The following is a 181,729-nucleotide window of genomic DNA, read 5'->3' as shown; positions in this document are numbered from 1 at the left end:
TGATGCTGGTCCGGGCAGGTTGGAACCCGGACGGTGTCGAGGGCGTGAGACCTCCTGGTCCGCTGGACCAAGAGGCAGCCTGAGCCGTGAATCCCACATCAGCCCTGGAGGGTGGAGAATCTCCTCCCTTCAGGGAGGGGAGCCTTCAAGCAGTGGTTCCCGTCGAACCCGTACCAGAGCAGGCCGGGACCCGAGATCCTGCGGGTGAGGCTTTCGAACGACGGGGCGCGGGCGGACGCGACTCTGTGGATTCCCGTGGAACGATCCGCCGCCTGAGCGAGCGCCACGCGGCGGCCCGGGTTCGGACCGGGCCGCCCTGGCGTGCCGCACCGACTCGGAAGTGTGCCGTGCACCGCGCGGATCTCGCGGGTCCGGCACTTCGGCCACTCGGTCCAGGAGGCCCGGGATCCCGGGGAGCCTGGGATCCCGGGATCTCCTCGGGTACGGCCTCAGGTTGCTCGCCGAGTCGGCCAAGAGGCAGGCGGGACCGGCGCGACGAACCGGACGTCCGGCAACCGCACACAAGCCCCGCACCGTTCCCGCGAGAACTACTTGCCCGTTCCGCTGAGGTAGGCCGCCCACGGGTAGTAGACGTAGTCGAACGCCGCCGGCGCCCCGGTGATCTTGCTTCCGAGCCACACGTCGTTCGTCAGCTGGATGCCGGAGAACATCGGATTCATCTCGTCGTGCAGCTTCCGCTCCATCTGCACGACCAGCTTGGAGCGGGCGCTGTCGTCCTTCGTGCCGATCGCCTTGGCGTAGAGCCCGTCGATGCCGGTGTAGCCGGACTGGTTGAAGGTGCCGCCGGTCACCGCGGTGAGGCCCAGCCAGTCGAGCGGGTTCGGGATGTTCGGCCAGAACTGCGTGTACAGCAGGTCGGTGTCGCCACGCGTCGCCGGGTCGTACAGGTAGTTCGAGTAGCCGGTCGCGGGTACGACGTTGAGCTTGAAGTTCAAGCCGATCTTGTCGGCCGCGTCCTTGATCCCGATACCCAGCTGCTGCGTCTCCGCCTGCTGCGGAACCACGAGGCTGATCCGCTTCGACTTCACGTCGGCCGGGACGCCGGCGAGCAGTTTCTTCGCCTCTTCGATCTTCGCGGAGCCATCGGTCTTGACCGAGTCGGCGTACGAGGTCAGGTCGTCCTTCGCGAAGCCGTACACGGCCGGCACGGTCTGCAGCGAAGCAGGGGTCCCTTCACCGCCGTACACATGGTCGCCGATGCCCTTCCAGTCGATGGCCATCTGGAGCGCCTTGCGCACGTCGGCGTTGCCCATCGCACCCTTCTGGTTCGCGACCACGAGCGTGACGGCCAGTGGCGCGGGACCCGAGTAGAGCTTGCCCGCCGGCGATGCCTTCAGCTGTGCCAGCCCGGCCATCGGCGGACCGTACGTTCCGTCGATCTGGCCCGAGAGCAGGCCGGAGGTGATCGCGGAGTCGTCGGTCAGGAAGGTGAAGTCGATGTTCTTCACCTTCAGAGGCAGCGACTTGTTCCAGTAGCCGTCGTAGCGGCTGACCTTGATCGACTGACCCTGCGTCCACTTGCCGAACTTGTACGGGCCGGTGCACATGACACCGACGCCCGGCGTACCGACCTTCTTGCCGTGCTGCTCGTAGAACTTCTTCTGGACGACGACACCGGCGAAGCTCGCCAACTCGTCGTTGATGAGGTAGTCCGGCTTCTTGAGTTTCACCGTCACTTCGCCGGCGCCCGTCTTCGCGATCGAGGCGACGTTCGAGTACAGGTAGCCGTAGAAGCTCGACTTGTCCGTCAGGTTGTGCCGCATGCTCCACGCGACGTCGTCGGCGGTCATCGGCGAGCCGTCCCAGAAGGTGATGCCGCTGCGCAGTTTGTAGACCCAGGTCGTCGCGTCGGGGTTCGAGTACGATGTCGCCAGATTGGGCTTGATCCGGTAGTCGGGCGTCTGGGCGAGCAGTGTCTCGCACATGTTCGAGTTGATCATGTTCGGCGTGTAGTCGGCCGACTGGAAGGGGTCGATGGTCTGGGGCTCGCCCTGGAAGACGTTCCAGGTGATCGAGTCGACCGAGCCCGGGCCCTTGGGCGTGAAGGTCGTCAGCGCGTCGGAGGACCCGGTCGCCGCTTCGGTGCCGGACTTCCCTCCGGAGCAGCCGGCCAGTACGAGGGTGGTCGCGGCGGCGACGACGGCGAGTGTCGTTGCCCGTCTGCGTGGGCGGGATGAATACATTGCGGAACTTCCGTTCAGTGTCGGGCTGTGATGGCTTCGGGGTCCCACCCGCTGTGGGGGACGCTGTCGCGCAAGAGGCGGGTGTAGGGGTCCTGAGGGTTGTCGAGCACGTCGGCGGTGGGCCCTTGCTCGACGACGGCGCCGTGACGCATGACGATCGTGTCGTCGGTCACCTGGCGGATGACGGCGAGATCGTGGCTGATGAACAGGTAGCTCACGCCGCGTTTCTGCCGGATGTCCGAGAGCAGATTGAGGATCTGTGCCTGGATCGAGACGTCCAGGGCCGACACGGCCTCGTCCAGGATGAGGATGTCCGGATCGGCGGCGAGCGCGCGGGCGATGGCAACGCGTTGGCGCTGCCCTCCGGAGAGCGACCTCGGCAGTGCCGCGAGCTGCCGGTCGTCGAGTCCGACGAGCTCGGCGAGTTCGCTCACGCGCTTCCTGGTCTCGTCGCGGCCGAGCCGGGAGTGCACGCCGACGACTTCCGTGAGGCAGTCGCCGATGCGCTGGCGACGGTCGAGCGAGGTGTACGGGTCCTGGAAGACGATCTGGATGTCCCGGCCCCGCTCACGGCGGCTGCGTGCGGAACGCGCCGGGTGTGTGCGGTCCTCGCCACGGAACATGATGCGACCGCCGGAGGGACGCTCCAGGCCGATGATCATCCGTGCCGTGGTCGTCTTGCCGGAGCCGGACTCACCGACGATGCCGAGCGCTCCGCCCGGGGCCAGGGCGAAACTCACGTCGGCGACCGCGGTCGCCTCGGCCCGCCCACGGCCGAACGTCTTGGTCAGGTGCTCGACCACGAGCAGCGGTTCGGTCATCGCTGGACCTCCTCGTTCGAAGCGGAGCCGACGTGCTCCTGCGGCACCATCCGGCCGCGCAGGCCGGGCATCCGGACACACCGGGTCCCCGACGGACCGATCTGCAGCAGGGGTGGCACTCCCGTCCGGCACCCCTCCTGTGCGAAGTGACAGCGCGGTGCGAAAGCACAGCCGTCCGGCGCCTCGTAGGCGGTGGTCGGATGACCGGTGATCGCGGGCAGCCGATCGACACGCCGGCCGATCTCGGGTCGTGCCCGCACCAGTGCGGCCGTGTAGGGGTGGAGCGGGTCGTCGTGCAACCGCACCGAGGACTGGCGCTCCATGACCTGGCCGGCGTACAGCACGATCGTCTCGTCGCACACGGCACCGGCGAGCTCCAGGTCGTGCGTGATGAAGAGCATCGCCATGCCGTACTCGCGCTGCATGCGCCCGAGAATCGCCATCACCTCCGCCTGGGTGGTGACATCGAGGGCGGTCGTCGGCTCGTCCGCGAGGATGAGCCGAGGCCGCGCGGCGACCGCGGCGGCGATCATCACCCGTTGGAGCAGGCCGCCGGAGAGCTCGTGCGGGAACTGCCGCAGCCGGCGCTCCGGGTCCCCGATCCCGACCTCGGCGAGCAGCTCCTGCGCGCGCTTGCGCGCAGCGGGCTTCGGCATCCGGTCGTTGGTGCGCATCGCCTCGGTGAGGAAGTCGCCGATCGTACGCACGGGGTTCGTGTAGGCCCGTGCGTCCTGGAAGATCATCGAGACGTCCTTCGCCCGGTAGGACCGCAGGGCGTCGGTGCGAAGGTCGAACACCTCGGCGCCGTCGAAGCGGACACCACCCCGGACGTCGGCGCCGTCGGGCAGCAGACGGGCGATGGTGCGAACCGTCATCGACTTGCCCGAACCGGACTCGCCGACCAGACCGAGAGTGCTTCCACGGTCGAGCGAGAACGAGACATCGCGCAGCACGGTGCGCAACTCGCCCGCGACCGGCAACCGAACGGTCAGGCCGTCGACTTCGAGAAGTGCGTTCACGAGCGTGCCTCCCAGCGCTCCGTGAGCCGGTCGCCGAGTGTGTTCACGGCGCCGACGGTGATGACGATGAGTGCGCTGGCGAACAGAGCCTCCTGGGGGTGCTGCTGCAGCACACCGGCCATACCGGTGCCGACCATCGCGCCCCAGTCCGAGGTCGGTGGCTGCACCCCGAGGCCGATGAACGAGAGGCCGGCGAGGTCCATCAGGGCGAACCCGAAGGCGAGCGTGGCGTTGGCGACGATCAGCCCGCCCACGTTGGGCAGGATGTGCCGCAACGCGATCCGCGATCCGTGCACGCCCTGAACCTGCAGTGCCGCGATGTAGGGCAGCGAGCGCTCGCGCAGCGCCGCGCTCCGCACGATGCGCGCGATGTAGGGGACGTAGGCGATGGACAGCGCCACAACGGCGGCGTTCAGGCCGGACCCGAACAGGGCGGTCGCCAGGATCGCCAGCAGCAGACCGGGGAAGGCGAACACGGCGTCGACGACGCGCACCACCATCTGGTCGAACCAGCCGCCGAACCACACGGCCGCGAGCGCGAGGATCGTCCCGAGGAGCGTCGAGATCACCACGACGAGGAACGGCCCGATCAGTGCGGTCCGGGAGCCGTGGACGAGGCGCGAGAGAAGGTCCCGCCCGCTCGCGTCGGTGCCCAGCAGGTGCGCGCCGCTCGAACTCTGGTACGCGCCGGAGAGGTTGACGGCGTTCGGATCCTGTGATGAGAGGAGTGGTGCGAGGACGGCGAAGCAGACGACGAGTCCGAGGAGGGCGATCGCCACCCAACCGGACATGCCGATGCCTCTCGTACGACGCGTCGTGCGCCGGCCGGCCTTTCGCGCTCCGATACGTCGCACCGCTGCTGTCGTGCTCATGAGTCCTTCTTCCCGATCGACACGCGCGGGTCGAGCAGTGTGTAGGCGATGTCGATGAGGGTGTTCAGCACGATGAAGGCGGCGACGTACACCAGGCAGATCGCCTGCACGACGGGGAAGTCCTTCTGCTGCACCGAGTTCACGAGGAACTGACCGAGCCCGCCGAGCTGGAAGACCTGTTCCACGACGACACTTCCCGCGATCAGACCCGCGATCGTGAGACCCGCGACGGTGAGCACCGGCATCGCGGCGTTGCGCATCACATGTCTGCGTACGACGACCCCGCGGGGCAGTCCGCGGCTGATCGCCGTCTGCACGTGATCGGCCGACAGCTCCTGCCGGATCGCGGTCTGGGCGAGTCGCGCGACGAACGCGACCGAGGCGAGCGCGAGCGCGATCGACGGAAGAACCAGGTGGTAGACCTGGTCGAGGCCCGCACGGCCGGCGCCGAACACCGGGAACCACTCCAGGTCGACGGCGAAGACGATGATCAGCACGACCGCTCCGACGAAGGTCGGCACCGCCATGACGCCCGTCGCGCCTGCCATGGCCGACCGCGACAACCAACCGGGCCTCAGGCCGGCGAGAGTGCCGATGGCCAACCCGACCACCAGGACGATCGCCGCGGCCATGAGGACGAGCAACGTGGTCGCGGAGGCGCGATTTCCGACCAGCGACGACACCGGTTGGTTGTAGATGATCGATGTTCCGAAGTCGCCGTGCACCACGCCACCCAGCCACCTCAGGTACTGCTGCCAGATGGAGTCGTCGAGGTGGTACTCGGCCTTGATCGCGGCGATCGCGTCGGGGCTCATGGTGCGACCGTGCGTGAGATAGGTGAGCGGGCTTCCCGGCGCGGCGTAGAGCGCTCCGAAGACGACCAGGCTCGCGATGAACAAGGTCACCAGCAGCCCCACGATGCGAGCGGCGATGAACCGCAGCATCACCCCGGCGGGCCGCCGCTTCGCCTTCACCTGCCCCGATGGCACGGGTGCCGGCATGGTGGCGTCACTCATCGGTTCACCCCCGGCTGTGCGTGATGGACCACACGGCCACCCACGACGGTCCGCAGCACTCGCGTGTCGAGCAGTTCCTCGAGCGGCCGGGCGAAGATGTCCCGGTCGAGAACGATGAAGTCGGCGTACAGCCCCTCGGCGAGACGGCCGTGCAGGTGCTCGGAGCGGCTCGCCCAGGCGGCGTCACGAGTGGCGTGCACGATCGCGTCCGCCAGCGGCAGCGCGTAGTTCGCGATGTTGGCGGGCAGCGACGGATCCAGTGCCGAACGCCGTGTCGCCGCGATGAACATGTTCGGCAGCGGCGCATGCGGCGACGTGGGGGAGTCGGTGCCGAGCACGAGCGTGGCTCCGGCCTCGGTCATCTCGGGCCACGGGAAGCCGCGGTCGACCCGCTCGTCACCGAGGACGCGCCGCCAGTTCTCCTGGATGGCCGGATCGGCGTGCACGGGCTGCATGCTCGCCGTGATGCCGAGTGCTGCCAGGCGGTCGATGTCCGCGGGGTCGACGACTTCGAGATGCTCGATGCGGTGGCGGCGCTCCTTGGGGCCGTTGACAGCGACGGCGTGCTCGACGGCGCCGATCGCGACCCGGATCGCCTCGTCACCGATGGCGTGCATGGCGACCTGCAGGCCGGCCGCGTCCGCGGCGGCCACCACCGGCGCGAGTTCGGCAAGACTCCAAATCGGGTCGGCGTTCGTGCCGTTCACGTAGGGCTTTCCGAGCGACGCGGTGCACCCGTCGACGGTTCCGTCGACCATGACCTTGATGCCGGTCACGCGCAGGAACGGGGTCGAGCGGTGGGTGGCGAGTTCGACAGCGCGCTCGACCTGCGCGAGGTTCCGCCCCTCGTCGCCGGTGGGCTGGACGCGCCAGAACGCGGCGATGCGCGTGGTCAGGGCGCTTGCCGCATCGGCACGGCGCATCGCCTCGTAGTCGCCTTCGACCAGTGCCATCTCGGTCGAACCGACGATCCCGGACTCGGCGTACGCCGCAAGGACGACCGTCAGGGCCTCGTCACGGTCGGAGTCACTGGCGAAGCGGTCGAGGACCGGCCACACGAGGTGGTGCATCGCGGTCTCGTCGACCAGGCCGGTGGCCGCGCCCCGCTCGTCGCGGTGGACCGTTCCTCCCGGTGGCGATGCCGTGGTGTCGTCGATGCCGACTTCCGAGAGAGCGGCCGAGTTCAGCCAGATGGAGTGGAAGTCGTAGGCCTGCGCGTAGACGGGCCGGTCGGCGACGACGGCGTCGAGCATGCCCCGATCAGGCAGGCCGCCCGGGATGTCGCCGTGTTTCCACCCGGTGGCGAGCACGCGCGGCGCGTCGGGGTGCTCTTGCGCCCACGTCCGGATGCGCCGCTGGATCTCCTCCACCGTGTTGGCGCCCCAGAGATCGACCTGGACCGCCGCCTCGCCGGTGCCGACCACGTGCGCATGGCCGTCGACGAATCCCGGGAGGACGGTCGCGCCGTCGAGGTCGTGGATCAGGGCATCGGGTCCGGCCACACGAGCTGCGGTGGCGCCGTCGCCGACGTAGGCGAGCCGGTCGCCGACCACCACGAGCGACTCGGCCCAGGGGCGTTGGTCGGAGGTGAATATCCGGGCGTTGCGGTAGAGGTGAGCGGGCATGGTCGTGTCCTTGTCCATCGGGTTGCTCAGAACCGGTCGAGGCCCTCGCGGGCCGCAGCGTCGGGGTTGCCTGCCCGGTACTCGAGGGCGAAGCCGGAAACGTCGAGAGATGCCGTGAGCAACGTGCTCCACCGCTCGTGGTCCGGCTGGGAATCGTCGGCACGGACGCACACCACGGCGGCGCCGCCGTCGCCGCCGCAGAAGGCGGCCGCGCGCTCCTGTGCGGAGCGGCCGGTCATGCTGTCGCGCACCGCCTGCGCGTGCTGGTGCCGCTCGACCGACACCGACGCCGGAATGCTGGTGTCACAGCCGGCGAGGCCGGAATCGAGAAAGTGGTTCGTGTGGATGACCCAGCCGTCGGCCTCGGGGTGCACCACGGCGAACCCGGAGGGCGACATCTCGATGGACGCCGCCGCGGCGTGGCCGTCCCGGTAGGTCGCGACGGTCAGCACGGTGGACGCGCTCACGGTCGCGGAGGCGACGATGTCGCGGGCCTCCGCCACCGTGGTCGCCTCCTCGAGGACGCGACGCGCGACAGCGTGGACGGGCACGCCGCCGGCGGCGTTGTCGGAGCGATGGTGCAGGATGTTGAAATGCAGGCCGAGGCCAGCGTCGTTCACCCCGATCTTCGCGGCCGTGCCGAACTCGGTGAAGAGCTTCACCCGGCGCCGGGTTCCGGTCACGAGCGACAGCAGAAGGCCGTCCGGTGTGAGCGAGTCGTGCCAGTCCCACGTCTGGATCGTCTCGGGCGGGCCGCCAAGGGGCGGAAGGTGCACGGCGGTCGTGCACTCGCCCTTCCCGGGCGCGGCGGCGAGTACTTCGGTCCGTGCGCCGACCGCTGCCACCTGCCACGGCTCGATTCCCGACGCCTCGGCGATCCCGTCGGACTCCTCGACGAGAGACGGGTACCAGTCGCGCAAGGCGTCGTAACTGTGGTCGACGACGTCGCGGACGGTCGTTTCCGAGATGCCCAGAACCTTGAAATGCGCCAGGTAGCGGGCGCTGACGTCACGCACCTGGTCCGCGAATCGCGTACCGATCTCGCGTCCACGGTCGCGGGAGTCGGTGGTGGTCGTGCGCAGGGTGTGGAGCTTCATGGTGGTGCTGTCCGACCTTTGCCTGTGAGGCCCGTCACGGTGAGGGGCGGGCGACACGCTAGGTAGGTAAAACGTTTAATACAATGGTGTCGCCGACGTCACTCTCTGTACTCACTGCCGCCCGGCCCGCGTCGGCGACCACGCTCCGGCGACATGAGGCAACAGCGGACGGTACGAACCAAGGAGGTCGCCGTGGCTCGATCGAAGGGCATCACCATTCGCGACGTCGCCCAGCGCGCAGGCGTCTCGGTCGCGGCGGTCTCGATGGCCCTCAACGGCACCGGGACGCTGAGCACGGCCACCCGACTGCGCGTGCGGGCCATCGCCGAGGAGATGGAGTACCAGGCCGACGCCCTCGCGCGCGGCCTGCGACGTTCGTCGGTCGGGGCGATCGGACTCGTCATGCGGTCGTTGGACGCGCTGGGCGAGTACGCGCCGCGGGGAGTTGACGTGTTCAGTCGCTACATCGGTGCTGTTTCGGCCCAGGCGATGGACCGCGGGCTGAGTCTGATGCTGGTGCCCGACCCGACGAGGCGGCCGACGCCGCCACTGGCGCTGTCGCTGGACGGGTACATCGTGACGATGCCGCATGTGGATGACCCGGTGATCAGTCTCCTCGAACGGCGTGGGATCCCGTACGTGACGCTGGGACGCGATCCCAGCCGCCCGGATTTCACCGACTGGGCCACCGAGGACGACAACTTGAGCTTCCGGCGCATCTACGAACACTTCGCCGCGTCCGGTGCCCGATCGATCGTGCTGTTGCGCGGAACCGATCCCAACGCGTGGAACATCGACAGCGAGGCGTTGTACCGCGCATGGTGCGAGAGCGTCGGGATCACACCGCGCGTCTACGCGTCGGCCGAGCGCGCCGGCGAGCACGGCGGCGAGAACATCGCGCACGCGATCGTGGACGAGGGGATCCCCGATGCGATCCTGTGCCACACCGGACGTCAGGCGGCCGGAGTGCTCGCGGGCCTCACGTCTCGCGGCGTCACCGTGCCCGACCGGACGATGCTCGCCGCGGCTTCCGACTCCGAGCACACCCGGCACAGCCGGCCCGCCATCTCGGCGGTCGAACTCCACGCCGCGGAAACGACGTTGGCCCTGCTCGACCTCCTCCAGGCACGCATCGCGGGCGAGCCGAGCGCGGGGCCGGTCCTGACGACGGCCCGGTTCCGGGTCCGGGCATCGTCGCGACGCCCGGACACGAACACGTGATGTGGGCCGAGCCGGGACGACCGTGACCGCTGCCGGGTCGGTTCGGCATACGTCGGGTTTGCCAGGACGAAGTGCGGATGGGGCCGCTGGTGATGTGTCAACACCCGCTGGAATGCGGGCCGCTGCCACGAAGGCCACCAGCACAGTGATCGCCCAACAAACCAGACCGGTTTTCCGTGACGCCCCGTTTCGCCCGCCCGCAGCAGGTGCCCAGTTCGGATGACCCATGCGCCTATCCGAGCGTCTTCCGAACGTTCCACGAGCGGGAGACGCGCGCCAGGGGTATGTCGTTTCGAGCAAGGTGGCCGCGGGATCCGTGAGGAGATCAGCTATGTACGCAGTCGTTCGGCGGTACGAAGGAGTGACGGACCCTGCCGAGGCGGGACGTCGAGTGGAGGCGGGGTTCGTCCCCCTCCTCCGCCAAGTACCCGGCTTCGTGGCCTACTACTGGGTTGACGCCGGGGGTGGAGTGATGCTGTCTACCAGCGTCTATGCCGACCAGGCCGGGGCGGACGAGTCGGTCAAGAGGGCGGCGGACTTCGTACGGGACAACCTCGCGTCGCTGCTTCCCAATCCTCCTCAGGTCACGGCCGGCCAGGTCGTTGCCGCTGGGTAGCGGACTCCGCCGTGGGGCTCGATCCCCAGTATCCCCGTGCTGCTGACCTGACCATTCACGCAACCGACAGCATGACCTCGCGCAACTGGCACGCCGGGCTGACATGCCACATCTCATGGCGACCGACGCCCTGCCGTTGAAGCGCCACTTGTAGCCATTTGAGTGAGGATTCGACGGAATGGCATACCTCGCTCCAGGGCGGGCCATGGTCTCGTCGGAGGAGACGAACTCAAAGAGGGGACCAGGGCCTTGCGACTGAGGCGTACCGGCACGGTTCTGGGCGCAGTAGCGCTCACCATGCTGTCAATTCCGAGCAACGCGCATGCAGTAGGGATCGCCTGTGGCGGGGGTGCGTCTACTGGGCGCGTAGCCGTCAACGGCTGTATCAGCGCTCAGCGAGGATCTGCCGGCCCCTTCCCCACACGAGACGTGGCGGCGTACATCAAGGCGCGCAATACCGGAAAAGTGGGGCTGAACATCTCCTACGAAGCATTTTCACGTCCTGATGGCGGTTCCTGGACGAAGGTGGGCACTGGCCGCTCCTATGTCAGGGCCGGCGAGGAGATCGGTCCCGTCGAGGTGGGAAGCACGACCCGGGTATGCGCCCCCGTGAGGGTCGAGATCCGAGTGCATGCCCGGGCCGACGGTGCTGTTTGGAGCAACTGGTCTTCCGCGTCCACGAAGCAGTGCCAGACCTGAGCAGCACTCGGAATCGCTCGTCACCTGGGCCGCGATCACCCTCGTGGGCGATCGCTCTCCTCAGGGTGCCGGACGACCGTTCCGGCCGCCTTCGCGTGGCAGTCAGGACGGCTGACGGATCTCCGTGACGATGGTGTACAGCAGGACGCGTATCGCGTACTGATCAACGTTCGGTTCGGCCCTTTTCTCTCGGATGGCAGTCCGGTCCTTCTTCTCCGGGGTCACTGCCCTGATACCGCGCCTGCGCAGGTGGGACCGGTTGTCGCAGGACGAGTGGGCCCTGGCGACCGCTCACGCGGTTGCCGTATCGAGGTCGAGCCTGTACGCGCCCACGAGCCGCGACACCCCCGGTTGAAGTCGTCCGCAGGTGGGCCGACAGTGGGAGGCATGAGCCGTCACCGGCGCCAGTCTCGCAAGGCCCCGTGGATCACGGCCGGCGCGGCTGTGGTCGTGCTGGCAGGCGTGGGCGTGGGCGTGTGGCTGGCGATGCCGGAGGGTGGTACGCCCCGCCCCAGCCCCTCAGCCTCGGGAACCATCTCCCTGCCGACACCGTCCCCGCGGCCATCCCGTACCCCTGCACCCGAGACGTCCGGCACCACACCGTCGGCGCCCACAAGCACCCCTGCGCCCCGACCGTCACGGACGCCGGCGAGCACGCAACCGGTAGCACCGAGCAACCCGTCGGCACACCGCCCGACGACCGTCCTCCCGCCGCCCGCGCGCACGACGACCCCGCGGACGACGCAGCCGACACCGCATGCCGCCCGGACACCAGCGAGCACACCCCCGATACCGCCCTCGCGACCCAGGACGTCCACCGCTCCAAGCCCTTCGTCCCATGCGCCGTCTCCCGCCCCCCATGCACCGTCTCCCACCGCTCGTCCGCTGTCTCCCGCCCCTCATGCACCGTCTCCCACCGCTCGTCCGCCTTCTCCCACCCCCACCCCGACGGCCACCATCAGGACCGGCCCGACGACGACATGGACCACCTCACCCACCGCGGTGGCGGCCGCGCGGCGGATGGCCGCGGCCGGGGCTGTCGGTGACCCCGCATGTTCGATGGCGTCCGTGGGCCTGCCCGACCCGAACCTCGTCCCACAAGGCACGCGCATCGGCATCGGAAGCTACGAGGGCTACTGGTGCCTGATCTGGTAGGCCGAGCCCTTGAGTTGCGAATCCACGCCGTCGATGCCTCCAACGGAGCACTCGACCGAGATCGCTCTCGGCACCGGAAACCACGACGACGTTCTCGCTGCCAGGCATCAACAGCGCAGGCCCGCACCCGGAGGCCGTTGAGGACCTTCCCAGCCCGTGCGCAACAGGAACGGGTGTGGCACCGTGGACGCAGGCGTGGCCCGCCACTCCTTGAGGTGGCGGACCACGCTGTTTGCTTCGCCGGGTCGGAGCCGGTTCGGCCCGTCCTTCCGGGTTCGAAGTGCTCGCATGGCAAGGCGCCCGCCTCACGCCCCGTACTTCACCGACGCCGAGCGCGCCGCCCTGGCCCTGCCGTATGCGCGAACAACGAGCGCAACCTGGTGGCGTCCGGAGTCGAGATCAGGAAGGCTCGCACGCATGGTCTCGGTATTGCAGAACGTGGCGATCGACTGTGCGGATGCCTACGAGCTGGCCCGGTTCTGGAGCGGGGTGACCGGCCGTCCGCTGCATCCGGAGGACAAACCGGGGGATCCGGAGGCTCAGGTCCTGCTGGCGGAGGGACCAGTGCTGCACTTCAACCAGGTGCCCGAATCCAAGACGGTCAAGAACCGGATCCATCTGTGTCTGCGCCCAGAGACCTCGCGTGAGCAGGAGGTGGAACGGCTGCTGAGCCTCGGCGCCACCTTTGTCACCGATCACCGGAATCCCGATGGCTCCGGCTGGGCGGTGCTTGCCGATCCCGAAGGAAACGAGTTCTGCGTTCTGCGCAGCGAGTCCGACCGAGCGGCCATGACTTCCTGACGCTTGCGCGGCCCACCCGGCCGGTTTCCCATGAGTGCTGGTCACAGCCACGCGTTGATGGCCGCGACGAGGACGGTCCGTTCGCAACGGACGGCGAGCCTGCCGTATCGGGCGGCCACGGCCCGGTGCCTCTTGAGGCGGTTGACGCCGCATTCGAGGTCCGGCCGGGGCCCTCCGCTGGAGGAGCGGGCGCTGCCGGTCGCCGCGTACTGGCGGACGAACGTGACGATGCGGCACACCGCCCCGCAGGGAAGGTCACGCAGCCCCCGCCGCGCCGGCCTGAGGCAGACCACACTGTGCAGACCGCCCCGTCGACTTTCACCGTAATGGGGACGGGGCGGTGGGTGATCAGCCTTGATGATCTTCGCGTCGGTGACCTGCGTAAGCGGGCAAGGAGGAAGGCCGCAGCACCTGACCGGGTGACACATTTGGCGACTCGTCGGGTTGCGGAACTGACGGACTGTCGGTTGCCTCGTGAGCGGAACACAGGAGAGGCGCCGCGCAGACAGGCCGGACACTATTCCGTTGGAGGATTCGCATGCGCTACACACACATGGGTGCGGGCATCGGCCTGGCTCTCGGCGCCCTCGGACTGCAGATCCCGGCCGCTGCTGCCAACGATGACTCAACTGTCCGTATCGACCCATCGAATGCCTACCCGGGTTCCACGGTCACGGTCAGTACGAGGGCTTGCGCCCGTGACGCGGACTACGGCAAGGGCTGGTCGGAAGTGGCGGGAGAGTTCCACCTCTTCCAGGGCGAACAGGAGGGGGTACTCACCGGTCAGTTCGAGATCCCGGAAGGAACCGAGCCGGGCAGCGACACGGTCACCCTGAAATGTCCGCCACTGACCAAGGTCACGGAAACGTACCAGGTCACCGGCCGCCCTCCGAGCGGCTCAGTCAGCGCCGGCTACGGACCGGCCGAGGACACGGGTATGGGGCTCACCCTGGGCGGGGGCCTGCTCGTCACGGCGGCCGCCGGGGGTGTGGTCTGGATGTGCCGCCGCCGGAACGACAACCTGACCTGACGGTCCGACCCTGCCGGCGGCCCCGTCCAATTCGGCCTGTAACCGGCCCCCGAAACGGAATCGATCCGGTAGCCGAGAGGCCCGCCCACCGCGAGGCCCACACCACTCGCTACAACGCGCCCGCCGTGATGCAAAGGCTCAACCGCGATGGCACCCAGACCCCACATCAGCGCTTTCCGAGATCCGTTCATCCCTGGAGTGCTTCTTCCGGCCTGCGCGATGACGGCAGGTGTGCTGCTGCTGATCAGCGGGTTGCACGACAAGGAGCCACCGCAGCCGCCGCAGCCCTCGGCGGCCCAGGCCTTGTCAACCTCCGCAGACCTCATCCGCCCGGTCCATCCGCTGCCTGCCGCGGTCCCGGTCCGGCTCCGGATCGCCGCCATCGGCGTGAACGCCCCGATGACACGAGTGGGCCTCGATGCGGCAGGGGCGCTGCGGACCCCACCCCCTGGCAAACCCGGCGCCGTCGGCTGGTACGGGGACGGAACGGCTCCCGGCTCGGCAGGAACCGCCATCGCCACCGGGCATCTGGACACACCCACCGGCGACCCCGGTGTCTTCTACGACCTCGGCGCCCTGACCGAGGGCGCCACCATCGAGATCAGCCGGGCCGACCGGCGGACAGCGGTGTTCACCGTCCGCGCCGTCGAGCTGTACGACAGGAAGAAGTTCCCGAGCAAGAAGGTCTACGGCAGTTCCGGCCGGCCCGAACTCCGGTTGATCACCTGCGGTGGCGGCTACACCAAGCGCACCGGCTACCTGGGCAACATCGTGGTCTACGCGACGCTGACCGGGGTGACGTAGTCGGCCGAACGGGCGCTGACCGCGGGACGGGGACGCCGACGCCGACTACCGCGTCGGCACAACGCCGCCCGCCATCCACTCTCACCCGCTTATGCGATGCGCATCGTTCCGGCCCGACTCACACTGGAGAGGCAGGAATGCGCACGCCTCATGACTCTCGGTAACCGCGGTTTGCGCTGCAGGTGAACACGTCGTGCGCTTCCTGTCCGGCGGCACATCGGTCTTCCGAAGGGTGCCTGCCCTGGGATCCGGGCTCGGAGCCGTCCGTGGGCGCGGTAACCGCCTGGTCCCGCCAGTAGCCGGCTGTGACCGGGGAAGGGAGACGGCAGGATCATGGGTCTCGAACGGTCCTCGCCGACGGAGGACCTTGAAGAGGCCGTCTCGCCGTTGCGCGCAACAGATTGGACAGCCCGACAAGGTGTGACAGCGAAGAGTGTGTGATGTGAGTCTCCGCAACCAAATCACGTCGGCGAACCGGGCAAGGGCTCTTCGTAGGGGATGCGGTTCAAGTGGATGATGTTCCCCAGGGTGCCCCACTCGTCTCCGCCGAGTTTGGTGAGGGGGCGCAACAGCTCGGAGTTGGGCCGGCCGTCGACGACGTAGGCCTCCTTCGCGGCGGCGTGCAGCACCCGGCCGAAGACGAGCTCGCACCCCGCGGGCCCCGACACCTCGCCGGGCCCGGCACTGCCCGGTGGTGCCGCCGGCCCGGCACTGTCACCGGACGCGGTGTCAGAGCGTGATCCAATAACGCCGTTTCACCCCGAGAGGGGTGGTGCGCACGTCTTCCAGGACACCGCCGTTCGCCTCGATCGTGCGCGCGGAGGACGTGTTGTCGTCGTCGCAGGTCAACAGGACCCGCTCCAGGCCCAGACGGCGTGCCTTGGGCAGGACCGAGCGCAGGGCCCAGGTGGCGTGCCCTCGCCGACGTGCCGAAGGGCGCACGCTGTAGCCGATGTTGCCGCCGCCCTCCAGCAGGAAGTCGTTCAGGTAGTGCCGTACGTCGATCGCCCCCAGATAGGTGTCGTCCTCGACGATCCACAGGTGCGTCGCGTGCACACGGCCCTGCGGCAGGGGCAGCGACCGGTCGGACTGCGCTCGCAGGCACCTCACCCACTCCTCGAAGCCCGTGACGCTGTCGAGATCCGGACCTGCCAGCCGCAGTCCGCTTCCGTCCTGATGAGCGTCGGGACCCCACTCCTCACGCGCCTGCGTCCACGAGGCCCGTAAACGGGTGGTGGGCTCGATGAGTCTGGGCATGCCGCGGAGATTAGCATTCCTTTCCTTCTCGACATGTTTTCGCGGATGTCGCCCATTGGCGGACCGCTCCGGTGAGGTCGACGACGCGCATCGTCGATTTCAACGAGCGCCTCGCCAAGGATGATCGGGTCGGGGGAAACGCCAACGGATGCAGCACCGCCGGCAGCGCTGGAGCACGGCCGTCAGCGGTGCAGCGCCGCCCTCACCGGTGAAGCACCGCCGTCGGCTGTCGCGCAGTGCGGCGGTCGTCCGTGCGGGATCCGTCCACCGGCACCGGGTGGCGCCAGGCCATGACGCAGTCCGGGCGGACGAGCAGGCAACCGCGCTCGTCAAGGCCGTCGTTCACCCACTGCCAGGAGCCGCAGACGTCGCGGGCGCCGTCCTCGTCGATGCGGACCACGCTCGGCGGGATGCCGAACTCCGCCGCGCACACCGCTGCCGCCTCCGCCCAGGCCGCTCCGGCAAATCCGGTCACCACGCTGAAGCCTTCGCAGCCGGCCAGGTCCAGGGCGGGTAGACGGTGCCCGGCGGTGTCGATGCGCCACGCATGCGGGAGCTGGTCGACGGCGAACTGCCGCCCGCCCGGGCGGAGTGCGCGGGCGAGGTCCGGCGGGACGTTCCCGCCGACTTGACCAGCGTTGCCCGACAGAGCAGTTGAGGCCGACCGGCTCCCGTGCAGGAACAGAGGAGGAGCGGGCCGGCCGGGAGCACCCCGGCCGGCCCGCCCCTCGTCGTCGGTCTTGCGGTCAGGCGTCGGCGATGCGAAGCGCCCGCTCTCCCTCGCCGTCCGACGCGAACAGCAGGAGACGCTCTCCCTCCTCCACGAGCTCGGCGCGCTGACGCTTGCCCACCGCGTGGAAGAGCTGCACGTCGACCGTTGTCGTCGCGCGCGCCCGGTCGACCCGCCACGCTCCGGCGACGAACCCGTCGACCAGGATCGTCCCCGGGATCGCGGCGTTCTTCGTCGCGATCGCCTTGCGGTGATCGTCGCTGATGATCCGGGTGCGGTCCGCGTGGGAGAGGATCGCGTTGTCGTACGGGGCCAGGTAGCGAACAGGCGCGGGCGTGCCGGCATCCGGCCGCGGGGCGTCCGGCAGATCCCACAGCTCGCTGCCGTCCTCGCCGCGGAAGGACACCAACCGCGGACGCAGGCGCTCGATCACCGCACGCAGCCGCGTGAGCCCCGACCATGTCTGGACGTCCTTGACAGTGGCCGGGCCGAACGCCGCCAGACAGCGCAGGACCAGGGAGTCGAGGTCGGCCTCCGCGTCCAGGGGGCCGCCGAGCCAGTCCTCCGCCGTGGCGTACGTCGTCTGTCCGCTCCGTCCCCAGACCCCGCGGGGCGGGGTCTGGACCACCGGCAGCAGATTGCGGACGACGCTGCTGAGCGCGAGGGCGGGGTGGTCGGGCCACGTCGTCCGCAAGGAGGTGCTCAGGTCGCCGACGGTGAGCGGAGCCTGTTCCAGGAGCTTTCGGCCGGCCGCCGCGACCTCGGCCGGATCCAGCCCGTCCAGGTCCCTGCCGAAGGTGGTCTTCAGGCTTCGTTCCATGAACGGCTGCAGGCAGGGCCGAAGACTGCGGCAGTCGGCGGCGGTGACCAGATGGACGGTGCCCCGCATCAGCGCGATACGCACGGCCCGCCGATCGGTGAGAAGGCCGGCCAGTTCAGCGGGGCGGAAGTCCTCCAGCCGGGTCCACAGACCGTAGTACGGCGGAACGGGCGCCTGCGCCTGCAGACCCACGAGGTGTTCGAGCGCCTCCTCGGCCGGCATCGTCCGTCGTTCCAGCAACAACTGGCGTGCCAGAAAGGCACGATTGAGAGCCCGCCGGTCGAGCACGCCGGCGGGCTGGGGCGAGGTGGTGGCCATCTGACCTCTCAGTTCAGCAGGGCGAATAACGTGCGCGGTTCGTCGGCGAGGACGGACGGCTGTTCCAGGCCGGGACGTGCCCGCCGCTGTCGACAAGCATCGCCCGCACAGCCAGTGGTCCGCCGCTCTGCAAGGCGCCACCGCCTTCCGCGTCAACGGCGTGCGTCAGGAGCGTCATGTCGTCGCACACCTCATCGGGGTCGACTCCCCTGGCCGGCAGCTGAGCCGGCGTCTCTGCGTCCTTGCCCTCCACGGCTTGACGGGCCGGTGTCCAGGTGTTCTCACAGCGACATTCAACCGTTGCCGCACCAGCCCGGCCAGTGCTTTCCCCGGGCCTCGGACCGCCGGTCGAGATGGGCCGTCAGGTCAGCGGCCGGCGTCGTCGCTGGTGCGGCGGTTGCCGCAGCACGGCGCCGGGCGGTCCGGTGGTGGGCACGTCGGCAGAGGGCTGTCGCGTCACAGCTCACGGCTGATCGTGGACGGCGGGCACGCCCGAGCCGACGGGCCATCTCGCGGATCGCCGGGTCGCGTTGGTCCAGCGACGCCCTCGGCCTCCGTCAGGTGCGTGCAGGTGACTGCAGGTAGCTGCAGTGGACTGGAGTGGACTGCAGTGAGCCTCCGCCAACCTGAGGTCGCAGGTCAAAGGGCTGGTATGACCGGTCCCCGGGGTACTCGTGCTGGTTGTGAGCGGCAGTCTGCGGAGAACATCATCCGTCAGCGGTTGATTTCGAGGTTCGTCAGGACGAGCAGGGCTCGCAGGAGGCGGGTGGCGCGGGCGGGGTCGGTGCGGAGCTTCGTGAGGATCCGCCAGTTCTTGAGGTGGGCGAAGCCGTGCTCGACCGGTGCCCGTCCGACGGCGAGGACGCGGTTGGCCTCCTTCTCACCTCGAGTGAGCTTGTGGATACGAGTGGCGATGTAGCCGGTGACGATCACAGGGTCGAGAACGTCGTTGTCCAGGCCGCGAAAGCCGAGGTCGGCCAACGCCCCGAGGCCGGCGGCGCGCAAGTGGGCCAGGATGCGGTCGTGGCGGGCGGCGGTGTTGTCGTGGGTGCGGCCGGGCCGGGCGGCGGATATCCAGATCATGCGCCCCTTCTCGTCGGTCACGGCGAGGAAGTGCAGGCCGTGGCCGCGGTGCTTTCCGGAATAGTTCCGCCGGTCAGCCCTTCCGGTGCGGCGCTGGGTGCGGATGAGGGTGCCGTCGATCAGGACCACCTCTCCGCCCTGCTTGGTGATCTTCTTCAGGGCGCGGTCCAGGCGTGGTGCCTGGCCGGCGAGCAGTCCGATCAGCTCGTCGCGCCAGCGGAGGACAGTGGATTCGGACACGTTGTTGCCGCCGGCCATGTCGGCAAGGCGCTGGTCGTGCCGCAGTACGGCCAGGACGATCACCGCGATCTTTCCCGGTGGCAGGATCCGCCACCGGGACCGGATCGCCTTCAGATGGCGCCTGAGCAGGTCGGCGAGGTGGTTGACGGTGTGCGTGGACAGCGGCAGGCGGCACTGGTGGACAAGCGGGCAGGTGTCCTCGGCGCGTTCTTTGGTATTCGTCACACAATTCCAACGGCCGCCGGGGGAACCCCGGTTACGCCCGTTCCGAGCCTCTCGGAGTGGCGGTACTGCTGGTCACAGACGGGTGGCGAACCGGCCGTCGGGCAATTTGCGAAGCCAGCCACGATCGACAAGCCTGACCAGCTTGCTGCGTAGTGGTTCCAGCTTGGACCGCACGCTGACGTCCACTCCCACCACCTCTCCGAGCTCGCGGGCCATGACCGGTCCAGCTGCCTGCCGCACGGCGGCGATGATGCGCTGGTAGTCCCACGGGAGCGAGTCCTCCTCCACGCCCGGTTCGCGGTGCGGGATCAGCATCACTGCTCGTCCGGCCACCTGCCCGGGCATGGGCGCGGCCGAGGCGCGTTCCTCGGCGAGCTGCCCGGTCATTCGTTCGAGGACGCGTTCGGCGACGGCGAGTTCGTCCCGCTCGGCGCGCACTTCCGTCAGCTGTTTGGCCAGCTGTTCTTCGAGTTCGTCCAGTTCCGCGCGACGCGCGGTGATCCGTTCCAGCAGCTCGGGATCCAGCATGGACCAGATGGTAGAAGCCGCCCGGTCACGGCGAGCGGGAACCGACAAGTCGGCCCCTCGAGAGCTCGGATTCTCAGCGCGGAAGTCGGATGAGGAGTTGCTCGGGCAATGGGAGGGAGGTGGTGGCGCGTGCCGGATCGCGCCGGTTCGGCACGCCGTGTGTGACCGGCTCAGCCGCACACCCCGACGGGAGGAGCGGACGGGTCAGGCTCCTCAGGGACGGGTTCCGTCTTGGCCAGTTCGTCCACCAGGCCGGAGGCCTCACTGCCAGTGAACTCGTCGAGCAAAGAGTAGACGGGGTCCGCGCGTTCTGCCACGGCCGCGCGCGCGGCGTCGGTGCTGCGCACCGTACCTTCGAACTCTCCCTGCCCTATGGTGGAGACATCGTACGGAAGGGTGGATCCGGAGCCCAGGCCCCGCCACTGGCCGGGAATGTCACCGTCGTCGGTGCCGCACCGGGGTTCCTGCCACTCGATGGCCATGATGTAGTGGTGGCCGAGTTCGATCCGCGGTTGGCCTTCTCCGGCCATCTCCGTCAGTACGGACGAGTCATCATCCTCGCCGCCGCCGAACATCCAGCCGTGGGCGGTCCAGTTGAAAGTCTGAGGCGCGGTTTTGGTGGCTTCCTCGCTGGACCACAGGACCCGGTCGACGCGGAGCTTGACATCGCGGAGTATCAGGCCCTCGCCGCGGTCGACTGCCTCCTGGTCCGGTTCGATGCGGGTCTCGGTGACCGGCGTGACCTCGACGACGTGGTCTGCGTACGTGACCCAGTCCGTCGCGGTCTCGGACGGGTGGCGGTCGGCGCCGTGTGCCAGCAGGATGCCGGAGCTGTGGGACGCCTTGTCGGCGTTGCCCACTGCGGACTGTTCCTGCCGTGCTCCCGCCTTCGCCTCGTCGCTGTCGAGGCCGGTCAGGGTGGCGGCGAGAGCCAGGGCGGCGGCGGTGCCCACGACCGCGGTGACGATGCGTGCGGTTCTTCGCGTTGTGCGTCTCAACTTGGCTCCCCCGGCCTAGTAGACGGTGTTGATGTTGGTCTTCTGGTTGGCGCCGAGCCCCTCGCTGTAGGAGACGCTCTTCTTCATGCAGCCCAGCCGGGAGTCCTGCATCGGGACTGCCGGGTAGGAGAGGTTCCCGTGCAGCAGGCCGACCGCGTGGCCGGTCTCGTGACAGCTCAGGCCGGGCGTGTAGTAGCCACCTCCCTCGATGCGGACGTATTGCTGGTCGCATTTGTAGTTGCCGGGGGAGTTGTCGTTGCAGAAGGTGATGCCCTCGTCGCTGCCGGGCACGGCCCCCTCGCTGTAGTAGATGTCCGTCTCGGCGCTGCCGCTCCACGAGGGGGTGGAGTCGTAGCTGACCGCGAGGTCCGTGGGCGAGTACTCGCTGGCGAGCATCGCGCGGACGATGTTCTTGTCCTCCGCCTCCAGCTGGTCGGTACCGCCAGAGTCCATGTAGTAGGTGAGGGTGGCGTTGTCTGTCTGGCAGACTGTTCCGTTGGCCTCACCGCGCAGGCATCCGACGTAGTAGTTGGACGTTGGGACGATGTTATCGATCGCCGCGGCATCAGTCCCGGCGGAACTGGACGGCGCCGCGACTAGCAGGCCGCTGACGGCCATCGCGACGACCGCCGCCGTTCTTCGTGAAACATGTCTCGTAGACATGGGACCCCCCCATTCGCACACGTTGGCATACGAGATCGCTCAGGCAGAAGGTGGCGCATGGGACAGCAGGTGTCTCATGCGCCACCGTGCGCCCTTATTACGACCCCCTCGAAAACGCGTATACAAGGGGTAGCTGTGCGGAATCGGACAATCCGCGGGCAGTTTGGCGCGTTCGTGTCAGTTCCAGGGGGGCGGGCAGGTCGTCCGCCCCGCGTCGTCCAACGCCGCAATGATCGCCGAGCGGTACTGGGTCAGCTGCCCGCCCTCGAAGGTATCCGCCGCTTGGTCCGCGCGCCGGGGCAGGACGACCAGGACACGCGTCCCCTCCTCGATCGGTGGCCGGTCCTGGGCCACGCGGGGATCCACCACATCCATGGTGATCCTGCGGTCACCCCGCGGTGGTTTGATCCACTCCTCGACGTCGAGGCCAACTTCAATCCGCCCCTTGCCGCTGGGAGCGACCTCGGTGACATCGCCGACGACAATGGTCCGGGCGCAGGCGATCCATTCGAGCAGCGTCTGCCCGTGCCCGCCCTCGGCTGCCGCGGTCGACCGTGTGCCGGGTGGAGCCGCGCTGTCTCCGGGAGCCTTTCCGGAGAGCAGGCCGGAGAAGGTCACGGTGACGGCCACGGCGGCGCACGCGGCGACCGCTGTAGCCCACACAGCGGCTGTACGGCGCCGACGACGCGGATCCGGCCGCCGTGGTACCAGAACCTCGGGCACCGCGTCCCCGGGCCTGTCGGTACGCCCGGCCTCTTCGCCGATCATTCTCAGAGCGAGGCGCACAGCTTGCTCGGCCTCGTCCGCTCCCGGTCGCGACCCGGCCGGAGCCTCCTGATGGGCCCGCTCGTCTGGTCCGTCCATCGTCACAGCACCTCCACGTCCCTCAGGCGCCGACCGAGCGCGGCCACGGCGCTGTGCAGTCGGCTCTTTACGGTCCCCTCGGGAATGCCGAGGCGGTCCGCGATGTCCCGCACGGTCAGATCGGCGAAATACCGCAGCGCGAGGATCTGGCGCTGCGCCGGGGGCACTCGCTCCAGTTCCTCAGCCACGACCAGGGCCAGCAGCCGCGAATCCTCGGACTGGCCTGGGGGCGGCCGGTCCTCCCAGCGAGCTGCGAGCCGGTCCCGTAACGACGCATCTCGGGCACGGTCGCGGTGCCAGTCGACCGCGATCCGCGATGAGACGACGGTCAACCAGGCCTGCAGATTGTCTATCCTCGCCCCGGCTTCCAGCAGCTTCATCCGGACCTGCTGAACCCCGTCCTCCATCTCGCCCCAAGGGACTCCGCCGAGGACGAGCATGGCACGTACCAGTTCGATATCAGACGGATCCAATAGTGGACCGTCCGCCGCGAATCTTCGTGGTGTGGTCATCAGCCGGCGTTCCCCTCCAGTCCCTCATACGACGGAGAAGGAACCCAAAACGTTCGCCTCAGAGGCGGATTCTTTCCGTCGGGAGCTCGGAGATCCCTTTCGCCTGGGCCGCCCCCCGACGCCCAGCCGCGAACTGACGGATGCGCAGGGACTCGGTGCCGCAAGCACATCCAGGTCCTCCAGCGCAACGGACCTCGCCCGGGCGCCTCTGGCAGTCGAGCGCTGACGAATGATCTTCTCCGCAGACTCCTGCCCACGGCCAGCGTGAGCACTCCGAGAATCGATCACACAAGCCCTTTGACCTGCTCCTTCAAGTTGGCGGAGGCTCAGTGGAGTGCAATTGTGTGCAGCGCGGGCACAGAGGCTGTGCGCGAGGAGTCAAGAACGTGCGGGCAGGCGCGCTTAGCCTCGTCGACGACGTCACGGAGTACGCCGGCACCAGCAGGACTCGTTCGCCATGCGCCGGCGGAATGACTGGCCCCTCTTCGCGTTGCCTGAACCTCAAGTGAGGATCCCCGATGTTCTCGTCCCGCACCGGCCGGAAGGCCGCGCTCATCGCCACAGTCCCGCTCGCCGCCGCACTCGCCGTCGCAGGCAGTGCGATCGCGGCTCCGGCCGACTCCGCCCACCGCACGCCGGTCACCCTGGAGCACGACGCCCAGGCATTCGCGGACGCTGCCGCCAAGAACCCGCCCATCTACACCTTGTCGTATGCCGACGCCCGTAAGGCCCTCGACTCCGCCCAGTCGGGGGAGGTGCCCGTGCTGCCGGCCGATGTCTCGCACCGCACCCTGGCGGTCGGCCCCACGGGCACGGTGAAGATCCGGATCGTCCGGCCCAAGGGCGTGGAGGGCAAGCTTCCGGTGGTGATGTACTTCCACGGTGGCGGCTGGGTCCTGGGCGACGAAGGCACTCACGACCGTCTGGTCCGTCAGATCGCCAACGGCGCACAGGCCGCAGTGATCTTCGTCGACTACACGCCGTCCCCGGAGGCGCAGTACCCGATCCCCGTTCAGCAGGCGTACGCCGCCACCAAGTGGGTTGCCGAGCACGGCAGTGAGATCGACGTCGACGGTTCGAAGATGGCGGTCGCCGGTGACAGCGTCGGCGGCAACATGACGGCCGCGGTCACCCTCATGGCCAAGCAGCAGCACGGACCGAAGCTGAGTGGCCAGCTGCTCTTCTATCCCGTCACCAACGCCGACTTCAACGACGGCTCCTACCGCGAGTTCGCCGACGGACCGTGGCTGACCCGCAGGGCGATGAAGTGGTTCTGGGACGCCTACGCCCCGAACAACAAGGACCGTGAGCAGATCCTGGCCTCGCCGCTGCGTGCCAACCTCGACCAGCTCAAGGGTCTTCCGAAGGCACTCGTCATCACCGATGAGGCCGACGTCCTGCGCGACGAGGGGGAGGCCTACGCCGCCAAGCTGCGCGCGGCGGGCAACGACGTCACCGCCGTCCGCTACGAGGGCATCATCCACGACTTCGTGATGCTCAACGCTCTCAAGGACACCAACGCTGCCAAGGCGGCCGTCACCCAGGCCAACACCTTCCTGTACACCACCCTCCACAACTGACGGCCTCCTCCGGCCGGAGAGGGATCCGCCCTCTCGGTTCCGGAGCTGCTCCAGCTGTGCGTCGAGGGCCGCTTCCCGCAGGCGCCGATCTGCGGGAAGCTCGGATTCCGCCTGATGGTGGCGGAACGCGGCCGGGCCGTCCCGGTGGGTGAGCCCGCCGCTTCCTGACCGGCACGGCGGGCAGCGACAAGATCACCAACCCGGGCGGCGGAACGCCCGACAAGCCGCCGAGGGTGACCGAGCAGGTCCAGCAGGTCCAGCAGGACCCCTGCGGCCCGGCAGTGCCGTTCGTGCCTGCGACGGCGCCGCCGGGCTCCGTTGTCAGCCGCTGTGAACGCCGACCTCGTACAGCGGTATCCCCACTGGGTGCCGCGTTCCGTGCCCGCTCTGGCCCCCGTATCACTGTGTGCGCGCATCGCGGCACCGGCTGTGGCATGCACCGTCGAGCGCGTTCCCTGGCGGCTGCCGTGTGCGGCGGGAGGGGGGACCGGACCGGCCGACCTGGCGCCCGCCGGGCGATCCCGGCAGACCAAATGGTTACTTGCGGGTAGTTATAAACTGGATGAACGTGAGAACCGTACGTCAACGAGCCCGCTGGACAGCGGCTCGAACGCGAGGGAGCAACCGATGACAGTGGGAACCGAGCGAGCCGTACTGGCGGGCGGTTGCTTCTGGGGCATGCAGGACCTGATCCGCAAGCAGCCGGGCGTGGTGTCCACCCGCGTCGGGTACAGCGGCGGCGACACGCCGAACGCCACGTACCGCAATCACGGCGACCACGCGGAGGCGATCGAGATCGTCTTCGATCCGACGGCCACGAGCTACCGCGACATCCTGGAGTTCTTCTTCCAGATCCACGACCCGACCACGAGGGACCGCCAGGGCAACGACATCGGGCGCAGCTACCGCTCAGCCCTCTACTACACCGACGAGGAACAGCACCGCATCGCCCAGGACACCATCGCGGACGTCGAAGCGAGCGGGCTGTGGCCGGGGAAGGTGGTCACGGAGGTCGAGCCCGTGGGCGACTTCTGGGAGGCCGAGCCCGAGCACCAGGACTACCTGGAGCGCTACCCGAACGGCTACACCTGCCACTTCCCGCGACCGAACTGGAAGCTGCCGCGCCGCACTTCGTCCCAGACGAGCTGACGCGCCGACCACGCAGGGCTTCTTGCGCCCGTGAAGTTCCCCGATTCCCCTCCACGAGACCTCGAGCGTGGAGGGGAATCCGCGTGCGGTGCCGTTCTTTTCGAGGAATGCGGCGAGCTGCTCAGGTGCTTGCCGCACGGGCGCGGCCGCCTTCGCGTCTCCCGCTGAACTGGAGCAGCTGCGTGGGCGCTGGGTCAGCGCGTCCCCCGGTGACTGGACGGCCTCCGTGATCCTGCGCGGCGACACCCCGTACTGGGTGCCTCCGCTCCCTGTGTCCCTCCACATCGTCGAAGGCCGCACCCCATAACGCCTTCCCGACCCACACCGCGCCGCCGGACAGCCACGCCGCCGCCCGGGGGCGCGCAAGGGTCGTCTTCTTGTCAACATGCGCATCGAAAGCAGGGAATTGGGCAACAGAGGCCCCTTGCTACGGTGGACCGATGGCATCGGTCAAGAAGTTCCAGGTCACCTTCGACTGCGCGGAACCTGAGCGCGTCGCTCGTTTTTGGTGCGACGTGTTGGGGTACGTCGCACCGCCGCCACCGGAGGGGTTCGCCACTTGGGACGATTTCAATCGCTCGCTGCCGCCCGAGGATCGGGGTTCGTGGTTCGCTTGCAGTGATCCCTCAGGTGTGGGCCCGCGAATGTACTTCCAGCGTGTTCCCGAAGGCAAGGTCGTCAAGAACCGGCTGCATCTCGACGTGCGGGTCGGCACCGGACTCGTGGGTGAGGAGCGCCTGGCCACGCTTGAGGCCGAATGCGCGCGACTGGTCGCGCTCGGCGCGGTACGCGTGCGACTACTGCCCGCCGATGACGAGAACGAGTCGTGCATCGTGATGCAGGACATCGAGGGCAACGAGTTCTGTCTGGACTGAGCAACCTCGAAGACGGCGAGGTGGGGAGCCGTCTCCCCTGAGCCTCTCCAAGGAGCCGTTCGCGGTCGGGCTCCCGCGTGGTGCGGTCCGCGGTCACGGTGGCTCACCATGAAGTAGGTACCTCGGTCCGGCGTGAAGCACGCGGATTCCGAGTGGCGGGCGGGGTGCCCGGCAGCGACCCTCGCGACGGCATCCCCGTCACCTCGCCGGTGCCGTATGCACAGTTCACCGATCGGCTCCGTCGCGGGCGGCTCGGTGCTTACAGTAGGGCTGCTGCGATTCACCCCCGGAGCGACCACAAACCCATGCGCCGGCCGGACATGGGGAGTCAACTGCGCGTCGGCCGGTGCCTGCTGCACGCGGTCGCCCGAATCGTGGACCGTCGCACCCTGTGATCCCACTTACGGATGCGGGCGGAGAGATCTAGAGTGATCGTTGTGGCCAAAGGTTCACGGCCATGATATCTGCTGGCAACCGCAAGGCTGTGTCGGCGTAACCCACGAACCGTCAGTCGGCATCGCGGTGCGGGAGTTGTTCGCCCGGCACCCGACTCCCCGGGGGCGACCGTGACCGCCGGCAGACGATTCTTTGAGGTCAGAGGGAGGCAGCTCCATGTCCGACAGCCCCTTGTCCCCTGTCCATCTGCCCTCGGGAACCGCCTATGAGCGGCTGCTTGACGGGTTGCGTCTGCAGGCCCCGTGGGCGACCCCTCCGGGGCTCTCAGACTCCGAGGGCACACCCGCCGAACGCCGGACAGACGCTCAGGCCGTGGCGACGACCGCACCCGGCTCGCCGATACCGGAATCCTGGACTGCCGCCTGGGAGCTGATCGACCGCCAGGCGCGTGAGTGCGGCTCCCGCGTCGCCATCGCACACGGGGCGACCGAGGTCACCTACGCCGAGCTGCGCCGGCACACCGACGCCCTGGCGGCCAGGCTGAGCGCCCTCGGTGTGGGGGCCGGCGACCTGGTCGCCGTCGTCGCGGACCGAGGGCCGCAGTTCGTGGAGACCATTCTGGCGATCTGGCGTACGGGGGCCGCCTACCTGCCGCTGAGCCCGGAGAGCCCTGCCGCATGGCGCGCCGGGGTGGTGCGCACCGCCGGAGCCGTCCTGGTGGTCGGTCGCGGAGCGAGCGCCGCCGTCCCGGGCGTCCCCTTCGCCGACCTCGACGATCCCGAACCCGCGCCATCCCGTGAGGACCTGCCCGTGCCCCGCACGGCCCCCAGGCCGGACGACCTGGCCTACGTCATCTGCACCTCGGGCTCCACCGGCGAACCCAAGCTGGTCATGATCGAGCAGCGGGGGGTGACCAACCTCGTCCATGCCCAACGGGCCTACCTGGGCGGGGACCTCGGCGCGGACACCCGGGTGTTGCAGTTCTTCCACCCGGCCTACGACGCCGCGCTGTTCGACATCCTGCTCGCCCTCACCAACGGCGCCCGGCTGGAGATCGCCGACTCCCGCCACACCTCGGGCGGGGAGCCGCTCGCCGACCTGCTGAGGGAGCGGCGGGTCACTTTCGCCGTGCTGCCCGCACCGGTGCTGCGCACACTGGATCCGGGGCGGTTTCCGGACCTCGCCACAGTCGCGAGTATCGGTGACGTGTGCCTGCCGGAAACGGCCCGCCGGTGGGCTGCCCGGCATCGTTTCATCAACGGCTACGGGCCGACCGAGGCGACGGTGTGCACCACGATGCACACCGTGCGGGCCGGCGGATGGCCGGACGCCGCCGGGCAGGCATCATCCAGTACGGCGTCGGTCCCCATCGGCCGGCCCATCGCCGGGTACTGCATCCACCTCCTCGACGACGCCCTGCGCGAGGTCGCGGACGGCGAAGTCGGCGAGATCTGCATAGCGGGCGACGGGGTGGGACGCGGATACCTCGGCCAACCCGCGCTGACCGAGGAACGCTTCGTGCCCGATCCGTCCGGATCGCGGCCCGGCGCGCGGATGTACCGCACCGGCGACCGAGGGCGGCGGCTCCCCGGCGGCGAGATCGAGTTCGTCGGCCGTGACGACGACCAGGTCAAGATCCGGGGAGCCCGGATCGAGTTGGGGCAGGTGGAAAAGGCCCTGGCCGCGCAGCCCGGGGTACGGGACGCGGTCGCGGTGGTCGACGGCCTCGAGGAACGGCACCTGCTCGGATATGTGGTGGCGGCTCCCGGGGCCACCGTCTCGGGCCCGGTACTGCGCGCCGCGCTCGCCGCCGAGCTGCCGGGCTATCTGGTGCCCGACAGGATCGAAGTCCTCGACACCTTCCCACTGTTGAACAGCGGCAAGGTCGACCGCTCGCGGCTGCCCCGCCCGAGCAGGCTCGTCGAGGGGGCCTATTCGCCACCGCGTGACCGAGCGGAGGAGAGCGTGGCCCGGATCGCGGCCGAGCTGCTGGGCCTGGAGCGGATCGGAATCCACGACAACCTCTTCGACGCAGGAGCCCACTCGCTGCTCGCCGCCCAGTTGGCGGCCCGGGTCCGTACCACCCTGGGTGTGGAGGTGCCGCTCAGCAAGGTGCTGGGCGGAGGCACCGTGGCGCAGATCGCCGCGCTGGCGACGGCCCAGGACGGCACAGCACAGCGTGGCCCCCGGCCGGGTGCCGCCTCGGACGGCCCGGTGCCGTCGTACGCCCAGCAGCGGGTCTGGCTCATGCACCAGTTCGCCCCGCAGGCGCACGCCTACCACTCCCAGGCGGCGATAAGGCTCGCGGGCCCGCTGGACCGCGCCGCGCTCAACGCGGCCCTCACCGATCTGGTGCGTCGGCAGGAAGTGCTGCGCAGCCGCTTCCCCTCGACGCACGGACAGCTGCGGTGCGAGCTGGTGGACCCCTGGCAGGTCGAGGTGGAGGTGCTGGACCTCGCGGACCGGGACCCGGACCTCCATGCCCAACTGCTCGGCTCGGCGGTACGCGACGCGTTGGCCGAGCCCTTCGACCTGGCTCACGAACCGCCGTTCCGCTGGCTGCTGGTGCGGCTCTCCGCCACCGAACACATCTTCGTGATGGTGGAACACCACATCGTGCACGACGGCTGGTCCTTCAACGTCTTCGTCCGCGAACTGCTGCAGGGCTACGCGGACCACGCCGCGGGAATCCCGGCGGAACGTCCGCTGCCGCTCGTGGGCTACTACGACCTCGCCCAGTGGCAGCGCGAGTGGCTGGACGGCGAGGAGGCGGCCGCGCAACGTACCTTCTGGCGGCAGGAACTGGCCGGGGCGGAGACCGTCCTGCGTCTCCCGCACGGCGACGCCGGGGCAGTTCGCTCCTTCCGCGGCCCGGCGCCGCGCATCGAGATCCCCGGCGACCTCGCCCGCCGGCTGGACGCGCTGGCCGAGCGCAACGGCACCTCCTTGTTCACGGTGCTGCTCGCGGTCTACTTCCTGCTGCTCGGCGGCTACAGCGGTTCGAAGGACGTGCTGGTCGGGTCCGCGGTGGCCAACCGCCGCTGGCAGGAGTCGGAGAACCTGGTCGGCATGTTCGTCAACACGCTGGTGTTCCGGGGCCGGATGCACGCAGACCCCACGTTCGAGGCGTTCGTCGGCCGGGTGCGGCAGATGGTCCACCAGGCGTACGACAACCAGGAGCTCCCCTTCGAGCTGATCCTCGAGGAGTCGGGGGCCACCCGGCAGAGCGCCGACACCAACCCCCTCATCCAGGCCCACTTCGCCAGCCACGACTCCGTGCTGGGAACACTCACCGGCAACCCGCTGGATGTCACCCTCATCGAGGGGCTCAGCAACGGCTCGGCCAAGTTCGCCGTCTCGGTGATCGCCGTGCCCCGCTACAGCGCTTCGGGCCAGGTCTCGCGCCTGCCCGGCGGAGTGCTGCACGTCCCCGCGTCCCCCGAGCAGGTGGGGCCCGCGCCGCGGGCCGCGCTGGACGGCATCACGCTCGCCTGGGAGTTCGACGCGGGGCTGGTGGAACCGTTGCTGATCGACGGGATGCTCGCCTCGTACCGGCACCTGCTGGAGGCCGTCGCCGACCGGCCCGACACCCCGTTGAGCGCTCTTCCGCTGATGGACCCGTCCACCCTCGCCGGAGTACTCGCCACCGGCCGCGGGCCTGAGCAGCAGGCAACCGACGCCTGGCTGCCCGCGATTGTGGCCCAATGGGCCGCCGAAACCCCCGAGGCGCCCGCGGTGGCCTCGGGCCAGCGGCCCCTGACGTACCGGGAGCTCAAAACGGCCGCCGACGCGCTGGCCCACGCTCTGGTGGCGGCAGGCGTCGGGCCCGGCGACACGGTGGCCGTCTGCGCCCCGCACTCCGCGCAGTTGGTGATCGCCCAGCTCGCCGTCCTGACCGCGCGCGCCGCCTATCTGCCGCTGGACGCCGCTCACCCGCCGACCCGGCTCGCGGCGTTGGTACAGCACGGCCGGGCCCGCGCGCTGGTCACCACGGCCGAACTCGTGGACAGAGTGCCGGTACCGGCCGGCGTGCCGGTACTCTTCGCCGATGCACCTGTCGGCCCATGGCCGGACGGCACAACCGCGGACGGGACGCCGGCCCCTCCGACAGCGGCGCTGCCCGAAGGCCGCCCGGACGACCCGGCCTACGTCTTCTACACCTCCGGGTCCACCGGGGAGCCCAAGGGCGTTCAAGTGGAGAATCGTTCCGTCGCCGCCCGGCTGCACAAGACGGCGATCACCGGTCTGCGGCCCGGCTCCAGGATGCTGGCGATCACATCCCCGGCGTTCGACGTGTCGGTGCTGGAGATCTGGGGATCACTGCTCAACGGTGCCGCCATCCACTTCCTGCCGCCGGGCTGGACCGTTCCCGCCCTCGCCGAGTGTCTGACCGGCGGGCAAGTGACCCATGCCATCCTGCCCACGGCGGTCTTCCATGAACTGGTGGGCCAACAGCCCGAGGCGCTGGCCGGCCCGGAGCGGGTGCTCGTGGCCGGCGACGTGATCTCCGCCGAGGCGTTCCGTGAGGCCCGGCGAATACCCGGCGCCACGGTGATCAACGGCTATGGGCCCACCGAGACCACCGTCCTCGCCACCGCCCTGTCGACCGCCGAATGGGCCGACCCCGCCGCCTCGCACGTCCCGATCGGAAGCGCGCTGCCCGGCACCCATGTGGTGATCGTCGACGAGGCGCTGCGCCCGCTGCCGCTGGGAGTGGTGGGCGAGATCTGCATCGGTGGGGCGGGCGTCGCCCGCGGTTACCTCGGCGCCCCCGCTCTGACCGCCGAGCGGTTCGTGCCGGATCCGTTCGGCCCGCTGCCGGACGGGCGGCTCTACCGCAGCGGGGACCAGGGGCGGCTGCTGCCCGGCGGAGTGGTGGAGTTCTTCGGGCGGGGCGACGACCAGCTGAAGATCCGGGGCTTCCGGGTCGAACCCGCAGAGGTGCAGGCCGCCCTGCGCGCCCTGCCGGACGTCGCCGACGCCCTGGTGCTGGGCGACCGGGACGAGCACGGCGACCAGCGGCTGATCGCCTACGCGATCGCCGTCGCCGGCCGGTCCCTGTCCGGCACCCGGCTGCGGCAGGCGCTCGCCGACCGGCTGCCGGGCCACTTGGTGCCCAGCGTCATCGCAGTGCTCGACACCTGGCCGCTGACCCCGGCCGGCAAGGTCGACCGGGAACGGCTGCCGAAGCCCGTCCCCGCCCGGACGGCCGCCATGGAGCAGCCGAGCAATGAGACGGAACGGATACTGGCCGGCCTGGCCGCGAAAGCGATGGGAGCGGTACGGGTCGGGGTGCGCGACGATCTGCTGGAACTGGGTATGCACTCGCTCCAGGCGATGAGGTTCGCGACCGAGGCAAGCTCGGAGCTGGGCAGAGAGATCGGTCTCTGCACGGTCTTCGCCGAGCGCACCGTCGCCGCACTGGCGGCGGCCGTCCCGCGGCTGCCGGCCCCGGCACCGTCGATCAGCACGCTGCCCAGACGTGCGGCAGACGAGGGGTAGTCGATGACCGGCGTCGGTGGTGATGTCTTCGCGATGTCGTTCGCCCAGCGGAGGCTGTGGTTCCTGCACGGCCTGGACCCCACCGGCCGTGCGCACAGCACGGACCGCTGGTTCCGGGTGACGGGCGCGTTGGACGTCGGTGCCCTGCAGCAGGCCGTGGACGCCTTGGTGGCCCGGCACGAGGCATTGCGCACCGTTTTCCCGGACACGGCGCACGGGCCCGTGCAGTGCGTACGCTCCACCGGGCAGATCACCGTCCGGACCCTCGACCGCACCGGGGCACCTGATGAAGCCGCGGCGCGGCGGTGCGCCGACGACTTCCTGCGGCAGCCGTTCGACATCGCCGAAGGGCCGCTGCTACGGATCGCGGTGGTGCCGTTGGCGCCCGGCGACCAGCTACTGGTGCTCTCCGTCCATCTGCTCGCCGCGGACGGCTGGTCCCAGAACGTCCTGCTGGAGGAGCTGGGCGCGCTGTACCGGGCAGCCCTGCCCGGTGCGTCCGGCCAAGATCCGCCGGCGCCGCTCCCGGTGCAGTACGCCGACTGGGGTGCCTGGCAGCGTGAGCAGTTGACCTCGGAGCGGCGGGCCGAGTTGGTGGACTGGTGGCGTGCCGAGCTGGCGGGCGCGCCGCTGGTCCTCGACCTGACAGCCGGGCCTGGCGGGGCCGCGGGCCCCGGACCGAGTCCGTCGCCGGGCGGCGGCCGGATCCGGCAAGTGCTGGGCCCCGAACTCGGGGCGGCGGTCCGGGATCTGGCCAGGACTCAGCGGCAGACCGTGTTCACCGTGCTGGTGTCCGCGTGCGCCGTGGCACTGGCGCACCGCGCGGACCAACAGCACCTGCTGCTCGGCCTGGCCGTCGCCAACCGTGAACAGCCCCAGGTCCAGCGGGTTCTGGGATTCTTCGTCAACACGGTCGCACTGCACCTCGACCTCACCGGCGACCCCCGGTTCGACCACCTGCTGACTCGGGTGCGTGAGAGGGTCGTGGCGGCCCACAGCCATCGGGACCTGCCGTTCGACGAGCTGGTCGCGGCGCTGGCACCCCCCAGAAGCCCGGTCCGTTCACCGGTGGTGCAGGTGAACTTCGCCCACCATCCGGCAGATTCGCTGGGCACCCTGGAACTGCGCGGCTGTGCGGTGCGGGAGATTCCCGCCGCCTGCGGGCCGGGCAAGTTCGAGCTGACCGTCAGGGTGGAGGAGAGCGCGGACGACGGCCTGGTGATATGGGGTGAGTACAGCGGCGACACCCTGCGCGAGCCGGACGTCCGGGAGGTGCTGACGGCCTACCAGGAGGTACTCCGCTCGGTCACCGCCGACCCGGGCGGCCACCTCTCCGCGCTGATCCCGGGCATCGCACACCGGACACATGAGCAACGAACGGACCCGCCGCCCCGGTCCGCCCCTCCCCGAAGCGCCCTGGAACGGTCCGTCGCACGGATCTTCGGCGAGGTCGTGGGCACCGTCGATCCCGGACCGCACCAGGACTTCTTCACTCTGGGCGGCCACTCGCTGCAGCTGATCGGAGTACTCCGCAGGCTGCGCGAGGAGTTGGGCATCCCGATCACCTTGCGCGAGCTGTACGCGGCTCCGACACCAGCGGCGGTAGGCGCTCGACTTCCGGCCGCATCCCAGCAGCCCGCACCGGCCGCACCGACGACGCCCGGTTTCCCCACCCCTGAATGAGGCGAGGCCCCGATGACCGAACCGGACGAGATCTCCGGCTACCCGATTCCCCGTGACCCGCGATGTCCGCTGGACCCGCCCGCCGCCTACCTTCGCCCGCAGCACTCCGCCGTGCTGCCACGGGTCAGAATCTGGGACGGCAGCAGGCCCTGGCTGGTGACCCGATACGACGACGCCGTGCAGGCTCTGGGCGAGTCCCGACTCAGCGGGAACTACAGACTCCCCGGGTTTCCGCTCTCCTCGGCCTCCGCCGCGGCCAAACTGGAGCGGGTGCTGCCGTACGCGTTCCGGGAGGACGACGTGCACCGCGCACAACGGGCGATGCTCATGCGGGAGTTCACCCCGAAGAAGATGGAGGCCCTGCGCCCCCGGGTGCAGCGGATCGTCGACGACGCCATCGACGCCATGCTCGAGGGACCGCGTCCGGCCGACCTGGTGTCGGCTTTCGCGATGCCGGTCGCGATCCGCGTCATCTGCGAACTGCTCGGGGTGGACGCCGAGGAGGACCGTCAGGTGCTGCACGGGCTCTGCCGCACCATGGCGTCGCGCACCACGCAGCCGGGGGAGGCCACCCGGGCCCTGGACTCTCTGGAGAGCTACTTCCACCGCCTTGTGGAGACGCAACTGCGCCACCCGGGCAAGGGCCTGGTGGGCCAGGTGGTGGTCGAGCGGGTGCGGTCCGGGGAGCTGAGCCACGAGGACGCCGTGGCGATGGTGCAGTTGCTGTTCCACGCGGGACACGGGTCGTCGGCGTACATGATCGCCACCGGTGTGGTGGCGCTGTTCGCGCATCCGGAGCAGTTGGCCGCCTTCCGCGCCGCCGACGACAACGCCGCGGCCGTGGTGGAGCTGCTGCGGTACACCACGGTCGCCCACAACGCCATGCCCCGCATCGCGACCGAGGACGTCGTCATCGGCACCACCCTGGTCCGGGCCGGCGAAGGGGTGCTGATCCAGCTGGACGCCGCCGATCGGGATCCGTCGGCCTTCCCCGACCCGGACCGGCTCGACATCGGCCGACCGCCGTCGCGGAACCTGGCGCTGGGCCATGGGCCGCACTACTGCCTGGGCTACGCACTGGCCCACGTCGAACAGCAGGTGGCCTTCGGCACCCTCTTCCGGCGAATCCCCGAGCTGCGGCTCGCGGTGCCTATGGAAGAACTGCCCTTCAAGGACAACGAGAACCTGGTGGGCCTGCACATCCTCCCGGTGACCTGGTGAGACAGCCGTCGGCGGCGGGCCGGGAACGCAGCGGTCAGCCGCCGGCGCGGAAGACGACCGAGATCCCGCACAAGGTATTGCTTCCCGAGCCTTCAACGCGACGGCCTGACGACACGTGGACGGACGCGCCTCCTGACGCGCTGACTTCTGCCTGTGGAAGTCAGTACCAGACACAATCCGGCCGTTGTGGGGAGAGTGGAGTCATGGGACGTGAGGGCACCGCTTCGGGCGGCAATGAGCTGGGTGAGTTTCTGCGCGCACGTCGTGCCGCGCTCGATCCGGCGGGCTCGGGATTCCCCGACGACGGCCGGTTGCGGCGCGTGCCCGGGCTGCGACGGGAGGAACTGGCTCAGCTTGCTCACGTCAGCATCGACTACGTGGTGCGCCTGGAGCAGGGCCGGACGCGCAGAGTCTCCCGTCCTGTCCTGGAAGCCCTCATGGATGCTCTCCAACCGGCCTCGGACGAGCGGGCGTACCTCTTCGCCCTGGCCGATGTGACCCAGCCGCCCACGGCGCGCAGAGGGAATCTCCGCAGCCGCCCGCAACCACCTGGCGTCCTACCGGAAACCCCGCTCAGTCGAGTTCGTTTCCGGACTGCCCAAGACGCCCACCGGGAAGATTCTGAAGCGGGGACTACGTGCGCCCTCCTGGTCGGGAAGGGACCGCCGGATGTGACGGCGCCGGTCGCCACTGCGTCGCAGGCGGCGAACGATGAGGTCGAGAATGGAGAAGCATGAGGACGCCTAATGTTTTCATCAGCGCGCTGGGCTCTTATCTGCCCGAGATCACTCCTATGGAGTGGGCGGTCGAACGCGGACTGACGAACGCTGAGGACGCCGCTCGCGACGGAATCACCGGTGTAGCCATGGCCGGCGAGCTTTCAGCCCCGGACATGGCCCTGCGGGCGACCCGCCAGGCGCTTGAGCGCTGGCAGGGTGATCCGTCGAGCCTGAGCCTGTTGCTGTACGCGAGTACGTGGTACCAGGGACCCCATGCGTGGAGCCCGCAGTACTACATTCAGCACCACACCGGATCCGGCGCCGCCACGTCGGCCGAAATACGACAAGGGTGTATGGGCGTCTTCGGCGCCATGGAACTGAGCGCCACCCACCTGATGGCCACGGATCAACACAAGGCCGCCCTTATCACCGCGGCAGACAACTACAACTCCCCCCTGCTGGACCGGTGGCGGTCCAGTCCGGGCTCCGTGTTCGGCGACGGGGCCTGTGCTCTCGTCCTGACATCCGCCGGCGGTTTCGCGCGACTCGCGTCGATCAATTCGGTGACCCTTCCCGAGTACGACACCCGGCATCGCGGCCCTGGTCCGTTGTTTCCTCCGGGGGCCACGCTGCGGGAAACCAAGCTGGACCTCGCCGCGGCCAAGGACCACTGGAAACGAACCGCTCCCCGAACTTCCGACCTGGGCTCGAAGATGGCCTCCACGCAGCAACAGGTGGTCGATCGGACGCTGGACGAAGCCGGCATCGACATGAAGGACATCACCAAGGTCGCATTCGTCAACTGGACCCGTGAGCGGGTGGAAGAACGTGCGGCGGCACCCCTGGGAATCGAGATGTCCAGAACGACCTGGTCCTACGGTCGAACCATCGGCCATGTCGGCGCGAGCGACCAGACGCTGTCCTTCGAACACCTCGTCACAACCGGTGAACTGAAGCCGGGGGACTGGCTCTTGATGCTGGGAAGCGGCCCCGGCGCGAACATCGCCGCCGCGGCGATCGAAATCCTGGAAGAGCCGGACTGGGCCGCAGGCCAGGGTTGATGTGTTCTCACTCGGCGAGACGCGTTGATCGCGCGGGTGCGCGACTGAACGGGCGAGTCGTCCGGGTTGGAGACGACGAACGCGACCTCTGATGATCAAGGTTCTCGAAGCCTTTGATCACGAACAGGGGGCGCGTTCGCGTGTCAACCTCCCTGATCGGTGTGCTGCGGCGCCAGTGCGAGGACGCCGGTCGATGGACGTCGTGTCACCGGTCCCTGCGCTGCTGGATCCTGGGCAATGAACGGAGGTGACAGACGCGTCTCGTAGAACGCTGTCAGCTTCTCGACGGCCGGGCCCACGTGCTGCTCCTTGTGGTCGATGCTGGTCCAGGGCAGGAACCGGCCCGAGCGCGGGTGTTCGCCGCGAGGCGTGCGGTAGTACTCGAAGCCGTCGGCTGCATGCCGTCCGCCCATCGCGTGGGCCTCCTCCACCGTGACCGGGAAGAGCTTGAAGGTCTGGACACCATCCCCGATGGCTTCGGCGGTGCGTGCCGCGGCTGCCGCGTCCAGCATGCTCTGGTAGATGGCCGGGTCCTGTGTACCGTCGGCGCCCAGACGGAACTGGCGGGCGATGTCGACTGCGCTCACCGTGCCCACGGCCTTGATGCGGTGGTCCGTGGCGGCAGCGGTCAGGACGTACCCTCCGGAGGCGCGCCCAGGGAGATTTCCGCAAGGTTGACACCGAGCGGCATTCCGGATCATTGCTTAGAGTAAAAGTAGAGATACTCAAAGTGATGGACCGTTGTGGCTCGGTGTCCACGGAGGAGGAAGTCATGCCCGGCAAGCCCAGTGTCGTATTCGCCCATGGCCTTTGGGCCGACGGCTCGTGCTTCAGCAAGCTCATCCCCGCGCTCCAGGCTGAAGGCCACGAGGTCCTGAGCTCGCAGCACGGCCTCGACTCGCTCGAAGGCGACGTCGCGTGTGTCACCCGTGCCATCGACCACGTGCCCGGCCCGGTCGTGCTGGTCGGTCATTCCTACGGCGGGACCCTGATCACCAAGGCGGGTGTTCACGACCGCGTGGGCGCTCTGGTCTACATCGCCGCACTCGGCCCGGACGAGGACGAGACCTCGCAGGACGAGCAGGACAAGTTCCCTCGTACGCCCGTCTTCGATCACATCGAGATCGCTGACGGCCGCATCTGGCTCCGCGAGTCGGGCATCGGTGACTTCTGCGGTGATCTGCCGGCGGAGGAGCAGAAGCTCGTGCTCGCGACGGGCGCCGTGCCGGTCGCCGATCTGTTCAACCAGCAGGTTCCCGGCACCGCCTGGCGCACGACGCCGAGCTGGTACATCGTCGCGAACAACGACCGCACGGTGAACCCGGACCTGGAACGGGCCGCCGCCGAGCGCATGGGCGCGAAGACGTTCGACATCGACAGCAGCCACGTGCCCATGCTCTCGCACCCTGATTACGTCCTCGACGTCATCCGCGACGCAGCGAAGACCCTGGAGGCGTAGAGCCCGTCGCCGAAGCGGTGTGACGTTCCCCGCGGGCGCAAACGGACGTGCCGCTGGCGACCTGGATGGAATCCGAACACCGGGCCCGCCACCTGGCCACGCCCCTGACGAGCTGCCGCCGTATCAGCCCCATGCCCTCTGGTTCTTCCTGGACTTCGCCGAAGCCGCGGTCCGTACCGGCCGTCACGCCGAAGCGGCCGCACACGTGGCCGCGGTCAGAAGGACCCACGTCCCCGCCATCTCACCCCGGCTGGCCATGCTGACCGACGCCGCCCAAGCGATGGCCACCCCGGACGCCGTCGACCACGACCTGTTCGAGAGCGCCATCGCCACCCCCGACGCCCAGCGCTGGCCCTTCGAGTGGGCCCGGACCTGTCTGGCCTACGGCGAGAGACTGCGCAGACCCAGGGCGGTCAACGCGGCCCGCGCCCATCTCGACGCCGCACTCGAGACCTTCCTGCGACTTGGTGCCGAGCCCTGGAGCGCACGCGCCGCGAACGAACTGAGAGCCAGCGGCATCCCCGTCCCCACCGCGGCCCCGGGCCCCGGGCGAGAACCGGACGGCACGGCTGACCCCCCCCAGGAAGTCGAATCCGCAGGCTCCCGCCACATCCGCGACATCGCTAACGGCGGGGACACGGCCGCGATATCCGGCAGAAACAGGGCGTCCTTAATTTCTGTCGCACGACAGGAATCTTTCCAGGGCACGCCACCGCGACAGGGGACCGCCATGACCGTGACCACCGATCCCACACCGTCGGCACCGCCACCCGCCGGCGTCACGGACGACGGCTCGCTCGCCTCCTTCGGCTACGGCCAGGAGCTGCGGCGGCAGATGGGGCGGTTCGCGTCCTTCGCCGCCGGCTTCTCCTTCATCTCCGTCCTGACCACGGTCTTCCAGTTCTTCTCCCTCGGCTACTCCTTCGGCGGCCCGCTGTTCCTGTGGACCTGGCCCGCCGTGCTCGTCGGCCAGCTGCTCGTCGCCGCCTGCTTCGCCGAACTCGCCGCCCGTTACCCGATCTCCGGAGCGATCTATCAGTGGTCGACCCGGCTGAGCAGCCCGGTCTTCGGCTGGTACACGGGCTGGATCATGGTGGTCGGCCAAGTGGTCGTGGTCGCCGCCGCGGCCCTCGCGCTGCAGGTCGTGCTGCCCCCGGTCTGGTCCGGCTTCCAGCTCGTCGGCGGCGACCCGGCGCCCACCACGGCGACCGGGGCGGCCAACGCCGCCCTTCTCGCTCTCGTCCTGCTGGTGCTGACGACGGTCGTGAACGTCCTCGACAACCGCGTCATGTCGGCCGTCAACAGGGTCGGTGTCACTGCCGAGATCACCGGCGCGATCCTCATCGTCGTACTGCTGTTCACCCATGTCGAACGCGGCGCCGGGGTGACGCTGAGGACAGGCGGCGAGGGCGGGCCGGTGGCGACGCTGCTGGTGGGCTCGTTCACCGCGGCATACGTCCTCATCGGCTTCGACAGCGCGGGCGAGATGAGCGAGGAGACCCGCAGCCCACGCCGCACCGCCCCGCGTACCATCCTCAGCGCCCTCGCCTCGGCAGGCGTTCTCGGAGGCCTGCTGCTGCTCGGCGGTCTCCTCGCCGCGCCCAGCCTCTCCGACGGCCGCCTCGCCACCGAGGGACTGAGCTACGTCCTCACCAGCAGCCTGGGCGACGGCGTGGGCAAGGTACTCCTCGCTGACGTGGCCGTAGCTGTCGTCGTGGCCACGCTCGCCATCCAGACAGCCGGTACCCGGATGCTGTTCTCGATGGCGCGCGACGGGATGCTGCCCTTCTCCGCACAGCTGGCGAAGGTATCGAAGCGCACGGGTATGCCCTTCGTCCCGGCCCTGGTGGTCGGTGCCCTCGCCGCGGCGCTCGCACTGCTCAACCTCGCCTCCCCGGAGGCGTTCCTGGCCATCGGCACCACGTGCATCGCGATGCTCTACCTCGCGTACGCCGGGGTCACCGTGCCGATGCTGGTCCGGCGGCTGAGGGGGCAGTGGCCGACGACATCCGCCGGCGACCACGACGAACTGGGCAGGCCACTGTTCTCCCTCGGCCGCTGGGGTCTGCCGGTCAACGTTCTCGCTGTTGGCTACGGGGTGTTCATGACGGTCAATCTCGCCTGGCCGCGGGCCGAGGTGTACGACCCGGCGGGAGGTCACTGGTACTTCCAGTGGTTCACCGTGCTGTTCGTCGGCGCCACGATCGCCGTCGGTGCGGTCTACCGACTCCGCGGAGGGGCCGTCCCGGTGGCGAAGGGCTCCAGAGGTGCGGGGGAGGCCGAGCCCGAGGCCGTTCGAGCGTGAGTGGGTGACCGCCGGCCGGGCGGGCGCCGAGCGTGTAGAAGCCCTGAGCCCTGAGCCCTGAGCCCTGAGCCCTGAGCCCTGAGCCCTGAGCCCTGAGCCCTGAGCCCTGAGCCGAGTCGCACGAGTTGGGCCGGTCCGCGCCCCGAGAACCCGTCGTCACCCCCGCGCCGCGAGGAGTTGCCGCCCCTCGCGGCGCAGCCGTGCCAGGCGGCGCTGTGGCACGCCCGCGACCCGCAGCGCCGCGTCGGCCGTCGCCTCCGCGAGGGCCTGCGGGGCTCGGGCCGGCTCGGCGCGCCGGATGAGGATCACGCCTTCGGTCAGGCCGAAGAGGAGGTCCGTGCGGACCGCGAGCTCCTCGTCCCCGAACACCGCTCCCGGCTCCGTAGCCGCCAGCAACTCCCCGTAGGCCGCCTTGAGTTCGGACCGGACCTGCTGGAAGACGGCGAAGCGCTCCGTCTGCGCCTCGGGGAGCAGGTACAGGGCTCCCGGGTTGTGCGGACCGCGGCACAGCAGCATGACGTCGGAGTGGCACAGGGCCCACAGCCGCGCCTCGGCGGCCGCCTCGGTACGGGCCACCAGCTCGCGCGCGACCTCCAGTGAGGGGCGGACGGTCCCTTCGAGCAGGGCGGCCAGGATTGCCTCCTTGCCGTCGAAGTAGTGGTACAGGGACGCCTGGCGCAGCCCGGCCCGCTCCGCGACCGCCCGGGTGGAGGTCGCGGTGTAGCCGTGCGTGGTGAACAGCTCGGCCGCGGCGGCCAGCACCTCCTCGCGCGGCTCCAGCCCGCTGGCGGGACGCTCCTGGGCGCGCGGGCGGCCGACTCTTCGGGTGGTTGGCGGGCTCACCCCGTGATCCTCGCACAGGCCCACGAGACCCGCGGAGACCCGGCCCGCGAGATCCCCGCGAGCCGAACTCCCGGCGTGAGTTCCCGGTTACCGCCGCGAAACGCACGGGCAACGGCTCCGACTCGCCCGGACCCTAATTTCTGTCGTACGACAGAAAACCCTCGAGCCGGAGGTCAAGCCGTGGCGACAGCGCCAGCGACTGCGTCAGTGACAGCGTCGGCCCATGGTGCCCGCGACCATGCACGCGCCCAGGAGGGCGCGAAGTCCGACACCATGCCCGTAGTTCCCGCGAGCGGTTGGCCGACGCCCCCAGAAGGCATCGATGCCGAGGATCTCGTGTGGGCCGAGACCGTGGTGGGCGGCAACTACACTCACAAGGTCCTCGCCCGCGGTACCGAGCTGCGGCTGACCGACCTCACCGGCGACGCGTGCGCGCACGTCCTGCTGTACAGCGCCGACCACCCCTGGGAGCGGCTGAACGCGGCCGACACCGTCAAGGTGCTCTGGAACGCCTACCTCGGCCCGGGACACCTGCTCCTGTCCGACCAGGGCCGGGTCCTCGCCTCCGTCACCCAGGACACCTCCGGCCGGCACGACGCCCTCACCGGCACCTCCACCCTCGCCCGCAACACCGAGCGGTACGGTGACGGGACCCCTGAGTCCTCCTCCCCGGCCGGGCGTGAGCTGTTCAAGCTCGCCGCCCTCAAGAACGGCCTCGGCCCGCGGGACATCCCGCCGTCCGTCTCCTTCTTCCAGGGGGTACGGATCGCCGGGGACGGCACCACCGAGTTCACCGGTTCCGCGGGTGCCGGCGCGTCCGTCACGCTGCGCGCCGAACAACCCCTCACCGTCCTGCTCGCCAACGTCCCGCACCCGCTGGACCCGCGCCCCGCGTACATCTGCGGGCACCTGGAGGTCCTCGCGTACCGCGCCAGGCCGACCGCCCCCGCAGACGCCCTGTGGGACGCCACACCCGAGGGCCGGCGCGCCTTCCTCAACACCGTCGAGTACCTCACCGCCAGGGGGATCGCATGACCACCACGACCGCCCGAACCGACGGAACCGACCGCGTAGACCCCGCCCCCACCGTCCCCGCCCGCGCGGGCCGCGTCGTCCTCGACCGCGTCGTCCCCGCCCGTGCCGCCTGGTCCGGCGTCGTCCGCGAGGGCCAACTGCTGACCATCACCGACCTCCACGGCAACCAGGCCGTCGACTTCCTCGTCTACGACGCCGGCGACACCTCCGTGCGCTACAGCGCTCCCGACACCATCCAGGCCCAGGGCACCATCTTCCTGACCACCGGCTCGGTGCTGCTGTCCAACGAGCACACCCCGCTGATGACCGTCGTCGCGGACACCTGCGGGCGGCACGACACCATCGGCGGCGCCTGCTCCAAGGAGTCCAACACCCTCCGCTACGGACACCACACCTGGTCGCAGCACGCCTGCGTGGAGAACTTCCTCGCCGAGGGCAGCAAGCACGCCCTGGACAAGCGCGACCTGGTCTCCAACATCAACTGGTACATGAACGTGCCGGTCGAGACGGACGGCACTCTCGGCATCGTCGACGGCATCTCGGCCCCGGGCCTTGAGGTCGTACTGCGAGCCGAGACCGACGTCATCGCGCTGCTGTCCAACTGTCCGCAGATCAACAACCCCTGCAACGGATTCGACCCGACCGCCGTACGGGTGACGATCGCCGAGCCGAACGAGAGCTGAACCCCCATGACGTTCGACACCCTGCTGGTCGCCAATCGCGGCGAGATCGCGTCGCGCATCATCCGTACCGCCCGCAGGCTCGGCCTGCGCACCGTCGCGGTCTACTCCGACCCGGACCGCGGGGCCGAGCACGTTCGGCTGGCCGACGAGGCCGTACGGCTCGGGCCGGCGCCGGCCAAGGACTCCTACCTCGACGCCGATCTGGTACTGAAGGCCGCCAAGGACACCGGCGCGGGCGCCGTCCATCCCGGCTACGGCTTCCTGTCCGAGGACGCCGGCTTCGCCCGCCGCTGCGCCGACGCGGGCCTGGTCTTCGTCGGCCCCACCCCCGAACAGCTGGAGCTGTTCGGCGCCAAGCACACCGCGCGCGGCGCCGCGCACGCGGCGGGCGTCCCGCTCGCCCCCGGCACCGGGCTGCTGCCCGATGTGGAGACGGCCCTCGCGGCGGCCGAGGAGATCGGCTACCCGGTGATGCTCAAGGCTACCGGCGGGGGCGGCGGCATCGGCATGCAGGCGTGCCACGGCGCCGCCGACCTCACCGACGCCTGGGAGCGGGTGCAGCGCGTGGCCGCCGCCTCCTTCTCCTCGGCCGGCGTCTTCCTGGAACGGCTCGTCGAGCGTGCCCGCCACGTCGAGGTACAGGTCTTCGGCGACGGCGAGGGCCGTGTCGTCACCCTCGGCGACCGCGACTGCTCGCTGCAGCGCCGCAACCAGAAGGTCCTGGAGGAGGCCCCGGCGCCCGGACTCCCGGACGCCGTTCGCGAACAACTGGCCACCTCGGCAAGAGACTTGTGCGCGTCCGTGCACTACCGCTCCGCCGGCACGGTCGAGTTCGTGTACGACGCCGACCACGAGACGGCCTACTTCCTCGAGGTCAACACCCGCCTCCAGGTCGAACACCCGGTCACCGAGGAGATCTACGGCGTCGACCTCGTGGAGTGGATGCTGCGCCTCGCGCAGGGCGACACCGCGATCGTCACCGTGCCCCCCGCGCCGAAGGGCCACGCCGTCGAGGCGCGCGTCTACGCCGAAGACCCGTCCCGCGGCCACCGCCCCAGCGCGGGCCTGCTCACCCGCGTCGCCTTCCCCGAGGACGTCCGCGTCGACACCTGGGTGGAGACCGGCACCGAGGTCACCACCTCCTACGACCCGATGCTCGCCAAGGTCATCGCGTACGGCACCGACCGCGCCGAGGCGCTCGACAGGCTGGACGCGGCGCTAGCCGCGACCCGCCTCGATGGCATCGAGACCAACCTCGGCCTGCTGCGCGCCGCGCTTCAGGACACCGACGTGCGCACCGCCGCCCATTCCACCGCCTCGCTCGCCGCGATCACTGACCCGACGCCGCGCATCGAGGTCGCCGCGCCGGGCACCCTGACCACCGTGCAGGACTGGCCCGGACGCACCGGCCACTGGCAGGTCGGCGTACCCCCGTGCGGGCCGATGGACGACCTGTCCTTCAGGCTCGGCAACACCGCCCTCGGCAACGCCGAAGGCGCGCCCGGCCTCGAGTGCACCCTCCAGGGCCCCACCCTTCGCTTCACCCACCCGACGACAGTCTGCGTCACCGGCGCTCCCGCACCGGTGACGATCGACGGCGTCGCCGTACCGCAGTGGGAGCCGGTCACCGTCGAGGCCGGACAGACGCTCGCCGTCGGGGCGCCCGACGAGCACGGTCTGCGCACCTATGTACTGGTCGCGGGCGGCCTGGACGTACCGGAGTTCCTGGGCAGCGCGGCCACCTTCACCCTGGGCCGGTTCGGCGGGCACGGCGGCCGCGCCCTGCGCGCGGGCGACGTCCTGCACGGCGGCGAGCGGCGTACGGAAACCTCCGTCGTCCCCCTCGGCCGGCGCCCGGCGTTCGGCGGCGCCTGGCTGATCGGCGCGGCCGAAGGCCCGCACGCCGCGCCCGAGTTCTTCACCGACGACGACATCCGCGACTTCTACGCCGCGGACTGGAAGGTGCACTTCAACTCGGCGCGCACCGGAGTACGGCTCGTCGGACCCAAGCCGCGGTGGGCGCGCACGGACGGCGGCGAGGCGGGCCTGCACCCGTCCAACATCCACGACACGCCGTACTCCGTCGGCGCCGTCGACTACACCGGAGACATGCCCGTCCTCCTCGGCCCAGACGGGCCCTCCCTCGGCGGCTTCGTCTGCCCGGCGACGATCGTGACCGGACAGCGCTGGAAACTGGGCCAGCTCCGTCCCGGTGACACGGTCCGCTTCGTCCCGGTGACCACCGAGGCCGCCGCCGGGCTGCGTCGGAACCCGGCCGTGGCCCCGCGCGCCGATCGCGAGACCGTCGTGGACGGCGGCATCCTCGCCCGTCTGGAGGAGACCGGGACCCGCCCGTCGGTCACGTACCGTCGCAGCGGCGACGACAACCTCCTCATCGAATACGGACCGATGCACCTCGACCTGGCGCTGCGCATGCGGATCCACGCGCTCGCGGAGGCGCTGGCCGGGCAGCGGCTCGACGGCATCGCCGACCTGACCCCGGGCATCCGCTCCCTCCAGGTCAAGACGGATCCCGACGTCCTGCCGCAGGACGAGCTCCTCGAGATCGCACTGCGTGTGGAGGAAGAACTCCCCGCCACCGACGAGCTGGTGGTGCCCAGCCGGATCGTGCACCTGCCACTGTCCTGGGACGACCCGGCGACCCGCGAGGCCATCGCCCGCTACATGGCGGGCGTGCGCGACGACGCCCCCTGGTGCCCGTGGAACATCGAGTTCATCCGCCGCGTCAACGGCCTGGAGAAGGTCGACGACGTGTACCGCACAGTCTTCGACGCCGAATACCTGGTCATGGGACTCGGAGACGTGTACCTGGGCGCGCCGGTCGCCACACCGCTCGACCCGCGGCACCGGCTGGTCACGACCAAGTACAACCCGGCCCGCACCTGGACCGCGGAGAACTCGGTCGGCATCGGCGGTGCGTACCTGTGCGTCTACGGCATGGAGGGACCCGGCGGCTACCAGTTCGTCGGGCGCACCACACAGGTGTGGTCGGGCTGGCAGCAGCGCGGCGCCTTCGAGCCGGGCAGGCCCTGGCTGCTGCGCTTCTTCGACCGGATCAGGTGGTACCCGGTCGAGGCGGACGAACTCCTCGAACTGCGTGCGGACATCACGTCCGGCCGGTTCGTCCCGAGGATCGAGGAGGGTTCCTTCTCCCTCGCCGAGTACCGCAGGTTCCTCGCCGCGAACGCCGAGTCGATCGACCGGTTCCGGGCCGGGCAGGGCGCCGCGTTCGGCGCGGAGCGCGACGCCTGGGAGGCGGCGGGCGAGTTCGCACGAGCCGAGGTGGTGGCCCAGGCCGCCCCGCCGGCCGGCGACGTCCAGGTCCCGGAGGGCGGTCACCTGGTCGAGGCAGAGTTCACCGCCTCCATCTGGCAGGTCAACGTCGAGGTCGGCGACCGCGTGTCGGCCGGGCAACAGCTCCTCGCACTCGAAGCGATGAAAATGGAGTCGCGGGTCCCGGCCCCCGCCGACGGCGTCGTCGCGAAGATCCTGACCAGGCCGGGCAACCAGGTCGAGGCCGGCACCGCGCTCGTCGTCCTCGCTCCCGTCGACGCCGTGGAGGCAGCCGCATGACCACCGCGGTGGAACGTGTAAGGGCCGCCTACGCGCGCATCGCGCAGGTGGACCGGCCCGAGGTGTGGATCGGCCTGCGCCCGCAGGCCGAGACGGAGGCGGATGCCGCCGCGGTCGACGCGAAAGTCGCCGCCGGCGTGCGGCTGCCGCTCGCCGGGACAGTGCTCGCGGTCAAGGGCAACATCGACGTGGCCGGGCTCCCGACCACCGCCGGCTGCCCCGCCTACGCGTACGAGCCGGACGCCGATGCCCCGGCCGTGGCCCGCCTGAAGGCGGCGGGCGCCGTGGTCCTCGGCACCACGAACCTCGACCAGTTCGCGACCGGCCTGGTCGGCACCCGGAGCCCCTACGGGGCGGTCCGGGGCGCCGTCGACCCGGAGCGCGTGTCCGGCGGTTCCTCGTCCGGTTCGGCGGTCGCTGTCGCGCTCGGCATCGCCGACATCGCGCTCGGCACGGACACCGCGGGATCGGGCCGGGTCCCGGCGGCCTTCAACGGCATCGTCGGCCTCAAGCCGACCATCGGGCTGGTCCCGACCGAAGGCGTCGTCCCGGCCTGCGCGTCGCTCGACTGCGTGACGGTGTTCGCCCGTACGCTCCCCGATGCCGAGCGGGCGCTGTCCCTCATGGCCGCACCGTCCGGGCGCGCCCTGCCGGCGCGGGCCCCACGCCGCCCCGGCCCGTGGCGGATCGCCGTTCCGGAACGCGGGCAGCTCGGCGAGCTGGACCCGGGCTGGGCCGAGGCGTTCGAGACGGCGGTCGAGCGGCTCGCTGACGCGGGCGCCGACCTCCTGCCCGTCGACCTCACGCCGTTCACCGAAGCGGCGGCGATGCTGTACGAGGGCGCGTTCGTCGCCGAACGCTACACCGCCGTCGGCGCCTTCATCGACGCGCACACGGGCTCGCCGGACCTCGACCCGACGGTGGCGGGAATCATCTCCCGAGCCGCGACCATCCCGGCTCACCAGCTGTACGCCGACCAGGAGAGGCTGGCGTCGCTCCGTGCCCGGGCCATGGCCTCCCTGGGCGACGCGGACGCACTGCTGCTGCCGACGACACCGGGCCACCCGACCATCGCCGAGGTCACGGCCGACCCGCTGGGCGCCAACGCGCGGCTCGGCCGCTTCACCAACTCGACCAACCTCTTCGACCTGGCGGCCGTGTCCGTACCCGCGGGCGAAGTGGACGGGCTGCCGTTCGGCGTCATGCTGATCGGCCAGGCCTTCACGGACGAGCGGCTCGTACGCATCGCCGGGCTCCTCACCGCCCCGCCCCTGCGGCTCGCGGTGATCGGCGCCCACCTGTCCGGGCAGCCCCTGAACGGAGAACTGCTCGCCGTGGGCGGGCGGCTGGTGCGTACGACCACGACCGCGCCCGCCTACCGGCTGTACGCGCTGGACACCCAGCCTCCGAAGCCGGGTCTGGTCCGGGTCGGCGAAGGCGGGGGCCCGATCGAGGCCGAGGTGTGGCAACTGCCCGCCGAGGGACTGGGCGCCCTCCTCGCGGCGCTGCCCCGCCCGATGGCGCTCGGAAGCGTCGAACTCGCGGACGGAACCTCCGTGCCCGGCTTCCTCTGCGAGCCCCAGGCCATCGAGGGCGCGCGGGAGATCACCTCGTACGGTGGCTGGCGCGCGTACCTGTCCACCCTCGCACGCGCCGAGGACGCGCCCCGCTGACCCGCTGCTCTGATCCGCATCGGCCCCGAACCCCGGCCTGCCACAGCCAGGGTTGTTGCGGGGTCATGAACAATCCCCGGTACTCGTACGGGGTCAGTAGCACCCTCAGGTCCTGCTCCACCGCGCTGTGGCGCAGGCTGTCCTCCGCGCTCTCCTGGAACCGGCCGGGGGCGTGGAGGGGCGGCAGCGGTTTGTGCGGAGCGCGGGTTCCGGTCCTGGGGCACTGCCGGACGGCCGGCGGCCAGTTGCCGCCGCCACCGTCATTCGTGGAGGTGGAGCTAAGCGTGCCCGGGGCGCGCCGCACGTATGTCCGAGGCGGGCTCCTGCGCGTCCTCGAGCGAGAAGGTCTCGTCTGCCCCGAAGTCAGGGGCCTGGAAGGGATTGGTCGCCGGAGGCGGCGACGCGGCTGTGGAGCAGCGGGGTTGCCCTTCCGGGGCGGAGAACAGCGACGTCAGATCGATGGGAGGACTCTCTTTCGTTACAGGTCCCCGAAGGGGCCTGGCGTGCCGTGACCGGGCACAGCGGTCCTACAGCTTGGTCATCTTGCCGTACGGGCTCAGGATCCGCATTTGCGCCGAGCCGAAATCCACGAGCGCCGCGACTCCGTCCTCGATGCCGATTACTCGGCCGAGCCCGTACACGTCGTGTGTGACCTGGTCGCCCACGGCGAAGTGCTTGGGAACCGGTGCGACCGGGGCCTTGAAGGGGCTGGTGGGCAGATGGCGCCTCGGCGCAGCAGGCTTTGTCATGGTTCAGTATGGGCCTACGTGTATCCCGTTCGCTGTGGCCGTCGACACATGTCCGGCCGGGGACAACCGGTTCATGCCACTGACCTGGTGTTTCGAGACCCGGTGAGGCGAAACTGGACCGTAGGTCCCCCTTCACTGACCGTGGCTGACCCCTGTATCCGCCCGGTCGCGGCACGCACCTCAGCCGATGACAGTCAGCCACGATGGCACCCCCGGTCACGCTACCGGCTCGTGCCGACGACCAGAGGAAGCCGCGACGGCCGACCCGGGCCGGCCGCAGCTTCCTGGCCCTCAGCCTGGGTAGCGACGGCGCTTGGGCGGCCACATCACCGCTGACCTGGGCATACGTCTTTCTGACGGCAGCCTTGCCCTGAGTACCAGTTCGGCCGAGATGGTCTTCTCGGTCCCCCTCCGGCTGCTGCCCCGGCGCACGACCACCCGGATCACCGACCTCGTCCAGGGCGTCCTCACCCTTCATCTGACCAGATCAGACTGAAGACGGAAAAGGGCCATGGACGCAGCCTTCGGAGAATCAGCGCCCTCCACCGAATCCGGAACGCGGACACTGTGCTGCGGGCCATCACGCTGGATTCAGCGTACTGTCTGCCATCCGCCCGGCACGCTGATCGACGGAACCGTGCGCAACGCCGTCGGCCACGTGCACTTCCTCAGTCATGGGGTGACTTTAAGGGCTGTCCCCTCGCCGTGGTCGATCTCCTTTCCACGGGGAGCCCCGTTGCCTCGTGCGTCCGCGCCCGGCCGCACAAAACCGCAACGGCACTCTCCGACCTTCTGATCAGCATGCCGGCAGTTCGCCTCATGAAAGTTCAAGGCCAGGTGCTCTTTGAGCCGTGCGTGGCGGAATTGGTACACCGCGCCGTGGCGGCGCAGAACGCCTCGTTCGTGGGCGTCCTGCAGGAACGCGTTCAGGTCCCTCGGCAACCGCCCCGCCAGGCGAAGCCAGATCCGGGCCAGGACCACCCAACGCCCCCAGGCAGTCATGGTGCCGATCCCTAGAGCGACCATGGATCCGGCCACCAGTCCGGCCCCGAATCCGGCGAAGGCGCTGTTCGACAAGAGCCCGAACATGGTCCCGTACACGACCCAGATCACCAGCCCGACAGTGATGAGCTGCTTGCGCACCGTGGCGCGACTCGCGTCAAACAGGAGCGACGGGACGACGCGTTGCTCTCTCCTGATGACCTTCTCGAACCCGGCTCCGAGAGCGGCGACGAGGCCCAGCACGAGCCCCAGGCCGATCCCTGCCGCAAGCAGCACTCCCGCAAGCCGTCCGATCACGGGCCAGGGGGAGCCCAGGAGGGCATTGAAGGCCGCGCTTCCGAGTGCCCACAGGAGCCCGAACAGGAGGCCACCGGCGAGCCCGCCCATGACTCTCGGGCGGAAGTTCTTCCGCAGTGCTGTCCCCGACCAGCTATCAAGACTGAGTTCCATGCGCGACGGTTCGAACTTCGGTCTGCCGGCCTTCATCTTCGTGACGAACCCATGCATGAGCCCGAAGGCAAGCCCCATCGCGGCCCCGTTCGCGGGGCCGGTGAGACCTGCCACCATGAGCCCGGACGTGGGTCCGTAGTAGAGCCAGTCTTCCGCACCGTAAACGAGTCCGGCCACAAGGCCGGAGCCGATTCCGACCGTGACGCCGACCTGCAGCATTGCCCAGCGCAGCTTCATGGAAGTGCCCAGCTGCCACCACTCGATGTCGGGTATACCGCGATGTGTCAGATGTACGGCAAGGTAGCCGAGCCAGTGCCGGGCGCGTATTTCCACCCGGCGCCGGTCTTCCTCTCCTCCTACCCCTTCTGCGGGCTTGTTGTCGAGATTGCGCTTGTAGGCGGTGTGGATGAAGAAGTCCAGTAGGTGCTTCTCAAGGGCGTCCTGGGTATCGAATTTTTTGGTATTCAGCAGGTCCGACGGGTCATCGGACTCGTAGGCGAACCGGGCAAGTGTGGCCATCAAGGGGGTGGTCAGCGCGGAGGCAAGATTGGCCCTGGCCTGGGTGGGCGAACGACGTTTCAACTCGTCCAGGACGTAGGGCCACCCTTGTTTGTCGGTGACGCCCGTACCGTCGGCAGGGGATGTACCGGTGACCTTTTGCAGGTATTCAACGGCCTCGTCCAAGCTGAGGTCGACCAGTTCAATGGCGGCGGCGGAGGGTACGACCTTGTCCTCGCTGACCTTCATGACAGTTTCGATCGCTTCCCGACGACTGGTCACCACCAGCTGCCGGCTACTGCTGTTGAGTTCATTCAAGGCATCTTTGTGCAGATCGACAACGATCTCGTCGAACCCGTCCAGAATCGGCAGCACGTAGCCCGCTTTTACCAGTGCCGTGGCCCATGTATCCCCTCTGGGGCCGGCCTCGGCGAGAAAGGGCTGATCCCGCTCCAACTGGCCAATCATCCATCTTTGCAACGAATCGGAGTCAGGGTTCCATGATCCGAGACTGAAGACCACCGGAACCGGCCCTTTGCGGTCCTGACAGCGCGCTTCCAAACGGCTCAGCGCAAAATGCAGGGCCAGGACACTCTTCCCTGAACCTTCCCGTCCCAACACCATCAGCCAGCGGGACTCCGCCATGATCTCGGCCAGTGGGCCGGCCAGGCTCGGCAGGGGGCCACCCGCTACCCCGCTCGGGGCATTGCGGGTGTCCTCTCCGCCGATGGGCGCTCTCCCGAACGATGTCCGCCGCCAATGCACAGGCAGCGAGACCCAATCCAGCAACCGCAGCCGCTCCACCTCATCCCGCACGCGTGACAGGACCTCGAACGCAAGCTCATTGGCCTGTTCGGCCAGCGCAAGCTCGGCGGAGACCTTTCCGCCAGTGTGCACGACGACCGTGTTTCCGTCGCCGGTAATCACAGTGCCCGAGTTGTTCTGCCCGATCGAGACTGATCGGGCGCCCGGTTGGTCAGACGTGGGCACGACCGGAGCCGTCTCCCGCAAACCCGGTGCCACGCACACCGTCAGAGATGATCCTCGCGCCATCACCGGTGGAGATGATCCCCGAGTTGCTCCCGCCGACCGCCACCGCGCGCGGGCCGGTGGCTTGCACGGCTGGGCGCTCCGGCAGCATCGCCGACAACTCCGCGGCGAACTGTGGGTCGTCCCCCATGGCCTTCTTGATCTGCAGGCGCAAGGCGGACAGTGCGTCCCGGTCCTCCCTCATCTCCGCAAGGTCGGTGACGGCGGCTTCAACCGACTCGGTGTTGGTGCCGCGGTGCAGGATGCGAGCGAGCAGTCGCTGCCCCAGCCGCACTGTCTCTTGGGCCGCTTCGTCCTCGGCCCGGGTCAGCACGCTGACACCGTACGCACCCACCGCCGCTTCAACAGCGGGCACGATCTGGCCGAGTAGGGTGTCGACATCAACCAACAGGACCCATCCCCTTCATCAGAAGCACAGTTTTTCCTGCACGGAGGGGCAATCCCCTTCTGGCACAAGGCGGTCAACTCCGAGGGTAACGTCACGGCAGCTCCCGCGCTCAACAGATTCAGCCAGTAATACCTCCCCATGGCGCGATATCGCGCTCGCCCGGGACGTGCTCCGTACCTTGAAGATCGATAAACCTAAACACGAGTCCCTGGCGTACAGTCAGGCGCGAAAATCCTTCAAGGAGGAACTGAGGCCACTCGTGCCGCGTCCTACGGTTGACGGCACAGACTTGCTGGCCGAAATCGTCCGGGCGCCGCCGATCTGGTACCGGGCACGTGATCTGAGCAGCATGTCGACTCTCGGGAAAATCAGAGTCGTTCAGTAATGGCACACCTGAGCAACGGTCGGAGGTAAATCATGAGCATCAGGTGCGGCAGGCCAGGGTTAAAGATCATCCTTGGCGCCGCAACGGCATTGACAGCGGCAAGCATGACGGTGGGCGCTATCGGGTCCGGAACGGCTGCCGCGCAACAGCTTTCGCGAACGTTCGGCTACACATGCACGTCGTACGCGGTCGGCGACCACTCCTTCACGGCGGAGGTCACCGCGCCCCTCCCGGACACGATCGTGGTCGGCCAACCCGGCAGGACCATCGCCGTCAACGCGGTGGCGAAGGTGAACGCGAGTGTCACGCAGTGGATGGCCAACAACGGCATGTCAACCATCGAGGGCACGGTGGACGCATCGGCCCATGTGGCCGCGCCCGACCAGCAGTTGGACATGCCGGTCCCGTTCCGCATGACCAAGACCACCGCACCGGCGTCCGGTCCCTTCAATGTCAGGGCAACCGCCAGCGTGACCACGCCCACGTTCAATCACCCGGGCAAGGCGACCGTCACAACGGGCGGCCTCACCCTTCACCTCCTCGCGAGGAACGCGGCGGGCACCATGTGGCTCCAAGCCGACGCGCAGTGCACCCTCAACACCGGGCAAAGCAACGTCGTGACGTCCTTCGACATCACGACAGCGAGTTCGGTGCCCTCTGCCACTCCGAAGCACACAACCGGAGCCGTCGTCCCTGCCGCTCCGAGCCGGAAGACCGGATCTTCGGGCGCTCGCCACACGCATCGGACGAGCGGACCCGTGGCCGCTGCCGTTCCAGATCCGGCAACGACCAACGACGCCAGGCCCACAACGAACCCTGCCGCGACCACGCCCAACAACCCGGGTTCCAAGCCATCCAGCGCCACCACTGAGCCGAACTCAGCCTCGGCAAAGCCGAGTTCGGCCGAGCCTGCGACCGCCGAGAAGCCCTTGGCCACCGGCCACAAGACCAGGATTCTCATCCTGCTGGCCGTGGGCGTACTCCTCGCATGCGCCGCCGCCTTCTACCTTGGCACGCGACGGAAGAACCACCGTCGCACCAGTGACGACGGAGCGGATCAACGGCCCCTCGACCCGAAGCAGGGCCTGATCACCGCAGGCGTCGGGGACGGAGGGCTCGACGTCGATCACCTGAAGGTGAATACAGCTGCTCCCCAGCCTGAGCGCGGCGGTAGGAAGACATCGCGTGCCGGTGTGGACAGGCGCGTTACGGAGGGCCGGAATCTCCTGCTGGGACGTCACATGCTGAACCGGGCCGACCATCGGGCCGTCGGCCTGCGCGCGTGTGGTGACGCCGACTCGAACAGCCAACTCCCGGATGTGTCGCGGGGCGAGGATGTCGACGCCGCGATCCACGAGGAGCACGACACCGGCTACGCCGGCCAGGCGTAGTCAACGAGCACGGTCCGGGCGCCGAAGGCTCAAGAGGTCAAACCCCGACGTCCTCGCCATGTTAATGCGGGCGGGTTCGGCCTCTTGACTTACCCGGCCTCGGGCCGTGTCCTGAGCGAGGAGGCGCTCTCCAGCGCGATCGCCAAAGCGCAGTCCGGGCTCCCCTACCAAGTCGGACCAGCCCTCGCTGAGTTCCGGGGGTTCGCACCCCAGATGACTGAACTGCTTGGCATGCTTACCACCTCAGCGTTAACGCGTTGTCCCCCCGGCAGGATTCGAACCTGCGACACCCGCTTCGGGAGTTCGGTCTACGCCTGCCTCTGGGGCTGTCGACGGCTGTTCCGGCTGTCGCCCAGGGGTGCTGCTGTATGCCGCTGTCCGGCCTCGTTGATGTCAGCCGTGGATGTCAGTAGTCGCGCTGTGAGCGGCGATCAAGCGGACGGGTGAGGTCTACTGTCGGCCTACTCGCCAAAGTGCTCAGCCGCGTGCACGTGAACGTACCCACCGAGTTGTGGGTGCGGGAGCCGGTAACAGGGCGCGGCCGTGAGTATCAGGGGATGATGACGACCTTGCCGCGGATTCGGCCGGCTTCACTGAGGCGGTGAACGTCCGTGACGTCGGCCAGCGGGTGTGATGCGCTGATGTCGAGGGTGACCTTCCCCGTGTCGACGAGTTCGACGAGCGCCGCCAGATGTGCCACATCGTTGCGGGCGACCATGTGCATCGCCGTCACCCCGGTTTCGGCAGATGGCTCGACCGGGGTCGCGATCGAGACGATCCGCCCGCCCGGCCGTACCACAGATGCCAGCGCCGCAGCATCGTGCAGGCTCAGCGGAATGAGATTGAGCAGTGTGTCCACTGGGCGGTCGAGCGCGGCTGCGACCGGCACGGCGGTGTAGTCGATCACGTGGTCCGCTCCGTGCCTTCGGACCGCCAGGGTGCTGCGGGCGCTGGCCGTGGCGATCACCTCGGCCCCGGCATTCTTGGCGAGCTGTGTCACGAACCCGCCGACCCCTCCCCCCGCACCGTTGACCAGCACCCGCTGGCCCACGGCCACCTTCCCGTGCTCGAACACCGCCTGCCAGGCTGTCAAGCCGGCCACGGGAAGGGCCGCAGCGTGCGTGAGAGGAACGGTGGCCGGCGCCGGAACAAGCAGTGCACCCGGCGCCGAAACGTACTCGGCAGCCGCCGCACCCTCCAGCCGCCCCACGACCCGGTCACCGACGGCAAACCCCTCGGTCCCCGGGCCGATCTCGGCAACCGTGCCGGCGACGTCCCAGCCCAGTGTGTAGGGGAGATCCACGGGCAGGAACGCCTGCAGTAGCCCGGCGCGCAGCGCGGCCTCGGTGGGATTGAACGAAGTCGCCGCAACGCGGACGAGCACTTCACCCAAGGCGGGTCGAGGCCGGTGAACGTCGTCATAGCGGATCACGGACGCGTCGCCGAACGCATGGATACGCGCGGTCTTCATCTTCATGCCGCGAACCTACGGTCATCAATCGAGACGATCCATGCGTCATAGTGCTGTATTCATACGTGAACGTCTCATGCATAGGCTCGCTCCATGGATGTGCTCAGCGATGTGATCAGCGTGGCGCGGACCGGCCGGCCCCGGTCGGCGTACGTGCGACGGCATGCCCCGTGGCGACAGCAGTTCGCCTCCGTACCGGGGTCAGCAGGCTTCCAGGTGATCCTCGAAGGCACCTGTTGGCTCCTGACCCCACACACGGCGCCGCTCCGAATGGGTGCGGGCGACCTGCTGTTCCTGCCGCACGGCAGCGGGCACACGCTGGCCGACCACCCAGCATCTGCGGTGACAGCCCCTGCCTGTACCCCCGACGACCCCGAGCTGTCCGAGTCCTATGCGTCGGACAGCGTCGACCGGCTCGGCCAGGGCGGTCCGGTCACCGTGGTGCTCTGCGGCGCCTACCAGCTCGAACGGTCCCGAACCCACCCCTTGCTGCTGACCCTGCCGGACCTGATCCACCTGCCGACCGACCCGAGCCGCCACCCCGAACTGCACGCCGCAGTGCAACTCCTGGCCGTCGAAGTGGGCAATCCGCGCCTGGGTACCGGCGCTACCGTCCCCGCGCTCCTGGACACGCTCCTGATGTACATCCTGCGCATCTGGCTTGCCGAACAGCCCACCCGCCGCAGCACCACCGGCTGGGCCGCAGCGCTCAACGACCCGGCGGTCACCGCCGCCCTCCACGCCGTCCACCGGGACCCGGCCGCACCCTGGACCGTGGCGAAGCTCGCCGCGGAAGCAAGCCTCTCCCGGGCAGCGTTCACCCGGCGCTTCTCCGCACTGATCGGTCAACCGCCCCTCGGCTACCTGACATGGTGGCGGATGACCACGGCAGCCCGCCTCCTACGGGCGACGGAAGCGCCCCTGCGGTCCATCGCCGCCCAGGTGGGCTACACCTCCGAGTTCGCCTTCGCCAACGCGTTCAAGCGCACGCACGGACTGGCCCCCGGCGCATACCGGCGGGGGAGCTGAACCGTACAGGCATCTGCGTTGTTGGAGATGCCGCCACTCCTGCCGTCCCCACGCCATCTCCCGTCTCGGAAGAGGTGCCATCCCGGCACCAGGCGTAGCCAGTTCGCCCCACCGTCCGCACGTTCGGGTGATCGCCCTGCGTTCTACCGGTCCGGCCGCGCCCCATCCGGAATCCTGATGCGTCCCCACACCAGGAAGGAGCCGTCTTTGGCCACCCAGCTCGACCGGATCCGCCTCGACCCGGCCGAACACGACGAGTGGCGCCTGCGCGCCTTCACCGAGTGGGCGGCACATCTGAACCCCTCACGCCTCACACGCCTGAACGCCCTCCAGCACGCCCGCGCCACCGGCACCACCGCCTACCTCCACCAGGGAGAACCCGCATGAGCCACCCGGACACCTGGCCGACCATCAGCGCCCTCGCCGACCACTTCAACGCCAACCACGCAGCGCTCGGTCTTCCAGCCGAAGAGGGATACACCCTTCAAGTCCTCAAGATCGGGGAGGAGTTCGGCGAAGCCGCCCAGGCCGTCATCGGCGCGCGCGGCACGAACCCCAGGAAAGGCCACTCGCATACGTGGGACGACGTCCACGCCGAAGTCGCCGACACCGCGATCACCTCCCTCGTCGCACTGGCCAGGATGCGGCCCGACGCCGCCGCCTACTTCGCGGCCCAGCTCGCCCTCAAAGCGTCCGCCTTCCTGGGCAAGGAGCAGGCCGATGGCTGACGTGCTGCCGCGCGCGCAATGGGTGCGCACCCTCCCGTCCGTGATCGTCGGCGCGTGCGTGATGATCCTCGACCCCGACGACCGGATCCTCCTGGTGCGCTACGGCCCCAGCCAGCCCGGAAGCGGCCGCTGGTGGATGCCCGGTGGCATGCTCGACCACTACGAGGCCCCGCACCACGCCGGCGTCCGGGAAGTACTGGAGGAGACCGGCATCGCCCTGCAGGGCGAACTGCCCCTCATCGGCGTCGACTTCCGGGTCGACGTCGGTGGCACCGGCCCCGTGATCGACTACTTCTTCAATGGCGGCATCCTCGCCCCCGGCCATCCCGTCAGGCTCAGCCCCGAGCACGACCGGCACGCCTTCGTCCACCCCACGGAACTCGGCAGCCTTCCCCTCGCCGCACACCACGGGACCCTGACCGCCCTCCACGCGGCGGCACTGTCCGGCGAACCCGTGTACCTGCACGAGGGCCGGCCTCTGCATGCCGGACACCAGGACGTCTGATCATGCGGAGCAGACGGTCATGTCCCGGCAACGGTGGGGCTTCTCGTGGCCGACGCCGCGCGAAGCCCAGAAAGGCGACCGTCCGGGCTAATTATGCCCGGGGACCAGGAATACCTTTCCATGCCTGCCTTTCTGCTCGGCCTGGGTGACAGCCTCCTGGATGTCGTCGAGCGAGTATTTCCGTCCGGGAGACGTTTCTACGATCCCCTCGTGCATGAGATCTATGATGTCCTGATCCAACTGCCTCCGTTGCGCATCACTGAGCCTCGGAAGCCAGTACCCCAGCCAGTAGACTTCCAGGATTCTGCGGCCAGCCAGGATGAAACGTGGATCATCCCCGATTTGGATCGGCTCGCCTGTGAGGGAGCCGTACACCAGCATTCTTCCGTCTTCGTGGAGTGACTTGAAGATCTGGGTGCCGGTTTCTCCTACGACGGGATCGATGGCGTACTTGACACCTTCGGGGGCGACGAGTCTGCGTACTTGTTCGTCGATGGGCCCGTCGCTGGATACGATGACGACATCGGCACCAAGACGTTCCAGCTCTTCTGCCGATTCCCGCCTGCGGACGACGTTGACGGTGCGGATGCCGTCCCGTTTGGCCAGCCGGATCACCATGCGTCCCAGTTCGGACCCGGCCGCGGACTGGAGTAGCCATTCCCCTCGGGGGACGGCCAGCACGTGGCGGACCATCAGGATGGCGGAGGCCGGGTTGATGACGAAGGAGGCCACCTGGTCATCGGGGATTTCGTCGGGCGCGAGGAACAGATCGCCGGCAGGGACGACAGCGTATTCAGCCCAGTTACCCCCTGGACCATTGACGACTGATACCCGCTGCCCTTCGGATACTTCCTTCACTCCTGGCCCGAGGGTTTCTATCACGCCAACGCCTTCAAATCCGGCCGACGCCGGAAAATGCGCTTCGACGCCCGCATAGCATCCCCGCACGTACAGGAGATCGGAGGGGTTTACCGGCGTCTCCACCATGCGGACCCTCACCTGGCCCTCTCCGGGCTCAGGAAGGGGCACGTCTTCTACGGTAAGAACGTCGCTCGGCTCTCCATGATGGGCGAATCGGATAGCTTTCATTCTCGGACTCCTGCACCTGTCGGGTCACATGTACAAGTGGCGAGTTGACCATCACCCGCAGGAGTGATGCTGCTGACCTGTGCACTCGTGATGCGCGGTGCCGCGGAGCGGCGAGTGATTTCGCCGGAGCCGCCCTGCCAGGGCGAATGTCTATCGGCAGCTTCCCCGCTCAGCGACGATAACTCGCGCAGCGGTGAAGCGCATGTCGGCTGAGCAGCCGATTGCCGATTGCCAGGTCCCGGAGGAATTGTGCCGCCACGGTGTCCGAGTCAGGTCCGCGTCGCGCGCAGCGCCGCATACTGCAGGGCCGCGAACCCGCCGACCGTGACGGCCTGCAGCGGGATCCACACCGCGCCCGCCGCCGTCGGCGACAGCAAGGCGACGAGCGCGATCAGGCTGACCGCGGCCCAGGCCAGGTTCGCCTCGATGACGGCACGGACCGGCAGTATCGGCGGACTCTTGCGGGCGGCGAGGAGTCCGACGCCGGCACCGTAGAGCGTGAGGAAGACACCGAGCCCCAGCAGCAGCCCCTGGTCCATGCCGAGGAACCGGCCGAGCGGCCCGGAAGCGGTGAGGTAGGCGAGTCCGTTGGCCGTGGTGGTGACGGCGTCGAGGGCGAGGAAGCGGCGCAGCATGGTCTGCGGCTGGGAGGTGCGGGCCAGGGCGGCGTGCTGAGAGACGGACATGACGGATCGGCCTCCGTGGGTGTCGAGGTCCTGCGGGAATGGGCTGCCCGGGGTCCGGGCCGGAGTGCGCCGGCCCGAACCTCGGTAGGGACCACCCTGCCCGGCAGGCTCCGGACGGTCGATTACGTCGGAGGTAATGCATGCCTTCACCGTTCCTCGCGCGAGGCACCTTCGGGCGCCGGCCCTATCCCGCGCCCGGACGCCGAACAGGACTGGCGGCACTACCTGTTCGCGCTGCTCGCCTTCACCGTGGCGGGCATCGGCGCGCTCTTCGCCCTCCTCACCCTCCAGGGCAAGCTGCCCTGGTCGACCGGCCACGCGGGCATGCCGTGGCGGCTCGCCCTGCACACGGCGGTCAGCTTCACCACCAACACCAGTTGGCAGTACTACGCGGGTGAATCCACCACCGGCCACCTCGCGGTGATGGCCGGCCTCGGCGTCCAGGCGTTCGCCTCCGCGGCCGTCGGCATCTGTGCCGCGCTCGCCCTCGTGCGGGGCCTGGCGCGCCGCGACACCGACCGGCTCGGCAACCCTGTCCCTGGGCCCGCCGGCGGAGGGGCTGCAGTAAGGCTCCCGGGCCGGCCCTCCCTGCCTCCCTCCCTCCCTCCCTCCCTCGTCGGCCGACCCGCCCGGGCCAGCATCGGATGCGCCCGACCTCCGCACGCATGACTCTGTTGGGGACCGTCCGAGCGGCCCCGGTGAGGTTCCGATGGCGTATGGCCTGTCACGTCGAGAGCTGAGCCCCAAGGTCCCCCTCCTTCCCGGGGAAGGGGCGAAACACCACCTGACCAGCCTGGAAGGACTGGCCGCGCTGTCGCTGGACGCGCTCAGCTCGGTGGCGTACGGCCCCGAGGCGATCGTGCTGGCGCTGGTCGTGGCGGGAACCGGCGCCCTCACCGCCACGCTGCCCATCACCCTGGCGATCGTCTTCCTGCTCGCGGCGCTGGTGGTGTCGTACGCCCAGGTCATCGCCGTGCACCCGGACGGCGGAGGCGCCTATGCCGTGGCCAAGGCGGACCTGGGCGGCATGTCCAGCCTGCTGGCCGCGGCCAGTCTGGTCGTCGACTACGTCCTGACCGTCGCCGTCAGCCTCACGGCCGGCGCGGACGCGCTCGCCTCCGCCTTCCCGGCTCTCGCACACGACAAGCTGCTGGTGTGCCTGGCGGGCCTGGCCCTGCTGACGGTGGTGAACCTGCGGGGCATCACCGACAGCGCCCGGGTGCTGATGCTGCCGACCGTCCTGTTCATCGTGGCGATCGTCGGCGTCATCGTCGTCCGGCTGTTCCGCGCGCACCCGGCAGCCGTCGTCGGTACCGCGCAGCATTTTCCCGCACACGAGGCGCTGGGCCTGCTGCTGATTCTCAAGGCGTTCTCGTCCGGCTGCTCCGCCCTGACCGGTGTGGAGGCCATCGCCAACGCCGTGCCGACCTTCCGTGCTCCCCGGGCCAGGCGTGCCCAGCGCACCGAGTTCATGCTCGGCGCGCTGCTGGGGCTGATGCTCGTCGGCCTGGCCGTGCTGATCCGTCGCGACCACGTGGCCCCACGCGGGAACGTCACGATCCTGGCGCAGCTCATCGCGGGCGCCTACGGCGACGGCTGGGCCTACTACGCCACCAACCTGATCGTCACCCTCGTACTGCTCCTCGCGGCCAACACCAGCTTCGGCGGCCTGCCGGTCCTGATGAGCCTGCTGGCCCGCGACCACCGCCTGCCCCATCTGTTCGGCCTGCGCGCCGAGCGGCCCGTCTACCGCTACGGCGTGGTGGCTCTCGCCATGCTGGCCGCGCTCCTTCTTCTCGCCACGAACGCCGACACCCACCGCCTGATCCCGCTCTTCGCGATCGGGGTGTTCATCGGCTTCACCATCAGCCAGATCGGCCTCGTGCGGCACTGGGCCACCCAGAAGCCGGCCGGCTGGAGGCGCCACGCGGTGATCAACGGCACGGGCGCGGTGCTCACCACCCTGGCCGCACTGGTCCTGCTGCTGACGAAGTTCATGGAGGGCGCCTGGGTCGTGGTGATCGCCGTGCCGCTGATGATGCTGCTGTTCGCCCGCATCCAGCGCTACTACACGGAGGTCGGCAGGGAACTGGAGCTGGGTCGCGTGCCCGCACCGCCCGACCGCCGCACGGCGAGCCTGGTCATCGTCCCGCTCGGCGAGGTCAGCAAACTCGCCCGGCACGCGATCAGCGCGGGGCTCGCCCTGGGCGACGAGGTGGTCGCGGTCACCGTCCAGGCCGACCCGGACAGGACGCGGGCCCTGGAGGAAGCCTGGAGCCGCTGGAACCCGGGCGTCCGGCTCGATGTCATCGACAGCCCGCACCGCTCCCTGGTCCAGCCGATCGTCGACTACGTCGAGCGCGCCGCCCAGGACGGACGCCAGATCGCCGTCCTCATCCCCGAGGTCGAGCCCAGGCACCGCCGCTACGAGATTCTCCAGAACCAGCGCGGACTGCTGCTGGCCACCGTCCTGAGAGCGCGCACGGACGTGGTGGTGTGCTTGCTGCCGTACCGGCTTCGGTTGTGATGGATCGCGTCGCCGCGGCGCAACAGCCCGCCGGATTGCCCGGACTGAGTCCTCAGGCTGCCGCGCCGAGGGTGTCGGAGACTCGTTTTCGTGCTGCTCTGGCAGCGGGCGGTACGGCCAGGGCGGCGGCTCCCAGGACGGCGGCTGCGCCAGTGGCGAGGAGCAGTGGTGCTGAGGGCGAGTGGGCGATGCCGGCGCCGATGCCGCTGGAGTTGCCCTGTGCGTTGATGAGCTGGTGGGCCAGCGGCAGTCCCAGGGCGGTGGCGGCGATGGTGGCCAGGAGGACCGTGGTGGTCGTCGTGGTGACCATCGTGGCGGTGATCTGGCGGGTGGACATGCCCATCGCCCGGAGGGCGAGTACGTCGTGCTCGGTCTCGCGGACGGTCCCGCTGATGGTGGTGAGGAGTTCGACGAGGCCGATGAGGGCGAGTACGGCGATCAGCGCGGCGATGACTCCGCGCAGGGGTGACAGACCGTCGGCGGGGTTGGTGATGGGGTGGCTGTCCAGATGCCCGTGGCTTGCCTTGGCGAGGCGGGTGGCGACGTGCTGTGGGGTGGTGTGCGAGGTGAGGCGCAGCTGGTAGAAGGCGGGGGACAGCCGGGGGTCGTTGGCGCGCAGGGTGTCCAGCGAGGTGGTGACGACCCGGCCGGCGTTCTGCGGTTCGATGCTGCGGCCGACGATGTGCAGGATCTGAGGTTGCTCGCCCACGGTCATCCGCACCCAGTCACCCACACGCACATGCAGCAGATCGAGCAGGCCCTGGCCGGCTACGGCCTCGTCCGGTCCGTGGGCGGGCCTGCCCTCGGCGAGCGCGTAGGGGTAGGGCTGGGTGCGGGTGCCGAGGCCGCGCAGGGCGATGGTCGCGGTCTGACCCGGTACGAGGGCGGCGACTTCGACACCCGGGTAGGCCCGCGCGATACCGGGGTCGGCCGCGAGCAGGGCCCGTACCTTCTGGTCGGTGAGGGTGCCGTCCGGCCGGACGGTGAGTGCGGCGGGCAGCCCTGCTTGCTGTGGGTTGCGGTGGAGCTGGTCGATGGTGGTCCACGCGCCGAGGGCCACCACGATCAGCGCGAGGGGGAGGGTGAGGCGGGCGAGAGTGGTGAGCGGCCGGCCACGCCCCGCCAGTGCCTTGTGGCAGCCCAGGACCAGCGCGGCCGGCAGCCGCAGGCCCAGTGCCTGCCGGGCGAGAAGGCTCAGGCCCTTGCCCGCGGGAGCTGCCGGGCGGGGGAGGGGGACGGGAGGGACACGCCCGGCCCGCCAGGCGGCCAGTCCCGTGGTGAGACCGATGAAGGCCACGGTGCAGGTGGCCACCGTAGCGGTGGTCACCGTGTGCGCGGGCAGCCCTTGCCAGACGCTGACGGCGTCGCCGAGCCTGCCGGGTATACGGCGGCCGAGGCTCTCGGTGAGCACGGTGGCGGTGATCGCGCCGAGCACGGCGTACGCGAGGTGCTGGAGCAGGAAGATCCGTACGACCTCGGCGGGTGTGAAGCCGATGGCCTTGAGGATGGAGATGTCGCGGAGATGACCACGGATGCGGGTGCTGATCGCCCCGTGGACGGCGAGTCCGGCGGCGGCGAGGGCGCCGAGCCCGAACAGGCCGAGGACCTGGCCCAGCAGCCGGTTCTCGCCCTGCGCCTCGGCCCGCGCCTGCTGCCAGGTGGAGACCTCGCCGACCGTGCCCGCGCCCAGCAGGGTCACGGCGCGTTGTACCGCGTAGTCGGTGTCGCCGGAGTCGTCGAGCCGCAGTCCGGTGACCTGGCCGCCCGGGGCGCGCAGAGCCGACGGCAGGACCCAGATCAGTCCGGGCTGTTCGCCCGGGCTGTAAGGGGGTTCGGCGCTGTCGGCGATGCCCTCGACGGTCAGAGTGCGCTTCGTCCCCGGCAGCGTGAGCGTGTCTCCGGGCTCGGCCAGCAAGGCTCGGGCGAGCCCGCTCTCCAGAACCACGCCGTCCGGCTGTGCCGCGTCGAGCCACTGGCCGGCGGTGAGCAACGGCCGGCCCACGGACGGCAGGCGCGCGGTGCCGCGCAGTTCCACGGAGGCACGCATGCCCCGGGAGGCGACGGTGGCGGCCTGCGTCGGGTAGGGGCCGGCGACGGCCTGCACCCCGTCCAGCCGGGTCAGGCGGCCGGCGTCGGCCGAAGCGAGGGTGTGGATCCACACGTGGGCACCGCGTGCCTGGGTGAAGGTGCGTTGCCAGGGGTTCGTGGCGTAGCCGAAGAGGGCGGCGGCCAGCAGGAGCGAGGCGACGATGCCGGCGGCGGCGAGGGTGAGGAACAACGCCTCGCCGCGGTGGGTACGCAGGTCGGAATGCGCCCAGCGCAAGGTGGCACGCACGGATTCGCCTCGGGTGGGGACGGGGTCGGTGGAGCGGGGACGCACCGCGATCAGTCCCTGAGCTCCAGCACGCCCGACGTCCCGGGCTTGCGGGAGGGCGTGCCGTCCAGTGCGGCGTCGTCGGCTATGCGGCCGTCGTAGAAGCTGATCACCCGGTCGGCGGCGCTCGCCAGGCGGGCGTCGTGGGTGACCAGGACGATGCTCTGGCCACGCCCGTGGAAGCGGCTCAGCAGGCGCATCACCTCGCGGGTGCCCTTGCTGTCGAGGCTGCCGGCCGGCTCGTCCGCGAGGAGCAGTGGCGGATGGTTGATCAGGGCCCGGGCGAGCGCGACGCGCTGCTGCTCGCCGCCGGACAGTTCGCCCGGCAGGCTGCGTTCCTTGCCGTCGAGACCGAGTTCGCCCAGGAGCGACGCACACTCCGCGTGGGCTCGCCTGGGCGGGACGCCGGCGAGCAGGGCGGGCAGTTCGACGTTGTCGGCGACCGACAGGTTCGACACCAGGTTGAAGAACTGGAAGACGATCCCGATCGCGCGTCGACGCTCCACCGCCCAGCGCGCCTCGCTGAAGGAGTCGGTGCACCGGCCGTCGAGCCAGATGCTGCCCTCGTCGGGGCGCTGCAGACCACCGAGCAGGTGCAGCAGCGTCGACTTGCCCGCCCCCGACGGTCCGGTGATCGCCACGAACTCGCCCCGGGCCACGGACAGGTCGACGCCGCGCACGGCATGCGCGGGTGCGCCCTCGCCGTGGTGGGTCTTCACCAGTCCCTCGGCGCGCAGCACGGGAGGCCGGCTGTCGCTCACTGCAGCTCCTCCAGTTCTTCCTGGCACCGCTCCAGCCAGTCCAGGTCTGCCTGAAGGTGCAGCATGGCGCCCTCGATGAGCAGTTGGGCGATTCGGTTGTCCCGGTCCTCGGCCGCGGCCAGCTTCGACAGGCTGCGCATGGTGTTGAGGTACTGGCGTCGCTGTTTGTTGATGAGGGCGATCTGGTCGGCGAGACCCGTCTGCGGGGCGAGTGCCAGCTTCATGAAGAACTCGTCCCGCACCCGGGGCTCGTCCTCGGGTTCGTCGAACCAGGCGCGCAGCGCGTTTCGCCCGGAGTCGGTGAGGTGGTAGACCTTTTTGTTCGGTCGGCTGGACTGCTCGATGTCCTCGCCCTCGATGAGCCCTTGCTTCTCGAGGCGGCCAAGGGTCACGTAGATCTGGCCGACGTTGGGCTGAGGGTACGCGGAGCCCAGCAGTTGCTCAAGTTCCTGCTTCAGCTCGTAGCCGTGGGCCGGGCCGCGCGCGAGGAGTGCCAGGAGGGCTTGGCGCACTATCCTCTTCCTCCCCTCCGGTCAATGTACTCCTGGCCCTAGTATCGCTCATATATAACAGGTATACATGCTCTGACGCAGGGCGAGGGTGCCCGGCGCCGGGTGTGCAAGGAGGAACCTATGCGGTGGATGCGTGCCGCCGGTAGGGGCCTTCTCGCACTCGCCGTCGTTGCGAGCGCTTACGCGGCCCCCGGGGCGCGTGCCGGTGAGTGCGACACGTGCGGCCGCGGTCCGCTGACCCTGGCCACCGCCGGCGACCTCACCGGTTATCTGGGCCCGCTGTTGCAGGGCTGGAACCGCACCCACCCCGCCGAGAAGGTCACCCTGGTCGAGCTGCCGGACTCCGCCGACGAGACACACGCGCAGATGACCACCGACCTGCGCGGCGGTGACCGGGGCCGGTTCGACGTCCTCAACATCGACGTCAACTGGACCTCGGAGTTCGCCGCGGCCGGCTGGATACGACCGCTGCCGCCCAGCCGCTTCCCGCTCAGGACCTTCCTGCCGCCGGTCGTGGACACCGCCACCTACGACGGGCGGCTGTACGCGGTCCCGTACGTCACCAACGCCGGACTGCTGCTGTACCGCAAGGACGTCCTGGCCGAGGAGGGCGTCCCGCCCCCGCGTACCTGGGCCGAGCTGGAGCACGACGCGAAGACCATCGCGCCCCGGCACGGCCTCGGCGGCTACGCGGGCCAGCTGCTGCCCTATGAGGGCCTGACCGTGAACGCGGCCGAGGCGGTCTACTCGGCGGGCGGCACGATCCTCGGCGACGAGGGCACCCGCGTCACCGTCGACTCAGACGCCGCCCGCGAGGGCATCGGGTTCCTCGCCCGCGGAATCCGCGAGGGCTGGATTCCGAAGGCGGCCCTGACGTACAAGGAAGAGGAGTCCAAACAGGCGTTCCAGGACGGCCACCTGCTCTTCCTGCGCAACTGGCCCTACGCCTACGCCGTGGCCTCGGCCAAGGGCTCCAAGGTCGCCGGCCGGATCGGCGCCGTCCCCCTGCCCGGACCGAACGGGCCGGGCAAGAGCGTTCTCGGCGGTTCCAATCTCGCTGTCAACACGCATGCCCGGCACCCCGATTCGGCGGCGAGGCTGATCGCCTATCTCACCAGCGAGCATGTCCAGCGCGAGGTGCTCACACGCGGCTCACTGCCCCCGGTGCGTGCCGACCTCTACGAAGACCCCGCGCTCATCGCACGGTTCCCCTATCTGCCGACTCTGCGTGCCGCCGTCCTCACGGCCGCCCCACGCCCCAAGAGTTCGCGTTACGACCAGGTCAGCCTGGTCGTGCAGGCGGTCGTCCATGACGCGTTGACCGGGCAGGAGACGCCTGCGGCTGCGGTGCGACGTCTCGCACGCGAACTCGACGCCGTCGCCCGCCGCTAGTTACACGTTAGGTAACGCTGGCGTCTCATCTGGCTGCACAATGTCCAGATTCCTACCCGTATTTTCCCGTGACTCGACGGTAGCTTTCGTTCTTCTTATTGACACTCTCGCGACGCAGCTACTTAACATGTATGCATAACTGCTGCCCTACATAGAGAACAGGTCAATGGGTTGAACAGGCACCACTGGTGGCGCGACGCCGTGATCTACCAGGTGTATGTCCGCAGCTTCCTGGACAGCACCGGAGACGGCATCGGGGATCTGGCCGGCGTCAGGGCCGGACTGCCGTACCTGAAGAAGCTGGGCGTGGACGGGATCTGGCTGAGCCCCTTCTACCCCTCGCCCCAGCACGACCACGGCTACGACGTCGCCGACTACCGCGACGTGGATCCGCTCTTCGGGGATCTCGCCGAGTTCGATCTACTGATGACGGCCGCCCGGCGACTCGGCGTCAAGGTCCTCCTGGACATCGTCCCCAACCACTGTTCCAGCGAACACCGTTGGTTCCGTGAGGCACTGCAGAGCCCGCCGGGCAGCCCGGCCCGCGCCCGCTTCCACTTCGCCGACGGCCGCGGCCCGGGCGGCGACGAGCCGCCCAACAACTGGCAGGCCATGTTCGGCGGCCCCGCCTGGACCCGCGTCACGGAGGCGGACGGCCGCCCCGGCCAGTGGTACCTGCACATGTTCACGCCCGAACAGCCCGACTGGAACTGGCGCAACCCCGAGATACCCGACGAGTTCGACCGCATCCTGCGGTTCTGGCTGGACCGGGGCGTGGACGGCTTCCGTATCGACGTCGCCGCCGGCCTGTACAAGCACCCCGAACTCCCCGACTCCGACGACCCGGAGGCCGACGCCCGCACCCGCGACTCGGTCAACCCGCTCGCCTGGAACCAGCCCGAGGTGCACGACGTCTGGCGGCACTGGCGCGCGGTGTGCGAGGAGTACACGGCCCGCGACGGCCGCGAGCGTCTCCTGGTCGGCGAGGTCTCCGTGCCCACCGCCCGCGAACACGCCCGCTACGTCCGGCCCGACGAACTCCACCAGGCCTTCTTCTTCGACCTGCTCGGCGCCCCCTGGGACGCGGACGCCTTCCGCAAGGTCATCCACGAGGCGATGGAAGACATCGCCGGCACCGGCTCCACGGTCACCTGGGTCCTCAACAACCACGACCAGGTCCGCACCGTCACCCGCTACGGCGAACCCGCGCCCGAGGGCAGCGGCCTGGGCCCGGCCCGCGCCCGCGCCGCCGCGCTGCTGATGCTGGCGCTGCCCGGGGCGGCGTACATCTACCAGGGCGAGGAACTGGGCCTGCCCGAGGTCGTCGACCTGCCCGACGACGTCCTCACCGACCCGATCTTCCGCCGCACCGGAAGTCGTGCCCGCATCCGCGACGGATGCCGGGTACCACTGCCCTGGTCCGGGCAGGCCTCCCCGTTCGGCTTCACCTCAGGTATGGAGGGCGCCAAACCCTGGCTTCCGCAGCCCGAGTACTTCGCCCAGTACGCCACCGACCGCGCCCTGGCCGACACCCGCTCCTTCTGGCACCTGTACCGCGACGGCCTCCAACTGCGCTCCTCCCTGCCCCAGTTGGGTGAGGGCACGCTGCGCTGGCTCACCACCACGCCGGGCGTCCTCGCCTTCGTCCGCGGCGACGGCCTGGTCTGCGCCGTCAACTTCACCACGAACCCCACGCCCGCACCGGTCTCCGGCACCCCGCTGCTGTCCAGCGGGCCCTGCCCGGCCGGAGTGCTGCCCGGCTCGACCGCGGCCTGGTGGCTGGGCGACGACACCGACACCTGAACCCCACCGACACCTGAACTCCCCCGTCAACGGAACTCCACCGTCAACCTGCACTCCCTCGAAGGGACATCAACGATGATGCGACGACGTACCACCCTGCTCACCGGCTGCATCGCCGTCACCCTGGCACTCGGCGCGACCGCCTGCGGCGGCAATACCCCCACCGCCGGCGGCGGAGACAAGGGGCTCAGCGGGCAGACGGTCACGGTGGCCGGCGTCTGGTCCGGCAGCGAGCAGAAGAACTTCCAGAAGGTGCTGGACGCGTTCAGCGCGAAGACCGGCGCCAAGACCCAGTTCGTGTCCACCGGCGACAACGTCTCCACGGTCGTCGGCAGCAAGATCGAGGGCGGCAACGCGCCCGACGTCGTGATGGTCCCGCAGGTCGGCGTCCTCCAGCAGTTCGCGAAGCAGGGCTGGCTCAAGCCCCTGTCCGCGACCGCCCAGCAGACGATCACCGCCGACTACGCGCCCGTGTGGAAGTCGTACGGCAGTGTCGACGGCACCCTCTACGGCCTCTACTTCAAGGCCGCCCACAAGTCGACCGTCTGGTACAGCCCCGCCGCCCTCACCCAGGCCGGCGTCCAGCCGCCGAAGACCTACGACGAGATGCTCAAGGTCGGCCACACCATCTCCGACTCCGGCCTCGCCGCCTTCGCGGTCGCCGGGCAGGACGGATGGACCCTGACCGACTGGTTCGAGAACATCTACCTCTCCGAGGCCGGCGCCGAGAAGTACGACGCCCTCGCCGCCCACAAGCTGAAGTGGACCGACCCCAGTGTGGTCCAGGCGCTCACCACGCTCGGCAAGCTCTTCAAGGACAAGCAGCTGATAGCGGGCGGGCAGAAGGGGGCCCTCAACACCGACTTCCCGGGCTCGGTGGAGAAGGTGTTCGGGCCCAAGCCCGAGGCAGGCATGGTCTACGAGGGCGACTTCGTCGCCGGTGTCGCCCATGACCAGTTCCAGAAGACCATCGGCAAGGACGCCAACTTCTTCCCCTTCCCGGCGGTCGGCGGCGGCACGGCGCCGGTGGTCAGCGGCGGCGACGCGGCCGTCGTCCTCAAGGACGCCAAGAACTCCAAGGCCGGCATGAAGCTCCTGGAGTACCTGGCGACGCCGGAGGCGGCAGCCGTGTGGGCGAAGGCGGGCGGCTTCCTGTCCCCGAACAAGAAGCTCGACCCCGCCTCCTACGGTGACGACGTCACCCGCGCCACGGCCAAGTCCCTCGTCTCCGCCGGGGATTCGAACTCGGTCCGCTTCGACATGTCCGACCAGGCACCGGCCGCCTTCGGCGGCACCAAGGGTGCCGGCGAGTGGAAGCTCCTGCAGGACTTCCTGCGCGACCCGTCCGACCCCAAGGGCACCGCGGCAAAGCTGGAATCCGCGGCGGCCAAGGCCTACCAGGGCTGAGCGGACACCATGACCTCCACCACCGTCGCCTCGCGGCGGACCGGACGCCCGCATGCCGATCACGCGGCACGCGGGCGCCGGGTCCGCCGGCGCGCCCGGCTGATCGCCCTGCTCTTCGTCCTGCCCGCCCTGCTCCTGCTCGGCGCGCTCGTCGTCTACCCGGTGCTCTTCTCCGTCGGCCGCAGCTTCTTCGACGCCTCCGGCACCCGTTTCGTCGGCGGCGACAACTACACCGAGATGTTCCGCGACCCGGCCACACTCAAAGCCATCCGCAACACCGCCATCTGGGTGGTCGTGGCCCCGACCCTGCTCACCGGGCTCGGACTGATCCTCGCCGTCCTGGTCGAGAAGGTCCGCTGGGCCACCGCCTTCAAACTCCTGCTGTTCATGCCGATGGCCGTGTCCTTCCTCGCCGCCGGCATCATCTTCCGCCTCGCCTACGACGAGAACCCGGACAAGGGTGTCCTCAACGCCGCCATCGTCTCCGTCCACGACGCCTTCGACGGAACCTCGTCCTACCCGACCGCCAGGGCACGCCTGGGCCAGGGACTGACCCAGACGCACGACGGGGCCTATATCACGACCGGGAGCGTCTCGCCCGGTGACCCGGTGACCCTGCCGATCGTCGGCGTCCTGCCCAAGGACCTGCCCAAGAACGCCTCACCCGCCTACCCGGCCGCCACCCGAAAGGCCGCCTCCGGCGAGCTCGGCGGCGTGGTCTACCTGGACTTCACCCCCGGCGGGGGCGGCAAACAGGGCGCGGTCGACCCCAAGGAGTCCGGCCTTCCCGGCATGACCGTCGAAGCGGTGCGCGACGGCAAGACGGTCGCGAGCACGACGACCGCCGCCGACGGATCCTTCCGTCTCGCGAAACTCTCCACCGGCCCCTACCAGGTGAAGCTGCCCGCATCGAACTTCGCCCCGCCCTACCAGGGCATCTCCTGGCTCGGACCGGCCCTCGTCACGCCGGCCATCATCGGCGCCTACCTGTGGATCTGGACCGGCTTCGCGATGGTCCTGATCGGCGCGGGCCTGTCGACCCTGCCCCGCGACGCGCTGGAGGCGGCCCGCATCGACGGCGCGAACGAATGGCAGATCTTTCGGCGCATCACCGTCCCGCTGCTGGCCCCCGTCCTGACGGTCGTCTTCATCACGCTCGTCATCAACGTGATGAAGGTCTTCGACCTCGTCTACATCATCGCGCCGGGGCCGGTGCAGGAGGACGCCACCGTCCTCGCCACCCAGATGTGGCTGGTGTCCTTCGGCGGAGGCAACAACCAGGGCCTCGGCAGTGCCCTCGGCGTACTCCTCCTGCTCCTGGTGATCCCCGCGATGGTCTTCAACGTCCGCAGGTTCCGAAGGAGTCAACGATGAACGCGATCAGGCGCGGCCTGGGCAACGGCCTGGTCCAGATCTTCCTCGTAGTGATCGGCCTGGTCTGGCTCACCCCCCTTGCGGGCCTCTTCCTGTCCTCGCTGCGCTCCGCCCAGGACACGGCCAAGGGCGGCTGGTGGACGACCCTGGCCGACCCCGGCCAGCTCTCCCTCAGCAACTACAGCGCGCTGCTGAAGAACTCGGGCATGACCCAGGCCTTCTGGAACACCGTGCTGATCTCGGTGCCGGCCACCACCCTGGTCGTCGTCATCGCCGCACTCGCCGGATACGCCTTCGCCTGGCTGGACTTCCCCTTCCGCGAACCACTCTTCCTCCTGGTGGTGGCCCTGCTCGTCGTCCCGGTCCAGATCGGCCTGCTCCCGGTGGCCAAACTCTTCGGACAACTCGGCCTGTTCGGCACCATCCCCGGAGTCGTCCTCTTCCACGTCGCCTACGGCCTGCCGTTCGCGGTGTTCCTGCTGCGCAACTACTTCGCCGAAATGCCCAAGGAAATGCTGGAAGCCGCACGCATGGACGGCGGCACCGAATGGCGGATCTTCACCCGCCTGATCCTGCCTCTCGGTCGGCCCGCCATCGCCAGCCTCGCCATCTTCCAGTTCTTGTGGGTCTGGAACGACATGCTGGTCGCCCTGCTCTTCGCGGACAGCTCCAGCCAGCCTCTCACCGTGGAACTCCAGTCCCAGATCCGCCAGTTCGGCAGCAACATCGACGTCCTGGCCCCCGGAGCATTCCTCTCCCTGGTCGTCCCCGTGGTGGTGTTCTTCGCCTTCCAGCGGCACTTCGTGCAGGGAGTCATGGCCGGATCAGTCAAGTGACCAAGGAGAAAAACGCTCGCACCGGTCGCTGAGGGTGTACTGCCTGACCGCGCGTCGGAGCGCGTCGTGACCGGTTGCGGGAGCATCGTGCCGCCCGGGCCCGGGCCTGCCGAAGAGAAGGAGGGTGACGCCACGGCACGCGATTCCCGCACCCCAGCTCAGCGCCCCCTTTCCTCGGCCCACACCTGATCCAAGTACCGGGCCTCCATCAAGGAGGCCCGGCGGTTGAAGCGGCCGTGGACGGAGTCGCCGCGGCGCCGAGCGTCGTCCCCCATAATCAGGACGAGGTGTCAGACCGGGCGAGGGGGCACAGGATATGCGATTGCACATTGACGTCCAGGAGGGGGACTGGGCAGATGTCCGCTACGGCTCGTACGGAGCCGGCTTCTCCTGGACCTTGGACAAGCTGATCAGTTCGGGGGAATTCGATGGCGCCGCGGGGGGCGGTCGATGGCTCGAACTCGACCGGCGTACGCGCCGGGGTACCTTCGAATTCTCCGTGCCCGACAGCGACATGGGCGTCATGACCATCGGCGAACTCACGTCCCACTGCCTGGCCGAGGCCCGCCGTCTCGACGCGGCGCGCCCCGACCCCTCGACGGTCCCGAACTCTGGCTCCCCTGCCTGGACTGCCGACCGGATCATGGACGTGTGGCTCTCCGACTCCGCGACGGATGAGCGGCTTTCCACTGAACTCACCGTGGGCGAGGTCGGGTTGGCCGACGGTGACTTGCTCGTCCTGTCGATCGAGCACCCGGCCGAGGGTGCCTACTCGATGGCCGCCCCGCGAAATCCGGACGAGCTGTTCCGGTGGCTCCAGCTGGCGGAGAACTCCACGGCTCCGGCGGGAGGTCCGCGGCTGTGGGGCGTTCTGCTCTACACCGATGCCGACGTCGAGCTTGCGACCTATGTGCGAACCCACTTCGACGACCTGAACGCGCTGTCCGGACCCGCCACCCGGGTCTTCGTCGTGGAGCGACGCGCCAACTGGTCGAATGCGAAGAAGTACTGGCGCCGCCATCTGGAACCCGAGCTTTACCGGGTCATGTCCACCATGCACTGGCTCCGATGGACACCGTACGACCCGCAAGGCGCCTATGAAGTCGCCGCCCGGCTCGGTCTTGGGCCAGAGCAGCTCCCCTGCCTTGTCTTCTTCCGCTCCCCTCAAGGCCCGCGCGACAATGACAGGAAGATCGTCTTCCCTATCGAGCACACCTCGACGGCCTACTTCCGGTCCCTCTTCGGAGCGATCGATCGGGCTGTCCGTCCGGTCACGGACTCCGTTCAGTCACCGGAAGCCGAAGAGGACCGCCGACGGCTGGCGCGGTACGGGCCCACCTCCGACTACTACAGATATTCCTCGGCCTTCAGGGACACTGCCGAATACGCCCCTGCGCCTGACGCCCTCCAGAACCTCCTGGCCCGCTCCCGTGATGCCGATGCCGATGCGTTCTCCGCCGTCCGCGAGGCCGAGAGGGCGATCAAATCGGCTTTGCGGAAGCTGGTCCCCCCAGCCGTGGGACTCGCAGTCAACAACAGTCTCGTCGTTGTCGCAGGAACCGAAGGAGCCGAAGTGTCCGAGAACTTCTACTTCCAGGGTGAGAACACCACGTTCATCAACCGTCCGCAGGACACCGTCATCAGAGACTTCCAGAACACATACGCCACGACTGCCCGCGCTGACGACCTGATCCAGCTGCTTCGGCTCGTCCTGGCAAGCCGGGACATGGCCGCACCCGACAGGGATACGGCAGCCGGTGTGATCCACGACCTCGCCCGCCTCGGCACGACTCCGGAACCGGATCTGCCGGCCGCAAGGACTCGTCTCGAGCGCCTGCGGACCCTGCTGGCCTCCGGCGCGGACATCGCACAGCCCGCCCTGGCGATCCTCGCATCACTCACGGCCTTCTTCTCGGCCTGACCCTTCAGTTGTAGATCACGGTCCTTGCGGTACTTCTGACGCTGTGTGGGATGCGGGCCGGTCGATGGGTCGTCGTGCGCGGGTGCGGCGGTGGCAGGGGCGGGCGACGGTTTGATGCAGGCGGCGGTAGGCGGACCAGGTGAGACCGTGCCGGATGTGCTCGGCCCGGTCGGGTTGCGGGGGCAGCAGGACGAGCAGGCGTTTGGTCCAGCAGATGCTGCTGATTCCACGGCGCACAGTCGTCGGAGTACTCCGCCGACTGCCAGCCGTTCTTCCGCGAGACCGGCCCCGGCAAGCCCCGCACACACGCCGCAGCCCGCCGCCACGCATCCACCAGCGGGAAGAACCGGCCGACCTCCAGCAGCAGGTCATCCAGCTGCCCGGCCCATTCCTCCGCCCACTCCCGGTCCGACACCGTTACCAAAGCGTGCGGCAACTCGACCTGCATACACGCCAGTTACCAGCCGAGCGAGATCGACGAACTACGACCCGGACCATGATCTACGACTGAAGGGCCTGATACTCCAGATGTAGATCGTGACCCGAGAGAGGCGCGTCGGCGAGGGACGGCCGTCATTCCAGCCACGTTCCGTCGCGCATGATGACTCTCCCGCGTAGTTCGGGCACGCCGCGCCAAGCGCGCACAGTCGTCGGGACTGCGCGTACATACAGAAAGGAACCCTCTTCCACGCGTGGATCCCACCCGAACTTGTCGGCGAACGCCTCCGCTGCGCCTTCGGGTACCTCCTGGTCCGGGAAGCACTCCGCCTCACCCTGGAGGAGCACGACGTCGAAGGTGTCCGGTAGCGACAGGCGCACGCGCGGCTCCTTGCGGACGTTTCGCGCAGTCGCGGAAGTGGCGCTGGTGCACATCCACACTGCCCGCCCATCCCACAAGAACCACAGCGGCACCTGGTGCGGCCCGTGGTCAGGGTGAGCCGTCGACACCCATACATCCCGCTCGGTAACGAGCCGCTCCAGAGCGTCGCGCATACGCTCCGCCGTCCGGCGACGAACGATTCCTGTGGTCTCCATGAGGGCAGACCCTAGCCAAGCAGGCGCGAAGCGCGCCTGAGGCGCAGGACCTACTCCCAGCGACCGATGAACTCCTCAGCTCTTGGCTCGGGGCGACCGACTTCGGTGCTCAGGGCGGCCGGCGGACGTGCGCGGTCACATACCGCGCCGAGGTTGTTTCGGGCGCCGGTATGACATGTGTCATCCGCAGGATGTGCCCCGAGGCACTGCTGGGTCGGCTGCCGACCTTCGTAGACTCCACGTCATGTTCAAATCTCGCAAAGCGGACGGAAATGAATCCTGGGAAGGTGTCGTCACCGACAAGTCCCGGGGCATGCTCGACGGCTCGAACATGTACCACTTCGTCGAGCTCCGTCTTGCCGACGGTGAATCCGTGAAGGTCCGGATCGACAGGGGACTCTGGAAATCGATCGCGGTCGGTGACCGGATCGTCAAGCGGCCGGGCGACGATCCGGTCAAGGGATAGCAGCCCACCGATGCCTGCGTGAACCGATTTTGCCGGTGTGGCGTCCAAATTCCGTGGCCGGTACATCTCCCAGGTGTATGTCAACGCGCCGGACGCGAAGGACATCGATCCAGGCATGGTCAGGCGGGACTGACCGGCCGGAAGACGAAGAGGCCCCGCAGCCGAACGGCAGCGGGGCCCTCGCGTGTGCGGTGTCTACTTGTTGACAAGGCCCGGCCGGGGCTGCCCTGCGGTGAGGCGGCGCCTCAGCCGATGGCTGCGAGCATGGGCTGCACGTCGTAGCCGAGGCGGATGGTGTCGCCGGTTGCGGGGTCGCCCAGTTCCACGCTCCAGCCGTCGGCGAACTGGTCGACGCCGGGGGTCATGGGGATGGTGCCGGAGATCAGGACGGTGCCGGGTGTGAGCGCGTCGCGCAGGCGCAGGGCGTCGACCCAGTAGGCCGGGGCGAGGAGCTCGGCCAGGGTGCCGCTCTGGATCTCGGTGCGTGTGCCGCCGTGGGTGACCCAGGCGCGCAGGGTGAGCTCGTCGATGCGGGACTCCACGTCGGCCAGGCGCCAGGCGCGGCGGGCCAGGACGTCGGGGCCGGCGTTCTTGCTCCAGGCCACGCCGTGCACCTCGAGGTCGCGGTCGGTGTGGTCGCAGGCCGCCGTCAGCAGCAGTTCCCCGCCCTCCGCGACGACGAGCGCCCACTCCGCCTCGCCGGAGGTGCGCCCGTGCTGCACCTGGACGCGGTCGGTCTGCTGGGCGAGGTAGGGGGAGACGGGGTAGAGGGCCGGCGTCACCGACGGGCCCGGCACGCCCAGTTCGGCGAGTTCCGCGACGTGGGCGGCGACGTCCTCCTGGCTGCGTCCGGCGTATCCGGCGTTGAGGACCTGGACGACGTCGACCTCGCGCGTCGATCCGTCGGGTAGTTCGAAGGTCAGCACGGCCATGAGGGCTCCCAGAGATCGCAGGGGACGGCCCGCGGATCGGATTTCTCCGCGGCCCGAGTTCTCGCGCAGGGCTTGCGCATACGACCTGTATACAAGAAGTATGCCGGAAGGTCGATGTCCCCGAGCAAGGATGGGAACCATGCACGACACCCCGCACGACGCCGTGAAGAGCTCCGACAGACAATCGGGCGTGCGCCGCGCCTTCGCCGCGAGCCTGGCCGGCACCTCCCTGGAGTGGTACGACTTCGCCGTCTACTCCGCTGCGGCCGCCCTGGTCTTCGGCGACCTGTTCTTCCCCTCGAAGAACCCGCTCACCGGCACGCTCCTGGCGTTCTCCACCTACGCCGTCGGCTACGTCTCGCGCCCCCTGGGCGGGTTCGTCTTCGGCCGCCTCGGCGACGTCATCGGCCGCAAGAAGGTCCTGATCGCCACCCTCGTCCTGATCGGCGCGGCCACCTTCCTGATCGGCGTCCTTCCGGCGTACTCGACGGCCGGCGTCGCCGCCCCGATCGCCCTGGTCGTGCTGCGCTTCGCCCAGGGCGTCGGCGTAGGCGGCGAATGGGGCGGCGCCGTCCTGCTGTCCAGCGAGTTCGGGGATCCGCGCCGCCGCGGCTTCTACGCCTCCGCCGCACAGGTCGGCCCGCCCGCAGGCAACCTGCTCGCCAACGGCGTCCTCGCCGTCCTCGGCGCCCTGCTGACGGAAGCCCAGTTCGAATCATGGGGCTGGCGCGTGGCCTTCCTGCTCTCCGGCGTCCTCGTCGCGTTCGGCCTGTGGATCCGGGCGAAACTCGAGGAGACCCCGGTGTTCAAGGCGATGGAGGCCGAACACACCCGTCCCGAGGCCCCGATCCGCGAAGTCTTCACCACCCAGCCCCGCGCCCTGCTCGCCGCGATCCTGTGCCGCGTCGGCCCCGACGTCCTGTACGCCATGTTCACCGTCTTCGTCCTGACGTACGCCACCAACGAACTCGGCATGTCCCGCGGCTCCGCCCTCGCCGCCGTCCTCATCGGCTCCTCGCTCCAGGTCTTCCTCATGCCCCTGGCCGGCGCCCTCTCCGACCGGATCAACCGCCGCCTGCTGTACGGCTGCGCCGCCGTGGCCGCCGGAGTGTGGCCCTTCGTGTTCTTCCCGATGGTCCACAGCGGCACCTGGCTGCCACTCGCCACCGGCGTCGTCGTGGGCCTCGTCATCCACTGCTGCCTGTACGGACCCCAGGCCGCCTTCATCGCCGAACAGTTCTCCCCCCGGCTGCGTTACACCGGCTCCTCCCTCGCCTACACCCTGGCCGGGATCATCGGCGGCGCCGTCGCCCCCCTGCTGTTCACCAGCCTGCTCAGCGCCTACGGCACCTGGATACCGCTCGCCGCCTACATCGCCCTCGCCTCGGCGGTCTCCCTCGCAGGCGTCCTTCTCGGACGCGACGCGGAAGCCGCCCTCGACGAGGACACCCGTCTCGCCACCCCGAAGACCCCGACCACAGCCGACGCCCCCTTCCCCGGCTGACCACACTCCCCAACCCCCCACCCCCGCCCTCTTCGAAGGAGGAACCGCACCGTGCGGATCGCCCTGAGCCAGCTCACCACCGGCCCCGACCCCGACAAGAACCTCCGGCTCATCGAGGACTGGACCCGCCGCGCCGCCGACACCGGAGCCCGCGTCGTCGTCTTCCCGGAAGCCTCGATGGCCTGCTTCGGCACCCCCCTCGCCCCGCTCGCCGAACCCCTGGACGGCCCCTGGGCCGACGGCGTACGGCAGATCGCCCGGACGACGGGCACCGTCGTCGTCGCCGGCATGTTCACCCCGGCCCCCGGAGGCCGGGTCACCAACACCCTGCTGGCCACCGGGAACGGCACCGAAGCGGTGTACGACAAGATCCACCTCTACGACGCCTTCGGCTACCGCGAGTCCGACACCGTCACCGCGGGCTCCACCACGACACTGATCGACGTGGACGGCGTACGACTCGGCCTGGCCACCTGCTACGACATCCGATTCCCCGAACTCTTCCGCGCCCACGCCGACGCCGGGGCCACCGCCACCCTCCTCGCCGCCTCCTGGGGCGCCGGAGCGGGCAAACTCGACCAGTGGGAACTGCTGGTCCGCGCCCGCGCCCTGGACGCCACCCTGTGGCTCGCCGCCGTCGACCAGGCCGACCCCGGCACCGAACCGGGCCCCGCGCCCACAGGCATCGGACACAGCCGCATCGTCGGACCCGACGGCACCGTACGGCACGCCCTGGGCGCCGAACCCGGACTGCTCGTCGCCGACCTGGACATCGACGAGGTCACCACAGTCCGCCAGAAGACCTCGGTACTGGCCAACAGGCGCCCAGAACTGTGGCGATGAGAAGCCCGGACCGGAGCCCCACCTCCCCTGCAGACCCTTGAGCATCGGGCCGACACCGCGCTGGCACCGTGCTGCCATCGGCCCGGCACCGAGGAACGCGACCCGTTCGAGACTCCGTGGGAGTCGGCGCGGGTGAACTGCCGGAGCGGGCCGAAGCGCGCCTCGGTGGGGTTGGCCCAGGAGACGCAGGTCGGGGTGAAGCACAGTTCGGCCTTGTGCTTCATCGCCCAGCGGCGGACGTCTGAGTCAAACCGGTGTGCGTCCGGGACGGCAGCGGCGCTGACCGGGTGATCGAGATTCCACCGACGTCCGCCGCCGCTACCAGGGATGGACGAGGACGGTGCCGGCCTTGCCGGGCCGTACCGCGTGCTCCACGGCGGCGGCCAGCTCTCCGAGGCCGTATGCGGCGGCCACGTCGAACTGGTCCGCGAGCGCCAGCGCGATCTGCTTCGCGGTGGCGATGTCGGACGCCCGCCTCTCGGGGGACGCCTCGGACGGCCACCCGCTGACGATGTTCTTGCCCCGCAGCGTCAGGGACTTGCCGACCAGCGTCGATGCATGCACCGAGATCGGCTCCTCGGCGATCATCCCGTAGCTGACCAGCTTCCCGCCCGGCGCCAGGAGGTCCAGAAGAGTTCCCGCCGTCTTCCCCCCGATCGGATCGAGGGCCACGCTCACCGGACGGCCTCCGGCCGCCTTGCGGACGTCGTCGGCCCAGTCCGGATGTTCTGTCGCCACGACCGGTACGTCCGGGAACCGCTTGCGCAACTCGGTGGCGCCGCGCTCGCTGCGGACGATGTTGATGAGGGCGAAGTTGTGGAACTGGGCGACGCCTGTCACCAGCCGCCCGACCGACGAGCCCGCGGCGGTCTGCACCAGGAAGCCGTCGTATCCGAAGGCCGCGTGCTCCTGCGCCTCACGGCGCAGCATCACTGCGGTGAGGGGGTTCACGAGCATCTGTGCGGCGACCTCGTCGGACAATTCGTCCGGTACGGCGACGACCGCTCCGGCATCCGCCACGATCCACTGGGACCACGCCCCCGGCTGGGGGAAGACCGTCACGCGGCCGCCGACCTCGACACCCGGCGCCACGCGCGTTCCCGGGCCGATCGCCTCCACCACACCGGTGGCCTCGATGCCGGGTGTCACCGGATTCACGGCATCCCTGGGGGAGGCCTCGATGGCGTGGAGATCACCAGGGTGTACCGGGAAGGCCGTGGTCCGGATGAGGACTTGGCCGCGCATGGGAACTTCCGGCTCCGGCTCCTCGATGACGGTCAGGACGTCGGCGGGCGGTCCGCCACGGGTGTAGACGACACGCCGGTTCATGGCTCTCCTCCTGCGCGCTGGTACGTGCGGGGCCTGCTGGGGGACATCAGCCGATGTCCTCCAGCGGCAGACGCTGTCTGCCAGGTACACCGTCCAGACGCATCAGCTGCCTGCCTTCACGCAGCCCCCGGTCACGCTCGCACGGTGGGCAATCAGCAGCACAGCCGAATGGGCCGATCGGGTTCTGGGCCGCACGAGGCATTCCTGGCGCCCCACTCTCACCGGGAGCGACCGGGGAGCCGACGCAGGCCGCAAGGGACCGCTGTCGATCGCCTACACCCCTGGTGACTCCGATTCAGACGGAGCTTTCAGCGATCACCTCGGGGTCTTTCGGCAGCACGGTGAACGCCGGGTGCCCTGTGGTGCCGTTGCCCGGTGCGCGGTGTCCTTCGTCGGTGCCGGCCCAGTCAGTTGTGGGTAGGCCGTCGGTTGTGATCCGGTGCGGTGCGGGGTGGTCGTTACCGGACGGGTGCGGGTGCGGGTGCGGGTGCTGCTGCGGGGGCGGGGCGGTCTGGGGCTGGGGTGGTGCGGGGGCCGCCGGGCTCTGTTCGGTGGTGCGGAAGGCCAGCAGGACTGCGGAACCTGCGGCCCACAGGGTGAGCGTCGCCAGCGGGGCGAGGACGTGGGAGCCCCGGAAGTAGCTGAGGTCGGCGATGGTGCGGACGGCGGCGCCGGGGGGCAGCAGCTCCGACAGGGTCCGGGCTCCGCTGGGCATCAGGTTGGTGCCGATGGTCGCGCCGCTGGTGGAGTTGCCGACGGTCAGCAGCAGCAGGGTGGCGAGGGGGATGCCGAGGGGGCCGACGTAGGTGGCCAGAGCCTGCACGCCCAGCACGGTGACGTGGCGGCGGAGTCCGGCCCGGCGGCTTCACTGATGACCCTGCCCACGGCCCTGCGGCTCGACGAGCACGGGGTCATCCAGGCTGAGCCGCGCGGCACGGGATGGCGGCAGGCGGCGTCACTAGCGCTCATAGAGGTCTACCAGGCGCAGTGCACCGACACCCTGCGCCGTTTGAAGTCTTGCCGGAACACCCGCTGCCTGACCGCCTTCTACGACCGCTCCCGCAACAACAGCGGCGTCTGGCACGACGTCCACGTCTGCGGCAACGCGGCCAACCTGCGCAACTATCGTGCGCGCAAGCGGGCCGGCGCAGACCAGGTCTGACAGCCGTCAGCCGTCAGCCGTCAGCCGACATCCGGTCTCCGGCGTGGTCCGCGCCGTCGTGCCCCACTTGTCGGCAACCGAGCCGCCTGGCGCAGCAGGGCAGCCCTCTCCGGTTCGGCCTGGCGGTGAGCCGAGCTGTGCGACGGGACGCATCGTGATGCCGGTCTGATGGTCACGGCGCTGAACATGGCCGTCAGCCGGCGAGCAGCACCTTGAGCGTCGACTCCAAGTGGTGGTCGATGGCGGCGCAGGCGGCCTGGGCGTCACCGGCGGCGAGGGCGTCCACGATGGCCCCGTGCTCCTGGAGCACGGCCTCCTGTCGTCCCTGCTGGTTGAAGAGGGCCACCACGCCGGCACGGACCTGACGGCTGCGCAGGCCGTCGTAGTGCCGGTCCAGGAGCGTGTTGCCGACGGCGGACACCAGCACCGAATGGAACCGGTGATCGACGGCGATGAAGTCGTGGGCCTGGTCGGGGCCGGTGAGTTCGCGCTGCCGCTCCAGCAGGGACCGCAGTTCCTCGACCGGCGCCCGTTCGCCGGAGACGAGCCGCTGGGCGGCGTACCGCTCGACGATGCCCCGCAGCTCCATGAGCTCGCGGATCTCCCGCCCCGTCAAAGGCGCCACCCGGGCACCCCGCTTGGGCACGAGCTCGACCAGGTCCTCGGCCGCGAGCTGCAGCAACGCCTCCCGGATGGGCGTGCGGGAGACACCGATACGGTCGGCGAGCTCCTGCTCCGACAGGAAGGCACCCTGCATCTCGGGATCCGTCAGTACCGTGTCCTTGAGATACGCGTACGCCTTCTCCCGACCGGACGCCACGGCAACCCCCAGACTTCGCATACAACGTGTATACAGACGCTACCATGCGGGCAACCGACACCGGCGGCGACCTGCGCACGAAGCGAGACCGACAAGGCCCCAGAGCCACATTCCGACCGGCAACAGACCGGCAACAGACCTGCAAGGGGCCGACGGCGGCCGCGCCTGACTCGCCGGCTCGTTCCGAGCGCCATGCCGGGTAGCACCACAGTCACCGCTCACACCGATCGCGACATCCACCTCAACCGCGCCGTGGCACCGCCCATCTACCAGACGGCGGCATTCCGGGCCGAGGACGCGCACAGCTTCGCCCAGGCCGCCGTCGACGCGCGGGGCAAGGCCTTCTGCACCCGCTTCGGCAACCCGAACCACGCACAAGTCGCGGCCGTCGTCGCGGAACTGGAGCACACCGAGGCCGCCATGGTCACCGCATCCGGGATGGCCGCACTCACCACCACACCGTGCTGGCCCTGGTGTCCGCCGGAGACCACGTCGTCGGGCAGAGGTCCACCTACGGGGGCACGGACGCCCTTCGCCACGCGAGGCAGGCGTTCGTGGCGGAGGCGCGGAGGGCGCTGAGCGTTGCAACGGGCCCTGCGTAAGACCCGTCGGGCTGCACGTGGCGGCAGTCGCCTCCACGAAAGAGGCACGAACGGGCAGGGTGCTTCACGAACATGCACGACATGTCAAAGGGATGGTCAAGGCTGGCGGGCGGCTGGGTCCGCGGCTGACAGGGTCGCTCCGAACCTTCCAGGCTAGGAGAGATTTTCCGGTGAGACGATTGCTGGCCAGCGTCGCCACGGGCGCCTTCCTTTTGTTGACCGTGCCTGCCGTGCCCTCGGCCGCCGCTGTTGCCACCGAGTTGCCCGCCGCCATCACGTGGGGTGCTTGCACGGATCCGACGCTGGCCCAGGCCGGCGCCGAGTGCGGCACGCTCCAAGTGCCCCTCGATCACGCGGACCTCACCGGCACGCGGATCACCCTCGCGCTGTCGCGCGTGCGACACACGGTGCCGGACAGTCAGTACCGAGGCGTGGTGCTGGCCGCCCCCAATCCGCTGGGCGGCTCCGGGTACACCGACCCGTTGCAGGGCGCCCGGCTGCCCGACGGCGCCGGAGCCGCGTATGACTGGGTGGGGTTCGCCCGGCGCGGCGTCTCCCCGAGCGCCCCCGCACTGACCTGCCGGCCCAACTACTTCGCCTACGACCGGCCGCCTTACGAGCCCGCGTCGGCCGCCGAGGAGCGGGCGTGGCTGGACCTGACCGCGGGATACGCCGAGGCGTGCGACACCGCGAGTCAGTCGGCGCTGCTCGACCACATGAAGGCCACCGACACCGCCGCGGACATCGAGAGCATCCGCGCCGCACTCCGGGTCCGGCAGCTCAACATCTACGCGCACTCCTACGGCACCTACATCGCGCAGGTCTACGCGACGCTCCACCCGGAGCGGATCCGCCGCATGGTGCTCGACAGCAACGTCGACCCGCGTCGCGTCTGGTACGACGCGGCCAACTTCGACCAGGACGTCCGGCTGGAGGAAAACCTGCTGCTCTGGTTCGACTGGCTCGCCGCGCACGATGACGTCTACCACCTCGGCGCCACTCGCGATGCCGTGATCCAGGAGTGGGACAAGCAAGTCGCCGCAGTGTCCGCGACGCCGGCCGGCGGGGTGATAGGCCCCGACGAGTGGGCCGACCTCTTCCTGGTCGCCCCCTACTTCCAGGCGAGTTGGCCGCTGCTGGGGACGGCGTTCTCCGGCTGGGCGCACGGCGGCGACAGCGCGACGCTGAAGGCGCTGTTCGACCAGTTCATGCAGGTCGGCAACGACAACACCTACGCGGCACTGCTCGCGGAGGTGTGCACGGACGCGCCCTGGCCGTCGGACTGGGCGCGGTGGAAGGCGGACACCGAGGCCACCGCGGTCCTGGCACCGTCCACCACCTGGGGCAACACCTGGTTCAACGCGCCCTGCCGGACCTGGGGCGCCAAGGCAGGCGACCCGGTGGACGTGAACGGCTCGAAGGTGGGCAGCGCGCTGCTGATCGACGAGACGCTCGACGCGGCGACGCCGTTCGAGGGCAGCCTCGAAGTGCGGGCGCGGTTCCCGCACTCTGCGCTGATCAGCGTGCCGGGCGGCACCAGCAACGGAGCCACGCCGGGCAGCAACATCTGCGTGGACGCGTCGATCGCCGCCTACCTCACCACTGGCGCGCTGCCGGACCGCACCCCCGGCCGCCACGCGGACCTGGAGTGCGCGGCGTCGCCTCTGCCAGCACCGGCCGGCTGAAAATCGGGCCATGGGTCCGGTCGCCTCCGTCGTCGATCCCACGAAGAAAGGTACGGACCCATGGCCCACCAGTACCCCGTCGTCTCCCTCTCGTCCTGCACCCCAATGGCGCCGGCCGACAGGCGGAGTGCCGCCCCCTGCGGGCCAATGGCGTGGCCACCCGGGTCGACATCCTCGGCGTGACGGCGTGGTCCGTCGCCGACCCCTGCGTACTCAAGCAGATGCTGAACAGCCCCGATGTCTCCAAAGACAGCCGTAGTGGCCCAGGATCTGCCGTTTGGCGGCGCTGAACAGGGTGCCGTTGGTGACGGTCAACGGCTTGTCCGTCATGCCGACCAGGACGAGGCGTCCGCCCGCCCTGTCGAGGGGGCCGCGCGCCAGCAGCGACACCGCCTGCTCGCGCACCGCGTCCGCACCGGCGAAGTCGAAGGCCACATCGATGCCGTGGCCCTCCGTCGCCTCCAGGACACGGGCCTCGAACTGCGGATCGTCCGGAGCCAGCGCCAGATCGGCGCCGAGGGCGAGGGCACGCTCGCGGGCAGCCGACCGCGTCTCACCCTAGAAACTGTCGAGCCACGCGAGGACTGCCTGCTGGTAGAGCTGGGTGTTCGGCGCCAGATTCACATCGTGGCCGAACCCGGGCAGGACGTACGTCTGCAACTGCGCCGACGAGGAGAAGTACGGAGCCTCGGCCGCCGCGAACGTCGCCGATGTGGAGCAGTCGGCTCCCCCGAGGAGCGGACCGCAGAAGAAACGGTCGCCTTGTCCGACAGCGAGCAGGACCGGCACGTCGATGGATCGCGAAACCGGCAGCAGGACGGCTGCCACGTTGTCAGGCGACTCCGTAGCGCTGAACACCGATTTCGTGGCCTCATCGGTCGTGACGACCTGGGGATCAGGGTCGCCCGGGGCGTAGAACAACTCCTCACGGGTTCCCGGCGCGGTGGTCAGATAGCCCGCGTCCAGCCCGTAGTCGGCGAAGCGCGGATCGAGGTTCGCCGGGACCGTGGACGTGAACAAACGAGTGACGTGCGTCGAGACCAGATGGTGGCCGATTCCGGTGAGGAGCACACCATCGACGTCGTGGAACGTGGCCGCTTCCCAGGTGACTATCCCCGAACCGAGCGAATGGCCGCCGGTGATCACGGTGCCGAATGGCCGGCCGCCCACCTGTCCGGCGCGCAGCGCCTGGATCACCTGGTGCACGGCTGTGCCCTGATCGGTCGCGGTGACCGTGGTGCTCAGCGGTTTGGAACTCCGGCCGGTGCCGATGCGGTCCACCGTGAACGTGGCACGCCCCGCCTTGTTCGTCGCCTGCCGGAAGTTGTAGACCTCCGGGTCGTAGGGGAAGTTCCAGTAAGTGGAGTCGTACGAGGCACCGGGCACCAGCACCATGACCGTGCTCGTGTCCTGGGACGGCGTACACAATTCTCCGGCCATGACCAGATCCTGCCCGGCCATGACGACCGGCACGGAGTACTCCTGGCAGTTGGGCGCGGCGACCGCGTTCGCCGGAGCGGCCAAGGCGCCGACGGTCGAACCAGCGAGCAGCGCGGCGACCGCGCAGACGCGAGCGAGCGGTCGATTCAGGGCCCAACTGCGCATGAGATGACTCCGCTGGGGACGTTGAGGGACTGGCGTTCGATACAAAGCATGGGCAACGCACGGCCCTTGAGCGACATCCACAGCAGTCGTCAAATACCGCCTCATGGCCTCAGCGAGGGTACTCATGGCGAAAAAGGTCGGGCGATGACCTGAGCCCAGACCTGTACGCACGGGCAGCCTTCACCGCATGAAAGGGAGACTCGATGGCCCTGCGGGAGGCGATCCGATCAGCCAAGGCATACATCGGATTGGTTCACGGGCTGGCCTTGTTACATACCCATGAAGCGTGGGAACGTCTACGCCGATGCCGAGGACCTCACGATCGTCAAGGAAGCTGCCAAGCGCCGGGGGATGAGCGAGGCTGAGATCATCCGTCTGGGGATCCAGCCGCGGTAGCCGGGAACACCCCCGTGCCGATAACCGCCCCCACCAGGAGAGCACGGCAGCCACATGAGCGTCCCGCTGCGTGTCCACTCCGAGGACCGCCTTCCCCGCCAGCCGGCGTCGGCGGGTACGCGAGGCGAGGTACGTAGGCCGGCGCCTGCGCGTCAGCCCTGGTCCGAGCCGGACAGAGCCTCGGTGATCAAGCGGGTGGCGAAGTCGCGGTCGCCGACAATCCGGTTGATGTGCTCCGCGAGCAGGACGGTCATGGCTTCCAAGGGATTCATCTCGCCCTCGGTCCAGCCTCCGTACTGCACGCGCCACAGATTGGGACTCAGACCGGTGCCTGCGGCAACGAGCAGCCCGGCCATTGTGGGGATGACCTCGGGACGGAAGGTTTTGGGCATCATCCGCATCGTCGCCACGAGGGCGGGCACCGCATACTCGATGACGTCCTCGCCCTGGTCCTCGCAGGCCGCCCGCAGCCACTCCATGAACATGTAGATGAGCGTGCACGTCCCGTCCAGCAACGCATCGACTCCCGCAGGACCCAAGGATGCGGCGAACTGGGCCACCAGTTCCTGCTGTTCAGGGTCGGACCCGACCTTGCCGGCGTAGACCGCCCTGAGCCGAGAATCGATCATCATGAGCGCTGCACCCACATCGCCGACGGGCGCGTACTCGGGATCACAAGGCGACGACACAGAACTCCTCCTCGTATGACCACAGCGCGCGGCACAGCATGTCCGTACGGTAGACCGCTGATCGAACGGGGACCGGCGAATCCCGAGGAGGGTCACCCTTCCCAGGAGTAAACCTCGGGCCACTTGGCCACCTCCCACGGATGACCGCGTGTCAGCCCCGTCCCCTGCCACTTCGAAGCATGACAACCAGTCCTACCGGCCCCCAGTCACGCCGACACGAGCCAGCACCACATCGGCCAACTCCTGCGAAGTCAGCTCGCCGTCCAAAAACACGGTGTCGCTGGGAAGGCTGCCCGCCGCGGCCATACACGGCCCGATCCTGTCCTTGCACCAGCGCCGCACCCGCTCGTCCCGTTCGGGATCATCCAGCGTGAAGCTCCGGCCGTCGATCCGCTTCTCCAGCACCTCTCGGCAGACCTCGAGGAAGAAATGGTGAACCGCGATGCCAGCACCCTTCAACTTTCCGAAGATCTCACCGACATACCCAGGGTCGACCAAGGTCATGGGGACCAGCAGCGGACGGCCGTACTCCTCGACCAGCCCTACCGCCAAGTCAGCGACCTGCCGCCGCCACAGCCGAAGATCCTGGAAGTCGCCGGTCGGCACCTCCACGATCTCCCGCAGCAGATAGCCGACCATCTCCGGGTCATAGACCAGCGCCTCGGACCATCGAGGACGCAACTCATCCACCAACGTGCTCTTCCCGCTGCCGAACGCACCGTTCACCCAGACGATCAACACGGCCCTCCCCACCCCGGTCGTCAGACCCTGGCATCGGGCCGGACACGTCGGACCAGCATGCCCGCGCATCACACGAAGCCGAACGCCATTGCCAGATCGTGTCCGAAAGATCGCCAGAGACGGCCCAGGTCCAAAGCCCGCACCACGCTCGGCAAACCCAGCGTGTCAGGGCTCGTGTATTCCGAATTCGGGAGCGTGGGGACCACCAGGGTGTCGTCCTGGGGAGGAAGGCGTGGCCCGCCTTCAACTCCGGGCGCCGGTCGTCCCTGCCTGCTGCGCATCTGAGCGTTGGTCACAGACGGCCGCCTGCCCGGTGGCGGAACTTGCAGGTGCCGTGCGGCAACATCGGCCTTCGGTCGGCCCGCCCAGGGGTCACTGCGTCGTCGAGCGCGCGGCGTAGCCAGTGAGGAGGGCACTGACGGTGTCGGTCAGCTGCGGTTCGACGTCCACGACCGCATGGGCGAGTTCGGGTTCTGATTCGTAGAAGTCGCGTAGCCCCGTGCCGGGGGCCGCCATTTGCCACATGGCTCCGGCCATCGAGGTTGCGGTGGCGACGACGCTGTGGGCCTGGTCGAATCGCAACGGCGTGACCGTGCAGAGCGTGGAGCTGATCTCGGCCACTGCGGTGGCTGGGCCGCGCAGCCGCCGAGGAGTGGGCTCCGGGCCCGCTCAGAAGCGGTAGCAGGCGTAGTCGCCGTCGGGGCCCCGGGCGATCCGGTCCGAGCCCCAGCAGTGCAGCATCGGTCCGATGCGGTGGACGGCGGCGCCGCCGACCAGCAGCACGGCTGCGGCGAGCACGGCGGTCACGATCCGCATCACCTTCATCCGGCGTACGACCCACCACGCGCGGGCGACGGCCGGCACCCCCAGGATCAGGGCGATGGCCGAGACCGGCGCGTTGTTGTGCTGGAGCCCGGGGAAGGCATCTGGGTCCACGGCCTTCTGGACGGCGGCGTAGGCGAAGAAGAGCAGCACCAGCCCGAGGAGTAGCAGCCCGACGGAACCCGCTGCGCGCCCGACGTCCCGGCCCCGGCTCGGCGTCCTGTCGGCGTCCGGCGCCGCGGCGGCGTCCGCGCGTACGAGGTGCCGACCGAAGACCGCCCGCAGCCGGTCTGCATCCTCCGGGTTGCTCAGGCCGCGCTTGGGCAGGACGCCGACGCCGACGGCTGACTTGTCGGCGCTGAGCAGCACGAACAGCTCCGGGGTCTCGGCATAGCGCGGGTAGAGGTGCCAGTCGAGGGTGGCCGAGCTGTGGGCGGTGGTGAGGCGGATCCCCGTGTCGTCGACGACGGTGCGGAAGTCGCCCTGCCGCTCGCTGAGCCGGTGGAACTGGCGGGCCTGCAGCCGCGGCCCGGCGGTCATGAAGGCGACGGAGGCCACCAGCGCCAGGTACAGGTACCACGGGGTGTCACGCCGGCCGTCGCCGAGCGTCGACAGAAGGACTCCGACGGCCGTGACCACCAGCGTGTAGATCAGCAGCCGACGCCGGAATCGGCCCGCTCTGGTGACCTTCGCCCGGGTGCGGATCGCTGCCCCAAGGTCGTCGACGGTGAGCCGGTAGGCCAGCTCCACCGGTCTCTCCGCGACGGCGTCCGTCGCTTCCCGGCCCTCGGCCATGTCCCCTCCCCGGTTCGGTGATCAACCGGATCGTAGCCCCGGGGAGGGAGGGGACGTGCTCGGGGTCAGGAGGCAGTCCTGAGAGCGTCGCCGCCCTGGTCGTGACCTGCTGGAACCGTGCTTACCGCTACAGTGGTCGCTGTTCCGTTGTTCCCCGAGGCCGAAGACATTCGGGACGCCAGTGGGCAGAAGCGCCGCCACCGAGTCGGCGATCGCCTCGCGGAGGGGGCGGGTGGAGTCTTCACCCTCCGGCTTCGGTCGCAATCCAGTTCCGCCAGACGTGGATCGTGTTGGGTACCTCGGGGCGATCGAGGAGCCAAAGAACATAGCCGGCATGTCGCCATGCCCATGGGTTGTCAGACCGAGCGGCGGTTTCCAGCCTGCCGCGCAGATCCTCACTGTCGACGGCTCGAGCAACGCGCAGGTACTCGCGGTCCTTGCAGCGGTACGCCCTCTGAACGACGATCTCGACCAGGTCCGTAAGTTTCGCCCTGGCCGTCTCGCTGTGGCCGGCGACCGCCACGTTCCGTATGAGGCTCTGTTTCGTGCCCCACTCCTTGGCATGCCGGGTCCACTCCTGCGGATACCTTGCCTCCCATTCCAGGAAGAGGAGCGCATACGGCAGACCCTGCCACGTCCTGATGTCCCCGGGCGGGCGGTTCCACAACGCGTTGGGCAGCGAATACTTTCCGGTTTCGAGGTACATCTCATGTGCCTGCAGGAAGGCCGGATCCCGCCACTGCTTCTGTCCCCCCAGCGGCAGCGTCAAGCGCCACAACTCATTGAGCCGACCAAGGGCATCCAGCACGTTCCCCTGGACATCAGCAAGACGGACCAGCGCCGCAGCCCGGACCGCGGGATCGTCGGCTATCAGCCCGAACGCCCAGCCCAACCGCGCGTCCCACGCATGAGCTTCATCCACGCCCGCACCCGCACCCGCTTCCCCTGTCACGCAGGGATCATCCCCCAGCCACTGCACCGAGGTGCATCGACCCCCGCCTTCATCCAGAACACAGATCGGTCGGACAAGGCGAGAGACATTCAGGAATCCCGAAGTTACGTCGGCAGGACGTCGACCCCCGACGGGGGAAGAACCCCCTGGCCTCAGGGTCAAGTGCTCAGCGGAGGTCCGGGGAACTCGCGGGATGTCGCACATTCCGGGAGCCGGGGGAGAGCGCGGACGGTTCTGGTCAAGAGCCCGCTCCCTTCTGTATCCCGTTCAGGAAAGACGCTGGATCGTCGGGAGCATCCCGCCTTACGGTGCCGCCATGAGCAATCACTCGGAAGCGCCTGTCGCGCCCGTCGAGGCCTTTGAACCCCCCTACTACATGGCTGTCTTCACTACGGTGCGAACCCAGGACCAGAGCGGCTACAGCGAGACCAACGCACGCATGGAGGACCTGGTGAAGGACGTCCCCGGCTTCCTGGGGATGGACCACGCGCAGACTCCTGGCGGGCTGGGCATCACCGTCGGGTACTTCCGCGACGCCGACGCCCTCACGGAGTGGCGGTGCAACGCCGAGCACCGTGCGGCGCAAAAGCGCGGGCAAGCCGAGTGGTACCAGAGCTACACCCTGCATGTGGCGAAAGTCGAACGGAGCCACGGGTTCACGCGAGCGCAGGTCCCGGACAGCCCGACAGCAGGCTGATCAGCCGAAGTCACCTCGGCGGCCGTCCCGCCGCAAGCTCGCATCGAACGGGTCGGCGTGCCCCCTCGCGAGCCCGATCTGTCGCCGCATCAGAGAACCTTCGTCCGGTTGTGACGTGCCCGGCGAAGACGCCGGGCGACGCGGGGCGGTTGCGGTTCGTCGGCGCATCGGCGCGGCGGATCGCTCAGGGCGGCGACCCCGAGGAGGCCGTGATGGGCCTGTGCCGGGTGTCCTCGCCGGAGTTCGCGGCGCGCGATGTTCGTGTATCGGCGCGCGCCGCTGCCGGCAGGCGACGAACGGCCGGGCAGACCCATTGCGTTGCGCCCGGGCCGGGCCGACGTGGGCAGGACCGTGGCGGCGCTGCGGCTCAGCCGGGACCGCACGTCGAACTGGTCCCGGACAGCGGCGAGTGGTGGCCGCCCCGGGACTGGCGTCCGCCGCTCACCGGAGGTCCGGATGAACGCGGTCGGCGGCCCGGTGCGGCACGCCCCGGTATGCGACGGGTGCTCGGCCGTCGGGCATGGTCGCCAAGGCCTGCGCGGTGGTCAGCCGGCCGATTCCCTGAGGATGAGCGTTCCGGGCAGGTACCAGCGTTTTGCCGGGATGTGCTCGCCCTGGATCTGGCGGAGCAGCAGGTCCACCGCCGTCTCGCCCATGGCGTCGTACGGCTGGCGGACCGTGGTCAGCGGTGGGTCGAGCAGCGGGGCCGAGGTGTCGTCGTCGAAGCTCACGACTGCCACGTCGTCCGGGACGCGGCGTCCGGCGGACCGGAGCGTGCGCAGGGCCGCGGCCGCCATGAAATCGCCCACGGTGAACAGCGCGTCGCACTCAGGTCCCTCGGCGAGGAATTCCTCCAGCTCCGGGATGCGGGCGGGTGGTGTCATTGCCTCGTGGGTGATCACGAGCCGGCTGTCGGCACGGATGCCCGCTTCCGCGAGGGCGTCGAGATAGCCCTGATGCCGATCCTGCGCGAAACCCACGTGCGGTGAGATGGTCAGGTGGGCGATGCGGCGCCGGCCGAGCGCGAGGAGATGGCCGACGGCGGCGCGTGCCCCGTCCCGGTTGTCGCAGGACACCGTGGGCACCGGATTGTCGGGAGCGACGTCGTCCACGGCGACGACCGGGAGCCCCAGGCGGGCCGCCTGCTCCTGCACGCAGGAGTGCAGGGCGGGGCCGAACAGGATGACGCCCTCGGAGGGGAGATCGGCCAGGTCCGCGATCGCGGTCGCGGTCGGTGAGCCGCCCCAGCCTCGCGCGCCGGCCGCCAGATCCAGCGGGACGACGTGGAGCAGCACCCGGTAGCCGCGCTCGGCGGCGGCGCGGGACACGCTGCGCACGCCTGCCTCGTACCAGCTCCACGAGGAGTCCGGGACGATCACGCTGAGAGCGCGGCTCTGGCCGGTGCGCAGGGCGCGTGCCGTGGCGGACGCCCGGTATCCGAGGCGGGCCGCGACCTCGCGTACGTGTTCACGGGTCTCGGAACTCACGTCGCGGTGGTCGTCCGAGGAGAGGGCGCGCGACGCCGTCGCCCGGCCGACCCCCGCCTCGCGGGCCACGTCGGCCAGTGTCACTCGTCGCGCCATCGCGTCCTGCCTGCCTGATTCCCAGCTCTTGACCCCGACCGATGTGAAGCCTAGCATTCCGGAATCGATCCCGGAATCGATTCCGGACGGTGTGCGCGATCCTGGACATCGGCGCCCAGCTCAACGAGGAGCCCCTGAATGACCCCCACGGCCCCCGCAGGCCCCGCAGCGCCGGGCGCTGCCGAGACCGCGACAAGACACGGCGAGCGCACCCCCGCGACCCCGCTGTTCGTCGTGCTCTACACGCTGGCGATCTTCGGCGTGTGGATGGCGATCAACCTGCCCGCCACAGTGACAGTGGCCCTGCGCGTCTCCGTCCTCGACCCGAAGAACCAGACCACGTCCTACTCGATCATCGCGGGCATCGGCGCACTGGTCGCGGTCATCGCCAACCCGGTCTTCGGCCGGCTCAGCGACCGCACCCGCAGCCGCTGGGGGCGGCGACGCCCCTGGATCGTCGTGGGCCTGCTCGGCACCACCGCCGGAGCGGCACTCATCGCCTTCACCAACTCCCTCACCTTGCTGGTGGTCGGCTGGATGATCATGCAGTGCTTCGTCAACGCCGCGGTGGCGGGCATGCTGGCGATCGTCGCGGACCGCTTCCCGGAGCGACAGCACGGCCTGCTCGGCTCCATCTCCGGCGCCACCGTGACGGCGTCGGTCATGGTCGGGACCTACTTCATCGACCTGTTCCCCACCCAGATCCTGCCGCAGATCGGGCTGCCCGTGGCGCTGGCACTGGTGACCTGCGCCCTGCTGCTGCCCGTGATGAAGGAGGACGACACGCGCGCAGAGCAGCCCCAGCCCTTCGGACTGAAAGACCTGCTCGGCAGCTTCGCCGTCAACCCGCGCAAGTCCCCCGACTTCGCCTGGTTCCTGATGGCGCTCTTCCTGATGAGTATCAGCACCGTGGGCCTGAGCACCTACCACGTCTACTACATGCAGAACCAGCTCGGGATCTCAGCGGACAAGTTGCCGCACATCCTGGTGATCTGGTCCCTGCTCAACGGACTCGCCTCCCTGGTCGGCGCGCCCCTGGGCGGCTGGCTCACGGACCGCTTCGACCGCCGCAAGCCCGTCTTCGCCGCCTCCGCCGTGATCGGCGCGGTGTCCGTGGTCATCATCGTCGTCTCCCAATCGATCGACGTCTTCCTGATCGGCTCCACCGTCGAGGGACTGAGCTACGGCATCTTGATGGGGATGTACTTCGCCTTCGCCACCGCGACCATGAACGACAAGACGACCATCGCCCGCGACCTCGGCGTCACCAACATCGCGGTCACCCTGCCGTTCTCGCTCGTGCCCTTCCTCGCCCCGTTCGTGCTGCGGATCGGGGGCCACGGCGACAACTACCCGCTGCTGTTCATCCTCGGCGGCGTAGTCGGCCTGCTGGCACTGCCCTTCCTGCTGAAGATCCGCGCCACCCGCTGACCCCGCCCCCCGCGCTCCCGGCCGGACAACACCTGACAGTTGCCCGGCCGGGATCCAACCTGCCAAAGGACCCCCGTACATGAGCACCACCGCCCGCCCGCGTTACCTCGACCCCGCGCTCAGCGCCGAGGAACGCACCGAAGACCTGCTGGGCAGGATGACCGTGGAGGAAAAAGCCGGGCAGCTGTTCCAACCGGCCACGGTCATGAACGACGACGGGTCGCTGCTGGCGGGGCCGAACGAGGACTACGCCGCACCCACGCAGCAGGACGTGGTCGCAGACCGTCACATCACCCACCTCCACCTGATGAACGGCGAGGACCCCTACGCCATCGCCCAGTTCCACAACCGGGTGCAGGAACTCGCGGAGTCGACCCGGCTGGGCATCCCCATCACCCTCTCCACCGACCCCCGCCACGGCTTCTTCTCCAGTCCCACGACCGGACAGACGATCAACGCCCTCTCGCGCTGGCCCGAGCACCCGGGCCTGGCCGCGCTGCCGGACGCCGAGCGCCGGGTCGCCGAGTACGCCGACATCGTCCGCCGTGAATACCTCGCCATGGGCTTCAGAGTGGCACTCGGACCCATGGCGGACATCTTCAGCGAACCGCGCTGGTCCCGCGGCTTCGGCACGTTCGGAGAAGACCCGCGAACCGTCGCCCGGCTCACCGCCGCATTCCTCACCGGCCTGCGCGGCGGCCCCGAACTGGGACCCCGGAGCATCTCCGCGGTCGTCAAACACTTCCCCGGTGGTGGCCCCCAGCTGAAGGGCAACGACGCACACGATCTGCGCTACCCCGAGCAGGTCTACCCCGGCGACAGCCGCGCCCTGCACATCGAACCCTTCGAGCAGGCCATCGCCGCCGGCGCCACCCAGATCATGACCTACTACGGCAAGCCGGTCGGCACCGACTGGCCCGAACTGGCCTTCGCCTTCAACAAGCCCGTGGTCCAAGGCATCCTGCGCGACAAGCTCGGCTTCGACGGCATCGTCGTCACGGACTGGTACGTCATCCAGGGCACCACCCTGCACGGAATCCCCTTCGGCCCGAACAGCTACGGCCTGGAACACCTCCCGCCCCCGGAGCGGATCGCCGCGGCCCTCGGCGCGGGAGTCGACCAGTTCGGCGGCGACCAGTGCCCGGAACTCGTCGTGGAACTCGTGGACTCCGGCCGACTCCCGGTCACGCGACTCGACTCCTCCGTACGCCGCCTCCTGCTGGAGAAGTTCCGCCTCGGCTTGTTCGAACACCGCTACGTCGACCCCGAGCGCACCCGCACGGTCACGGGCAGCGCGCCCTTGCGCTCGGCGGGCCGAAAGGCACAAGCGGACTCCACCGTCCTGCTGAAGAACACCCGTAACCTGCTGCCGCTCGCCGAAGGCACCAAGGTCTACACCGAGGGCATCGCCCCGAAGGCCCTGCACGGACGCGCCGAGACCGTCCCCGACCCTGCGCAGGCGGACGTCGCACTACTGCGGCTGCACGCGCCCTGGCGCGAGGACCCCAACGGCATGACCGCCTTCTTCCACGGCGGCGACCTCGACTTCACCCCCGACCAGATCGCCCACGTCCAGGCGATCGCCGCCGAGGTCCCCACCGTCCTCCTCGTCTACCTGGAGCGCCCCGCGATCCTTCGTGACGTGGAACTCCCGGCAACCGCAGTCCTCGCCGACTTCGGCGCCGAGGACGACGTCCTGGCCGAGATCGTCTTCGGGGACTCCGCCCCCCAGGGACGCCTCCCGTTCGATCTTCCGATCTCGATGGCCGCTGTCGACGCCCACCCCGAGGACGTCCCCTTCAGCACCAAGGACCCGCTGCACCACCACGGCTTTGGACTGGCCTACGAGACCGTCCTCACCGCGGAAGGCGAGGCCCGCCCGTAACGGCGCATGCGCGAAAGAGTGGCGCGTGCCCGAAAGAGTGCGGTGCCGGCAGCCTGCCGGCACCGCACCCTCATATGGGCCCGGGGATCGCTGTCACATCTTCGCGCGCGGCTGCGTCAGTGGGGTGAAGACGCCGTTCAGGCCGAAGCGAAGGAGAACAGCCATGAGTTGTCAACTCCCTCGCGGAAGAACAGTGGGACTGACCCGACCCGACGACCGGCCCGGTCCGCACCGGCGACGGCTGAGAGCCCGACCCGCCCTGTGGGCGGATGCCGCCGGCCAGGGCCCGTGCCACTGCGGAAACGACTCGCACCGACCGTCCCACAGCGCTGCCGTGTCACGGCTGTTTCCGCCCGGCCTGCGTGGCGGGCGGCGCCGCCGTGACCGGTCACGGGTCACTGTGGGCGGACCGGCGCGGTGGAGCCGCGGACCACCAGCTGGCTGGGCAGCACCACCGGGGCGCCGGGGGGCGTCATGCCGCGCAGGATGCCGATGAGGGTGCGGGCGGCGCGCTCGCCCTGCTCGGCGCTGAAGACCCGCACGCTGGTCAGCGGCGGAGTGAGCAGCGGTGCCGGCGGGGTGTCGTCGAAACCGGCGACGGAGACCTCGCGGGGCACGTCGATGCCGCGCTCGCGCAGCAGTTGGAGCACGCCGATGGCCATGCTGTCGTTGAAGCAGAAGTACGCCGTGGGCGGCTGCGGGCGATCGAGCAGGCCTTCCATCGCGGCCCGGCCGGACGCGATGGACCAGTCCCCGGTCGCCACCAGCTCCTTGTCGAGGGTCAGTCCCGCGTCGGCCAGGGCCCGTTCGCACCCGGCCATCCGGGCCCGCACCGCGAGTGCCTGGCCCTCGCCGCTGGTGACGACGGCGATCCGCCGGTGGCCGAGGGCCAGCAGGTGCTGCATGGCGACATAGGCGCCGGACTCGTCACCGCCGTCGCCATCGGCACGCTGCTGCTGCCGAAGGAGGTGCTGCTCATCCCGCAGTACCTGATCTTCCACAAGTTCGGCTGGGTGGACACCAACCTGCCGCTGGTGGTGCCGAAGTTCCTCGCCGTGGACGCGTTCTTCGTCTTCCTCAACCTGCAGTTCATGCGCGGGCTGCCGAACGAGCTGGACGAGGCCGCCGCGCTCGACGGTTGCGGACCGTTCCGCACCTTCTGGCACGTCCTGCTGCCGCTGACCAAGCCCGCGCTGGCCACCACCGCGATCTTCACCTTCATCTGGACCTGGAACGACTACTTCTCGCAGCTGATCTACCTCAACAGCCCCGCGCGCCACACCCTTCCGGTGGGCCTGCGGATGTTCCTGGACGCGACCTCCGGCTCCGACCTCGGGCCGATGTTCGCCATGGCGACGGTCACCCTCGCCCCGCTGTTCGTGCTCTTCGTCTTCTTCCAGCGGCACCTCGTCCAGGGCATCGCCACCACCGGCTTCAAGGGCTGAACCGGCCCCGCACCGCCCCTCCTTCACACGCCCGGCCCACCCCGGCCCGCGCGTCCCTTCGTCAGGAGTCCCAGGAGAGCCATGCCCAAGAACCGTACGTCCCTGCTCGCCGCGGCCGCCGCCCTCAGCGCCGGGACGCTCATCGCCAGCACCCTGCAGGGCAGCGCCCAGGCCGGCACCGCACCGGCCGCCGCCCCCGCACAGGTGCTGTCCACCAACCTCAGCGTCCGCCTCGGCGACATCCCCGACGGCAAGGACACCTACACCGCGGAGCTCAAGCGCGAAGTTGACCTGATGCTCGCCCACCAGACCGCCGACGGCAGCCTGGAGATCCAGGGCAAGACCAAGGACCTCGGCGACAACTCGCTGGGCGCCTCCAGCCTGCTGGCGCTCTACCACTCGAGAACCCACGACCCGGCCGTGGTCGCCGGGTTCCAAAAGAGCATCGACTGGTACCTGGCCAACCGGATCTACACCGCCGACAACCCCGGCAACAGCACCGTCCTGGTGAAGGACAGCGGCCAGCCCTGGGCCGCGTACATGCCCTACTCCCTCGCCGACGGCGGCGGGGACTGGCCCACCACCGTGTGGGCGCTGCTGCACGTCGCCAACGTCCTGCAGTACGGCGACGGATTGCTGCGCGACGACCAGCGCGCCGAGCTCGTCGACCTCGGCCAGGGCTACTGGACCTGGCTGACGAAGGTCTCGAAGTTCAACCCGCAGGACGCCGACAACCAGGCCATCGGGGCCGTCGACGCGGCGATCCAGCTCAGCCAGCAGATGACCCGGCTCGGCTGGCCGAAGAAGACCGCCGCCGCGCTGAAGGCCGACGCGATGGACGTGTTCACCCGCCAGGTACGCACCCTGCGCCAGACCGACCGCGGCTACACCTTCTACCCCGAGCACTCCGGCGGCCTGGACCAGAACTACGGCGGCATCACCCTCGGCTTCCTGTGGCAGGGCTGGCGGCTCACCGGCGACAAGCGCTTCTACCAGGACGGCCTGGAGATGGCCGAGTACCTCGACATGCGGCTGGGCGCCCGCGGCTTCGACTACGGCGGCCCGCGCCACAACGAGCTGCGCCCCGGCTACGAGGCGGTCTACGGGCTGCAGCACTACAGCCCGCTCATCGAGGACGACCTCGGCCGGTACCTGGCGACCGCCAGCCTCAAGTACACGCACACCGGCACCGAGCCCGACAAGACCGTCGTGCCCGACGGCCACTTCGCGTTCATGACCATCTGGCAGTTCACCGACCCCGGCCACTGGTACCGCAAGGAGACCACGGTCAACTCCCCGTACAAGCTGCGGGTCGGCGACGGGTCGGTGGTGCTGGACGCGCAGGGCTCGGCGTACCTGGTGTCCGCCGGGAACGCGGACGTCATCCACGCCGCCACCGACGGCAAGCAGCGCATCGGCCTGGCCTGGACCGACGCCGAGGGCACCCACTTCCTCACCCCCGAGCCCGGCGCGGCCACCACCACCCGCGCGGTGCCGGTCAAGGGCGGCCAGGCGCGCGAGGTCACCCAGCGGATGAGCGGCCCCGGCGGCGCCGTCATCCCGGTCACCACCCGCTACGAGGTCTTCGACGGCACCGTACACGTCACGACCCGGGTACCGGCCGGCGCGGTGCCCGAGGGCGTCACGCTGTCCTACATCGCCGGCCTGCCGTACCTCACCGACGCCGCGGGCGGCACCGCCCCCGACACGCCGCAGCAGAAGATCCTCGGCGTCGTCGGCCTTAGCGGCGGCAGCCTCTCCTTCGCAGCGGACGGCGGCAGCCTGACCGACCCCCAGGGCGTCGCGGCGGGCCCCATGGCCGTCACCTCGCCGGCCGGCGTGACCGCGAGCAACCCGGCAGCCGGCCCCGACACCTTCAGCAACTCCGCCAACGCCGGTCTGATCCTGGAGAAGGACAGCATCTCGCTGAACTCCAACCCGGACGTCGGCTTCGCCAAGACCCGGGCCACCAACCTGCTCCAGGCGCCCGCCCGGCAGACCGGCTCCGAGGTGGTGACCGACGTGACCTACGGACCGGCGCACTGAGTCGCGGGCCGCGCCACGCGCGGCCCGCCCCTCCGCACACCCGCCGCACAAGCTGTCACTCACCCAGTCAGGACGCAGGGGAGCACGCACACATGACCAGAATCCGGGTCGCCCTCGTGGGCACCGGGCACATCGCGGAGGCAGCCCACCTGCCGGCCTTCGCGGCCGAGGCCGCGCGTACCGAACTGGTGGCCGCAGTGGACGTCGATCGCGAGCGCGCCGAGGACTTCGCCGCCCGGCACGGCATCCCCGCCGCCTACCACGACCTCGACCTGATGCTCGATCGTGAGCACCCCGACCTGGTCGTGCTGTGCTCCCCGCCGGCCGCCCACCTGGACGCGGTGCTGAGCAGCCTGGCCGCCGGCGCATGGGTGTGGCTGGAGAAGCCGCCGGTGCTGTCGCTGGCCGAGTTCGACCGGATCGAGCAGGCCGAACGCGCCGGCGGCCCCTACGTCTCGGTGATCTTCCAGCACCGCTTCGGGTCCGCCGCCCGGCGCCTGATCCGGCAGGTGCGCGTCGGAGACCTCGGGCGGCCGCTGGTCGCCCAGTCGGTGACGGCCTGGTACCGGCCCGACGCCTACTATGCCGTGCCGTGGCGCGGCCGGTGGGGCACCGAGGGCGGCGGCACCACCCTCGGGCACGGCATCCACCAGATGGACCTGATGCTCGCGGTGCTCGGACCGTGGGCCGAAGTACAGGCGATGGCCGGGCGGTTGCAGCGCGACATCGAGGTCGAGGACGTGTCCACCGCACTGGTCCGCTTCGAGAACGGGGCGCTGGCCACCGTCGTCAACTCCGCGCTTTCACGGCGCGAGGAGAGCTACCTGCGGTTCGACTTCGCCGACGCCACAGTGGAGTTGCGCCACCTGTACGGGTACGGGGACGCGGACTGGACGTACACCCCGCCGCGTCCCGTGCCGCCTGGCGAACCGGACGTCCCCAGCTCGCACACTGCCCAACTCCCGTACCTGCTCGACGCGATGGAGCGCGGGGAGCGCCCGCCGCTGTCCGGGCCCGCCGGGCGCGAGTCACTGGAACTGGTCACCGCGCTGTACCGCGCCGCCTTCACCCGAACACCCACGCGCCGCGCCGACCTCACCCCCGCCGACCCCTTCTACCACCGTCTGCACGGCGACACCCCCGGCTGGGCGCCCGCCCCCGCCGCATCCCGAGGGAACTGATGCTCAACCAGTACGCGACACGCCTGGTCCGGTGGCCCGGCGACCGGATCAGCGCCCTGGCCGACGGCAGCGAACTGTTCCGCTACCACTACCGACCCGACCTGCCGCCCTCCGAGTGCCCCAGCCCCTACGTCCACCCGCTGCGCACCTTGGCCGGACGCGTCATCAGCGGCAACCGCCCGCACGACCACCGCTGGCACAAGGGGCTGGCGATGACCGCCTCGCACCTGTCGGGACAGAACTTCTGGGGCGGCGGCACCTACACCCCCGGCGCCCCCGCCAGCGGCTACCTGAACCTGCCCAACGTCGGCCGCCAGGACCACCTGGGCTTCGCGTCGCTCGGCGAGGACGGCTTCACCGAGACCCTGGGCTGGATCACGGCCGAAGGAGAGGAGTGGATCAGGGAGCGCCGCGCCCTCACCGTCAGGGACGTCGAGCCGGCCGGCGGCAGCTGGACCCTGGAGTTCGCCACCGAACTGCGCAACGTCCGGGGCGCCGAGCTGCTGTTCGGCAGCCCCGCGGTGTTCGGCCGCGAACTCGCCTCCTACTGCGGCTTCTTCTGGCGCGGCCCGCGGTCCTTCACCGGCGGCCGGGTGCTGGCCGCAGGCGGCCTGGACGGCCCGGAGGTGATGGGCGCCGTCTCGCCGGGGCTGGCCTACATCGGCGAGCACGACGAGGTCGACGGCCACGCCACTGTGCTGTTCCAGCCCGACCCGTCCGACGAGGAGGGCGGCAGACCGCTCTGGTTCGTACGCAGCGAGCCCGTCCCGATGGTCAATCCCTCCCTCGCCTTCCGCGAGGAGCGCCCGCTCGCTCCCGGCGCCGTGCTCGCCCGCCGCTACCGGGTCACCATCGCCGACGGCGCGTGGGACCGCGCGCGCATCGCCGCCTACCTCGACGCCCACCCCTGGGCCCCGGAGTGATCCCGCGGGACCCGCGGGCCGACCGGAGAGCCCCGACCGGCACTCAGCTCAGGAGGTGTTGTGGACGAAGCGGGCAGTGAAGCCGGTGAACCGTCCCGGCGACAGCACCAGGGCCCCTCTCACACCGGCGCGGCGCTGTCACCCGGAGGCCGGCGGAGCAGGTGCAGACAGACGACCGAGGCGAGAACGGTCCGCCGTTCGGAGGCGTCCAGGCGGGGGTCCATTTCGACGACGTACTGCTGCAACCCGATCCAGGAGTCGATGGTGCTCACCGTGACCCGGCCGAGAATCTCCGGCGCCGGGCTCTCTTCCGGATCGGTCTCCGTGAGATGCCATTCGGTGGACACGAGACCCAGCCGCGTGAGGAGGAGTTGGCGTCCCTGCTCCGTCCGGAGGCTCAGCTGCCGGGTCTTGACGAGTCCACGGGCACCGGCCCTGCCGACCTCTCGGTCCGCGGCACCGATGAAGCGGAACTCCACCGACCCGAACGGCACGATGCGGAACTCCACCAGCCCGAGCCGCTCGATACGGACGATGAACTCGCCGGACGTATTCGTCAGGACAGCGTATGTGTCGTCGGTGTACGTGACCCAGGCGAGAGGAGCCCCCTGCACGGTGGACACGACCAGGGCGGGCCCCACGTATCTGCGCCACCGTGAGCGCTTCGGCTGCCCCACCACGACGGCTTCCAGCTCGAACAGACCGGGTTCCGTCATCGGTCTTCCTCCCCCGTCACGGCTTCCCCTGGACCGCGTACGTCCACTGTGACCGAGAACCTGCCCGATTCCCATCCCTCGGGCGGACAGGGACGCCACGCGATGTCGACCGGTGCGATGCGATTCTGCTGGGAGTGTTGGCGTTGGTATTGCTGGGGCCGGAGCGTCTTCTGTGCGTGGAAGTATCGGCGGATGAATGTGGATCAAGGAGTTCAGCGGTCGTCTGAGCGGATCAGGGCGTGGTTGCTCGGTCATGGGGCGGAGGAGCGGCTGTTCAGAGCGGGGGTGGACGCGGGGCGTATCGAGGCGGTCGAGCAGGCCCTTGGAACGAAACTTCCGGCTGACCTCGTGGCTCTCTGGCAGCTGGACGGTGTGTACACCGGCTACGTGCTTCCGCCCGAGGGTTCGTGCGCGCTGGAGGACCCGGAGGGTGCCCTCGAAACGAGGGCTGCCCTGCTGTGGGTTGCCGCGGAGGAGGATCCGCGATCAACGGAGCTGTTCACACCGGACCTGCTGCCGATCGCCATGAACGGTGGCGGCGACAGCGCCTGGTGGTCAGCCTGCGGCCAGGAGAGAATCATGGAGCGGTCTACTTCTGGGACCACGAGAACTGGGGGCTGAAAGAGCCACTGTGGCCCAGCGTCGACTTCGGCGCGTTCCAGGACGCGGCCCGCGGCCGGGTCGGCCTCAGGCCGCCACTTTCTCGCCCGGAAGATCTTCCACGGCCGCAACGGACAGCTCCACCAGCGCTACCAGGACGCACGGAGGACCAGATCGGCGCGCTCGGTCTGGTCCTCGCCCTCATGCTGTTCACGACGCGCTACATGGACGACGCGGTGAACCAGCGGCGCGCGGACGGCTTCGACGCCAGCGAAGAGGACGTGGCCCGCCTCTCCCCGTTCGTGAGGCACCACATCAACATGCTCGGCCGGTCCTCCCTCCAACTCCCCGACCTGCCCGGTGGATTGCGGCCTTTGCGCGATCCGGGCGCCCCCGAAGACGAGTGAGACCAGCGGCCGTGGGCCTGGCTGGGGATCCGCGCCTCAGGTGCCCGCCCGCCGAATGCGTTCCCGGATGACGGCGCGGTCGATGCCGAGCTGTGCCATGAGCTCTGCGACAGGATCGGGCTGCTTACAGTCGAGCAGGGCCAGCAGAAGGTGCTCTGGTGCAATGCGCCGACTGCCGGCCTTCCTCGTCTCGGCCAGGGCGCGTGGGAGGACGGCACGGGCGCCGGAGGTGAAGGGAGCGCGCTTGCGTGAGGCTGGAATCGGCGGCCGCTCGATCCCCTGGACGTCGATGCCGACCACGGCCAGCGCGGACCGGTCAAGGGCATCGAGAGCGGCACGCGCGGTCTCCAGGTCGGTTCCGAAGGCCCGGACCGAGCCGGGCTCGTGGAGCACTCCCAGGAGGAGGTGCTCGGTACCGATGCGGCGATCGCCACGCAGTGTGGCTTCGCCCAGCGCCGAAGTGACGGCCGCACGGGCACCTGCTGCGAACTGTTCGAACATGGTCGTCTCACTTCCCGTACTTGGCGTGCACGGATTGCCGGGAAACGCCGAGAGCATCGCCGATCTGTTCCCAGGACCATCCCTGCTCTCTGGCGCGTGCGACCGCTGCCGCTTCGACCTGCTCGGCCAGCCGATGCAGCGCGCCCACGGCCCGCAGTCCCACCGCGGGGTCATGCGACCTGAGGCGTTCTGAGAGATCTCCCGCTTCCATGCCTGTCAGTCTGGATTGACATTCCCTGCCTGTCAATCCAAACTGACATCAGGTCGCACCGTCAGCCCAGGCCGACATCACGGCCCCACGGATGTCGCCACAGGTCGCGATCAGCGACGCCGCAGATAATGGGGCGTTATCTGTGGGATGACTTCAGGCAGGTCTGGCCGCCGACGCTCCGTCAGCGCCCCACCAGGGCTGACGAATCCTTAGCGCCGGTTTTCGTTCCGATTTCCTCAACCCCCGATGCCGACCGGCCATGTCATCCCCGAGAAGGTCGATCAGCAGCGACACCGACGCAACCCCAGCCGCGAGGGAGGTCGGCCACCCGCTTTCGACCGCGAGACGTACCGTCGACGCAATACCGTGAGGGAGCGGTGCTTCAACCGGCGACAGTGGGACGCCGGCGACCAGGAGGCGAGGACGTGCGCATCGCGCCCGTCGATCAGCTGTCGGTCATTCCATTACCTACCGCGCCCTGCGCTACCTGTCCGCCCTGGACATCGTCTGGCTCTGCCAGGAGCGAGGTCAGTGACGGCTGGCTGCAGCCGAAGCTGGAGCGTGGGATCTCAACTCGGCCTTGGGCTGGCTAGGCTGCCGGTATGAACTCGGCCATGACCAGCGATGTGACCACTGAGCCCGTCATCCTTGATGCCAGGGAGCTGACTTCGGATCCGGATCTGGAGGCGCGGTTTGCGGAGTCGGCCCATCAGATCCTGGCGGACCTCGTCAGTGGAGGTGCCGCGCTGGGCTGGGTCGAACCACCCTCTCGGGATGAGGTGGCGGAACTGCTCGACCACGTGATCTCCGCGGTGCAAGCCGGGGATGCGGCCCTGCGTGCCGCCTACCTCGACCGTCGGCTTGTCGGGTTGGGGTACTGGCTCCGCTACGCCCGACCGACCCATCGGCCACACGCCGACCTTGAGAAGATCGCGGTAGATGCTGCTGCCCATGGTCGTGGTGTCGGCCGGGCGCTGACCGCCTCCTTGATCGCCGATGCCCGGGAGGCGGGGATCGAGGTCCTCACCCTGGACGCCCGTGGCGACAACACCCATGCCCTGCACCTCTACCGGTCGCTGGGCTTCACCGAATACGGCCGCCTGCCCGACTTCGTCGCCGTCGGCGAACACCGTTACGACAAGGTCTTCTACATGCTCGACTTCCGCCGACAAGGCTGACCCCTGCCGCGAGACAGCGTGACACGTGACCGTACGGGCTGGCGGGCAGGGCAGCGTTGTTACGCCCAGCTCCGCCCGGCAGCCGATTCCAGCGCGCGGGCCGGCCCTCCCGCGGTCCGCGAGGCCCGACTGACCGTCGCCGACCGCGGGACGTGTACATTCGACGCCCACGCCATAAGGCCTCGACTGAAGTCAAACAAATCGACACAGCAGCGCCGACGAGTAGCCGACTCCCGCCATTGACTCGGGACGGCTCCCGTCCTCACTGAGCAGTGCGGTGACCCGCAGAACCCCGTCGGGAACAGGATCACCGGTGACCGTTGCGAGAAGGATCTGAACGTCACGCTCAATTCCGTCGTGTTCCGCTCCAGCGGACAGGACCTGACCACTGCCGGCACCTACGTGGAGATGGCCTCCCGCCTGATGGAACCCACCCTGCTCGCCCTCGCAGCCCTGGCCGTCCGCGGACGCATCAAACGCTGACGGCCCGCCACCACGCGTTCGGCAAGCTGAACGCCCCACCACTGCCAACCGTGTCACTGCCCCGGGAGGGCCAACCGTCTCTGAGTGAAAGCCACTCACCCTTGAGCACGGGTCGCCGGCCAGCGACCTTCTTGCTGTTGGCCGTCTATCGCTGAAGGTCACACCCATAGCCGTACAGTCGCCGCCGCTCAGCACACTGGCGGTGGAGGTCCCTTCGCGCAGTGCCGGGGGCGGGGGGCTGTCGTTGGGTGCCCGGCTCAGCTGTCCCGGTCCGTGTCGGGTTTTGGCAGCAGTTCGATGTTGCTGTCCTCGGGCAGTGTCTCGCGGTAGCCCGTGTACATGTGTTGGGTGGCCAGGCGGATCAGCAGTTCCTCGTCGGCGGCGCGGGCCGCTTCGAAGATCGCGCGGTGTTCGCTGACCATGAGGGGGACGTTCGCGGCGTCGTCGACGTAGGAGCGGGTGATCCGGCGGTTCACGGGGTGGTCCCACAGCGTGTCGATCATCCGCAGCAGCAGGGCGTTGCCGCAGGGCTCGATGAGGGACATGTGGAACGCGCGGTTGAGTTCGAACTGGGCCGCCGAGTCCAGTGGGTCGGAGGCGGCCATGTCTTCGATGAGGGCCAGCAGCCGGTTCAGCTGTGCTCGGTCGTGACGGCCGCAGGCGAGCCGAAGGGCGAGGGTCTCCATGGACTGCCGCACCTGGTAGACCTCTGAGATGTCGCTCGGTTTCAGGGCGTTGACGATGTAGCCGCTGCCCGGGACCCAGGTCACCAGGTCCTCGTGGGCGAGCCGGTTCAGCGCGTCCCGCAGCGGAGTGCGCGAGACTCCGAGCCGCTCCGCCAACTGCTCCTGTACAAGGGGCGCGTCGGCCTCCAGCGCCCCGGAGACGATCTCGTCACGGAGGCGCTCGTAGACCCGCACGCCCAGGGGGCGTGCGTCCCTGGGGTCACTTCGCAATGGCTTCACGTCCTGTCACCGTCCTCGTCGTTCGGCGCCTGCCACCGAGGCTTCCTCGGCCTGGGGGAAGAGAATCATCCCGCCCGACCCATTGTCTCCCGTGAATCCACTGTATACGGTGTGCGCACCGCATCCAAAGGAGGTTTGGATCGTGTTTGTCCTCAACACCTGGTATGTCGCCGCATGGTCCGCCGAAGTCACCGGCAAGCCCGTGCGCCGCGTCGTCTGCGAGCAGCCCATCGTCCTCTACCGCACCCCCGACGGCCGGGCCGTGGCCCTGGCCGACCGGTGCGCCCACCGCGCCTACCCACTGTCCGCCGGCCGCACGGTCGGGGACTCCGTGGAGTGCGGCTATCACGGCTTCGCCTACGGACCCGACGGCGTCTGCACCCGCGTCCCCGCGCAGTCCGCGATCCCCGCCCGGGCCCGGGTGCGCAGCTACCCACTGGTCGAGAAGGACGGCTGGATCTGGGTGTGGACCGGCGACGCCGAACGCGCCGATGAGGGCCTCGTCCCGGACACGCACTGGATGAGCGACCCGGGTTGGGCGACCGTCACTCACACGGTGCTGTTCGAGTGCCGGCACGACCTCATCCACGACAACCTGCTGGACCTCACTCACGAGTCGTTCCTGCACCGGACGACGGTCGGCGACGACTACATCTACGAGCACGGCATCACCGTCGAGGTCGACGGCCACGTCGTCACCGTGGACCGGCTCATGCCGGGCGTCGAGGCCCCGCCGCTGTACGCGCGCACGATGGGCACCGAGGGCCTGTACGACCGGTTCCACGCCACCGAGTTCCACGTGCCGAGCTACCACGTGCTGCATTCCGGGATCACCGGCCGGGGCCGCCCCCGCGAGGAGGGCCATCTCATCAAGGTGCTCAACGGCATCACACCCGTCGACGAGCGCACCACCTGGTACTACTACGCGTTCAGCCGGAACTTCGCCGTGGACGCCGAGTGGGCCACCAAGGAACTGGAGTCCGGCCTTGCGATCGTGCTGCGCGAGGACGCCGACGCGCTGCGTGAGCAGGAGATCGGCATGCGCGCACGGCCCGAGGGCGAACACGACGTCCTCATCGGTCAGGATGCCGGCGTGGCCAAGGCCCGCCGCATCCTCGGCCAACTGCTCGCCGCGGAGCGTGCGGGCGCCGCGACGCCCGGACCAGGTGTGCGGTCGGCGGGGACCGTCCCGGCCGCGGCGCGGGGGTGACCCATGCGCGCTGCGATCCTGTCCACCCTGCGCGCGGTCGGCCCGCTGATCCTTGCGGCGGCCCTCGCCACGAGCTGCACCCACGCGTCCGACGGTGTGGCGGCACCGACGGGGGCGAGCGGGTCCGCACGACCCGCCGTGCGGACCGACCCGGCGGCCGCCGCTCTGCTCCCCGCCGAGGTGAAGGGCAAGGGGGTGCTCACGGTGGCGAGCGACGCCTCCTACCGGCCCTTCGAGTACTTCGACACCGACAACAAGACCATGATCGGCTTCGATGTCGACGTCACCGAGGCGGTCGGCGCCCGGCTCGGCCTCGAGGTCAGGCACGTCAACGCCGGCTTCGACAGCATCCTGCCGGGACTCGCCGCCAGGAAGTACGACGTCGGAGCCTCCGCCTTCTCCATCACACCGGAGCGCTCGAGAACCGTCGACTTCGTCACCTACGTCCAGGGCGGGACCGGAATCGCCGTCCCGGCCGGCAACCCGCAGGGCCTTGCGATGAAGCCGCTGTCCCTGTGCGGGCATTCGCTCTCCGCACAGAAGGGCTCCGAGCAGGGGCTCACACTCCTCCCGGAGATCTCGAAGAAGTGCACCGCGGCCGGCAGGAAACCGGTGGGCATCGACCTGTTCCCGTCGCAGGACGGCGCCAACCTCGCCGTCGTCAGTGGTCGCGTCGACGCGGTCATGGCCGACACGGTGCCACTCGCCATCCAGGCGAAGGCGTCGGACGGCAAGTTCGAACTCGTCCCGGGCCCGCCGTACTCGCCCGAACCCTACGGCCTCGCGGTCCTCAAGGGGTCACCGCTGCGGCCGGCGCTGAAGGCGGCCGTGAAGGCCCTGCTCGTCGACGGCACCATGGACGCGCTGATGAAGAAGTGGGACATCCCCGATGCCTCGCGCATCCCCGGCACCGCGAACGGGAGTTGACGTGGCCGTACCCATCACACCCGTCGCGGGCCGGCTCGGCGGGGCCGGCCAGGACCCGTCCGACGGCCTCACCGTCGTACCCAAGCGCCACCCCGGCCGCTGGGTGACCGCGACACTGCTGCTGCTCCTCGGCGCAGCGACCCTCCGCTCGGTCTTCACCAACCCCCGCTTCGGCTGGGACGTGGTGGACGCGTACCTGCGGGACGTGTCCATCGGCGCCGGACTCGCTGTCACCCTGGAACTCACCGCGGTCTGCATGGCCATCGGCATCGTGCTGGGCATCGCCCTCGCCATCATGCGCCTCTCCGTGAACCCCGTCGTACGGTCGGCGGCGTTCCTCTACGTCTCCTTCTTCCGCGGCACCCCGGTCCTCGTGCAACTGCTGTTCTGGTACAACCTGGCCGCCCTGTACCCGAAGCTCACCTTCGGCATCCCCGGTGTGGCGCTGGACGCCAACCAGATCATCACTCCGATGTTCGCGGCCGTGCTGGGACTGGGGCTGAACGAGGCCGCCTACATGTCCGAGATCGTGCGAGCGGGCATCCAGTCCGTCGACCACGGCCAGGCCGAGGCGGCCGGAGCCCTCGGGCTGACCAAGGCGCAGACCATGCGCCGGGTGATCCTCCCTCAGGCCATGCGGGTGATCGTCCCGCCGACCGGCAACGAGACGATCGGCATGCTGAAGACCACCGCCCTGGTGAGCGTGCTGGCCGTGCCCGACCTGCTCTACTCCGCGCAGATCCTCTACTCGCGCAACTTCCAGACCATCCCCCTGCTGATCGTCGCCAGCATCTGGTACATGGTCGTCACCACTGTCCTGACGACCGGTCAGTTCTATCTCGAGCGACGGTTCTCCCGCGGTGAACGCACTCAGCCGCCCACCCCGCTGCAGCAACTGCGACGCCTGCTGCGCACCCACGCCCCGATGGCCACCGGGAGGGCCGCCTCATGACAGACACCGCGCCCCGCATATCCGGCCGCGGACCGGACTGCGCGATGCCCATGGTGCGGGCCGAGAGGGTTCGCAAACGCTTCGGCCAACTGGAAGTACTCAAAGGCGTCGACCTGGAGGTGGCCCCCGGTGAGGTCGTCTGCCTCATCGGCCCCTCCGGATCGGGCAAGAGCACCTTCCTGCGCTGCATCAACCACCTGGAGGCCATCGACGGCGGCAGAATGTGGGTGGACGGACAGGTCGTCGGGTACAAGCGGCGCGGCAGCCGACTGCACGAACTGAGCGACGGCGAGATCTGCAGGCAGCGCACGGAGATCGGCATGGTCTTCCAGCACTTCAACCTGTTTCCGCACATGACGGTCCTCCAGAACCTCGTCGAGGCACCCCTGCGCGCGCTGCGGGAAAGCAAGGACGAGACCACCGAACGAGCCCGGGGCCTGCTGCGGCAGGTGGGCCTGGAGGACAAGGCCCACGCCTACCCCCGCCACCTGTCCGGCGGCCAGCAGCAGCGCGTCGCGATCGCCCGCGCACTGTGCATGCGGCCCAAACTGATGCTCTTCGACGAGCCGACCTCGGCCCTGGACCCCGAACTCGTCGGCGACGTACTCACGGTGATGCGCAACCTCGCCCGCTCCGGCATGACCATGGTCGTCGTCACCCATGAGATGGGCTTCGCACGCGAGGTCGCCGACCGCGTCGTCTTCTTCGACGCCGGCCAGGCGGTGGAGACGGGCCCGGCCGAGCAGGTCGTCACCGACCCCCGGCACCCGCGCACCCGGGCGTTCTTGGCGGCGGTCCGATGAACGCCCGGCAGCATCCGGCGCACACCCACCACGACCCGACGACGGCGCAGGGCAGAGGAGAAGAGGAGGTACGGTCATGAGGCTGCTGCTCCGGGCCAACGCCCACCGGCCCCTGGGCGACCACTGCAGGGAGGTCGCCGCCTCGCCGGACACACCACGGCGCGAACCGTGGCAATGGCAGGTGCGTCTGCTCACCCACGGCCGAACGCAGACGGACGCCCCCGGTCTCCCCGTACACCGGATCGCGACGGAAGTCCCCGGCGGGACGATCCTGGAAGTCGCCGCCGACCCCGCCACGGTCGTCACCGCGGTCGACGTCGTCGACCCCAGCAGCACCGCGGTCGTGCATCGCAAGGAGGAGGAACTCGTCGTCCTCATCGCCTGCGGTGGCCGCGTACTCCTGGAGGACCGCCACCTGCTCTCCGAGGCGGACGCGCTGGTGCTGGCCGGTGACGATCCGTTGCGCGTGACGGTACGAAGGCCGGACGGAGCGGCCTCCAGGGTCGCCATGGTCCGTCTCAGCGCCACAGGAGGAGGGACGCTGGGGTGGGTGCCGTGAGCGAATCCCCTGCACAAGAGCCCGGCGCGGAACAGCGGTTGACCCTGCGGGTGACCGCGCTCACGTGGGAGGCGGAGGGCGTGCTGTCGGTGTATCTGCGCCACCCCGACGGCACCGACCTGCCCACCTGGGCACCAGGCGCGCACCTGGACCTGCACCTGCCGGGCGGACACGTCCGCCAGTACTCCCTGAACGGCTCGCCCGCCGACCGCTCGACCTGGCGGGTCTCCGTCCTGCGTGAGCCGGCCTCGCGCGGCGGCTCCCGGGCCGTCCACGACACCCTGCGCCCCGGCGACATCCTCGACGTCACGGGCCCACGCAACCGCTTCCCGCTGGTCGCGTCACCGCGCTACCTGTTCGTCGCCGGAGGCATCGGCATCACCCCGATCCTGACCATGATCACCAATGCCGAGGCCGCCGGGGCGGACTGGTCCCTGCTCTACGGGGGCCGCACCCGGTCGGGCATGGCGTTCCTGCCGGACCTCGCGAGCCACGGCGACCGTGTGCTGATCCGTCCCCAGGACGAGTACGGGCTCCTCGACCTCGACGCCTTCGTCGGAGCGCCGCGGGAGCGGACCCTGGTCTACGCGTGCGGCCCGGAAGCCCTGCTCGGCGCCCTCGAACACCGCTGCGCGGACTGGCCTCCCGGAACCTTGCACCTGGAACGGTTCACGGCGAAGCCGCCCCCGCCCACGGCCGACGACGACCAGCCCTTCGAGCTGGTGCTCCGCCGCACCGGACGGAGCATCACCGTGCCGACGGGCAGCACGATCCTCCAGGCACTGGAGGAACACGGCATCAGCGCCCTGAACTCCTGCCGCGAAGGCATCTGCGGGACCTGCGAGACGAAGGTCGTCGAAGGGATCCCCGACCACCGGGACAGCCTCCTGTCCCCGCAGGAGCGGGCCGCGAACGACACCATGATGATCTGCGTCGGCCGCGCCCGCTGCCCCCGCCTCGTTCTGGACCTGTAGGCGCGGGCAGCCACAGCGACCTCACGAAAGGCACTCCCCATGCACACATCCGACCACGACCACCACTACGACGTCCTCGTCGTCGGTGGCGGAGCCGCCGGCTCCGCCACCGCCTGGCAGCTGGCGGCACGCGGCCGCCGCGTCTGCCTCCTGGAACGGTTCGCACCCGGCCACCGGGCCGGCAGCTCGCACGGCAGATCGCGGCTGCTGCGGCTGACCTACACCGACCCGCTGTACGCGCGGATGGCCACCGAAGCCCTGGACATGTGGCACCGGCTCGAGGCCGACAGCGAAAGCAGCCTGATCTCCACCGTCGGCGCCGTGGACGGCGGACGCCCCCAGCGTCTGGAGCAGGCCGCCGCCGCACTGACCAGCGAGGGAGCCGCCTTCGAACTCCTCACCGAGAAGGAGGCGCGGTCGCGCTGGCCGCAACTCGGCCTGCCGGGTGACGTGCTGTTCCACCCGGACGCCGCCCGCGTCGACCCGGACGCAACGCTCCCGGCACTCCAGCGCCTTGCCGCCCGCTCCGGCTGCCACGTCCTGCACCACACACCGGTGACCGCGCTGGAAACCCACGCGGACGGCGTCCGTGCCCACACACCCGCGGGCATGTTCACCGCCCCCGTCGCGGTCGTCACCGTCGGCCCGTGGACGAGCCGCCTCCTCGCCGGCCTCATCACCCTGCCGGAGCTGACGGTCACCCAAGAACAGGTCTTCCACCTGCCGCAACGCGACCCCGACGCCGCCTGGCCGGCCTTCAGCTTCCAGGACGAGGACGGCGGCATCATCTACGGCATGCCCACGGCCGATGAGGGAGTCAAGGTCGCCGAACACCTCGGCGGACGGGTCGTGGACCCCGAGACACGGGACGGCGTCGTGGACCCGGCCGCCCGCCGCCGGGTCCTGGCGTTCGCGGCCGAACGGCTGCCCGGCCTCGAACCTGCCGTCACCACCGAGACGACATGCCTCTACACCAACACCGCCGACGAGGACTTCCTGCTGGACCGGGTGGGCCCGCTGGTCGTCGGCACGGCCTGCTCCGGACACGGCTTCAAGTTCACGCCCCTGCTGGGCCGCATGCTCGCCGACCTCGCGGACGGCACCACCGACCCGCACCCCCGCTTCCGGCTCGCACCTGTCAGCGGAACCGGGTCAAGGCCCAAGGCCGGCGACTAGGAATCATCCACAAGGACGGTCCCTGTCCCGACGGACCCGGTCGACCGGGCACGCGGACCGCACAACCTGGACACGAAAGGACCTCAGTCATGGCCCAGCAGGTACAAGGCGTGGTGGCTCACGGCAAGGGCGAGCCGGTGCGAGTGGACACCATCGTGATCCCGGATCCCGGCCCGGGCGAGGCGGTGGTGAAGATCCAGGCGTGCGGTGTGTGTCACACCGACCTGCACTACCGCCAAGGCGGAATCACCGACGAATTCCCCTTCCTCCTCGGACACGAGGCCGCCGGCGTCGTGGAGTCGATCGGCGAAGGCGTCACCGAGGTCACGCCCGGTGACTTCGTGATCCTCAACTGGCGGGCGGTGTGCGGCACGTGCCGGGCCTGCCGGCGCGGCCGGCCCTGGTACTGCTTCGACACCCACAACGCGCGACAGAAGATGACGCTGATCGACGGCACCGAGCTCTCCCCGGCCCTGGGCATCGGCGCGTTCGCCGAGAAGACCCTCGTCGCGGCCGGGCAGTGCACGAAGGTCGACCCGGCGGCCTCCCCGGCCGCGGCCGGGCTGCTGGGCTGCGGCGTGATGGCCGGGCTGGGCGCGGCGATCAACACCGGGTCTGTCCTGCGCGGCGACAGTGTGGCAGTCATCGGCTGCGGCGGGGTCGGCGGCGCGGCGATCGCCGGGGCCTGCCTGGCCGGCGCCGCGAAGATCATCGCGGTGGACCTGGACGAGCGGAAACTGGCCCAGGCCCGCACCCTGGGGGCCACCCACACCGTCAACGGCCGTGAGACGGACGTGGTCAAGGCCGTCCAGGAGCTGACCGACGGACACGGCGCGGACGTCGTCATCGACGCGGTGGGCCGCCCGGAGACCTACGCCCAGGCCTTCTACGCCCGCGACCTGGCCGGCACGGTCGTCCTGGTGGGCGTGCCCACCCCGGAGATGAAGCTGGAGCTGCCCCTGCTGGACGTCTTCGGCCGCGGCGGGGCGCTGAAGTCCAGCTGGTACGGCGACTGCCTGCCCTCCCGTGACTTCCCCATGCTCATCGACCTGTACCGGCAGGGGCGGCTGGACCTGGACGCGTTTGTGTCCGAGACCATCGGGCTGGAGGACATCGAGGAGGCGTTCGCCAAGATGCACCGCGGCGAGGTGCTCCGCTCGGTGGTGGTGCTGTGACGGCGGTGGCGGTGGCGATGGCGATGGCGGTGGCGGTGGTGCCAGGATCGCCCGCTGCGAAGGTGCGCATCGACCGCCTGGTCACCGGGTGCGGGCGTGTGACGCGCGGCGCCTACACGGTCACGACCTCGCCGTCCGGGAACGTGACGCGCACCCGGCTGTCCCCGTCCACCACGCACGCGAGCGAAGCGCGCAGCGCCCGCGGGTGCACGCTGTCGCGGGTCAGCGCCACCAGGCTCACGTGCACGCTCGCCCCGCCCGGGTGGTTGTGAGCGCGCAGGTACGGGGTCGCCGAGCGCGGGCCGAAGGCGTTGGCCTCGACCTCATGGGCGACGCCCGTCTCCTCGTCCCAGCCGTACAGGGCGACGACGGCGCTCGTCAGACCCGACGCCGTGCGGACGAGCGCCCAGCCGGGACCCCGCTCCCCGTGCGGGCGGTCGGTGTCGGCGACGGCGTGACCGCCCTCGCGCACGGTGACACCGGCCGGGGCCTGCACCCGGTGCACCCGCAGCTCCCAGGGGCCGTGCAGCACACTGACCGACTCGATCGGGAACTCTTCGTCGTGTCCCGGGAGTTGTGCGTCATGACGGGACGAGGCGCGCTGTCCCTCGCAGGTCAGCGGGTGGATGCGGCGCCGGCGCGACAGTGTGCCGTCGGGAGCGAGCAGCGCCAGGTGGTTGTCGACGGTGCGCGCCCAGGCGTGCGGTGCGGACTCGGGGGCGGTGGCGGTGGAGTAGGCGAGCTTGGCGTAGTGCGGATCGTCGGCGGCGGGTCCGTCGGGCGGGTTGTGGTCGCTGCCGTGGTTGACGAGGCGGACGATGCCGTCGTGAGGGGTGCCGTGCAGCAGCCAGCCGGGGGCGGGCAGCGCCGTGTACTGCGTGGACTCCTCGACGGGCAGCGGGACTTCGCGTTCCGTCCAAACCGGGTGATCGGCCGGCAGCAGCAGCCCCAGGAAGCCCTTGCTCGCCCAGTACGGGGAAGCGGGCCCGGAATACGGCTGGGTGGCGGGCAGGAAGGTGTCGTACCAGCCGAGCGGCAGCAGTCCCCGCTCGTCGGGCACCCCGCGCTCGACGAAGTGCCGGGCGGTCCCGGAGGCCAGCCGCCGGGTCAGGCCGGGGGCCAGCGGTGAGCAGTCGGTGAGCGCGCCCATCCACACGGGCGCGGTCGCCGCGAACCGGTAGGTGAGCGAGCGCCCTTGGTGGACGGGCGCCCCGTCGGCGCCGAAGAACTGCGGATACGTGGTGAGGAACGCGGACAGCCGCTCTTTGTAGATCTTGGCGCGTCCGCCGTCGCCGTCCGGGCCCGCCATCCGTGCCCACAGCAGCGGGTACAGGTGCAGGGCCCAGCCGATGTAGTAGTCGAAGTTGCGGCCGTCGCCGTCGGTGTACCAGCCGTCGCCGACGTACCAGTCCTCGATCCGGTCGAGTCCGCCGTCGATGTCGTCCTGGCTGTACGGGGCGCCGACGGAGGCCAGGAACTGTTCGGAGACCACCTGGAAGAGGCGCCAGTTGTTGTCCCAGGTGCGGCCGCCGACGAAGCCGGAGAACCAGTCGACGACCCGCTCCTGGACCCGGGGGTCGAGCCGGTCCCAGATCCAGGGGCGGGTCTCGTGCAGGCCGATCGCGATGGACGCGGCCTCCACCATCTGCTGGGAGCAGTCGGTGAGGGCGGGCCAGGCCTCCGTGCCGTCACGGTCCGTGCCCGTTGTCAGACCCTCCGTGTACCTTTCGATCAAGTGGGAGACGACGGACGAGCCCGGCTCGTCGGTGCCGCCCGCCCCCGCGATCCGGAAGGAGGCCAGCAGAAATGTCCGAGCGAACCCTTCGAGCCCGTCCGAGACGACCCCGGACCAACTGGTCCTCCCCGGCAGCCGGTACTGGGCGAAGCCCGCTGTCGCGTACGGCAGCAGGGCTGCCAGCTGACGGTCGGCCAGTGCCTCCCAGTGGGCCCGGGTCCAGCCGGTCAGCGGGGAGCGGACGCGGTCGGTGGGCGGCAGGGAGAAGTACGGGGCGGGCATGGCGGTTCGCTGGCTCCTTCGGCGGACGGCGGACGGCGGAGATCGGGTCGGGGCGCGGCCGCGGGATCAGCGCAGCCGGGCGGTGTGCGTATGGCCGTGTGATCCGCCCACGCGGACGGAGATCACGGGCCGGCGCCCGGGGATGACGGTCACGGTGTCGTCGGTGGCGACCACCTCGCGGACGGGGAAAGGGAGTTCGACGGTCAGGGTCGTCGTGGTGCGGCCCGGATCGGCGACCGCGACCGTGATGCCCTCGTCGCGCCGCGACAGCAGGACGGTGCCGGGCCCGTCGGCGGACAGCCCGTCGACAGTGCCCGCCGCCCAGAAGTGCGCCGCGATGAGACCGAGCCGGGGTGAGGCGACGGCCTGCACGTCCGCGGTGTTCGCCAGCACCCGCACGGGGCGGGAGCGGGACCAGGCGAGCGTGGCCGCCTCGGTCGCGCCGGGCAGCAGGACATAGGAGTAGGAAGCGGAATCGGGGGAGGAACCGTGGTCGAACCAGAGGGTTGCGTAGCGGCGGGTGACGGCAGTGGTGCTCCCGGCGGTGTCCGCGCCGGTGTTGAGGGAGCGCCAGGTGCCGGTGCGCTCCTCGCGCAGGGCGCGCAGCGGGCCGCCGGCCGGGAAGACGTAGCCGCCCGTGCCCTCCAGATGCGCCCAGGGAGCGTCGTCGAGCTGGGCCGTCCAGCCCTGGTCCGTGGGCTGCGGGCGACCGTCGACGGTGAGCCGGGGCGCCCCGTCGGCGTGCAGGTTGCGGTTCTCCACGATCGTCTCGACGGTCCGGCCGTCGCTCGCCGTGATGCCGGCGCCGAGCGCGACCACGGCGTTGTCGAGGAGGAACCACGCCTTCTTGGCGCGCAGCGTGGACCCGTCCGCGATCAGCTCCATCGCGGCCGCGCCGTACCGGCCGTCGAGCGCGGCCCCGCCCGCGACCGCGTTCTTCGGGCGGAAGGTGCTGGTCCCGCCGCCGGTCCCGAGATCGGTCCGCGGCCGGGTGTCGACGGTCGTGCCCGGCAGCCGGTACGGGTCGACGGTCGGCCAGAAGGAGTCGCCGAAGGCGTCCAGGTCGTCGCCGTCGTACATGTAGGTCATGCCGTCGCCGGTGTACCAGCCGTGCAGGTTCTCGCCGTTGCCCGCCTCGTACGCGGCGATGCGTTTCGACGACAGCGACAGGGCGCAGGCCCAGGACGGGCGCCGGTGTACGACGCGGTCCATGTCGGCGAGCACGAAATGCCCGGTCAGCCGGTCGGCGGGGCGCACGTCCGGGTCGTCGAGGAGGGCCTTGGCACGGGCCAGCGCGGGGATCCCGACGAGCCCGGCGTACGGCGTCTCCTGGTTGCGCAGAATCCATCCCTTGGCCGCCGCCCGCCAGCGGTCCGCGTAGGACGGCGGCGCGCCGTCCGCGAGCTGGAGGATGTACGAGACGGTCACCGCGCCGTCCGTGTGGTCCCGGGCGCGCTCCCGGGAGACGGCGCGGCCACGCACCGCGTCCATCATCAGCCCGTCGAAGAGGACGGGCCCGAAGCTCCGCTCGACGGCCTCGTAGAGGATGTCGACCGACGGGTCGGTGACGGCCCAGTCGGAGCCGGAAAGCAGCGCGATCAGCTGGCCCGCACCGCCGAGCAGCACACTGCCGTAGGTGCCGGTGTACGCCACGTAGGAGTGCTGCACGAAGGAGCCGTCACGGTAGAAGCCGTCCCCGGAAGTGACGTACGTGAACAGGCTGTTCTTGCCGTTGTCGCGTACGTCGGACAGGGCGTCGCGGGCCTTGACGAGCGTGGCCGGGTCGCGGGCGAGCAGGCCACGCAGGGCGACGATGACGGCCTTGTCGGCCCGGTTGGCGCCGGTCTCCGAAAGGCTCGGGGAGTTGGTGCGCCGGTCCGCGTCGGGAACGAACCGGGCCACCGTCCTCACGTACGCGTCCAGGTCCTCGGCCGGGAGCTGTGCGCGCAGCAGCACGCACGTGTCCATGAGCGCGCGGGGCGCGCCGATCTCCCAGAACCACCAGTTGCCGGACTCGCCGCGGGACGGGTTGTACCCGACGGTGTTGAGGAAGCGCAGCGCGTCGAGCAGCCCGTCGCGCACGGCCGCGTCACCGGTGAGCGAGGTGCCCGGGGTGGCCCACGCCGTCGCCACGGTGCGCAGTCGCGTGTAGCTCTGGCCGAACATGCCGGAGTCGGTGGCGGGGGACAGGTCGGCCCACAGCGCCTTGCGGCCGGCGGAGGTGTCGAGCTTGCTCCACCAGTCGGCGGCCTGGGTGTCGAGGGCGGTCAGCGCGGCGGCGAAGTCCGGGTCGGCAGGGTCGAAGGCGCCGCCGGTCAGCTGCTGCGCGGCCCGTGCGAGCAACGGCTCGTACGGATCGTCGGCCGCCGCCGCGGCCGTGGCGGAGCCGCCGGTGAGCGGGATGAAGGCGGTGGCGGCGCCCGCTCCGGCGAGCGCGAGGGTCTGGCGTCTGCTCAGTTCCATGGTCGGTCGTCTCTCTTGGGGTCAGTCGGTCAGCGTCGCCGGGTCGACCGACGGCTTCGGCAGGTTCAGCGCGGCCAGCTCGGCACGGCCCTGGGCGTCGATGGGGAAGGCCCAGGTGGTGACGAAGAAGTCGGTCAGGTCGTGCTCGGCGACACGGCTCGCGTAGGTGGCGAGCGCCCGGTACCGCTTGGCGGTCTCGGTGTAGTCCGACTGCGGGCTCTCCTCGCGGACCAGCTTGTGCAGCCGCGGCCAGAAGTCGTCGCCGAACGCGAGCTCCAACTGGCGCAGCGGCACGAGCTTCTCGTACGCGCCGAAGGACCTCTCGTACGCGAGTCCCGCCGTACCGAACTTGGCCTGGGCCGACTGGAAGTAGGTGAGCCCGGTCTTGGGGTCGACGGTCAACAGGTTCGACGGCTGCCCCAGGGCGCGCTGCACGGCCAGCGAGTAGATGTTGACGGTGACCTCGGTCAGCCCGGTCGGCTTGTACGCCATCTGCTGGTGGAGATGGCCGAGTTCGTGGTACAGCCCCCAGCCGCGGGTGAGCAGGCCCTGCACGGTGGTCGCCCGGTCGAGATAGGCCCGCGGGAAGCCGTTGTATCCGTGTGTCGCGTACGCCCCGACGCCGGACGGCACCACCGACACCTCGGTGAAGTGGTAGCCGCCGGCCTTGGGCCGGTGCACCGGCTTGGAGCTGTCGAGGCCGCTGATGTCGGACTCGGCTTCGATGATCTGCTCGATGAGCCGCAACAGCGCGGCGTGGTCCTCGCCCCGGTACTGCAGGGCGCCGTCCCGGGTGAGCGTCACGATGGAGCGCGGGCCGTGCAGCTCGACGACCGGCACGTCGGTGTACGTGTCCAACTGCCGCTGGTAGTCGGCCTCCTGGGTGCGGCCCAGGGCGAAGACGGGCATGGGCACCGACCCGGTCTTGAACATGACGGCGGCGCGCTCGCCCCGGCCTTCGAGGGTGAGGTAGAGGGGGCCGCCGTGCGGGTCGGTCACCGTGTTCGCGCCGGGCTTGAGCGGATAGCCGCGCGGCTCGGTGACCTTCCCGTAGTAGTCCCACTGCCCGATCCACAGCGTCGGCACGAGGCCGTCGTAGGGCAGCACGTCGAGCCGGAGCGCGGTGGCCGCGGGTACGTAGCGGCCCGTGGCCTGGAACTCGGAGGCGCGCAGCGCCTTGCCCAGCCGGAGCCGCTCGGTCTCGGCGGACGGGCGGGCGACGAGCGGCACGGTGGAACCGTCGGCGGCCCGGGCGGAGCCCGCGGCCAGGCCGCCGACGGCGAGTGCGGCGCCGGCGACGGCGACAGAGCTGAGGACGGTACGGCGGGACGGGGATGCGGGGGTGCGCATGAGGTGTCGTCTCCTTGAGGTGATCCGTACTGTGCTGAGGGCGAGTCGGCGCGTGACGACGTCAGACGGTCAGCGTGCTCGGGTCCGTGGTCGGCCGCGGGAGGTTCAGAGCGGCGATCTCCGCGAGGCCCTGCGCGTCGATCGGCATCGCCCAGGTGCAGGCGAGGAAGCCGGTCAGGTCGTGGCCCGCGGCACGCGAGGCGCGGGGGCAGCGGGGACGGCAACAGGCTTGTGGGCAGGGCGCATCCGGGGACTCCCATGAGGACGGGCGACGTCAGAGCCAGGGGCGGGACGAGCGGTGGGACTGCGCGTCAGCATGTAAGCGTTTGCTATGCGGCCGCAAGAGGGTCCGCCGATTTTCTGTTCGTTACTATGCGCATCGACGCTGATCCGAGCAGAAACAAGCACAGAGGCCGCGCGTGGGCGGTCGGTTCAGCCCTGGCGCGGCCGTGTGCCTCCCGCGGCCCCGCCGCGCGGCGAGGCCACCGACTCCCGCACCACGACGTGCGTGCCGAGCCGCAGCGTGCCGGTCGTCGGGGCCCGCCAGTCGTCCTCGTCGCCGCCGCTCAGCGCCACCCGTACAGCCTGCCGGCCCATCTCCTCCAGCGGGATCCGGACCGTGGTCAGCCGCGGCCGCAGCTCCTGGGCGACCGGGATGTCGTCGTAGCCGACCAGCGACATGTCCTGGGGGATACGCACGCCGGCCTCCTCCAGGGCCTGGGCCGCGCCGGCCGCCACGATGTCGTTCCCCGCGAACACCGCGGTGAACTCAGGCCCGTCCCGCAGCAGTTCGGCCATCCGCCGGTACCCGAAGGCGCGGCTGAAGGCCCCCGGCTGTTCGAGGCGCGGATCCCGGGGGATCCCACGCAGCTCCAGGGCGCGGCGGTGCCCGGCGAGCCGGTCCCGGGCCGTCGACAGGCCGGGCGGACCGCCCAGACAGAGGATCCGCTCGTGGCCCTGCGCGATCAGATGGTCGGTGATGGCGAAGGCGCCGCCCTCGTTGTCGTACTCGACGCCGACGGTCGGCACGTTCTCGCCCAGCGAGGGCCGCCCGCACAGCACCAGCTTCGAACCGCCGGCGTCCAGCTCCCGGGCGCGCCGGGCCAGCTCGGCCTTGTACGCGCGGTCCTCGACGCTGCCGCCGACCAACACCACCGCGTCGGCGCGCCGCTCGTGCATCAGCTCGATGAAGGCGAGCTCGCGCTGCGGGTCGCCCTGGTGGCAGCAGACCAGGCAGAGCCGGCCGTCCTCGCTGGCCGCGCGTTCGACGCCGCGCGCGATGTACGCGTAGAACGGGTCGATCAGCTCGCTCACGATGATGCCGACGGTGCGGTTGGAGGCTCCGGCCAGCGCACGGGCATGCGCGTTCACCACGTACCCGAGCTCCCGCATGGCCGACTCGACGCGCTCGCGCGTCGCCCCGGCCACCGGATAGTTGCGGTTCATCACGCGGGACACGGTCGCCGTCGAGACGCCCGCGCGCCGGGCCACGTCCACGACGGTGGCACGGCGCTGCCCGCCCCCGCCTGCGCCGCCCGCTGTGGAACCCTGCCGGGACATCCGCCCCACCCCCTGTTGATCGCGCTGTTCCGCGTGCTCCACCCCGCCCGGCCGTGCGCCGTGCTCCCGTCCGGCCGGGCCCGAGCCTATGACGTGCGGCCCCGCCCCGCTCATGCGATGCGCTCCAGGTCCTCCAGAAGGACCGGATGCTCGAGTGGCACCCCGCGCGCGTACCGGGCGAGCTCGTCGACGGCGAGGGCGCCGAGCCGCGCCACCTCGTTGCCCTGGGCGCCCGCCATGTGCGGGGTCAGGAAGACGTTGGGCAGATCCCAGACGGGGTGTCCGGGCGGCAGCGGCTCCGGGTCGGTGACGTCGAGCACGGCGTCGATCCGGCCGCTGACCAGGTGTGGGACGAGCGCCTGGGTGTCGACGAGCGGACCGCGTGCGGTGTTCACGAGCAGGGTGCCCGGGCGCATCAGGTCCAGCCGGCGCGCGTCCAGCAGGTGCCGGGTCTCGGGAGTGGCCGGCGCGTGCAACGTCACCACGTCGCTGGTCGCGACCAGGGTGTCGAGGTCGGTGCGGGTCGCGCCGAGCAGCTCGGCCTCGGCGTCGCCGACGTACGGGTCGTACAGCAGCACCTCGGCGTCCAAGGTGCGCAGAAGTTGTATGACGAGGCGGCCGATGCGTGAGGCGCCGACCACGCCGACCGTGATGCCGCGCGTGCCGATCCACACGTGCCGGTCCAGGTCGGCGTCGGTGCGATGGGTGCGCCGGGCACGGTAGAGGCGGGAGAGCGGGAAGGCCCGCTTCGCGCCGAGGATGATCGCGGCGAGCGTGAACTCGGCGACCGGCACCGCGTTGGCCGCGGCCGCCGAGGACACCGTGATGCCGCGAGCGTACGCGTCCCGGCTCAGGAACGTCTTCACGGTGCCGGCCGCGTGGATCACCGCGCGCAGCCGCGGTGCCCGGTCGAGCACCTCCGTGCCGATGGGCGGGCAGCCCCACCCGGTGAGCAGCACCTCGCACTCGGCGAGCGCCGCGCGCGCCTCGGGGCTGGTGAACTCCCGCACGACGCCCGGCGGCCGGATGTCCGCGGCCTCCTCGAGGCGGGCGCGCACCGCGGGCGGGAAGACGTCGTCGACGACCGACGCGTCCATCGCGAGAACCGTGCGGGGCCGCCGCGAGGACGGTGTGGCGTCGGCGGCACCGGCAGCGACCGACGCCTCGTCAGTGGTACGCACCCTGCCTCCGGACAGTAAGCGTGTTCTATGACGGGACGGAACGCTAAGGAGATTGCGGCACGATCGTCAAGGTCAGCAGAGCGACAGAGGTGACAACTTACCTGTTTCATCCGGTAATTGGCTGGCCGTGTGGGGCGACACGAGGCGAGATGCCGCGGAGACGTTGAACCGGATCTATTGACGGCAGCGGTAACCGCTTACTAACTTGCCGCCGCAGAAACACAGTTCCTGCGCCGCCCGGCCGAACAGGACCGCCTCATGACTGCTCCCGCGCCACCCGTGGCCGCACCCCGCACACCCCGTAAGTCCCTCTGGCAGCGCCTCAAGCGCGACAAAGTGATGTTGCTGCTGTGCCTGCCGGGGTTCCTGTACTTCGTGCTCTTCCACTACGTGCCGCTGCTCGGCTACACGGTGGCGTTCCAGGACTACCAGCCCTACCTGGGCTACATGCACAGTGCCTGGACCGGCTTCACGAACTTCACCACCGCCTTCGCCGACCCCGACTTCTGGTCGGCGACGGGCAACACGCTGAAGATCGCCCTCGTCCAGCTGGTCCTGTTCTTCCCCGTGCCGATCGGCCTCGCCCTGCTGCTCAACAGCATCGTCAGCGACAAGCTGCGCCGCTTCGTACAAAGCGTCGTCTACCTGCCGCACTTCATCGGCTGGGTCATCATCGTGTCGATCTTCCAGCAGATCCTGGGCGGTGCGGGCGTCGTGCCCGACCTGCTGGAGTCGCTCGGTCTGCCGCGCTACGACATGACGACGGACCCGAACGCCTTCCCCTGGCTGCTCGCCCTCCAGGTCATGTGGAAAGACGCCGGCTGGGGCACCATCATCGTCCTCGCCGCCCTGCTCTCCATCGACCGCGGCCTGTACGAGGCGGCGGCCATGGACGGCGCGGCCCGCTGGCGCCGCTTCTGGCATGTCACCCTGCCCGGCCTGTCACCGGTCCTGGTCCTGCTGCTCATCCTCAACCTCGGGAACATCCTCACCGTCGGCTTCGAGCAGATCCTGCTCCAGCGCGACGCCGTGGGACCCGGCGCCGGTGAAGTCCTCGACACCTACGTCTACTTCCACGGCATCAGGGACAACCAGTGGGGCACCGCGGCGGCCGTCGGGCTGGTGAAGGCCGTGATCGGCACCGTCCTCGTCATCGGCGCCAACAAGTTCGCCCACCGGCTCGGTCATGAAGGGGTGTACCGCGGTGCTGACCGTTGAGACGTCCGCAATGAAGACGCGCCGCCGCACGCGGCCCGCCCCCTTGCCGGCTCCCGGGGAACTGCGCCCCTCCGGCGCCCGGCCCCCGTGGATGGAGAAGCCCACCCGGCTCGGCCTCGTCCTCAAGGGCCTCGCCCTCGTCGTGGTCGTCGGCCTGGTCGCGTACCCGCTGCTCGGCGTCATCGGCACGAGCCTCGCCTCCCAGAGCGACATCATCCGCTCGAACGGGCTGGTCCTGTGGCCCGACCACCCCAGCCTGGACGCCTACCGCACCGCGTTCACCGGCGGCCGCGTGACCCGCGCGTTGCTCGTGAGCATCGCAGTCACCGTCATCGGCACCGTCTGCAGTCTCCTCGCCACCATCGGCATGGCGTACGGGCTCTCGCGGCGCGACATCGTCGGCGGCCGCTTCATCCTCATGACGGCCCTGTTCACGATGCTGTTCAACGCGGGTGTCATCCCCAACTTCCTGCTGGTCAAGGAGCTCGGCCTCTACAACACTTTCGCGGCGCTCGTGCTGCCCACCATGGTCAGCGCCTTCAACCTCGTCGTGATGCGGGCCTTCTTCATGAACCTGCCCGAGGAGCTCTACGACGCCGCGAAGGTGGACGGCGCCGGCGACTTCCGCACCCTGATCCGCGTCGTGCTGCCCCTGTCCAAGGCGGTCATCGCCGTCGTCGGACTCTTCTACGCCGTCGCGTACTGGAACGCGTACTTCAACGCGCTGCTCTACCTCGGCGACAACGACAAGTGGCCGCTGCCGATGGTGCTGCGCACGTTCATCTTGCAGGGGCAGGCCCTCGACTCCGGCGCGGCCGGGGAGTCGGTGGCCCCGCAGCAAGCCGTACAGATGGCGGTCCTGGTGATCGCGGTGGTGCCGATCCTGCTCGTCTACCCCTTCCTGCAGCGGTACTTCACCAAGGGCGTACTCACCGGAGCCGTCAAGGGCTGACCCCGCCCAGACCCGGCAGCCGCCTCGGCGCCCACGAACCCCCCACGACGTCCCCCGTGTCCCCTCGTGTTGAGGAGTTTCCCGATGTCCGGCTCCACCCCTGTCAACCGCCGCACCCTGTTCCGCTGGGGCGCGGGCCTCGGCCTCGGTGTCGCGGCGGCCCCGCTCCTCGCGGCGTGCGGCGACGGCGGCACCGCGGCCGAGGCCGAGACCATCGGCGGCAAGGTGCTGCCGACGTCCACGGTCCGCAACATCGGCATCCCGGCCGATCTGCCCGGCACCGCAGCCGGCGTGCCGAACGCCTTCCTGAAGTATCCGGCAGACCTCAAGCGAGCCACCAAGGGCACCCCCCTCAAGGGCGCCAAGAAGATCACGGCCGTGACGGAGACGTACGCGCCGTTGCCTCCCGGGCGGGGCCAGAACGCCGCCTGGAGGGAGATCGAGAAGCTGCTCGGCGCGGAGGTCGACTTCACGGCCGTGCCCGCCGACGACTACCCGGCCAAGTTCTCCACGATGGTCGCGGGCGACCAGCTGCCGGACATCTTCATGTACCCGGAAACCGGCGGTGTGGACAATCTGTCCTCGTTCCTCGCGGCCAAGTGCGTGGACCTGGGGCCGTACCTGTCCGGCAGCAAGGTCAAGGACTACCCCAACCTGGCGGCGATCCCGGAGTACGCCTGGCGGGACGCCGTCAAGGGCGGCAAGCTCTACGGCATCCCGATCGCGCGCAACGGCAGCGGCGGCGCCGGTTTCTACCGCGCCGACCTGTTCGCGAAGGCCGGTGTCACGAGCCTCGATCAGATCGACTCCATCGAACGGCTCGTCCAACTCGCCAAGGAGCTGAGCGACGCCAAGAAGAAGCAGTACTTCTTCACCGGCGGCTCCGTGAACCTGCTCGCCATGTCGGCAGGCGCTCAGCACTACTGGAAGCACGACGCGAAGACCGGCGAGTGGACTTACCAACTCGAGGACGACAAGTACCGGCACGCCATCGAGACGGCGGCCAAGCTCTACAAGGCGGGATGCTTCTACCCCGGCACCGTCCAGATGTCCGGCGCGCAGAAGGCCGAGTACACGAACCTGTTCAAGAACGGCAAGGCGGCCTACGTCTACGACGGCATGCCCGGCTACCTGACGACCGGTTCGGGCTACGTCGACGCGATGGCCGCCATCGACAAGACCTTCGACGTGCGCCCGATGACACCGGTGGGCACCGACGCCGTCGCCTGGACCGACAACGCGTCGCTGCAGAACTGCTTCGTCACCAAGGCCGGTGAGGAGCGCGTCAAGGAGATCCTGCGTCTGGCCGACTTCGCCGCCTCGCCATTCGGCTCGGTCGAGTACACGCTGATCAACTACGGCGTCGAGGGCACCGACTACAAACGCGACGCCACAGGCACCCCCATCCTCACCAAGCAGGGTACCCAGGACGTCACCGTCCCCTGGAGCAAACTGGCCTCGGCCACCCCCGCCTTCTTCAGCGCGACGCACCCCGATGCCGCCAAATACGTCCACGAGGCGTACACGAAGATCATCCCCATCATGATCGAGGACCCGACCCTCAGCTACTCCTCCCCGACCTGGGACTCCAAGGGCCTCGGCAGCCTCTACACGATCCACCTCGACGGCCTGAAGGACATCGTCACCGGCCGCAAGCCGATGTCCTCCTACGACGCCCTGATCAAGAAGTGGCGCAACGCCGGCGGCGACACCTGCCGCGCCGAGTTCGAGCAGGCCTCGCAGAAGGGCAAGAAGTGACCACCACCAGACGCACCCTCCTCAAGGGCGCCGGCGTCGCCGCGCTCACCGTCCCGCTGTTCGGCACCTCCGCGCTGGCGTCCGGCTTCGACCCGAAGCCCGGGTCCGACGGGGTCGGAGACCCGCTCTTCCCGACTCTGGGCAACGGCGGCTACGAGGTCGTCCACTACGACCTGACCTTCGACTTCACCCCGGTGACCTACGACTTCACCGGAGTCGTGCGGCTGAACGCGCGGGCCACCCAGGACCTTTCCGCGTTCAACCTCGACACCGACGGCCACACCATCGAGACCGTCACCGTGAACGGCCGCACCGCCGATCACGCCCTGTCCCTCGGCAAGTCCGGGCAGGAGCTTACGGTCACACCGGCCGCCCCGCTCCACAAGGACACCCCGTTCACCGTCACCGTCGCCTACCGCGGCAACGGCAAAGCCCCGAGGGCCGGCCTGACCGGCTGGAGGTTCGGCAGCGACGGCGGGTTCGCGTCCGCCGTGCAGTCCTCGCGGGCCGACACCTTCCTGCCCTGCAACGACACCCCGTCCGACAAGGCCACCTGGACCTTCCACATCTCCGCGCCCGAGGGCTACGTCGCCGCCGCCAACGGCGAACTCACCGGCAAGGACAAACGCGCCGACGGCTCCACCGTCTGGCACTTCGCCCTGCGCGAGCGGATGCCCACCGAACTGCTCGGCATCGCCGTCGTCAAGGGCACCTACCTGTACGGCACTTCACACGCCGGGCTCCCTCTGCGTCACATCGTCCCGCAGGGCCAGGAGGACAAGTACGGCCCGATCGTGGACCGCACCCCGGACCATCTCGCCTGGCTGGAGGCCAAGTTCGGCCGCTACCCGTTCTCCGTGTACGGCATCCACATCTACGACGGGTACTCGGACGCCCTCGAGAACACGACGCTCACCCTCATGGGCACCAACTGGTTCAAGCCCAACGCCGACGGCAACCCCACGTACGAGAACACGATGGTGCACGAGCTGACCCACCAGTGGTTCGGCGACAGCGTCACCCCGAACGACTGGCAGCAGGCCTGGCTCAACGAAGGTCCCGCCGTGTACTACGCCGCCCTCCACAGCGAGGAACGCGGCTGGTCCGTCATGGCCGACAAGATGAAGGCCACCTACGCCAAGCTCGACACGATCCGCGCGAGCGACGGCCCGCCTGGACTCCCCAAGGCCCTTGGCGGCATGAACATCTACGACGGCGGCGCCCTCGTCCTGTACGCCCTTCAACTGCAGGTCGGACAGCAACAGTTCGACCGGATCATGCGGCAGTGGCCGCACCGCTTCAAGGACCGCACCGTCACCAGCGAGGACTTCATCAAGCACACCGTCGACATGACCGGCGACCGCTCCCTCGACGCGTTCCTGAGGGACTGGCTGTTCGGTGCGAAGAACCCGCCGATACCCGGACACCCCGACTGGACGGCCGGCGCCTGAGGCGGATCGAGCACCCTCACGAGCCTCCCTCCCGCCCGCGCCCCCACCGAGGAAAGGTCACCGCATGAGACCCGGCACCCGCACCGCCCGCGCCACCGCGGCCGCGTTCCTCTCCGCCGCCGCGCTCGCCCTCGCCCCGCTGCCCGCCGCCCACGCGGACCCGGCGCCCAGGACTCTGCACGCCGCACCGCACGGGACCGGCACCTCCTGCACCGTAGGACACCACTGCTCCGTGGAGGGCGCGCGGGATGTCGCCCGTACCGTCACCGACCGCGACGTCCGCATCGAACTCGCCGACGGCACCTATGAACTGACGGCGCCCCTGAGGCTCGGCAAGGACGACTCCGGCGTCACCTGGACCGCCGAACAGGACGCCCACCCCGTGCTCTCGGGCGGCCGCACCCTCACCGGCTGGACCGTGAACGCCGACGGCACCTGGACCACGAAGGTGCCCGCAGGCATCACCCCGCGCCAGCTGTTCGTCGACGGCGAGCGCGCCGTCCGCGCCCGCGGCGAGTCCTGCGCCGCCTCCGTGTGCGACGCCACCAAAGCCGGCATGACCGGCGCGGAGAAGACCGGCATCGCCGAATGGGCCCGGCCCACCGACGCCGAGGCCGTCATCAGCGTCCGCTGGCGCAACTACCACTGCCGGATCTCCGCCGTCACCGGCGACGTCATGACCTTCGCCCAGCCCTGCTGGACCAACTCGGCCTCCGGGACCAACCGCACCGGACCCGCCTGGGACACCACCACCGTGGACTCGTCCCGCTACGCCAAGGTCGCCTTCTTCGAGAACGCCCGCGAACTCCTCGACAAACCCGGCGAGTTCGTCTGGGACTCGGCCGAGCGCACCGTCACCTACCTGCCTCGCAAGGGCGAGAACCCGCGCCGCTCCCACGCCGTCACACCGGTCACCGAAGGCCTGCTCGTCCTCGACGGCGCCCACGACGTCCGCGTCTCGGGCATCGGCTTCGCCTACTCCGCCTACCAGCAGCCGAACACCGACGAGGGCTACGCCGGCATGCAGGCCGGCCTCACCCTGACCGGCGCCACCGGCCCCGTCGACCACGCCGGCCGCTACTACACCAAGCCCGCCGCCGCCCTCACCGTCCGCGGCGGCCGTGACGTCACCATCGAGCACAACGACTTCAGCCGGCTCGGCGGCGCCGGCGTGATCCTCGAGCAAGGCACCCAGGACTCCTCGCTCACCCGCAACCGCTTCACCGACCTGTCCTCCGGAGCCGCCTATATCGGCGACACCGAGCCCCTGCCCACCCCCGAACTCATCGGGGCCCGCAACACCGTCGCGTACAACACGATCCGCCGCACCGGCGTCGAGTACACCGACTCCGTCGGCATCTGGGCCGGCTACGAGGCCGGGACCGTCATCGACCACAACACCCTCGAAGAGCTGCCCTACTCCGGCATCTCCGTCGGCTGGGGCTGGAACCAGCCCGAGGCCCGCACCTCCGTCCTGCGCGACAACCGCATCACGGACAACCGGATCACCGACGTCATGCAGGTCCGCCACGAGCAGCACGACGGTGCCGCCATCTACACCCAGGGCGCCCAGCCCGGCACCGTGATCTCCGGCAACTACATCGACCGCAGCGCCTACGGCAACACCGAGCGCGACGGCAACGGCATCTACCTCGACGAACAGTCCAGCCACATCGCCGTCACCAACAACGTCGTCACCCGCGTCGGCTACAAGTGGATCTCCAACTGGGCCGGCTACGGCATCGACAACCACGCCACCGGCAACTGGACCGACACCGAGGCCCCGGCCCTGTCCGGTACCGGCTCGACCATGACCGGCAACCACACCCGGCTCGACCGGCTCCCGGCCGAGGCCGTCAAGGTCGCCGAGTCCGCCGGCGCGGACGGCCGCGGACGGGTCCGCCAACTGCGGCCCGACCTGGCCCGTACCGGCACCGCCGCCCAGTCCTCCACGGACGGCACCGCCACAGCCGACAAGGCCACAGACGGCGACACCAACTCCGACACCCGCACCCTGTCCGAGGCGGGCGCCTGGTGGCAGGTCGACCTCGGCAGCACCCAGCACGTCGGACAGGTCGAGGTCTGGAACAACAGCTCCATGACCACCGCCGACTTCGACGTGCAGCTCGCCGCCTCGGCCGACTACTCCGACGCCACCACCGTCCACGTCATCGGCAAGGCGCTGCGTCCCACCGTCCTCGACACGGACACCGAGGCCCGCTACGTCCGCATCCGCCTCACCGGCACCGGACGCGTCGCGCTCTCCCACGTCCTCGTCCACCCGTAACGCCGCACAATGCACCGAAGGGGCGTCGCGGGCCGGTGGCGGGTCCGCGACGCCCCGTGCGTGCCTGCACCCGTACGCCGACGGCACCAACACCATGTACAGAAAAGGCGGTTACGCCATGACCGGCGCCCCCTGCGACCTGCGCCTCGGAGTCCTCGGTTACGGACTGCGCGGCTCGCTCGCCCGCACCGCGCACCGGTCCGGCGCCGGGTCCCGGGTCACCGCCCTCGCGGACCACGACGCCGTCGCGCGGACGGAGGCGGCGCTCGCGTTCCCCGGAGCGCTGATATCCGGCGACCACAGGAAGGTCATCGAGGACCCCGACGTCGACGCGGTCGTCGTCCTCACCCCCGACCACACCCACACCGCCCTCGCCCGCGAGGTCCTGGAGGCGGGCAAGCCGGTCTTCGTCGAGAAGCCCCTCGATATCACCGTCGCACGCTGTGACGAACTGCTACGCGCCGCCTACGAGACGGGCTCCCGCGCGCGGCGAGATCGGCGAGGTCAAGACCGTGTGGGTGCGCCACTTCGTCGGCTACGGCGGCGACTGGTACTTCAAGGACTGGCACGCCGAACGGCGGTACACCACCGGGCTGCTGCTCCAGAAGGCCGCCCACGACATCGACGTGCTGCACTGGCTCGCCGGCGGCTACACCCGCCACGTCCAGGCGCTCGGCGACCTCATGGTCTACGGCGACAACCCGCACCGCCGCGCCCCCGGCGAACCCAAGCACGACGACTGGTACACGAAGGACGGTCACTGGCCGCCGCACACCCAGCGCGGGCTCAACCCCGTCATCGATGTCGAGAACGTGTCGCTCGTCAACATGCGCCTGGACAACGGCGTCCTCGCCGCCTACCAGCAGTGCCACTTCACGCCCGACTACTGGCGCAACTACACCGTCATCGGCGACGCGGGCCGCCTGGAGAACTTCGGCGACGGGCCCGGGGGAGTGGTCAAGGTCTGGAACTCCCGCCGCTCCACCTACCGGGGCGAGCCCGACGCCGCGTACCCCGTGCCGGACGCCGAGGACAATGCCGGGCACGGCGGCGCCGACCCGCTGCTCATCGACGAGTTCGTCCGCTTCGTGCGCGAGGGCGGCACCACCGACACCTCGCCCGTCGCCGCGCGCATGGCCGTCGCGGCCGGCGTCCGCGCCACGGAGTCCCTGCGCTCGGGCGGCATGCCCCGTGAGATCCCGCCACTGGACCCCGGGTTGATCGCCTACTTCGAGCGGGGGCAGAGACGTCCCGGTTAGGTCAAGTCCAAGGTGCTTTTACCGAGACTCGGGCAGAAAGCCCCGGCGCTCACGCCGGGGATGAACGCATCTCAAAGCTGCTATGACGTGCACTTCAAGAGGTGTCCCGCAACACTGGGCTCGCCCAAGCGCCTGCTGTGCTGCCGACCCGCGCCCCCTCGCGCTAGGACGTGTCCTCAAAAGATCTTGGATGGTGGATGATGGCCGGGTGATACGCCGCCATGAACACTCCGATGCCGAGTGGCAGTTCGTCCGGCCGCAGCTGGCCGCACCTTTGCGGGAGCGGAAGCGGTTGGACGACCGAAGGGTCCTCAACGGGATCGTGTCGGAGTTGCGGACCCGGACGGCCTGGCGCGATGTGCCCGAGCGGAACGGGTCATGGGCCACGCCGCACGCCCGCTTCGGTCGGTGGGCGGCGGACGGCACCTTCGAGCGGATGCTCCGGGCCACCCAGACGCGGGCGGACGCGGCCCGGGACATCGACTGGCTCGCGTCAGTCGACTCGACCATCGTCCGCGCCCACCACCAAGCCGATTCGTGAACGGAACCGAAACCGACCATGCCGATCCACCGACTGAACCATGCCGTGCTGTTCGTCTCCGACCTGGCGCGCAGCACGGCCTTCTACTGCGACGTCCTCGGCTTCCGGGCGCTGCCCCAAGCGTTTCCCGGAGCCGCGTTCCTGCAGGCGGCGGGCTCCGCCAACGACCACGATCTGGGGCTGTTCCAGTCCCGGGACACCGCGCCCGGCGGCCACCGTACCGGCGGGGTAGGGCTGTACCACCTGGCCTGGGAGGTCGACACCCTCTCCGAACTGCGCCGTGTCCGGGCCCGCCTCGCCGAGGTCGGCGCCCTGACCGGGGCGAGCAATCACGCCTCCACCAAGGCGCTCTACGCGCGCGACCCGGACGGCCTGGACTTCGAGGTGTGCTGGCTGGTCCCGGATGAGGCGGTCGTCGCGGAACTGACGGCCATGACCTCCCCCACCCTCCCCCTCGACCTCGACGCCGAGATAACCAAGTACGGCGCGGACACCCCCGGCGGGCCCCGCACCGATCCGACGGTCTGGCAGCACCTGACAGGGCAGGTCTGAGCCGGCGAACCGGAAGGCCGGTGCGTGGGCAGGAGGGCCCCTGCCCGCGTACCGGCCGTACGGTCGGTCAGCCACTCAGTGACGCCCCTCGCCTGCGCGCCCGCCCGGCGGTGGCCCTCGAAGCCCTCGAAGCACAACTCGCGCCGATCACCACCCCTGAGGGAACTGGGCGAGGGGCGCCGCGACGGCACTACAGCCGTGTCCGGTGAACTTCACCAGGCTCTCGCCGACGGCAACGGCCGAGACCGCCCACCTCGGGGAAGAGGAGCGGCGACGGCGTGTTCGTAAAGTCCGGCTGGCCGCGCTGCGACGGGAGAAGGAGGGGAAGCGCGAGAGGATCCGCGCCCGGAACGCGGTCAACCGGGCCAGGGCCCTGGCCGAGGCCACCGCCGCCGAACACGCCACCCAAGCCCAGCCGCCCAGCCGTCCGGCAGGCTCTGGCAGGAATGGCCGGCGTCTTCCGCTGCTGCGCCGACCGGGCCCTGGCCGAGCCAGCCGACGAACACGGCGTCACCGCGACCGTCGGCCTCAGCGCCGGCGACCCCCGGTATGGCGGTGTCCCCCTCGTCGACGAGCATGGCGCCCCGGCCGCCGCGCTCTTCAGGGCCAAAGCCGGGCGTGCGCCGGTGGGTACGAGAAATCATGGCGCCGGAGTGGCAGCATGCCCATCGGTCGGTCAGGCCGTCCAGAAGCAGGTCCCTGGAACTCAGCTCGCGTCCAGGTGTCGAGAACGTCGTGCCAGCTCCGTCCCAGGGGTACCGATGGCCACAATGGGCCGCACGACGAAGAAGGAGAACCATCATGACGCTTCAGCGGATGGACAACGTCGGCATTGTCGTCGAAGACCTGGATGCCGCCATCGCCTTTTTCACCGAACTCGGAATGGAGCTGGAAGGCCAAGCGGAGATCGAGGGCCTCTGGGCGGACCGCACGGTCGGACTCGACGGCGTCCGCAGCGTCATCGCGATGATGCGGACCCCGGACGGCCACAGCAAGCTGGAACTGACGAAGTTCCACGCCCCCGCGGCGATCGGCGCCAGTCCGCTCAACCCGCCGCCCAACACCCTGGGCCTGCATCGTGTCATGTTCGCCGTCGACGACATCGACGACACGATCGCCCGCCTGCGCCCCCACGGCGCCGAACTCCTCGGCCAGGTGGCGCAGTACGAGGACAGCTACCGGCTCTGCAACCTCCGCGGCCCAGCGGGCATCATCGTCGCCTTGGCCGAACAGATCGGCTGACGGTGCCACCACATGACGCCGGTGTCACGGTCACGATCACTGTGCGGCGGGGTTGTCGTAGTCGTTGAGAAGGGGGCTGTGGCGTTCGGTGAGTGGGCCGACGCCGAGATCCTCACGCATGAGCTGGCGCATCTTGGCGGCTGCTCTGCCGCGTGCCTCCCAGCGGGCGTGATCCTCTGGACTGCTGACAGCAGTGCCGTCGATGTAGCCGTCGCAGATGCGTCGCAGGCAGTGGAACACGTCGTTGGAGGCCCTGACGACGGGTTGGGGCGCTATGAGCCACATCCGTTCTGATGCGATGGCTATGCCTGAATCCCGAAAGGCCTCGCGCAGCGCAAGCGCTCGCTCGTCGTCAGAGGGGTGCTCTCGCTGGGCCAATGCCCGCAGGGTCTCACCGAGGACCTTCACCGTGGTGGTGTACTGCGTGTAGATGTCGAGCCGCAGCCGAAGGGCTTCCTTGACATCCTCGTGCTTCCACCGATTCCGATCGGCGATGAGAGTAGCGACGATGCCGATCGCGGCCCCGGCCAGGGTGGAGAGCAGTGGCAACCAATCCATGCGGACCAGCTTGGGCCATCCGGTGACGGCGGCACCAGGTGGCCCTCGAGAACGAACCTGTACCGGCGGAGCAGAGACCACCGCGAGGCTGTCCAGGGCCCTTCCCGCGGACATCGGCTGGACGGGCCTACTGGACGGCCCATATGCGCGCCGTCGAGAGCCGCAGGGGTGACCGCTTCTGCGATCAACCTCGAACCAGCAGTCGCGCATCTGTGCCCAGTTCGCCATCTGGGCATGGAACCTTCGCGAGGCGACCAGGGGCGACCCAGCGTCCCGCCTCTGTTGTGGTGGCACCTTCGAGCGAGCCGTCGGACATGCCTGGTACTCGATCCCGTCAGATGATGTTCAGGCAGTCCAGGAACGGTTCCGCGATGGAGGGGGTGCCGGTGATCTCGCAGCTCTCGCGCCAGGAACTGCGGGTCGTGCTCCAGGCGATGAAGTCGCTCGCCGAGCTCTGGACGCGGGTGGTGCCTCCGGCGCCAGGTACGACGGTCAGGCGGCCGTCCGGGCTCTGTGCGGGAAGGACGGTGACGGTTGTACGGCCCGGCCCCGTCAATTCGAGAACGAGGGGCTCGCTGACGGTCACAGCGAGTTCGTGACCTTGCATCTGTGGCAGCCCGGCCAGCATGAATTCGACCGCCGGGGCGATGAGGTCGTCGGTTGGCGGGGGCAGCTCGAAGTTCAGGGGTCCGCGCGGGGCCAGTACGTCGTAGCGCAGGTGGCACAGCACGTTGAACGCCATGACGTTGGCCAGGAGATGCCGTGGGTAGGTACCGAGGCCTGGAACCAGCACCGGTTCGTCCGCCTGTGGCGCCTCCTGACCTGCCTCGAGGACCTTCAGCTGCCGAGGAGTGAAGCTGCGCCACTCGTCGATCACTTCGTCGTGGCTCAATCCGCGGCGCTCGTCAACCCGCAGGTCGTGATAGCGCTCGCGGTTCTTCGGCCACGAGGGGTCGGGGGCGGGGGGTTCCACCGCCTCGTGGGCGAGGGCCCCCAGATGCGCGATCACGTCGATGACGCGCCAGCCTGGGCAGGCTGAGGGCAGCTCCCACGCAGGGCCGTCCACCTTCGCCACGATGTCCGCCAGCTGCGCGGTGCTCAGACGCGCGGAATCCAGTCCGGCCCGACTCATCGTCCTCTCCCTCCTAGCGGATGTATTCCCCGGCGGATGCACTCAGCGAGTCAGGCATTCGCCGCCCGGCGCGGGTGGCGGTAGGTGGCCGCCACATCCGCACGCCCCAGACCGTGGTGCGCCGCCGGCTGCAGCCGATCGCGCACGACCTCCGCGATGCCCAGATGCAGTCCCGCCGCTCGTGCCGCTTCGGCGATCAAGCCGGCGTCCTTGGCGGCTGCCTCGAGAGGGAAGGAAGCGTCGTCGAGGTCGTCGGTGATCATTTTCGGCCCCCTGGACCGGACGTACGCGCTGTCGAGTGTGCTGCCGCTGATGGCGGCGATGAGGTCGCGAGGTTCGACTCCCAGAGCTTCGGCAAGCGTGAGAGCCTCGGCGATGCCCTCACCCGTCCACCTCCTTTCAGGGGGTGACACCGCGGTGATCAAGCGTCATCGCCGATCCAAACGGTCTTGGCGTTCATGAACTCGCGCATGCCGAGGTCGGACAGTTCGCGGCCGTATCCGCTGCGCTTCACGCCACCGAAAGGGATCTCCGGGTAGCTGGTGGTGTTGCCGTTGACGAAGGCCATGCCGGACCGCACGTCACGGACGAACAGGGCCCGTTCGTCCTCGTCCTCGCTCCACAGGTTCGATCCCAGCCCGTAGGGGTGACCGTTCGCCTCGCGCAGGGCCTCTTCCAGTGAGGCGACGACAAACACCTGCGCCACGGGGCCGAAGACCTCTTCGTGGTACATCTTCATCTCCGGCGTCACGCCGGTCAGTACGGTCGGAGGGTAGAAGAACCCCGGCCTGTCGAGCCGCTTCCCGCCCGCCAGAACAGTCGCGCCTTTGGTGACCGCGTCGTCTACGTAGGCTTCCACGTCACGTCTGCCGTCCTCGGTCGCCAGCGGGCCGACGTCCGTTGCCTCGTCCGTCGGGTCGCCCACTACCAGGGCACTCATCTTCTCTGTGAACAGACCGAGGAACTCTTGCGCGATGTCCTCGTGCACGAAGAACCGCTTGCCGTTGATGCACGACTGCCCGTTGTTCAGGGTGCGTGCCCGGACCGCGACGTCGGTGGCCCGCTCGAGGTCAGTCGACGGCATCACGATGAATGGGTCGGAGCCGCCCAGTTCAAGGACGACCTTCTTGATCTCGTCGCCGGCGATGGACGCCACCGACCGCCCCGCGGGCTCGCTGCCCGTCAGGGTAGCGGCAGCCACCCGCGGGTCCCGCAGGACCTGCTCCACCCTGCCCGAGGAGATCAGCAGGGTCTGGAACACGTGGTCCGGGAACCCGGCCTTACGGAACAGTTCCTCCAGGTACAGGGCGCACTGCGGCACATTGGAGGCGTGCTTGAGCAAGCCGACATTGCCTGCCATCAGCGCGGGGGCGGCAAACCGCATGGCCTGCCACAGCGGCAGGTTCCACGGCATCACCGCGAGGACGACACCGATCGGCTGGTACGTCACGAACGTTGCCTTGGCGCCCACTTGCCCGGCATCCCCTGGCAGGTCCCGGAGAAAGCCCGGCCCGGTGGCCGCGTAGAAGCGCAGCCCGTGCACGCACTTGCCCACCTCCTCGCGCGCGGCCCGGAGCGTCTTCCCCATCTCCAGTGTGATCATCTGGCTGACGACGTCAGCTTCACCGTCCAGAACGTCGGCGGCCCGGTTCAACCAGTCCGCTCGTTGCTCGATGGTCGTCAGCCGATACGATTCGGCCGCGGCAGCGGCACGACCAAGCTTCTCTTCCAGTTGTTCGGAAGTAAGCTCGTCGAACCTTTCGATGACGGCACCCGTAGCAGGATTCGTTGATGCGATAGCCATGGTGCAACGGTATGAGTGTCGGTAGATGTTGGCAATATATGCAATCGACCACCGAGCGTCCTGGGCGCGTCCCAAATGAAAGGCGACGTACAAGATTCCGCACAAACCAAGGCTGTTTGGGCGGAGGGGATTCGCAGCATGCCGCATGCCCGCCCGTGCTGCGGCAGTCGCACAGCGCGCGCAAGGCCAGAGCGGGCCTCCAAGACAGGCGCCCGACGGCTGTTTGGCGCGTAGATTCATCAGTTGGACACGGAAGTTCTATTCGTGTCCCAGGCTGACCAAAATAACCGCGGGTCGGGTGTGCGCAAGGTGGCACGTCAGAAAGCGGCGCGAGCCGCTTGGTGGCTCGCCGCTGAGGACTCCCCCCAGCCGTCGCAGCGCATCAGCCCGGAGGCGACGGTATCTGCTCATCGAGACCGTGACCAAATAGCTCGTAAGCGGTAGACGTCCACGCTACCCCGAGGCGGGATGAGCGGCAACGTAAAGCAGCCCTGTCGCAAGTGGCCCGTGTGGCATTCAAATTCAACCACTGACACTCATATTCAAGCTGACAGGAATTCCAAACGCGATGGGAACAGTCCGCGGCGAACAAGTGAGGTGCCCGGCAGGCGGCTGTATAGGTCCGTCGCCGGACGAATTCGACGTACCTCTTCCTGCCGGCCACCACGGACAGCCGACCGTCCCACGCTCAGTCCTGCTCGTTCGCGTCGAGCAGGATGACGCTCTCCTGTTCGTTCGGGTCCGTCCTGGCGATGACGGCGACAACCGGCTCCGTTTCGCTCGCATTCATCGGCTGATGGGGTACGCCCGCCGGTATGTACACGAAGTCGCCCGGTCCCACGGCCACGGTCTTCCGCAGGTCCTTCCCGTACCGCCCCACTGCATGCCCGGAGACGACATAAATAGCTGATTCGTGGTCCTCGTGCGGGTGGGGTACGTCCTTGGCGCCCGGGGGGATCGTTACCACGTGTACGCACAGGTGTGTGGACCCGGCCGTCTCCTTGGAGATGCCCGCGAAGAATGTGTGGCCCTGCTTTCCCCCGTATGTCTCCCCTTACCTGCCAGGGCGCGGCCGAGAGCGCCGACCCTGTCCGGGTGGAAGCCCGGGAAGATCGACAATTGCCGGGCCAGCATGTCCGGGCCGCAGTCGTGGTGCCTGAAGTACACCTTCGTGCGGGGCTCCCGTCCTGGGGCCAGGTCGAGGGAGAGCAAGATCGGTACGTCTGTGCCGAATCCTCGCGACGCGTGTCGGGTTTCTGCCGGCGTTACTCATACGCCTTCGGGCAGCGGCGCGAGGGGGCTGACCAGACCGCTTGCCCGCAGGTCTCGCCAGAAGGCGCCGGGGATCTGCTCGTTCAGCGCGGCGAGGTCTTCAGCAATTCGACTCGGCTTGGTGGCGCCGGGGATCACTGCGGCGGCGACCGGGTGGGCGAGGGAGAACTGAACGGCGACTGCCTTGATGCTCACGCCGTGCTGTGCGGCGAGTTCCTTGAGCTTGGCGACCTTCTTCAGGACGGCCGGAGGCGCATCCTGGTACTCGAAGGTGGTTCCGCCCGCGAGAACGCCCGAGCTGTAGGGGCCTCCGACGACCATACTGACGTCCTGTTCGGTCGCCATGGGCAAGAGCCGCTGCAGGGCGTGGGCGTGGTCCAGCAGCGTGTAGCGGCCGGCCAGGAGGAATCCATCGGGCTGTGGTTCGTCCAGCTCCAGCGTCAGTTCGATGGGCTCGGTGCGGTTGACGCCCAGCCCCCACGCCTTGATGACGCCCTCGTCCCGTAGCCGGGACAGGACCCTGAAGGCCCCCGTACGGGCCTCCTCGAACTTCTGCGGCCACAGGTCACCGTAGAAGTCCTGCGCGATGTCATGCACCCACACGATGTCCAGGCGGTCGACGCCGAGCCGCTGGAGGCTGCCCTCGATGGAACGCTCGGTTGCCTCGGCCGTCCACTGGTGAAGGATCTTGTTGGGCCGGCCGTGCTCGAACAGAGAGCCCTTCTCCCGCAGGTCACGGGCGCCGTTCTCCGTCTCGTCCAGGATGACGCGACCGACTTTGGTCGAGAGTACGAAGCTGTCGCGCGGCTTCGTGGACAGCAGGCCGCCGAGCCGGATCTCCGCCAGGCCCGCACCGTAGAGCGGGGCCGTGTCGTAATACCGGATGCCGTCGTCCCAGGCCGCGTTCAACGTGGCGCTCACTTCGTCGTCCGGGACAGCGCGGAACATGTTGCCCATCGGCGCGGTCCCGAAGCCGATGCGTGCGGGGAGGAGCTGACTGAGGTTCATGAGGTCTCTCGCTCTCGGGATGGGTCTTGTGGCGTCGATGGCCGGTTCGGGCCCCGTCAACTCCGGTTCGGGATGCGTCTGCCGCTCCGGCGATCCGGAGCAGCAGACGCGCCCCGACCCTTGCTCTTGATCGTGGGACAACGGGGTGGGGCAAGGCTGCACACGCCTCGGTCTCCGACCGGGGTGCGAGGGGTCGGTCCGTCCGGGTGCGTTCAGTGGTCGGTTGCTCGTGCCGTGCTCTCGATCGGCCTCTCGACGATGTCGGGGTGGGAGATCATCACGACGTGCGAGCCGTCGGACTCGGCTGTGTGCGTGTGGGCCTGCCGCACCTCGAAACGTTCGAGGTGGGTGCCAATGGGCTTGTCCTGCCGGGCGACGAGGGACCAGGTGGGAATGGTGTGCCAGGCCGCCGCCGTCGGGGCATCCCTGGAACGCCGAGGCGCTGAGCGGACGCTGCTCCGCCGCCATGAGTCACGTCTGGTCGACCGGCAGGTCGGCGGTGAAGACCCGGCGGAACCGGGCCGGGACCACAGTGAGTTTGACCCTGCTGGTGCCGTCCGCGTTGCTGAACGGGGCGGAGCGCAGCGCCGCTGGACCTTCGAGTCGTGGGACATGGCCGCGAGATCGCCGAGCTTCTCGCCGGTCTCGGGAATGTGGGCCGCGATGGAGACCAGCGCCTTCACGTTCGGGTGGCCGGCGGCGGCCTGGGTGATGACCGCGCCGCCGTAGGTGTGGCCGACCAGGACGACCGGCCCGACTGATGTTCTTCAGCACGCTGCCGATGTACGTCGCATCCTGCGGCAGCCCCCGCAGCGGGTTCGCCGGCGCGACGACCGGGTACCCGTGGTGCTGCACTCGCTGGACCACGCCGTTCCAGCTGGAGGCGTCGGCGAAGCCCCCGTGGACCAGGACCACCGTCGGTTCGGGGTCCGAGTGCCCGGCCTGGTCCGCGGGGGCCAAGGGCGCGAACGAGAGGGCGAGGGCAGCGGTGGCGCCGACGGCCGCGGCACGCCCAGTGAAGGCCTTGTGTGCGCATGAGTTTCTCCAGACAGTCGAGGCAGCAGAGGGTGACGTGAGGCGCGGGAGTCCGCCCGCTCGGGGGGCGAATGCGTGGAAAGTTAACAGCGCAGTCGTAAAGGGTGCCTGATCGGTGAATTGACCTGCTGTGCATCCACCCGAAAGGGGCAAGAGTTGGCTCGCGTGCCGCCCGAGCTGGCCGTCCCGGGCTGCGCGCAATTGAATTTGTGTGCCAAATTCATGAACCTCAGTGCGGTATGAGCGTAGAAGGTGAGGCCAGACGGTCGAGTTGCTGCCAACAGGCAGCGTTTCTACGGTCGGTGTGTAGTGTGGCCGTGACGAGCGCGGGTGCCAGAGCTTCAATGGCGTTATTCGGTACTTCCCTGGTCCACGTTCTGGTTGAGGGATGTACCGCCTTACTGTCAGAGCTGTGTGGGACGTTTCAAGGAGATGTCATGCCCTTCGTAACCGTCGGCCAAGAGAACTCCGGGCCGATCGAGCTGTACTACGAGGACCACGGATCGGGTCGGCCGATCGTGCTGATCGCAGGCTTCCCCCTCGGCGGCCGGGCGTGGGAGCGACAGGAGCGTGCGCTGCTGGCGGCGGGACGCCGGGTGATCACGTACGACCGGCGGGGGTTCGGCCGCTCGAGCCAGCCGGTCACAGGCTACGAGTACGACACGTTCGCGGCGGACCTGGACAAGCTGCTGACCGCGCTGGACCTGACCGACGTCGACCTGGCCGGCCACTCGATGGGCGGCGGCGAGATCGCGCGCTACCTCGGCGTGTACGGAGGGGCCAGGATCCGCAAGGCCGTGATCATCTCCGGTGTGCCGCCGTACCTGCTCAATACACCGGAGGACCCGTTCGGAGCGCCCCAGGAGCTGTTCGACCAGATCGCCGGGGCCCTGACCGAGGACCGCTTCGCGTACTTCACCGAGTGGAACAAGAACTTCTTCAACCTGGACGAGACCTTGGGCAACCTGGTGAGCCCCGAGGTTGTCCAGGATGCTTGGAACTCTGCGGTGGCCGCATCCCCGACGGGGACCATCGCGTGCGTGGCGGCGTGGCATACCGACTTCCGCGAAGACCTGCCGAAGATCGATGTCCCGGTTCTCGTCATGCACGGCACGAACGACCACATTCTGCCGATCGAAGCGACCGGCGCCCGCACTCATGAAATGATCAAGGGCTCCCAGTACGTCACAGTTGAAGGCGCAGGGCACGGGCTGTGTTGGACGCACGCGGACGTGGTCAATGAGCACCTGCTCAAATTCCTGGCGTAAGAAGTCGGCTGGGCCCGATATTTCGCTGGAGGTGTCGTGAACTCCACGAACGAGATCGATCCCAACGTGCCACCAAGCGGGAGCGGCTGCGCGGAATGCGACGCCGAGGGTAATTGGTGGCTTCACCTGCGACGGTGCACGGCCTGCGACCACGTCGGCTGCTGCGAGATGGGAACCGGGCACGAGCAGCACCGTTGCCGTCACACGAAGCTCGGCTGTGCCATCGAATCGGCGCTGTCGGCGCCAGATGGGATCGAGGCCCTCGACCGCCACCTTCGTGTCGGTCCGGCTGAACTGGACCACGCTCGCGAGTTCGCCACGGTCATGACGTCCACCTTCGGCTTCACGACACAGGGAATGGTCGACGAGGCGGGAGCGACTGCGGTGGGTGGCAGCTCCCAGCGCCTGTGCCTCAGCTGCGGCACAGAACTCGGCGGGAGCTCGGTGCCGTCGAGTTCACCGGCCAGGCTCAGGAAAGAACCTTGAGTACTTCCATTGCCAGCGGCCCGGAGGACGCGGGGTTCTGACCCGTGTGCAGGTTGCCGTCCGATACGAGGTACGACTCCCAGGCGGGACCGCGGGAGTAGTTGGTGGGGAGCTTCTTCAGCTCGTCCTCCAGCAGCCACTTCGCGTCCTTGGCGAAGCCGACGCCTTCTTCTTCCTCGTTGCAGAAGCCCGTCACGTTGCGGCCCGCGAAGGGTGTGTTCCCGTTCTCGTCGCGGGTCGCGAGGATGGCGGCCGGGGCGTGGCAGACGATGGCGAGGGGCTTGCCCGAAGCGAGTGCCCTGCGGAGCAGCACGGCGGAGTCCGCGTCGAAAGCGAGATCCTCCATGGGGCCGTGGCCTCCGGGATAGTAGACCGCGTCGTAGTCTTCGAGCCGCGCGTCCTTGATGGCGATGGGGTGGCGGAGTTCCTCGGCAGACTCGATAACCGCGGTCTCCTTGAGCATGTTCTCCTCGCCGCCCGCGTAACGGGGTTGCAGGCTCATGGTGTCCACGACGGGGATGACGGCGCCCGGGGTTGCCACCGTGACCTGGTATCCGGCGTCCGTAAAGACGCTGTAGGGTGCGACGAATTCCTCGGCCCAGTACCCTGTCGGATGGCGATGGCCGTTCTCGAACGTCCAGTAGCTTGCACCGGTCATCACAAACAGAACTCGACCCACGACTACTCCTCCTCGTACTTTTGGACCGGGAAAATGCACTCCTTCTCAAGCTACCCTGGGCCGGAAGGTGCGGCAACCACAGGTCCGCGTAATTCATTCCCTACTGGCCTACGGAGACAAAGTCGAGCTGAATGTTTGTCCGGATTCCGGAATGCCATGGTCGAGTAGGTGAAAGGTCCCTTTGTGCTCCTGGCGGCGTTGATTTCCGCAACGGTCACCCTGGCCGTTCTCACGACCGACGAGTTCAATGAGTCCAACACGCTGATCAAGATCGGCGGTGGCTTCGGATTCGTCATGGCAGCTCTGGGCATGTACGGAGTGTTCGCGGGCCTGGTGAACGGGACGTGGGGCCGGCGCCTGACCCCTGCATATCCCGACTACGGCAGGAGTATTGAGTACCTTGCCCGCAACAAGTCGCGTCCCACGTCGGTTATCTCGTCCACAGCGGAACACCCGAGCATTCCTGCTGAGTCGATGCAGCCGTTTTTTGGCGTGGTCGGGGAAATTCGATGAATCGCTTGCGCTCAGATACAGAAATCTGGCACGCGAATCCAATTTTGGCGGATCGAATTCTCTGAGTTGCCGGGAGCCGCTCGCGGGACAAGACTGATCGCGAGGTCTTCCGGAGTTCGGCGCACCAGCCAGCCGTCTTCGAGATCAAGATCGCTGCTGGTGATGGCGGTTGGCATCGAGGCTCGGGCCTCGGTCACCGAACACAGCGTGGGCTCCCGCCTCGAGGCTCTGTGAGCAGCAGTGGCGTACACGAATTCCCGTGCTGCCGCGCGTTGGTTCCCCGCCGGGCCCACGCGCGCCGCGGGCACCACGAACGTGAGAGGAAGCACTCGACATGGCGAATGCAGAACTGAGGAAGGTCCTCATCACGGGCGCGGGCACCGGCTTCGGGTTCGAGGCCGCCATGCGCCTCGCCGAGAAAGGCTTCGACGTGATCGCCGGGGTGGAGATCTACGGCCAGGTCCAGACCTTGAAGTGGCAGGCGCAGGAGCGAGGGGTCTCCCTGCGGGTGGAGAAGCTCGACGTCACGAACGACGGAGACCGCCGCAAGGCACTCGACTGGGGCGTAGAGATCCTGGTGAACAACGCCGGTGTCGGTGAAGGCGGTTCCACCGTCGACATTCCCGAAGCGAACATCCGGCACCAGTTCGAGGTCAATGTGACGGGGCCGCTGGTCCTCACGCAGGGAATCGTCAAGCAGATGATCAAGCGCGGGGGAGGCCGTGTCGTCTGGGTGTCCTCGCGGGAGGGCCTGAACGTCAATCCCTTCACCGGCATCTACTCCGCCTCGAAGCACGCGGTGGAGGCGATCGCCGAGACGATGGCGTACGAGCTGCAGGAACACAACATCGAGGTTGCCACCGTGAACCCGGGGCCCTTCCTGACGGGATTCAACGACCGGATGTTCCAGACCTGGGAGAGCTGGGAGGATGACGCGTCGGAGCGGCTGTTCGACTACTCCAAGCTCGCCTTCCCCCGTGCGCAGTTCGACCCCGAAGCGGTCTTCGCCACGCTGACGGCCGTCGCCGCCGGAGAGGTCGACACGTTCCGCAACCTGGAGCCCAAGTCGATGCTCGAGGAGACCAAGCAGCTCCAGGCCGTTCCCTGGGAGCGGAAGGTCACGGACGGCCTCGGCACCCGCCACCCTGCCATCCAGCACTCCTACGAGATGCAGCCGGAGACTCCCGTCGCGGCATCGTAGAGCAGCTCTTGGGCCTGGACGTCCCGCGTTCACAGCGAGAACCCGGACGCGAAATCGGGCGGCACGGTGGTCACCACATGGTTGGCACCGGGCGCACCGGATCTCTTCGGCGCTGACCTCAGCCAGTCCGCGGTGTCGGACCTTGCCGCCTTCACGAAACCGTGCACGCGCACGGGCGCGCGGAGCTCACAACCGCTGGAGGTACACCACAATGCCTGTCAAGCCAACCGTGCTGCAGGACCGCTATCGCAACCGCGGTACGGCGTTCACACTGGAGGAGCGGGCGAGGCTGGGGATCACGGGGCGGCTGCCAGCAGCTGTCGAGACCCTCGACCAGCAGGCCGGCCGGGCCTACGCGCAACTGCGGGAACAGCCCTCCAACCTGCACAAGTACATCTACCTCAACGAGGTCCACGACCGGAACCAGGTGCTGTACTTCAAGCTGCTCGGCGACCATCTCAATGAGTTGCTTCCCGTCGTATACGACCCCACGGTCGGCGAGGCGATCGAGAAGTGGTCCCTCGACTACCGTGACTCGCGTGCGGTGTACTTGTCGATCGACCGTCCCGAGGACATGAAGGCCTCGTTCCAGGCGCTCGGACTTGGCCCGGACGACGTGGATCTGATCGTCGTCTCCGATGCCCAGGAGATCCTGGGCATCGGAGACTGGGGCGTCAACGGGACCGACATCTCCATCGGGAAACTCGCGGTCTACACCGCGGCCGCCGGCATCGACCCCAACCGTGTCATCGCCGTGAACCTCGATGTGGGCACGGACAACGAGCAGTTGCTCAACAGTCCGTCCTACCTGGGCAACCGGCATGCGCGGGTCACCGGCAGGCGCTACGACGACTTCGTCGCCCTCTACCTCAAGACCGCGTCCGAGCTGTTCCCCGGCGCGCTCCTGCACTTCGAGGACTTCGGGCCGTCGAACGCCCGGCGCATCCTCGTGGAGAACGCCGACAAGTACCGGATCTTCAACGACGACATGCAGGGCACCGGCGCGATCGTCATGGCGTCGGCGTTCTCGGCCCTGAAGGTCACCGGCGGACGCTGGTCCGAGCAGCGGCTCGTCGTCTTCGGCGCGGGCACCGCCGGCACCGGAATGGCCGACCAGATCCACGCGGCGATGCTGCGGGACGGTGCGACGCCCGACGAGGCGAAGAAGAACATCTGGCTCGTCGACATCCACGGCCTGGTGACGGATGACATGCGGGACCTGCCCGACTACCAGCAGGCCTACGCGCGGCCGAGGTCCGAGGTCGCCGAGTGGTCCGACGGCGAGATCGATCTGCTCACCACCATCCGGCACGTCAAGCCCACCATCCTGATCGGCACCTCCACCGCGCACGGCGCGTTCACGGAGGACATCGTGCGCGCGCTGGCTGCTGGCGTCGAGCGTCCGCTTCTGCTGCCGCTGTCGAACCCGACGAGTCGCATCGAGGTCATGCCGTCGGACGCGGTGCCCTGGTCCGAGGGCAGGGCGCTGATGGCGGTCGGCATCCCGGTGGAGCCGGTCCGGTACAACGGGGTCTCCTACGAGATCGGGCAGGCCAACAACGCCCTGCTGTACCCAGGGCTCGGTCTCGGCACCATTGTCTCCGGTGCCAGCCACGTGACGGACAACATGCTGCTGGCCGCCGCCGAGGCGGTGGCAGGCCAAGTCGATGTGTCGGCGCCCGGAGCATCGCTCCTGCCACCGGTCGCGAACCTGAGGGCATCATCCGCAACGGTTGCGGTCGCCGTAGCCAAAGCCGCGGCGCAGGACGGTGTCGCCACCAAGTCCCACGACAACCTCGTCCAGGCGGTCCAGGACGCGATGTGGGACCCGGTCTACCGCGCGGACGACCTGGAGGGCCGGCAATGAGCGGAGACAGGCCGACCCCGAAGATGATGAACCTGCCGATCGGCATCGAGGCCGACGGTAGCCGACAGGAGTTCGACAGCATGGGCACGGTCGATGTGCCGGCGCATCGGTACTGGGGAGCGCAGACACAGCGCTCGCTCCTGCACTTCTCCATCGGCGGAGACCGGATGCCCAAGGAGGTGTACCACGCGTACGGCTACGTGAAGAAGGCGGCAGCGCTCGTGAACGCCGCCGCCGGGCGGCTGCCCGAGTGGAAGGAACAAGCCATCGTACGGGCCGCGGAAGAGGCCATCGCGGGCAAGCTCGACGACCACTTCCCGCTCTACGTGTGGCAGACGGGGTCGGGCACCCAGAGCAACATGAACGTCAACGAGGTCCTGTCGAACCGCGCGTCGCAGCTACTCGGCGGCACGCTCGGGACCCAGGAGCCGGTCGCCCCCAACGACGACGTCAACATGGGGCAGTCCAGCAACGACAGCTTCCCGACCGCGATGCACATCGCCGCCGTGAAGGAGTTCGACGAGCACCTCCTGCCCCAGGCCCGGGAGCTCGCCGCGACCATCGAGGCCAAAGCCAAGGAATGGGCCGAGATCGTCAAGATCGGCCGCACACACCTTGAGGACGCCGTACCACTCACCGTCGGGCAGGAGTGGTCGGGCTATGGCGCACAACTGCGCGCCTGTATCGATGACGTCGAGCACAGCCGTCTCGGCCTGCTCGAACTGGCGTTGGGCGGCACCGCCGTCGGCACGGGACTGAACGCGCCCACCGGCTTCAGTCGCGACGTCGCGAGCAAGATCGCCGAACTGACCGGCACGTCCTTTGTCACGGCCGGGAACAAGTTCATGGCACAGGGGTCCCTGGACCCGATGGTGCGGGCGCACGGTGCGCTGCGCGGTCTGGCCGTAGCCTTGATGAAGATCGCCAACGACATGCGCTGGCTGGCCTCGGGCCCGCGCACCGGATTCGCCGAGCTGCAGCTTCCGCAGAACGAACCCGGCTCGTCGATCATGCCCGGCAAGGTCAACCCGACCCAGTGTGAAGCCATCGTCATGATCGCGATCCAGGTACTCGGCAATGACGCAGCAGTCGCTTTCGCCGGCAGCCAGGGCAACTTCGAGCTGAACGCCATGCGCCCGTTGATCATCAACAACTTCCTCCACTCCGCGCGCATCCTCGCCGACGGTATGGAGAAGTTCCGGACCTTCTCCGTCAGCGGTACGGAGCTCAACCAGGAGAAGATTCGGCAGTATGTGGACGAGAGCCTGATGCTCGTGACAGCGCTGAGCCCGGTCATCGGGTACCAGAACGCGGCGCACATCGCCGAATCCGCGCTGGCCAACGGCCAGACGCTCAAGGAGGCAGCCCTGGCGAGCGGCCACGTCGACGAGAAGACGTTCGACTCCGTCGTCGACCCGCTCTCAATGGTCGGCCACGGCGTTTCCGGCGCCTGAACGACCTCAGTGCTGCTCCGCAACCAATGCTTCTTCGTGCACCCCGGAAATGGCCATCGCGTCTTGCCCGACGGCGGACGCCACGCAAGGGGCCCGGTCGCTCACCGTTCGTAGGTGCCGTACATGGTTGCCCGCGCGACTGCGTGGGTGAACAGGAGGAAGTCCATCAGGGCAGGGGTCGATGTCTCGGACACTTCCAGTTCGTCCACGTCGACGGCATGCACCACGAGGAAGTAGCGGTCCGGGCCGTTACCCGGAGGCGTCGCCGGCCCCAAGTACCTTCTGTAGCCCGCGTCGTTGGCCAGCGTCACCGCGGGGCCGGGCAGATCGCCCCCGTCGCCCGCCCCGGCCGGAAGGTCGGTCACGGACGCAGGAAGGTTCGCCACCGCCCAATGCCAGAAGCCCGAGGCAGTGGGCACGTCGGGGTCGAACATCGCGACCGTGAAACTGCGAGTCTCCTCGGGGAAGCCGGACCAGCTCAGCTGCGGTGAGATGTCGGATCCGCCTGCTCCCAGGATGCCACTCACCTGTTCGCGGGCCAGCGGCCCGCCATGGGTGACGGACTGCGAGGTCAACGAGAAGGTCCTGATCGACGGCATGTAATCGTAGGGACCATAGGGTTTGATCATGGCGTTCCCTCACTTCTACGGCCAGTGATCGGGGGCATCGCAATTCGGTCGGTCGGTCATGGACGTCATCACGTCGGCTCCCCGGATTCCGTGGAAGCCGGGGAGCCGCGTCCGGTATCCCCGGTTGAGTGGTTAGGGGGCCGTGTGCGTGGAGTCGTTCTGTGGGAAGTTACGGAGCCGCCGCCCTGCGTTCAGGTGCGGCCGCGGGGCGGCGGAACGCGAGATGCGGGGGGTGTGACCCGCCCGCTGCCGGCTCTAGTCGAAGACGATGACCTGGCGTCCGACGACGTCGCCGTGGCCCAGGGCTTCCAGGTTCTCGTTGATGTCGTCGAGCTTGACCTTCGTCACGTTGTGTTTGACGAGGCCCGCTTCGGCGAGGGACAGCACCTCGACAAGGTCGAGGTGGTTTCCCCAGAAAGAACCGAGGTAGGACAGCTCCATGCCCACGAAGGGGAATTGACGGTGCTCGACGCGTTGGCTCATGAGGCCGACTGCTGCCAGTGCGCCTTCGGGACCCAGCAGGTCGAACCCCATGGAGATGGAGGCGTCGCTTCCGACGCAGTCCAGGATGGCGTCGAGGGTTCTCCGGCCCGTCAGCCTCTCCAACTCGTCCTGGATGGCCTCGGTGGACTTGTCCTTGACGTTGATCCCGTGGTCCGCGCCGTTGTCCTTCGCCACGTCCAGTTTGCTGTCCTTACGCGCGAGCGCCACCACGGTGGCACCGCCTCCGAGGAGCTTCGCGTACTGGACCGCGTAGCTTCCCAGCCCGCCGATACCCGTCACTGCGACCGTGCGGCCGGCTCCGAGCTTGCCCGCGTCCCGGAGCTTTCTCATCCCTCGGTACGGGGTCATGCCCGCGTCCGTCATGGGGGCGAGGAGCTCGGGTGCTTTCGCCGCTTCTTCGGAGACCGGGATCACGTGGCGGTAATCCACGACCATGTACTCGGCGAAGCCCCCCTGAGGGCCGAAGCCGACCCACCTTCCGTTGCCGCTGCACAGTTGTTCGTTGCCCTCGCGACACTGCCGGCATGTGCCGTCCCCCCAGCTGGGGTTCACCACGACCATGTCGCCTTCTGAGTAGTCCACCGTTGTGGGGACGGCACTTCCCAGTCCCGCCACGCGGCCCGCGATCTCGTGCCCGGGGATGTAGGGGAGATCCACGGGGAACGGGCCCTTGAAGTAGCCATCGAGGAGCTGGTAGTCGCTTCGGCACATCCCTGCCGCCGCGACCTTCAGCAGAATCTCGTCCGGTGCGGGTTCGGGCACAGGAACCTCGTCGATCCGCAGGGGCTCCTGGTACCCGTACATCCGGGCAGCTCGCATTCGCATCACATGTGCCTCGCTTTCGGCTTCTGCGGGGAGACGGGTTGAGAATTGGGTCAACCCAAGTTCCTGGGGAGTGTCAACTCAATGACGAGGATGTTCTCCTCGCCGCCCGCCATGCGGTGCTCCAGGCTCATCCTGTCCACAACTGAATTACCCCACTCGGAACTCGGAGTTGCCGCGATGACCTCGTGTTCAGCATTGGTGAACACCCTGTAAGGAGCCACGAACTCCTCGGTTCAGTATCCGGTGGGGTGGCGATGTCCGTCCTTCAGGGTCCAGTAGTTCGAGCCCGGTCATTACCGCAAAGGGTCTTGGCCATGCGGCACTCCTCTGGGAGGCGTTGCCCTGGAAGGGCTGGGGAGGCGGCCTGAAACGCCTACGGCAAGTCTCGGGGGACATCTTGAGGGATGCAACCCGGTTGGCGTCGCGAAAACGCCAAATGGAATTGGAGTGCCGCCATTTAGAACCTGCGTGCCGCGAACACTCCCGATGTACGGCGCCGCGCGGTCTCGGCGTTCAGTAGTCAATTGAGGAGCATCCTGTTGGGGCCTTGGTCAGGATCCGGTCGTCGCCGATCTGTGGGAGCTGTCGTCCTGCCTTCACCGCCTGTTTCCATGCGCCAGGAGCAGCGCCGACATCTGCTGTGCGGTCGGAGATCTTCCCGGCCCAGGAATGGTCGCCCGTGATGAACAGGATTCGGCTGCCGAGTCGGAGCAGCGCGGCCGACATCGCGCACGACGGCCCAAACCGTGCTCGTTGGCCGGCAATCAGCATGTGCGGGAACTGGTGGCAGAGAAGCCTGCGGAGGAACGGGTACCCGAGCGCAGGAGATAAAGGGGCAACGACAAACAGCAAATGCCTTATCAGGCTCGGCGCTCGGCATGATTGTGGTGCTCGACCGAGTCGGCACGGGCAACGAACACGTCGGCGACGGGCGTCGGAGGGAACAGGCCGTGTTCGATGACGCCGGCGGGGGCGCCGAGCAGCGTCGTGTCAGGCCCGCGCATGTGGAGACGCGGGTCACAGGATGAACTGCTCGACCGCGTTCGCGAAGCCCTCCTCCTCGTTGCTCGTCGTAACCCGCCTCGCCGCGCGCTGCACCTCGTGGCTGGCGTTGCCCATCGCGATGGACAGTCCCGAGTGGGCGAACATCAGTACGTCGTTGGGCATGTCGCCGATCGTGGCGATCTGTTCGGGGGAAATCTGGAGCTTGGCGGACCAGTACTTGACGACACAGCCCTTGTTGGCCTGCGGATGGGTCACATCGAGGTAGTAGGGCTGCGAACGGGCGGCCGAGACATGCTCGCCGAACTGCGCGCGAGCCGCGCCCGCGGCCGTCTCGACGACCTGGTGGTCATCGCTGACCCCGACGACCTTCGCGGTGCCCTCTTCGAGTCCGTCGAAGCTGGGAACGAGCGTGGGCGTGAACCGCACCGTCCAGCTCTCCCGATCCACGTGCGGCCCCTTCATGTCGCGGACGTACCAGTCGGCGCCCCGGTAGATCCAGACGCTGAGGCCGAACGACTCCATCAGCGCGACGACCGGGGCCACCACCTCCATGGGAATGACCTGCTGCTCGACAACCGTCATATCCGGGTTGACGATGAGACCACCGTTGAAGGCGGCGAGTTCAGTGGTCAGCGCCAAGGGCTCGATGATCATGGACATGCCGCGGGGCGGTCTTCCGCTGGTCACCGCGAAGAGGACGCCGGCGTCGTGGAGCTTGTGTACCGCCCGGACGGCGCGGTCTGTCAGGACCTTGTCGCCCGTGACCAAAGTGCCGTCGACGTCGGCAAGAAGCAGGCGGATCGGGCGGGTTGGCATCACGCCTCCGTAAGCGAGTCGCAGCCGCGTTCCTCTCGAAAAGAGGGGAAGGCCATTGTCTTTAAGGGCGCGCAATATTCGCATATACCCTCTTAAGCTTTGATGTAATCGAATAGAGGTGATATCGCGAACATGAAGGATATGTGCTATTGTTCACGCCTATGTGTGGAACTTCTTGCAAGGGTTGACGTCCAAAATTCACACAACGCTTTTTGGGCCGGCCCCTGAGGGGAGCGGGCAGTGGTGCAGACAAGTCCGGACAAGACGGCCCACGTGCTCGGGGTCGACATCGGCGGAACCGGTATCAAAGGAGCGCCGGTCGACCTCGAGCACGGCAGCCTCATCGGTGAGCGGGTCCGGATCCCGACCCCGCATCCGGCGACCCCGGGGGCAGTCGCGGACGTGGTCGTGCAGGTGCTGTCCCAGATCGGCGTCCCAGGACCGGTCGGGCTGACCCTCCCGGCCGTCATCCGGGGCGGCAAAGTCCAGACGACGGCCAATATCGACCCGGCCTGGATGGAGACGGACGCGGCCCAGCTCTTCGCACGAGCGACCGGCCGCGACGTGAGGGTGGTGAACGACGCCGACGCGGCCGGGATCGCCGAGATGCGCTTCGGAGCCGGCAAGGGACGCAAGGGCGTCGTCGTGATGGTGACGCTCGGCACCGGTATCGGCAGCGCCGTCTTCTCCGACGGGTACCTGGTGCCCAACAGTGAGCTCGGGCACCTGCCGCTGCACCACGAGGAAGCCGAGGACTGGGCCGCGGAGTCGGTGCGCGAGCACGACGAGCTGTCCTGGAAGAAATGGGCGCACCGTCTGGAGAAGTATCTCGACCTCGTCCAGCGGCTGCTGTGGCCCGACCTGATCGTCATCGGCGGTGGCGTCAGCAAGAAGGCCGACAAGTTCCTGCCGTACATCGAGCTCAGGACCGAGATCGTGCCGGCGCAGCTGTTGAACGATGCGGGCATTGTCGGCGCGGCGCTCTTCGCCCCGGCCAGGAAGGCTCAACCCTAGTCTGCCGCATTCGTCATGAGCGCAGGGGAGCACCTTCAGGGAGGCTCGCATTGAGCAGCAACAACCTGGAAACCCTTTCCGTCAACACGATCCGCACTCTGTGCATGGACGCCATCCAGGCGGCCGACTCCGGCCATCCGGGGACACCGATGGGAATCGCCCCGGTCGCGTACACGCTCTGGCAACACTTCCTGCGCTTCGATCCGGCCGACCCGATCTGGCCCAACCGCGACCGCTTCGTGCTGTCGGAAGGACACGCCTCCGCGTTGCTCTGGTCGCTGTTCCACCTCACCGGCGTGCAGGCCGTCGACCCCGACTACGAGGTACTCGGCCGACCCTCCGTGACCCTCGACGACCTCAGGACGTTCCGCCAGCTCGGCTCGCGCTGCCCCGGGCACCCGGAGTACCGGTGGACCAGCGGCGTGGAGGCCACGACCGGGCCGCTCGGCCAGGGCGTTGCGACCTCGGTCGGGATGGCGATCGCCGGGCAGTGGCTCGCCGCCCGGTACAACCGCCACGACTTCACTGTCTTCGACTTCGACGTGTACGCGATGGCCGGCGACGGCTGCATGATGGAGGGTGTCTCCTCGGAGGCTGCCTCGCTCGCGGCCCACCAGCGGCTGTCGAACCTCTGCTGGATCTACGACTCCAACCGCGTGACGATCGAGGGCCACACCGACATCGCGTTCACCGAGGACGTGGCGGCCCGGTTCATCGGCTACGGGTGGAACGTCACCACCGTGGCCGACGCCAACGACCTCGATGCCGTGGCCCGCGCGCTGCACACCTTCAAGGCCGAGAACGAGCGCCCGACGCTCATCGTGGTGCACAGCCACATCGGTTACGGGTCACCGGTCGAGGACACCGCGAAGGCGCACGGCGCGCCGTTCGGCGTGGAGGGCGTCAAGGCGACCAAGCGGTTCTTCGGGATGCCGGAGGACAAGGACTTCTTCGTTCCCGACGGCGTGTACGAGCACTTCGCCGCAGGAGTCGGCGCGCGCGGTCGCGAAGCCCGGACGAGTTGGGAAGCCCGAATGGAGGCCTACCGAACCAACTATCTCGAGCTCGCCGACGAGTTGGGGCGTATCCAGCGGCGTGAGCTGCCGGAGGGCTGGGAGTCGGCGCTGCCGACCTTCCCGCCCGACCCCAAAGGCATCGCCAGCCGTGACTCCAGCGGCCAGGTGCTCAACGCGCTTGCCCAAGCCGTGCCGTGGCTGCTCGGCGGGTCGGCGGACCTTTCGCCGTCGACCAAGACCAACCTCACGTTCTCCGGCGCCGGCGACTTCCAGGCCGATGACCGCTCGGGGCGCAACCTCCACTTCGGGATCCGCGAGCACGCCGCCGCCGCGGTCACGAACGGGATGGCACTGGCCAAGCTGCGCTCGTACTGGTCGGGGTTCCTGATCTTCTCGGACTACGCACGCGGCGCGATCCGGCTTTCGGCGCTGATGGAGATCCCGGTCGTGCACATCTTCACCCACGACTCGATCGGGGTCGGCGAGGACGGTCCCACCCACCAGCCGGTCGAGCAGCTCGCGTCGCTGCGCGCGATGCCGGGGCTCCTGGTGTTCCGCCCGGCCGACGCGAACGAGGTCGTCGAGACCTGGCGGGTCGTCGCCGCGCTCCGGCACGAGCCGGCGGTGCTGGTCCTTTCCCGTCAGGCACTGCCGACCCTCGACCGCTCCGGGATGGGAGCCGCATCCGGGGTGGCCAGGGGGGCCTATGTTCTGGTCGACGCGGCGGACGGCAAGCCCGATGTCGTCCTGCTCGCCACCGGGTCGGAGGTGCAACTCGCGCTCGCGGCGCGTGACGAGCTCGCCGCCGAGGGCCTCGCGGCTCGCGTCGTCAGCATGCCCTGCTGGGAGTTGTTCGACCGCCAGCCCAAGGAATACCGCGACTCGGTCATCCCGCCCGGGGTCAGGGCCCGGGTCGCCATCGAGCAGGCGGCGACTCTCGGCTGGGACCGTTACGTCGGTGACGGCGGCGCGGTCGTCGGTATGCACACGTTCGGGGCATCGGCGCCGCTCAAGATGCTGCTGACCAAATTCGGCTTCACTCCCGAGAAGGTCACCCAGGTTGCCCGCGAGTGCGTGGCCGCCGGTAGGGAGCGGGCGTGAACGCCCCACCGGCCGGCCTCACCGCCACCCTCGCCGCGTACCGGACGTACCGCGAAGTGATGGGCTCGCAGCGCTTCCAGCGACCGGAGACCCGGCCGCCTCCGACACGCTGTACGTCCACGGTCCGGCGGCGCCGTTCACGGTCAACGCGACCGAGCCCGAGTTCGGCCACGACTCGTCCACGAACGCGCTGATCCGGCACTACCGCACGCTCAAGAACCAGGAGGCACCACATGGCGACAGACAAGCCCATGCAACTCGGGATGATCGGGCTCGGCCGGATGGGGGCGAACCTGGTGCGTCGGCTGATGCGAGACGGCCACCATTGCGTCGTGTCCGACGTCAACGCGGCCGCCGTCGCCGAACTGGCGGGCGAGGGTGCGACGGGCGCAGAGTCACTCCGCGATCTCGTTGCGAAACTGGACCAGCCACGGGCCGTATGGCTCATGCTTCCGGCTGCGATCGTCGACTCCATCCTCGACCAGCTGGAGCCGTTGCTGGATCCCGGCGACATCCTCATCGACGGCGGCAATTCCTACTACCGCGACGACATCACGCGCGCCAAGCGTCTTGCGGACAAGTCGCTGCACTATGTCGACTGCGGGACCAGCGGTGGGGTCTGGGGGCTGGAGCGCGGCTACTGCCTGATGATCGGCGGCGAGGACGACGTCGTGGCCCATCTCGACCCGATCTTCAAGACGATCGCTCCCGGCGAGGGCAGCGCCGAGCCGACGCCGAGCCGGACCCGGACCGACGGCACCGCACCGCTCGGGTACCTGCACTGCGGACCGAACGGCGCCGGGCACTTCGTGAAGATGGTCCACAACGGGGTCGAGTACGGGATGATGGCCGCGATCGCCGAGGGACTCGGAATCATCAAGCGCGCGAACGCCGGCAAAAGCCGGCAAGAGGTCGACGCGGAGACGACGCCGCTGCGCGATCCGTGGGCCTACCAGTACGACATCGACGTCGCCGAGGTGGCCGAGGTCTGGCGGCGCGGCTCGGTCGTCGGCTCGTGGCTGGTCGACCTGATAGCCGACGCCTTCGCCAAGTCGCCCTCTCTCGACGCCTTCACCGGACGGGTCTCCGACTCCGGGGAAGGCCGCTGGACCGTCCTTGCCGCGGTGGACGAAGGCGTCCCGGTACCGGTCATCACCACCTCGCTCTACGAACGCTTCGAGTCCAGGCAGGCCGGGGAGTTCACCGACAAGATCCTCTCGGCGATGCGCTCCGAGTTCGGCGGGCACGCCGAAAAGAAGGGCTGACCGCTGTGCATCACGAACTCGAGGTCGTCGCCGACCCCGATGCGGTCGCCGGCACCGCGGCGGCGTTCGTGGCGCAGCTGGCCCGGGCCTGCGTGCAAGCCCACGGCCGCTTCACGTTCGCCGTCAGCGGGGGGCACACACCCTGGGCGATGTTCGCGCGCCTCGCACATGAGGACGTTCCCTGGAAGCACGTGGCGGTGTTCCAGGTCGACGAGCGGGTCGCACCCGACGGCGACCCGGACCGTAACCTCACCCACCTGCGGGAGAGCCTCGGTGCGGCCCCGGCCGAGGTCATCGCGATGCCCGTGAACGACGCCGACCTCGACGCGGCGGCCGCCGCCTACGGGCGGTCGCTGCCCGAGCGATTCGACCTCGTTCACCTGGGCCTCGGCCCGGACGGGCACACCGCCTCGCTGGTGCCAGGGGACCCGGTGCTCGAAGTCTCGGACCGGCCAGTGGCCTTGACGGCGCCCTACATGGGCCACCAGCGCATGACACTCACCTATCCCGCGCTGGCTCGCGCCCAGCAGGTGCTCTGGCTCATCACCGGAGCGGACAAGCGCGAACCGCTCTCGAGGCTCGTGGCGGGGGACCGGTCGATTCCCGCCGGCCGGGTCGAGGCGGCGGCGTCGCTCCTCCTCACGGACGCGGCGGCGGCCGGCCAGGGTCCTGCTCGCGTCGGCACCCAGCCGCCGGCAGGACCATGATGCCCGATCCTATTGCCGTGCCGGCTCCGTAAGGAGGATGAGGTGGCTTCGAACTCGTCGAAGGTTCCCGCGGACGTGCTGGTCATTTTCGGGATCAGCGGCGACCTCGCTCGTAAGATGACGTTCCGTTCGCTCTATCGGCTTGAGCGGCGCAAGCTGCTGAACTGCCCGATCGTCGGAGTGGCGCGCGAGGGCTGGTCGGACGACGGGCTGCGTGACCACGCCCGCGCGGCGATCAAGGCAGCGGGCGAGCCGCTGGACGAAAGCGTTCTGGCCCGGTTCGCCGCCCGACTCAGCTATGTGCAGGGCGATTACGCCGACCCGGAGACGTTCCATCGCCTCGCCCAGGCGGTCGACGGCAAGCGGCACCCGGTCTTCTATCTGGAGATCCCGCCGTCGCTGTTCGCCCGGGTGGTCGAGGGCCTGGCAGGCGTCGGGCTGACCAAGGGCGCCCGGGTTGTGGTGGAGAAACCATTCGGGCATGACCTCGCGTCCGCGCGCGCCCTCAACGCCATGCTGCGCCAGCTCCTCGATGAGGATCAACTGCTGAGGATCGACCACTTCCTCGGCAAAGAGCCGGCGATGGACATCCTGTTCCTGCGGTTCGCCAACTCGGTGTTCGAGCCGGTGTGGAACCGCGACCACATCTCCTGCGTGCAGATCACCATGGCCGAGAACTTCGGGGTCGAGGGCCGCGGCCATTTCTACGACCCGGTCGGCGCGCTCCGTGACGTCGTGCAGAACCATCTGCTGCAACTGCTCGCGCTGGTGGCGTCCGAGCCGCCGTCGGCCGCCGACGCGGACGCGCTCCGGGACCGCCGGGTCGATGTGTTCCGGGCGATCCCCGACGCCGACCCGGCCCACTACGTCCGTGGGCAGTATGAGGGGTACCTGCAGGTCCCCGGCGTGCAGCCGCACTCGCGCACCGAGACCTTCGCCGCGTTGCGGCTGGAGGTCGAGAACTGGCGCTGGTCCGGGGTGCCGTTCTTCATCCGCGCCGGCAAGTCGCTCCCCGAGCGGGTGACCGAGATCCGGATCGTGTTCAAGCGCCCACCGCGGCTTGCGTTCGCGGAGCAGTTCACACCCGAGCCCGACCAGTGGATCCTGCGGATCGATCCGAGCCCTGGCGTGAACTTCCGCATCCAGGCCAAGCAGCCGGGCAAGCAGGACACGCAGCTGGTCGACCTCGACCTCCTCTTCGCGGACGCGCTCGGTGAGGCACCCGAGCCGTACGAGCGCCTGCTCAGTGATGCAATGGAAGGCAACGCGAGCCTGTTCACCCGGGAGGACTCGGTGGAGGAGACCTGGCGAATCGTCCAGCCACTGCTGGAGTCGCCCAACGCCCCCGAACGCTACCGGCAGGGGACCTGGGGACCGGCGGGCGCGAGCAAGATCGTCGCCGGATATCCGTGGCACGAACCGTGGCTGCCGGCGAGTTCTCCCGACTGACACAGCCGCGCCCCGGACGCGGTGAACCGCCGGTTGCTTCCCCGGAGACGGCGGGTCAACCACCGCAATTTCAGGCTGAAAGAGCCGGCTCAGCGCACCCGGCCCCGCGGTTTCAGCGGCACCGGCGGCAGTTCCGGTGCGAGCAACGGATCCCCGTCGTATCCCTTCACTGCCCCGAATCGACGAGTTCGACCGGCGCAGGGCTCGCCCCTACGTCCTCCAGGAGAACCTGGATTCCAGCCAACAGGGCACACGCATCGTCTTCGCTATCCTGGCCGAGCGGGCCCGCGAGGAGATCAAGGACCTCACTCTGCGGGTGACCACGGGTAAGACGGCCGCGCGTACAGCGGGCAAGTGGCCGGGGTCGAACGCCGTACGGTGTTCGGTCTCCCAAGGGATCAGGGCGGATGGAGCCGGATCCCTCCGAATACCCGTATGCGCGCCGGGATGGCGGGTGGCGACCTGAAGCGAGGGGTCAGGCCGCGTAGCTGCGGAGCAGGACGAGCGCCTGGTCCAAGGCGTGGCGCAGGTGCTGGGTGGAACCGGTGGCCTTGTCGATCACGGCTCCGCCCTCCAGCGCGGCCAGCATCAGGGACGACAACTGCTCGACGGGGGTGTCAGCCTTGATGAGGCCGGATCGCTGCATCGCGCGCAGCTGATCCCGCAGGCGCTGATCCCAGTGCGCGAATGCCTGACCGATGACGGCGCGGGCCTGCTGGTCGGTGTCGATGGCGCGCCCGGCGAGGGCTGCCACCTCGCAGGCGTCGTCCTGTGACTGCTGCTCGTGTCGGCGGATGATCTGCCCGATCCAGTTCTCCCAGTCCTCCCAGGTGGCCAGTTCGACCTGGGCGGCGAGCTCGACGAGGCGCTGCACCTGCCGCTCTGTGGCGGCCCGCCGCACCTCGTCCTTGCCGCCTGGGAAGTAGTAGAACAGCTGACCCTTGCTGGTCTTGGTGGCACGCATCACCTCGTCGAGGTTGAGCCGTTCGGCGCCCCCCGCCACCAGCAGGTCGGCGGCTGCCTCCAGGATCCGGGCCTTGGTCGCCTTACCCTTCGCCGTGTTCATGCCCCAAGCTTACTGTTTGGACTTGACAGTCCAAAAAAATAGCGCAACAGTTTTGGGCGTGAGAGTCCAAAAGCCTGACTCGCGACTGCACGCCACGGCCGGATTGTTTCTGCTGATCGCTGCCGTGCAGTACCTCGCCCTCGAAGCCGTGGCGGCAGTCGCGTGGCGCCACCCGCGCTACAGCTATGCCGTCAACTTCATCTCCGACCTGGGCAACCCGGTCCGGGGGGACGTCTTCGACGGCCGGACCATCGACTCGCCCCTGCACCTGGTGATGGACACCGCGTTCATCGTTCAGGGGATCCTGTTCATCGGCGCGACGGCGCTGCTGTACAGGTCGTTGACCGGTCGGGTGGCCACAGCTCTCCTCGTCCTCGCGCTCATCCACGGCATCGGCGTGATCACAGTGGGCCTGTTCCCCGAGTCCGCCGCCGCGCTGACCAACGGCGTGATCATCGCCCACAGCATCGGTGCGATCGGCGCCATCGTCGGCGGCAACGTGGTCCTGCTTGTCAGCACCGTCGCGGGCCGTCGGCTCGGCGTCGCCAGGTGGCACCAGGCGCTGGGCATCACCCTCGGCGTCGTCGGTCTTGCCGCGTTCGCGGTGCTCCAGGCCGACCATGCGCTCTACGTCGCAGCCGGCGGCGTTCCCGAGCGCGTCGCGGTCTACACGATCGTTGCCTGGGAGGCCGTCACCGGCACCGCCTTGCTGCGGTCCGTCGCGAGTACCGCATCCCTCATCCCCTCACCGATCTAGAAGAGGATCCCATGTCCGAAAACACCCACACCCCCCAGCGCCTGGCCGGCCGCCGTGCCCTGGTCACCGGCTCCACCTCCGGGATCGGCCGCTCTGTCGCCGAGGCGCTCGCCCGCGAAGGCGCCACCGTCGTCGTCTCCGGACGCAACCGGATCGAAGGCGCCGCCGCCGTAGCCGCCATCACCGCGGAAGGCGGAACCGCGCACTTCGTGGCAGCCGATCTGGCCGACGGCGCGTCCGCCATCGAAGGTCTCGCCGACGAGGCTGCCCAGGCCGCCGGAGGCGCCATCGACCTGCTGGTCAACAACGCCGCCCAGGTCATCCCCGCACAGTCCCTCCTCGAAGTCGACGAGGCCCTCGCCGACCAGGCCCTGGCCGTGAACGTCAAGGCGCCGGCCCTGCTCACCAAGGCCGTTGTCCCCGGAATGCTGAAGGCCGGCGGCGGTGCCATCGTCAACCTGGGCTCGGTCAACGGTGTGATCGGCATGGCGATCGCCGCCTTCTACGGAGCGACCAAGGCGGCACTGCACTCCCTCACCGCATCCTGGGCCGCTGAACTGGCAAGCCAGAACATCCGCGTCAACGCGGTCGCCCCTGGACCGACCATGACCCCGGCCAACGCGCACTTCCACGACCTCCTGCGCGAACTGACCGCCGACGTCCCTGACCAGCGCCCCGGAACCGGTGACGAAGTCGCCGCCGCCGTGGTCTTCCTGCTCAGCGACCAGGCCTCGCACATCCACGGTGCCGTCCTTCCCGTAGACGGCGGCCTGCTCTCCGCCCGCTGACCTCGTATCAACTCAGCAGCAGGGCAACGTCCTTACCCTCAAACCCAGTCCCCTCCCGCCCGTCCGAGGCTCACCCCACCGGCCCGACCACCGGCCCCAGAAGGAAGAACACCAGCACCGTCATCCGGAACATTGGAGCGCGTTCATGAAGCGCAAGATCTGGATCACCGGCCTGGTCGGTACTGGGGTTTGCCTCCAGCGCGGGCGCCGGTGTCCAGCACGGGGCGGTCGACGCCGTCACGGCCGTGCACGCGAGTGCCTCCGTCGCCGCGAAGCCCACCGTCGTGCTGGTACACGGCGCCTGGGCCGACGCCTCGGGCTGGACCCCGGTCGCCGAGGAACTGGAGAAGCGGGGCTACACCGTCAAGGCCCCGCCGAACCCGCTGTGCGGCCTGGACTCCGACGCGCGGCCGGTTACGAACCTCATCGAGCAGGCCTCTGCCGCAACCGTCCACTGAGCGCTCCCGACCGGGTTCCCCGCGGAGCACCACTCGCGGTAGATCCGGCCCGGGCCGCCCGCCTTACCAGGCCGGACGGCCAGCCACTGGCGGATGCCGCAGGCGCCGAATCATTCCAAACTGTGCCCGACGCGAAAGCAAGTGCTTTTGTCGGTGGGCGTGATGGCAATCCTTCCGCGTGCGGACTGACGAGCTGTCTCCCGACCGGAGAAAGGCTGGAGAGAAGCCTGCAGGGGCTTGCGTTCGTGTTCGGCCCGCGCCGTTGCCCGAAAGTGCTGGGCCGGGGTGGTTGACCGGATGGGCCGCGTGAGTGATCAACGTGTACAACTCACTCAGTAATATGGAGCAACCCTCAATGAGACGCATCATCCGCATCGGCGGAATAGTTGCCGCAGTGGCCGGATCCACGGCCTTGTCGTTTCTCGCACTGAGCCCCAGCGCGGGTGCGCAGCCGGCGCCGGCCGCTGCGAAGCCCACCGTCGTGCTGGTGCACGGTGCATGGGCGGACGCGTCGGGGTGGACCCCGGTCGTCGAGCGGCTGCAGAAGGACGGCTACACCGTGGACGCCCCGCCGAACCCGCTACGGGGCCTGGACTCCGACGCGCAGTACATCAACAGCGTGCTGGCGCAGATCAAGGGCCCGATCATCCTGGTCGGACACTCCTACGGAGGGGCCGTCATCACCAATGCGGTGAAGGAGAACCCCAACGTGAAGGCGCTGGTGTACATCGCCGCGTTCGCGCCGGAAGCCGGCGACTCGCTGGCGACGCTCAACAGCAAGCAGGTCGCGCACCCCATCCCGCCGGTACCGGCCCTGCCGACCACGTTCCCGAAATCCGACGGCAGCTCCGGGACGGAGCTGACCATCGACCCGGCCCAGTACAGCAACGTGTTCCTCGACGACGAACTGCCGGCCCGTCAGGCGCAGGCGTTCGCCGCCGAGCAGCGACCGCTGAGCCTGGACTCCGTGACCGAGACCTCCGGCACCCCGGCGTGGAAGACGGTCCCGTCCTGGTACATGGTCGCCAAGCAGGACCACGCGATCGCACCGGACCTGGAGCAATTCATGGCCGCGCGGGCCCACGCCCACACGGTCGAGGTCAACGGCCCGCACCTGATCATGTTCACGGATCCCGGCCCGACGACCCGGCTGATCGAACAGGCCGCCAAGGCCACCGTTCACTGAGCCCGGATCCGGGTCTTCAGCCCGCTTCCACGGGCGGAGGGCCCGGCCCGGACCGGCTCGGCCGCCTGTGTGTGGCAGAGCAGTCGTGATTCACCTCCATGAGTTCGCAAGAAAGGGAGCACAGCGTTGTCTGGAGTGTCTGTATCGAACCAGCCCACGGTGGTGTTGGTGCACGGCGCGTTTGCCGACGCGTCCGGTTATGCGGGCGTCGTGCGGGAGCTGACCGCGTCGGGTGTCCGTGTCGTGGCACCGGCGAATCCGCTGCGTGGGCTCGCCGGTGACGCGGAAACGGTGCGTGCGGTGGTGGGCGCGGTCGACGGGCCCGTCGTCCTGGTGGGCCACTCCTACGGTGGCGCGGTCATCGGGCAGGCGTCGGCCGGCCTGGACAACGTCGTCGCACTGGTCTATCTCGCCGCCTTCAGCCTGGACGTCGGCGAGAGCTGCGCCTCCGTCCAGGCCCCGTTCCCGCCGTCCCTGCTGGCCGGCACGGTACGGCCGACGTCGTACGAGGCTCCCGGTGCGGTGGGCGGCCCCGACCTGTTCATCGCCGCCGACCGCTTCCGCGAGACGTTCTGCGCCGACGTCTCCGTCGACGTGGCGCAGACCATGTGCGCGACCCAGCGGCCCCTCGCGGCAGCCGCCTTCACTGAGAACGCCACCGGGGCCGGCTGGAAGACAATCCCCTCCTGGTACCAGCTCGCGCGGCACGACAACGCCATCACCCCCGAGACACAGCGGTTCATGGCCGAGCGAATGGTTTCGACGGTGGAAGAGATCGACGGGTCCCACACGGCGTTCGTCGCCCAGCCGGTGCGGGCCGCGCAGTTCATCCAGCAGGCCCTGGACAAGGTCAGGTGAGGGAATCCACGACCGGCTCCACGCGGCCCATGGCCGGGCCGCGTGGAGCCGACAGCCCTGCGAGCGGTGAACCTTTACCTCGGGATGGGGCAGGCGCCAGGGCACGGCGCTACAGTCGCGAAGTGAACTCCCTTATGGATCTGCCGAGATTGTGGCGCACAGCGGAGCTGACGGGCCGCCATGCCGAGCGCTCGGCACTCGACGAGCTGATCAGGGCGGTTCATGGCGGGGAGAGCCGGGTACTGGTGGCGTATGGTCCGCCAGGCGTGGGCAAGACGGCGCTGCTGGAGCATCTGACCGGCCGGTCGGAGGGCTGCCGGGTGGCCCGGGCGACAGGCGTGGAATCGGAGATGGAGCTGCCGTTCGCCGGGCTGCACCAGCTGTGCGCACCGATGCTGAACCTGCTCGACGGACTGCCGGCACCGCAGCGCGACGCGCTGCGGATCACCTTCGGACTCAGCGCCGGGTCGGCTCCCGACCGGTTCCTCGTCGCCCTGGCGGTGCTGAGCCTGCTCTCCCAGGCCGCCGAGCAGCAGCCGCTGATCTGCGTGGTGGACGACTACCAGTGGCTCGACCGCGCCTCGGCGCGCGTGCTGGCGTTCGTCGCCCGCCGCCTCGGGACGGAATCGGTGGCCATGGTCCTCGCGACTCGGACACTGTCGGCCGACCTGGTGGGGCTGCCTGAGCTTGCGGTCCGCGAGCTGCCCGACGCCGATGCCCGCACACTGCTGGAACGGACTCTGTCTCGGCCCATCGACGCACATGTCCGCGACCAGATCGTCGCCGAGGCACACGGAATTCCGCTGGCCCTGCTGGAGTTGGCGCGCGGACTCACGTCGCAGAAGCTGGCCGGCGGATTCGGCCTGGCCGGTGCCCTGCCGCGCTGGCGCTGCATCGAGGAGAACTTCCACCAGCAGATCACGGTACTGCCGGCGGACAGCCGACTGCTGCTGCTGGTCGCGGCCGCCGACCCGTCAGGAGACATGGCACTGGTGCGGCGGGCAGCCGGAGAGCTCGGCATACCTGCGGGCGCCGCAGCGTGCGCGAGCGACGCGGGACTGGTCGACTTCGGGCTTCGCACGCGCTTCCGGCACCCTCTGATCCGGTCCACGGTCTACCAGACGGCACCGGCCGAACAGCGACGGAGGGTACACCGCGCTCTGGCGGAGTCCACCGACGCGCTGCTCGATCCGGACCGGCACGCATGGCACCAGGCGCAGGCCACGGAGGAGCCGGACGAGGACGTCGCCGCCGAACTCGAAGCCTCCGCAGGCCGCGCGCAGGCGCGTGGCGGGCTGTCGGCCGCGGCAGCGTTCCTGCGGCGGGCGGCCGAACTGACGATGGACGGGCCGCACCGGGCCGACCGGCTGCTCGCCGCCGCGCACGCCGAGGTGCAGGCCGGATACTTCGATATGGCGGCCGACCTGCTGGCGACCTTCGGTACCGGGCAGCTCAGCGACCACCAGCGGGCCAGGGCGGACCTGATTCGGGCTCAGCTTGCCTTCGCCGCCAGCCGCGGCAGCGACGCCCCGTCCCTGCTGCTGGCGGCTGCCCAGCGGCTGCGGCATGTCGATCCTCTCCTGTCCCGGGCCACCTACCTCGACGCACTGGCCGCTGCGGGCTTCGCCGGCCGCAACGCGCCTCCCGGAGGGAGCATGGTGGACGTCGCCCGCGCGGCCACCCACGCGCCGCCACCGCAGCACGAGCCGAGCGCGTCCGACCTGCTCCTCGACGGAACGGCGGCGGCCTATGCCACCGGATATGCAGCGGGGCTGCCGACACTCCGCAAGGCGCTCGCATCGTTCGACGCCGGCATGCCCGCCGACGAGGAACTGCGCCTGCTATGGATGGCGACCACCACGGCCATGCGGTTGTGGGAGGACAACTGCTGGGACGCGCTGTCCGCCCGGCACCTGCAGCTGGCCCGGCAGAGTGGCGCCCTCAGCGAGCTCCCCCTCGCTCTCACCTCGCGCATCTTCATGCTGCTGTTCAACGGCGACCTGGCCCAGGCAAGCCGGCTCAACGACGAGGCCCGGGCAGTCATCTCGGCGACCGGCAGCGGCATGGTGGCCTACAGCGAACTGGGCGTGGCCGCCTTCCGCGGCGATGAGGCCGAATTCGCGAAGCTGCTCAGGACGGCCAGAGCTGACGCGGCGCGGCGCGGGGAGGGCAACGGGATCACCTTCGGGGAGTGGGCCCACGCCCTGCTGCACAACAGCCTCGGCAACTACCACGAGGCGCTGGCCGCCGCCCAGGACGCCACCGCCTACCATCAGGATCCCGGCACCCTGATCTGGCCGGCCGTCGAACTGGTGGAGGCCGCCGTACGCAGCGGGACGCGGGAAACGGCCACCGAGGTCCATCAGAAGCTTGTCGCGATGACCCAGGCCAGCGGCACCCCGGCGGCGCTGGGGATCGGCGCGCGCTCCCAGGCGATGCTCAGCGACGGCAAGGAGGCGGAGCAGCTCTACCGCGCCGCGATCAGTCACCTGGGAGGGACCCGGCTGCGCATCGAACTCGCACGCGCCCACCTGGTGTTCGGCGAATGGCTGCGCCGCGAACGCCGGCCCGGCGAGGCACGCATCCATCTGTGCACCGCGCACGAGATGTTCGCGGCCATGGGCGCCCAGGCCTTCGCCCGGCGCGCCGAGGGTGAACTGAAGGCTGCCGGCGGGGTGTCCGGTTCCCACCCCGTTCCCACCGCGCACTCCGATCTGACCGCTCAGGAGGCCCAGATCGCCCAGCTCGCTCGCGACGGCCTCTCCAATCCCGAGATCGCCACCCGGCTCTTTCTCAGTCCCCGCACCGTCCAGTACCACCTCCGCAAGGTGTTCGCCAAGCTCGGGATTACGTCCCGGAGCCAACTCGACCGAGCCCTGTCCGCCGGCAAGTGAGCTGTGACCGCGCTGGGGAGAACAATCGATGCATGACGACGAGGCGTTAGAAGGACTCAGGGCCGGCCTGCAGCCGAGCAAGCGGGCCGCGCTCCTCAAGGCCGGGCTCAGGGCATTCCTGGCAGACGGCTACAGCGGCAGCTCGGTGAACAGGATCGCCGCCGACGCCGGGGTGTCGATCGCCACGCTGTACCGACATTTTCGCAGTAAGACTGATCTGTTCATTGCCGTGATCCGCGACCTGATCGCCAGGAACGGCGACTTCAGTGACCGGCCCTGGGTCGGCAAACCCCCGCAGGAATCCCTGACCGAGCTCGGCGCGGTCTATCTGCGCCATATCCACAGCCCGGAACACAGAGCACTCTTCCGCATCATAGTGCGGGACTCCTACCGGGTGAAGGGGCTGTACGGCCTGTACAAGGCGAAGATCGGGGCGGCCCGTGAAGGGTTCTTCACCGAATGCGTCGACGAGTGGCCCGACGAACTCCGCACCAAATTACCGGATGTTTCCTGGGGGGCCCGGGTCATGGTCGGATTCCTCCATGTCGACCTTTTCGAGGACCTCATCTTCAGTGCCGCGGCTCCCACCCCCGCGGCCCTGCGGGCTTGTGCCGCTCTCGCGGCCAGCAACTTCGTGACATTGGTGGAACAGGGGAATTTCCTCACTCAGAGTCACGTAGGCCAGCACTCGGCTGCGGAGTGATGAACACCGGCTGAGCCACCAGTCGGTGATGGCGCCGCCGTGCCGTCTCAGCGTTGCCATTGACCCCAAGTTGCACCCGTACCAAGATCAACGCTGCGCTGGGGATGCTCGTCGGCGTCGGGAAGCGACCAGAGACCTTCGCGGCGGCCTCGATGTCGAGGAGGGGCGCCCTGGCCCTGGGCGGATTCGTGCTCATCATGGAGTGTCAGTGGAGCCCGCACGAGCTCGGGCATGGCACCGCCTGGCGGACCTGCTCCTATTCGGGCTCACCAGCCATTGACGCGGTGGCTGTCGCGATCCGACGCTGACTCCACCTGGGATAGGCAGAGCAATCCGTAGGGGACCCGGATTGACCGTCCTGTTCCGTCGACGTGGCCGAATGGGCGTCCGATGACGCCCGAAACCGCTGGGAGCAGCGGCTGTTGGGCTACAGGGAGCCCGCGATCGCGATGGGCCTCGCGTGCAGCTGGAAGCGCAGCCCGGGCACGGGCGCGAGCCGTCGGGGAAGACCATCGGGTTCGAACGGGACGATTTCGACCGGGCTTGGTGGCGATGAGGTCGAAGCGCCCTGCCCACCGGGTAGTCCCCGCTGGCTCCCCACGGACCCCGCACGGCGGGCGGATACCGGACAGCCGCCGGCCGACGCCGCCCAACTCAACGGGTGGAGTCAGTGAACTGTATGGGTTTCACCTGGGCAGAAGGAGGTCCGTCGACACCGACGCGGTCATGGCCGACCTGCCATACCTGGCGAGCGCCGCCAGAAAGGCCGCCGAGGCGCTGGAGTATGCAGGCGGCCTTTACCGCCACTTCTTCGGCGCCGTCCCGTCCGGTCAGTCCGCGCGATCCCGGCGCCTGGGGCCCCTGGCCCCTCCCTCATGAAGGGAGTCAGCCAGTACACCGACCTCCTCCATCAACGCGAGGACCGGGGTGCGGACGGCGGCCGCGGGCGACACGACGCAGGCGGCGCGGAAGCTGCACGGTCCGGTCGGCGACGGCGCCGAGTCCGCACAAAAGCTGGTGGTAGGTCAGGATTGGCCCATCGGTGACGAGGTTCGCGACAGTGTGGGGTGAGAGCACCCGCCAGATGGCGGCCCTCGCGGACCAACTGAACCCTTCGATTCAGAAACTACTCAACGCCGTCGGTGGCCGGGTCGACGATCGGTTCGAGGCGTTCGCCCGGCAGATGACCGAGATGCCTGTCTTCGGCGGACACGAGCGGATCTACCTACCGTGGATTGATGGTCACCCTCCGTGAGAACTGATCGTGAATTCGGTGCAGCGTGTGCCTGCTCCTGCCTTGTGTGTCATTTGGACTTGAAGGTCCAAATAAAGAGTGTCACACTTTTGGACGTGAGAGTCCAGAATGGCTCGGCGGCGAACCTTGCCGCCGACCGCAACCGAAAGCGAAGGTCGCCATGTCCGGCAGCAAGACCGCGTGGGACGTGCACCGCCTTCCCCGCGATCCAGCGCGCACCTACCTGGTAACCGGCGGAAACGCGGGGATCGGATACTTCGTCAGCGAGCAGCTCGCTGCGACCGGAGCACATGTCATCATCGCTTCCCGTAACGTCGACACAGCGCGCCTTGCCATCGAAGCGATCCAGCGCCGGGTGCCGCAGGCCCGCGTCGACAATGTGCTACTCGACCTGTCGAAACTGGAATCGGTGGCGGGTATCGTGGGCCGTCTCGGCGCACTGACCACCATCGACGCAGTGGTGCTCAACGCCGGAGTGCTGGCGCAGGAGCAGTACTCGATCACCGAAGACGGCAACGAACTCGTCTTCGCCACCAACCACCTCGGCAATTTCGCCCTGGTCGAACGGATCCTGCCGCTCCTGGCGGCCGGTATGGGAAGCCGCGTCGTCACGATGGGGAGTGTGGCCGCCCGCTTCACGAAGCTCGACATGGCGGATCTGCAGTCATCGCACAAGCCCTACCGGGCCATGCGGACCTATGCCCGTAGCAAGCTGGCCCAGATGCTGTTCGCGCTCGAGTTGGACCGGCGACTTAGAGTGGCGGGCTCGCCCATCCGCAGCGTGATCGCCCATCCGGGCGGAGCGCTCGACGGCCTGACGCCCTCGCGCCCGCCGCTGCGAACCCGCGACCGTATGGATCTCCTGAAGGCCCTGCCGAAACTCCCTCTCGCGCAAAGCAAGGAGAGCGCGGCGTGGCCTGCCGTGCGCGCCACGCTCGACCCCCGCATCGAGGGCGGCGAACTGTGGGGTCCCCGCGTGCTGCGGAGCTTCGGGCGGCCCGTGCGGGAGAAGGTGCCGGCCGCGTGGCGTGATCGCCATGCCGTCGCCGAACTGTGGGAGCAGTCACGGCGCTTGACCGGAGCGGCCTGGAAAGGACTGGACCCGGCCGTGAGCTAGGAGGCTTGACTATGTCGGGGATCTTGGGGATCCCCGGCGGGGCGGCGTGATCAACGGGCATGCTGGGCTCAGTTCAAGGACCGATGCAGTTGTCGGGGTGCCCGTTGTCGCTCCACGCCCGTTCTGGTGAGCAAGTTTTTTTCCTGACCGTGCAGATGGCGCGATTGAGCAACCCGGGTGGCACGACGGCGATGTGGGTGAGAGACCGCCTGGGCGGACTGTGGCGTGATGAGGCCGTCGCCGACTGGTACCCGCGCGATGGTCGCCCTGGGCTCGCTCGCCCAGCTGGCCACCGCCTGCGTGTTGCAGTTCCTGCTCGGTATGTCGGACCGGCAGGCGGCCGGTTCGCTGCCGCATCTATTTCAAGTACGCGCTGGCCATGGAACTGGACGGTCCCGGCTTTCATCACAGCGTGCTGGCCGACTTCCGGGGGCGTCTCACCGAGGGCGGCCGAGCCGACCGTCTCCTCGATCTCGCGCTCGCGCGCCTGCAGGAGGCCGGTCTCGTCCGCAAGCGCACCACTCAGTGCACGAATTCCACCCACGTCCTGGCCGCGGTCCGCGACCTGACTCGGCTGGATCTGGTCACTGAGGCCGTCCGTGCCGCGCTGGAAGAGCTGGCCGGCACCGCTCCGCATCTGCGGCCGTCCTGGTCGACGAGGAGTGGGGGCGCCGCTACGGCCGACCGGTCTGTCCGGGAAGAACCCCACTCGAACCAAGACGGAGATCCTTGCCACAGGCGGCGACGCTCTCCGGCTGCTGGAGCACCTCAGGGAGCATGGGGCGGGTTGCCTGGCCGGTCCCCGGGTCCCAGGCCCTGCGGCAGATCATGGTGCAGAACTACTACCGCGACGGGGCCGGCCGCTTGCGCTGGCGCACTGCCGAGGACGGCGGGCTGCCGCCCTCGGCCGTCGCAGCCGTCTCGCCCTACGACCCGACAGCCCGCTACGCACGCCGCGGACATGCCACCCGTTGGAACGGGTTCGTCGCACATCTCACCGAGATCTGTGATCCTGACGGGCGTCAACGTGATCACAGATGTGGCCACCGCCGACGTCACCGGCTGCGACGCGAAGGCCCTGCCCGGCATCCACACCCGGCTGAAGCGCCGCGGGTTGATGCCCGCCGAGCATCTGGTCGACGGCTACTACACCTCCCTGGTCCATCTGGAACAGGCAGCCCGCGAACACCAGGTCACGGTCACCAGTCCACGGCCGGTCAACTCCACCGGCCAGCACCGCAAGAACGACGGCTTCGGCTGCGAGGACTCCCACATCGACTTCGACCGCCAGCAGGTCACCTGCCCGCAGGGGGAGACCAGCGCGGGATGGCACGACCCCTATCCGACCTCCTCACCCATCGCGGCACCTCTGGTCGTGGCACGGTTCACCAAGAGCCAGTGTCGTCCATGCCCGGTCCGCACCCGCTGCACGACCACCTCCGACAGCGCCCGAACCGTGGGCTTTCTCCCGCGAGAACTCCGTGACCTGCAACTTCGAGTCCGCGTCGAGCAACAGACACTCGAATGGCAGGCCCGCTATGCCGTCCGCTCCGGAGTGGACGGCAGCATCAACGAGCTCGTCCGCGGACACGGCATGCGCCGCTGCCGCTACCGAGGACAGCAGAGAGCCCACCTACAGCACGTGTTCACAGCCATCGCCGCAAACATCGAGCGCCTCAGCCGACGGCCGCCGACCGGAGAAGTAACTTCGTTCCGGCCGCCGACCGCGTTCCAAAACTTCCTGGACCAGCACGGGATCCCCCGGCCGAGATCCTGGCGGTCCGCGAGAGACTGAGCAGACGACACCAAGATCCCCGACAGAGTCAAGCTCTAGAGTGTGCCCTACGTGACCACTCCAGTCTCGGGCGCTGGCTCAAGCAGCACCCCTCCACCGGCTGGCTGTCCATCGACCGTGTCAAGATCGCCGCCGAGGCCAAGCTCGAGGGCTCGCTACCTCCGACCCCGACCTGTCCGCCGAGGGTGTCGCGCTCGGCTGCAAGAACCTGCTGGAAGCCGAACGTTCCTTTCGGACGGTGAAATCCACGCTCCACCTGCGGCCGGTCTACCACTGCCTCGACGATCGAATACGCGCCCACGTGCTGCTGTGACCGCTCGACCTGCTGCTGATCCGCGTCGGCGAACGCCGTAGCAGTACCACCTGGCTCACCATCAGGAACGAGCTCGGCAGGATCCACCGGGTCAACCTCGCCGGCCCGGCCGGACACCTACAGCAGACCATCCGCATCACCGACACCCACGGTCATCAAGTCCGTGCAGGAACGGACAGACATCGGCCTCGTCATGGTCGACACCATGTACAGCGACGAGAGCGTCGACCAGGCCCTCGATCGGGCGTGGGAGATCCTCGCCGCCGTGCAGAGGGGCTGAAGGCCGAGCTGACACACGAATGGAGCCCCCCTCGTCCCGCCGGGGAGGGCGCTTCGTCAACGGACTTGAACGTCCGGTCGCGGCGGTACGCTGCTCAGTGGGCCGGCACGGGGATCTCGAGCTTGAAGATCTTGCCGCTGGAGCCACTGGGCAGCGTGTCCACGATCCAGACCGACCGCGGGTACTTGTACGGGACAACCCTCTGTTTGACGAACTCGCGCAGTTCCTCCCGCTTCGCCTGCCCACCGGGGCGCAGCACGATCGCCGTACCTACATCCTCAGAGCCGTTCGTGCTGGATGCCGACGACAGCCGCGAGCCCGACGGCGGGGTGCTCGTGCGGGGCCTCCTCGACCTACCGCGGGTAGACGTTGTAGCCGCCGCGGATGACGAGGTCCTTCTTGCGGTCAGCGATGCAGAGGTAGCCGTCCTCGTCCTACCGGCCCAGGTCATCGAGCAGCCGCACCTCGACGTCACGGATGGGCGTGCCGACGGATCCGGGCTTGCGCGGGCGGTCCGGGTGGTTGAAGGACACGACCGGGCTGGTCTCGGACATGCCATAGCCCTCAAGCACCATGCAACCGAAGAGCCGTTCGAAGCCGTGCAGGACCTCGACGGGCAGCGATGCGCCGCCGGAGACGCACACCCGTAGGGACGACACATCTGGCTGTGTGGGGTGTTGCAGGAGGGTCGCGTACATGGTGGGGCCGCCCTCGCAGATCGTGGCGCGAACCCGGGCGATCGCTTCCGTCACGGTCTGCGGGTCGAAGCGCGGGATCAGGGCCAACGCGACACCGGAGCGGATCGCGCCGTTCATGGTGCAGGTCGGGCCGAAGATGTGGAACAGCGGCAGGCAGCCCACCATGACGTCGTCGGGGGTCAGTTGCTGCACGTGGACGGCGTTGACCTCGGTGTTGTGGCGCAGCCCGGCGTGAGTGAACGCCGCGCCCTTTAGGTGGCCCACGGTACCCGGCGTGTAAAGCAGTACCGCGACGCGCCGCCCTTAGCCGGCGACACGTACGCCAGCGGCTCGTGGTGCGCCAACTCTTCAGCGCACGCTGCCGGTTCGACCTCGATACAGGGGGCCGCCGCGGCGGCCGCGCCCACAACGCCTTCGTCCGGGGCCTGGAACCACTCGAACAGCGCCGCCGCACCGGAGTCGTTCAGGTGGTATTGGACTGTACAGACCCCCGGTACTCAAGGGGCGGGAGAGAGATGCGGCGGCGGGGACACCTGATCGGACTTGATGGCCCGGAGTCGTCGCAGGACGTCGGAGACGGACCGCGTCTGCAGGTCGAGGAGAACGAAGTTGTGGCGGAGCTCTGTGATGCGGGCCTGAAGGGTGACGGCTTCCGCGGCCAGAGACTGCGCGGCGGCTGCGACGGTGGGCGGGGCGGCCGAGCTCGCTGGCGACCAGGGAGCCGCAGTCGGAGCCCGCCACGGCGTACCTCTCGTAGCCCAGCGTCTCGGTCATGCGCCTATGCAGGATGTCGGCGGTCTTCCAGCAGTTCGGGGCACCCCTGCCGACGGGTGTGGACCAGGCGAAGCCGGGCAGGTTCGGCACGACGACGTTGAAGGAGTCGGCCGCGTCGCCGCCTTGGGCGAGGGGTCGGTCAGCGGGGCGATGATCGGGAGGCTGAACTCGCCGGGCCACAGCCAGCCGTGCAGGACCATGACCGGGATCGTGTCCGGGCCCTTGCCGTGCTCGTAGACGAAGTGCACCGGTGCGTCATCGACCTCGACCGCGTAGACGTGTGGAACGCGGCTGCTTCCGCAGAAGCAGGCCCCCTTCCGCGGAAGCAGGCCCCGGTGATGCGGTGGCCCGACGGGGCTGTGCCGCGACGCGGACGGCGTACGGTACGGGTGCGCGAGCTAGCCTGAGGACGGCGTACGCCCCGAACTTCGCCGGGTGCCCCACGTGCAGGATGCGCAGATGCGGTCCGTCATTGCCGGCAGGCAGAGAGATGCTGTGCTCTTACCCGTGTCGAGCACGGTGCTGTGCGAGGCATGGCGGTCTACTACGCCCTGTGGGGCCGACGGACTGATGATCGCTGGGCGCCCCCGGCCCTAGAGGCGGGGCCGGGGGGCTCTGCGCAGGTGTCAGCGCACCTTGCGGAAGGTTTCGCGGACGTCCTCGATGACGGCCTCAGGGTTCTCGTAGTGGACGAAGTGCCCCCCCTTGAGGTGGGCGTTGACGTTGACCGGGTTGAACAGGCCGCGGGTGGGGCCGTGTTCGAAGGCGGCGATGCGGTCCTCGACGGTAGTGATGCCGGGCGGGTAGACGTCGCCGAGGAGGAAGGTGAAGCCGGCCGGCGGCTCGACCATCGGCTGGCGGTCGTGCACCGGCGTCCAGGGGTGGCGGATGGCGTTGCGATACATGCGGATGGAGGTGCCGATGGACTGGGTCACCCAGAAGATGGTGGCCTGGGTGAGGATGAAGTCGCGGGAGAAGACAGCGTCGAAGTCGCCGTTCTTGTCGCTCCACTTCTTCCAGCGCTGTAGCAGCCAGGCGAGCATGCCGATCGGGGAGTCGTTCAGGCCGTGGCTCAGGGTCGAGGCGTCCAGCATGTGCACGGCCACGTGGGAGACGTAGGTGGAGTGCAGTTTCATGATGCTCTCGCGCAGTTCCGGGCTGGCGTCGGCGGGGATGGGTTCACCACCGGTGAGGTCCCAGTACCGGTCTTGCTGGAACATGCCCGGCGGGAGGTCGTGGCCGTAGTGCAGGGCGATGATGCTGGCGGCGTACTTGTGGCCCAGGGCGCTGTTGACCAGGGCGCCGTAGTCGCTGCCGAGCGAGCCGTACTTCTCGTAGCCGAGCACCTTGGTCATGAGGGTGTGGAGGATGTCGGCGATCTTCCAGTAGTTCAGGTCGCCGCGGGTCACGGGGGTGGACCATGCGAAGCCGGGCAGGGTCGGCACGATGATGTCGAAGGCGTCGGCCGGGTCACCGCCGTGCGCGGCGGGGTCCGCGAGCGGGTCGATGAGGGGATAGTTGAACTCGCCCGGCCACGGCCAGCCGTGCAGGACCAACAGCGGGGTCGGGTTGGGGCCCTTGCCCGCCTTGCGGATGAAGTGGACGGGAGTGCCGTCGATCTCGACCTTGAACTGTTCGTGAGCGTTGAGGCGCTTCTCAGCAGCGCGCCAGTCGAAGCCGTCGGCCCAGAACTCGACCAGGGGCTTGAGGTAGGCGGTGCTCACACCGTAGTACTCCTCCTCGTTGGCCAGGTCGTCGAAGAAGCGCGTGTTGGTCAGGCGCTTCTTGAGGTCGTCCAGGACGTCCTGCCGCACGTCGATGGTGAAGCGTTCCGGCGCGGGAACCGCGTTGGTGTCAGTCATGAGTTCAGTGCTTTCTTGACTAGATCGGTGAATGGACGTTGTGGGTCGGACCCGCGAGACCCGCCGCTCCAGGAGGCGCGCAGGCGGTTCTACTTCGGCTCGGCGAATTAAGGGGTGTGAGTGCCCGCGCGGGCACCCTGATGTCAGTTGGTGAAGTCCAGGCGCAAGCGGGTCTGTTCGAGTTCGGCGATGTGCCAGGCGCCGTCGGTCTTGACGAAGCTGGCGAGATAGTGGCCGTAGCCGTGCATGCCCTTGAACGGGAAGTCCGAGTTGACCTCGGCGTCCTCCGGGCGGGTGATGATGTCCTCCATCGACCAGGTGCCGCGGGCGCTGGTTGTCGACTGGATGTCGATCTCGTCGGAGAAGAGATGGTGGATGAGGACGTCGTTGGGGCCGTTGCTGCCGCCGATGGTGGCGGCGATCTCCTCGCGGCCGTTCATCCGCAGCCACACCGAACCGTCGGGCTTGTGCGGCGTGAAGGTGCCGTCCGGGGTGAACAGGCCGGCCAGGTCCTTCCAACGCTTGTGGTCGGCGTAGCGGACGTACCGCGCCATCAAACGGCGCAGGTCCTCGATCGCGCTCAGGCGCTCGACGTCGTTCATGGTTTTCTCCTTGCGGGTCGGGTTCTACGCCACAGGGCCGCTCGGGGTGGTTCGGGCAGCGGAGCCGTCTGGACTGTTGGGTCCATCAGCTGCGTGTATCAGCATGAGCGTCAAAGATTGGACCCGCAAGTCCAGAACTCGATCTGCAGACTGCCGGGTCCAGTCGCTCATAGTGAGCGCCATGCTGACGAAGAAGGGTGCGGCGACCGGAGCGCGCATCATTGAGGGCGCCGCGCAGCCCCGACATCACCAGTAGGCAGGCACACGCGGTCGTCTGATTCGCGGATTGACCTGCGAGAACGGCATGCGGAGCCACCGGAGGCGTGTGTCCACGGTTCCGGCGGCTGCCTTCCCGGTTCAGGGGCTATGAAGGCGTCAGAGCTATGAAGGCGTCTGTAGGCCACTCATCTTTGGCGGGAGCGGCACGCCGCAGTCCTTGAACAGTCGGAGGCCACCTCGTCCGAGGTCGCCCCAGAGTCCATGTTCACGCGCAACACGCAGTTTATGGCCGACGGGGCGCGGCCCGCCGCCCGCGCCAGTTCGTCGATCAGCGCCCGCTGCTGGACCAGTCCGTCGATGTTCGGCCAACTCGGCACCATGCACACCGGGAGCCAACCGTCGGCGCGCTCGGCAACCCTCCGCAGCGCACGCTCCGAGAACGCACCCAGGTAGATCGGCGGGCGGGGCCGGCGAACCGGCTTGAGCGGCACATGGTGCAGCGGAATCGACAGATGATCGCCCTGGTACGTGGCGGGATCCGTGGTCCAGATCGCCTCCAGCGCGTCGAGAAGTTCGTTCATCCGAGCTCCGCGCCTGGTGAAGTCGACCCCGGCGGCCTCGAACTCCTCGGGCGACCAGCCGATTCCGAAACCCGGCAGGAGACGACCGCCGCTGATCCGATCGATCGTCGTCAGCGACCGGGCCAGCTGAACCGGAGGATAGAGCGGAGCGACCAGCACGTGACTGCCCAGCAGCACATGCTCGGTGGCACTGGCGGCCACCCCCAGCAGGACAAAGGGGTCAGCGGCGGGGTTCAACTCGGCAGGGATGGTGTCGCCCCGACCGCCGTATCCGGCCCGGGGATACACGGCCGCGAGATTCCGGTCTCCCACCCACAGGCTGGCAGCCCCCGCCCGCTCGACCTCCCGGGCGAACTCCGCACTCCGCTCGATCTCGAATGCCTGCTTGTGGAACTGCGGCAACGCGAATCCAACCTTCACGAAAAACATCCTTTGTTCAGTACTCGCCGTTGCCAAAAGCGATTGCTGCCATGGCGATGGAATGCGCGGTGCGTCAACCCGCCACGACTGCTTCCACAATCGTCATGGGGGAATTGGTCGGTGTACTGGACACCAGCTTCAGGCCGGCGGCCGCGAAGAGCTCGCCGAACTCGTCGGTGGTGCGCTCCCGGCCGCCGACCATCACCATCATGTGGACGTCCTGCAACGGGCCGATGGCGGGGCCCCGAGCTGGTCGACCGTCAGCTCCAACACCAGCACCTGGCCGCCCGACCGCAGGGCCTCGCGGAACGTGGTGAGAATGCGCCGGGCCGATTCGTCGTTCCACTCGCGGAGGATGTAGCGCAGCAGCAACAGGTCGCCCTCAGGGGCGCTTTCAAAGAAGTCTTCTGCCTCGGCGCTCAGCCGGTCCTGCAGCCGTAGCTCGTCAATACGGGCGCGGGCCCCCTCGACCTGCGACGGCAGGTCGCACACCACCCCGGACGACTCGGAGTTCACGGCCGTCAGGGCGCGCAGCAGAGAGCCTTTCCCGCCGCCCACATCCACCGCACGAGCCACCCCCGGTCGTGTCGATCAGTCGCGCAGCCTCGTCGCCCACGGCGGCCGTCATGCCGGCCATCGCCAGCGCGAAATCCGCGGCCTCGGCGGGCTTTTCCGCGTAGTAGCCCCACACGTCGCTGCCCAGCGTCGGCACCGCCTGCGGCTCGCCACTGATGACCGAGTCGGGCAGCCGTTCCCTGACCAGCCAGTGCCCCGGAGCGCTCAGCGCCAGCACGAGGCCGCGCATGGAGCCGGGCAGGTCCGCCCGCAGCGTGGCCAGCAGCCCAGTACCGGCGAACCCGCCGTCCTCCCGCGCGGAGACCAGGCCGAACGACGCGCACATCCGCAGTAGGCGGAACACCGCATCAGGATCGGCCGACTCTGCCTTGGCGATCTCATCGGCCGTCCTCGGCCCTTCCGCCAGATGCTCCGGCAGGGACAAGGCGGCTGCTGTACAGGCCAGTTGACTCGCGCGGTACGCCGTCACCATGTCCCACATGGCGCCGTAGTCGCCTGGCTGGGGGGTGAGTTCGGACATAGATCCCTCCACTTGCGCTCATGTGCCAGGGGCCTCTGAATTCGCCGACTGGCGTTTCCCTGACAGGGCTCGGTCGGTCCGTGCCGGCGGACACCCCGGACTGCGCCCCAGGCGCCGGCACGGCAGCTCGGGCTACAACAGGGCCGTGACCTGGGTGGGCGCGCCAAACAGGGAACGGGCGTACACCTCTCGGCTCAGACCGTGAGAGATCAACTGATGCCGGGAGGCAACTTCGACATTGCGCCAGATCTGCTGCAGAGGCTGCTCGACTGCGAAACCGCTCGATCCGCAGGCGTCCAGCAGCGAACTCACCGCATCGCGTACCTTTTTGGCGGCGGTACCCAGGTCCATCCGCATGCGTGCTCGCTCTGACGGCTGCGGGACGGTGCCTGCCACCACACTGCGTGCGACATCGTCGACCGCTCGCGCGGTGTGCAGCTTCGCCGTCTCAAGGGAGGTGGCCGCGTCGCTCACGGCCAGTTGAATGGTCGGTGAGTCTTCCGCGCGGGTGTATGTCGTCCCGTTCATCGGCTTGCCGGCCTTCAACCGCGCCAGCGTGCCGTCGAGCGCCGTCTCCGCCATTCCGATCAGAGGCCCCAGCATCGTCACGGACGTAAAAGGGATGGCAGCCGCAGAATAGATGCTGCCGGTTGGGAACTGAGCGGAGTACTCGCCGTTCAGGAGCTTGCTCAACGACAAGATGTGGTGATCGGGGACAACGGCAGAGTCGATGACGAGCGTGTGACTGCCGGTGCCCTGCATGCCGGCCATCCGCCAGGTTCGCTCAATTGTCCCGACGGCCACAGGAACCAGCGCCATTCCCCGGTCCGTGACGGTGCCGTCCGCATCCACCACCGGCACACCGACCAGAGCCCACTGAGCCTGGTCGACGCCGGTCAGCGGCTGCCAGCGGCCACTGACCTGCAGTCCATCCGAGACCCGAACGGCTCTCTGCGCCATGCCGAAGCCGCCGCAGACGACAGCACGTGGATCATCTCCCCAGATTTCCTGCCGAACGCTGTCGCCCAGCAACGCCGCCAGAAAGGAACCACCGGACAGCAGCATCGCCGTCCAGGCGCTCGACCCGCACCCGTGGGCCAAGTGACGGAACGCCTCGGAAGCCGTCGTGATGTCCACTTCAGGGCCGCCGAATTCGGCGGGTGCGAAGAGGGACAGGAATCCGGCTTCCCGCAGTACTGCTGCGCTGCGATCGGAGAGCCTGCCGGCCGCTTCTGTCTGAACGGACTGCGTGGTCAGCAGTTGGACGAGATCCTTCGCGCTCTGGACCAGTTCGCTGCCCGAAGGGAGTCCTTGCGTCTGTTCGGGGGCTGGTCTGGGTATGGTGCTCATTGCTCATCGAACCTATCTCAGTAGTTATGTGCACTACCGGACCGTGCAGGATTGCAGCCGACGGTCAACCGAAACGGGGGTGGTTTCCAGGGATTTGGGATACCTTGGCCCGTTCTCCATTCGCACGCTGAGTGATGACCTAAATTCCGACTATTTCCTGTCCCTGATCGACGCCGCCGATCGAGGGCGTCAGCGACATCGCGTTATGAGAGTCAGGGTGCAGCGCCCGGCACGGGGAAAGTTACATCAGCGACGGCGCCAGTCTCGGTCGGACGACACTGGCCGGCGAGGTCGCGGGCGTCGGCATCGGCCCGGCGCCGCGCCCCGATCCATCGGCGCAGCGGCGCCCGGCGGGAGGTCCACGGTGCCTGAACCGGGCGGGACCACCTACTCGTCGACGGTTGCTCACCATGGTCGCTGACCTGCGGTAACGCCGTCAGTGAGCTTTGGTGCGAAACGGAAATCGCGATGCAGGTGCCAGGTGGCGC

General features: G+C 69.1%; 161 protein-coding genes and 9 pseudogenes. 93 read left to right on the top strand and 77 right to left on the bottom strand.

Features of this window, described 5'->3' with window-relative positions; genetic code table 11:
* Nucleotides 1-135: 135 nt before the first annotated feature.
* Nucleotides 136-276, top strand: a pseudogene (locus tag ACWD5D_RS19605) (AraC family transcriptional regulator); the annotation flags it as partial.
* A gap of 272 nt (nt 277-548) precedes the next feature.
* Here the strand turns inward: ACWD5D_RS19605 and ACWD5D_RS19600 are convergent.
* From ACWD5D_RS19600 to ACWD5D_RS19570, 7 genes are read right to left on the bottom strand one after another with little or no spacing between them, the layout of a single operon-like run.
* A complete protein-coding gene (locus ACWD5D_RS19600) occupies nt 549-2,204 on the bottom strand; it encodes an ABC transporter substrate-binding protein (protein WP_451373963.1) in 1,656 nt (551 codons plus the stop codon).
* Nucleotides 2,205-2,218: 14 nt separating this feature from the next.
* Complete coding sequence (locus tag ACWD5D_RS19595) at nt 2,219-3,025, bottom strand: ABC transporter ATP-binding protein (RefSeq protein ID WP_451373962.1); 807 nt, start codon at nt 3,023-3,025, stop codon at nt 2,219-2,221.
* On the bottom strand, nt 3,022-4,044 hold the full coding sequence (locus tag ACWD5D_RS19590; RefSeq protein WP_451373961.1) for an ABC transporter ATP-binding protein: 1,023 nt from the start codon (nt 4,042-4,044) through the stop codon (nt 3,022-3,024). Before ACWD5D_RS19590 ends, ACWD5D_RS19595 begins: the two co-directional genes overlap by 4 nt.
* A complete protein-coding gene (locus ACWD5D_RS19585; RefSeq protein WP_451373960.1) occupies nt 4,041-4,916 on the bottom strand; it encodes an ABC transporter permease in 876 nt (291 codons plus the stop codon). The genes ACWD5D_RS19590 and ACWD5D_RS19585 overlap by 4 nt, the downstream gene beginning before the upstream one ends.
* Nucleotides 4,913-5,932 carry an ABC transporter permease gene (locus ACWD5D_RS19580; protein WP_451373959.1) on the bottom strand — a complete coding sequence of 340 codons (1,020 nt, stop codon included), beginning with the start codon at nt 5,930-5,932 and terminating at the stop codon, nt 4,913-4,915. The genes ACWD5D_RS19585 and ACWD5D_RS19580 overlap by 4 nt, the downstream gene beginning before the upstream one ends.
* Nucleotides 5,929-7,557: an amidohydrolase gene (locus ACWD5D_RS19575; protein ID WP_451373958.1), complete on the bottom strand. Its 1,629-nt coding sequence runs from the start codon at nt 7,555-7,557 to the stop codon at nt 5,929-5,931. Before ACWD5D_RS19575 ends, ACWD5D_RS19580 begins: the two co-directional genes overlap by 4 nt.
* A 26-nt stretch (nt 7,558-7,583) precedes the next feature.
* Entirely contained in the window at nt 7,584-8,654 is a 1,071-nt protein-coding gene (locus ACWD5D_RS19570) for a C45 family autoproteolytic acyltransferase/hydolase (protein WP_451373957.1), read from the bottom strand.
* 192 nt (nt 8,655-8,846) lie between these two features.
* Between ACWD5D_RS19570 and ACWD5D_RS19565 the strand changes: the two genes are divergently transcribed.
* The 4 genes from ACWD5D_RS19565 (at nt 8,847) to ACWD5D_RS19550 (ending at nt 13,146) form a co-directional block, all read left to right on the top strand.
* A complete protein-coding gene (locus ACWD5D_RS19565) occupies nt 8,847-9,875 on the top strand; it encodes a LacI family DNA-binding transcriptional regulator (protein WP_451373956.1) in 1,029 nt (342 codons plus the stop codon).
* Between the two features lie 331 nt (nt 9,876-10,206).
* On the top strand, nt 10,207-10,491 hold the full coding sequence (locus tag ACWD5D_RS19560) for a hypothetical protein (protein WP_451373955.1): 285 nt from the start codon (nt 10,207-10,209) through the stop codon (nt 10,489-10,491).
* Between the two features lie 1,175 nt (nt 10,492-11,666).
* Nucleotides 11,667-12,236, top strand: coding sequence for a hypothetical protein (locus ACWD5D_RS19555; protein WP_451373954.1), 570 nt, complete (start codon nt 11,667-11,669; stop codon nt 12,234-12,236).
* A gap of 526 nt (nt 12,237-12,762) precedes the next feature.
* On the top strand, nt 12,763-13,146 hold the full coding sequence (locus ACWD5D_RS19550) for a VOC family protein (protein ID WP_451373953.1): 384 nt from the start codon (nt 12,763-12,765) through the stop codon (nt 13,144-13,146).
* Between the two features lie 41 nt (nt 13,147-13,187).
* On the opposite strand, the gene ACWD5D_RS19545 is transcribed toward ACWD5D_RS19550, so the two are convergent.
* Nucleotides 13,188-13,385, bottom strand: coding sequence for a hypothetical protein (locus ACWD5D_RS19545; RefSeq protein ID WP_451373952.1), 198 nt, complete (start codon nt 13,383-13,385; stop codon nt 13,188-13,190).
* Nucleotides 13,386-13,684: 299 nt separating this feature from the next.
* Here ACWD5D_RS19545 and ACWD5D_RS19540 point away from each other — a divergent pair, with 299 nt between their 5' ends.
* Together ACWD5D_RS19540 and ACWD5D_RS19535 are read left to right on the top strand one after the other, a co-directional pair.
* The gene (locus tag ACWD5D_RS19540; RefSeq protein ID WP_451373951.1) at nt 13,685-14,176 is read left to right on the top strand and encodes a sortase; all 492 of its coding nucleotides are present in this window, start codon (nt 13,685-13,687) and stop codon (nt 14,174-14,176) included.
* Nucleotides 14,177-14,395: 219 nt separating this feature from the next.
* Entirely contained in the window at nt 14,396-14,980 is a 585-nt protein-coding gene (locus tag ACWD5D_RS19535) for a class F sortase (protein WP_451373950.1), read from the top strand.
* A 461-nt stretch (nt 14,981-15,441) separates the two neighbouring features.
* Here ACWD5D_RS19535 and ACWD5D_RS19530 read toward each other — a convergent pair whose 3' ends face one another.
* The 10 genes from ACWD5D_RS19530 to ACWD5D_RS19485 form a co-directional block, all read right to left on the bottom strand.
* Nucleotides 15,442-15,648 (bottom strand): hypothetical protein, encoded by a 207-nt coding sequence (locus ACWD5D_RS19530; protein ID WP_451373949.1) that lies wholly within the window; start codon nt 15,646-15,648, stop codon nt 15,442-15,444.
* Nucleotides 15,649-15,709: 61 nt separating this feature from the next.
* Nucleotides 15,710-16,237 (bottom strand): GNAT family N-acetyltransferase, encoded by a 528-nt coding sequence (locus ACWD5D_RS19525; RefSeq protein WP_451373948.1) that lies wholly within the window; start codon nt 16,235-16,237, stop codon nt 15,710-15,712.
* Nucleotides 16,238-16,439: 202 nt separating this feature from the next.
* Entirely contained in the window at nt 16,440-16,886 is a 447-nt protein-coding gene (locus ACWD5D_RS19520) for an aromatic-ring hydroxylase C-terminal domain-containing protein (RefSeq protein ID WP_451373972.1), read from the bottom strand.
* Between the two features lie 97 nt (nt 16,887-16,983).
* Nucleotides 16,984-18,105 carry a winged helix DNA-binding domain-containing protein gene (locus ACWD5D_RS19515; protein WP_451373947.1) on the bottom strand — a complete coding sequence of 374 codons (1,122 nt, stop codon included), beginning with the start codon at nt 18,103-18,105 and terminating at the stop codon, nt 16,984-16,986.
* 714 nt (nt 18,106-18,819) lie between these two features.
* Nucleotides 18,820-19,653: a transposase family protein gene (locus tag ACWD5D_RS19510; RefSeq protein WP_451373946.1), complete on the bottom strand. Its 834-nt coding sequence runs from the start codon at nt 19,651-19,653 to the stop codon at nt 18,820-18,822.
* Between the two features lie 72 nt (nt 19,654-19,725).
* Nucleotides 19,726-20,181 (bottom strand): hypothetical protein, encoded by a 456-nt coding sequence (locus ACWD5D_RS19505; protein ID WP_451373945.1) that lies wholly within the window; start codon nt 20,179-20,181, stop codon nt 19,726-19,728.
* Between the two features lie 170 nt (nt 20,182-20,351).
* Nucleotides 20,352-21,179 carry a hypothetical protein gene (locus ACWD5D_RS19500; RefSeq protein WP_451373944.1) on the bottom strand — a complete coding sequence of 276 codons (828 nt, stop codon included), beginning with the start codon at nt 21,177-21,179 and terminating at the stop codon, nt 20,352-20,354.
* Nucleotides 21,180-21,194: 15 nt separating this feature from the next.
* Entirely contained in the window at nt 21,195-21,632 is a 438-nt protein-coding gene (locus ACWD5D_RS19495) for a hypothetical protein (protein ID WP_451373943.1), read from the bottom strand.
* A 387-nt stretch (nt 21,633-22,019) separates the two neighbouring features.
* Nucleotides 22,020-22,472 (bottom strand): hypothetical protein, encoded by a 453-nt coding sequence (locus ACWD5D_RS19490; protein ID WP_451373942.1) that lies wholly within the window; start codon nt 22,470-22,472, stop codon nt 22,020-22,022.
* Between the two features lie 236 nt (nt 22,473-22,708).
* The gene (locus ACWD5D_RS19485) at nt 22,709-23,218 is read right to left on the bottom strand and encodes an RNA polymerase sigma factor (RefSeq protein WP_451373941.1); all 510 of its coding nucleotides are present in this window, start codon (nt 23,216-23,218) and stop codon (nt 22,709-22,711) included.
* A gap of 518 nt (nt 23,219-23,736) precedes the next feature.
* On the opposite strand from ACWD5D_RS19485, the gene ACWD5D_RS19480 reads away from it, so the two are divergent.
* The 8 genes from ACWD5D_RS19480 (at nt 23,737) to ACWD5D_RS19445 (ending at nt 37,404) form a co-directional block, all read left to right on the top strand.
* A complete protein-coding gene (locus ACWD5D_RS19480; RefSeq protein WP_451373940.1) occupies nt 23,737-24,798 on the top strand; it encodes an alpha/beta hydrolase in 1,062 nt (353 codons plus the stop codon).
* Nucleotides 24,799-25,425: 627 nt separating this feature from the next.
* The gene (msrA, locus tag ACWD5D_RS19475) at nt 25,426-25,947 is read left to right on the top strand and encodes a peptide-methionine (S)-S-oxide reductase MsrA (RefSeq protein WP_451373939.1); all 522 of its coding nucleotides are present in this window, start codon (nt 25,426-25,428) and stop codon (nt 25,945-25,947) included.
* Nucleotides 25,948-26,387: 440 nt separating this feature from the next.
* The gene (locus ACWD5D_RS19470; protein WP_451373938.1) at nt 26,388-26,822 is read left to right on the top strand and encodes a VOC family protein; all 435 of its coding nucleotides are present in this window, start codon (nt 26,388-26,390) and stop codon (nt 26,820-26,822) included.
* Between the two features lie 768 nt (nt 26,823-27,590).
* Entirely contained in the window at nt 27,591-32,720 is a 5,130-nt protein-coding gene (locus ACWD5D_RS19465) for an amino acid adenylation domain-containing protein (RefSeq protein ID WP_451373937.1), read from the top strand.
* A 3-nt stretch (nt 32,721-32,723) separates the two neighbouring features.
* Entirely contained in the window at nt 32,724-34,403 is a 1,680-nt protein-coding gene (locus ACWD5D_RS19460; RefSeq protein WP_451373936.1) for a condensation domain-containing protein, read from the top strand.
* Between the two features lie 12 nt (nt 34,404-34,415).
* Nucleotides 34,416-35,624, top strand: coding sequence for a cytochrome P450 (locus tag ACWD5D_RS19455; RefSeq protein ID WP_451373935.1), 1,209 nt, complete (start codon nt 34,416-34,418; stop codon nt 35,622-35,624).
* A 203-nt stretch (nt 35,625-35,827) separates the two neighbouring features.
* Nucleotides 35,828-36,361 carry a helix-turn-helix domain-containing protein gene (locus ACWD5D_RS19450; protein ID WP_451373934.1) on the top strand — a complete coding sequence of 178 codons (534 nt, stop codon included), beginning with the start codon at nt 35,828-35,830 and terminating at the stop codon, nt 36,359-36,361.
* Nucleotides 36,358-37,404 carry a ketoacyl-ACP synthase III family protein gene (locus ACWD5D_RS19445; RefSeq protein ID WP_451373933.1) on the top strand — a complete coding sequence of 349 codons (1,047 nt, stop codon included), beginning with the start codon at nt 36,358-36,360 and terminating at the stop codon, nt 37,402-37,404. Before ACWD5D_RS19450 ends, ACWD5D_RS19445 begins: the two co-directional genes overlap by 4 nt.
* A gap of 143 nt (nt 37,405-37,547) precedes the next feature.
* Here the strand turns inward: ACWD5D_RS19445 and ACWD5D_RS19440 are convergent, their stop codons facing one another.
* Nucleotides 37,548-37,991 carry a hypothetical protein gene (locus tag ACWD5D_RS19440; RefSeq protein ID WP_451373932.1) on the bottom strand — a complete coding sequence of 148 codons (444 nt, stop codon included), beginning with the start codon at nt 37,989-37,991 and terminating at the stop codon, nt 37,548-37,550.
* A gap of 185 nt (nt 37,992-38,176) precedes the next feature.
* Here ACWD5D_RS19440 and ACWD5D_RS19435 point away from each other — a divergent pair, with 185 nt between their 5' ends.
* A complete protein-coding gene (locus ACWD5D_RS19435) occupies nt 38,177-38,863 on the top strand; it encodes an alpha/beta fold hydrolase (protein ID WP_451373931.1) in 687 nt (228 codons plus the stop codon).
* A 730-nt stretch (nt 38,864-39,593) separates the two neighbouring features.
* Entirely contained in the window at nt 39,594-41,168 is a 1,575-nt protein-coding gene (locus ACWD5D_RS19430) for an amino acid permease (RefSeq protein ID WP_451373971.1), read from the top strand.
* A 156-nt stretch (nt 41,169-41,324) separates the two neighbouring features.
* Here the strand turns inward: ACWD5D_RS19430 and ACWD5D_RS19425 are convergent, their stop codons facing one another.
* Nucleotides 41,325-42,011 carry a TetR/AcrR family transcriptional regulator gene (locus ACWD5D_RS19425; RefSeq protein ID WP_451373930.1) on the bottom strand — a complete coding sequence of 229 codons (687 nt, stop codon included), beginning with the start codon at nt 42,009-42,011 and terminating at the stop codon, nt 41,325-41,327.
* A gap of 273 nt (nt 42,012-42,284) precedes the next feature.
* Between ACWD5D_RS19425 and ACWD5D_RS19420 the strand changes: the two genes are divergently transcribed.
* Genes ACWD5D_RS19420 through atzF form a run of 4 tightly spaced genes read left to right on the top strand, consistent with a single transcriptional unit; the run spans nt 42,285 to nt 48,996 of the window.
* Complete coding sequence (locus tag ACWD5D_RS19420; protein WP_451373929.1) at nt 42,285-43,046, top strand: urea amidolyase associated protein UAAP1; 762 nt, start codon at nt 42,285-42,287, stop codon at nt 43,044-43,046.
* The gene (locus ACWD5D_RS19415; RefSeq protein WP_451373928.1) at nt 43,043-43,729 is read left to right on the top strand and encodes an urea amidolyase associated protein UAAP2; all 687 of its coding nucleotides are present in this window, start codon (nt 43,043-43,045) and stop codon (nt 43,727-43,729) included. Before ACWD5D_RS19420 ends, ACWD5D_RS19415 begins: the two co-directional genes overlap by 4 nt.
* A gap of 6 nt (nt 43,730-43,735) precedes the next feature.
* A complete protein-coding gene (gene uca, locus ACWD5D_RS19410) occupies nt 43,736-47,323 on the top strand; it encodes an urea carboxylase (protein WP_451373927.1) in 3,588 nt (1,195 codons plus the stop codon).
* On the top strand, nt 47,320-48,996 hold the full coding sequence (gene atzF, locus ACWD5D_RS19405; RefSeq protein WP_451373926.1) for an allophanate hydrolase: 1,677 nt from the start codon (nt 47,320-47,322) through the stop codon (nt 48,994-48,996). Before uca ends, atzF begins: the two co-directional genes overlap by 4 nt.
* 527 nt (nt 48,997-49,523) lie before the next feature.
* On the opposite strand, the gene ACWD5D_RS19400 is transcribed toward atzF, so the two are convergent.
* A complete protein-coding gene (locus ACWD5D_RS19400; RefSeq protein ID WP_451373925.1) occupies nt 49,524-49,745 on the bottom strand; it encodes a hypothetical protein in 222 nt (73 codons plus the stop codon).
* 313 nt (nt 49,746-50,058) lie between these two features.
* Between ACWD5D_RS19400 and ACWD5D_RS19395 the strand changes: the two genes are divergently transcribed.
* Nucleotides 50,059-50,241: a hypothetical protein gene (locus ACWD5D_RS19395; RefSeq protein WP_451373924.1), complete on the top strand. Its 183-nt coding sequence runs from the start codon at nt 50,059-50,061 to the stop codon at nt 50,239-50,241.
* 176 nt (nt 50,242-50,417) lie between these two features.
* On the opposite strand, the gene ACWD5D_RS19390 is transcribed toward ACWD5D_RS19395, so the two are convergent.
* Nucleotides 50,418-52,685 (bottom strand): NACHT domain-containing protein, encoded by a 2,268-nt coding sequence (locus ACWD5D_RS19390; protein WP_451373923.1) that lies wholly within the window; start codon nt 52,683-52,685, stop codon nt 50,418-50,420.
* The gene (locus ACWD5D_RS19385; RefSeq protein ID WP_451373922.1) at nt 52,672-53,133 is read right to left on the bottom strand and encodes a hypothetical protein; all 462 of its coding nucleotides are present in this window, start codon (nt 53,131-53,133) and stop codon (nt 52,672-52,674) included. The genes ACWD5D_RS19390 and ACWD5D_RS19385 overlap by 14 nt, the downstream gene beginning before the upstream one ends.
* Before the next feature lie 417 nt (nt 53,134-53,550).
* Here ACWD5D_RS19385 and ACWD5D_RS19380 point away from each other — a divergent pair, with 417 nt between their 5' ends.
* Nucleotides 53,551-54,909 (top strand): DUF6801 domain-containing protein, encoded by a 1,359-nt coding sequence (locus ACWD5D_RS19380; RefSeq protein WP_451373921.1) that lies wholly within the window; start codon nt 53,551-53,553, stop codon nt 54,907-54,909.
* 550 nt (nt 54,910-55,459) lie between these two features.
* Here ACWD5D_RS19380 and ACWD5D_RS19375 read toward each other — a convergent pair.
* On the bottom strand, nt 55,460-56,386 hold the full coding sequence (locus ACWD5D_RS19375) for an NADP-dependent oxidoreductase (RefSeq protein ID WP_451373920.1): 927 nt from the start codon (nt 56,384-56,386) through the stop codon (nt 55,460-55,462).
* A gap of 87 nt (nt 56,387-56,473) precedes the next feature.
* Here ACWD5D_RS19375 and ACWD5D_RS19370 point away from each other — a divergent pair, with 87 nt between their 5' ends.
* The 4 genes from ACWD5D_RS19370 to ACWD5D_RS19355 all read left to right on the top strand — a co-directional run bounded on the left by ACWD5D_RS19370 (nt 56,474) and on the right by ACWD5D_RS19355 (nt 58,642).
* Nucleotides 56,474-57,409 carry an AraC family transcriptional regulator gene (locus ACWD5D_RS19370; protein ID WP_451373919.1) on the top strand — a complete coding sequence of 312 codons (936 nt, stop codon included), beginning with the start codon at nt 56,474-56,476 and terminating at the stop codon, nt 57,407-57,409.
* 207 nt (nt 57,410-57,616) lie between these two features.
* Complete coding sequence (locus tag ACWD5D_RS19365) at nt 57,617-57,796, top strand: hypothetical protein (protein WP_451373918.1); 180 nt, start codon at nt 57,617-57,619, stop codon at nt 57,794-57,796.
* Nucleotides 57,793-58,137 carry a MazG-like family protein gene (locus ACWD5D_RS19360; protein ID WP_451373917.1) on the top strand — a complete coding sequence of 115 codons (345 nt, stop codon included), beginning with the start codon at nt 57,793-57,795 and terminating at the stop codon, nt 58,135-58,137. The genes ACWD5D_RS19365 and ACWD5D_RS19360 overlap by 4 nt, the downstream gene beginning before the upstream one ends.
* A complete protein-coding gene (locus tag ACWD5D_RS19355; protein ID WP_451373916.1) occupies nt 58,130-58,642 on the top strand; it encodes an NUDIX hydrolase in 513 nt (170 codons plus the stop codon). Before ACWD5D_RS19360 ends, ACWD5D_RS19355 begins: the two co-directional genes overlap by 8 nt.
* 87 nt (nt 58,643-58,729) lie before the next feature.
* Here the strand turns inward: ACWD5D_RS19355 and ACWD5D_RS19350 are convergent, their stop codons facing one another.
* The gene (locus ACWD5D_RS19350) at nt 58,730-59,731 is read right to left on the bottom strand and encodes a zinc-dependent alcohol dehydrogenase family protein (protein WP_451373915.1); all 1,002 of its coding nucleotides are present in this window, start codon (nt 59,729-59,731) and stop codon (nt 58,730-58,732) included.
* 269 nt (nt 59,732-60,000) lie between these two features.
* Nucleotides 60,001-60,417: a hypothetical protein gene (locus ACWD5D_RS19345; protein ID WP_451373914.1), complete on the bottom strand. Its 417-nt coding sequence runs from the start codon at nt 60,415-60,417 to the stop codon at nt 60,001-60,003.
* Nucleotides 60,418-60,432: 15 nt separating this feature from the next.
* On the opposite strand from ACWD5D_RS19345, the gene ACWD5D_RS19340 reads away from it, so the two are divergent.
* Together ACWD5D_RS19340 and ACWD5D_RS19335 are read left to right on the top strand one after the other, a co-directional pair.
* Nucleotides 60,433-61,086, top strand: coding sequence for a potassium-transporting ATPase subunit KdpA (locus ACWD5D_RS19340; protein WP_451373913.1), 654 nt, complete (start codon nt 60,433-60,435; stop codon nt 61,084-61,086).
* Between the two features lie 40 nt (nt 61,087-61,126).
* Entirely contained in the window at nt 61,127-62,944 is a 1,818-nt protein-coding gene (locus tag ACWD5D_RS19335) for an APC family permease (protein ID WP_451373912.1), read from the top strand.
* Nucleotides 62,945-62,996: 52 nt separating this feature from the next.
* Here ACWD5D_RS19335 and ACWD5D_RS19330 read toward each other — a convergent pair whose 3' ends face one another.
* The 3 genes from ACWD5D_RS19330 to ACWD5D_RS19320 are packed head-to-tail and all read right to left on the bottom strand — an operon-like array spanning nt 62,997 to nt 66,591.
* A complete protein-coding gene (locus tag ACWD5D_RS19330; protein ID WP_451373911.1) occupies nt 62,997-65,279 on the bottom strand; it encodes an FtsX-like permease family protein in 2,283 nt (760 codons plus the stop codon).
* A gap of 50 nt (nt 65,280-65,329) precedes the next feature.
* Nucleotides 65,330-66,079, bottom strand: coding sequence for an ABC transporter ATP-binding protein (locus ACWD5D_RS19325; RefSeq protein WP_451373910.1), 750 nt, complete (start codon nt 66,077-66,079; stop codon nt 65,330-65,332).
* Entirely contained in the window at nt 66,076-66,591 is a 516-nt protein-coding gene (locus tag ACWD5D_RS19320) for a PadR family transcriptional regulator (protein WP_451373909.1), read from the bottom strand. The genes ACWD5D_RS19325 and ACWD5D_RS19320 overlap by 4 nt, the downstream gene beginning before the upstream one ends.
* A 120-nt stretch (nt 66,592-66,711) precedes the next feature.
* Here ACWD5D_RS19320 and ACWD5D_RS19315 point away from each other — a divergent pair, with 120 nt between their 5' ends.
* The 6 genes from ACWD5D_RS19315 to ACWD5D_RS19290 all read left to right on the top strand — a co-directional run bounded on the left by ACWD5D_RS19315 (nt 66,712) and on the right by ACWD5D_RS19290 (nt 75,324).
* Complete coding sequence (locus tag ACWD5D_RS19315) at nt 66,712-67,983, top strand: ABC transporter substrate-binding protein (protein WP_451373908.1); 1,272 nt, start codon at nt 66,712-66,714, stop codon at nt 67,981-67,983.
* A 171-nt stretch (nt 67,984-68,154) separates the two neighbouring features.
* Nucleotides 68,155-69,786: a glycoside hydrolase family 13 protein gene (locus tag ACWD5D_RS19310; protein WP_451373907.1), complete on the top strand. Its 1,632-nt coding sequence runs from the start codon at nt 68,155-68,157 to the stop codon at nt 69,784-69,786.
* A 75-nt stretch (nt 69,787-69,861) separates the two neighbouring features.
* On the top strand, nt 69,862-71,193 hold the full coding sequence (locus ACWD5D_RS19305) for an ABC transporter substrate-binding protein (protein ID WP_451373906.1): 1,332 nt from the start codon (nt 69,862-69,864) through the stop codon (nt 71,191-71,193).
* Nucleotides 71,194-71,202: 9 nt separating this feature from the next.
* Nucleotides 71,203-72,567 carry an ABC transporter permease subunit gene (locus ACWD5D_RS19300; RefSeq protein WP_451373905.1) on the top strand — a complete coding sequence of 455 codons (1,365 nt, stop codon included), beginning with the start codon at nt 71,203-71,205 and terminating at the stop codon, nt 72,565-72,567.
* On the top strand, nt 72,564-73,403 hold the full coding sequence (locus ACWD5D_RS19295; protein WP_451373904.1) for a carbohydrate ABC transporter permease: 840 nt from the start codon (nt 72,564-72,566) through the stop codon (nt 73,401-73,403). Before ACWD5D_RS19300 ends, ACWD5D_RS19295 begins: the two co-directional genes overlap by 4 nt.
* A gap of 316 nt (nt 73,404-73,719) precedes the next feature.
* Nucleotides 73,720-75,324, top strand: a complete 1,605-nt coding sequence (locus ACWD5D_RS19290) for a hypothetical protein (RefSeq protein WP_451373903.1) — start codon at nt 73,720-73,722, stop codon at nt 75,322-75,324.
* A gap of 573 nt (nt 75,325-75,897) precedes the next feature.
* Here ACWD5D_RS19290 and ACWD5D_RS19285 read toward each other — a convergent pair.
* On the bottom strand, nt 75,898-76,359 hold the full coding sequence (locus ACWD5D_RS19285) for a pyridoxamine 5'-phosphate oxidase family protein (RefSeq protein WP_451373902.1): 462 nt from the start codon (nt 76,357-76,359) through the stop codon (nt 75,898-75,900).
* A 244-nt stretch (nt 76,360-76,603) separates the two neighbouring features.
* Here ACWD5D_RS19285 and ACWD5D_RS19280 point away from each other — a divergent pair, with 244 nt between their 5' ends.
* Nucleotides 76,604-76,825: a DUF7489 domain-containing protein gene (locus ACWD5D_RS19280; RefSeq protein WP_451373901.1), complete on the top strand. Its 222-nt coding sequence runs from the start codon at nt 76,604-76,606 to the stop codon at nt 76,823-76,825.
* Nucleotides 76,826-77,070: 245 nt separating this feature from the next.
* Here the strand turns inward: ACWD5D_RS19280 and ACWD5D_RS19275 are convergent, their stop codons facing one another.
* Nucleotides 77,071-77,757, bottom strand: coding sequence for a DUF2848 domain-containing protein (locus ACWD5D_RS19275; RefSeq protein WP_451373900.1), 687 nt, complete (start codon nt 77,755-77,757; stop codon nt 77,071-77,073).
* Nucleotides 77,758-77,896: 139 nt separating this feature from the next.
* Between ACWD5D_RS19275 and ACWD5D_RS19270 the strand changes: the two genes are divergently transcribed.
* Nucleotides 77,897-79,261: an MFS transporter gene (locus tag ACWD5D_RS19270; RefSeq protein ID WP_451373899.1), complete on the top strand. Its 1,365-nt coding sequence runs from the start codon at nt 77,897-77,899 to the stop codon at nt 79,259-79,261.
* A 51-nt stretch (nt 79,262-79,312) separates the two neighbouring features.
* Nucleotides 79,313-80,104 (top strand): carbon-nitrogen hydrolase family protein, encoded by a 792-nt coding sequence (locus ACWD5D_RS19265; RefSeq protein ID WP_451373898.1) that lies wholly within the window; start codon nt 79,313-79,315, stop codon nt 80,102-80,104.
* A gap of 116 nt (nt 80,105-80,220) precedes the next feature.
* On the opposite strand, the pseudogene ACWD5D_RS19260 reads toward ACWD5D_RS19265, so the two are convergent.
* The 3 genes and pseudogenes from ACWD5D_RS19260 to ACWD5D_RS19250 form a co-directional block, all read right to left on the bottom strand.
* Nucleotides 80,221-80,346, bottom strand: a pseudogene (locus ACWD5D_RS19260) (IS630 family transposase); the annotation flags it as partial.
* Nucleotides 80,347-80,422: 76 nt separating this feature from the next.
* Complete coding sequence (locus ACWD5D_RS19255; RefSeq protein WP_451373897.1) at nt 80,423-81,433, bottom strand: zinc-binding dehydrogenase; 1,011 nt, start codon at nt 81,431-81,433, stop codon at nt 80,423-80,425.
* Nucleotides 81,434-81,728: 295 nt separating this feature from the next.
* Nucleotides 81,729-82,256 (bottom strand): hypothetical protein, encoded by a 528-nt coding sequence (locus ACWD5D_RS19250; RefSeq protein ID WP_451373896.1) that lies wholly within the window; start codon nt 82,254-82,256, stop codon nt 81,729-81,731.
* Between the two features lie 48 nt (nt 82,257-82,304).
* Between ACWD5D_RS19250 and ACWD5D_RS19245 the strand changes: the two genes are divergently transcribed.
* Nucleotides 82,305-82,595 (top strand): CGNR zinc finger domain-containing protein, encoded by a 291-nt coding sequence (locus tag ACWD5D_RS19245; RefSeq protein WP_451373895.1) that lies wholly within the window; start codon nt 82,305-82,307, stop codon nt 82,593-82,595.
* A 193-nt stretch (nt 82,596-82,788) separates the two neighbouring features.
* On the opposite strand, the gene ACWD5D_RS19240 is transcribed toward ACWD5D_RS19245, so the two are convergent.
* Nucleotides 82,789-83,415 carry a GntR family transcriptional regulator gene (locus ACWD5D_RS19240; RefSeq protein ID WP_451373970.1) on the bottom strand — a complete coding sequence of 209 codons (627 nt, stop codon included), beginning with the start codon at nt 83,413-83,415 and terminating at the stop codon, nt 82,789-82,791.
* A gap of 192 nt (nt 83,416-83,607) precedes the next feature.
* Here ACWD5D_RS19240 and ACWD5D_RS19235 point away from each other — a divergent pair, with 192 nt between their 5' ends.
* The gene (locus ACWD5D_RS19235; RefSeq protein WP_451373894.1) at nt 83,608-83,994 is read left to right on the top strand and encodes a PLP-dependent transferase; all 387 of its coding nucleotides are present in this window, start codon (nt 83,608-83,610) and stop codon (nt 83,992-83,994) included.
* A gap of 193 nt (nt 83,995-84,187) precedes the next feature.
* Entirely contained in the window at nt 84,188-85,702 is a 1,515-nt protein-coding gene (locus ACWD5D_RS19230) for an alpha/beta fold hydrolase (protein ID WP_451373893.1), read from the top strand.
* Nucleotides 85,703-85,954: 252 nt separating this feature from the next.
* On the opposite strand, the pseudogene ACWD5D_RS19225 reads toward ACWD5D_RS19230, so the two are convergent.
* Nucleotides 85,955-86,242 (bottom strand): annotated as a pseudogene (locus ACWD5D_RS19225) (zinc-binding dehydrogenase); the annotation flags it as partial.
* A gap of 18 nt (nt 86,243-86,260) precedes the next feature.
* Complete coding sequence (locus ACWD5D_RS19220; protein WP_451373892.1) at nt 86,261-87,307, bottom strand: alpha/beta hydrolase; 1,047 nt, start codon at nt 87,305-87,307, stop codon at nt 86,261-86,263.
* A gap of 273 nt (nt 87,308-87,580) precedes the next feature.
* Between ACWD5D_RS19220 and ACWD5D_RS19215 the strand changes: the two are divergent.
* Nucleotides 87,581-87,691: pseudogene (locus tag ACWD5D_RS19215) on the top strand (ribbon-helix-helix domain-containing protein); the annotation flags it as partial.
* A gap of 164 nt (nt 87,692-87,855) precedes the next feature.
* Here the strand turns inward: ACWD5D_RS19215 and ACWD5D_RS19210 are convergent.
* The 5 genes from ACWD5D_RS19210 to ACWD5D_RS19190 form a co-directional block, all read right to left on the bottom strand.
* A complete protein-coding gene (locus ACWD5D_RS19210) occupies nt 87,856-88,392 on the bottom strand; it encodes a hypothetical protein (RefSeq protein ID WP_451373891.1) in 537 nt (178 codons plus the stop codon).
* A 192-nt stretch (nt 88,393-88,584) separates the two neighbouring features.
* A complete protein-coding gene (locus ACWD5D_RS19205) occupies nt 88,585-89,130 on the bottom strand; it encodes an AAA family ATPase (RefSeq protein ID WP_451373969.1) in 546 nt (181 codons plus the stop codon).
* 375 nt (nt 89,131-89,505) lie between these two features.
* Nucleotides 89,506-89,754, bottom strand: coding sequence for a hypothetical protein (locus ACWD5D_RS19200; RefSeq protein ID WP_451373890.1), 249 nt, complete (start codon nt 89,752-89,754; stop codon nt 89,506-89,508).
* A 48-nt stretch (nt 89,755-89,802) separates the two neighbouring features.
* Complete coding sequence (locus ACWD5D_RS19195; protein ID WP_451373889.1) at nt 89,803-90,750, bottom strand: YcxB family protein; 948 nt, start codon at nt 90,748-90,750, stop codon at nt 89,803-89,805.
* Between the two features lie 241 nt (nt 90,751-90,991).
* Entirely contained in the window at nt 90,992-91,702 is a 711-nt protein-coding gene (locus ACWD5D_RS19190; protein WP_451373888.1) for a hypothetical protein, read from the bottom strand.
* A 316-nt stretch (nt 91,703-92,018) separates the two neighbouring features.
* Here ACWD5D_RS19190 and ACWD5D_RS19185 point away from each other — a divergent pair, with 316 nt between their 5' ends.
* A complete protein-coding gene (locus ACWD5D_RS19185) occupies nt 92,019-92,399 on the top strand; it encodes an antibiotic biosynthesis monooxygenase family protein (protein ID WP_451373887.1) in 381 nt (126 codons plus the stop codon).
* A 545-nt stretch (nt 92,400-92,944) separates the two neighbouring features.
* On the opposite strand, the gene ACWD5D_RS19180 is transcribed toward ACWD5D_RS19185, so the two are convergent.
* Nucleotides 92,945-93,982, bottom strand: coding sequence for a LacI family DNA-binding transcriptional regulator (locus tag ACWD5D_RS19180; RefSeq protein ID WP_451373886.1), 1,038 nt, complete (start codon nt 93,980-93,982; stop codon nt 92,945-92,947).
* 138 nt (nt 93,983-94,120) lie between these two features.
* Here ACWD5D_RS19180 and ACWD5D_RS19175 point away from each other — a divergent pair, with 138 nt between their 5' ends.
* Complete coding sequence (locus tag ACWD5D_RS19175) at nt 94,121-95,413, top strand: MFS transporter (protein ID WP_451373885.1); 1,293 nt, start codon at nt 94,121-94,123, stop codon at nt 95,411-95,413.
* Between the two features lie 79 nt (nt 95,414-95,492).
* Nucleotides 95,493-97,298: a glycoside hydrolase family 3 protein gene (locus ACWD5D_RS19170; RefSeq protein WP_451373884.1), complete on the top strand. Its 1,806-nt coding sequence runs from the start codon at nt 95,493-95,495 to the stop codon at nt 97,296-97,298.
* Between the two features lie 395 nt (nt 97,299-97,693).
* Here ACWD5D_RS19170 and ACWD5D_RS19165 read toward each other — a convergent pair whose 3' ends face one another.
* Complete coding sequence (locus ACWD5D_RS19165) at nt 97,694-98,203, bottom strand: LacI family DNA-binding transcriptional regulator (protein ID WP_451373883.1); 510 nt, start codon at nt 98,201-98,203, stop codon at nt 97,694-97,696.
* Here ACWD5D_RS19165 and ACWD5D_RS19160 point away from each other — a divergent pair.
* From ACWD5D_RS19160 to ACWD5D_RS19145, 4 genes are all read left to right on the top strand, one after another.
* A complete protein-coding gene (locus ACWD5D_RS19160) occupies nt 98,195-98,743 on the top strand; it encodes a carbohydrate ABC transporter permease (RefSeq protein WP_451373882.1) in 549 nt (182 codons plus the stop codon). The two genes, ACWD5D_RS19165 and ACWD5D_RS19160, sit on opposite strands and share 9 nt — an antisense overlap.
* Before the next feature lie 81 nt (nt 98,744-98,824).
* Nucleotides 98,825-100,789, top strand: a complete 1,965-nt coding sequence (locus ACWD5D_RS19155) for a hypothetical protein (protein WP_451373881.1) — start codon at nt 98,825-98,827, stop codon at nt 100,787-100,789.
* A gap of 92 nt (nt 100,790-100,881) precedes the next feature.
* On the top strand, nt 100,882-101,970 hold the full coding sequence (locus ACWD5D_RS19150; RefSeq protein WP_451373880.1) for a Gfo/Idh/MocA family protein: 1,089 nt from the start codon (nt 100,882-100,884) through the stop codon (nt 101,968-101,970).
* Nucleotides 101,970-102,893 carry a DUF6807 domain-containing protein gene (locus ACWD5D_RS19145; RefSeq protein WP_451373879.1) on the top strand — a complete coding sequence of 308 codons (924 nt, stop codon included), beginning with the start codon at nt 101,970-101,972 and terminating at the stop codon, nt 102,891-102,893. The genes ACWD5D_RS19150 and ACWD5D_RS19145 overlap by 1 nt, the downstream gene beginning before the upstream one ends.
* A 119-nt stretch (nt 102,894-103,012) precedes the next feature.
* On the opposite strand, the gene ACWD5D_RS19140 is transcribed toward ACWD5D_RS19145, so the two are convergent.
* Nucleotides 103,013-103,609 carry a hypothetical protein gene (locus tag ACWD5D_RS19140; RefSeq protein ID WP_451373878.1) on the bottom strand — a complete coding sequence of 199 codons (597 nt, stop codon included), beginning with the start codon at nt 103,607-103,609 and terminating at the stop codon, nt 103,013-103,015.
* Between the two features lie 102 nt (nt 103,610-103,711).
* Here ACWD5D_RS19140 and ACWD5D_RS19135 point away from each other — a divergent pair, with 102 nt between their 5' ends.
* Together ACWD5D_RS19135 and ACWD5D_RS19130 are read left to right on the top strand one after the other, a co-directional pair.
* Nucleotides 103,712-104,230: an SMI1/KNR4 family protein gene (locus ACWD5D_RS19135; protein WP_451373877.1), complete on the top strand. Its 519-nt coding sequence runs from the start codon at nt 103,712-103,714 to the stop codon at nt 104,228-104,230.
* 63 nt (nt 104,231-104,293) lie between these two features.
* Nucleotides 104,294-104,616 (top strand): annotated as a pseudogene (locus ACWD5D_RS19130) (Tn3 family transposase); the annotation flags it as partial.
* Between the two features lie 36 nt (nt 104,617-104,652).
* Here ACWD5D_RS19130 and ACWD5D_RS19125 read toward each other — a convergent pair.
* The gene (locus ACWD5D_RS19125; protein WP_451373876.1) at nt 104,653-105,117 is read right to left on the bottom strand and encodes a Clp protease N-terminal domain-containing protein; all 465 of its coding nucleotides are present in this window, start codon (nt 105,115-105,117) and stop codon (nt 104,653-104,655) included.
* A 7-nt stretch (nt 105,118-105,124) separates the two neighbouring features.
* The gene (locus ACWD5D_RS19120; RefSeq protein ID WP_327580050.1) at nt 105,125-105,328 is read right to left on the bottom strand and encodes a helix-turn-helix domain-containing protein; all 204 of its coding nucleotides are present in this window, start codon (nt 105,326-105,328) and stop codon (nt 105,125-105,127) included.
* A gap of 261 nt (nt 105,329-105,589) precedes the next feature.
* Here ACWD5D_RS19120 and ACWD5D_RS19115 point away from each other — a divergent pair.
* From ACWD5D_RS19115 to ACWD5D_RS19105, 3 genes and pseudogenes are all read left to right on the top strand, one after another.
* Nucleotides 105,590-105,712 (top strand): annotated as a pseudogene (locus tag ACWD5D_RS19115) (IS5/IS1182 family transposase); the annotation flags it as partial.
* Nucleotides 105,713-105,942: 230 nt separating this feature from the next.
* Nucleotides 105,943-106,506 (top strand): N-acetyltransferase family protein, encoded by a 564-nt coding sequence (locus ACWD5D_RS19110; protein ID WP_451373875.1) that lies wholly within the window; start codon nt 105,943-105,945, stop codon nt 106,504-106,506.
* A gap of 279 nt (nt 106,507-106,785) precedes the next feature.
* Nucleotides 106,786-106,989 (top strand): annotated as a pseudogene (locus tag ACWD5D_RS19105) (hypothetical protein); the annotation flags it as partial.
* Between the two features lie 257 nt (nt 106,990-107,246).
* On the opposite strand, the gene ACWD5D_RS19100 reads toward ACWD5D_RS19105, so the two are convergent.
* The gene (locus ACWD5D_RS19100) at nt 107,247-107,954 is read right to left on the bottom strand and encodes a GntR family transcriptional regulator (protein WP_451373874.1); all 708 of its coding nucleotides are present in this window, start codon (nt 107,952-107,954) and stop codon (nt 107,247-107,249) included.
* A 142-nt stretch (nt 107,955-108,096) separates the two neighbouring features.
* Between ACWD5D_RS19100 and ACWD5D_RS19095 the strand changes: the two genes are divergently transcribed.
* The 8 genes from ACWD5D_RS19095 (at nt 108,097) to ACWD5D_RS19060 (ending at nt 115,730) form a co-directional block, all read left to right on the top strand.
* Nucleotides 108,097-109,164, top strand: coding sequence for a Rieske 2Fe-2S domain-containing protein (locus ACWD5D_RS19095; protein WP_451373873.1), 1,068 nt, complete (start codon nt 108,097-108,099; stop codon nt 109,162-109,164).
* 3 nt (nt 109,165-109,167) lie between these two features.
* Entirely contained in the window at nt 109,168-110,091 is a 924-nt protein-coding gene (locus ACWD5D_RS19090; RefSeq protein WP_451373872.1) for an ABC transporter substrate-binding protein, read from the top strand.
* A 1-nt stretch (nt 110,092) separates the two neighbouring features.
* Nucleotides 110,093-111,043 carry an amino acid ABC transporter permease gene (locus ACWD5D_RS19085; RefSeq protein ID WP_451373871.1) on the top strand — a complete coding sequence of 317 codons (951 nt, stop codon included), beginning with the start codon at nt 110,093-110,095 and terminating at the stop codon, nt 111,041-111,043.
* Complete coding sequence (locus ACWD5D_RS19080) at nt 111,040-111,846, top strand: amino acid ABC transporter ATP-binding protein (protein ID WP_451373870.1); 807 nt, start codon at nt 111,040-111,042, stop codon at nt 111,844-111,846. Before ACWD5D_RS19085 ends, ACWD5D_RS19080 begins: the two co-directional genes overlap by 4 nt.
* A gap of 76 nt (nt 111,847-111,922) precedes the next feature.
* Nucleotides 111,923-112,405 carry a hypothetical protein gene (locus ACWD5D_RS19075; protein WP_451373869.1) on the top strand — a complete coding sequence of 161 codons (483 nt, stop codon included), beginning with the start codon at nt 111,923-111,925 and terminating at the stop codon, nt 112,403-112,405.
* The gene (locus tag ACWD5D_RS19070) at nt 112,402-113,379 is read left to right on the top strand and encodes a PDR/VanB family oxidoreductase (RefSeq protein ID WP_451373868.1); all 978 of its coding nucleotides are present in this window, start codon (nt 112,402-112,404) and stop codon (nt 113,377-113,379) included. Before ACWD5D_RS19075 ends, ACWD5D_RS19070 begins: the two co-directional genes overlap by 4 nt.
* Before the next feature lie 39 nt (nt 113,380-113,418).
* Nucleotides 113,419-114,555 carry an FAD-dependent oxidoreductase gene (locus tag ACWD5D_RS19065; RefSeq protein WP_451373867.1) on the top strand — a complete coding sequence of 379 codons (1,137 nt, stop codon included), beginning with the start codon at nt 113,419-113,421 and terminating at the stop codon, nt 114,553-114,555.
* An 89-nt stretch (nt 114,556-114,644) separates the two neighbouring features.
* The gene (locus ACWD5D_RS19060; protein ID WP_451373866.1) at nt 114,645-115,730 is read left to right on the top strand and encodes an S-(hydroxymethyl)mycothiol dehydrogenase; all 1,086 of its coding nucleotides are present in this window, start codon (nt 114,645-114,647) and stop codon (nt 115,728-115,730) included.
* Nucleotides 115,731-115,842: 112 nt separating this feature from the next.
* Here ACWD5D_RS19060 and ACWD5D_RS19055 read toward each other — a convergent pair whose 3' ends face one another.
* The 5 genes from ACWD5D_RS19055 to ACWD5D_RS19035 all read right to left on the bottom strand — a co-directional run bounded on the left by ACWD5D_RS19055 (nt 115,843) and on the right by ACWD5D_RS19035 (nt 124,301).
* On the bottom strand, nt 115,843-117,747 hold the full coding sequence (locus ACWD5D_RS19055; protein ID WP_451373865.1) for a DUF2264 domain-containing protein: 1,905 nt from the start codon (nt 117,745-117,747) through the stop codon (nt 115,843-115,845).
* Between the two features lie 66 nt (nt 117,748-117,813).
* On the bottom strand, nt 117,814-120,210 hold the full coding sequence (locus tag ACWD5D_RS19050) for a polysaccharide lyase 8 family protein (protein ID WP_451373864.1): 2,397 nt from the start codon (nt 120,208-120,210) through the stop codon (nt 117,814-117,816).
* A gap of 21 nt (nt 120,211-120,231) precedes the next feature.
* The gene (locus ACWD5D_RS19045) at nt 120,232-121,560 is read right to left on the bottom strand and encodes a M60 family metallopeptidase (RefSeq protein WP_451373863.1); all 1,329 of its coding nucleotides are present in this window, start codon (nt 121,558-121,560) and stop codon (nt 120,232-120,234) included.
* 432 nt (nt 121,561-121,992) lie between these two features.
* The gene (locus tag ACWD5D_RS19040; RefSeq protein ID WP_451373968.1) at nt 121,993-123,120 is read right to left on the bottom strand and encodes a LacI family DNA-binding transcriptional regulator; all 1,128 of its coding nucleotides are present in this window, start codon (nt 123,118-123,120) and stop codon (nt 121,993-121,995) included.
* A 110-nt stretch (nt 123,121-123,230) separates the two neighbouring features.
* Nucleotides 123,231-124,301 carry a hydroxyacid dehydrogenase gene (locus ACWD5D_RS19035; protein ID WP_451373862.1) on the bottom strand — a complete coding sequence of 357 codons (1,071 nt, stop codon included), beginning with the start codon at nt 124,299-124,301 and terminating at the stop codon, nt 123,231-123,233.
* A gap of 258 nt (nt 124,302-124,559) precedes the next feature.
* Between ACWD5D_RS19035 and ACWD5D_RS19030 the strand changes: the two genes are divergently transcribed.
* The 9 genes and pseudogenes from ACWD5D_RS19030 (at nt 124,560) to ACWD5D_RS18990 (ending at nt 135,561) form a co-directional block, all read left to right on the top strand.
* The gene (locus tag ACWD5D_RS19030; protein ID WP_451373861.1) at nt 124,560-125,519 is read left to right on the top strand and encodes an ABC transporter permease; all 960 of its coding nucleotides are present in this window, start codon (nt 124,560-124,562) and stop codon (nt 125,517-125,519) included.
* A gap of 91 nt (nt 125,520-125,610) precedes the next feature.
* Nucleotides 125,611-126,471 carry a carbohydrate ABC transporter permease gene (locus ACWD5D_RS19025; RefSeq protein WP_451373967.1) on the top strand — a complete coding sequence of 287 codons (861 nt, stop codon included), beginning with the start codon at nt 125,611-125,613 and terminating at the stop codon, nt 126,469-126,471.
* 84 nt (nt 126,472-126,555) lie between these two features.
* Nucleotides 126,556-128,229 carry an extracellular solute-binding protein gene (locus tag ACWD5D_RS19020; RefSeq protein ID WP_451373860.1) on the top strand — a complete coding sequence of 558 codons (1,674 nt, stop codon included), beginning with the start codon at nt 126,556-126,558 and terminating at the stop codon, nt 128,227-128,229.
* Nucleotides 128,226-129,680, top strand: coding sequence for a M1 family metallopeptidase (locus ACWD5D_RS19015; RefSeq protein ID WP_451373859.1), 1,455 nt, complete (start codon nt 128,226-128,228; stop codon nt 129,678-129,680). Before ACWD5D_RS19020 ends, ACWD5D_RS19015 begins: the two co-directional genes overlap by 4 nt.
* Nucleotides 129,681-129,744: 64 nt before the next feature.
* The gene (locus ACWD5D_RS19010; RefSeq protein ID WP_451373858.1) at nt 129,745-131,967 is read left to right on the top strand and encodes a right-handed parallel beta-helix repeat-containing protein; all 2,223 of its coding nucleotides are present in this window, start codon (nt 129,745-129,747) and stop codon (nt 131,965-131,967) included.
* A gap of 118 nt (nt 131,968-132,085) precedes the next feature.
* Nucleotides 132,086-133,226 (top strand): annotated as a pseudogene (locus ACWD5D_RS19005) (Gfo/Idh/MocA family protein).
* 190 nt (nt 133,227-133,416) lie between these two features.
* A complete protein-coding gene (locus ACWD5D_RS19000) occupies nt 133,417-133,767 on the top strand; it encodes a transposase (protein WP_451373857.1) in 351 nt (116 codons plus the stop codon).
* A gap of 18 nt (nt 133,768-133,785) precedes the next feature.
* Nucleotides 133,786-134,319 carry a VOC family protein gene (locus ACWD5D_RS18995; RefSeq protein ID WP_451373856.1) on the top strand — a complete coding sequence of 178 codons (534 nt, stop codon included), beginning with the start codon at nt 133,786-133,788 and terminating at the stop codon, nt 134,317-134,319.
* A gap of 801 nt (nt 134,320-135,120) precedes the next feature.
* Complete coding sequence (locus ACWD5D_RS18990; protein ID WP_451373855.1) at nt 135,121-135,561, top strand: VOC family protein; 441 nt, start codon at nt 135,121-135,123, stop codon at nt 135,559-135,561.
* A 36-nt stretch (nt 135,562-135,597) separates the two neighbouring features.
* Here ACWD5D_RS18990 and ACWD5D_RS18985 read toward each other — a convergent pair whose 3' ends face one another.
* From ACWD5D_RS18985 to ACWD5D_RS18955, 7 genes are all read right to left on the bottom strand, one after another.
* Complete coding sequence (locus ACWD5D_RS18985; protein ID WP_451373854.1) at nt 135,598-136,119, bottom strand: hypothetical protein; 522 nt, start codon at nt 136,117-136,119, stop codon at nt 135,598-135,600.
* A gap of 334 nt (nt 136,120-136,453) precedes the next feature.
* The gene (locus ACWD5D_RS18980) at nt 136,454-137,251 is read right to left on the bottom strand and encodes a maleylpyruvate isomerase family mycothiol-dependent enzyme (protein ID WP_451373853.1); all 798 of its coding nucleotides are present in this window, start codon (nt 137,249-137,251) and stop codon (nt 136,454-136,456) included.
* A gap of 50 nt (nt 137,252-137,301) precedes the next feature.
* Entirely contained in the window at nt 137,302-137,664 is a 363-nt protein-coding gene (locus ACWD5D_RS18975; protein WP_451373966.1) for an NAD-binding protein, read from the bottom strand.
* 8 nt (nt 137,665-137,672) lie between these two features.
* Nucleotides 137,673-139,055 carry an NADP-dependent succinic semialdehyde dehydrogenase gene (locus ACWD5D_RS18970; protein ID WP_451373852.1) on the bottom strand — a complete coding sequence of 461 codons (1,383 nt, stop codon included), beginning with the start codon at nt 139,053-139,055 and terminating at the stop codon, nt 137,673-137,675.
* Nucleotides 139,056-139,743: 688 nt separating this feature from the next.
* Nucleotides 139,744-140,022: a cupin domain-containing protein gene (locus ACWD5D_RS18965; RefSeq protein WP_451373851.1), complete on the bottom strand. Its 279-nt coding sequence runs from the start codon at nt 140,020-140,022 to the stop codon at nt 139,744-139,746.
* Between the two features lie 302 nt (nt 140,023-140,324).
* Nucleotides 140,325-141,335, bottom strand: coding sequence for an aldo/keto reductase (locus ACWD5D_RS18960; protein ID WP_451373850.1), 1,011 nt, complete (start codon nt 141,333-141,335; stop codon nt 140,325-140,327).
* A 212-nt stretch (nt 141,336-141,547) separates the two neighbouring features.
* Nucleotides 141,548-142,048, bottom strand: a complete 501-nt coding sequence (locus ACWD5D_RS18955; protein WP_451373965.1) for an alpha/beta fold hydrolase — start codon at nt 142,046-142,048, stop codon at nt 141,548-141,550.
* 759 nt (nt 142,049-142,807) lie between these two features.
* On the opposite strand from ACWD5D_RS18955, the gene ACWD5D_RS18950 reads away from it, so the two are divergent.
* Nucleotides 142,808-143,638: an alpha/beta fold hydrolase gene (locus ACWD5D_RS18950; RefSeq protein WP_451373849.1), complete on the top strand. Its 831-nt coding sequence runs from the start codon at nt 142,808-142,810 to the stop codon at nt 143,636-143,638.
* A 36-nt stretch (nt 143,639-143,674) separates the two neighbouring features.
* Nucleotides 143,675-144,124: a hypothetical protein gene (locus ACWD5D_RS18945; protein ID WP_451373848.1), complete on the top strand. Its 450-nt coding sequence runs from the start codon at nt 143,675-143,677 to the stop codon at nt 144,122-144,124.
* On the opposite strand, the gene ACWD5D_RS18940 is transcribed toward ACWD5D_RS18945, so the two are convergent.
* Entirely contained in the window at nt 144,108-144,803 is a 696-nt protein-coding gene (locus ACWD5D_RS18940) for a type 1 glutamine amidotransferase domain-containing protein (protein WP_451373847.1), read from the bottom strand. The genes ACWD5D_RS18945 and ACWD5D_RS18940 overlap by 17 nt on opposite strands.
* A 168-nt stretch (nt 144,804-144,971) precedes the next feature.
* Here ACWD5D_RS18940 and ACWD5D_RS18935 point away from each other — a divergent pair, with 168 nt between their 5' ends.
* Entirely contained in the window at nt 144,972-145,316 is a 345-nt protein-coding gene (locus ACWD5D_RS18935; protein WP_451373846.1) for a GPR1/FUN34/YaaH family transporter, read from the top strand.
* 11 nt (nt 145,317-145,327) lie between these two features.
* Here the strand turns inward: ACWD5D_RS18935 and ACWD5D_RS18930 are convergent, their stop codons facing one another.
* A complete protein-coding gene (locus ACWD5D_RS18930) occupies nt 145,328-145,513 on the bottom strand; it encodes a hypothetical protein (RefSeq protein WP_451373845.1) in 186 nt (61 codons plus the stop codon).
* Nucleotides 145,514-145,650: 137 nt separating this feature from the next.
* Between ACWD5D_RS18930 and ACWD5D_RS18925 the strand changes: the two genes are divergently transcribed.
* The 3 genes from ACWD5D_RS18925 (at nt 145,651) to fumC (ending at nt 149,838) form a co-directional block, all read left to right on the top strand.
* Nucleotides 145,651-146,517, top strand: a complete 867-nt coding sequence (locus ACWD5D_RS18925) for an SDR family oxidoreductase (RefSeq protein WP_451373844.1) — start codon at nt 145,651-145,653, stop codon at nt 146,515-146,517.
* Nucleotides 146,518-146,728: 211 nt separating this feature from the next.
* Nucleotides 146,729-148,384 carry an NAD-dependent malic enzyme gene (locus ACWD5D_RS18920; protein WP_451373843.1) on the top strand — a complete coding sequence of 552 codons (1,656 nt, stop codon included), beginning with the start codon at nt 146,729-146,731 and terminating at the stop codon, nt 148,382-148,384.
* Nucleotides 148,381-149,838: a class II fumarate hydratase gene (gene fumC, locus ACWD5D_RS18915; RefSeq protein ID WP_451373842.1), complete on the top strand. Its 1,458-nt coding sequence runs from the start codon at nt 148,381-148,383 to the stop codon at nt 149,836-149,838. The genes ACWD5D_RS18920 and fumC overlap by 4 nt, the downstream gene beginning before the upstream one ends.
* Before the next feature lie 101 nt (nt 149,839-149,939).
* Here the strand turns inward: fumC and ACWD5D_RS18910 are convergent, their stop codons facing one another.
* The 4 genes from ACWD5D_RS18910 to ACWD5D_RS18895 all read right to left on the bottom strand — a co-directional run bounded on the left by ACWD5D_RS18910 (nt 149,940) and on the right by ACWD5D_RS18895 (nt 153,617).
* A complete protein-coding gene (locus ACWD5D_RS18910; RefSeq protein ID WP_451373841.1) occupies nt 149,940-150,467 on the bottom strand; it encodes a YbhB/YbcL family Raf kinase inhibitor-like protein in 528 nt (175 codons plus the stop codon).
* Nucleotides 150,468-150,722: 255 nt separating this feature from the next.
* Nucleotides 150,723-151,796: an NAD(P)-dependent alcohol dehydrogenase gene (locus ACWD5D_RS18905; RefSeq protein WP_451373840.1), complete on the bottom strand. Its 1,074-nt coding sequence runs from the start codon at nt 151,794-151,796 to the stop codon at nt 150,723-150,725.
* Nucleotides 151,797-152,656: 860 nt separating this feature from the next.
* Entirely contained in the window at nt 152,657-152,800 is a 144-nt protein-coding gene (locus ACWD5D_RS18900; protein WP_451373839.1) for a hypothetical protein, read from the bottom strand.
* 13 nt (nt 152,801-152,813) lie between these two features.
* A complete protein-coding gene (locus ACWD5D_RS18895; RefSeq protein ID WP_451373838.1) occupies nt 152,814-153,617 on the bottom strand; it encodes a Cof-type HAD-IIB family hydrolase in 804 nt (267 codons plus the stop codon).
* 240 nt (nt 153,618-153,857) lie between these two features.
* On the opposite strand from ACWD5D_RS18895, the gene ppgK reads away from it, so the two are divergent.
* The 5 genes from ppgK to zwf all read left to right on the top strand — a co-directional run bounded on the left by ppgK (nt 153,858) and on the right by zwf (nt 160,169).
* Nucleotides 153,858-154,631 (top strand): polyphosphate--glucose phosphotransferase, encoded by a 774-nt coding sequence (ppgK, locus tag ACWD5D_RS18890; protein ID WP_451373837.1) that lies wholly within the window; start codon nt 153,858-153,860, stop codon nt 154,629-154,631.
* A 50-nt stretch (nt 154,632-154,681) separates the two neighbouring features.
* A complete protein-coding gene (tkt, locus tag ACWD5D_RS18885) occupies nt 154,682-156,748 on the top strand; it encodes a transketolase (protein ID WP_451373836.1) in 2,067 nt (688 codons plus the stop codon).
* A 233-nt stretch (nt 156,749-156,981) separates the two neighbouring features.
* A complete protein-coding gene (gene gnd / locus ACWD5D_RS18880) occupies nt 156,982-158,013 on the top strand; it encodes a phosphogluconate dehydrogenase (NAD(+)-dependent, decarboxylating) (RefSeq protein ID WP_451373835.1) in 1,032 nt (343 codons plus the stop codon).
* Between the two features lie 5 nt (nt 158,014-158,018).
* Entirely contained in the window at nt 158,019-158,720 is a 702-nt protein-coding gene (gene pgl, locus ACWD5D_RS18875) for a 6-phosphogluconolactonase (protein ID WP_451373834.1), read from the top strand.
* A gap of 42 nt (nt 158,721-158,762) precedes the next feature.
* Nucleotides 158,763-160,169 (top strand): glucose-6-phosphate dehydrogenase, encoded by a 1,407-nt coding sequence (zwf, locus tag ACWD5D_RS18870; RefSeq protein WP_451373833.1) that lies wholly within the window; start codon nt 158,763-158,765, stop codon nt 160,167-160,169.
* Nucleotides 160,170-160,644: 475 nt separating this feature from the next.
* Here the strand turns inward: zwf and ACWD5D_RS18865 are convergent, their stop codons facing one another.
* Nucleotides 160,645-161,235, bottom strand: coding sequence for a TetR/AcrR family transcriptional regulator (locus ACWD5D_RS18865; RefSeq protein WP_451373832.1), 591 nt, complete (start codon nt 161,233-161,235; stop codon nt 160,645-160,647).
* Nucleotides 161,236-161,293: 58 nt separating this feature from the next.
* Between ACWD5D_RS18865 and ACWD5D_RS18860 the strand changes: the two genes are divergently transcribed.
* The 11 genes and pseudogenes from ACWD5D_RS18860 to ACWD5D_RS18810 all read left to right on the top strand — a co-directional run.
* Entirely contained in the window at nt 161,294-161,992 is a 699-nt protein-coding gene (locus ACWD5D_RS18860) for a DUF998 domain-containing protein (RefSeq protein ID WP_451373831.1), read from the top strand.
* An 11-nt stretch (nt 161,993-162,003) separates the two neighbouring features.
* Nucleotides 162,004-162,780 carry an SDR family NAD(P)-dependent oxidoreductase gene (locus tag ACWD5D_RS18855; RefSeq protein ID WP_451373830.1) on the top strand — a complete coding sequence of 259 codons (777 nt, stop codon included), beginning with the start codon at nt 162,004-162,006 and terminating at the stop codon, nt 162,778-162,780.
* 245 nt (nt 162,781-163,025) lie between these two features.
* A complete protein-coding gene (locus tag ACWD5D_RS18850) occupies nt 163,026-163,238 on the top strand; it encodes a hypothetical protein (RefSeq protein WP_451373829.1) in 213 nt (70 codons plus the stop codon).
* Between the two features lie 355 nt (nt 163,239-163,593).
* Nucleotides 163,594-164,424 (top strand): alpha/beta fold hydrolase, encoded by an 831-nt coding sequence (locus tag ACWD5D_RS18845; protein WP_451373828.1) that lies wholly within the window; start codon nt 163,594-163,596, stop codon nt 164,422-164,424.
* 168 nt (nt 164,425-164,592) lie between these two features.
* On the top strand, nt 164,593-165,282 hold the full coding sequence (locus ACWD5D_RS18840) for an alpha/beta hydrolase (protein ID WP_451373827.1): 690 nt from the start codon (nt 164,593-164,595) through the stop codon (nt 165,280-165,282).
* Nucleotides 165,283-165,404: 122 nt separating this feature from the next.
* Complete coding sequence (locus tag ACWD5D_RS18835; protein ID WP_451373826.1) at nt 165,405-168,176, top strand: AAA family ATPase; 2,772 nt, start codon at nt 165,405-165,407, stop codon at nt 168,174-168,176.
* Between the two features lie 28 nt (nt 168,177-168,204).
* Nucleotides 168,205-168,879 (top strand): TetR/AcrR family transcriptional regulator, encoded by a 675-nt coding sequence (locus ACWD5D_RS18830; protein ID WP_451373825.1) that lies wholly within the window; start codon nt 168,205-168,207, stop codon nt 168,877-168,879.
* Nucleotides 168,880-169,921: 1,042 nt separating this feature from the next.
* Nucleotides 169,922-170,134 (top strand): hypothetical protein, encoded by a 213-nt coding sequence (locus tag ACWD5D_RS18825; protein WP_451373824.1) that lies wholly within the window; start codon nt 169,922-169,924, stop codon nt 170,132-170,134.
* A gap of 160 nt (nt 170,135-170,294) precedes the next feature.
* Nucleotides 170,295-171,251 carry an SDR family NAD(P)-dependent oxidoreductase gene (locus ACWD5D_RS18820; RefSeq protein WP_451373823.1) on the top strand — a complete coding sequence of 319 codons (957 nt, stop codon included), beginning with the start codon at nt 170,295-170,297 and terminating at the stop codon, nt 171,249-171,251.
* Nucleotides 171,252-172,278: 1,027 nt separating this feature from the next.
* The gene (locus ACWD5D_RS18815; RefSeq protein WP_451373964.1) at nt 172,279-173,046 is read left to right on the top strand and encodes a transposase; all 768 of its coding nucleotides are present in this window, start codon (nt 172,279-172,281) and stop codon (nt 173,044-173,046) included.
* 38 nt (nt 173,047-173,084) lie between these two features.
* Nucleotides 173,085-173,509, top strand: a pseudogene (locus ACWD5D_RS18810) (IS1634 family transposase); the annotation flags it as partial.
* 224 nt (nt 173,510-173,733) lie between these two features.
* Here ACWD5D_RS18810 and ACWD5D_RS18805 read toward each other — a convergent pair.
* The 10 genes from ACWD5D_RS18805 to ACWD5D_RS18760 form a co-directional block, all read right to left on the bottom strand.
* Entirely contained in the window at nt 173,734-173,898 is a 165-nt protein-coding gene (locus ACWD5D_RS18805) for an AMP-binding enzyme (RefSeq protein WP_451373822.1), read from the bottom strand.
* A 175-nt stretch (nt 173,899-174,073) separates the two neighbouring features.
* Nucleotides 174,074-174,601, bottom strand: coding sequence for an AMP-binding protein (locus ACWD5D_RS18800; protein WP_451373821.1), 528 nt, complete (start codon nt 174,599-174,601; stop codon nt 174,074-174,076).
* A 506-nt stretch (nt 174,602-175,107) separates the two neighbouring features.
* Entirely contained in the window at nt 175,108-175,359 is a 252-nt protein-coding gene (locus ACWD5D_RS18795) for a hypothetical protein (RefSeq protein WP_451373820.1), read from the bottom strand.
* Between the two features lie 378 nt (nt 175,360-175,737).
* A complete protein-coding gene (locus tag ACWD5D_RS18790) occupies nt 175,738-176,973 on the bottom strand; it encodes an epoxide hydrolase family protein (protein ID WP_451373819.1) in 1,236 nt (411 codons plus the stop codon).
* Between the two features lie 143 nt (nt 176,974-177,116).
* Complete coding sequence (locus ACWD5D_RS18785) at nt 177,117-177,575, bottom strand: nuclear transport factor 2 family protein (protein ID WP_451373818.1); 459 nt, start codon at nt 177,573-177,575, stop codon at nt 177,117-177,119.
* Between the two features lie 404 nt (nt 177,576-177,979).
* Entirely contained in the window at nt 177,980-178,804 is an 825-nt protein-coding gene (locus ACWD5D_RS18780) for a TIGR03619 family F420-dependent LLM class oxidoreductase (RefSeq protein WP_451373817.1), read from the bottom strand.
* 64 nt (nt 178,805-178,868) lie between these two features.
* The gene (locus ACWD5D_RS18775; RefSeq protein WP_451373816.1) at nt 178,869-179,006 is read right to left on the bottom strand and encodes a hypothetical protein; all 138 of its coding nucleotides are present in this window, start codon (nt 179,004-179,006) and stop codon (nt 178,869-178,871) included.
* Nucleotides 179,003-179,311, bottom strand: coding sequence for a methyltransferase (locus ACWD5D_RS18770; protein WP_451373815.1), 309 nt, complete (start codon nt 179,309-179,311; stop codon nt 179,003-179,005). Before ACWD5D_RS18770 ends, ACWD5D_RS18775 begins: the two co-directional genes overlap by 4 nt.
* Complete coding sequence (locus tag ACWD5D_RS18765; RefSeq protein WP_451373814.1) at nt 179,241-179,891, bottom strand: methyltransferase family protein; 651 nt, start codon at nt 179,889-179,891, stop codon at nt 179,241-179,243. Before ACWD5D_RS18765 ends, ACWD5D_RS18770 begins: the two co-directional genes overlap by 71 nt.
* A gap of 132 nt (nt 179,892-180,023) precedes the next feature.
* Nucleotides 180,024-181,241 carry a hypothetical protein gene (locus tag ACWD5D_RS18760; RefSeq protein ID WP_451373813.1) on the bottom strand — a complete coding sequence of 406 codons (1,218 nt, stop codon included), beginning with the start codon at nt 181,239-181,241 and terminating at the stop codon, nt 180,024-180,026.
* Nucleotides 181,242-181,729: the final 488 nt, after the last annotated feature.

It is taken from the genome of Streptomyces sp. NPDC002520 (genome assembly GCF_053595235.1).
The sequence above is the reverse complement of the archived record's forward strand: the minus strand, read 5'-3'. Positions and strand labels throughout refer to the sequence as shown.

Coding starts and splice junctions, on each gene's coding strand:
- ACWD5D_RS18925 (WP_451373844.1), top strand. CDS start 145,651: ATGGCGAATGCAGAACTGAGGAAGGTCCTCATCACGGGCGCGGGCACC.
- ACWD5D_RS19375 (WP_451373920.1), bottom strand. CDS start 56,386: ATGAAGATGAAGACCGCGCGTATCCATGCGTTCGGCGACGCGTCCGTG.
- ACWD5D_RS18760 (WP_451373813.1), bottom strand. CDS start 181,241: ATGAGCACCATACCCAGACCAGCCCCCGAACAGACGCAAGGACTCCCT.
- ACWD5D_RS19280 (WP_451373901.1), top strand. CDS start 76,604: ATGTTCAAATCTCGCAAAGCGGACGGAAATGAATCCTGGGAAGGTGTC.
- ACWD5D_RS19150 (WP_451373880.1), top strand. CDS start 100,882: ATGACCAGAATCCGGGTCGCCCTCGTGGGCACCGGGCACATCGCGGAG.
- fumC (WP_451373842.1), top strand. CDS start 148,381: ATGAGCGGAGACAGGCCGACCCCGAAGATGATGAACCTGCCGATCGGC.
- ACWD5D_RS19600 (WP_451373963.1), bottom strand. CDS start 2,204: ATGTATTCATCCCGCCCACGCAGACGGGCAACGACACTCGCCGTCGTC.
- ACWD5D_RS19595 (WP_451373962.1), bottom strand. CDS start 3,025: ATGACCGAACCGCTGCTCGTGGTCGAGCACCTGACCAAGACGTTCGGC.
- ACWD5D_RS19480 (WP_451373940.1), top strand. CDS start 23,737: ATGTTCTCGTCCCGCACCGGCCGGAAGGCCGCGCTCATCGCCACAGTC.
- uca (WP_451373927.1), top strand. CDS start 43,736: ATGACGTTCGACACCCTGCTGGTCGCCAATCGCGGCGAGATCGCGTCG.
- ACWD5D_RS18865 (WP_451373832.1), bottom strand. CDS start 161,235: ATGAACACGGCGAAGGGTAAGGCGACCAAGGCCCGGATCCTGGAGGCA.
- ACWD5D_RS18820 (WP_451373823.1), top strand. CDS start 170,295: ATGTCCGGCAGCAAGACCGCGTGGGACGTGCACCGCCTTCCCCGCGAT.
- ACWD5D_RS19400 (WP_451373925.1), bottom strand. CDS start 49,745: ATGACAAAGCCTGCTGCGCCGAGGCGCCATCTGCCCACCAGCCCCTTC.
- ACWD5D_RS19255 (WP_451373897.1), bottom strand. CDS start 81,433: ATGAACCGGCGTGTCGTCTACACCCGTGGCGGACCGCCCGCCGACGTC.
- ACWD5D_RS18780 (WP_451373817.1), bottom strand. CDS start 178,804: ATGTTTTTCGTGAAGGTTGGATTCGCGTTGCCGCAGTTCCACAAGCAG.
- ACWD5D_RS19295 (WP_451373904.1), top strand. CDS start 72,564: ATGAACGCGATCAGGCGCGGCCTGGGCAACGGCCTGGTCCAGATCTTC.
- ACWD5D_RS19155 (WP_451373881.1), top strand. CDS start 98,825: ATGCCCAAGAACCGTACGTCCCTGCTCGCCGCGGCCGCCGCCCTCAGC.
- ACWD5D_RS18960 (WP_451373850.1), bottom strand. CDS start 141,335: ATGAACCTCAGTCAGCTCCTCCCCGCACGCATCGGCTTCGGGACCGCG.
- ACWD5D_RS19570 (WP_451373957.1), bottom strand. CDS start 8,654: ATGAAGCTCCACACCCTGCGCACGACCACCACCGACTCCCGCGACCGT.
- ACWD5D_RS19445 (WP_451373933.1), top strand. CDS start 36,358: ATGAGGACGCCTAATGTTTTCATCAGCGCGCTGGGCTCTTATCTGCCC.
- ACWD5D_RS19270 (WP_451373899.1), top strand. CDS start 77,897: ATGCACGACACCCCGCACGACGCCGTGAAGAGCTCCGACAGACAATCG.
- ACWD5D_RS19580 (WP_451373959.1), bottom strand. CDS start 5,932: ATGAGTGACGCCACCATGCCGGCACCCGTGCCATCGGGGCAGGTGAAG.
- ACWD5D_RS19540 (WP_451373951.1), top strand. CDS start 13,685: ATGCGCTACACACACATGGGTGCGGGCATCGGCCTGGCTCTCGGCGCC.
- ACWD5D_RS18905 (WP_451373840.1), bottom strand. CDS start 151,796: ATGCGAATGCGAGCTGCCCGGATGTACGGGTACCAGGAGCCCCTGCGG.
- ACWD5D_RS19010 (WP_451373858.1), top strand. CDS start 129,745: ATGAGACCCGGCACCCGCACCGCCCGCGCCACCGCGGCCGCGTTCCTC.
- ACWD5D_RS19285 (WP_451373902.1), bottom strand. CDS start 76,359: ATGGAGACCACAGGAATCGTTCGTCGCCGGACGGCGGAGCGTATGCGC.
- ACWD5D_RS18910 (WP_451373841.1), bottom strand. CDS start 150,467: ATGATCAAACCCTATGGTCCCTACGATTACATGCCGTCGATCAGGACC.
- gnd (WP_451373835.1), top strand. CDS start 156,982: ATGGCGACAGACAAGCCCATGCAACTCGGGATGATCGGGCTCGGCCGG.
- ACWD5D_RS19350 (WP_451373915.1), bottom strand. CDS start 59,731: ATGAAAGCTATCCGATTCGCCCATCATGGAGAGCCGAGCGACGTTCTT.
- ACWD5D_RS19420 (WP_451373929.1), top strand. CDS start 42,285: ATGCCCGTAGTTCCCGCGAGCGGTTGGCCGACGCCCCCAGAAGGCATC.
- ACWD5D_RS18970 (WP_451373852.1), bottom strand. CDS start 139,055: ATGGCTATCGCATCAACGAATCCTGCTACGGGTGCCGTCATCGAAAGG.
- ACWD5D_RS19045 (WP_451373863.1), bottom strand. CDS start 121,560: ATGCGCACCCCCGCATCCCCGTCCCGCCGTACCGTCCTCAGCTCTGTC.
- atzF (WP_451373926.1), top strand. CDS start 47,320: ATGACCACCGCGGTGGAACGTGTAAGGGCCGCCTACGCGCGCATCGCG.
- ACWD5D_RS19290 (WP_451373903.1), top strand. CDS start 73,720: ATGCGATTGCACATTGACGTCCAGGAGGGGGACTGGGCAGATGTCCGC.
- ACWD5D_RS19220 (WP_451373892.1), bottom strand. CDS start 87,307: ATGCGCAGTTGGGCCCTGAATCGACCGCTCGCTCGCGTCTGCGCGGTC.
- ACWD5D_RS19000 (WP_451373857.1), top strand. CDS start 133,417: ATGGTGGATGATGGCCGGGTGATACGCCGCCATGAACACTCCGATGCC.
- ACWD5D_RS18920 (WP_451373843.1), top strand. CDS start 146,729: ATGCCTGTCAAGCCAACCGTGCTGCAGGACCGCTATCGCAACCGCGGT.
- ACWD5D_RS18950 (WP_451373849.1), top strand. CDS start 142,808: ATGCCCTTCGTAACCGTCGGCCAAGAGAACTCCGGGCCGATCGAGCTG.
- ACWD5D_RS18845 (WP_451373828.1), top strand. CDS start 163,594: ATGAGACGCATCATCCGCATCGGCGGAATAGTTGCCGCAGTGGCCGGA.
- ACWD5D_RS19460 (WP_451373936.1), top strand. CDS start 32,724: ATGACCGGCGTCGGTGGTGATGTCTTCGCGATGTCGTTCGCCCAGCGG.
- ACWD5D_RS18785 (WP_451373818.1), bottom strand. CDS start 177,575: ATGAACGACGTCGAGCGCCTGAGCGCGATCGAGGACCTGCGCCGTTTG.
- ACWD5D_RS18895 (WP_451373838.1), bottom strand. CDS start 153,617: ATGCCAACCCGCCCGATCCGCCTGCTTCTTGCCGACGTCGACGGCACT.
- ACWD5D_RS19495 (WP_451373943.1), bottom strand. CDS start 21,632: ATGGACTCTGGCGGTACCGACCAGCTGGAGGCGGAGGACAAGAACATC.
- ACWD5D_RS19575 (WP_451373958.1), bottom strand. CDS start 7,557: ATGCCCGCTCACCTCTACCGCAACGCCCGGATATTCACCTCCGACCAA.
- ACWD5D_RS19485 (WP_451373941.1), bottom strand. CDS start 23,218: ATGACCACACCACGAAGATTCGCGGCGGACGGTCCACTATTGGATCCG.
- ACWD5D_RS19165 (WP_451373883.1), bottom strand. CDS start 98,203: ATGCAGCACCTGCTGGCCCTCGGCCACCGGCGGATCGCCGTCGTCACC.
- ACWD5D_RS18765 (WP_451373814.1), bottom strand. CDS start 179,891: ATGTCCGAACTCACCCCCCAGCCAGGCGACTACGGCGCCATGTGGGAC.
- ACWD5D_RS19030 (WP_451373861.1), top strand. CDS start 124,560: ATGACTGCTCCCGCGCCACCCGTGGCCGCACCCCGCACACCCCGTAAG.
- ACWD5D_RS19550 (WP_451373953.1), top strand. CDS start 12,763: ATGGTCTCGGTATTGCAGAACGTGGCGATCGACTGTGCGGATGCCTAC.
- ACWD5D_RS18995 (WP_451373856.1), top strand. CDS start 133,786: ATGCCGATCCACCGACTGAACCATGCCGTGCTGTTCGTCTCCGACCTG.
- ACWD5D_RS19175 (WP_451373885.1), top strand. CDS start 94,121: ATGACCCCCACGGCCCCCGCAGGCCCCGCAGCGCCGGGCGCTGCCGAG.
- ACWD5D_RS19315 (WP_451373908.1), top strand. CDS start 66,712: ATGCGGTGGATGCGTGCCGCCGGTAGGGGCCTTCTCGCACTCGCCGTC.
- ACWD5D_RS18855 (WP_451373830.1), top strand. CDS start 162,004: ATGTCCGAAAACACCCACACCCCCCAGCGCCTGGCCGGCCGCCGTGCC.
- ACWD5D_RS19585 (WP_451373960.1), bottom strand. CDS start 4,916: ATGAGCACGACAGCAGCGGTGCGACGTATCGGAGCGCGAAAGGCCGGC.
- ACWD5D_RS19140 (WP_451373878.1), bottom strand. CDS start 103,609: ATGACGGAACCCGGTCTGTTCGAGCTGGAAGCCGTCGTGGTGGGGCAG.
- ACWD5D_RS19125 (WP_451373876.1), bottom strand. CDS start 105,117: ATGTTCGAACAGTTCGCAGCAGGTGCCCGTGCGGCCGTCACTTCGGCG.
- ACWD5D_RS19525 (WP_451373948.1), bottom strand. CDS start 16,237: ATGCCCAGACTCATCGAGCCCACCACCCGTTTACGGGCCTCGTGGACG.
- ACWD5D_RS19430 (WP_451373971.1), top strand. CDS start 39,594: ATGACCGTGACCACCGATCCCACACCGTCGGCACCGCCACCCGCCGGC.
- ACWD5D_RS19135 (WP_451373877.1), top strand. CDS start 103,712: ATGTCGACCGGTGCGATGCGATTCTGCTGGGAGTGTTGGCGTTGGTAT.
- ACWD5D_RS19075 (WP_451373869.1), top strand. CDS start 111,923: ATGAGGCTGCTGCTCCGGGCCAACGCCCACCGGCCCCTGGGCGACCAC.
- ACWD5D_RS19370 (WP_451373919.1), top strand. CDS start 56,474: ATGGATGTGCTCAGCGATGTGATCAGCGTGGCGCGGACCGGCCGGCCC.
- ACWD5D_RS18790 (WP_451373819.1), bottom strand. CDS start 176,973: ATGACTGACACCAACGCGGTTCCCGCGCCGGAACGCTTCACCATCGAC.
- ACWD5D_RS19345 (WP_451373914.1), bottom strand. CDS start 60,417: ATGTCCGTCTCTCAGCACGCCGCCCTGGCCCGCACCTCCCAGCCGCAG.
- ACWD5D_RS19120 (WP_327580050.1), bottom strand. CDS start 105,328: ATGGAAGCGGGAGATCTCTCAGAACGCCTCAGGTCGCATGACCCCGCG.
- ACWD5D_RS18830 (WP_451373825.1), top strand. CDS start 168,205: ATGCATGACGACGAGGCGTTAGAAGGACTCAGGGCCGGCCTGCAGCCG.
- ACWD5D_RS19050 (WP_451373864.1), bottom strand. CDS start 120,210: ATGGAACTGAGCAGACGCCAGACCCTCGCGCTCGCCGGAGCGGGCGCC.
- ACWD5D_RS19450 (WP_451373934.1), top strand. CDS start 35,828: ATGGGACGTGAGGGCACCGCTTCGGGCGGCAATGAGCTGGGTGAGTTT.
- ACWD5D_RS19020 (WP_451373860.1), top strand. CDS start 126,556: ATGTCCGGCTCCACCCCTGTCAACCGCCGCACCCTGTTCCGCTGGGGC.
- ACWD5D_RS19195 (WP_451373889.1), bottom strand. CDS start 90,750: ATGGCCGAGGGCCGGGAAGCGACGGACGCCGTCGCGGAGAGACCGGTG.
- ACWD5D_RS18990 (WP_451373855.1), top strand. CDS start 135,121: ATGACGCTTCAGCGGATGGACAACGTCGGCATTGTCGTCGAAGACCTG.
- ACWD5D_RS19335 (WP_451373912.1), top strand. CDS start 61,127: ATGGCGTATGGCCTGTCACGTCGAGAGCTGAGCCCCAAGGTCCCCCTC.
- ACWD5D_RS19245 (WP_451373895.1), top strand. CDS start 82,305: ATGACCCTGCCCACGGCCCTGCGGCTCGACGAGCACGGGGTCATCCAG.
- ACWD5D_RS18985 (WP_451373854.1), bottom strand. CDS start 136,119: ATGGATTGGTTGCCACTGCTCTCCACCCTGGCCGGGGCCGCGATCGGC.
- ACWD5D_RS18775 (WP_451373816.1), bottom strand. CDS start 179,006: ATGATGGTGATGGTCGGCGGCCGGGAGCGCACCACCGACGAGTTCGGC.
- ACWD5D_RS18900 (WP_451373839.1), bottom strand. CDS start 152,800: ATGCGCGGGCCTGACACGACGCTGCTCGGCGCCCCCGCCGGCGTCATC.
- ACWD5D_RS19560 (WP_451373955.1), top strand. CDS start 10,207: ATGTACGCAGTCGTTCGGCGGTACGAAGGAGTGACGGACCCTGCCGAG.
- ACWD5D_RS19060 (WP_451373866.1), top strand. CDS start 114,645: ATGGCCCAGCAGGTACAAGGCGTGGTGGCTCACGGCAAGGGCGAGCCG.
- ACWD5D_RS19275 (WP_451373900.1), bottom strand. CDS start 77,757: ATGGCCGTGCTGACCTTCGAACTACCCGACGGATCGACGCGCGAGGTC.
- ACWD5D_RS19110 (WP_451373875.1), top strand. CDS start 105,943: ATGACCAGCGATGTGACCACTGAGCCCGTCATCCTTGATGCCAGGGAG.
- ACWD5D_RS19470 (WP_451373938.1), top strand. CDS start 26,388: ATGGCATCGGTCAAGAAGTTCCAGGTCACCTTCGACTGCGCGGAACCT.
- ACWD5D_RS19305 (WP_451373906.1), top strand. CDS start 69,862: ATGATGCGACGACGTACCACCCTGCTCACCGGCTGCATCGCCGTCACC.
- ACWD5D_RS19355 (WP_451373916.1), top strand. CDS start 58,130: ATGGCTGACGTGCTGCCGCGCGCGCAATGGGTGCGCACCCTCCCGTCC.
- ACWD5D_RS19065 (WP_451373867.1), top strand. CDS start 113,419: ATGCACACATCCGACCACGACCACCACTACGACGTCCTCGTCGTCGGT.
- ACWD5D_RS19505 (WP_451373945.1), bottom strand. CDS start 20,181: ATGCTGGATCCCGAGCTGCTGGAACGGATCACCGCGCGTCGCGCGGAA.
- msrA (WP_451373939.1), top strand. CDS start 25,426: ATGACAGTGGGAACCGAGCGAGCCGTACTGGCGGGCGGTTGCTTCTGG.
- ACWD5D_RS19435 (WP_451373931.1), top strand. CDS start 38,177: ATGCCCGGCAAGCCCAGTGTCGTATTCGCCCATGGCCTTTGGGCCGAC.
- ACWD5D_RS18980 (WP_451373853.1), bottom strand. CDS start 137,251: ATGAGTCGGGCCGGACTGGATTCCGCGCGTCTGAGCACCGCGCAGCTG.
- ACWD5D_RS19380 (WP_451373921.1), top strand. CDS start 53,551: ATGAGCATCAGGTGCGGCAGGCCAGGGTTAAAGATCATCCTTGGCGCC.
- ACWD5D_RS19180 (WP_451373886.1), bottom strand. CDS start 93,982: ATGGCGCGACGAGTGACACTGGCCGACGTGGCCCGCGAGGCGGGGGTC.
- ACWD5D_RS19170 (WP_451373884.1), top strand. CDS start 95,493: ATGAGCACCACCGCCCGCCCGCGTTACCTCGACCCCGCGCTCAGCGCC.
- ACWD5D_RS19300 (WP_451373905.1), top strand. CDS start 71,203: ATGACCTCCACCACCGTCGCCTCGCGGCGGACCGGACGCCCGCATGCC.
- ACWD5D_RS19145 (WP_451373879.1), top strand. CDS start 101,970: ATGCTCAACCAGTACGCGACACGCCTGGTCCGGTGGCCCGGCGACCGG.
- ACWD5D_RS19185 (WP_451373887.1), top strand. CDS start 92,019: ATGAGCAATCACTCGGAAGCGCCTGTCGCGCCCGTCGAGGCCTTTGAA.
- ACWD5D_RS19515 (WP_451373947.1), bottom strand. CDS start 18,105: ATGGCCACCACCTCGCCCCAGCCCGCCGGCGTGCTCGACCGGCGGGCT.
- ACWD5D_RS19360 (WP_451373917.1), top strand. CDS start 57,793: ATGAGCCACCCGGACACCTGGCCGACCATCAGCGCCCTCGCCGACCAC.
- ACWD5D_RS19055 (WP_451373865.1), bottom strand. CDS start 117,747: ATGCCCGCCCCGTACTTCTCCCTGCCGCCCACCGACCGCGTCCGCTCC.
- ACWD5D_RS19090 (WP_451373872.1), top strand. CDS start 109,168: ATGCGCGCTGCGATCCTGTCCACCCTGCGCGCGGTCGGCCCGCTGATC.
- ACWD5D_RS19455 (WP_451373935.1), top strand. CDS start 34,416: ATGACCGAACCGGACGAGATCTCCGGCTACCCGATTCCCCGTGACCCG.
- ACWD5D_RS19235 (WP_451373894.1), top strand. CDS start 83,608: ATGCCGGGTAGCACCACAGTCACCGCTCACACCGATCGCGACATCCAC.
- ACWD5D_RS19080 (WP_451373870.1), top strand. CDS start 111,040: ATGACAGACACCGCGCCCCGCATATCCGGCCGCGGACCGGACTGCGCG.
- ACWD5D_RS19025 (WP_451373967.1), top strand. CDS start 125,611: ATGGAGAAGCCCACCCGGCTCGGCCTCGTCCTCAAGGGCCTCGCCCTC.
- ACWD5D_RS19415 (WP_451373928.1), top strand. CDS start 43,043: ATGACCACCACGACCGCCCGAACCGACGGAACCGACCGCGTAGACCCC.
- ACWD5D_RS19040 (WP_451373968.1), bottom strand. CDS start 123,120: ATGTCCCGGCAGGGTTCCACAGCGGGCGGCGCAGGCGGGGGCGGGCAG.
- ACWD5D_RS19535 (WP_451373950.1), top strand. CDS start 14,396: ATGACGGCAGGTGTGCTGCTGCTGATCAGCGGGTTGCACGACAAGGAG.